Annotated in this window: 207 protein-coding genes, 1 tRNA gene, 1 other RNA gene and 1 pseudogene (1 of these 210 cut by a window edge); 76 read left to right on the forward strand and 134 right to left on the reverse strand. The window is 47.0% G+C overall.

Annotated elements, in window-relative coordinates:
• Positions 1-26: 26 nt before the first annotated feature.
• The gene (locus RJ47_RS05865; RefSeq protein WP_005471697.1) at positions 27-290 is read right to left on the reverse strand and encodes a YfcL family protein; all 264 of its coding nucleotides are present in this window, start codon (positions 288-290) and stop codon (positions 27-29) included.
• Between the two features lie 157 nt (positions 291-447).
• Between RJ47_RS05865 and RJ47_RS05870 the strand changes: the two genes are divergently transcribed.
• The gene (locus RJ47_RS05870; RefSeq protein ID WP_039482404.1) at positions 448-2,586 is read left to right on the forward strand and encodes an LruC domain-containing protein; all 2,139 of its coding nucleotides are present in this window, start codon (positions 448-450) and stop codon (positions 2,584-2,586) included.
• Between the two features lie 10 nt (positions 2,587-2,596).
• Positions 2,597-3,043, forward strand: a complete 447-nt coding sequence (locus RJ47_RS05875; RefSeq protein ID WP_039482407.1) for a hypothetical protein — start codon at positions 2,597-2,599, stop codon at positions 3,041-3,043.
• Positions 3,044-3,104: 61 nt separating this feature from the next.
• Here RJ47_RS05875 and RJ47_RS05880 read toward each other — a convergent pair whose 3' ends face one another.
• On the reverse strand, positions 3,105-3,635 hold the full coding sequence (locus RJ47_RS05880) for an elongation factor P hydroxylase (RefSeq protein WP_039482828.1): 531 nt from the start codon (positions 3,633-3,635) through the stop codon (positions 3,105-3,107).
• A gap of 219 nt (positions 3,636-3,854) precedes the next feature.
• On the opposite strand from RJ47_RS05880, the gene RJ47_RS05885 reads away from it, so the two are divergent.
• The gene (locus RJ47_RS05885) at positions 3,855-4,478 is read left to right on the forward strand and encodes a trimeric intracellular cation channel family protein (RefSeq protein ID WP_005471875.1); all 624 of its coding nucleotides are present in this window, start codon (positions 3,855-3,857) and stop codon (positions 4,476-4,478) included.
• Between the two features lie 36 nt (positions 4,479-4,514).
• On the opposite strand, the gene RJ47_RS05890 is transcribed toward RJ47_RS05885, so the two are convergent.
• Complete coding sequence (locus tag RJ47_RS05890; protein ID WP_039482410.1) at positions 4,515-6,419, reverse strand: bifunctional metallophosphatase/5'-nucleotidase; 1,905 nt, start codon at positions 6,417-6,419, stop codon at positions 4,515-4,517.
• Positions 6,420-6,982: 563 nt separating this feature from the next.
• Between RJ47_RS05890 and RJ47_RS05895 the strand changes: the two genes are divergently transcribed.
• Positions 6,983-8,989, forward strand: coding sequence for a DUF885 domain-containing protein (locus RJ47_RS05895; RefSeq protein WP_039482413.1), 2,007 nt, complete (start codon positions 6,983-6,985; stop codon positions 8,987-8,989).
• Positions 8,990-9,139: 150 nt separating this feature from the next.
• Here the strand turns inward: RJ47_RS05895 and aroC are convergent, their stop codons facing one another.
• Positions 9,140-10,225 carry a chorismate synthase gene (gene aroC / locus RJ47_RS05900; protein WP_038140258.1) on the reverse strand — a complete coding sequence of 362 codons (1,086 nt, stop codon included), beginning with the start codon at positions 10,223-10,225 and terminating at the stop codon, positions 9,140-9,142.
• 190 nt (positions 10,226-10,415) lie between these two features.
• Positions 10,416-11,348, reverse strand: a complete 933-nt coding sequence (gene prmB, locus RJ47_RS05905; RefSeq protein ID WP_038140256.1) for a 50S ribosomal protein L3 N(5)-glutamine methyltransferase — start codon at positions 11,346-11,348, stop codon at positions 10,416-10,418.
• Between the two features lie 62 nt (positions 11,349-11,410).
• Between prmB and smrB the strand changes: the two genes are divergently transcribed.
• Positions 11,411-11,941, forward strand: coding sequence for an endonuclease SmrB (smrB, locus tag RJ47_RS05910; RefSeq protein ID WP_005471744.1), 531 nt, complete (start codon positions 11,411-11,413; stop codon positions 11,939-11,941).
• Positions 11,942-12,054: 113 nt separating this feature from the next.
• On the opposite strand, the gene flhB is transcribed toward smrB, so the two are convergent.
• From flhB to nrfB, 33 genes are all read right to left on the reverse strand, one after another.
• Positions 12,055-13,185 (reverse strand): flagellar biosynthesis protein FlhB, encoded by a 1,131-nt coding sequence (gene flhB, locus RJ47_RS05915; protein ID WP_005471693.1) that lies wholly within the window; start codon positions 13,183-13,185, stop codon positions 12,055-12,057.
• 15 nt (positions 13,186-13,200) lie between these two features.
• Complete coding sequence (gene fliR, locus RJ47_RS05920) at positions 13,201-13,983, reverse strand: flagellar biosynthetic protein FliR (RefSeq protein WP_038140252.1); 783 nt, start codon at positions 13,981-13,983, stop codon at positions 13,201-13,203.
• Positions 13,984-13,986: 3 nt separating this feature from the next.
• Entirely contained in the window at positions 13,987-14,256 is a 270-nt protein-coding gene (fliQ, locus tag RJ47_RS05925) for a flagellar biosynthesis protein FliQ (RefSeq protein ID WP_005471695.1), read from the reverse strand.
• 12 nt (positions 14,257-14,268) lie between these two features.
• Positions 14,269-15,144, reverse strand: coding sequence for a flagellar type III secretion system pore protein FliP (gene fliP / locus RJ47_RS05930; protein ID WP_039482416.1), 876 nt, complete (start codon positions 15,142-15,144; stop codon positions 14,269-14,271).
• The gene (fliO, locus tag RJ47_RS05935; RefSeq protein ID WP_038217705.1) at positions 15,131-15,547 is read right to left on the reverse strand and encodes a flagellar biosynthetic protein FliO; all 417 of its coding nucleotides are present in this window, start codon (positions 15,545-15,547) and stop codon (positions 15,131-15,133) included. The genes fliP and fliO overlap by 14 nt, the downstream gene beginning before the upstream one ends.
• 3 nt (positions 15,548-15,550) lie before the next feature.
• Complete coding sequence (gene fliN / locus RJ47_RS05940) at positions 15,551-15,961, reverse strand: flagellar motor switch protein FliN (RefSeq protein WP_005471831.1); 411 nt, start codon at positions 15,959-15,961, stop codon at positions 15,551-15,553.
• 20 nt (positions 15,962-15,981) lie between these two features.
• Entirely contained in the window at positions 15,982-17,031 is a 1,050-nt protein-coding gene (fliM, locus tag RJ47_RS05945; protein ID WP_038140243.1) for a flagellar motor switch protein FliM, read from the reverse strand.
• Positions 17,032-17,038: 7 nt separating this feature from the next.
• A complete protein-coding gene (fliL, locus tag RJ47_RS05950) occupies positions 17,039-17,539 on the reverse strand; it encodes a flagellar basal body-associated protein FliL (RefSeq protein ID WP_038190098.1) in 501 nt (166 codons plus the stop codon).
• Between the two features lie 35 nt (positions 17,540-17,574).
• Entirely contained in the window at positions 17,575-19,836 is a 2,262-nt protein-coding gene (locus RJ47_RS05955) for a flagellar hook-length control protein FliK (RefSeq protein ID WP_039482420.1), read from the reverse strand.
• Positions 19,837-19,945: 109 nt separating this feature from the next.
• Entirely contained in the window at positions 19,946-20,386 is a 441-nt protein-coding gene (gene fliJ, locus RJ47_RS05960; protein WP_038190095.1) for a flagellar export protein FliJ, read from the reverse strand.
• A gap of 6 nt (positions 20,387-20,392) precedes the next feature.
• Positions 20,393-21,715, reverse strand: coding sequence for a flagellar protein export ATPase FliI (gene fliI / locus RJ47_RS05965; RefSeq protein WP_005471816.1), 1,323 nt, complete (start codon positions 21,713-21,715; stop codon positions 20,393-20,395).
• Positions 21,715-22,515 (reverse strand): flagellar assembly protein FliH, encoded by an 801-nt coding sequence (fliH, locus tag RJ47_RS05970; protein ID WP_038140232.1) that lies wholly within the window; start codon positions 22,513-22,515, stop codon positions 21,715-21,717. Before fliH ends, fliI begins: the two co-directional genes overlap by 1 nt.
• A gap of 23 nt (positions 22,516-22,538) precedes the next feature.
• Positions 22,539-23,597 carry a flagellar motor switch protein FliG gene (gene fliG / locus RJ47_RS05975; protein WP_005471842.1) on the reverse strand — a complete coding sequence of 353 codons (1,059 nt, stop codon included), beginning with the start codon at positions 23,595-23,597 and terminating at the stop codon, positions 22,539-22,541.
• Complete coding sequence (gene fliF / locus RJ47_RS05980) at positions 23,590-25,338, reverse strand: flagellar basal-body MS-ring/collar protein FliF (protein ID WP_005471729.1); 1,749 nt, start codon at positions 25,336-25,338, stop codon at positions 23,590-23,592. The genes fliG and fliF overlap by 8 nt, the downstream gene beginning before the upstream one ends.
• Positions 25,339-25,353: 15 nt before the next feature.
• On the reverse strand, positions 25,354-25,665 hold the full coding sequence (gene fliE, locus RJ47_RS05985) for a flagellar hook-basal body complex protein FliE (protein ID WP_005471738.1): 312 nt from the start codon (positions 25,663-25,665) through the stop codon (positions 25,354-25,356).
• Between the two features lie 97 nt (positions 25,666-25,762).
• Positions 25,763-27,169 (reverse strand): sigma-54-dependent transcriptional regulator, encoded by a 1,407-nt coding sequence (locus RJ47_RS05990; protein ID WP_039482422.1) that lies wholly within the window; start codon positions 27,167-27,169, stop codon positions 25,763-25,765.
• Between the two features lie 2 nt (positions 27,170-27,171).
• Positions 27,172-28,230, reverse strand: coding sequence for a sensor histidine kinase (locus RJ47_RS05995; RefSeq protein WP_005471760.1), 1,059 nt, complete (start codon positions 28,228-28,230; stop codon positions 27,172-27,174).
• Between the two features lie 125 nt (positions 28,231-28,355).
• Positions 28,356-29,822: a sigma-54 dependent transcriptional regulator gene (locus tag RJ47_RS06000; RefSeq protein WP_005471867.1), complete on the reverse strand. Its 1,467-nt coding sequence runs from the start codon at positions 29,820-29,822 to the stop codon at positions 28,356-28,358.
• A gap of 257 nt (positions 29,823-30,079) precedes the next feature.
• A complete protein-coding gene (gene fliS / locus RJ47_RS06005) occupies positions 30,080-30,490 on the reverse strand; it encodes a flagellar export chaperone FliS (RefSeq protein ID WP_005471670.1) in 411 nt (136 codons plus the stop codon).
• 11 nt (positions 30,491-30,501) lie between these two features.
• Positions 30,502-30,825 (reverse strand): flagellar protein FliT, encoded by a 324-nt coding sequence (locus RJ47_RS06010; RefSeq protein WP_039482426.1) that lies wholly within the window; start codon positions 30,823-30,825, stop codon positions 30,502-30,504.
• Positions 30,812-32,833 (reverse strand): flagellar filament capping protein FliD, encoded by a 2,022-nt coding sequence (gene fliD / locus RJ47_RS06015; protein WP_039482428.1) that lies wholly within the window; start codon positions 32,831-32,833, stop codon positions 30,812-30,814. The genes RJ47_RS06010 and fliD overlap by 14 nt, the downstream gene beginning before the upstream one ends.
• A gap of 21 nt (positions 32,834-32,854) precedes the next feature.
• Entirely contained in the window at positions 32,855-33,283 is a 429-nt protein-coding gene (flaG, locus tag RJ47_RS06020) for a flagellar protein FlaG (protein ID WP_005471797.1), read from the reverse strand.
• Between the two features lie 69 nt (positions 33,284-33,352).
• Complete coding sequence (locus tag RJ47_RS06025; RefSeq protein WP_005471766.1) at positions 33,353-34,483, reverse strand: flagellin; 1,131 nt, start codon at positions 34,481-34,483, stop codon at positions 33,353-33,355.
• Between the two features lie 258 nt (positions 34,484-34,741).
• Positions 34,742-35,875 carry a flagellin gene (locus tag RJ47_RS06030; protein ID WP_038140221.1) on the reverse strand — a complete coding sequence of 378 codons (1,134 nt, stop codon included), beginning with the start codon at positions 35,873-35,875 and terminating at the stop codon, positions 34,742-34,744.
• A 265-nt stretch (positions 35,876-36,140) separates the two neighbouring features.
• On the reverse strand, positions 36,141-37,274 hold the full coding sequence (locus tag RJ47_RS06035) for a flagellin (protein WP_039482431.1): 1,134 nt from the start codon (positions 37,272-37,274) through the stop codon (positions 36,141-36,143).
• A 113-nt stretch (positions 37,275-37,387) separates the two neighbouring features.
• Entirely contained in the window at positions 37,388-38,290 is a 903-nt protein-coding gene (locus RJ47_RS06040) for a Dyp-type peroxidase (protein ID WP_039482433.1), read from the reverse strand.
• 81 nt (positions 38,291-38,371) lie between these two features.
• On the reverse strand, positions 38,372-38,830 hold the full coding sequence (locus tag RJ47_RS06045) for a DUF2919 domain-containing protein (protein WP_038140215.1): 459 nt from the start codon (positions 38,828-38,830) through the stop codon (positions 38,372-38,374).
• Between the two features lie 73 nt (positions 38,831-38,903).
• The gene (locus RJ47_RS06050; RefSeq protein ID WP_039482831.1) at positions 38,904-39,338 is read right to left on the reverse strand and encodes a cytochrome c-type biogenesis protein CcmH; all 435 of its coding nucleotides are present in this window, start codon (positions 39,336-39,338) and stop codon (positions 38,904-38,906) included.
• Complete coding sequence (locus RJ47_RS06055) at positions 39,328-39,876, reverse strand: DsbE family thiol:disulfide interchange protein (RefSeq protein ID WP_039482437.1); 549 nt, start codon at positions 39,874-39,876, stop codon at positions 39,328-39,330. Before RJ47_RS06055 ends, RJ47_RS06050 begins: the two co-directional genes overlap by 11 nt.
• Positions 39,854-41,761 (reverse strand): heme lyase CcmF/NrfE family subunit, encoded by a 1,908-nt coding sequence (locus tag RJ47_RS06060; protein WP_039482440.1) that lies wholly within the window; start codon positions 41,759-41,761, stop codon positions 39,854-39,856. The genes RJ47_RS06055 and RJ47_RS06060 overlap by 23 nt, the downstream gene beginning before the upstream one ends.
• Positions 41,762-41,763: 2 nt before the next feature.
• Positions 41,764-42,735: a cytochrome c nitrite reductase subunit NrfD gene (gene nrfD, locus RJ47_RS06065; protein WP_038190078.1), complete on the reverse strand. Its 972-nt coding sequence runs from the start codon at positions 42,733-42,735 to the stop codon at positions 41,764-41,766.
• On the reverse strand, positions 42,732-43,424 hold the full coding sequence (gene nrfC, locus RJ47_RS06070) for a cytochrome c nitrite reductase Fe-S protein (RefSeq protein WP_039477941.1): 693 nt from the start codon (positions 43,422-43,424) through the stop codon (positions 42,732-42,734). The genes nrfD and nrfC overlap by 4 nt, the downstream gene beginning before the upstream one ends.
• 1 nt (position 43,425) lies before the next feature.
• The gene (gene nrfB, locus RJ47_RS06075; RefSeq protein WP_038217740.1) at positions 43,426-44,013 is read right to left on the reverse strand and encodes a cytochrome c nitrite reductase pentaheme subunit; all 588 of its coding nucleotides are present in this window, start codon (positions 44,011-44,013) and stop codon (positions 43,426-43,428) included.
• A 536-nt stretch (positions 44,014-44,549) separates the two neighbouring features.
• Between nrfB and nrfA the strand changes: the two genes are divergently transcribed.
• The gene (gene nrfA / locus RJ47_RS06080) at positions 44,550-45,917 is read left to right on the forward strand and encodes an ammonia-forming nitrite reductase cytochrome c552 subunit (protein ID WP_419831526.1); all 1,368 of its coding nucleotides are present in this window, start codon (positions 44,550-44,552) and stop codon (positions 45,915-45,917) included.
• Between the two features lie 81 nt (positions 45,918-45,998).
• Here the strand turns inward: nrfA and RJ47_RS06085 are convergent, their stop codons facing one another.
• Positions 45,999-46,538, reverse strand: a complete 540-nt coding sequence (locus RJ47_RS06085; RefSeq protein WP_039482446.1) for a tetratricopeptide repeat protein — start codon at positions 46,536-46,538, stop codon at positions 45,999-46,001.
• 88 nt (positions 46,539-46,626) lie between these two features.
• On the opposite strand from RJ47_RS06085, the gene RJ47_RS06090 reads away from it, so the two are divergent.
• Together RJ47_RS06090 and RJ47_RS06095 are read left to right on the forward strand one after the other, a co-directional pair.
• Positions 46,627-46,968, forward strand: coding sequence for a DUF2956 domain-containing protein (locus tag RJ47_RS06090; RefSeq protein WP_039482449.1), 342 nt, complete (start codon positions 46,627-46,629; stop codon positions 46,966-46,968).
• Positions 46,949-47,302 (forward strand): DUF4156 domain-containing protein, encoded by a 354-nt coding sequence (locus RJ47_RS06095; RefSeq protein ID WP_039482452.1) that lies wholly within the window; start codon positions 46,949-46,951, stop codon positions 47,300-47,302. Before RJ47_RS06090 ends, RJ47_RS06095 begins: the two co-directional genes overlap by 20 nt.
• Here RJ47_RS06095 and RJ47_RS06100 read toward each other — a convergent pair.
• A complete protein-coding gene (locus RJ47_RS06100; RefSeq protein WP_038140190.1) occupies positions 47,299-47,586 on the reverse strand; it encodes a winged helix-turn-helix domain-containing protein in 288 nt (95 codons plus the stop codon). The genes RJ47_RS06095 and RJ47_RS06100 overlap by 4 nt on opposite strands.
• Positions 47,587-47,787: 201 nt before the next feature.
• On the opposite strand from RJ47_RS06100, the gene RJ47_RS06105 reads away from it, so the two are divergent.
• From RJ47_RS06105 to RJ47_RS20785, 4 genes are read left to right on the forward strand one after another with little or no spacing between them, the layout of a single operon-like run.
• The gene (locus tag RJ47_RS06105; protein WP_038140188.1) at positions 47,788-48,135 is read left to right on the forward strand and encodes an ArsC family reductase; all 348 of its coding nucleotides are present in this window, start codon (positions 47,788-47,790) and stop codon (positions 48,133-48,135) included.
• A gap of 21 nt (positions 48,136-48,156) precedes the next feature.
• Positions 48,157-49,290, forward strand: coding sequence for a succinyl-diaminopimelate desuccinylase (dapE, locus tag RJ47_RS06110; protein ID WP_005471663.1), 1,134 nt, complete (start codon positions 48,157-48,159; stop codon positions 49,288-49,290).
• Between the two features lie 2 nt (positions 49,291-49,292).
• Entirely contained in the window at positions 49,293-49,967 is a 675-nt protein-coding gene (locus tag RJ47_RS06115; protein ID WP_039482455.1) for a M15 family metallopeptidase, read from the forward strand.
• Between the two features lie 8 nt (positions 49,968-49,975).
• Positions 49,976-50,149: a DUF2897 family protein gene (locus RJ47_RS20785; RefSeq protein ID WP_005471631.1), complete on the forward strand. Its 174-nt coding sequence runs from the start codon at positions 49,976-49,978 to the stop codon at positions 50,147-50,149.
• 17 nt (positions 50,150-50,166) lie between these two features.
• Here the strand turns inward: RJ47_RS20785 and RJ47_RS06120 are convergent, their stop codons facing one another.
• The 5 genes from RJ47_RS06120 to syd all read right to left on the reverse strand — a co-directional run bounded on the left by RJ47_RS06120 (position 50,167) and on the right by syd (position 56,306).
• Positions 50,167-52,071: a diguanylate cyclase domain-containing protein gene (locus RJ47_RS06120; RefSeq protein ID WP_039482457.1), complete on the reverse strand. Its 1,905-nt coding sequence runs from the start codon at positions 52,069-52,071 to the stop codon at positions 50,167-50,169.
• Positions 52,068-52,598: a YfiR family protein gene (locus RJ47_RS06125; protein ID WP_039482459.1), complete on the reverse strand. Its 531-nt coding sequence runs from the start codon at positions 52,596-52,598 to the stop codon at positions 52,068-52,070. The genes RJ47_RS06120 and RJ47_RS06125 overlap by 4 nt, the downstream gene beginning before the upstream one ends.
• A gap of 2 nt (positions 52,599-52,600) precedes the next feature.
• Complete coding sequence (locus RJ47_RS06130) at positions 52,601-54,748, reverse strand: TonB-dependent receptor plug domain-containing protein (RefSeq protein WP_039482833.1); 2,148 nt, start codon at positions 54,746-54,748, stop codon at positions 52,601-52,603.
• A gap of 233 nt (positions 54,749-54,981) precedes the next feature.
• Positions 54,982-55,758, reverse strand: coding sequence for a Zn-ribbon-containing protein (locus RJ47_RS06135; protein WP_038140177.1), 777 nt, complete (start codon positions 55,756-55,758; stop codon positions 54,982-54,984).
• Positions 55,759-55,760: 2 nt separating this feature from the next.
• A complete protein-coding gene (gene syd, locus RJ47_RS06140) occupies positions 55,761-56,306 on the reverse strand; it encodes a SecY-interacting protein (protein WP_039482460.1) in 546 nt (181 codons plus the stop codon).
• An 82-nt stretch (positions 56,307-56,388) separates the two neighbouring features.
• Here syd and queF point away from each other — a divergent pair, with 82 nt between their 5' ends.
• The 6 genes from queF to RJ47_RS06170 all read left to right on the forward strand — a co-directional run bounded on the left by queF (position 56,389) and on the right by RJ47_RS06170 (position 64,537).
• The gene (gene queF / locus RJ47_RS06145; RefSeq protein ID WP_038217762.1) at positions 56,389-57,234 is read left to right on the forward strand and encodes an NADPH-dependent 7-cyano-7-deazaguanine reductase QueF; all 846 of its coding nucleotides are present in this window, start codon (positions 56,389-56,391) and stop codon (positions 57,232-57,234) included.
• Positions 57,235-57,248: 14 nt separating this feature from the next.
• Positions 57,249-59,519, forward strand: a complete 2,271-nt coding sequence (locus RJ47_RS06150) for a tetratricopeptide repeat protein (RefSeq protein WP_039482463.1) — start codon at positions 57,249-57,251, stop codon at positions 59,517-59,519.
• A gap of 110 nt (positions 59,520-59,629) precedes the next feature.
• Positions 59,630-61,195 carry a GGDEF domain-containing protein gene (locus RJ47_RS06155; protein ID WP_039482466.1) on the forward strand — a complete coding sequence of 522 codons (1,566 nt, stop codon included), beginning with the start codon at positions 59,630-59,632 and terminating at the stop codon, positions 61,193-61,195.
• A 173-nt stretch (positions 61,196-61,368) separates the two neighbouring features.
• Complete coding sequence (ppnN, locus tag RJ47_RS06160) at positions 61,369-62,730, forward strand: nucleotide 5'-monophosphate nucleosidase PpnN (RefSeq protein ID WP_038190039.1); 1,362 nt, start codon at positions 61,369-61,371, stop codon at positions 62,728-62,730.
• Positions 62,731-62,793: 63 nt separating this feature from the next.
• Positions 62,794-63,573 (forward strand): flap endonuclease Xni, encoded by a 780-nt coding sequence (gene xni, locus RJ47_RS06165; RefSeq protein ID WP_039482469.1) that lies wholly within the window; start codon positions 62,794-62,796, stop codon positions 63,571-63,573.
• Between the two features lie 214 nt (positions 63,574-63,787).
• Positions 63,788-64,537 (forward strand): DNA/RNA non-specific endonuclease, encoded by a 750-nt coding sequence (locus RJ47_RS06170; RefSeq protein ID WP_039482471.1) that lies wholly within the window; start codon positions 63,788-63,790, stop codon positions 64,535-64,537.
• Between the two features lie 66 nt (positions 64,538-64,603).
• Here RJ47_RS06170 and rlmM read toward each other — a convergent pair whose 3' ends face one another.
• From rlmM to pomA, 7 genes are all read right to left on the reverse strand, one after another.
• A complete protein-coding gene (gene rlmM, locus RJ47_RS06175; protein ID WP_039482474.1) occupies positions 64,604-65,695 on the reverse strand; it encodes a 23S rRNA (cytidine(2498)-2'-O)-methyltransferase RlmM in 1,092 nt (363 codons plus the stop codon).
• On the reverse strand, positions 65,692-66,090 hold the full coding sequence (locus RJ47_RS06180; RefSeq protein WP_039482477.1) for a DUF423 domain-containing protein: 399 nt from the start codon (positions 66,088-66,090) through the stop codon (positions 65,692-65,694). Before RJ47_RS06180 ends, rlmM begins: the two co-directional genes overlap by 4 nt.
• Positions 66,080-66,706, reverse strand: coding sequence for an alpha/beta fold hydrolase (locus RJ47_RS06185; RefSeq protein WP_039482480.1), 627 nt, complete (start codon positions 66,704-66,706; stop codon positions 66,080-66,082). The genes RJ47_RS06180 and RJ47_RS06185 overlap by 11 nt, the downstream gene beginning before the upstream one ends.
• Positions 66,699-67,607 carry a transcriptional regulator GcvA gene (locus tag RJ47_RS06190; protein ID WP_038140155.1) on the reverse strand — a complete coding sequence of 303 codons (909 nt, stop codon included), beginning with the start codon at positions 67,605-67,607 and terminating at the stop codon, positions 66,699-66,701. The genes RJ47_RS06185 and RJ47_RS06190 overlap by 8 nt, the downstream gene beginning before the upstream one ends.
• A 378-nt stretch (positions 67,608-67,985) precedes the next feature.
• Positions 67,986-69,434: a tRNA uracil 4-sulfurtransferase ThiI gene (gene thiI, locus RJ47_RS06195; protein WP_005476044.1), complete on the reverse strand. Its 1,449-nt coding sequence runs from the start codon at positions 69,432-69,434 to the stop codon at positions 67,986-67,988.
• A 165-nt stretch (positions 69,435-69,599) separates the two neighbouring features.
• Positions 69,600-70,544 (reverse strand): flagellar motor protein MotB, encoded by a 945-nt coding sequence (locus RJ47_RS06200; protein WP_038140153.1) that lies wholly within the window; start codon positions 70,542-70,544, stop codon positions 69,600-69,602.
• Positions 70,545-70,554: 10 nt separating this feature from the next.
• Positions 70,555-71,319 carry a flagellar motor protein PomA gene (gene pomA, locus RJ47_RS06205; protein ID WP_005476021.1) on the reverse strand — a complete coding sequence of 255 codons (765 nt, stop codon included), beginning with the start codon at positions 71,317-71,319 and terminating at the stop codon, positions 70,555-70,557.
• A gap of 250 nt (positions 71,320-71,569) precedes the next feature.
• Between pomA and xseB the strand changes: the two genes are divergently transcribed.
• The 3 genes from xseB to dxs are packed head-to-tail and all read left to right on the forward strand — an operon-like array spanning position 71,570 to position 74,603.
• On the forward strand, positions 71,570-71,812 hold the full coding sequence (xseB, locus tag RJ47_RS06210) for an exodeoxyribonuclease VII small subunit (RefSeq protein WP_005476034.1): 243 nt from the start codon (positions 71,570-71,572) through the stop codon (positions 71,810-71,812).
• A 20-nt stretch (positions 71,813-71,832) separates the two neighbouring features.
• Positions 71,833-72,717, forward strand: coding sequence for a (2E,6E)-farnesyl diphosphate synthase (gene ispA, locus RJ47_RS06215; RefSeq protein WP_038140151.1), 885 nt, complete (start codon positions 71,833-71,835; stop codon positions 72,715-72,717).
• A gap of 20 nt (positions 72,718-72,737) precedes the next feature.
• Positions 72,738-74,603, forward strand: a complete 1,866-nt coding sequence (gene dxs / locus RJ47_RS06220; protein WP_039482483.1) for a 1-deoxy-D-xylulose-5-phosphate synthase — start codon at positions 72,738-72,740, stop codon at positions 74,601-74,603.
• Between the two features lie 53 nt (positions 74,604-74,656).
• On the opposite strand, the gene truC is transcribed toward dxs, so the two are convergent.
• Together truC and RJ47_RS06230 are read right to left on the reverse strand one after the other, a co-directional pair.
• Positions 74,657-75,379: a tRNA pseudouridine(65) synthase TruC gene (gene truC, locus RJ47_RS06225; protein ID WP_039482485.1), complete on the reverse strand. Its 723-nt coding sequence runs from the start codon at positions 75,377-75,379 to the stop codon at positions 74,657-74,659.
• Positions 75,379-75,693, reverse strand: coding sequence for a YqcC family protein (locus RJ47_RS06230; RefSeq protein ID WP_039482488.1), 315 nt, complete (start codon positions 75,691-75,693; stop codon positions 75,379-75,381). Before RJ47_RS06230 ends, truC begins: the two co-directional genes overlap by 1 nt.
• A 76-nt stretch (positions 75,694-75,769) precedes the next feature.
• Here RJ47_RS06230 and RJ47_RS06235 point away from each other — a divergent pair, with 76 nt between their 5' ends.
• Positions 75,770-76,807: a DUF3549 family protein gene (locus RJ47_RS06235; protein WP_005476022.1), complete on the forward strand. Its 1,038-nt coding sequence runs from the start codon at positions 75,770-75,772 to the stop codon at positions 76,805-76,807.
• Positions 76,808-76,810: 3 nt separating this feature from the next.
• Positions 76,811-77,110: a DUF3301 domain-containing protein gene (locus tag RJ47_RS06240; protein ID WP_039477971.1), complete on the forward strand. Its 300-nt coding sequence runs from the start codon at positions 76,811-76,813 to the stop codon at positions 77,108-77,110.
• Here RJ47_RS06240 and RJ47_RS06245 read toward each other — a convergent pair.
• A complete protein-coding gene (locus RJ47_RS06245; RefSeq protein WP_038217789.1) occupies positions 77,058-77,576 on the reverse strand; it encodes a GNAT family N-acetyltransferase in 519 nt (172 codons plus the stop codon). The two genes, RJ47_RS06240 and RJ47_RS06245, sit on opposite strands and share 53 nt — an antisense overlap.
• 832 nt (positions 77,577-78,408) lie before the next feature.
• Here RJ47_RS06245 and RJ47_RS06250 point away from each other — a divergent pair.
• The 3 genes from RJ47_RS06250 to RJ47_RS06260 all read left to right on the forward strand — a co-directional run bounded on the left by RJ47_RS06250 (position 78,409) and on the right by RJ47_RS06260 (position 81,445).
• Complete coding sequence (locus RJ47_RS06250) at positions 78,409-78,690, forward strand: hypothetical protein (protein ID WP_038217792.1); 282 nt, start codon at positions 78,409-78,411, stop codon at positions 78,688-78,690.
• Between the two features lie 269 nt (positions 78,691-78,959).
• Positions 78,960-79,946: a BMP family ABC transporter substrate-binding protein gene (locus tag RJ47_RS06255; protein WP_231565937.1), complete on the forward strand. Its 987-nt coding sequence runs from the start codon at positions 78,960-78,962 to the stop codon at positions 79,944-79,946.
• Between the two features lie 2 nt (positions 79,947-79,948).
• Entirely contained in the window at positions 79,949-81,445 is a 1,497-nt protein-coding gene (locus RJ47_RS06260; protein WP_039482493.1) for a GGDEF domain-containing protein, read from the forward strand.
• A gap of 64 nt (positions 81,446-81,509) precedes the next feature.
• On the opposite strand, the gene sucD is transcribed toward RJ47_RS06260, so the two are convergent.
• The 8 genes from sucD to sdhC form a co-directional block, all read right to left on the reverse strand.
• Complete coding sequence (sucD, locus tag RJ47_RS06265; protein WP_039482497.1) at positions 81,510-82,382, reverse strand: succinate--CoA ligase subunit alpha; 873 nt, start codon at positions 82,380-82,382, stop codon at positions 81,510-81,512.
• Positions 82,382-83,548 (reverse strand): ADP-forming succinate--CoA ligase subunit beta, encoded by a 1,167-nt coding sequence (sucC, locus tag RJ47_RS06270; protein ID WP_039482501.1) that lies wholly within the window; start codon positions 83,546-83,548, stop codon positions 82,382-82,384. The genes sucD and sucC overlap by 1 nt, the downstream gene beginning before the upstream one ends.
• A 205-nt stretch (positions 83,549-83,753) precedes the next feature.
• The gene (odhB, locus tag RJ47_RS06275) at positions 83,754-84,962 is read right to left on the reverse strand and encodes a 2-oxoglutarate dehydrogenase complex dihydrolipoyllysine-residue succinyltransferase (RefSeq protein WP_038190006.1); all 1,209 of its coding nucleotides are present in this window, start codon (positions 84,960-84,962) and stop codon (positions 83,754-83,756) included.
• A 28-nt stretch (positions 84,963-84,990) separates the two neighbouring features.
• The gene (gene sucA / locus RJ47_RS06280; protein WP_039482503.1) at positions 84,991-87,816 is read right to left on the reverse strand and encodes a 2-oxoglutarate dehydrogenase E1 component; all 2,826 of its coding nucleotides are present in this window, start codon (positions 87,814-87,816) and stop codon (positions 84,991-84,993) included.
• 96 nt (positions 87,817-87,912) lie between these two features.
• The gene (locus tag RJ47_RS06285) at positions 87,913-88,623 is read right to left on the reverse strand and encodes a succinate dehydrogenase iron-sulfur subunit (RefSeq protein ID WP_005476046.1); all 711 of its coding nucleotides are present in this window, start codon (positions 88,621-88,623) and stop codon (positions 87,913-87,915) included.
• 18 nt (positions 88,624-88,641) lie between these two features.
• Positions 88,642-90,408: a succinate dehydrogenase flavoprotein subunit gene (gene sdhA, locus RJ47_RS06290; protein WP_038190004.1), complete on the reverse strand. Its 1,767-nt coding sequence runs from the start codon at positions 90,406-90,408 to the stop codon at positions 88,642-88,644.
• Positions 90,409-90,753: a succinate dehydrogenase, hydrophobic membrane anchor protein gene (gene sdhD, locus RJ47_RS06295; protein WP_038140120.1), complete on the reverse strand. Its 345-nt coding sequence runs from the start codon at positions 90,751-90,753 to the stop codon at positions 90,409-90,411.
• Entirely contained in the window at positions 90,747-91,139 is a 393-nt protein-coding gene (gene sdhC / locus RJ47_RS06300) for a succinate dehydrogenase cytochrome b556 subunit (RefSeq protein WP_038140119.1), read from the reverse strand. The genes sdhD and sdhC overlap by 7 nt, the downstream gene beginning before the upstream one ends.
• Positions 91,140-91,536: 397 nt before the next feature.
• Here sdhC and RJ47_RS06305 point away from each other — a divergent pair, with 397 nt between their 5' ends.
• Entirely contained in the window at positions 91,537-92,826 is a 1,290-nt protein-coding gene (locus tag RJ47_RS06305; RefSeq protein WP_005476008.1) for a citrate synthase, read from the forward strand.
• An 82-nt stretch (positions 92,827-92,908) separates the two neighbouring features.
• Here the strand turns inward: RJ47_RS06305 and RJ47_RS06310 are convergent, their stop codons facing one another.
• Positions 92,909-93,667 (reverse strand): Nif3-like dinuclear metal center hexameric protein, encoded by a 759-nt coding sequence (locus RJ47_RS06310; RefSeq protein ID WP_039482506.1) that lies wholly within the window; start codon positions 93,665-93,667, stop codon positions 92,909-92,911.
• A gap of 122 nt (positions 93,668-93,789) precedes the next feature.
• Between RJ47_RS06310 and RJ47_RS06315 the strand changes: the two genes are divergently transcribed.
• Positions 93,790-94,539, forward strand: coding sequence for a DUF1853 family protein (locus RJ47_RS06315; protein WP_039482508.1), 750 nt, complete (start codon positions 93,790-93,792; stop codon positions 94,537-94,539).
• 57 nt (positions 94,540-94,596) lie between these two features.
• Here RJ47_RS06315 and pgm read toward each other — a convergent pair whose 3' ends face one another.
• The gene (gene pgm, locus RJ47_RS06320; protein ID WP_039482511.1) at positions 94,597-96,243 is read right to left on the reverse strand and encodes a phosphoglucomutase (alpha-D-glucose-1,6-bisphosphate-dependent); all 1,647 of its coding nucleotides are present in this window, start codon (positions 96,241-96,243) and stop codon (positions 94,597-94,599) included.
• Positions 96,244-96,332: 89 nt separating this feature from the next.
• Positions 96,333-96,875, reverse strand: a complete 543-nt coding sequence (gene seqA / locus RJ47_RS06325; RefSeq protein ID WP_038140114.1) for a replication initiation negative regulator SeqA — start codon at positions 96,873-96,875, stop codon at positions 96,333-96,335.
• Between the two features lie 92 nt (positions 96,876-96,967).
• Here seqA and RJ47_RS06330 point away from each other — a divergent pair, with 92 nt between their 5' ends.
• The 3 genes from RJ47_RS06330 (at position 96,968) to fldA (ending at position 98,625) form a co-directional block, all read left to right on the forward strand.
• Positions 96,968-97,732 (forward strand): alpha/beta fold hydrolase, encoded by a 765-nt coding sequence (locus RJ47_RS06330; protein ID WP_038140112.1) that lies wholly within the window; start codon positions 96,968-96,970, stop codon positions 97,730-97,732.
• Positions 97,733-97,825: 93 nt separating this feature from the next.
• Positions 97,826-98,047 carry a DUF2788 domain-containing protein gene (locus tag RJ47_RS06335; RefSeq protein WP_004413180.1) on the forward strand — a complete coding sequence of 74 codons (222 nt, stop codon included), beginning with the start codon at positions 97,826-97,828 and terminating at the stop codon, positions 98,045-98,047.
• A gap of 44 nt (positions 98,048-98,091) precedes the next feature.
• Complete coding sequence (fldA, locus tag RJ47_RS06340; RefSeq protein ID WP_038140110.1) at positions 98,092-98,625, forward strand: flavodoxin FldA; 534 nt, start codon at positions 98,092-98,094, stop codon at positions 98,623-98,625.
• A 47-nt stretch (positions 98,626-98,672) separates the two neighbouring features.
• Here the strand turns inward: fldA and RJ47_RS06345 are convergent, their stop codons facing one another.
• A complete protein-coding gene (locus RJ47_RS06345) occupies positions 98,673-99,173 on the reverse strand; it encodes a DUF4442 domain-containing protein (protein ID WP_039478002.1) in 501 nt (166 codons plus the stop codon).
• A gap of 199 nt (positions 99,174-99,372) precedes the next feature.
• On the opposite strand from RJ47_RS06345, the gene fcrX reads away from it, so the two are divergent.
• On the forward strand, positions 99,373-99,822 hold the full coding sequence (gene fcrX / locus RJ47_RS06350) for a ferric iron uptake transcriptional regulator FcrX (protein ID WP_038140106.1): 450 nt from the start codon (positions 99,373-99,375) through the stop codon (positions 99,820-99,822).
• 121 nt (positions 99,823-99,943) lie between these two features.
• On the opposite strand, the gene glnS is transcribed toward fcrX, so the two are convergent.
• Positions 99,944-101,614, reverse strand: a complete 1,671-nt coding sequence (gene glnS / locus RJ47_RS06355; protein WP_038140105.1) for a glutamine--tRNA ligase — start codon at positions 101,612-101,614, stop codon at positions 99,944-99,946.
• Between the two features lie 258 nt (positions 101,615-101,872).
• Positions 101,873-103,447 carry an N-acetylglucosamine-specific PTS transporter subunit IIBC gene (gene nagE / locus RJ47_RS06360; protein WP_038140104.1) on the reverse strand — a complete coding sequence of 525 codons (1,575 nt, stop codon included), beginning with the start codon at positions 103,445-103,447 and terminating at the stop codon, positions 101,873-101,875.
• A 480-nt stretch (positions 103,448-103,927) separates the two neighbouring features.
• On the opposite strand from nagE, the gene nagA reads away from it, so the two are divergent.
• The 4 genes from nagA (at position 103,928) to asnB (ending at position 109,842) form a co-directional block, all read left to right on the forward strand.
• Positions 103,928-105,064 carry an N-acetylglucosamine-6-phosphate deacetylase gene (nagA, locus tag RJ47_RS06365; RefSeq protein WP_039478007.1) on the forward strand — a complete coding sequence of 379 codons (1,137 nt, stop codon included), beginning with the start codon at positions 103,928-103,930 and terminating at the stop codon, positions 105,062-105,064.
• Between the two features lie 2 nt (positions 105,065-105,066).
• Positions 105,067-106,281, forward strand: coding sequence for a DNA-binding transcriptional regulator NagC (gene nagC, locus RJ47_RS06370; protein ID WP_038140102.1), 1,215 nt, complete (start codon positions 105,067-105,069; stop codon positions 106,279-106,281).
• 85 nt (positions 106,282-106,366) lie between these two features.
• Complete coding sequence (locus RJ47_RS06375) at positions 106,367-107,956, forward strand: cation:proton antiporter family protein (protein WP_005476712.1); 1,590 nt, start codon at positions 106,367-106,369, stop codon at positions 107,954-107,956.
• Between the two features lie 221 nt (positions 107,957-108,177).
• A complete protein-coding gene (asnB, locus tag RJ47_RS06380; RefSeq protein WP_039482514.1) occupies positions 108,178-109,842 on the forward strand; it encodes an asparagine synthase B in 1,665 nt (554 codons plus the stop codon).
• A 41-nt stretch (positions 109,843-109,883) separates the two neighbouring features.
• Here asnB and rfaH read toward each other — a convergent pair whose 3' ends face one another.
• The gene (gene rfaH / locus RJ47_RS06385) at positions 109,884-110,381 is read right to left on the reverse strand and encodes a transcription/translation regulatory transformer protein RfaH (protein WP_038189979.1); all 498 of its coding nucleotides are present in this window, start codon (positions 110,379-110,381) and stop codon (positions 109,884-109,886) included.
• Between the two features lie 308 nt (positions 110,382-110,689).
• Here rfaH and RJ47_RS06390 point away from each other — a divergent pair, with 308 nt between their 5' ends.
• Positions 110,690-112,081, forward strand: coding sequence for a peptide MFS transporter (locus tag RJ47_RS06390; protein WP_038215420.1), 1,392 nt, complete (start codon positions 110,690-110,692; stop codon positions 112,079-112,081).
• A gap of 96 nt (positions 112,082-112,177) precedes the next feature.
• Here the strand turns inward: RJ47_RS06390 and RJ47_RS06395 are convergent, their stop codons facing one another.
• Positions 112,178-114,829, reverse strand: a complete 2,652-nt coding sequence (locus RJ47_RS06395; protein WP_039482516.1) for a beta-N-acetylhexosaminidase — start codon at positions 114,827-114,829, stop codon at positions 112,178-112,180.
• Between the two features lie 403 nt (positions 114,830-115,232).
• On the opposite strand from RJ47_RS06395, the gene RJ47_RS06400 reads away from it, so the two are divergent.
• Positions 115,233-116,102 carry a TraB/GumN family protein gene (locus RJ47_RS06400; RefSeq protein ID WP_039482518.1) on the forward strand — a complete coding sequence of 290 codons (870 nt, stop codon included), beginning with the start codon at positions 115,233-115,235 and terminating at the stop codon, positions 116,100-116,102.
• A 279-nt stretch (positions 116,103-116,381) separates the two neighbouring features.
• Here the strand turns inward: RJ47_RS06400 and RJ47_RS06405 are convergent.
• Positions 116,382-116,458 (reverse strand) — tRNA-Pro (locus tag RJ47_RS06405).
• 265 nt (positions 116,459-116,723) lie between these two features.
• On the opposite strand from RJ47_RS06405, the gene RJ47_RS20790 reads away from it, so the two are divergent.
• From RJ47_RS20790 to rluF, 3 genes are all read left to right on the forward strand, one after another.
• Positions 116,724-116,864, forward strand: coding sequence for a DUF3149 domain-containing protein (locus RJ47_RS20790; protein WP_005476401.1), 141 nt, complete (start codon positions 116,724-116,726; stop codon positions 116,862-116,864).
• A 157-nt stretch (positions 116,865-117,021) separates the two neighbouring features.
• Positions 117,022-117,603 (forward strand): DNA endonuclease SmrA, encoded by a 582-nt coding sequence (gene smrA, locus RJ47_RS06415; protein ID WP_038189971.1) that lies wholly within the window; start codon positions 117,022-117,024, stop codon positions 117,601-117,603.
• A gap of 94 nt (positions 117,604-117,697) precedes the next feature.
• The gene (rluF, locus tag RJ47_RS06420) at positions 117,698-118,735 is read left to right on the forward strand and encodes a 23S rRNA pseudouridine(2604) synthase RluF (protein ID WP_039482521.1); all 1,038 of its coding nucleotides are present in this window, start codon (positions 117,698-117,700) and stop codon (positions 118,733-118,735) included.
• Positions 118,736-118,796: 61 nt separating this feature from the next.
• On the opposite strand, the gene upp is transcribed toward rluF, so the two are convergent.
• Entirely contained in the window at positions 118,797-119,423 is a 627-nt protein-coding gene (upp, locus tag RJ47_RS06425; RefSeq protein WP_038140072.1) for a uracil phosphoribosyltransferase, read from the reverse strand.
• A gap of 178 nt (positions 119,424-119,601) precedes the next feature.
• On the opposite strand from upp, the gene purM reads away from it, so the two are divergent.
• The 5 genes and pseudogenes from purM (at position 119,602) to RJ47_RS06450 (ending at position 122,554) form a co-directional block, all read left to right on the forward strand.
• Positions 119,602-120,642, forward strand: a complete 1,041-nt coding sequence (gene purM / locus RJ47_RS06430; RefSeq protein WP_005476400.1) for a phosphoribosylformylglycinamidine cyclo-ligase — start codon at positions 119,602-119,604, stop codon at positions 120,640-120,642.
• Positions 120,643-120,644: 2 nt separating this feature from the next.
• Complete coding sequence (purN, locus tag RJ47_RS06435; RefSeq protein ID WP_005476405.1) at positions 120,645-121,289, forward strand: phosphoribosylglycinamide formyltransferase; 645 nt, start codon at positions 120,645-120,647, stop codon at positions 121,287-121,289.
• A 104-nt stretch (positions 121,290-121,393) separates the two neighbouring features.
• Positions 121,394-122,050: pseudogene (locus RJ47_RS06440) on the forward strand (tellurite resistance TerB family protein).
• Positions 122,051-122,156: 106 nt separating this feature from the next.
• On the forward strand, positions 122,157-122,363 hold the full coding sequence (locus RJ47_RS06445) for a YaeP family protein (protein WP_039478024.1): 207 nt from the start codon (positions 122,157-122,159) through the stop codon (positions 122,361-122,363).
• A complete protein-coding gene (locus RJ47_RS06450) occupies positions 122,363-122,554 on the forward strand; it encodes a DUF4250 domain-containing protein (RefSeq protein ID WP_005476406.1) in 192 nt (63 codons plus the stop codon). The genes RJ47_RS06445 and RJ47_RS06450 overlap by 1 nt, the downstream gene beginning before the upstream one ends.
• 72 nt (positions 122,555-122,626) lie before the next feature.
• On the opposite strand, the gene RJ47_RS06455 is transcribed toward RJ47_RS06450, so the two are convergent.
• Entirely contained in the window at positions 122,627-122,953 is a 327-nt protein-coding gene (locus RJ47_RS06455; protein ID WP_038140070.1) for a DUF3622 domain-containing protein, read from the reverse strand.
• A 208-nt stretch (positions 122,954-123,161) separates the two neighbouring features.
• Entirely contained in the window at positions 123,162-127,058 is a 3,897-nt protein-coding gene (gene purL / locus RJ47_RS06460; RefSeq protein WP_039482524.1) for a phosphoribosylformylglycinamidine synthase, read from the reverse strand.
• Between the two features lie 350 nt (positions 127,059-127,408).
• Here purL and mltF point away from each other — a divergent pair, with 350 nt between their 5' ends.
• Together mltF and RJ47_RS21405 are read left to right on the forward strand one after the other, a co-directional pair.
• The gene (gene mltF, locus RJ47_RS06465; protein WP_039482526.1) at positions 127,409-128,938 is read left to right on the forward strand and encodes a membrane-bound lytic murein transglycosylase MltF; all 1,530 of its coding nucleotides are present in this window, start codon (positions 127,409-127,411) and stop codon (positions 128,936-128,938) included.
• A 210-nt stretch (positions 128,939-129,148) separates the two neighbouring features.
• A complete protein-coding gene (locus tag RJ47_RS21405; RefSeq protein WP_005476415.1) occupies positions 129,149-129,286 on the forward strand; it encodes a hypothetical protein in 138 nt (45 codons plus the stop codon).
• Between the two features lie 62 nt (positions 129,287-129,348).
• Here the strand turns inward: RJ47_RS21405 and tadA are convergent, their stop codons facing one another.
• The 6 genes from tadA to RJ47_RS06495 all read right to left on the reverse strand — a co-directional run bounded on the left by tadA (position 129,349) and on the right by RJ47_RS06495 (position 134,879).
• A complete protein-coding gene (tadA, locus tag RJ47_RS06470) occupies positions 129,349-129,900 on the reverse strand; it encodes a tRNA adenosine(34) deaminase TadA (RefSeq protein WP_197058129.1) in 552 nt (183 codons plus the stop codon).
• Between the two features lie 253 nt (positions 129,901-130,153).
• Positions 130,154-131,713, reverse strand: a complete 1,560-nt coding sequence (locus tag RJ47_RS06475; RefSeq protein WP_005476408.1) for an AbgT family transporter — start codon at positions 131,711-131,713, stop codon at positions 130,154-130,156.
• A 271-nt stretch (positions 131,714-131,984) separates the two neighbouring features.
• Positions 131,985-132,416, reverse strand: a complete 432-nt coding sequence (locus RJ47_RS06480; RefSeq protein ID WP_038140057.1) for a type IV pilus modification PilV family protein — start codon at positions 132,414-132,416, stop codon at positions 131,985-131,987.
• Positions 132,406-133,731: a hypothetical protein gene (locus tag RJ47_RS06485; RefSeq protein WP_039482530.1), complete on the reverse strand. Its 1,326-nt coding sequence runs from the start codon at positions 133,729-133,731 to the stop codon at positions 132,406-132,408. Before RJ47_RS06485 ends, RJ47_RS06480 begins: the two co-directional genes overlap by 11 nt.
• A gap of 1 nt (position 133,732) precedes the next feature.
• On the reverse strand, positions 133,733-134,368 hold the full coding sequence (locus RJ47_RS06490; RefSeq protein WP_039482532.1) for a PilW family protein: 636 nt from the start codon (positions 134,366-134,368) through the stop codon (positions 133,733-133,735).
• 1 nt (position 134,369) lies between these two features.
• Entirely contained in the window at positions 134,370-134,879 is a 510-nt protein-coding gene (locus tag RJ47_RS06495; protein WP_038140047.1) for a GspH/FimT family pseudopilin, read from the reverse strand.
• A gap of 103 nt (positions 134,880-134,982) precedes the next feature.
• Here RJ47_RS06495 and RJ47_RS06500 point away from each other — a divergent pair, with 103 nt between their 5' ends.
• The gene (locus RJ47_RS06500) at positions 134,983-135,420 is read left to right on the forward strand and encodes a type IV pilin protein (protein WP_038215404.1); all 438 of its coding nucleotides are present in this window, start codon (positions 134,983-134,985) and stop codon (positions 135,418-135,420) included.
• Positions 135,421-135,553: 133 nt separating this feature from the next.
• Here RJ47_RS06500 and dnaJ read toward each other — a convergent pair whose 3' ends face one another.
• The 4 genes from dnaJ to grpE all read right to left on the reverse strand — a co-directional run bounded on the left by dnaJ (position 135,554) and on the right by grpE (position 141,243).
• Positions 135,554-136,696 carry a molecular chaperone DnaJ gene (dnaJ, locus tag RJ47_RS06505; protein WP_038189949.1) on the reverse strand — a complete coding sequence of 381 codons (1,143 nt, stop codon included), beginning with the start codon at positions 136,694-136,696 and terminating at the stop codon, positions 135,554-135,556.
• A 239-nt stretch (positions 136,697-136,935) separates the two neighbouring features.
• Positions 136,936-138,846 (reverse strand): molecular chaperone DnaK, encoded by a 1,911-nt coding sequence (gene dnaK / locus RJ47_RS06510; protein ID WP_039482534.1) that lies wholly within the window; start codon positions 138,844-138,846, stop codon positions 136,936-136,938.
• A gap of 241 nt (positions 138,847-139,087) precedes the next feature.
• Positions 139,088-140,362 carry a dicarboxylate/amino acid:cation symporter gene (locus tag RJ47_RS06515; protein WP_038140036.1) on the reverse strand — a complete coding sequence of 425 codons (1,275 nt, stop codon included), beginning with the start codon at positions 140,360-140,362 and terminating at the stop codon, positions 139,088-139,090.
• Between the two features lie 284 nt (positions 140,363-140,646).
• Positions 140,647-141,243, reverse strand: coding sequence for a nucleotide exchange factor GrpE (gene grpE / locus RJ47_RS06520; protein WP_038140035.1), 597 nt, complete (start codon positions 141,241-141,243; stop codon positions 140,647-140,649).
• Positions 141,244-141,387: 144 nt separating this feature from the next.
• On the opposite strand from grpE, the gene nadK reads away from it, so the two are divergent.
• The 4 genes from nadK to bamE all read left to right on the forward strand — a co-directional run bounded on the left by nadK (position 141,388) and on the right by bamE (position 146,054).
• Positions 141,388-142,272: an NAD(+) kinase gene (gene nadK, locus RJ47_RS06525; RefSeq protein ID WP_005471457.1), complete on the forward strand. Its 885-nt coding sequence runs from the start codon at positions 141,388-141,390 to the stop codon at positions 142,270-142,272.
• 228 nt (positions 142,273-142,500) lie between these two features.
• Positions 142,501-143,688, forward strand: a complete 1,188-nt coding sequence (locus RJ47_RS06530) for a DUF3103 domain-containing protein (RefSeq protein ID WP_039482536.1) — start codon at positions 142,501-142,503, stop codon at positions 143,686-143,688.
• Between the two features lie 165 nt (positions 143,689-143,853).
• Positions 143,854-145,518, forward strand: a complete 1,665-nt coding sequence (recN, locus tag RJ47_RS06535; RefSeq protein ID WP_039482537.1) for a DNA repair protein RecN — start codon at positions 143,854-143,856, stop codon at positions 145,516-145,518.
• Between the two features lie 176 nt (positions 145,519-145,694).
• Entirely contained in the window at positions 145,695-146,054 is a 360-nt protein-coding gene (gene bamE / locus RJ47_RS06540) for an outer membrane protein assembly factor BamE (RefSeq protein ID WP_005471536.1), read from the forward strand.
• 57 nt (positions 146,055-146,111) lie between these two features.
• Here the strand turns inward: bamE and RJ47_RS06545 are convergent, their stop codons facing one another.
• Both RJ47_RS06545 and RJ47_RS06550 read right to left on the reverse strand, forming a co-directional pair.
• Positions 146,112-146,465: an RnfH family protein gene (locus tag RJ47_RS06545; RefSeq protein ID WP_005471572.1), complete on the reverse strand. Its 354-nt coding sequence runs from the start codon at positions 146,463-146,465 to the stop codon at positions 146,112-146,114.
• Positions 146,455-146,898: an SRPBCC family protein gene (locus RJ47_RS06550; protein WP_005471451.1), complete on the reverse strand. Its 444-nt coding sequence runs from the start codon at positions 146,896-146,898 to the stop codon at positions 146,455-146,457. The genes RJ47_RS06545 and RJ47_RS06550 overlap by 11 nt, the downstream gene beginning before the upstream one ends.
• A 119-nt stretch (positions 146,899-147,017) precedes the next feature.
• Here RJ47_RS06550 and smpB point away from each other — a divergent pair, with 119 nt between their 5' ends.
• On the forward strand, positions 147,018-147,503 hold the full coding sequence (gene smpB, locus RJ47_RS06555; RefSeq protein WP_005471475.1) for an SsrA-binding protein SmpB: 486 nt from the start codon (positions 147,018-147,020) through the stop codon (positions 147,501-147,503).
• A 67-nt stretch (positions 147,504-147,570) separates the two neighbouring features.
• Positions 147,571-147,937, forward strand: a transfer-messenger RNA (tmRNA) gene (ssrA, locus tag RJ47_RS20795).
• 192 nt (positions 147,938-148,129) lie between these two features.
• Here the strand turns inward: ssrA and RJ47_RS06560 are convergent.
• Together RJ47_RS06560 and RJ47_RS06565 are read right to left on the reverse strand one after the other, a co-directional pair.
• Positions 148,130-148,924: a M15 family metallopeptidase gene (locus RJ47_RS06560; RefSeq protein ID WP_039482838.1), complete on the reverse strand. Its 795-nt coding sequence runs from the start codon at positions 148,922-148,924 to the stop codon at positions 148,130-148,132.
• A gap of 233 nt (positions 148,925-149,157) precedes the next feature.
• Positions 149,158-151,488, reverse strand: a complete 2,331-nt coding sequence (locus RJ47_RS06565; RefSeq protein ID WP_231565938.1) for a S8 family serine peptidase — start codon at positions 151,486-151,488, stop codon at positions 149,158-149,160.
• Between the two features lie 343 nt (positions 151,489-151,831).
• Between RJ47_RS06565 and RJ47_RS06570 the strand changes: the two genes are divergently transcribed.
• The 3 genes from RJ47_RS06570 (at position 151,832) to RJ47_RS06580 (ending at position 154,119) form a co-directional block, all read left to right on the forward strand.
• Positions 151,832-152,281 (forward strand): VOC family protein, encoded by a 450-nt coding sequence (locus RJ47_RS06570; RefSeq protein ID WP_039482539.1) that lies wholly within the window; start codon positions 151,832-151,834, stop codon positions 152,279-152,281.
• A gap of 52 nt (positions 152,282-152,333) precedes the next feature.
• Positions 152,334-152,852 carry an O-acetyl-ADP-ribose deacetylase gene (locus tag RJ47_RS06575; protein WP_038140022.1) on the forward strand — a complete coding sequence of 173 codons (519 nt, stop codon included), beginning with the start codon at positions 152,334-152,336 and terminating at the stop codon, positions 152,850-152,852.
• Between the two features lie 115 nt (positions 152,853-152,967).
• Positions 152,968-154,119, forward strand: a complete 1,152-nt coding sequence (locus tag RJ47_RS06580) for an amidohydrolase (protein ID WP_039482543.1) — start codon at positions 152,968-152,970, stop codon at positions 154,117-154,119.
• Positions 154,120-154,167: 48 nt separating this feature from the next.
• Here the strand turns inward: RJ47_RS06580 and RJ47_RS06585 are convergent, their stop codons facing one another.
• The 5 genes from RJ47_RS06585 to RJ47_RS06605 all read right to left on the reverse strand — a co-directional run bounded on the left by RJ47_RS06585 (position 154,168) and on the right by RJ47_RS06605 (position 159,377).
• Positions 154,168-154,593, reverse strand: a complete 426-nt coding sequence (locus RJ47_RS06585) for a universal stress protein (protein WP_038215381.1) — start codon at positions 154,591-154,593, stop codon at positions 154,168-154,170.
• A gap of 1 nt (position 154,594) precedes the next feature.
• Complete coding sequence (locus RJ47_RS06590; protein ID WP_005471561.1) at positions 154,595-155,917, reverse strand: TRAP transporter large permease; 1,323 nt, start codon at positions 155,915-155,917, stop codon at positions 154,595-154,597.
• Entirely contained in the window at positions 155,914-156,492 is a 579-nt protein-coding gene (locus RJ47_RS06595; RefSeq protein WP_039482546.1) for a TRAP transporter small permease subunit, read from the reverse strand. The genes RJ47_RS06590 and RJ47_RS06595 overlap by 4 nt, the downstream gene beginning before the upstream one ends.
• Before the next feature lie 111 nt (positions 156,493-156,603).
• Entirely contained in the window at positions 156,604-157,635 is a 1,032-nt protein-coding gene (locus RJ47_RS06600; protein WP_039482549.1) for a TRAP transporter substrate-binding protein, read from the reverse strand.
• A gap of 302 nt (positions 157,636-157,937) precedes the next feature.
• Positions 157,938-159,377, reverse strand: a complete 1,440-nt coding sequence (locus RJ47_RS06605) for an NAD-dependent succinate-semialdehyde dehydrogenase (protein ID WP_039482551.1) — start codon at positions 159,375-159,377, stop codon at positions 157,938-157,940.
• A gap of 153 nt (positions 159,378-159,530) precedes the next feature.
• Here RJ47_RS06605 and RJ47_RS06610 point away from each other — a divergent pair, with 153 nt between their 5' ends.
• On the forward strand, positions 159,531-160,463 hold the full coding sequence (locus RJ47_RS06610) for a LysR family transcriptional regulator (RefSeq protein ID WP_039482842.1): 933 nt from the start codon (positions 159,531-159,533) through the stop codon (positions 160,461-160,463).
• Between the two features lie 75 nt (positions 160,464-160,538).
• Here RJ47_RS06610 and lhgO read toward each other — a convergent pair whose 3' ends face one another.
• On the reverse strand, positions 160,539-161,801 hold the full coding sequence (lhgO, locus tag RJ47_RS06615; protein WP_039482552.1) for an L-2-hydroxyglutarate oxidase: 1,263 nt from the start codon (positions 161,799-161,801) through the stop codon (positions 160,539-160,541).
• Between the two features lie 107 nt (positions 161,802-161,908).
• Positions 161,909-162,868: a glutarate dioxygenase GlaH gene (glaH, locus tag RJ47_RS06620; RefSeq protein WP_039482553.1), complete on the reverse strand. Its 960-nt coding sequence runs from the start codon at positions 162,866-162,868 to the stop codon at positions 161,909-161,911.
• A 166-nt stretch (positions 162,869-163,034) separates the two neighbouring features.
• Between glaH and RJ47_RS06625 the strand changes: the two genes are divergently transcribed.
• Both RJ47_RS06625 and RJ47_RS06630 read left to right on the forward strand, forming a co-directional pair.
• Positions 163,035-163,928 (forward strand): LysR family transcriptional regulator, encoded by an 894-nt coding sequence (locus RJ47_RS06625; protein ID WP_039482555.1) that lies wholly within the window; start codon positions 163,035-163,037, stop codon positions 163,926-163,928.
• A 96-nt stretch (positions 163,929-164,024) separates the two neighbouring features.
• On the forward strand, positions 164,025-165,344 hold the full coding sequence (locus tag RJ47_RS06630) for an aspartate aminotransferase family protein (protein ID WP_052131346.1): 1,320 nt from the start codon (positions 164,025-164,027) through the stop codon (positions 165,342-165,344).
• Between the two features lie 37 nt (positions 165,345-165,381).
• Here RJ47_RS06630 and RJ47_RS06635 read toward each other — a convergent pair whose 3' ends face one another.
• The 3 genes from RJ47_RS06635 to RJ47_RS06645 all read right to left on the reverse strand — a co-directional run bounded on the left by RJ47_RS06635 (position 165,382) and on the right by RJ47_RS06645 (position 170,055).
• A complete protein-coding gene (locus tag RJ47_RS06635; protein WP_039482559.1) occupies positions 165,382-165,717 on the reverse strand; it encodes an ATPase in 336 nt (111 codons plus the stop codon).
• A 9-nt stretch (positions 165,718-165,726) separates the two neighbouring features.
• Positions 165,727-168,099, reverse strand: coding sequence for a S8 family serine peptidase (locus tag RJ47_RS06640; RefSeq protein ID WP_039482563.1), 2,373 nt, complete (start codon positions 168,097-168,099; stop codon positions 165,727-165,729).
• A gap of 267 nt (positions 168,100-168,366) precedes the next feature.
• On the reverse strand, positions 168,367-170,055 hold the full coding sequence (locus RJ47_RS06645) for a class I SAM-dependent methyltransferase (protein ID WP_039482564.1): 1,689 nt from the start codon (positions 170,053-170,055) through the stop codon (positions 168,367-168,369).
• Between the two features lie 165 nt (positions 170,056-170,220).
• Here RJ47_RS06645 and RJ47_RS06650 point away from each other — a divergent pair, with 165 nt between their 5' ends.
• A complete protein-coding gene (locus RJ47_RS06650) occupies positions 170,221-170,985 on the forward strand; it encodes a 1-acylglycerol-3-phosphate O-acyltransferase (RefSeq protein WP_038140001.1) in 765 nt (254 codons plus the stop codon).
• A 79-nt stretch (positions 170,986-171,064) separates the two neighbouring features.
• Here the strand turns inward: RJ47_RS06650 and RJ47_RS06655 are convergent, their stop codons facing one another.
• Positions 171,065-171,925, reverse strand: a complete 861-nt coding sequence (locus RJ47_RS06655; protein ID WP_039482566.1) for an MBL fold metallo-hydrolase — start codon at positions 171,923-171,925, stop codon at positions 171,065-171,067.
• 114 nt (positions 171,926-172,039) lie between these two features.
• Here RJ47_RS06655 and RJ47_RS06660 point away from each other — a divergent pair, with 114 nt between their 5' ends.
• The 4 genes from RJ47_RS06660 to RJ47_RS06675 all read left to right on the forward strand — a co-directional run bounded on the left by RJ47_RS06660 (position 172,040) and on the right by RJ47_RS06675 (position 177,186).
• Complete coding sequence (locus RJ47_RS06660; RefSeq protein ID WP_039482567.1) at positions 172,040-172,930, forward strand: LysR family transcriptional regulator; 891 nt, start codon at positions 172,040-172,042, stop codon at positions 172,928-172,930.
• A 155-nt stretch (positions 172,931-173,085) separates the two neighbouring features.
• Entirely contained in the window at positions 173,086-174,111 is a 1,026-nt protein-coding gene (locus RJ47_RS06665) for an alpha/beta hydrolase (RefSeq protein ID WP_231565939.1), read from the forward strand.
• 168 nt (positions 174,112-174,279) lie between these two features.
• On the forward strand, positions 174,280-175,566 hold the full coding sequence (locus RJ47_RS06670) for a hemolysin family protein (RefSeq protein ID WP_038215357.1): 1,287 nt from the start codon (positions 174,280-174,282) through the stop codon (positions 175,564-175,566).
• Between the two features lie 84 nt (positions 175,567-175,650).
• Complete coding sequence (locus RJ47_RS06675) at positions 175,651-177,186, forward strand: bifunctional GNAT family N-acetyltransferase/carbon-nitrogen hydrolase family protein (protein ID WP_038139996.1); 1,536 nt, start codon at positions 175,651-175,653, stop codon at positions 177,184-177,186.
• Between the two features lie 68 nt (positions 177,187-177,254).
• Here the strand turns inward: RJ47_RS06675 and RJ47_RS06680 are convergent, their stop codons facing one another.
• The gene (locus tag RJ47_RS06680; RefSeq protein ID WP_039482568.1) at positions 177,255-178,523 is read right to left on the reverse strand and encodes an O-acetylhomoserine aminocarboxypropyltransferase/cysteine synthase family protein; all 1,269 of its coding nucleotides are present in this window, start codon (positions 178,521-178,523) and stop codon (positions 177,255-177,257) included.
• 244 nt (positions 178,524-178,767) lie between these two features.
• On the opposite strand from RJ47_RS06680, the gene RJ47_RS06685 reads away from it, so the two are divergent.
• From RJ47_RS06685 to RJ47_RS06695, 3 genes are all read left to right on the forward strand, one after another.
• A complete protein-coding gene (locus tag RJ47_RS06685) occupies positions 178,768-180,138 on the forward strand; it encodes an endonuclease/exonuclease/phosphatase family protein (RefSeq protein WP_039482570.1) in 1,371 nt (456 codons plus the stop codon).
• A 135-nt stretch (positions 180,139-180,273) separates the two neighbouring features.
• Positions 180,274-180,594, forward strand: a complete 321-nt coding sequence (locus RJ47_RS06690) for a hypothetical protein (protein ID WP_038189853.1) — start codon at positions 180,274-180,276, stop codon at positions 180,592-180,594.
• 104 nt (positions 180,595-180,698) lie between these two features.
• Entirely contained in the window at positions 180,699-181,226 is a 528-nt protein-coding gene (locus RJ47_RS06695; protein WP_039482572.1) for a hypothetical protein, read from the forward strand.
• 21 nt (positions 181,227-181,247) lie between these two features.
• Here the strand turns inward: RJ47_RS06695 and RJ47_RS06700 are convergent, their stop codons facing one another.
• The gene (locus RJ47_RS06700; RefSeq protein WP_039482577.1) at positions 181,248-182,495 is read right to left on the reverse strand and encodes a S1 family peptidase; all 1,248 of its coding nucleotides are present in this window, start codon (positions 182,493-182,495) and stop codon (positions 181,248-181,250) included.
• A gap of 197 nt (positions 182,496-182,692) precedes the next feature.
• Between RJ47_RS06700 and RJ47_RS06705 the strand changes: the two genes are divergently transcribed.
• Positions 182,693-183,418 carry a DUF3581 domain-containing protein gene (locus RJ47_RS06705; RefSeq protein WP_038139980.1) on the forward strand — a complete coding sequence of 242 codons (726 nt, stop codon included), beginning with the start codon at positions 182,693-182,695 and terminating at the stop codon, positions 183,416-183,418.
• Between the two features lie 54 nt (positions 183,419-183,472).
• On the opposite strand, the gene RJ47_RS06710 is transcribed toward RJ47_RS06705, so the two are convergent.
• The 8 genes from RJ47_RS06710 to RJ47_RS06745 all read right to left on the reverse strand — a co-directional run bounded on the left by RJ47_RS06710 (position 183,473) and on the right by RJ47_RS06745 (position 190,518).
• Positions 183,473-184,645, reverse strand: a complete 1,173-nt coding sequence (locus RJ47_RS06710; RefSeq protein ID WP_039482580.1) for a tetratricopeptide repeat protein — start codon at positions 184,643-184,645, stop codon at positions 183,473-183,475.
• Positions 184,642-185,262: an energy transducer TonB gene (locus RJ47_RS06715; protein WP_039482583.1), complete on the reverse strand. Its 621-nt coding sequence runs from the start codon at positions 185,260-185,262 to the stop codon at positions 184,642-184,644. The genes RJ47_RS06710 and RJ47_RS06715 overlap by 4 nt, the downstream gene beginning before the upstream one ends.
• Positions 185,262-185,666, reverse strand: coding sequence for an ExbD/TolR family protein (locus RJ47_RS06720; protein WP_039482585.1), 405 nt, complete (start codon positions 185,664-185,666; stop codon positions 185,262-185,264). The genes RJ47_RS06715 and RJ47_RS06720 overlap by 1 nt, the downstream gene beginning before the upstream one ends.
• The gene (locus RJ47_RS06725; protein ID WP_039482587.1) at positions 185,663-186,217 is read right to left on the reverse strand and encodes a MotA/TolQ/ExbB proton channel family protein; all 555 of its coding nucleotides are present in this window, start codon (positions 186,215-186,217) and stop codon (positions 185,663-185,665) included. The genes RJ47_RS06720 and RJ47_RS06725 overlap by 4 nt, the downstream gene beginning before the upstream one ends.
• The gene (locus tag RJ47_RS06730) at positions 186,217-187,584 is read right to left on the reverse strand and encodes a MotA/TolQ/ExbB proton channel family protein (protein ID WP_082016326.1); all 1,368 of its coding nucleotides are present in this window, start codon (positions 187,582-187,584) and stop codon (positions 186,217-186,219) included. Before RJ47_RS06730 ends, RJ47_RS06725 begins: the two co-directional genes overlap by 1 nt.
• Positions 187,584-188,351, reverse strand: a complete 768-nt coding sequence (locus RJ47_RS06735; protein ID WP_039482594.1) for a DUF3450 domain-containing protein — start codon at positions 188,349-188,351, stop codon at positions 187,584-187,586. Before RJ47_RS06735 ends, RJ47_RS06730 begins: the two co-directional genes overlap by 1 nt.
• 206 nt (positions 188,352-188,557) lie before the next feature.
• On the reverse strand, positions 188,558-189,535 hold the full coding sequence (locus RJ47_RS06740; protein WP_038139965.1) for an ion channel: 978 nt from the start codon (positions 189,533-189,535) through the stop codon (positions 188,558-188,560).
• Positions 189,536-189,621: 86 nt separating this feature from the next.
• Positions 189,622-190,518, reverse strand: coding sequence for a LysR substrate-binding domain-containing protein (locus RJ47_RS06745; RefSeq protein ID WP_038189827.1), 897 nt, complete (start codon positions 190,516-190,518; stop codon positions 189,622-189,624).
• Positions 190,519-190,617: 99 nt separating this feature from the next.
• Here RJ47_RS06745 and RJ47_RS06750 point away from each other — a divergent pair, with 99 nt between their 5' ends.
• Both RJ47_RS06750 and RJ47_RS06755 read left to right on the forward strand, forming a co-directional pair.
• Complete coding sequence (locus tag RJ47_RS06750) at positions 190,618-191,865, forward strand: D-amino acid dehydrogenase (RefSeq protein ID WP_039482597.1); 1,248 nt, start codon at positions 190,618-190,620, stop codon at positions 191,863-191,865.
• A 286-nt stretch (positions 191,866-192,151) separates the two neighbouring features.
• Complete coding sequence (locus RJ47_RS06755) at positions 192,152-193,690, forward strand: alanine/glycine:cation symporter family protein (RefSeq protein ID WP_038189822.1); 1,539 nt, start codon at positions 192,152-192,154, stop codon at positions 193,688-193,690.
• Positions 193,691-193,817: 127 nt separating this feature from the next.
• Here the strand turns inward: RJ47_RS06755 and RJ47_RS06760 are convergent, their stop codons facing one another.
• From RJ47_RS06760 to guaB, 5 genes are all read right to left on the reverse strand, one after another.
• On the reverse strand, positions 193,818-194,414 hold the full coding sequence (locus RJ47_RS06760) for an acetate uptake transporter (RefSeq protein ID WP_005471594.1): 597 nt from the start codon (positions 194,412-194,414) through the stop codon (positions 193,818-193,820).
• A gap of 87 nt (positions 194,415-194,501) precedes the next feature.
• Complete coding sequence (locus RJ47_RS06765; protein WP_039482600.1) at positions 194,502-195,335, reverse strand: hypothetical protein; 834 nt, start codon at positions 195,333-195,335, stop codon at positions 194,502-194,504.
• Between the two features lie 153 nt (positions 195,336-195,488).
• Positions 195,489-197,186, reverse strand: coding sequence for a chitinase (locus RJ47_RS06770; protein ID WP_038189813.1), 1,698 nt, complete (start codon positions 197,184-197,186; stop codon positions 195,489-195,491).
• A 208-nt stretch (positions 197,187-197,394) separates the two neighbouring features.
• Positions 197,395-198,948, reverse strand: a complete 1,554-nt coding sequence (gene guaA, locus RJ47_RS06775) for a glutamine-hydrolyzing GMP synthase (RefSeq protein WP_039476191.1) — start codon at positions 198,946-198,948, stop codon at positions 197,395-197,397.
• Between the two features lie 115 nt (positions 198,949-199,063).
• On the reverse strand, positions 199,064-200,527 hold the full coding sequence (guaB, locus tag RJ47_RS06780) for an IMP dehydrogenase (RefSeq protein ID WP_005471456.1): 1,464 nt from the start codon (positions 200,525-200,527) through the stop codon (positions 199,064-199,066).
• Positions 200,528-200,759: 232 nt separating this feature from the next.
• Between guaB and xseA the strand changes: the two genes are divergently transcribed.
• Positions 200,760-202,091: an exodeoxyribonuclease VII large subunit gene (xseA, locus tag RJ47_RS06785; protein WP_039482603.1), complete on the forward strand. Its 1,332-nt coding sequence runs from the start codon at positions 200,760-200,762 to the stop codon at positions 202,089-202,091.
• 10 nt (positions 202,092-202,101) lie between these two features.
• Here the strand turns inward: xseA and RJ47_RS06790 are convergent, their stop codons facing one another.
• The 3 genes from RJ47_RS06790 to RJ47_RS06800 all read right to left on the reverse strand — a co-directional run bounded on the left by RJ47_RS06790 (position 202,102) and on the right by RJ47_RS06800 (position 204,906).
• Entirely contained in the window at positions 202,102-202,323 is a 222-nt protein-coding gene (locus RJ47_RS06790) for a zinc ribbon domain-containing protein (protein WP_005471497.1), read from the reverse strand.
• A 332-nt stretch (positions 202,324-202,655) separates the two neighbouring features.
• Complete coding sequence (locus RJ47_RS06795) at positions 202,656-203,327, reverse strand: response regulator (RefSeq protein ID WP_005471477.1); 672 nt, start codon at positions 203,325-203,327, stop codon at positions 202,656-202,658.
• A complete protein-coding gene (locus RJ47_RS06800) occupies positions 203,320-204,906 on the reverse strand; it encodes a GHKL domain-containing protein (RefSeq protein WP_039482606.1) in 1,587 nt (528 codons plus the stop codon). Before RJ47_RS06800 ends, RJ47_RS06795 begins: the two co-directional genes overlap by 8 nt.
• A 270-nt stretch (positions 204,907-205,176) precedes the next feature.
• On the opposite strand from RJ47_RS06800, the gene RJ47_RS06805 reads away from it, so the two are divergent.
• Positions 205,177-206,583 carry a DASS family sodium-coupled anion symporter gene (locus RJ47_RS06805; RefSeq protein ID WP_038189804.1) on the forward strand — a complete coding sequence of 469 codons (1,407 nt, stop codon included), beginning with the start codon at positions 205,177-205,179 and terminating at the stop codon, positions 206,581-206,583.
• A gap of 37 nt (positions 206,584-206,620) precedes the next feature.
• Here RJ47_RS06805 and RJ47_RS06810 read toward each other — a convergent pair whose 3' ends face one another.
• The 12 genes from RJ47_RS06810 to RJ47_RS06865 form a co-directional block, all read right to left on the reverse strand.
• Complete coding sequence (locus RJ47_RS06810; protein ID WP_039482610.1) at positions 206,621-207,496, reverse strand: metal-dependent hydrolase; 876 nt, start codon at positions 207,494-207,496, stop codon at positions 206,621-206,623.
• Positions 207,497-207,583: 87 nt separating this feature from the next.
• Positions 207,584-209,068 (reverse strand): ribosome biogenesis GTPase Der, encoded by a 1,485-nt coding sequence (der, locus tag RJ47_RS06815; protein WP_005471526.1) that lies wholly within the window; start codon positions 209,066-209,068, stop codon positions 207,584-207,586.
• Positions 209,069-209,236: 168 nt separating this feature from the next.
• Positions 209,237-210,400: an outer membrane protein assembly factor BamB gene (gene bamB / locus RJ47_RS06820; RefSeq protein WP_038139948.1), complete on the reverse strand. Its 1,164-nt coding sequence runs from the start codon at positions 210,398-210,400 to the stop codon at positions 209,237-209,239.
• A gap of 10 nt (positions 210,401-210,410) precedes the next feature.
• The gene (locus tag RJ47_RS06825) at positions 210,411-211,025 is read right to left on the reverse strand and encodes a YfgM family protein (protein ID WP_005471593.1); all 615 of its coding nucleotides are present in this window, start codon (positions 211,023-211,025) and stop codon (positions 210,411-210,413) included.
• 57 nt (positions 211,026-211,082) lie between these two features.
• Positions 211,083-212,351 (reverse strand): histidine--tRNA ligase, encoded by a 1,269-nt coding sequence (hisS, locus tag RJ47_RS06830; protein WP_005471530.1) that lies wholly within the window; start codon positions 212,349-212,351, stop codon positions 211,083-211,085.
• A 46-nt stretch (positions 212,352-212,397) separates the two neighbouring features.
• Entirely contained in the window at positions 212,398-213,516 is a 1,119-nt protein-coding gene (gene ispG, locus RJ47_RS06835) for a flavodoxin-dependent (E)-4-hydroxy-3-methylbut-2-enyl-diphosphate synthase (RefSeq protein ID WP_005471599.1), read from the reverse strand.
• An 8-nt stretch (positions 213,517-213,524) separates the two neighbouring features.
• Complete coding sequence (rodZ, locus tag RJ47_RS06840) at positions 213,525-214,469, reverse strand: cytoskeleton protein RodZ (protein ID WP_039482613.1); 945 nt, start codon at positions 214,467-214,469, stop codon at positions 213,525-213,527.
• A gap of 323 nt (positions 214,470-214,792) precedes the next feature.
• Positions 214,793-215,917 (reverse strand): bifunctional tRNA (adenosine(37)-C2)-methyltransferase TrmG/ribosomal RNA large subunit methyltransferase RlmN, encoded by a 1,125-nt coding sequence (locus RJ47_RS06845; RefSeq protein ID WP_039482616.1) that lies wholly within the window; start codon positions 215,915-215,917, stop codon positions 214,793-214,795.
• A 171-nt stretch (positions 215,918-216,088) separates the two neighbouring features.
• Positions 216,089-216,517 carry a cysteine desulfurase sulfur acceptor subunit CsdE gene (csdE, locus tag RJ47_RS06850; RefSeq protein WP_039482618.1) on the reverse strand — a complete coding sequence of 143 codons (429 nt, stop codon included), beginning with the start codon at positions 216,515-216,517 and terminating at the stop codon, positions 216,089-216,091.
• An 18-nt stretch (positions 216,518-216,535) separates the two neighbouring features.
• The gene (gene tcdA, locus RJ47_RS06855) at positions 216,536-217,345 is read right to left on the reverse strand and encodes a tRNA cyclic N6-threonylcarbamoyladenosine(37) synthase TcdA (RefSeq protein ID WP_005471489.1); all 810 of its coding nucleotides are present in this window, start codon (positions 217,343-217,345) and stop codon (positions 216,536-216,538) included.
• An 85-nt stretch (positions 217,346-217,430) separates the two neighbouring features.
• On the reverse strand, positions 217,431-218,534 hold the full coding sequence (gene mltA, locus RJ47_RS06860; RefSeq protein ID WP_039482620.1) for a murein transglycosylase A: 1,104 nt from the start codon (positions 218,532-218,534) through the stop codon (positions 217,431-217,433).
• Positions 218,535-218,603: 69 nt separating this feature from the next.
• Positions 218,604-219,008, reverse strand: a complete 405-nt coding sequence (locus RJ47_RS06865) for a DUF2850 domain-containing protein (RefSeq protein WP_005471439.1) — start codon at positions 219,006-219,008, stop codon at positions 218,604-218,606.
• A 236-nt stretch (positions 219,009-219,244) separates the two neighbouring features.
• On the opposite strand from RJ47_RS06865, the gene argA reads away from it, so the two are divergent.
• On the forward strand, positions 219,245-220,582 hold the full coding sequence (gene argA, locus RJ47_RS06870; RefSeq protein ID WP_005471480.1) for an amino-acid N-acetyltransferase: 1,338 nt from the start codon (positions 219,245-219,247) through the stop codon (positions 220,580-220,582).
• Between the two features lie 204 nt (positions 220,583-220,786).
• Positions 220,787-220,966: a hypothetical protein gene (locus RJ47_RS06875; protein ID WP_038139940.1), complete on the forward strand. Its 180-nt coding sequence runs from the start codon at positions 220,787-220,789 to the stop codon at positions 220,964-220,966.
• Between the two features lie 33 nt (positions 220,967-220,999).
• On the opposite strand, the gene recD is transcribed toward RJ47_RS06875, so the two are convergent.
• The 4 genes from recD to RJ47_RS06895 all read right to left on the reverse strand — a co-directional run.
• Positions 221,000-223,102 carry an exodeoxyribonuclease V subunit alpha gene (gene recD, locus RJ47_RS06880; RefSeq protein WP_039482623.1) on the reverse strand — a complete coding sequence of 701 codons (2,103 nt, stop codon included), beginning with the start codon at positions 223,100-223,102 and terminating at the stop codon, positions 221,000-221,002.
• Positions 223,102-226,722, reverse strand: coding sequence for an exodeoxyribonuclease V subunit beta (gene recB, locus RJ47_RS06885; protein ID WP_039482626.1), 3,621 nt, complete (start codon positions 226,720-226,722; stop codon positions 223,102-223,104). The genes recD and recB overlap by 1 nt, the downstream gene beginning before the upstream one ends.
• A 264-nt stretch (positions 226,723-226,986) precedes the next feature.
• Positions 226,987-230,433 (reverse strand): exodeoxyribonuclease V subunit gamma, encoded by a 3,447-nt coding sequence (recC, locus tag RJ47_RS06890; RefSeq protein WP_039482629.1) that lies wholly within the window; start codon positions 230,431-230,433, stop codon positions 226,987-226,989.
• Between the two features lie 155 nt (positions 230,434-230,588).
• Positions 230,589-230,686 carry the 3' portion of a TDT family transporter gene (locus tag RJ47_RS06895; RefSeq protein WP_039482632.1) on the reverse strand. The gene runs 880 nt beyond the window's last position, so 98 of the gene's 978 nt are visible here — the last part of the coding sequence; its start codon lies beyond the right edge, outside the window; it ends in the stop codon at positions 230,589-230,591.

Here is a 230,686-nt window from a genome sequence, read left to right on the forward strand (position 1 = left end):
CAACCCCTTTCTATTTTTGCTCGGCATCACGCCATGTTTGCAAGCTCTTGCCATAGATCATTGACGATGGTTCTGTCTGCTGGCGTTAACTCTGAGCGAGCCGCATCTAGACTTGCTTCAATACGAGCTCGCAGCGTTTCAATGTCATTGATGCCTTCTTCTTCACAAGCAGCAGCAGACAAGGAAATATGGCCTCGCAAGTAACCACCCGCGAACAATTCATCATCTGAGGCGGAGGAAATTCGTGCGTCAATCAGCTCAAGAAGCTTCTCTTCAAATTCAATAATCATGGTGATGCGTTGCCTAAATCAGTTTGCGTCTCAAAAAGGATGATGAAGCTTCTCACATTGAGAATGTGAACGCAAACCCTATATACAGCAAGGCTTGAGAGTATGGCACGCTCTGTGCAGTTTCAGTGATAACCACACACCAGACCGAGGAAGTACAATGAAATTAAATCAGATCCTCCAAGGGTTAACGCTATTCTTAACCGCGCAAGGTTTCACCACGTACACCAATGCAGAAACGCCTTTTACGGATTGCCCATCAGAAGCATTTCTTATTCAAAGTCCGTCAAGTGCGCCTGTCGCCTACGGCGTGAATATCGATTTGGGCAGCTACGTTGTGCTCGACTCTTCGTTGGGAGCAGACAAAATTAACGCGGTAGGGTACAGCCAGCATGATGACTTTATCTACGGTTGGGATTACGGAGCACAATCACTGACCAAAATTGACGCGAACTTTGTCAAATATCCGCTCTCTATCAGCAAGCCAACAGGCGCTCCTGCTTCAATTTACGTAGGTGATGTCGCTTTGGATGAAAATGCTTGGTATGGCTATCGCCCGAACTACGGACTCTATAGGATCGATCTTGTCACGCAAGTAATGACGCTCGTCGCCAACTCAAGCCAATTTGGTAATCCAGCCATTTATGATCTCGCCTTTCATCCCGATAACGGCCTCGCCTACTCCATCGATGCGAACGGATATTTGTGGGAGATTGATGTTAACAGCGGCACATCAACGCGACTCAACCAAGTGTTAGACAAAGTCGAATTAGGATACAAATTGACGTTTGGCGCGATCTATTTTGATGTCGATGGCAACCTTTACGGAAGTAACAACAGTAATGGTTACATATTTCGGATAAACATCAACGGCAGTACCTCAAGCGCCGCCTTTTTCGCGTACGGACCATCAAGTAATTCGAACGATGGCGCGCGTTGTGCCCTCGCTCCGGTAGAACCGAGCATTTACACCGATTTCGGCGATGCCCCGGATAGCTATCAAACCTCTTACGCTCAGCTTGGGGCAAGACACGGTCTGTCGGATCTTAAACTCGGCGCATTAGTGGATGGTGAGTCAGATGGCAGCCCATACCCACTCAGCGATGATGAATCAGATGGCAGCAATGACGACGATGGTATCCAATTTCCCGTCCCAGTTCAGGTCGGACAAACCAGTAAAATCATCACCACCGTTAATGGCGCAAGCAGTGATTCTGTCCTTAACGCGTGGATAGACTTCGATCGAGATGGCAGCTTTGAAAGTAGCGAACGCATCATTAGCGATCTCAGTGTCAGTGACGGTACCAGTGACGTCTTTTTCTCGGTCCCAACGTGGGCAAATGTAGGGCAAACTTGGGCAAGATTTAGACTGTCCAACACATCGGGGATCGGTCCATCTGGCGGCGTTCCCGCAGGTGAGGTCGAAGATTACCAGATAGACATTACCGAAAGTGGTGTGGTCACGGAAAGCTATCCAACGGGCGCATCCCACGTCACCTTCGCTTATGAAGACCAGTACCCACTTGTCGGAGACTATGACATGAACGACGTCCTGATGAACGTCAAGTTCACCGAGTATCAGCTAGACGATCAGGTGATTCGACTTAAGATTGAAGGTCAAATCGCCGCATTAGGTGGGGACAACCGGTCAGGCTTCGCGATCCGCTTACCTAACGTTGCTCGCAGCGACATTAAACAAGACTCAGTTGTGTTGACGGTCAACAATGTTGAAGCAGAAGGCGCAGTGCTGGAAGAAGGTACAACAGACGCCGTTTTTATCATTCACGAAGACCTGTGGGACATTACAGAAGCTGGCGAAGCCGAAAACTGCACCATGTTCCGAACTCAAGTAAACTGTGGAACCAGCTATCGACCCTCTTGGCAGCTCACACTATCGATGCAAAACGCCATCAGCACAGATATGATGCCTGCGTTCCCTTATGACCCATTCATCTTTGCTGCACCTGGTCATTACTACGGCGATGTTGGTCTGGAAGTGTCTGGCGGCTATCCTGGGCGTGGACTCGAGATTCACCTTAAGAATAAAGCACCGACCAGTAAGTTCAACCCAGCGTACAAGTCCAAAGGCGTAGATGCGTCATCGGGAAGCACTCACTATCACGACGCTAACGGTCTACCTTGGGCAATCGAGATCCCTATCAGTTGGAAACACCCGCTGGAAAGAGTCAACATTCTTGAAGCCTATTCTCAATTTGCTGGCTTCGCACAAGACAGCTCAGGCGGTACGTCTCCGACCTGGTACGCCAACTCAAACCTCAACAAAATTTATCAAGACTAAGGAGAAGCCGATGAACACGTTAACGAAACTTTACCTAGTCACCTGCTTCTCATTAAGTCTGACTGCCTGTGGTGGTGGCGGTGGCGGCGGTTCTTCCTCGCCAAGCGCTGGAAGTTCTGGCGCAGCAACCCCTACACTGCAAGATCTTAAAATAGACAAAGAAAACACGCTTGAGTCGGTGTACCACTTGTCTGTGGATGTCGAACTCGCCGACCTTGATGGCAAACAAGCCTATATTGCGATTTGTGACAACAGCGCGGGCGAAGCAAACATTGACTATGACCAGTGTTTAATCAAAGCCAGCTTGAAACAAGGCAGTGGGCAGTTTGATCTTCGGGTTGCGAATCATTGTGATTCATTGGTGGCGGTTGTTTCCGTTATGGATCAAGGGGTACCAGTCCGTTACTATCAACATCAGCATGATGGCCAAGCAGAGACGGTTTGGTACATCCAATAGGCTTAACTTACTCGCCTATATTCAAAAAAGAAGCCGCTCCAGGCGGCTTCTTTTTTTGAATTTACTGAACAACAAATTGATCAAGGGTCAACGGTGGTATCTGGTAAAAGTCTCTCAATGCATCCGATAGCATTTTGACTCGTAGAGGTATGCCTTGATCGAAAATCTTTTCCACTTCAGCATGCACTTTGGTCATAAATCCAATTCGGTCTGGCTCAAAGTCGCCATTTAAGTTGTCACAACTGACGCTAAATGGAAACCCAGCACTCATTGCGAGTATCCACTCATAGGCTTGCGGACGAATCTCTACTTTTTCAAACTCAGCTTGGACTTGCTCGGTACGTCCATCAGGCTCATACCAATAACCAAAATCTTCCAGTAACCGACGCTCAGGCCCTGCGACACACCAATGGGCCATTTCATGCAAAGCAGAGGCGTAAAAACCACGAGCAAAAATAATCCGATGATGCGGATGAGACTCATCGGCAGGCAGGTAAATGGGTTCGTCACCACCCAGTTCTAATTGGGTGTTGTACTCAGCCAAAAATGTACGGTTAAAAATGGTGATTAAGTCTTGATACTCGTGGGTCATAGCTTGATATTCGGTGATATTTACAGCGCGAGCATTGTCGCATGTTCTGTCTTCAATGCAAATCCCCACACAAATGATACTGGCATTAGAAAAAGTTATCGGATAAACGTTTTCGCGGTCACAAAAACTCATTCGTCACCGATCACATTTCCCACTACACTCACGCCTTAATTTATATGATGGCAGAAGCATAAATCTGCACGATTTAAGGCAACAACAATGTTACTCAGCGTTTTATATATCATTGGTATCACAGCAGAAGCGATGACTGGGGCTTTGAGCGCCGGTCGCAGAAAGATGGACTGGTTTGGGGTTATGTTGGTAGCCAGTGCGACCGCGATTGGTGGCGGTACTGTGCGTGATATTTTGCTGGGTCACTACCCGCTAGGTTGGGTGAAAAATCCTGAATTCTTGGCGATCACCTGCATTGCGGGCGTGCTTACCACTGGCTTGGCGAAATGGGTGATTAAACTGAAAGGTTTGTTCATCCGCCTAGATGCGCTGGGGTTAATCGTCTTTAGTATCATCGGCACTAAGATTGCGATGGGCATGGGACATCATGCGATGATCTGTATGGTTTCCGCCCTTGTGACCGGTGTTTTTGGTGGTCTTCTTCGTGACCTAATTTGTCGTCAAACCCCGTTAGTCCTACACGAAGAGCTCTATGCGTCAGTTGCCCTCGTTGCCTCTGGACTGTACCTTGCTCTGCTCGAGTTTGGCATCAATGATGTCACGGCCACCATATCCACCTTGGTCGTTGGCTACGTGCTGCGTATGGCGGCGGTGCGATTCAAATGGCGTCTCCCTTCCTTCCAATTGGAAGCTGAGAGCTCGATTCATTGATTAAAAAAGGCTTGGGAACCCCAAGCCTTTTCGCTATTAGTTTAACGCTTTAATCAAGGCTATCTCTCGCTCAAGCTTGCGTTTTTCCCCCTCGGACGCATCAACCAACTGAGCTTCGCGAAGAGCCAACGCCTTTTGTTGCTCTTTCGCCGAAGTAAACAACCATTCTTTCACGTTAATCGAGGCAATGTTGGTGTATCGACCATCTTCACTGCTTGGCACAGAAATTTCGCCGCTATTAATCAGCGTCTTAACGATCTCGCGTTGTTCATTGTAGCTATCATCCAACCCGACAAGTTGCCAACGCTGTTGTGGTTTACCTTCATAAGTACCGTGCTTTTGCTCTGTTAAGTAGCGAATCGTCAAGTTGCGAATGGTGCCCTGCTCTTCACCGTATTCCGCCTCTGTATCAAACAACACAGGGAACGAACGACCTTCAAGTACACCGCCTTTTTTGGTCAGGTGGCCCATACGATAACTATTCATACCGATGCGCACATCACTCTTGTCAGTAACAGCTGAGCCATCAGCAAATTTAAGGTCGGTGATGCGCTCACCTTTTGGCTTGGTCAAGTCAATCTTGTACGTCACGCCTGCAAAAAAGTCATTGGTCGAGTATTTAGACGCTCGTCGCTCTGGATCAAAGCTGTAGGTTACATCCCCCGGTTTCACAGAGTTAAAGTAACCCGCAGACCACTCCATATATGTTTTCAGCTCTTTACCCGTCATTTGGTAAACCGTAATTTCGCCGCCCGCATACTGGTAGTTGTAAGCAATATCTTTCGCTTTGATAGGACCGACATCAAGCTCGGCATTGTCGTTATCAATTTGCAGAGCAATCACATTCGCCTTTGGCGCGTAATGGAAGCTCGCTTCTTGGAACAAAGCACTGATACCGGTATCTTGAACATGTACCTGAGGGATACCGCGGATTTCATTTTCAGGAACCAAGTCAACGCCCGTTAACTCAGCAACCTCTCTGTTAGCCATCTCTCTTAAACGTTTATGATATGGCTGATACAGCGCCTCCATTTTCTCGTCGGAGTCGATACCTTTGATTTTGTAGGTAAAGCTGTCTTTGTTGACGAGAGTGAACTGACCATCTCGCTCCTCAAATTGCAAATCGACACGAGAGAGCGCTCGACCATATTTATCTGGCTCTGTGATAATCACACCATTGACCACTGCCTTATCAATGCGGGTATGCATGTGACCTGCGACGATGGCATCAAGCTCTGGGTTGGCATTAGCAATATCAGTCACGCCGGTATTGGCGATATCGTTTTCATTGTCTAACCCCATATGTGCGACAAGTACGATGGCATCAACCTTGTCATCAATTTGCTCAATGACTTTTTTCACTTCTAGCGTTGGATTGGTAAACGTTACGCCTTCGAGACGATTCGTCCCTTCTGCAAACACTTGTGTCATCGGCGTATCCATCCCTATCACACCAATTTTGATGCCTCCGCGCTCAATCACTGTGTAACCTGGAAGAAATGGATTGCCGTCTGGACGTTTGATGTTTCCACCTAACGACTGGCCTTTAAACTGCTTTAGTGAACGATTTAACACGCTCAAACCAAAATCAAACTCGTGGTTGCCTAATACCCAAACATCGTATTTCATTTCGTTGAAACCGAGCATCATTGGGTCAACAGGTTCATCTTTGAATGTCTCGACAAAGTTGCCTTGAATGGTGTCACCTGCGTCAACAAGAATGGTGTTTGGTTGCTCTGTTCGAATCTCTTTCACCTTGGTGGCAATCTGGCTCAAACTTCCACGCATGTTCAGTTTGTCCGCAGCGTAATCCCACGGCATGAAATGACCATGTAAATCAGAGGTACCAAGGATCGTGACTTGGTGAATGTCGCCGTCTGCGGCTAACGCGGGAAAAGAGAGCGATAAAAAGATCGCGCTGGATAGTAGGGTCTTCTTCATTTGCATTATTCATTATGTTGTTAATAAACAGCATGAATACTATTAACTTAACCACACCTCAAATGTGATTTAATTCACCTAAAAACATCCCTGTAACATTCAATTGCACACATATGAGAGAGAACGCTCACATTCAACAGGGATTTGTCCCTAATAACGTCCCAAAATCATTCGCCACATAAATATCCACCAATCAATAATCAAACTGCCATTTATGTGAACGCTTTGGCACTATTGAACAAAATGCCATCACAAGCTTCAGGACATTATTGAAATATATGCAGTTCTTGCGCTTGAATCTGCATTCAGAAAAAGACACTTGGTGACGATTCACACCGATATCGGATATCCATTCATCATGCATAAAACCAACGTAAATGGACTAAAAATTCGGCTAGATCGACTGTGAACCAATACACAATTTTTTGCGGATGGGTTCGATAATCTAAACAGACAGGGAGTAATCATGAGCTTTGGTGCCCATCGTGTGTCACCTCCTAATAACGACAATCGACATACCGTTCACCACAGCACTGACCATTAATCCAAATAAGGACTCAACGATGAAAAAGCACTTATCTGTTACTGCATGTTCGGCTCTCATCACCTTTGTACTCTCAGGCTGTTCGACTGCACCTACCCCTTCAGCTTCTTTGCAGTTAAATCAACTTATCGATAACTATTCGGCACAAAGCGCTCAACTCGACGCAACAGAATATGGTCTCGTGAATGATCAAATGGCGTTGACACGTCAGACGTTGGATAGAAGCTACCTTGACCAACTGATGCAAATTGATCGCTCACAGCTGACCGATGAGGAAAAGGTCTACTTCGATACCTTTCGTTTTGATCGGGAAATTGCTATTCGAGGAGCGACCTTTGCCAATGCCAGATTTGGCAACCCTGATGTACCCCTGACCCATTTCTACAACTTTATGCAGTGGAACGCTGAAGACGCAGGCGCAGCGATTGAAAATGATGCTGAAAATCGCCAAGCTTATTTTGCTCAGTTAACCAAACTCAATGACTACACGTCTTGGGTGCGCAACCTTCATAGCCAATACCAACTTGGTCAGTTAGAGCAGATCCAACTGCCCAAAGTACTGGTGGAAAGACTCTATCAAAATAGCCTTGCTACCATAGCGGCTGATGATTGGGCGATATTGAAAGTCGGCTTGAACGATTTGAAAACGCAATCAGGGTATGAACCAAGTTTTGTTGAGGAGTATCAGTCTGCTGTAGATAGTGCCATCAAAGCAAGCGACGACTTGCTCAACTATCTAAGTACCGACTACCTGCAAACGGCACGTGGAGAAGGCACACTGAGCGATCAATATATCGGTTGGGGTGATTTACCCAATGGGCAAGCTTGGTATCAGTGGCACTTGGATAGAAACAGTACCACAGGGAAGCCGGCTCAGGAGCTCTACTCATTAGGCGAAAAACTGGTCGCAGAGGCAAAGGCTGAGATGATCCGAGTCGCGCGATTGGTCGTCGACAAACGCGGCTCCACAGTAAAAGCGGCATTTAGAGATCCAGAGACGCAAGCGGTGACAATTCGTACATTCCATCTTGTCACCAATACGGGAGAAATTGACCTGCCAGAATTTTTTGCTTACTTGAACAGTGAGCAATTTTTCTATGGTCGAGATGGCGCACTTATCTCTGGCACACCCCATGAAACAACCTGCAAGGCTGCTTCAAATCAATCAGCCTGTGAAAGCGCACTGCTCGATTACTATACGTTCAAAAACAACGCGAACGACGTGGTTGCGCAATATTTTAAGCCCATCAAAACAGACTACACGATTGAACCAACCCCAACTGGCGGCGAGCGCTACGATGGTGTCGCGTCCTACGACAACAATGTGTTCACCCTCAATACCAATCCAGACTACAGTTTGCAAAAATGGAACGTTTCTACCCTTCTGCTCCATGAGGCAGCGCCAGGTCATCACTTCCAGAACGCCTACGCAAGCGAGTATCCACCAGCAAATATCCCAAACTATATGGATGACATTTGGTACACCGCCTATGGCGAGGGTTGGGCGCTTTACACCGAGTGGCTAGGATTAGAAATGGGTATCTACGGAGAGCTGAACAACAACGGCGTGCCAAACTTCACCAATGGTAAAGGCATGTGTTTGCCAAACTTGGACTACAGCCAATTCCAAGGGGGCATCTATACCGATGAGCAAGAGTGCAATGCCTTACAGTACTTTGGTAGCCTCAACGAAGCCCAATTGAGAAATATGCGCTTAGCCGTCGACACAGGTATTCACGCCAAAGGGTGGAGCATTCAACAGGCTCGCGACTATATGCGGGCGAATTCTGCCCTCGGAGATGGCGACATTGAATCGGAAAGCTATCGCTACGCCGCTCATGTGGGACAAGCCGTTTCTTATAAATCTGGCTATTTGGTGATTAAGGAGATGCTCGACAAAGCGCAATCGAAACTCGGTAACAAGTTCGATTATGCTGAGTTCCATGATCAGTTACTTCGTTATGGTCAACAACCAATGGAAGTGGTGGAAGAAAATATCAACAACTGGATAGCGTCTAAATCGTAATCCCTCACTAGCCATTGAAGAACTAACCCGTGCGCCACTCGTGGATAGAGAAACGGGTAAAAAGATCGATTTCCACGACGTTTTGAGCGCATAAAAAAAATAGCCCCGATATGACTGTCGGGGCTATCTTAATCTACACACTGTCTATAACTAGATTTGTGGTGTTTCTGTCGTCACGCCATGGTTTTGACCACGATGGCGCAGTAAATGATCCAGTACCACAATCGCTAGCATCGCTTCCGCAATCGGCACTGCGCGAATACCCACACACGGGTCATGACGCCCTTTAGTAATCAGCTCCGTTGATTCACCTTGTTTGGTAATCGTTTCACCAGGAACCGTAATACTTGATGTTGGTTTTAAGGCGATATTGGCAACAATATCTTGCCCTGTTGAAATGCCGCCTAAGATACCGCCCGCATGGTTACTACCAAATCCATCCGGAGTAAGAATGTCGCGGTGTTCGCTGCCCTTTTGGCTGACAACATCAAAGCCATCACCAATTTCAACGCCTTTCACCGCGTTAATGCTCATTAGCGCGTGCGCAATATCGGCATCCAAGCGGTCAAATACTGGTTCACCCAAGCCTACAGGTACATTGGTAGCAACCACTTGCAGTTTCGCCCCAATGGAGTCGCCCTGCTTTTTAAGGTCACGAATTAGTTGGTCGAATGCGTCCACTTTATCTGCATCAGGACAAAAGAAAGCGTTGTTTTCGATTTCATCCCAGTCGACTTTATCAATCGACACATCACCCATTTGCGACAAATAAGCACGAATCTCTACACCAAACTCTTGCTTAAGGTACTTTTTAGCAATCGAGCCTGCTGCAACACGCATGGCAGTTTCACGCGCAGAAGAGCGACCGCCGCCGCGGTAATCACGCACCCCATACTTTTGATGGTAAGTGTAATCCGCATGACCTGGGCGGAACTTATCTTTGATTTCTGAATAATCTTTAGAACGTTGATCAGTATTTTCAATCAACAAGCCAATTGAAGTGCCTGTGGTTTGGCCTTCAAATACACCTGAAAGGATTTTCACCTCATCAGGTTCGCGGCGTTGGGTGGTATAACGAGAAGTACCCGGACGACGACGGTCCAAGTCAATCTGAATATCTGCTTCGCTAATTTCCAGACCTGGAGGGCATCCGTCGACGATACATCCTAGTGCGATACCGTGACTTTCCCCGAATGTGGTTACGCGGAAATGTTGTCCGATACTGTTTCCTGCCATTACTTCCTCAAACTGGTTTCACTCTGTACACAGAGCTTTACACTTTAATTTTTCATAATTTCATAGTGTCTTTATTACCGATTGATGTAAACCCCAAACGGCAACTATTTTGCTTTTTGCCACGCATAAAAAAACGCCAAGCCGAACGATACATTCGGCTTGGCGTTGATATGTTTGTCTAAGCGTCGCGTTAGTCTTTGTAGATAGAGAACTCTGCAGCGTGCTCTAACATTTGCTCACGCGTTAGCATAAACACGCCGTGGCCGCCATTTTCAAACTCTAACCATGTAAATGGAATATGCGGGTATTGCTCCATCATGTGGATCATTGAGTTACCAACCTCACAGATAAGAATACCGTTTTCAGTTAGGTAGTCTGGCGCGTTTGCAAGAATGCGGCGTACCAATTTCAAACCGTCTGTACCGGCAGCCAAACCCAGTTCTGGCTCATGGGTAAACTCTTCTGGCAGGCTGTTCATGTCTTCTTCATCCACGTAAGGAGGGTTCGAAACAATCAGGTTGTACTGCTCTTTTGGTAGATCACGGAACAGATCAGAACGGATAGGGAAAACTTGTTGCTCCATGCCGTGGTCTTGGATGTTTTGCTCAGCAACTTGCAGGGCGTCGGTTGAAATATCGATCGCATCCACTTCTGCATCTGGGAAAGCGTGCGCGCAGGCAATCGCGATACAACCGCTACCTGTACACAAGTCCATAATTCGAGCTGGTTCTTCAATCAACCAAGGTTGGAACTCAGCTTGGATTAGCTCACCAATTGGCGAGCGAGGCACAAGTACGCGCTCATCAACAAAAAACTCCAGACCACAGAACCATGCTCGGTTAGTCAGGTAAGCTGTTGGAGTTCGCTCATTGATGCGTTTCACCACTCGTTCAACAACGCGCAGACGCTCGCTGCTCGTTAAGCGAGAATTAAGAACATGCGGAGGCACATCAATTGGCAGGTACAGTGTTGGTAGAACAAGCTGAACCGCTTCATCCCATGCGTTATCAGTACCGTGACCATAAAACAGGTTAGCGGCGTTGAAACGACTCACTGTCCAACGAATCATATCTTGAAGCGTGTGAAGTTCCGATACCGCTTCTTCTACAAAAATCTTATCCAAAATTGCCTCCGAAAAGCGCTACAATACTGCCAATCGCATTTTTAAATACGTATAAATGACCCATGAGTAAAAAAGAGACCGATATCGACGATGATTTCGCCCTTTTTAGGGATGCAGTACAAGGCGTAAAAAAGTTGTCACAGGATACCATAGTCCAGCAACCAAAAAGAAATACTAAGCAAAAAGAAATCGTCCGAACCAGCCGTGAAGCCAGTGATTCTGAGTTCTACTTTTCAGATGAATTTGTGCCGCTGCTTAGCGAGGATGGCCCAACGCGTTACGCACGTGATGACGTGTCAACCTACGAGGTCAAGCGCCTACGTCGAGGCGTCTATGTGCCGGATGTCTTTTTGGATATGCATGGCATGACACAACTTGAAGCCAAGCGCGAACTCGGCTCCATGATCGCCTATTGTGTGAAAAACGAAATTTCGTGTGCCTGTGTACAACATGGTATTGGTAAGCATATTTTGAAGCAGAAAGCGCCGCTGTGGCTGGCTCAGCACCCTGATGTGATGGCCTTTCACCAAGCACCACTCGAGTTTGGTGGCGATGGTGCGCTATTAGTGCTTCTCTCGATTCCAGAGAAGTAGTGAGAAGAGAGATAACGTAAAAAGGCTGACGCATCATTCGTCAGCCTTTTTAGTTGATAGTCGCACAATCTTGTCTAAGTGAGCGTCACGCTATCGAATAAGATGAATAGCGCCTACTTCCTCAAATCAGGCGGAATTGGCAGCTCCGATGTTTTCAAGTTAGGTCTCTGACCACCACGCTTGCGGTACTGTTTTAGCTGGAATACATAAGCCAACACTTGTGCTACTGCCGTAAAGAGTCCATCAGGAATCTCTTGCTCGAGCTCTGTAGAGTGATAAAGCGCACGCGCTAATGGCGGCGCAGGAATAACGTAAATGTCGTGCTCGCGGGCAATTTCGCGAATTTTCAGCGCCATATGGTCGGTACCTTTCGCCACGACAATCGGCGCGCGATCGGTATTTTGCTTATAGCGAAGTGCGACAGAAAAGTGCTCTGGGTTGGTGACAATTACGTCCGCTTGCGGCACTTCTGCCATCATTCGGCGTTGAGCCGCTTCACGCTGCAACATTCGAATACGACCTTTAACTTCCGGCTTGCCTTCTGTCTCTTTGTACTCGTCTTTGACCTCTTGTTTGGTCATTTTCAGTTGGTTGGCGTGTTGCCAAATCTGGAATGGAATATCTATCGCCACCACGATCAATAGAGAGCAGCTGATGAGCAAAACAAAGTTGAGCAAAATATCGAGCGCATGAAAAATATTCTGCGGGAAGACATCCATACTCAGCTGAAACAAATCTTCCTTGGCAGCATTGATAAGGTAAAACGCCATACCCGATACCAAGGCTACTTTTAGTATCGATTTGATAAGCTCAACCCAACTTTGAATCCCGACCATACGTTTTAAGCCGCTCAATGGATTCATCTTGGACAGTTTTGGCATGGCCGCTTCAACGGAAAAGCTGATGCCCCCCACTCCCGCAGCACCTGCGACAGCGGCAACAAATAGCGTCACAAGGATAAGAATCAGAGGCAAGATAAGACTGGTCAACGAGCCGAGCGCAATGTCGAACAGCTTTACATGATCGAATATCTCTTCTCTTGAGAGCGAGAAAAGGCGTTCCATAACGGTATATAACCCACGCGCCAACGAGTCACCAAACCACATCAGCGCGACGGCACCCACTACCAACACAGATACGGACGCCAGCTCTTTTGACCTTGCAACCTGCCCTTTTTCTCGAGCCTGTTGCAAGCGTCTGGGCGTGGCGTCTTCGGTACGTTCTTGACCGTCAGACTCTGCCATTTAATCTCCCAGCAGTTAACAATTCAAACGGATAAAGCGACATATTTGCTGCTCACCTTGTAACCAGAATAGCTCATAGTGGCTGTACAATCCGCCAAGGATGTACCAACACAGCAGCAAACCGACCATCAATGCAAACGCAAAGCCCAACGAGAAAATGTTTAACTGAGGCGCAGCACGCGTCATCACACCGAACGATAGGTTAATGGTCAACAAAGCAATAATGCCGGAGAGAGACATACTCAGCGACACTTTAAACATGATACCAAGCCATGAGGCAAGCTCTCGAAAATCAACGGTCGTCAAGGAGCCGGCACCGATAGGTAGCGATTGAAAACTCATCACCACCAACATGATCATCTTTAAGTGCCCATCGGTCGCTAAGAAAAACATTGTGGCGAGAAACATAAATAGCTGACCAAGCAACGGGGTATTCTGGCCATTGGCAGGGTCCACCATTGACGCAAAACCCAAACTCGACTGCATACCCAGTATTTGACCCAAGATAACAAAAGTTTGAATCATAAACTGGGTCACCGTCCCCATGGCCACGCCAATGACAATTTGCTCTAGCAAGGTCAAAAAACCTTCAAATGAGAGCAGTTCAATCTCTTCGGGCACAGCAGGAATTACTGGCATCACAGCAAAAGTCAGGGCAAGCCCCAAGTACAAACGAACTCGGGTTGGAACAAAACGTGCGCCAGTGACTGACATCACCATGAGCATCGCCGATATGCGGGTGTAGGGCCAAAAGTAGTTGGCGAGCCAATCCAATACGACGCTTGCTGGGAATTCCATAGCCTAGTACAGCACCTGAGGAAGTCGCTCGATGATGCCGAAGAAAAATTCCATCATCATCTGCGTCATCCAGTGAGCAAAAAGCATCAAAGCTAATAAGGTCACGATCAAACGCGGCAGAAAACTCAAGGTTTGTTCGTTGATCGAGGTCGCCGCTTGGAAGATGGCAACCACCAAACCAATCAGCAAGCTGGGAATGATGATGGCACACACCATGATGAGTACCATCCAAAGTGCATCACGAAACAGCTCAACAAATATCTCAGGCGTCATTGTTATCTCCCGCTACAAGGCGAAACTGCCGGCCAAGGTGGAGAGTATCAAGTTCCAGCCATCAACCAAGACGAACAACATGAGCTTAAATGGTAAAGATACGATCATCGGCGAGAGCATCATCATACCCATCGCCATCAGAACAGAAGCGACCACCAAGTCGATAATCAAAAACGGCAAGAAAAGCATAAAGCCAATCTGGAATGCGGTTTTTAGCTCAGAGGTGATAAATGCTGGGATCAACACCGCCATCGACACATCTTCGGGGGCCGTTGCCGTCGACCCCGAGATATTCACAAACGTCTCCAAATCTTTCACGCGCGTCTGCTTAAGCATGAAGTCTTTCATTGGCGCTTGGGCCAAATCAAATGCCTCGCGAGCGGTGATTTGCTCGTTGATGTAGGGCTGCACAGCAACATCGTTAATTTTGTTCAAAACCGGTGACATGATAAAAAAGGTCAAGAAAATCGCGATACCGATGATCACCTGATTCGATGGTGTTTGCTGCAAACCCATCGCCTGACGCAATATCGACATGACAACGACAATACGAGTGAACGACGTCATCAAAATGACCATGGCAGGCAAAAAGCCCAGCATTGTCATTAAAGCTAAAATTTGTAGGTTAACTGAGTAATCTTCGCTGCCATCGGCATTGGTTGTCATGGTAAAGGCAGGAACTCCGCCTCCCCCGCCCGTAAAGCTGCCCGTCGTGAGGGTTCGTGCCGCGCCTTGTTCTTGCGTCATGGCGCTCACTGTGACCGACTCTGACGCCGCCGCATTGGCAGGGATTGGCGTGTCGATCTCTTCTTGTCCAAACGAAGAAACGGAAAATAGCTGGACAAAAAGCGTCAAGACAAAGGCAAGTATGGAGCTAGTTTTTATCATGCTTTTTCAATAGCTGACTGAGTTGACTGGCGAATGGACTAGCCGCGAACGCCGGTTTGTTCAGCTCCTCCTGAGAAATGGGTTTATCCAACTTGGAAATCAATTGAATGGATTGCGCGGTGACACCAACCAAAAATTGCTCTTCACCAGCTTGAACAATCATGATTCGCTCTCGAGTCCCAACAGGGATTTGCCTTACCACACTCAAACCTTGCTGATTAACCAAAGCAGGAATGCGCATTCTTTTTAAAAGCCATGCGAGAAATAGGATGAAGACAATAACGAATAAGAGCGACCCAAACGTGGTCGCCCAATCAAGCTGGCTACTTGGTGTCGCAGCCAGTACGGATGAGGAAAAGAGAACCAGAGACCCGAGCCCTAATCCTTTCACCAAATAAGCCATAGTTTACCTTAGCTTCTTAATACGCTCGGTCTGGCTGATCACGTCAGTGAGACGGATACCAAACTTATCGTTCACCACCACCACTTCGCCATGAGCAATCAAGGTGCCGTTAACCAACACATCCAGAGATTCGCCCGCTAAACGCTCGAGCTCTACTACAGAGCCTTGGTTTAGCTGCAACAAGTTACGAATGCTGATTTGTGAACGCCCAACTTCCATCGAAATTGTGACTGGAATGTCGAGAATCGTATCGAGCTTACGACGCTCGTCGTCGGAGATAGGGCTTGAGGTATCTTCAAGCTCATCAAGTTGAGCCGACATGACCTCATCAACATCGATTTCTGGTGCGCTTGGATCTTCACCTAAAGCTGCCGCCCATTCGTCAGCCAGTTTTTGGTCGTCACTTGGTTCCATACCTATTACCTACAATTCTTTTAATCTTCGATTTCACCGTCATCATCTTCTAATTCAGAGATGACATCTTTACCAAGGAAGGCAATGTCAGTTTTGACCACATCCGGTCGTTTGATTTTTTCTGACACTTGTACCGCTAATTTATCACCTGAGCGCCCCATTTTTACTCGGTACGTTGGCAGCTCTTCAACAAACATGGTTGCGTGCTCTGGCATCGCGATTGGGATGATATCGCCAGGTCTCAACTCCATCAGGTCACGCAATGAAATATCTTGCTCGAGTAAGTTCACTCGGAAGTTAACAGGCACATCCATGATCTCTTCACGCAGTGCCGTACTCCAACGGACGTCGGTTTCCATCTTATCGGATTGGACACCCGCATCGAGCAATTCACGGATTGGCTCCACCATGGAGTAAGGCATAACTACGTGGAAATCACCGCCGCCGCCATCCACTTCAATGTGGAATGAGCTAACCACAATAACCTCTGTTGGGCTAACAATGTTCGCCATACTTGGGTTCACTTCTGAATCCAAGTACTCAAACTCGACCCCCATCACCGGTGACCACGCTTCTTTGTAATCTTCAAAGACGATTTTAAGCAGCAGTTGCACGATGCGACGTTCGGTTGGGGTAAATTCACGGCCTTCGATACGCGCGTGAAAGCGTCCATCCCCGCCAAAGAAGTTCTCCACCAAAATAAACACTAGGCGCGCTTCCATGGTGATCAACGCTGTCCCTTTTAAAGGTCTAAAGCGGACCATGTTAAGACTGGTCGGTACGTATAGGGTGTTTTGGTACTCACCAAACTTCATCATCTGCACGCCGTTGATCGACACTTCAGCGGTTTTTCTTAGCATGTTAAATAAGCTAATGCGCATGTGTCGAGCAAAGCGCTCGTTGATAAGCTCCAGTGTTGGCATTCGACCACGAACAATGCGGTCTTGAGATGAAAAGTCGAAGTCAACGGCGCTGGAGTCGCTAGCAACCGATTCTTCTTCTACCTCATCAACGTCATCAACACCATGAAGTAGCGCATCAATTTCGTCTTGGCTTAATAGATCTGTCACAGCTCACCTATTGGATGACAAAGTCGGTAAATAGAACACGCTCAATTACGGGTTGCCCTACGGCTCGAGTTAAGCTGGCTTTGATGTCTTCTGTGGCTTTTTCTCTTAGCTCAACACGGCCAGTTGCACTGCGCAGTTGCTCTACCGTTGCCGATGCGAAAGTACTCAGCAATGAACTTTCCACCAAGGGGGAATGATAACGTGCCAAGTTTTCGTTTTCAGAGCCTCGAACCATCAGCTGGACTTTAATCTGAACTAGGCGGTCTCGCTTATCGCCAGTGACATTAAAGATAAATGGCTGGGCAATATTCACATAGGCGACAGGGTCTGTAGGCACGACAACTTCTTGTTGCGAGGTATCGGCTTCAGCTGCCGCTTCATCATCTGAACCCATCAAGAAAAACGCAGCACCGCCGCCACCGAGTAAAAGAACGACGACTGCAACAATAATGATGATCAGTTTGCCTTTTCCTTTGGGCGCTTCCGTTTCGACTTCTTCAACTGCCATAACTTAACGTTCTCTTTATGTTGGTATTTTATAGTTTAAGCGTAATAACTAATTCCATCACGCTTTGCTGCCACATTCAAATCAAGATTGATGTCTGGTTCAAGGTTTTCTTCGCCTAACCCAGCCTGATTGCTGCTTGGTTGACCACCTTGCCCCTGCCCGTTCGCAGCATAGCGGTTTTGCTGCTGTCCACTTGCTTGTTGCTGAACGGAGGTGTCGCCTAATTGAACCCCCTGCTGAGCAAGCATCTCGCGAAGGCGAGGCATCGACTGTTCTAGCGCATCACGCGCCTGCTGGTTCGCGACGGTAAAGTGGACGGTCGCACCATCACCATTCATGTTCATCCGAATCTGCATGCGCCCTAGTTCCGGCGGGTCAAGGCGAATATCGATGTTTTTGAGGTTCTTAGACATCATCATCTGAACGCGCTCTGCCACTTGATCACTGGCAATCTCACGATTCAATTGTAGCGGGACTTGAGCAGTTTGATCAGCGCGAAGTTGTCCCGTTGGGGAGTTAGCCTGTTGAATACCTGCTGCTTGCGCCAATTGTTGCGAGAATCCTGATTCTGTGCCGCCTTGTTCACCAGGCGCACCTTTACCATTATTAAGCATTGTACCTGTCGCTTTCGCGCCCATCGCAGCTTTTAGCATGGCTTGCTCAGTAACAACTGGAGAAGCCGCTACGTTTACTGGCGAATTCACCACGGTTTGCAGTTGTCCTGCCAACGCTTCAGCACTTGCCGCTGGCATGGCCGACGCCGCATTCAGCTGCGCTGCGTTTGCCATTTGTGTTGCTTGTGACTGACTAAGAGCTTGATGAACAGATTGAGCCACCACAGCCTGCTGAACTTGCGGTTGTTTATGTTTCAGGACTGGGTCCTCATCCACAATAACTTCATCACTACTGACGGCCCACGGAATGGCTGTTGCAGCCGCTACGGATGCCGCCACCGGTGTTTCAGCGCTTAATGTGGCCGACTCAACGACGTTCGGGGTGACGGCAGCAGATTGAGCGTTCAATTTAGGCGAGTTTCCACTCTCTACAGGCACTTCCTGAGATTTGGCTTTTTCCATCATTACCGGAGTGGCTGATGCTGCGACTAATTCGGGAGAGACCGCAGTTTCGCTTTCTTGCGTCTGCCCCTCTGGCAACTCATCGACAGCGACACTCTGAGCCCCGTGCTGCATTCCAACCTGCTGTTGGAGTGCCTCCGGATCCGTTGCGGTATCACGCTGATTCGCGTCTACCTTCAATGGTTTTACTTCATCGCCGCTTAGCTGCACCTCAACATTTTCGAGCACTTCAGCGTCTGTAGCACCTGTTTGAACAGTAGCGGTATCGCGCTGTTCCTTCACGGTATCTGGATTGAGTGCGTTGGGGCCTTGCTGCGCAACTTGTTCATCAGAAACTTGCTGTTCGACAAACGGTTTTATCGCTGCGGGGATAGCGGCATCAGATTCATTCGACGGTTGTGCGGAAGTCAGCTCCGAAGCGGCCGTCTTAACACTTGGATCAGATTGCTCTGTGATTTTGCCTGCACTTGCTTGCAACTTAGGTTGCGATTGCAATGATTCGACGCCCTTTGCTTTCTCATCTACGATTTGTGCCTCTGTTTGGAGGGAGGCAACTTCGGAGGGCTTGGAACGGCTCACTGTTTCTGCGTGGGTCGCTGCCGCTGTCACTTGAGTTTGACTCTCTTCCTGAGGCAAAGCCTTGCCGTTGTTCGATTGCAAAGCACTGTTAGACTGATCTAGGCGTTTAAGGATTTCTTGATTATCCGCGACTATTTTTTCGGCATCACTTGGAGCGGATTTTGTTTGTGGGTCGCGCGCTTGAACAGGCTGTTTCTCGTCAGCCTCAGTGGTGTTGCTTGACGCAGACAACTTTGGTTGCGATTGTTCTTGACTCGCAGAGCTCGATTCTTGGTCAGTCTTAGCACGCTCTGAGTGGGTAACATCCGACTCTTTGACCGATTTCGAACTAGTATTCTGCGCATTATCGCTTGAGGCATCGTCGCTAAGCAGTTCATCTGCCGAGCTATTTTTGATTTTATCCGCGCTCGCAGCATCTCCAGCGCCTTTCACTGCCGCTGGTTCTTCGGAAACCTCTGCTTCTTTTGTTGCGTCGGCTTTTACGGTTTTCTCGTCAGTCGCTGATTCACCTTTGATCAATGCTGCCAACTTAGAGAAGAAGCCCTCTGAGCTTGATTCCTCACTGACTTCGGAACTGCCGTCAACAACGGCAGCTTTGGTCGCCTTTGGGCTCTCAGTCACTGTTGATAGGTTTATATTCATAGTCAAACACCTGCGGCTGAACGTAACGCTCTGTTAGGGTGGCAAGATCGCCAAGTTATTCACTTACACTGCAAGAAGTGAGCCACATTACTTGTTTAAAAAGGTGATGTTAGTTCGATAAACGACGGGAAAATTGCAGCGTCGCAAACTCATCCATTTGCTTTTGCTCGCGCGCATTTTCTAGGTGGGCTTTTTCTTTCTGTTTCTTTTCAATCAACCATTCGTAAGAGCGTCTCTGCTTACGGCTCTCAAGCCAATGCTGCTCGCACCCTTCCACCTGACCTTTAAAATGCTCTTCCGCTTGTTTTTGTTTGGCGAGTGTTTCATCCAAGGTGGTCAAAAATCGATTCAAATGGCTATATTGGCTAGCCGTTAAGCCTTGCTGTCCACGCTCGACCAATTGTTTGCAATAGTCTAAACGGTACTTTTCGATTTGCTCTAGTTGCTGGTAATAGCCTTCAAGCTCTTTGCGTGCTTGACTGAGTGCCAAAACGGCTTGATTTTCGCGCTCTTTTGCCTGTTCAAGTAGAAACTCTAGTGCATTGTCCATTGTCTACTACTCCCCTTGCAGCAAACCACGAAGCATGTTGACACACATATCGTAAGGGACGCTTTCTTTCATCGACTGCTGCAAATAGGCGTCGAGCTTCGGCTTGATGGTAAACGCACCATCAATAGCCGGATCGGTCCCTGGCTTGTAGGCTCCGATCGACACCAAGTCTTGATTCTTACGACATACTGACAGCACTTGGCGAACCGCTTTCGACATCAGTACATGCTCTTCCGAAGTAATCTGAGGCATAACACGGCTGACTGACTTTTCGACATCGATAGCAGGGTAATGCCCCGCATCAGCCATTTCACGAGACAGCACAACGTGACCATCTAGAATCGCTCGGGAGGCGTCGGCGATAGGGTCTTGTAAGTCATCCCCTTCGGTCAGGACGGTAAAGAAGGCGGTGATAGAGCCTTGTTCTGGGCTGCCATTCCCCGCTCGCTCCACAAGCGCTGGTAACTTAGCAAACACCGAAGGTGGATAACCTTTGGTTGCTGGCGGCTCACCAACCGACAGAGCAATTTCACGCTGAGCTTGAGCAAAGCGGGTCAGTGAATCCATTAGCAGTAGCACATCTAAGCCTTGGTCACGGAAATACTCAGCAATGGTTAGAGCGGTTTGGCACCCCTTCAAGCGCATCAAAGGTGAAGCGTCGGCGGGCGCGGCCACCACAACAGAGCGCTGACGACCATCAACGCCCAGTATTTCTTCAATAAACTCTTTAACTTCGCGTCCACGTTCACCGATAAGCCCAACCACAACGACTTGGGCCGTGGTGCCTCGAGTCATCATACCCAAGGTTACCGATTTACCGACACCTGAACCCGCAAACAGACCGATACGCTGACCTTTACCGACGGTAAGAAGACCGTTAATGGCTTTGATGCCGACATCGAGAGGTTCAGAAATGGGCTTGCGCGCAAGAGGGTTGATTGGTTGAGCGTTGAACGACGCGCGTTTTTCCGTGTAGATAGGACCGAGTCCATCAAGCGGATTTCCCACCCCGTCAATCACCCTTCCGAGCAGTTCCATACCAACAGGTAAACCAGTTTCACTGGTCAACGGGGTAACTTTCGCTCCTGGAAGTACGCCAGTGATTTGCTCACTCGGCATCAAATAGAGACTTTCGCCAGAGAAGCCAACCACTTCGGCTTCCATTTCTCCGTGCATGGTTTCAACGCGGCATAAGCTACCGATAGGCGCTCGGCACCCTGTCGCTTCGAGAGTTAATCCCACGACACGAACCAACTTGCCTGAGGCAACAGGACGGCAGGTTAAGCCGCTTGTGGTGTATTGAGAAAGGCGTTCTGCGAGGGCGAGCACTACTCACCACCTTGGTGACGATTCACCCCACAAAAACTTTGAATCACGCTGCGAATGCGTTCTTCCATACGGTAGTTGACACTTGATTCACCCGCTTCAATCTGGACATCGCCGCGATTGAGCGCGGGCTCAGGCATCAGTGTCCAGTTACGGAAGTTAAGTTCCTCTTCACCATAGGAAGAGCGGATAATTTCTATGTCTTCTGGATGAAGCTTTAATGTGATGGCATGCCCCGAAATAGGCAAAGATTCGACCGATTGTTTGATGGTATCTAGAATCACTTGTGGATTGGTCTGTACTTCAACGTGAACCACTTCTTTCACTAGTGTCAAAACCATGTCGACCAGTTGCTTTTCAACTTGCGCGTTCATCAGTTCAAGTGGCTGCGCAAACTGATTGGCCAAGCCAATAAAGGTTTGAACTTGTTGCTGAATAAACTCTTGTCCCGCAGCAACGCCTTCGAGTTTGCCCGCTTCAAGCCCTTCTTGATGACCTTCTTCTAAACCTTGTTCTTTGCCTTTTTCATAACCTTGCTTAAAGCCCGCCTCTTGCCCTTGGTGCAAACCTTCTTGGTAGGCTTGTTGCTTGATTAGCTCAATCTCTTCTTCAGTCAGTTCAACAGGCGCTTCATCAACAGGCTCCGAGACTGTTGGTGTCCAGCTAGGGTCATAGTTCATCGCCGTTTGTTTTGCTTTGGCGTGCGTTTTAGACGTGTAGTCAGGCATTCCCCAACGCTCGGCTTTTTGAACGACTTCGTCATCATCTAAACGCAAGAAACCGCGTTTTCTTTCCCCAGACATAGACACCTTATTTACTCAACTGATTATAAGAACTCGTCCGCACCGCCACCCAGCATGATCTCACCGGAGTCAGCCATACGACGAGCGATAGCCAGAATCTCTTTCTGCGCAGCTTCAACATCAGACACTTTAATTGGTGGCATCGCTTCAAGGTCATCACGCATCATCTCAGCGGCACGTTTAGACATGTTCTTGAAGATCTTCTCACGCAAGCCATCGTCTGCACCCTTAAGTGCGCGCTGTAGCGCATCTTGTGGTACATCACGCAGCAATTTCTGAATACCTTGGTCGTCCACTTCGATAAGGTTTTCGAATACGAACATCAAGTCTTGGATCTGAGTCGCCATGTCCTCGTCTTGATCGCGGATTTGATCCATCAAGATACCTTCGACGTTGTTGTCCATGTAGTTCATGATCTCTGCCGCTGCCTTCAGGCCGCCAATCTTGGCCGCTTGTGCACCAGCTTGACCCGCGAACTGCTTCTCCATGATTTCGTTCAACTCAGCCAGTGCCGATGGCTGAACTTCTTCAAGGTTGGCAATACGCATCATCAAATCGAGGCGGTCACGCTCAGCAAACTGAGACAAGATCTCGGCTGATTGATCCGGCTCTAAGTAAGAAAGTACGATAGTCTGAATCTGTGGGTGCTCGTTAATAATAATGCTGGCCACTTGGCGTGGGTCCATCCATTTCAATGAGTCGAGACCTTTTGAGCCCGTACCCAACAGTATTTGGTCAACAAGGTTGTTCGCTTTATCTTCACCCAGCGCAGCAACAAGGGCATTACGCATGAAGTCTTCACTGCCCATACCAATGTTGGTGTATTTTTGAATGTCTTCCAAAAATGCACGGTGTACCGCACCGACTTTTTCTTGGCTGAGATCCGCAGCACGCGCCATGGCACTACCCACGCGTTGAACCTGTTTCGGCTCCAAATGGCGGATGATGCCCGCGGCGTCTTCCTCGTTCAAACTTAGAAGAAGAATCGCTGCACGCTCTTCCCCAGGAATGGTTGATATGTCTACGGCGTTTTCGGCAACGTCACCACCGCCCTCTTGTTGAGGCACTATTTCGTTAGGCATCTTGCATCCAATTCTTCACTACTTGAGCCGCAAGCTCTGGTTCATTTGCCACAAGAGCACGGACGGCTTTCAATACGTCTTCATCTTTGTGTAGGTTAGGTAAGTCAATGCTTGAACCAAATTCAAACAGCTCACCACCTTCAAGGTCGCTACCAATTAAGCTGGTTTCACCATCAGCGCCAATTGGCAATCCATCTGGTCCATACAACTGGTCATCGTCATCATCCGACGCAGGATTGAGAAGTTTCTTCATCGCTGGACGAACAAGCACCAACACAACCACAATAATAACCAACGCACTTGCGAACCAACGTACCCAATCATTGAAGTTCGGGTGTTCCCAAATCGGCACATCTTGCAGCACTTCCACTTCAGGTTCTGCAAACTGCATACTCAATACGTTTAGCAGATCTCCGCGCGCTTCGCTGTATCCAACTGCCCCAATCAGTACTTGGCGGATCGAGGATAGGTCAGCGTCCGATAAAGGTTGATACGTTGTCTCACCCGTATCTGGATTCACAATCGCGCGATTTTTGATAGCGACGGCTACGGTTTGACGGTTCACCACACCTGTCTGGCGACGTTCATGGCTGATGGTCGTATCAAGCTCGTAATTGCGCGTTGCTTCTTTGTGAACAGAGCCCTGCCCTAAACCCGTCCCATCTTTCATTTGCGCGACATCTTGTGGAATTGAGGCATCCGCTGGCGGTTGATTACTCAACGCACCCGGAACGCCCGCTACCACACTTCCATTATTATAGTCTTCAAGCGTGTATTCGCTTCGCGTTGATGGGGTATTGGGGTCAAAGCTTTTACGTGTTTGTTCAACAGCGCTGAAATCGAGCTGAATATCAACCTGAGCGGTGTAGTTACCAAAACCAAGAATAGGAATTAATACAGAATCGATTTTGTCACGAAGCGCTTGTTCTTGCTTGCGCTCAAGCTCGTGTTCTTTACGGCGAGCGGCAGAGGCAGGGTCTTGGGAACCCGAACTCAACAATCGACCATGTTGATCGGTGACCGTGATGCGATTCGGTTTCATACCAGGAACGGCACTCGACACCATATCGACCACAGAATCGACTTCTTCTTGTTTGAGGTTCGCCCCGGTTGCCAAGGTCAAAAAGACAGACGCAGATGCCTCTTGGTTATGGCGAACAAACACACTTTGTTTTGGTAGCGCAAGCAGTACACGAGCCTTGCGCACTTGCTTCATTTCTTCAATTGCTTTAGAAAGCTGGCGCTCGCGACTGAGCTTCAAACGCTCAAGTTCAAGACGCTGAGAAACGCCGAAACCCATATCTTGAAGCAAAATATCATCGCCCGCGTTTTTCTCTTGGTTCAATCCAGCACGAACCATATCCAACTTAAGCGTGTTGTATTCACTTGAGGGCACTAGGATAGTGTTGCCATCAAGTTTGTAATCAAGTTTTTGTTGATCAAGGTAATCCAGAACAGGAATCAGCTCTTCGGTCTCATAAGCTCCAAGAGGTCTCATCTCGGGCTCTTTCACCCAGAAGAACAACATCACGATCAAGGCAACACAAATGGAAATAGAGAGGACTAACACGACTTGGCGAAGCAGGTCGAGGTCACCCACCGCCATGTCGAACTTGGAGCTGCTTTTCTCGTCGAGATCGGGGTTTTGCACACCTGAATCAAGATCAGATGTCGCCAACATTGCGCTGTCAGCACCCGCTTCTGCTACGGTTAGGTCTGTTGATTGATTTTGCTCTGACACAGGTGTTACCTATCTTTACACTGGCATGTTCATCAATTCTTTGTACGCTTCCACAAGTTTGTTACGTACTTGAATTGTTGCTTCAAACGCCACGCTGGACTTATTTCGGGCGATCATGACATCAGACAGTGATACGTTTTCATCACCTCGATCAAAACGTGTTTGTAGATCACCTGATGCTTTAGAAAGACTGTTGACGTTGTTAATCGCATTATTGAGCAGCTCACCAAAATCCGCGCCGACCGTATGGCCTGTTACTGCGGGCTTGGTATTCCCTGCTTCAAACATCATCGCTTGCATTTCGCTTTGGAAACCATCAATTTTCATCGATACCTCGGTCGTCAACTCTTTGACTAAAACTTTTGTTGTATTTATGACGCTGCAAAGTGTGTGCCATTTCCTTATGAGCGTCGAAAATAGCATGTTAGTTTGGAATATCAATCCCCGCATCGCGCATTTTTGCTAACTTGTAGCGCAAAGTTCTCGGACTGATTCCGAGTTTTTCCGCCATTTCTTTTCGGCGTCCGTTACACTCCACTAAAGTTTCAAGAATGATGGCGAATTCTTGGTCTCTTAGTTCACCACCCAGTCCACCAACCGATGAAGCCACTTTGCTCGAATCCACCTCTGCAACCGGCTGAATCACGGGCGCACGGGCGTCAGAATTTTCCACTACTTGCTGTAAACCCGAAGCGTCTTGCCAATCTAACCCTTCTAGCAAAATCTGCTCTGCGCCAATGTGATTGTTTTCACTCAAAATAAGCGCACGCTGAACGACATTGTCGAGTTCACGAACGTTACCTGGCCAAGCATACGCGGCAAGTTTGCTTATCGCTTGTGGGCTTAGGGTCGGTACCGGTATCCCCAGTTTTTTGCAGTTACGTTCAATAAGGTGGACAGCAAGAGGCTCAATATCGCCAGGACGGTCACACAATGCAGGCCACGCAATTGGGAACACATTTAAACGGTAGTACAAGTCTTCGCGGAAGTTACCTTCTTGAACATATTGCTTAAGGTCTCGGTTACTGGTAGCCAAAACACGAACATCCAACTTAATACTCTTTCTACTGCCTAAGCGCTCGACTTCTCGCTCTTGAAGAACACGCAATAATTTGGCTTGCAGGTTCAAATCCATTTCACTGATTTCATCAAGTAAAATAGTGCCGCCTTGCGCTTGCTCAAACTTACCCGGACACGCTTGAACCGCGCCAGTAAACGCACCTTTTTCATAGCCGAATAAGGTCGCTTCGAGCATGTTGTCAGGAATCGCTGCACAGTTTATCGCGACAAAAGGCCCATCTTTACGATTTGACGCGTTGTGGATGTAGCGAGACATGACCTCTTTACCTGAGCCACTAGGCCCTAGGACCATCACGCTGGCGTCGGTTTTCGCCACTTTATCGGCCAGTGCCAACAGCTTAATGCTCTTTTCGTCGGCAACCACCGCATCGCCATTGTCATCCGACTTTACCGGCGCATAGCGGCTGACCATGTTAAGCAACACTTCCGGCGCAAAAGGTTTCGCCATGTAGTCGATCGCGCCATCTTTCATGGCCGAGACGGCATCTTCAATATTTGCATACGCCGTCATCAACAGTACTGGGAGGTTTGGCCAATGCTGTTTGATATTGCGCAGGAGAGCCAGTCCTCCCATCCCCGCCATCTGAACATCGGAGACCACAATATCAACCGTATTGGATTTAAGTTTGACCAACGCATCTTCTGCGCTATCTGCTTCTAGCCATTCGTAACCAGCCAAAGCGAGCGTGTCGACTAGGGCTTCGCGTAGACCTTCATCGTCTTCAACAATCAGTACCTTACTTTGAGCCATTATTACTCTCCAGTCTCAATATGTTGTTCAGAAGTGGTGTGGCGCTCTAGCGGGATGCACATGGTAAAACAGGCACCATCCCCCTCTTCTGAGATCAGCTCTAACCTTCCGTCGTGAGCACGACAAACCATTTGTACAACCGCTAAACCAAGGCCAGTCCCCTGAGAGCGAGTCGTAAAGAAAGGTTCCATAATTTTACTTTGCAATTCCTTGGGCACGCCTGGGCCACTGTCTTGCACCGAAATTCTTAATTCGTTGTTTACGGGTCTAAAAAAGACGTCAACTTGAGAGGCTTTGCCCGCAATTTGGATCGCATTCATCACCAAGTTACTTAAAGCAGACGCAATCGCATTCGCATTACCAAGGAGCTCTGTCTCTTCTTGTTCCACTTCGATGAAGTAATCGATCTGATTATTCTTCAGCGCCGTTTCCACCATGGGCGAGTATTCAGCCACAAGGTCTGAGATGGTAAAAGGTTTGACGACTTTATTGTCGCCGCCTTTTGCAAACAACAACATGTCGTTGACCTGCTTTTCTAAATCATGCAAACGATCCATCAGCTTGCTTTGAAAGCGATCTTTGGTTGCAGGCGGCAGATTTGGAGCACCAAGGTTCGAGGCGTACAACATGGCACTCGATAACGGAGTTCGTACCTGATGAGCCAAAGAGGCCACCATTCGACCCAGCGATGACAAACGCTGTAAATCACTGATTCTCGACTGAAGCAAGCGCGTCTCGGTGAGGTCCGTGATCAAAATAAGCTGGCCGGTTGCCGACGCCGAGATCGCAAGGCGAACCTTGCGACCATTTCGCAAAGAGATCTCATGCCCGTCATCTTCACGTGGGGCGAAAGCTTGTTGAATGATGTCGAACCACTTTTGACCGACAAGAGGCACTTCAAGTAAGCGCTGCGCTTCTGGATTTGCTTCACACACCGTACCTTGAGTGTCGAGTAGAATTACGCCTGCAGGCATCACATTGAGCACTTGCTGATAACGTTCTACTTGTTCTTCTAAGGTACCAAGTGAGGTTTGATTCTCAGTAACTGGGTTGGGCTGCATGACGTATTTCTGCCTTAAAAACTACAATAGCCTAGAATGCAAAAATCATTCCAGGCTATTGTTCATTATTTTCAAGCAGTTAGAGAAAGGTCGAGATTTTGACAGTCTCGCAAACGTGCAGTTTTCTAACGTTGCAGATTGTATTTGCGCATTTTTTCAACCAAGGTTGTCCGGCGCATACCGAGCATATCGGCCGCTCTCGCGACAACGCCACCCTGTGCTTCAAGTGCTTGGTTGATCATGTTCACTTCCAAGTCAGCGAGCATCTCTTTCAAATTAACCCCTTCAGGCGGTAAGTTTTGCGGCGCTGCCTCGCTATCTTGGAACAGGTCATTCGACTCTAAGCTAAAATCTTCAGAGAAGATGTCGTAAAACGCATCGCGCTCTTGTTCTTCAACCGTGCGTCCGGTGTTATACCCAGGTTGAAACTCAGGGATATCACTGTAGCGGTATTTGGTTGGCAAGTGGTTCACGTCGACAAGACTGTTCGGATAAAGAATGATCATTCTCTCAACTAAGTTGGCAAGCTCTCGAACGTTACCTGGCCAGTCGTGCTCCATCAAAGAGTTAATAGAGCGTGGTGTGAAGCAGATCGGTTGCGCGCCTTCCGCTTCCATCCGTGTCATCAGTTCTTGAAGTAGAAGTGGGATGTCATCCTTGCGATCACGAAGCGCAGGCATCTCGATTGGGAACACATTCAAACGATAATAGAGATCTTCACGGAACGACTCATCTTCGATCATTGACTCTAAGTTTCTGTGAGTTGCCGCGATAACACGAACATCAACCTTAATCGTGGTATTGCCACCAACACGCTCAAAGCATCGCTCTTGCAGCACGCGCAATAACTTGACCTGCATCGGCATTGGCATATCACCAATTTCATCAAGGAACAGTGTCCCGCCTTCAGCCAGTTCAAAGCGCCCTTTTCGCGAAGTAATGGCACCAGTAAATGCGCCCTTTTCGTGACCGAATAACTCACTCTCTAGCAAGTCAGGTGGGATTGCGCCACAGTTAATCGGAACAAATGGACCGCTTCGACGAGTAGAATGGTAATGAATGTTTCTTGCAACAACTTCTTTACCTGTCCCGGATTCACCCAAGATGAGTACATTCGCTTCTGTACTCGACACCTGCTCTATAAGATGGCGAACTTCCTTAATCCCATGACTTTGGCCAACGAGACTGCGGAACAAGGTATTTTTGCGCGCCGATGAGACGACATTCATGCCTTTACGGCCAAGAAAGTCTTTACAGTGTCTTAGTGCTTCGCTTAGTTGTGGGTAGTTAAGAGGGAAATCGAGCTCACCAACATAGTGAGTCAGTTCATCGACAGGGTAAGAGTGTTTACCAGCAATCAAGAGTGGGACATGATTTGCACGGGCTAGCTTCTCGCTTAGGTTAGGGGCTAGATTTCCACCAGCCACAGAGCCGACAATGCATCCAGCCCAAATCGCCGACCAGTCAATTTCTTCAACTTGGTCAGAGCTGATCGCTTCGCACTGCTCTCCAACAAATTCTAAAATATTACTGAGATTCGTCCGCGCTTGTGCGTCGTCCTCAATCACAAGTAGTTTCGCTAAACCTTGCATGGGTGAGAATAATTGCCTTTCTTTTGAAACGTTGTGGCTGATTTATGTTTCTAACGTCAATTCTAACTATAGAACAGAAATAACGATTAACAATTTATAAATTTCAGCAACAAAATAAGCCACTAGGCTCGTGAGTGGCTTCTATTCTATTTGATAAAAAAAATAAGGCAACCAAGCAATTAGTCGGTGTGATGTTAGCCCAAAACCAATTGGCGCGATTTTGACTACATAAGCAACCAATTGGTGATTATTTGACTCTAAATACCCACATCTGACGCAGTTAAATTGTGATATTCATTTGGAATTTGATCCCATGCCGATTTGATCTCGCGAATAATATCGATCACATCATCGATCTTGGCAGGGTTGTTTTGATGATTCGCTTCTGTGATTTGCGTAATCATGAACTCATATAGTTGGTCTAAATTTTGTGCGATGTCACCACCGTCATCCATCGACAAACAGCTGCGTAAGCTAATGATAATATCAAGAGCCTTACCTAGGCGCTCACCTTTGACAGGAATGTTGCCCTGCTCCATTGCAGCTTTGCCTTGAATCAGACGTTCGATTGCGCCTGCCATAAGCATTTGCACAATTTTATGCGGGGAGGCCGCACTCAGTTGGCTATCAACTGATACCTTTTTGTAAGCCTGTAATGAACCACGCATAAATAACCTCTCTATAAAAATTTCTTGTACTGCTGAACAGAACGTTGACCATGTCGGTACTTTTGTAATGATTTGCCGACTTCAGCCGTTTTTACTTGCATCAACTCTACGATAGCTTTTGTTTCTTGAATTGCTGAGTGCCACTGCGCCGTTTGCGCCAACTCGGCATCGCGTTCTATCAAGCTGAACAAGTTCTGCAATATTCGTTCCCTTGTATCGACCAAAGCGAGGATTTCTTCAGTCTCAAACGCCTCTTGTGTAATCACTGATGAAATAGTGTGATTTACATCACGTAATTTATCTAGATTTTGCTCAAACTCTTCAACCAAGTGCATTCATCATCCCAGCCAGTTGAGACTGCATTTTGCTCGTTGCATCTTGCATTGCCGTAAATTTGGCGTGAGTCCGCTTTTCTAAACTCTCCATACGGCGATCCAATGCCGCTTGATCATCTTGCAATGAATAAGTTCGCTCTAGCATGCTCTTTTCACGTGTGCGGATTGCGCCTGTCACACCAGTGAGCCCTTGAATCGCATCTTCCACTTTTTTGGCAAAGCCTTTGTTGCCACCGAAGAAACCTTCAAGTTTATTGAAGTTGTTGTTTAGCTGGCGGTCGAGCATGTCGTAATTGATTTCCAAGTTACCTTGACGAGTCGTGGTCACACCAAACTCAGTCAAGGTTTTAAGATCTTCCGGTGCTGTTTCGACATCAGCGGAGAAAACCGACTTTAGGCGAGCATCGGCATTACGAACCACACTGTCACCCGATAATGGCCCTGCCCTACCCGTTCGAGGATCAACCCCTGCAAGTTCTTGTGAAAGTTGGTAGAACTGATTGTAGGCAGCCACGAATCGTTCAATATCGTCTCTTACTCGTTGACGGTCATATTCAATGTCAATTTCCGATACTGGTTTTCCAACTTCGGTGCGGCCTTTGAGTGTCAAATCGACCCCTTCAATGGCATCCTCAATGATGTTGTTGTCACTGGATAATTGCGCCACACCATCGAGCATCACTTTCGCATCTTGGGCGCTTTGAACTTCGGTCATACCATTATAGGTATCAAAAGAGGCTTGTGCCGCCTCCAGATCCGCTTGAGCTTTATCCACGCGCTCAAGGTAGTCTCGCTCTTCTTGGGTCAATTTGGCTCGTTCAAGCTGCTTCGCCTGTTCTGGCGTTAGCTCACCACTGGCAACTTTTCGCTCAAGCTCAACTTTTTCATTAACCAACTTCTGCTCGATCTGAGCTTTCTCTTCCTCGAGCTTGGCCTGCGCTTCTTTTGGGGTCACGTAAGAGTCGGTAAGAGTACCAGATGCGGTGTTTGACCAGCCTGGAACATCACCCGACTTCTCAATCGCTTTATCGTCTAGCTCTGGTTCTGGCTCCCAGTAAGAATCCAGAAGTGTTCCTGATGCCGTTTCTGTCCAGCCTGGGATACGTTCTTCTGGTTTGAGATATTTGTTTGCTTCCACACCAGCTTTAGCCGCTGCGGCCGCCGCTTGCGTCGATAACTCATTATCCGCACTCGCATCTTTGGCGGCTTTAGGATCGGCTTTGATTGCCGCTTGTTTTGAGTTGTCGGCAATTTCTTGATCGACAATTTTTGCCGCTTCAATGTTTCGCTGGGCAATCTTATCGGCGAATTCTTGTTCTTTCGGGGAAAGAGGACTCAACAACTCTTGAGCTGCAGACCGCGCTTTCTCTAGATCTTTAACACGCTGTTCTAGCGTTTTATATTCAAGTCTTTTTAGGTTATCGCCAGGTTTTGCGTCAGCGACAATCGAGAGGTCGTTCGCTTCACCGGATTTGGTTGAAGCGACAATGAGTCGTGGGCCTTCGGTGTCATTGATGATCGACGCCCGAACCCCAGGGTTAGATTTGCTGTTGTTAATGCCTCTAACGACATCAACCAATTTGGAGTTATTAGAGATTTCGACGGTGAATTTTTTGTCGCCAAGCGAAACCTGCAGCTTACCAGGGCCATACTTTGCGTCTTCAGGAAGTACGTCTGACGCAATTTTATGGCTCTGCGCAAGCTGCAACACATCGATAGCATAGCGACCAGCGATGGCATCAGTGGTTGCTGTCGCTGATACAACGGTATCATTTGTCGTTTCGACTTTTCTTGCGGCGAAAGCTTTCTCCTGACGAAAGCTCGCCATCAAGTTTTTCATCGTATCCAGCGACTCTCTGAGCCGACCATAGGCACTGATCCCGGTATCAATTTGGGCCCGCTCATTGTCGATACGTTGCTGCTTAGGTACGCGCTCCGAATCTACAATTTTGCTGACCATGGAATTGATATCCATGCCAGAATTCATCCCTATAGGGCCAAAACTCATCTACATCACCTCAAATTACGATTACACCGTTTGGTTCACCAATCCCGACGAATACCTCGCGGTTTGGTCCCTTAGGCGTCGAAGAATCTCCAACAGTTCCTCATCAGGAATCTGGCGAATAATATCACCGGTATCCGCTTCGTAAATGGTCACGACGTCCCGACCGGACTCTTCGTCGACACGAAACGATAAGCCTTTGTTGATGGATGAGATGAAGTCATTCACCTGTTCAACAACCCGCTCGCGCTCTTCTCGATTGAGTTTCTCTCGCTCTTTCGTTGCTTCGATCACTCTTTCGACTGCTTGAGCGGCAGATTCACTTACCTTTTCATTTACTTGCGGTTCCTTTTTCAAGGAATCGAGCAGTACTCCTTCGTTTTTTGAAGCAATTTTAGTGCCACTTTCTGAGCCGTAAGGCTGGATGTTCGATGTGTAGGATGATATGTCCATAACGATCTCCCTTCCACCTTTAGGTCACAGCACAAAGCTGCTACCAATAAGCTCCGTCGAACCTATCGATTAACCTAACAAGCTAAGTGCAGACGATGGTGACTGCTTAGCTTGAGCTAGGATTGAAGTACTCGCTTGCTGCAGAATCTGAGACTTAGTCATTGCGGTTGTTTCTTTCGCAAAGTCTGTGTCCAAGATACGGCTACGAGATGCGTTTACGTTCTCGTTGATGTTGTCTAGGTTATTGATCGCATGACCAAAACGGTTTTGGAAAGCACCCAGACCAGCACGCTGGCTGTCTACGTTCTTCAATGCGCCATCAATGATCGATACGGCCATTTGAGAACCCGCTACCGTGGTGACATCAACGTCTGCAACTGTCTTGTTTTGAGCGTCACCGAAACCGATTTCACCGCCAAGACCGCCCGTAATTTCAACGTCTGTTGCCACTTTATTGGTTGCAGCAAACAGTTGAAGCTTACCATCTTCGCCTACAGACGCTTTTACATCTTCGCTTTGACCGTTGATGTAAGTCGCAACCTGCTCAATGTCGTCGCCGACTTTAGCGTTGATCGTTAGCTCTTTCTCTTCACCATGTACATCAGTATAGCCAAGAGTCAGATCGGTATTGTCTGAAACTCTCCAATCTGCACCTTTGCCTTCTTCAGCAACATACGCTTTACCACCCATGTCTGCCGTGTCAGAACGCATGTTACCCATAGAAAGCTGTACCGCTTCACCTGAGCTCGCACCGATTTGGAATGATTGGCTACCGTAAGTACCGTTTAGAAGTTTGTTACCACCAAAAGAGGTCGTTTCAGCGATACGGTTTAACTCGTCGTTTAACGCCGTTACTTCTTCTTGAATAGCGATACGCTCTGAACGTGAGTTAGAGCCGTTTGAAGATTGCAGCGCTAGGTCACGCATACGTTGCAGGATGTTGGTACTCTCGTTCATTGCACCTTCAGCAGTTTGTGCAATAGAGATACCATCGTTTGCGTTTTTCACCGCCATGTCCAAGCCACGGCTTTGTGATGTCAAACGGTTTGAGATTTGTAGGCCAGCAGCATCGTCACGAGCACTGTTGATTTTGTAGCCCGATGACAAACGCTCCATCGATTTCTGCATACCTTCAGCTGCACCGTTCAGGTGTCGCTGAGCAGTCATCGCAGACACGTTAGTGTTTACGTTAATTGCCATATTTGATCTCCTTAGGCATTAGGGCGATGTGCCTTTGCGTCTCTCACCTCGCATTGGCACATCTCATTTCTCTCAATCCTTTAACGGCGGACTTAGATTAACCTTTAGGAGAAAATTAACTTTTTTACGAATTTTTCTAGATTGAACACTAAAGTGTGATTTGGGTCTAAAAGTAATTTCTATAGCACCATTCAATATCAATCACTTAGCTAAAAACAAAAAATCCAGCCGAAGCTGGATTTTTTCTTAAGCTGACGCTTAGCCTAGTAGGCTTAGTGCCGAGTTCGGTGCTTGCTTCGCTTGAGCAAGAATCGAGCTTGATGCTTGAGATAGGATTTGCGACTTGGTCATTGCCGTTGTTTCTTTCGCGAAGTCCGTATCTTTGATTCGGCTCTTAGACGCATTCACGTTTTCGTTGATGTTGTCTAAGTTGTTAATCGCGTGGTTGAAACGGTTCTGGAATGCACCCAGTTCAGCACGGTGGCTATCAACATAGTTTAGAGCAGCATCGATAATCGCTACCGATTCTTGTGCGCCACCTACAGATGTTACGTTGATAGTGTCAACGGTTACCGCTTGACCATCTTGCATACCTAGCTCACCAGCTAGACCACCACCGAAACTTACCTCACCTTCAACTTTGTTGGTGCCCGCAAACACTTGCAGCTTGCCATCTTCATCGACAGACGCTTTTACCATGTCTGTTTGACCGTTGATGTAAGTCGCCAGTTCTTCAATATCATCCCCCTCTTTTGCAGAGATATTGATCGTCTGCTCTTCACCATCTTTTGGTGTTAGCGTGATTGTTAGGTCATTTGAGCCAGCTTGAACAGACCAGTTCTTGTCTTTACCGTTTTCAGCTTTGTAGCTCGTACCACCCATGCCAACGTTATCAGAGCGCATGTCGTTCAGAGTCAGCATAACTGCTTCACCGTTATCCGCACCAATCTGCATTGATTTGGTTGTAAACGTACCGTTTAGCAGTTTGTTACCACCAAATGATGTGGTTTCCGCGATACGGTTAAGCTCGTCGTTTAGTGCCGTCACCTCTTCCTGAATTGCTACACGCTCAGACTTAGAGTTTGAACCGTTCGCAGATTGTAGCGATAGGTCACGCATACGTTGCAGGATGTTGGTTGTCTCGTTCATCGCACCTTCAGCAGTTTGCGCGATTGAGATACCGTCGTTCGCGTTACGTACCGCTACGTCTAGACCGCGGCTTTGTACGTTTAAGCGGTTAGAGATTTGTAGACCCGCTGCATCGTCTTTTGCACTGTTGATCTTAGAACCTGATGACAAACGCTCCATTGAAGTTTGCTGTGCGTTCGTTGCGCTATTTAGGTAACGCTGTGCTGTCATCGCTGCTACGTTAGTATTTACATTCACTGCCATGGTGATTTCTCCAATTGATTTTCCGATGTTTCCGGTTTCCGACGTCTCGGAAAACCAAGTAGTTCTCTCAAAGTTACTTTTATTAACGGCACGGTTTGGAAAACCTTGAGAATTTTTTTAAGTTTTTTTTGAAAAAAGTGCATTTGGGGAGGAAAGCGTGACCAACAGGAGAAAAACTTAAAAAAAGTGTTTTTTTTTACTAAAGCTTTCTATTCGCCTGTCGATACCGTTCTCTTTTATGAGAAAAACAGATTCTCAGATTCGATTAACCTAACAAGGTAATCGCAAGGTTCGGCTGTTGTTTAGCCTGCGCCAATATCGACGTGCTCACTTGTTGCAAGATCTGTTGCTTGACCAGCTGTGTGGTCTCTTTCGCGTAGTCTGTATCTTTGATTCGACTGTTCGACGCCGCGAGGTTCTCATGCACATTATCTAGATTGGTAATGGCGTGATTGAATCGGTTTTGCAGTGCGCCAAGTTCTGCTCGATGGCTATCAACATACTTTAGCGCCGTATCAATCACGGATACCGCTCGCTGAGCGCCGCCGACATCAGAAATGTCGAGGTTATCAACCGCTTCATAACCCGCTAGGTTCATTTGCAGTTCATTGGCTAAGTTACCCGAGAACGAGAGTGTCCCTGAGGTTTCTTTACCCGCCATAAAGATTTGTAGCTGGCCTTCCTCATTCACCGACGCGGAGACTTTATCGGTTTGACCATTGATATAGGTCGCCAACTCTTCTATGTCATCGCCCGCTTTGGCTTTGATTTGAATGACCTCTTGTTCGCCGTGAGCATTGGTGTATTCCATGTTCAAGACATGATTTCCCTGCCCAACCTGCCAATTGGCATCAGCTTTGCCTGCTGCAACGTAACTAAAACCGCCCATTTCTAAGCTGTCAGAGCGCATGTTCTTGAGTGACACTTGAACCGCTTCACCTGAACTGGCACCAATTTGAAAAGACGACGAAGCGAACGAACCATTGAGCAATTTTCGACCACCAAAAGAGGTCGTTTCAGCGATTCGATTCAGTTCATCGTTCAAAGCTGCCATTTCTTCTTGTAATGCGGTTCGCTCAGCTTGGCTATTGGAGCCATTGGACGATTGAAGTGACAAGTCACGCATACGCTGAAGAATGTTGGTGGTTTCATTCATCGCCCCTTCCGCCGTCTGCATGATGGAGATCCCATCATTGGCGTTTCGCACCGCCACATCCAAACCACTCATTTGAGTTTCGAGTCGGTTAGATATTTGCAGGCCGGCCGCATCATCTTTTGCACTATTAATCCGGCTCCCCGAAGCTAAACGCTCCAGAGATTGATTCAGCAAATCCGTCGCATTCGTCAGGTGACGCTGCGCAGTCATTGCAGAAACATTGGTATTAACAGTGATGGCCATGAATGACGGTTTCCTTTTATGGGCTACCTAAGTTATCGGCCTAAACGCGAGATCTTTAGAAAAATTGCACAAAAAAGCCGAGCAAGTTGCTCGGCTATGGTTTCATTGATGGCTTACTTTAATTTCAGTGACTGAAGCATCTGTGCAGAAGGCGTGAAGAAATAAGCCCCCGTCACCGCTTTAGTAAAGCGCAGAAGTTGATCGGTTTTACCGTCAGTCACGCCATACATGCTTTCTAGCATGGCTTTGAAGTTATGGAGAGTGTTGCAGTAGGCAATAAACAGTAGGCCATGTTCGCCAGAGACACTGCCATATGGAAGACTGTGGCGAACAATCTTCAACCCTTTGCCTTCTTCTTTAATGTCAACGCGACCAACATGGGAAGCCGCAGGCACATCGTCTAGCTCGATAGAGTCTGGCTTGGTACGACCAATCACTTTCTCTTGCGCCGATACGTTCAAGCGATTCCAAGAAGGCAGATTATGAATGAAGCGTTGCACCATGACATAACTGCCGCCAGCAAACTCACCTTCAGGAATGATCGCCACTTCCGCACGCTGGCCTTCCTTCGGATTCTCGGTACCATCGATAAAGTCCGTCATATCGCGAGAGTCAAGGTAACGGTAACCGTAAGTTTCATCGACAACTTGCACGTCTTGCTCAACGTCAGCCATCAACTTGCGCAGTAGATAGAAATGCAAATCATGACGGTTTGAGTGGCAATGGAGCAAGACATCAACGTCTGAGCTCGGCGCGACCACCTCGCCTTCACCGAGAACTGGGAAATCAATCAGTTCTGGCGGCATTGCTGCATCAAGTTGAGTCCAGAACGACTTGGTGAAAGCAATCGACAGCATCAAATCTGCGCCAGGTTGCTGCTGGTTAAGCTCTTCGACGAGTTGCGGTAATGCTTTGAGTTTCTCTACGACCGACTGCGGATTTTGTTTGATTTTCAGTAACGTATACTGAGCGAATGGGCCCGCTTCAGGAAGTATTGCACTTTGAGGGTTTGACATAGAAGATTCCTCACATTGTTATTTTGCACAGTGTATTTTGTTTTATGTTTGGGATATTGACACCGATCAGAGCTCACTCAATTAGGAAGCTGGCGGATTGTAAAAGCTGTCTCGCACGCTGCGGCTTTTCATCACGTAAAGACCAAACCAAAGCAGGACAAGCATGGTGATGCCATTTGCCCAACTAAAGGCCCCTTGCTCTAGATATACATGATAAACGCTTTGCGAAAATTGGCTAACCACGGTCACAAGCGTAATGCTTTTTCCCCAGCTGACTAATTTGTTTACCCAGCCCCTTTCAGGGTTTCGTAAGCTAATTAACCACATCAAAAAGATGCTCGGTAAGCCCATTGCCAAGCCTAGATACAGCATGGAATGATCAGGATAGACGATATTGAGAATCTTACTGCCACTTTCACGACTGGCGCCCGCGACGACAAAAACGACCCAAGCTTTGGCCATAAATAACCAGCCGAGCCACAGCCATTTCGGCGCTTTCAAAAATCCATGTTTGTCGTATTGTTCTATTGAGTACCGCACTAATTCCTACAACATCTTCATTTCAATGGGATTCAATGTAACCCAATGAGAAAAAAGATCTATCAGATTTTTGTTAAGCCTGTCGATTTCGCACTGACTTTACGGAGAGCCAAAAGAATCCAATCAACAACAAAATCGGTAACCCCCAAAGCAGGCTATTTTGCCAAGAAAAACTTGGCTTGTAGCGGACAAACTCACCATACCTTGCCGTCATAAAATCAATCACTTGTTGCTCATCTTCCCCTGCATTTATTTTCTCAAACACAATTAAGCGCAAATCTTTGGCAAGGGGGGAGTTTGACTCGACAAGGTTTTGATTTTGGCATTGAGGACAGCGCAATGATTTGGCCAGTGCAATCGCTCGCTTTTGGTGAGCCGGGCTTTCAAACTCATACAACTCGACTTTGACTTCAAGCTCACTGTCTGACGCAGCGAAGAGTTGTGGCTCTTGGGCACAGAGGCTGAGCGACATCAACACCGCAACGACAATCCCTATATTACGAATCATGGTCATCCGCTTCTTGGCTAAAATATTGGGCGAACCGAGCATCCCATGAAGCTTGATTCAGTAAACCAAAGTGCTTGTAGACGATTTCGCCCTCACGATTAACCACATACGTTTCCGGCGTCCCCACGACTCCTAGCTCAATCCCAAACTGACCCTTGGGATCAAACATGACGTGTCGATAAGGGTCGCCCCCCAAGGCTAAATAGTTTTGCGCCGCGGCTTTTTTGTCTCGATAATTTAGACCAATGATAGGAATCCCCGCACTGGCGAGTTGATTGAGAAAAGCGTGCTCAGCCTTGCACACACCACACCAAGACGCCCACACGTTCACTAACTGATAATCTTGTCCGAGAAGCGTATCACTGTGAACCACAGAGCCACTGGCTAGCAATGTGACAGGTATGGAAGGGAGTTGACGAACGACCGGCTGCTGACTAGGACCAAAGTTTCCCGATTGAAGCCCCGCCACCAAGAAACCAATAAAGCCCGCCAACAGCAGGACAAAAATAAACACTTTACGATTGTTGAATAGCGCCATGAGTCACTCTCGACTTGATCAACGAAAAAGAGCGCAGCAATGGCAACAATCCACCCAGTATCGCCATAATTGCGCCCGCCCAAATCCATGCAATATAGGAACGATATTGTATTTTGACCGCGTACGCCTTGCTATCAACCTTCGCGCCCAATGTGACATAGTAATCACCATGCCATGTTGAGCGAATCGCTGGCTCACTCATATTCATGACACGCACTGGATAGTGGCGACGTTCTGGTGCCAGCCTGAAGCTCGCGCCTGCCGGAGACGAAAACTCAATCACCCCCTGCTCGGCAGTATAATTGGGGCCAACGTACCATTCGGTAGCAAGGTAGGTCACTTGCCACTGCGCCAGTTCAGTGGTTGTGCCTGGCTCCATTTTACGATTGAGCTCATAAGAGTGTTGGCTGTTCATACTCGCCCCAATGCAAACCACGGCTAGCCCCACATGAGCCAGCACCATAAAGCTCACCGTTCGGTTCTTGGCAGCGATCAGCAAATGACTACCAATAACCCACGCGCCAAGCATCCAAACGAGCAAGGTAGCGAAACTCCAGTCTGTCACTTGAAGCCGATACGCCGCAGCCCCAACGAATGAGGCAGTCGTAAATAAGAGCACTATCGCGCGCCAACTCACATAGCTCCCATGATGCCACTTCATAAGAGGCGCCATCCCTATACCCAACAAAGCGAGCAAAGCCAAAGGTTGAATCAGAGTATTGAAGTAAGGCGCTCCGACCGATATGGAGCCTAAACCCAGCAGCTCATAGAGCATCGGATAAAAGGTACCCAAAAACACCGTAAACGTTGCCACAATCAATAAGCCTGCAGACACCAATATCAAGTAGCTTCGACCCAGCACCGAGTGCAATCCTTCGCTACGAATGGCATCGCTTTGGCGAAAAAGCAGAACAAACGAGCCGAGTAAGGTGAGGGCTAAAATCGCCAGTAGGGCAATCCCTTTGCTAGGGTCAACCGCAAAAGCATGCACCGAGGTTAAAATTCCTGACCGGACAATAAAAGTCCCGAGAATACTCAAACTGAATGTCACCAGCGCCAAGCTGAGTGACCACAATGTAAGCTGCTGATAGCGCGATGAAGCAATCAAGGTATGCAGCAGTGCCGTCCCCGTGAGCCAAGGCAGTAACGACGCGTTTTCTACTGGGTCCCAAAACCACCAGCCGCCCCACCCTAGTTCATTGTATGCCCACCAAGAACCGACCAAGATACCTAATGTCAGTAGCATCCATGATGACACCGCCCACAGTCGACACTCTTTCACCCAGTGAGCATCAAATTTGGGTTCAAGCAATGCCGCTAAAGCAAACGCTAAGACGGTAGAGAATCCTATATAGCCGAGATAAAGCAAAGGCGGGTGAAAGATCAGCCCGACATCTTGCAGCATCGGATTCAAATCTCGCCCTTCAGTGACATAAACCTCTCTGTAGCTAAACGGGTTTGACGCCAGCAAGGTAAACCAACTAAACGCCGCGACAAAAGCCAACATAATCCACAAAACATGCTGAATGTAGCGCGACGGTTTACGCGGATGAAATGAGATTAACGCACTCCATAAACTTAAGGTAAACACCCAAAACAGCATGGAGCCCTCATGCCCACCCCACACGGCAGCGAGCTTGAAAAATTGAGGGAGCGCCGAGTTGGAATGGGTGGCGATATAGGCAAACTGGAACTGATCATTTAAAAATAGGAACGCCAGAAGCCCTAAACTGAGAATCGCCCCCACCGAAACCAAACGTGCAATGCAAACAAGGGAGAGCCGCGAGGCTGCATTGCGATAGCGTTGCCAAGCAAAAATCGCCACACTCAAACTGCTGAGCACCGCGATCCACACCAACGACAATAGCCCTAGCTCTCCCGCCATAGTTACACGACCGTCATCTGGCCAGCGTACAAAATAAAGGTACGCAACATGAGTACGCCAACTAGGCTCAGCATGGTCACAACAAAGATGTACCCACCATTATGGCGAACCTCTTTTGGCGACACCGCGTTCAATGTGAGTGGCAATAACATCCCAATCAGCACGACACCAAACCAGAACCAGTTCGACCAGAACCCGCCTCCAATCGCATTCCAAGCCGCCACTTCGTTTTGTCCGCCGCTGAAAATCAATCCCGTAAAGAAGGTAACCAGAACAAACAACTCAAACAGCACAACTGGACGTTCAAAGCCATGCACCCAAGACACGCTAGGGCTGCTCGCTGATTCTTTAAAGACTAAGATCCCAAACAGCAAGCAGGCTGCCGCGCCGGAAGAGAGGCTCGAGAACAAAAACAGTATCGGTAACACTGGGTTGTTGAGCATCGGATACGTCTTCAATGCCGACAATAAGAAGCCGGTATAGGCAGCCAAAACCAAGGCAAGGAAACCAAGAAATAGCTCCAACGGATTATTGACTTGCTTGGCTTTAATAAGCAAACCATCCACCAAATCCAGCAACCCGCTTGGCAATTTTCCTTCACAGAAGCTGATGATTTGGTGGCGAAATAGCACGCCGATCCAAACAAACAATACCGCCATATAGACTTGGAATAAAATGACGCCCATCGACATAACCGAGGTCACGTTGAAGTAAATCATAATCTTCCAAAACTCGAGCGGCTTGGTTAAATGGAAAACCAAGATCAATAACCCGACGATAATGCCAAACGGCGCAAGCCAAGCCACTGCTTTCAAAATGCCATTATTAGCAGGGTCACCGTCAATAACGTTGCGACGTAGGTAGAGACCAATCATCACCGCTCCCGCAGACATACCCGCTAAGAAGAGATAGATGGCGATGATCCAATCCCATACTAACGAGTCAAAGTGAAACGCACTTTCAAATCCATTCATGATGAGATCTCCCCTTTCTGATGAGGCACTTTGTATAGTTTGGGCTTCGTCCCCAAATGCGCCTTATCGCGATAAACCACTTCGGTATTCAACACTTGGTTAATGTCACTATTGGGATCGTTGAGATCACCAAAAATCAACGCGTTCGTTGGACAAGATTCCACACAGGCTGGAAGTTTGCCTTGTGCTAAATTGGTATCGCGGCAGAAGTTACACTTGTCAGCGGAATGGTCTTCAGGGTTAAAGAAACGCACTTGATAAGGGCATGCCGCCAAGCAATAGCCACACCCCACGCACTTCTCTTTATGAACATCCACAATGCCCGTTTTCTCATCTTTGTAAGCGGCTCCCGTTGGGCAAACATAAACGCAAGGTGGATTTTCACAGTGTTGACAAGATTTGCGAGTAAAACGGTAATCAACATTTGGGAACTCACCTTGGGGCTCACTGCGAATTATTTCTAAGCGCGAGACGCCCTCAGGGACCTTATTCACTTCACGGCAAGCATCAGTACATGCTGTACAACCAATGCATGCGGTTTCGTCGTGAACCATGCCGTAGAGTTTGTTTCCGTCTTCTTCTACATTGGCCAATGTTTTTCGGCTACTTAACACCGCAGTACCCGCAACGCCTGTCGTAAAGATAAGCGCCCCTGTACCGGCTAAAAAGTTTCGTCTAGAACAACTCATATCACTGCTCCTTTTTCTGCTGATTAAAGTCAGAATGGCAGTCGACACAAAGCTTAATTTTCTCTTTGCGTTCCAAACCAAGCACTTTGGTTTTGCTGGCATGTACATCGTGACAATTCGAACAGGTCAAATTCTTTGCGTGCACATCGTGAGTCCAGCTATCGTCGCGCAAATACTTAGGCTGGTGACAGTCTGTACATTGACTATTCGCTTTGAGTATCTGCTCAGGATCGAGGAAGACTTTATCGGTCCCTGGTTGTGACTGAGCACTAGAATACTTAGTGACAATCGGAGCACCTTCACGATGGTCTGGCCCGATGTTGTTATGACATTCGGTACACGTCACTTCACGGCCAAGGATCTTGTGTGCATCCTCACCGTGTGAACCTTGTAAAGATTGTTTCGAATCCTTATGACACTGAACACATTTATAGTCCTTGTCACGGATAAGCGTGACTTCATGGCGAGCGCTTTGGCCTTCAGTTTGCAAGCTTGAAGTGTCGGCAACGGCATGAAGCGAATAACCATAGAGGCAGAATGCTAGGAGAGACTTTAGCATTATGACTATGGCCAACTTTATATTGCCCATATTATCCTTTCCTTATTCCAGACCCACCATCGCCGAAAGCAACAATAAAAATCTGGTCAAAATTAATGCCCTTCGATATCGAAAAATCATCAATATCAAATGAGATCAATTCTTATTTTGGAAATTAGCCACAACGCTATGTAAATAGTCTACTCCACCCACTCTTTAGAGGTAGTGTTTACTGTCTAAAAAACGATCTAAATCACCATAAATTTCGCGCGGTTTTCGCCATAAGTATTTGATGATAATAACTTTCATTAACAACAAGGAAATCCTCACATACCCCTTTAGAGGTATTGGCGAGGTAATTTGAACTGCGTCACTTAGCTAAATTGATCTAACGCAATGATGGGTTGTTACCAAGTTATTTTATTTATTTCTCTTTATTACAATTTATTTCAGTTCTCCAATTCTTAATTTGGATATAGCCAGTTCACAACGCTGTTTATAACAAACGGAATTACGGAGATAGCACTGTGAAAAAATTGCACTGGATACCAACATCCGCCGCGGCAATATTCCTGTTGGCAGGCTCAATGATGAGCTCAGCCAGCTTCGCGGCGTCTGAAAACAACGATCTCATCGATCCTAGAAACGATGCCTATGAGCAAAACCACCCAGATCAATACCAAAGCTGGAAAGCAACGTCTGAAAGTGACCACATTGAAGACGCACTAGCCGAAGACCCCAATATGGTGATCATGTGGGCGGGGTATGGGTTTGCCAAAGACTACAATAAAGCTCGCGGCCACTTTTATGCACTCGACGATGTGCGTCAAACGCTGCGTACAGGCGCTCCCCAAGATGACAAATCTGGCCCTATGCCAATGGCATGTTGGAGCTGTAAAAGCCCTGATGTGGGGCGAGTCATTGACGAACGTGGAGAAGATGGCTACTTCGAAGGTAAGTGGGCTCGCCTAGGTGAAGAAATTGCCAATCCAATTGGCTGCGCCGACTGTCACGACACTCGTAGCGAGGGTTTCAAAAAGGGAGAGCCTGCACTAGCGCTTGCAAAACCTTATGTTGATCGCGCGTTCCAAGCCATCAATAAACCGTTTGATAAACAGTCTCGCCTTGATCAACAAGCGTCGGTTTGTGCACAGTGCCACGTTGAGTACTACTTCACTGGGCCAACCAAAGCGGTCAAGTTCCCTTGGGATATGGGCACCTCTGTCGATGAAATGGAACAGTACTATGACGCGCTCAATTTTAAAGACTGGACGCATAAAGTCTCAAAAGCGCCAATGCTAAAAGCTCAGCACCCTGGGTATGAGACGTGGCGTGACGGCGTTCATGGTAAGAACAAAGTGGTTTGTGTGGATTGCCATATGCCTAAAGTAACCAAAGAAGATGGCACGGTGTACACCGACCACAAAGTAGGCAATCCGTTTGATCGTTTCGAAGACACCTGCGCTAACTGCCACACTCAAAGCAAAGAGCAAATGTATGAAATCGTTTCGAGCCGCAAAGCGCAAGTTCTCAACATGAAGCTGACGGCTGAGAAGCAAATTGTTGCAGCTCACTTTGAAGCAGGAGCGGCGTGGGATGCTGGCGCGACTGACGCGGAAATGAAAGATATCTTGCAAGACATTCGCCATGCGCAATGGCGCTGGGATTATGCGATTGCATCACACGGCGTTCACATGCACGCTCCAGAGGTCGCGCTCGAAGTGCTGGGTACCGCGGTAGATAAAGCCGCCGACGCGCGAACCAAGTTGGTCCGTTTGTTAGCGAAAAAAGGCATCACCGATCCCGTTGTTCTGCCGGACATCTCTACCAAAGAAGCAGCCCAGAAAGCTCTGGGGATGGATATGGAGAAGATGAACGCAGACAAGGCGCACTTCTTAGATACCGTAGTACCAGAATGGGACAAAGCCGCAAAAGAACGTGAATCTCAGTACTAAGCGTTAACAACCAAAAAAACCGGCGAACTTCGCCGGTTTTTTATATTCGTTGCATTTGTCAACACATCCCCAAGCAAAAAGCTACTGATTGTTCTGCATCTGCTTAGCGAGGTTTAAAGAATAAATGATGGAAGCTCGGTCTAAATCACGGTCTTGTGAATCGAGCATCTTTGTCCAAGTGTCAATCGCTTGCTGATAACGAAAGCTAATAAAATGATCACTGGCAATCAAAGAAAGGGCGGTTAAATTGAGCGGTTCTAACTTAAGAGCCTTGTTCAACAATGCGCTGACCTCATCATCGAGCACTTGGTTGTGCAAGTAGTAACGCGCGGTTGCTTTCGCCGCGTAGTAGCTGGCCACTGGCTCTGGGCTCAGTCGAATTGCGTAGTCAAAGCTCGTCAAGGCAGCATCAAACTCTTGCTGGTTCAGATAACCATGACCCAATTGAAACCACAATGGCGCTTGATTTGGGTCTTGCTTGAGCTTGCCCTGAATATCGCTCATTGGGTCACGCTGACGAGTGACCTGCTCAGAGGCTTCGGGCGGGAGAGGCGGTGAACCTTTAAACCAAAAAAACAGAGGCACGGCGATAACCGCACTGAAAAGCACTATTTTTTTCACACAATACGCCTCATGCTGTAAATCTCAATTCCGCTTTAATTATATCGTGTTAGGATAAACGTATCTTTGATCCAGCAGTATTTATCTCATGAACAAAAAAGTCGTTCCGTCGCAAGAAACCCAGCAAGAAGCAATGAAAATTGCCAAAGCCACCCAAAAGCCCGGACAGACCAAAGAGCAAACCAAACTGATCGCTCAAGGGATTGAAAAAGGGATTGCGCAATACAAAAAGCAGCAAAAAGAGAAGTCCCGCCAAGCCGACAAAGCGAGAAAAAAAGCGCAGAAAGCCAAACGTGTTGAACAAACCGACGTTGAAGCAGAGCTGCCAATGGATTCTCACTCACAACCCTCAACCCCAACTCAACTGCCTTGGGTGTTGCTAGCCCTGAGCTGGATTGGATTTATCGCCTATGTTACTCAAATTCAATAATGCACTAACCCTTTCTCTGGTTGCCGTTTTCATGGCAGGTTGTACCTCGCCGATGAACCGTCTAGACAGCCCAGCTCAAGCTGTTCACTTAAGAATGGATGCTGGATTTGATGCTGATGATTGCCAATGGCTAGGCGAAGTGACTGGCAGTGAGGGGCATTGGTACAGCTATCTGTTTTTTACCAATGATGTGATGGTGCAAGGTGCGATGAATGACATAAAAAATCGCGCCAAGAAGCTTGGCGCGAATACTGTGTTTGTCACTGCTCCTCAAGACTTCACCACCTCCTTTACTGTGATGGGAAGTGCTTATCTGTGCAGCAATAAAGACTAGGCTTTAAAACCTAAACTGGCGGCGATGTCTGGCTCTCGGTCTATTACCCACTGGCTATCAAATGGGCCCCAATCAGAGAGTTGGTAATACCCATCATTGTGACGTCGCCCATCTTGAACAAACATCAACTCAATACCTATGCCAGGAAGAGCCTTAATGACATCTTGAATTGTTCGGCGTGGCCACCCAGTCTTTTCAATCAGTTTTGGAACGTTAGGTCGTTCTAGATTCTCGACAAGTAGCGCTAAATACAGTCGCCTTGCAAAAACAGGACTCAATTCCATTGATACCTCCTATAAAATTCTAGAGTCATTATTTCTGTTTTGTCGGGTCATGTGTTGCGTTTGATCAATAACTCTACAATCCCAACTTCCTGAAACACATTTTTTTTGCCCATTGAAATATATCGATCACACTTTTTGTCTCGACACAGAGTTCCTGATAGGATGCTGAAATAACAAAAAAGTCACTTCAAAGGGTTTATTATGACAATTACCATGTACGGTATTCCTAACTGCGACACCATTAAAAAAGCTAAGAAATGGTTAGAAGCAGAAGGCATTGAGTTCCAGTTTCACGACTACCGTAAGCAAGGCGTAGACAAAGCCATGGTGGAAACGTTTTGCCAACAGCTCGGTTGGGAAAATGTCCTCAATAAACGCGGAACCACCTACCGCCAACTGAGCCAAGAGCAAAAAGATGGGTTAAACGAAGCCAATGCGATTGCCTTGCTAGTAGAACAACCGGCAATGATTAAACGCCCTATTCTCCTGTCAGGTGATAGCTACCACCTAGGTTTTAAAGCAGATCAATACGCTGCGATTTTTTCATAAAGTAAGTAAAGGATTTCAAGGATGACAGATAGCCCGACACTGGCTCTCGCAAAGTACTTAATCAGCCGCCAGTCGGTAACCCCTGAAGATGCTGGTTGCCAAGATGCGATGATCGAACGTTTAAAAGCCCTCGGCTTCGAAATTGAAGTGATGGTGTTTGAAGACACCACTAACTTCTGGGCACGCCGTGGTACGGAGGCTCCACTGTTTGCATTTGCGGGTCATACTGACGTCGTACCGGCTGGTAACTTAGACCAATGGCACACGCCCCCATTCGAACCGACTGAAATTGATGGCTATCTGCATGGCCGTGGCGCGGCCGATATGAAAGGCTCGCTTGCCAGTATGATTGTCGCCGTGGAGCAGTTCATCGCAGACAACCCAAATCATAAAGGGTCGATCGGTTTCTTGATTACGTCGGATGAAGAAGGGCCATTCATTAATGGTACTGTCCGTGTGGTAGAAACTCTAATGGCACGTGGTGAGAACATCGACATGTGTATTGTCGGTGAACCATCAAGTACCGAAGTGGTGGGAGACGTAGTGAAAAACGGTCGTCGCGGCTCGATTACTGGCGATCTCACGGTCAAAGGCACGCAAGGTCACGTGGCGTACCCTCACCTTGCCAATAACCCCGTGCATCAGTCACTAATGGCAATTCACGAACTCGCGACCACCGAATGGGATCAAGGTAACGCTTACTTCCCACCAACCAGTTTCCAAATCCCAAATGTTCATGCAGGCACTGGGGCGTCGAATGTCATTCCAGGTGAGTTTAACGTTCAGTTCAATCTAAGATTCAGCACCGAACTTAATAACGACATGATCGTTAACCGTGTTGTTGAGACCTTGGATAAACATGAGCTGGACTACGACCTCAAATGGACCTTCAATGGTGACCCATTCTTGACCGATACTGGCGCGCTATTGGACGCAGTCGTCGATGCGGTGGATTCAGTTAACCAAACCAAACCAGCGCTACTCACCACTGGTGGCACATCCGATGGCCGATTCATCGCCCGAATGGATTGCCAAGTGGTCGAGCTTGGCCCTGTTAACGCAACCATTCATAAAGTGAACGAGTGCGTGAAAATTGATGATCTGGAAAAACTCACCCAGATGTATCAAAAAACCCTCGAAAACCTGCTCGCTTAACAATGAACGCAGCGCAACTAACCGGAAAAGTATCCACCCATTTGGTGGATACTTTGATTGGCCAAAAACACTTTCTCGTTCACCCTGAGGTGCAAGAGGATCTACTCGCGCTCAAGCAGGCTGCCGATGGGGCAGGCTTTAACCTCAATATCGCCAGTGGGTTTCGGGATTTCGAGCGTCAATTGATGATTTGGAATCGCAAAATGACGGGCGCTGTAACAATTTTAGACACACAAAGCCAACCGCTCGCCCCAGAAACCTTGAGCGAGCAAGACAAGGTATTCGCGATACTGCGCTGGTCGGCACTGCCAGGCGCCAGTCGACATCACTGGGGCAGCGATTTTGACCTATTCGATCGTGATGCGCTTCCTCAAGGGAAGGCCTTACAGCTAGAACCTTGGGAGTACTTCAACGCTCACCAGCGACCGTTTTATCTGTGGTTAAAAGAAAACTTGGCGCAGTTTGGCTTCTATTTTCCGTACCAAGAGGATAACGGCGGTGTTGCGATTGAACCTTGGCACATTAGCCATCGCAAGACTGCGCAGCGGTGCCTTAACCACCTGACTTTAGATGTGTTACACAAAGAGATCGAATCTAGCGCAATTATTGGCAAACAAGTCGTGTTAGATAATTTAGAAACCATCTACAATCAGTATATTACTAATCTTTCTCGCTAGGAGCCGTTATGGATTTATTGACCAACCCTTGGGTGATTATTGCGATTGTATTGAGCGTGGTCGTTGGCAATATCATGGCGCTGAAGTACACCGCAAAAATGAAGTTTGATTACAAACCCAAACAGCCCAAGCCCAAAGACGAACAAGAGAAAGAAGACGACATCCCTAAAGACGCACCCTAGCGTCTTTTCTTTTTCGCTCAGAGTGCGTAATAAAAACGGTTTTTCCCTAAACGCTTCGCGACATACATATTGCGATCAGCTTGGTCAATTTTCTCATCCAAGATCACCTCATCTTCCGCGGCCCAGTAGCTGATGCCAATACTTGCCGTCACTTGACAGGTTTTCTCGTTAATCACAATCGGAACGGCCAACGTATCGATGATGCGCTGAGCGATTGGCTGACATTGGCCAGAACTGCGAATCGCGATCAAAAACTCGTCCCCAGCAATCCGCGCGACCAAGTCTTTTGCTGATATGCAGCCTGTTAGCCGCTTAGCGACAATGCGCAGTAACTCATCTCCCACACCATGCCCATATTGATCGTTCACCGCTTTGAAACCATCAAGATCGAGGAAAAAGATAAACTGAGCTTGCCCTTTGCGATGACGAGCTTGCAAACTCTTCAGCGCTTTAGAGCGATTAGCCAGTCCGGTCAAGGTGTCATGGTTAGCCGCAAAGCTCAGTCTTTCCAGCTCAAGACCCAGAGTCAAATCCGTCAAACTGATCACGAAAGCTTCAACTCGACCTTCGCCACTTTTTAACGCTTTCGCTTTCAAGCGATAGGGCGACCAAGTCTGATTAGTATGTCGAATAATGGTTTTGCTGATCATAACGCCACTGTTGAGCAAGGTTTTGGTCAAAGCGAGCGAGAAATAGAGCGGCTTTTTCACCACCAGCTCTTGAATGGCACTCAACACACCAAATCGTTCCAGCGAAGTTGTATTTTGCGTCGTTACGTTTAAGTCTCTATCCAAAACAAAAATTGCGTCTTGGTTTTGATCGAACATGAGCTCTAATAACTTACGTCTTTGCTCTGACAGATTTTGGGACGTGACATCTTGAAACTGCAACAGAGATTGACTCGCCTCTTCCATCGGGTGACAACTCACTCGATAGCACTTTTGTCCATCCAATGTACGGAGCTCAACTGCCGCCAGTGGCTGATGTCTCTCAATCGCGTCAACCATTTGCTCAATAGCCGCTTTGGGCTCGAAACGGCTTGCCAACATTTCACGCGTTGTTAATCGGCTCTGGTTTTCCATCAATTCACTGATCGCCACCGGATTACCGTAGTTGATCTTATTGCCCGGAGAAACCACAAGAACCCCTCGCTTCATCGCATCGAGGGCGCCGTGAATGTAACGATTTTTCTGTTCAACACGCTGCAATGCACTTTGCAGCTGGCTCTCTCGGTCAAGGAGGTTGGCGATCATTTCGTTGAAGCAACGGGTCAGCTTGCCCACTTCATCATCATGAACAATATCTATCGAGCTCTTTGCAATCCCTTGAGTAATCATTCTTTCCATGGTGCTGTGCAATGCGGTTAAAGGCTTGACAATCACACCGTGCAACAACTGCGCAAATGCCAAAGACAGCAGAGAAATAAACACTGTCAACGCGCCTAAATAGCTAAATAGTCGCCTTTCATTACTCTGAATAGACTCCAACGATTCCCACACGACGAGCGTGCCAAGCTTTTCTCCTTCGAGGAAAATATCGGTATTGTCCACCTGAAACCTGGTATCTGCACAGGTCACCGATTCTTGTGTCCACTGGCACTGCGATGGAAGTTGGTGAATACTTGTGATGGTCTCGCCATACTCGTTGATCACCTTGGCAGCAATGATGTCTGGGTCAAACGTAAGATTCACCAACTGCTCTTTGGCGGTAATCGGATCATCAAACATCAGAGCGGCTTGCAGTGTACTTGCCACGCCTTGAGACAAGATATGAACACGATGCTCTTGCGCTTCTCGCTGAGACAAGAACAATAAGTGAATCGCGGGAGTGCCTATGATCAAGACAATGAACATCACCATAAACCAAGTCGGTAAGATCATCTTGTAGCGTAGTGGGAGCTGAGTAAAACGCGCGCTGATCATGTCGCCTCCTCATAGATTTCAGAGACTTCAAGCAACTGAGAGCGAATCTGTACCCGAGACTTTTCGACGTTTTGGCGTGAGATCAACGGACGAATGCGGTTGCGAACTTTAATAAAAGCGACCATGCCACCGTTAGCGACAAATTCAACGCCATTGCCAACCAGCAGTGCATTAGGATATCTAACATGCAGGTTGGCAATGATTGCCTCATCGCCGTTTTCAATAAATAAGATATGGCATACCGAAGGCGCAACACCACTTAACATGTCATGAAACCTTGCCATGTCCGGCTTTGTCGCCACAATCGCTTCCAACCGAAAGCCAACATCACTGTGTTGAGCAACACAGTAGTCAATGTGGTCAGTCGCTATATCGGTCTGATTCCAGTCCGACAGCAGCGCAAAACGAAACAGGTAGACCGCCTTTAGATCAACATCATCCACTTTTGCCTGCGCGAGGAGTGGAACAATTAAGACACCCAAAGCGACCAAACATTTGGTCGCCAAAATAGAAAAACGTGGGCTCATGTTTATCTTGTCCAGTCGACGGCGCCGTAATTCCAGTCAAGCGTCAACCAGTACTGAGTGCCATTTTGAAATGGCTGCTGGCTATCTGGGAATTCCGTCGACTGATCTGCGCCTAGATTCTCAACCGAGCCGGTAATTCTTGGGGTGCAATCGGCGTACTGCCAACTCACCGAGGCATCGAAACTCAATACTTTCGGCCAGATGTAACTTGGATCATCGACAAAATCACGATGCAATTTTGACTCAGAGACATACTGCATAGACGCACTTGCCCACCACTGCGGAGTGATGTCCCACATCACTTGGGCATTCACATAGTGGTTAGGTTGGTTTTCCAACTGACGTTTTACCGCATCGTTAGAGCCACATATCGCACCTTCACAATGACCAACAATGCGCTTATAGCTGTAGTTGGTGTTGATTTGAAGGGGTTCAATCGGCTGCCATTTGAGTGCAATTTCTCCACCCATGGTTTCAGACCAAAGAGGGTCAACGTATTCTGATACGTACTGTTCAATGTAAGTCCCGACCGTGCCTGGTGATGAGTCACCTGCAATCACCCAGCCTTGAGCACTCACCCCTTTTAAGGCTCGAATATTCTCGTGAATGCTGTAGAAACCACTCATATTAAGCTGCACTTTGTTAGTATCCCAGAAGCGATAACCCAGTTCGTAAGTTTCGACACTCTCTATACTAAGGTCATCTCCGCCTCGATAGAGATACGTCGCAATGTAGTCGTACTTGTTTCCTGCGCCATCGTGCGCCCCAGATTCAACGTAGTAGTTCTCTTGGAAGGTGGTCTCCAACTCCAATCGCGAAGGGGTCACCACCGCACGTCCCCATCCTGCCCACAAACGTTGGTTGTCGGACAGTTGGTAACTCAATCTAATCTGAGGCTGGGCATCGACACTATGAGTCAAGTTGTTGTATTGCCAGCGGTTACCCAAGGTTAACGTCGACTTATCGCTGATATCAATGTTCCAGTTCGCATACAAACCGTAACTTTGATTCAAGAAATCGGCGTTATCCGTCACTCTAATATAAGGAACAGAATAGCGGTCACTGTCACTGTATTGACCTAGTTGCTCATCAATTATTCGAACATTGCCACCTAAACTAAGCTGTGTTCCCCACCAATCTTTAATGGTGTAGTGGGAATCAAGATCGACACGCCAAAATTGCGCATCTCGAGCGGTACTATCGTTTGAACTGTAAGTGAGCCAAAGCTTGTTTTCCCAACTATCGCCATTTTCAACATCATAAATGTGTTGTAAGCCTGAGAAGTACTCTTGCATCGTCATTTCAGTATCGTAAACGCTGGCACTTGGCAGACCGGGATTGAGAAAGTGAGGGTGGTGTTTCATCCATTGATAGTCCTCACGTGAGCGAATCCCGCCCGCTTGGACACTCACGGTGTGGGCGAACTTTTGATAGTCAAACCGCATACCAAAACGCTCGGTATAGACGTTGTAATCTTGAACCGGCTGTACACGCTCTTCGTCACTGGTCCACGGCATATGGTCGACAAACTCAAAATATCCGCTTAGATAGCCATACTCACCAATCTGGGTCGACTCATGCAACTGATATTCAGAGTAACCATAGTTGCCTTCTTTAATCGCGAGCTTGCCATCGGGTGCGCTCTCGGCTTCAGAGGTGATGATGTTGATAACCCCATTAACTGCGTTCCCTCCCCAGATAGTGCCAACCGGCCCGAGTACTACTTCAATTTGGGCAATATTGTCCATGCTTACCGGAATCAGATCCCAGTCAACACCTGAAAACATTGGGTTGAATACACTGCGACCATCCACCATTACAAGAAGTGTATTACTCAACGCTTGGTTCTGACCTCGCGCGGTAATACCCCAGTCATAGTTTGAATATTTGGCGACATGTAACCCTGGCGCCAGAGCTAACGCATCTGCGACAGAGCGGGCTCCAGAGCGGTTGATCTCTTTCGCCGTGATCACATATACAGACGCGGCAGTATCAGCAAGGCTCTGCGCCGTGCGAGTAGCCGAGACAACTTTTGTATCCGCTAACGAACAGAGAGGCATTTCAAGCAATGAGTCGAGGTCAAAATCAGCCGCCGCGAGCGGAGCGGTCAATAGCGATGAGGCGATCGCAATTGGGAATGTAAAACGCATGGTTGGTTTCTCGTAGCACGTTGCCAACAAGCGGCAATACTCCCTTAAGCCGCGCGCAACGAATGAACAGTTTTAAACAAAAAACAGTATAGCGTTTTCATATTATTCAATCATTTGCTAACCGCATGATCTCCTATCAAGTTTCAAATCCTCACGACAAAAAGGATTTGTTTTCACACTTTCTGTCGCGCTTTAGCTACAAAAAAACCTCTCCGAAGAGAGGTTGATTATCATTACTTTATATGGTCCCACGACATATTGGAGACTATCCGGCAGTCATCACATTTGAAATAGAATATGTCGTGTATCGGTTCGTCCAGCAACCAATCACCACCACACTTGGGGCACTTGCGCGCTTTTTCATCAGCAAGACTTTGGCCGCCCACTCGATACTGGTAATAATAGGTAGGGACTTTGGTGATGTATTCAATTCGACCACGCAGGTCCCAACCGCGCTTAAATAGCACACTGTCAGCATCACAAATCTCGTGCAATGCGGCATGCTCTGCTCGACATCCCCCCGCCATTTGGATTTCATCGCAGGCTTGCCACTCCGTTTGCCACTTAATCACCGCTTTATGATCGCCGTTAAGAGTCGGACCGTTTCGATACAGCGGAATAGGCAGCAAGGTATCACCACTTCTCAGCGGTGAGCAGGTGTGAACGTAAGTCGTGTATAGTACTTGCCAACTTGGGGCGCCCTCTTCTGCCGCTTCCTCTGAGTTAATATCTCGACCCAGCAAACGGACCTTAGGTGCCAAAAGAGACGCATCCGCAAGGCGGCGGATACAAACATTCACAAAGTCAGAGTGGTTGTTCGGATGCAAACTCTGCTGCTCTGGGCACACTGCACGAACGAAAAACTCACCGTCGCCCATCACAATGGGAAACTCTCGCCCTAACACTTGACCGTTGTAACGCAGCGCATCCATTAAGCCATTAATCGCCTTATCCACCGCAGAGATAGTGGTGTTATCGAAGCACTCAAATTGAAGTTCAACTACGTACATGGTTACACCGCTGGCTCAAGCTTAGCTAAAAACTCGGCGACGTTTTGAGCCAAAACATCACGCTTATCGGTCCCCAACCGTTCAAGAACAACTTGACCGGTTAAGTTGCAAATTGAAATGACATCCAATTCCGCATCAGTCGCCGCAATAAACACCGTAGGTTTCAGTTTGAGTCGGCGCTGAGTCACCAAATGACCAAGAATATTTTCTTGTAAGCGGACAAAATCGTCGTCACTCCAAACTTGCAGCAACGTCAGTTCGTTGCCATTCCACGTAGCCTCCATATCTCCGCAATATTGGACACCATAAAAGCATTTGATGTCTTCATGTAGCGTCAACTCAATGCCTGCTTCCACGTTCGAAAAATCGGCTTGCTGCTCTCTGACAAACGCTTTCCAATCCACTGCACCGTCACTTTTGCTTTCAACACATGGTGAGACAAGATCGTACAACTCTTCACTGCGCGGAAGATGACCATGAGCATCAAGGTAAGCTTGGTGGTAGTTTTCAGTGAATGTGAGTAACGCTTGTTGAGCATTATCAGCCATTAGATTCTCCAACATGAATGGTCGCTTTTAGAGGCGAGATTTCGTAAAATTCTCGACATTCTAATAGAAAATGAACAAAAGTATGAGCAAATATTCTGACGCAAAAGAGCTTGCTGGCCTAACCCTTGGCCAAAAAACAGATTACTCAAATCAATACGACCCTAGCCTTTTGCAACCTGTACCACGCAGCTTGAACCGAGACGACCTCAACCTTGGTGACGAACTGCCATTCCAAGGCTGCGATATTTGGACATTGTATGAGCTATCTTGGCTTAATGAGAAAGGCTTGCCGCAAGTCGCGGTCGGTGAAGTTTCCATCCCAGCCACCAGCGCAAACCTGATCGAATCCAAATCGTTCAAACTCTACTTAAACAGCTTCAATCAAACTCGTTTTTCTAGCTGGGATGAGGTAGAAAACACACTCATCCAAGATCTGTCTCAGTGCGCTGGTGAAACCGTTGCCGTTACACTACGTTCGGTGGTCGATTACACAGATTCAGTCATCGTATCGATGGATGGTGAATGTATCGATGACCAAGACATCGAAATCACCCACTACGATTTCGACGAAACTCTGCTGCAAAATGCCACTGACAATGAGGTTGTTGAAGAGAGCCTTCACAGCCACCTGCTAAAATCAAACTGCTTGATCACCAACCAACCAGATTGGGGCAGCGTCGAAATTCGCTATCGCGGAAACAAAATCAACCGTGAAGCGCTGCTGCGTTACATTGTCTCTTTCCGCGAGCACAATGAATTTCATGAGCAGTGCGTTGAGCGTATCTTTACTGACATCATGAAGTTCTGCCAGCCGCAGCAATTGACTGTCTATGCTCGCTACACCCGTCGAGGTGGATTGGACATCAACCCATACCGCTCCAATCAAGATGCTCAGCCGGCACACAACCAACGTATGGCCCGTCAATAAGGACTCAGACAAGCATGAATTTACTACGCTGGGCACGCCATATTGGCGCACTAATACTGCTGTTCTCCTCTTCGCTGGCATTTGCGACTGTTTATTCATCGCCAATGTTAAGCGAAGCAAACAGTTTGGTGGATATCGTCCCTAAGCAAGCCAAGCAGCTCGCGACTGACTATATTACTCAGCGTACTTTGACTGACAAAACCGAGAAAAGCCCCTCTTCAATCTCACGTGATGAAACGGATGCACGGACACGCACTCCCGGTGGGACAATCGACGCACTACGAATTCTCGCGCGTGCCGAGTTCAACCTCGGTAACCAGCGTGACGCGCTTCGCCATTTAAAAGAAGCGGCAGTGCTGGCCACCAACTACAATCTTCCTTACTTACTGCTGGATATTCGCTTGGTTGATATCCGACTTCGATGGCAAATTTCGGGCGACGCCATTACGGCAAGAAAAGCACTGGAAGAGTGGGAAACGTCGTTTGGAGAAATCCAAAACCCGCAGCAATTGGCGCGTGGTCTACAATACAAGCACACCATGCTGCTCGCTGACATCGCCTCTGCGGAAGGGGATATGAGTGTTGCCGATAGACTTTACTTGCAGGCAAAACCCTATGCCGACGAAGCAAAATCTAACCAAGTCATGATCAGCTACCACACAACGTTGGGAAGCCACTATCTCGCCGCGAAAAAATACAACCCGGCACTCTCTGAGCTACTCTTCAGTTATTGGAGAGCCATCGAAAGTGATTCAGGTGTTGAACTGGCAAAAGTAAACCGCTTACTTGGCCAGTTGTTTTATGAACGAAAAGTGCTGGATAAAGCCAACGAGCACTTATCTCAAGCCGCAGACTTTTACGACAATTACGAACACTCTCCGCTACTCGCTCCAATTTTAAAGCGAATGGGCGATATTTATTACCACCAAGGTAAATACAACCTTGCTCTCGTTCATTACTTTAACGCCATGGACCATGAGCGTATTCAAAACAACATTGAAAGCGTCATCGACATCCGCGTATCGCTCGCTGCCACCTATTTGCATTTGGTCAACTTCCCCTTGGCTGAGCAATACTTGGACCGAGCACAAAAGCTACTCGAATATGCCGATATCCCGCGGCTAAAAGCGTACGCCCTATTGCTAGAATCTGGATTGGCGAGGCATCAATTTAACGCCGAAAAGGTGATCGAAAAAGCGCAACAAGCTTTGGACATTGCCCAGCAATCGTCCGATATCAGTACCCAGAAATCCGCCTATCAGTTGCTCTACTTGGGCTATGAACTCAAGGGCGATTATCGACAATCACTCGAGTACCTCAAGCAATACAACTCGCTAGCGAACATTGAACAGCAAGAGATTGATCTCTTGAACGAAGATGCGTTTCGCCAGCAAAAAGAGTTTGTCGAGCAAACTTTGCATCTCACTGGTCAAAAAGAAGAGTTAGAACAGACGCGAACCGAGTATCACAAGTTCCAAAAAATCACCTTCACACTGTTTGTACTATGTGCGTTGCTGTTTGTGTTCATTCTTCGTCGCGGCCACATAATTAATGTCCAACGTGAAGAACTCGACAGACTAAACCAAGACTTATTCACCCACTCTCGATCTGGCCTACGCAATTTAAGAATGCTTAATGCCCGTTTACCGGCATCACTTGAAGAGAGCATCAGCAAGTTTGAGCAGTGGCACGTGGGCGAATTGATCCACGAACCGCTTAATGATCGGCTTCGCTTTGTGATGATTGACGTCCCATTCCTTCGCAACATGTATTTGCAACACGGCTATGAAGAAGGGCTAAAACTTGAGCGCGCGTTTGGCGATTACTTGCGAGAGAAAATCGAATCACCTGCGCGTATCTATCACTTCTCGGACGCGAACCTGCTTTATATAGAACCGAATAAAGAGCAAATGAGTGACCCAGAAGAGTTGTTCAACAAAATTCAACAGTGGGTGATGGAGTTTGAGCCAGAGCGCCGCATCAATCGCATCATTCGTATGGGCATGGCTGACTATCCTTTCCTACCTAGAGCGTATACCGCTGTTAATGATAAGGAACTAGTTGATGTGCTACTGATGTCAACCAGTACTGCTCGTACGCTGAGCATGAAAGAACATTGCAGCCAATGGGTCTACCTAAAAGCCATCGAAAATGCGCCAGCAGCCAGTTTAGCAACAGGTAATATACGCAAGGCCTGCAAGCATTCTATAAATCAAGGGTTAATAAAGGTGCACTCTTCGTACAAGAATGAGGACAGCATCAAAAAACTATTAAAAGATGAGTAAAACCTCATCAATCAAACGTTGTAACCCGTGACGGATGAGTTTTATTTGATATTATCAATAAATTCATAAATAGAGGTGGACCATTCCGCCTGTCTGTAAGTTAAGTTTTGATGGGCGTCCTAGAGCAAGATCTTCAGTCACAGCTGCACAATCTGAAATCTCAATTGGAACAAGTCCGATTGACACAGAGAGATACCTCGTTCAAATTTAAGAGAGAGCAGAAGGTACTCAAGCGCATCATTGCATCTATGACTGACGCTCACAGAAGTGAAGACCCGCGACTTAAAACTGGGCTGATTGAGCTAAAACAGGCACTCGAACAACAACAAGATGTCAGCTCCCTCATACCCAAACTTGCGGTGCTTGAGCGCTTGCTTAAACAACAAGGCTTGGCTATGGAAAAACAGACGGAACATCTCGACGCTCAGATTCAACACAGCGGCGAAACACTACTGCGCCTGACTGGGTTACCAGCCAAGGTGAAACGCGATCTGCGTGATCTATTGAGTTACTCGAAAGGGCTTCAACGACCGAAAGCCGAACAGGCCATGAAGCTGCTTGGTTTGTACGAGCGCTCAATCAAAATCATCACCTCCAACCCAGACACCCCACTTTGCCAAATTTCAAGCAGCTCTGATCGTGAACTTCTCACTCGGCTCTCTGACGAACTACAGCATCTGATCACCGAACTCGATTTCGAGGGGGAATCGGGCGAACTGCTGATCGACATTCGCGCCAAACTTCTCGTCGGCGTGAATACCCACTCGTTACTTGAGCTGACGCTCCAAACGCTGAAACTCGTCATTGAAGGCACTCAGTTTGAGCGTAAAACATCGGAGCAATTCCTAGAGCAAGTCAACAGTTCACTCTCTTCTTCGATGAAAAGTTCTGGGCAAAACGTCAGTCAATCGCAAAGCTACTTTGAACAGCGCCAAGAGATGAACGACGAACTGTCTGGGCTGATCGAGCAAACCGAAGCAAAAGTGGCTTCCGCGACAGACCTAAACCAACTGAAGTCTGAAATTAACCCACTTGTGGCACAGTTAAACTCTCTCTCCGAGCGTCTTCGTCATGCTGAGCAGCGAGAACAAGCGCTGATAGAGCGAATGAATTATGGCAAAGGTCAACTTGAGGCACTGTTTGAAATGACTCAAGATTACCGACGCCGACTGGAAGACCAAGCGCAGCGAATGCTGTTAGACCCACTCACAAAAGTCTATAACCGAACCGCATTTGGCGATCGTATGGAGCTCGAGTATCGTCGTTGGATTCGCGCGCAGCACAACCTAAGAGTCATCCTATTTGATGTCGATGGTTTTAAAACCATCAATGATAGCTTTGGTTATACTGCAGGTGACAAAGCCCTCAAGATCATCGCCCGAACGATCAAAAAAGAGCTTTCAGAGACCGACACCGTGGCTCGTTTTGGCGGTGAGGAATTTATTATTCTTTTGCCTGAACGCTCTGACTCTGACTGCTTTAACCTTATCCAAACCATCCAAGGTCAAGTATCTAAGCTGCCATTCAAGTTTAGAGATCAGCACCTCACCATTACCTTGTCGGCATCCAGTACTGCCTTCAAAGAATCTGATACACCAGAAGAATTACTGGAACGTTTGAACCTCTTCCTTAAAGAAGGCAAAGCGATTGGCACCAATCAGCTTGTGTGGAAATAGTCCTAATAAATTCCTACCATTGTCATAGAAATATCAAATAGTTAGCTATAAAACCATTTAAGCGTGCTAAGCTAACTAAAGTCCTACCTGTTTATTGAACAATAACAACAATGACTGAGGACAATAATAATTAGCGACTCTTGGAGAGTTCGTCTCTAGTCAAGGAGGTTCTTATGATCACTCATATCAGTCCAGCTGGTAGTATGGATCTACTCTCTCAACTTGAAGTTGAGCGCCTTAAAAAAACCGCTGCCAGTGATCTCTACCAGCTTTACCGCAACTGTACGTTGGCGGTTTTGAATTCAGGCAGTCACACCGATAACTCAAAAGAGCTATTAGACAAATACAAATCCTTCGACGTTAATGTGGTGCGCCGAGAGCGCGGCATCAAGCTCGAGCTGCACAATGCGCCAGAGCATGCGTTTGTCGACGGTGAAATCATCAAAGGAATTCAGGAGCACTTGTTCTCTGTTCTGCGTGACATCGTCTACGTTAACATGCATTTGGCCGACAACCAGCGGCTCAACCTCACCAACGCCAGCCACATTACGAACCTCGTCTTTGGTATCTTACGCAATGCTGGTGCGCTAACTCCAGGCATAGAACCCAACCTAGTGGTGTGTTGGGGTGGTCACTCAATAAATGCAACAGAGTACCAATACACACGTGAAGTCGGCCATGAGCTAGGCTTACGTGAACTCAATATCTGTACTGGTTGTGGCCCAGGTGCGATGGAAGGACCAATGAAGGGAGCGGCAATCGGTCATGCCAAACAGCGCTACTACGATCAGCGTTACCTCGGCCTTACAGAACCGTCAATCATCGCGGCAGAGCCACCAAACCCTATCGTCAATGAGCTGGTGATCATGCCAGACATCGAGAAGCGTCTCGAGGCATTCGTGCGCATGGCGCATGGCATCGTCATTTTCCCTGGCGGCGCAGGAACGGCTGAAGAACTTCTCTACATTCTTGGCATCATGATGCACCCAGAGAACAAAGATCAACCGTTGCCAATTGTGCTGACCGGACCAAAAGAGAGTGAAGAGTACTTCCGCTCTATTGACCGCTTTATCGGTGAGACTCTGGGTGAAGATGCACAGAAACACTATGAGATCGTGGTCGATGATCCAGCTCGCGTTGCACAAATCATGAAGCAAAGCATGACGGATGTTCGCCAGTACCGCAAAGATACGGGTGACGCCTACAGCTTTAACTGGTCGCTCAAAATCGAACCTGAGTTCCAGCTTCCCTTCGAGCCAACCCATGACAACATGGCCAGCCTCGACTTGCATCTTAACCAAAGACCTGAAAATCTCGCTGCCGCTTTACGCCAAGCCTTCTCAGGTATTGTCGCGGGTAACGTAAAAGCAGAAGGCATTCGTGAAATTGAGCGTCACGGTCGATTCAAACTCGACGGCGACAGCAGCTTAATGAAGAAAATGGACAAGTTGCTCCGCGATTTCGTTGAGCAAGATAGAATGAAACTGCCTGGAGGCTCAGCTTACGAGCCTTGCTATGAGATCAAGACAGGCTAGCGGTGGTATTCTCACTCTCATTCGATACAATAAGGGCTTAATGCCCTTATTTTTTTGAGTTTTATGTCTATTCATCTTGTTATTATCGATGCCCTTAACTTAATCCGACGCGTTCACTCCGCACAACCGGATCCTAACGATATAGCAAGAACCATCACCACCACGACGCGAACGCTGAATAAAATCATCAACGAATCAAAGCCGAGTCACATGATTGCGGTTTTCGATCACCACCTCCAGGAACGTGGCTGGCGCGCAGAGATCCTGCCTGAATATAAACAGAATCGAAAGCCAATGCCTGAGCCGCTGTTAAACGGATTAGAGTCCATTCAAGATGCTTGGTGGCAAAAGGGCATTGATTCACTCCTGTCGGATGGCGATGAAGCGGATGATTTGGTCGCGACGCTCGCCATGAAGGTGGCCAATCATGGTGAAAAGGTCACCATCATTTCCACGGATAAAGGATACTGTCAGTTGCTCTCTCCAACACTGCAGATCCGAGACTACTTCCAGCACCGTTGGTTAGATGCGCCTTTTATCGAAAAAGAGTTTGGCGTCACGCCAAAACAACTGGCCGATTACTGGGGTCTTACAGGGGTGAGTTCGAGCCAAGTTCCAGGAGTTCCGGGTATTGGCCCTAAAGCTGCGAAAGAGATCTTGACCCAGTTTAACGATATCGAAGCTGCCTACGCCAGCGACGAGTTGCCAAGCAAATATCGGAAGAAGCTCGACGAACACATCGATTCGGCTCGACGTTGCAAACAGATTGCCGCGTTAAAAACAGACATCGAACTCGGCTTTAACTTGCAAGCGATTCGCTATACTGGTCCGCAAACCGCTTAGGACTCAGTACATCACGTTCTCACGACATGTTTATTAGTAAGTTATTGATTAGTTTACGGTTGTTAAACTTAGCTGTTGGGTAAACCGTTGCCCTCTCAACTTCGACAGTTACCTAGCTCTTACCCGATCAAGTACGGTGCAAAGTCGCACTTTCATCACAGAAGCCGCTACTGATTAATCTATTTTTAGTGCTCCACTAACAAGGAGCACAATAATGAAAAAAGGTCTAATTCTCTCCCTTACGTGTCTATTCTCTCTACCCGCTTTGGCTGCCACATGTGGTCAGCACCTTGCGATGGGCACGCCCTCAGAACTTTCGGATCAACTGTTATGCCGTGACGGATATGCCGTTGGCTACAACTATCAAACGAAGAACGCCGACTGGGTGGCGTATCACCTCACTGCTGAAAGCGTTAACGCCAGTTACAAGCGGAGCAACAGCTTTAAAATCGACGCTGAGCTGCCTGACTATGCGCAATCAACCTTGGATGACTATCGAAGCTCTGGTTACGACCGCGGTCATTTGGCCCCTTCAGCGGCGATGGACTTTACTCAAGAATCTATGAAGCAGAGTTTTCTTATGAGTAATATGTCGCCACAACTTCCGGGGTTCAACCGTGTAGGATGGCGTTTACTTGAAGAGCACGTGCGCGATGTCACTAATGAGTACAATGAAGTGTACGTGGTCACCGGACCAATTTATAACGGCAATGAAAGCACCATTGGTGATGGCGTGGTGATTCCAAGCGCGTTTTACAAGGTCATCTTAGACCCTTACTTTAATGACGCGATTGCGTTTATCGTGCCGCACCGTGATGTGTCTGGCAGCGAGCTAGCAAACTTTGTCACTACAGTCGATGACGTGGAACAGCAGACAGGGTTAGATTTCTTCTCGATGATTGAGGACAGCGCTGAAAACACAATGGAGTCACAACTATGGGAAATGTGGCCAACGTCTAATTAGGGTCTATTAACCCTTGTACTTCTGCTACAAAAAAACGCTCCAATCGGAGCGTTTTTGTTGGTTTAACTATCGCGGTGAGATATTCGACAAGCACTGGACATGGACGGTGATTTCTTCACGGTCATGGTAAAGGTGCTTAGCCTGCAGCTTGAACTTTACCTCATTGTCTTTTAAGAAGATTTTCAGGTTTTCAATATCCTGAAGCACTTCATCGTAACGCCCTTTCATCGGCAGTTTAAGGTTAAAGATCGCTTCTTTAGCCCAACCACTGATGATCCACTCACCCATCAACTGAGCAACGCGAGACGGCTTTTCAATCATGTCACAAACAAGCCAAGTAACGTTCTTACGCGCAGGTTCAAATTTGAAGCCATCTTCTTGGTGATGTTTTACCTGACCGGTTTCCATCAGGCTGTCTGCCATCATGCCATTATCAACTGAGTGAACAAACATCGAGCGTTTCACAAGCTGATACGTCCACCCGCCAGGGCAAGCACCGAGGTCCACTCCCCACATGCCAGCAGCAAGACGCTCCTCCCACTCTTCACGAGGGATAAAGACATGAAATGCTTCTTCAAGTTTTAGCGTAGAGCGACTTGGTGCATCCGCTGGGAACTTGAGTCGAGGAATACCCATAAAGAACTGCGAGTTGTTTGTTGGCAGAGAGTAACCGACAAAACAGTGGCCAGGCGCAACAAAGCAGATGTGTAACACAGGCTTTTTCGGGCTGTCTTTTGGAAACAAAATGCCTTTTCCGCGAAGTGCTTGACGCATAGGTACGGTGAACTTACGGCAGAATTTCAGTAACTCTTTTGCTTCATTGGTGTCGGGCGTTTCAATACGAATATCGCCACAACGAGGCATGGTTTCTACATAGCTCAGATCGTGCAAGATTGGGGAAATACGGTCTTCACGTGGCAACTCTTGGATTTCAGCCGCAACCGCAAAGATCTGGCGAGCGAAGATCAAAGACTTAAAATCGAGTTCTTTAACCAATCGCTGCGCGTCACCTTCTTGATAACATTCAAAAATAACGTAGCCACTGTTTTTCTTAACGCGAGGGAAACCAAACACTTCTAGCTGAGTGGCACGATCTTGAATTTCACCTGCACACTCTTTTTCAAAGCCGCTGCGGCAATAGAGCATTAATTGTTTCACTGATTCACCTCTTTAATCTGTAGTGCTGCGTAAACGAACATTCCCCACCCAAGCATAAACGTCAATCCACCGAATGGCGTGACTGGACCAAACCATTTGATTCCCGTTATGGCTAAAGCGTAAAGGCTGCCGCTAAAACAAAAGATGCCGATGATAAAGCAAATCGCGGCTAGGAAGAAATATTTTTGTGACTTAGGTGGTAATTTTATCAGCAACAGAGCGCCGCATAACACTAGCCCAATAGCATGGATAAATTGATACTGAACGCCTGTATTAAACACATCTAACAAATACGGAGAGAGCATTTTCTTTAGCCCATGCGCAGCAAATGCGCCAAGCGCTACGCCAGTACCCGCAAACAAACCACCGATGGTAAGTAACTGCTTACTTTTCACGCTGAACCTCGAAGATGAACTTAGCTAACTTTTCGACCGCTAACTCAATATTGCCTTGCTCCGTATAGCCAGAGCTTTTGCGTGGTTTAAAACTGTGGTCCCCATCAGGAATAAACTCAACTTGCACCGCTGAAGACAAGTCAAAATCGGAGAACTCCTCCTTTTTACCAAAGGTGTCACGCTCTCCTTGAAGGATGAGTGTTGGCTTATCGAGTTCGGCTAAGTGCGCACCCTTGTAGTTTTCAGGTTTGCCAGGAGGATGAAATGGAAAACCCAAACAAGCAACGCCGGCCACTTGGCTCTCACCTGATAGAAGACTTGCCATTCGCCCCCCCATCGACTTGCCACCAATCACGACCGGCTTCTGGCCTGCGACATCTGCAATCACAGCTTGATACGCTTCCAGCAACTTTGGAGCACGATCTGGCGGACGCTTTTTACCATCTTCTGCACGCTTAATCATGTATGGGAAATTAAAGCGCACCACTTGAATGCCTTTAGTTGCCAGCCCTTGGGCCACCGCCGCCATAAAAGGATGATCCATCCCTGCCCCCGCACCATGCGCGAAAACAAAAATCGGCTGTGTTTTCTGCCCATCAATAAGATAGCTACTCATCCAACAACTCCTCTTGTTCACTTTGCGCTTTTGCCAGCATCCAATCTCGGAACGTTGCGATTCGTCCCATATCAGCTTGTTTTTCGTGACACACGACATAGAACGCATTCTTAGTAACGAGTACTTCGTCAAACGGCGCAATCAAACGACCCGCTTCCATCTCTGGCTGGGCAAGAACGTTGTTCCCTAATGCCACCCCTTGGCCATGGGCCGCTGCTTGCAGAACCATTGTCGAGTGACTGAAGATAGGACCATGATTGACGTTCACCCCCTCAATACCATTCTGCTTGGCAAATTGTTTCCAGTCTTTTCGAGATGTATCGTGCAATAACGTATGTTGTTTCAAATCACTTAGCGTTTCTAATGGTTTGGGTCCAAGAAGAAGCGACGGTGAACAGAGCGGGATTAGGAATTCTTGGTAAAGTTTGTCGGCTCTTAACCCAGGCCAATTCCCTCGTCCGTAGTAAATAGCGACATCGACATCGTCCGTTAATGAGCCTTCATCCATATCAACGGCTTTGATGCGTACATCGATATCAGGCTCTTGTTGGTTAAAGTCGGCCAAACGCGGCACCAACCATTGAATAGCGAAACTTGGTGGTAAGCTAATGGTCAACGCACCTTTTTCACTACGTTCAAGCACTTTATCAGTCGCTTCTGCTAGTGAGGTAAAGATATCTTTGATATCGAGAAAGTAACTTTGCCCTTCTTCAGTAAGAAGCAAGGAGCGATTTCGACGACGGAAGAGTTTTAAGCCAAGGAATTCTTCTAACGCTTTGATTTGATGACTCACTGCAGCTTGTGTGACGAATAACTCTTCCGCGGCACGCGTAAAACTGAGATGGCGCGCGGCGGCTTCAAACACTTTTAGTGAATTAAGTGGAGGCAATCTTCTGGACATGTTGGCCTTCTATAAATTGGATTAGTTTTTTTAATCTGAAACATTATAAAATGTCCATTGCCTGACGACCAGAGAAATTCTATATTTCACCCCGCAGCAAAGAGCCAGAACGGCTTGATTCCTTTTCGAATCAATTGGCATATTGTTGCGATGTTGTGTTTGCAAACTCGTATTTCGAGTTAGGTAGGTTTCTACCAAGTTTTGTCTCCCGAGACGAAACATATACTTCCTGTATTTATTTTGACCTGTCTGTCAAATTTTTTAGCACCGCCTATATGGCGGTGTTTTTTTATGCCTGCGATTACCCAATACAATGAAAAAAGCGCAAACCGAATGAACGATTTGCGCTTTGTTTATTCTGAAGGCAAGTCTCAACGACTAAGGGCGGTAAACCTTAACGTTGTTGAAACCTTGCTCTTGTAAGTAGAGAGCTTGTAGGCGGCTCATCACACCACGGTCACAGTACAGAAGGTACGTTTTAGATTGGTCTAAATCACCAAACTGCGTGCCTAACTTGAAGAATGGGATGTGCTTCACTTCCACGCCATCGATTTCAAGCGGGTTATCGTCTTCCTCTTCAGGACTGCGGATATCCAGCACGATTGCGTGCTCTTCGACCGCTTGAACCTGTTCAACCTCTGGTGCTGCTTGCTCGGTCTCTTTAGCGATATCACGAATGTCCATCACACGTGCGTCACGAACAACCTGCTCTAGGATATCAAAGTCAAACTTCGCTTCTTCCTCATCCAACTTGGCTTTCACCGCTTTGACTGTTGGCTTCTTAGAAATGACGCCGCAGTATTCTGGCATCGTTTTCGCAAAATCTTCCGTACCGATCTCACGTGCAAGATTGATGATGTCTTCTTTATCCCAGTTAATCAGTGGACGTAGAATCAATGTATCAGTCACGTTGTCGATATGACGAAGGTTTGTCAGTGTTTGGCTTGAAACCTGACCAAGCGCTTCACCAGTTACCAAGGCTTCAATCTTAAACTTGCTGGCTACCATACCTGCCGCACGCATAAACATACGTTTTAGGATAACGCCCATTTGGCCATCATCCACTTTCTCAAGAATTTCCGCCACAACTGGCTCAAAGTCGACAGAAATGAAACGCACCTTGGCAGAAGAGCCGTATTTGTTCCATAAGTAGTGAGAGACTTGCTTAACCCCAATCTCGTGTGCAGGACCGCCTAAGTTGAAGAAACAGTAGTGCACTTTAGAGCCGCGCTTGATGTGCAGATAGCTTGAAACGCCCGAGTCAAATCCACCCGAGATAAGGCTAAGCACATCTTCTTGAGTGCCCAGTGGGAATCCACCAAGACCTTTGTAGCGAGCGATCACTTGGTTGAGTGTCTCACCTGACACTTCAACGTTCACCGTAACATCAGGATTACGCAGCTTAACGCTCGCGCTTTCGATCGCTTGGTTTAAGCCGCCACCCACGTAGCGCTCTAACTCAATTGAGGTAAAGTCATGCTTGCCACGACGTTTCGCACGAACAACAAACGTTTTGCCAACCAAACTGTCTCGGTTTAGTTCCAATACCTGTTCAAAGATATCGTGCAGATCTTTAAAGCCAGACTGCTGCACTTCCAGAACATGGTGAATACCTGGCGTGTGCGTTAAGACTTCAATCACTTCCTGGCGATATTGATCGGACTCTGACGTCACTTCAATATGGTCACGGCGGTTGAAGACAGCGACAGACTCACAGCGGCTTTTAATGATGTTGCGAATATTACATTCAAGAATCTTTGTGAAGCGCTTGCGCACCGATTCACTTTTAACGAAGATTTCTGGATGGGGCTTAACGATAAATTTCATGGTTCACTTCACAAGTTAACAGGTTTGTAGATTCGCTTTGGGTCGCTACCATAATAGTAGTCATACTATTTGTACGGTCACCACCCTCTAAGGGCGCAAGATTATACATTAAGCGACAGACATAAAAAAGACGAGCGTGATGCTCGTCTCATTGTTTAGTGGGGTTCAATTATTGAGGACAGGCACTTCGTCACTTTGGAGCGCTTCGCCCTGCATGATGCTGATTTCCACACGGCGGTTACGCGAACGCTGCGCTTCAGTATCGTTTGGACCGAGAGGCTCGGTATCTGCCATACCTCGAACACGCAACCTCTGCGAGGTAAATCCACGGACTTTTTCCATCTCTTGGGCAACCGAAACGGCGCGTTGAGCAGAAAGATCCCAGTTTGAACGATACAGCTCTGACTCAATTCGCTGATTGTCCGTATGGCCCGATACTCGCACAATGCCCGGAATGTCTTTGACGAGATCAGCAATCTGCCTCACTAATGGGCGGAACTTAGGCTGCAAGAATGCAGAGCCTTCAGGAAATGCGCCTTTTTCTCGAATTCGAATATCGATTTGCTGACCAAGGTTCTCCACTTCAATGGCTCCTTGTTCAATCTCTCGCTCGAGCGCTTTCTTGATGCTTTCCATCAAGGTTTCAAGCTCTTGAGACATTTCCGCTGACTGCTGTTGCTGGCTGTCTGATTCCGAGTTCTGGTTGTTCTGGGTTGACGTATCAGGCGATTGCCCACCCGTTAACTTACCTTGGTCACGCTGCGTGCCCCCCGCTCGGTCAGACTCCCCCTCGTGGAACTCCAACGTCTGCTGAGTAATATCGATGGTTTGCTGCATGATGACGTCAATCGGTGTCGGCTCAGGACGCCCCGGACGAAACTCTTGTGCAATGATACTTGTCCCTTTTGGAATGTCTTTCACTTCCAAACGGTTTTGTACACCAAAGGCAAATTTCATCGAACCCGCGATCTGCTTGAACTTCAGTACATCCATCTCAGAAAACGAGAGCAGAAGTACGAAGAAGCACATCAACAGAGACATTAGGTCAGCAAAGGTCCCCATCCATAATGGAAGGCCAGGTGGTGGACATTTGGGTTGTTCGTCTTCCATCCCTTTACCCTTACTCGTTATCTACATCAAGAGCACGTTTACCTTCGTTGAGGTAGTTCTTCAGATAACTATCAATGACACGAGGGTTCTGGCCATCTTGGATTGCTAACACACCATCCATAATCAGGCGACGATTAAGTTTTTCTTGTTCACGGCGAAGCGAAAGTTTATCGGCAATTGGGAAGAAGACCATGTTTGACAGGATTGCACCGTAGAGAGTGGTCAAAAGCGCTACCGCCATTGCCGGACCGATCGATTTCGGGTCATCCATGTTAGACAGCATGGCTACCAGACCAACGAGGGTACCGATCATTCCCATCGCTGGTGCTACGTCACCAAAGGCTCTAAATACACTGGAACCAAAATCGTGACGCTCGTCAGTGAGGGCGATGTCTTTTTGCAGGGCAGCTCGAACCACATCCGCATCGTGACCATCCACCAGCAAGTCGATGCCTTTCTGCATAAAGCTGTTGGTGATCTCCATCTCTTCTAGAGCAAGAAAGCCACCTTTGCGCGCTGCATCTGCCATTTCGACGACTTTAGCGATGAGATCTTCTGGTTCATCCGCTTTAAACATGAAAGCTTTCCCCGCGATCTTCGCGGCTCCGAAGAACTGGCCCATAGTAAACTTCATCAACACAACAAATGTTGAACCACCTACTACGATCAGAATCGACGTTACGTCGACGAACATCATGATGCTTCCGCCCAGTATCATCGCCATGATAACGAAAGCAAAACCACCGATCAGTCCTACCAGCGTTGCTAAATCCACAAAGCACTCCTCATGCTATCTCAAAGCTTCTACCAAATTATATCGGCAACATCTTCAGATCTTTAGTGTTTTCTCTACTTCTACTATAGATACTTATCCCAACTAGTAAACTAGCCTTTCGTCAACTGTTGACCTTTCCCTCGCTTATCAACGTCTCAGTTCGACTTTTCTGACAAATTTACTCGGTTAAATTTGACCATCATTGGCCGCTAAGGTAACTTTCGTGCATCTTTATCAACGTAGACATATTATGGCGAGCAAAAAACCTGAAAATATGACCTTCGAAGCCACTATCGAAGAGCTCGATGTTATCGTAGACAGTTTGGAAAATGGTGACTTAGCTTTAGATGATGCACTCAAAAAATTTGAACGCGGCATTGCCCTAGCACGCTCAGGTCAAAGCAAACTTCAAGACGCCGAACAGCGCGTCAGCATTTTGCTCAATAATGATGACCAATCGCCACTTACTGACTTTAACGCTCAGCCAGAATAATTGATTTAGAAGATACCCCTATGCAAGAGGCTCTAACCTCACTCCAACAACGTAGCAACCAACAGCTTGAACGTTGGCTTGATACGCTCCCTCACCAGCAACAACCGCTTATCGACGCCATGCGCTACGGACTGCTGCTCGGTGGCAAGCGTGCAAGACCATTTTTGGTCTATATTACAGGCCAAATGCTAGGCTGCTCACTTGAGCAACTTGATACGCCCGCAGCGGCCATTGAGTGCATTCACGCCTATTCATTGATCCATGATGATTTGCCTGCGATGGATGACGACGAACTGCGTCGTGGACAGCCGACCTGTCACATTAAGTTTGATGAAGCGACCGCAATCCTAACTGGCGACGCTCTACAGACACTTGCGTTTACAATTTTGGCAGAAGGTCAGTTGAGTCCTGAGGCGGAAGCTCAACGTATAATGATGGTTAAAGTACTGGCAGAAGCCTCTGGCGCTGCAGGTATGTGTATGGGACAAGCGCTCGATTTGGCGGCGGAAAATCGTGTTGTTTCACTGCAAGAGCTCGAAGAAATCCACCGCAACAAGACCGGAGCTTTAATGAAATGCGCCATCCGTATGGGCGCGTTAGCAGCCGGAGAGAAAGGCATTGAGGTCCTTCCTCTACTTGATAAATACGCCGACGCGATTGGTCTGGCGTTTCAAGTTCAAGACGACATTTTAGACGTCATTAGCGATACAGAAACCTTAGGTAAGCCGCAAGGTTCTGACCAAGAATTAAACAAGAGCACCTACCCAGCCTTGCTTGGACTGGAAGGCGCTATTAACAAAGCTCACACTCTGTTAAAAGAAGCACTTCAAGCCTTGGATGCTATCCCATACAATACAGAGTTACTCGAAGAGTTCGCCCGATACGTCATCGAGCGCAAGAACTAACAGAATAAGCGCGCAAAACTATGACTCTTGATATTTCAAAGTACCCAACACTGGCACTGGCTGATACGCCAGATGAGTTACGCAGCCTTCCGAAAGAAGTGCTGCCTAAGCTGTGTGATGAGTTACGTACTTACCTTTTAAACTCAGTTAGCCAATCTAGTGGTCACCTTGCCTCAGGCTTAGGTACGGTCGAACTGACCGTTGCACTTCACTACGTCTACAACACGCCGTTTGACCAATTAGTGTGGGACGTCGGCCACCAAGCCTACCCACATAAAATTTTGACTGGACGTCGCGATCAAATGCCGACCATTCGTCAGAAAGACGGTTTACACCCTTTCCCATGGCGAGAAGAAAGTGAATACGACACCTTGTCTGTTGGTCACTCCTCTACCTCGATCAGTGCCGCGCTAGGCATGGCGATCAGTGCCGGTAAAGAGGACAAGAATCGTAAAGTTGTCAGCGTGATTGGTGATGGCGCCATCACCGCGGGTATGGCCTTCGAGGCAATGAACCACGCAGGTGATGTCCACCCTGATATGCTGGTGATTCTCAACGACAATGAAATGTCCATTTCAGAAAACGTTGGAGCACTGAATAATCACTTAGCACAAGTCCTTTCCGGTAGCCTTTATACCTCGATTCGTGAAGGCGGCAAAAAAGTACTGTCGGGCGTTCCACCAATCAAAGAGTTGGTGCGCCGCACAGAAGAGCACTTGAAAGGCATGGTTGTTCCAGGGACGCTTTTTGAAGAACTTGGCTTTAACTACATAGGCCCAGTTGATGGCCATGACGTGAACGAGCTGGTCAAAACTCTCAAGAATATGCGAGAGCTTAAAGGCCCACAGTTCCTACACATCATGACGAAAAAGGGTAAAGGGTACGAGCCGGCTGAGAAAGATCCAATCGGTTATCATGGCGTGCCTAAGTTCGACCCTAGCCACAACTCACTGCCAAAAAGCAGCGGCGGAAAGCCAAGTTTCTCCAAGATTTTTGGTGATTTCCTATGTGACATGGCTGCGCAAGATCCTAAGCTTATGGCAATCACGCCAGCCATGCGTGAAGGCTCTGGCATGGTACGCTTTTCGAAAGAGTATCCAGACCAATACTTTGATGTGGCGATTGCAGAGCAACATGCTGTGACGCTAGCTACGGGTATGGCGATTGCTGGTGATAACCCTATCGTCGCGATTTATTCAACGTTCCTTCAGCGTGGTTATGACCAGTTAATCCACGATGTTGCCATCATGGACCTTCCTGTGATGTTTGCCATTGACCGTGCTGGTTTGGTGGGCGCCGATGGTCAAACTCACCAAGGCGCGTTCGATCTTAGCTTCATGCGCTGCATACCAAATATGGTGATCATGGCACCTAGCGATGAGAATGAATGTCGCCAAATGCTCTACACTGGCCATAAGCACACTGGCCCTTCAGCAGTGCGCTATCCTCGTGGTACAGGTATGGGAGCCGAGATAAAACAAGAATTTACCGCACTAGAGATTGGTAAAGGACGCCTGATTCGCCAAGGTGAAAAAGTCGCGATATTGAGCTTTGGTACATTCTTGGCTAATGCGCTAGAAGCCGCTGAGAAATTGAACGCGACTGTGGCGGACATGCGATTTGTAAAACCTCTCGACGAAGCACTCATTAAACAACTGGCGGATGAGCACGACGTAATTGTTACGCTCGAAGAGAATGCGATTTCTGGTGGCGCAGGTGCGGGTGTCGTTGAGTTCATGATGAAAGAGAAAATCATCAAGCCCGTCTTAAACCTTGGCTTACCGGACAAATTCATTGCTCAAGGCACTCAAGATGAGCTCCATGAAGAGCTCGGCTTAGACGCCAAGGGCATAGAAAAATCGGTCCTAGAGTACCTCGCTAAATAAGCAAGGCTCTCTCAAATCTAAAAGCCCTCACACTGCTGTGAGGGCTTTTTTGTCTAGTTCGGCATCTGCCAATCAAACTCCTGACACAGCGCTTGCCAGGTCTCGTCCACACTCGCTTTAATGAGCAGTTTCTCATTGGTGAAGGGGTGAACAAACTCTAGACTTGACGCGTGAAGCAGTAATCGGTGCGAGTCATACACGTCTCTAAATAACTTATTGTGTTTTCCATCACCGTGAGTGGTGTCTCCAACAATAGGGTGCCTTAGATGGGCCATGTGCCGCCTAAGCTGGTGTTTTCGTCCTGTCAGTGGCTTCATCTCCATCAGACAATAACGAGTCGTTGGGAATTTACCTGTCGAGTGAGGAACCTCGACTTTGGCAAGAGGCCAATAGTCCGTAATCGCTTCTTGCGCTTCATTGTCTTGGCTCGCGTGTTTGTCGGCAATCTTATCCAGCTCCACTTTCAGTGCATAATCCAACCGCCCAGACTCTTCTATCCAACCGCGCACGATTGCATGATAGGTTTTCTCCATCTCATGGTTGGCAAACATCGGCATCACCTGTGAAGCAACTTCACTGGATAAAGCAAAAATCAGCACACCCGAAGTCGGCCTATCTAAGCGATGAAGTGGAAATACATGCTGACCAATTTGGTCACGTAGGGTTTGCATGACGAATTGTGTTTCATGCTTATCTAGCCAACTGCGATGGACGAGCATCCCCGCGGGCTTATTGACGGCAACAAAGTAGTCGTCTTGATAAATAATCTCGAGCATTATCTGCACACCTCATCAATGGAAACCAATAAACTGAGCACCGGTGCGTACTCTGGGCAAGATTTCCAGCTCTCCTCAAAGTAAGGGGAAATCGAAAAGCCCGTCGGCAAAGGCATTTTTTGCTCGACTAGAGCCCTCATTTTAGGAAGGAAAACCCATTGCAACCATTGCTCTGGCTTCAAAGTATCGACAGAAAAAGGCTCATTACTTGACAGCTCTTCCGTTGATGGGGCGTCTTGCTGCCACAGCCCCAATTGGCGCATAACTAAAGGAAGTTGCTGTAAAAGAGGTAACAATTGTTGTGCTTTTGTCATAAACCGTTCGTGTTGGCCTTGAAAAATGCTGTAAGGGTACCATTTATAGTAGAAATAAAGTTAGGACTATTCTCTAATGGAAACCATTCATACTCTGACCCAACTTCTCACCAACAGTCACTGTCAGTATCAAGTTTATGATCTCGGCCGTCGTATCCGCCATATTGACAGCAAAGTATTTGCTGATGTCGAGCAAGGCTCAATGCCCTATCCATTTCCAATGCAACGCAAGGCTCACCTTGCCATCGCTTACTGGAATGAGCAAAAACAGCCTTGGATTTGGTTTCTAAAGTTCGAACTGGATGAGCGCGGTCTATTTAAGCAAGCGGATATTGGCAACTTCCTCAAATACGTTATCGAAGCAATGGGTACTCGCATTAGCCAAGATATGAGCGAAGAGCAACAACAAAAACTGTCGAACAATCCGTATACTTTCAAGCCATCTGAAGACAAAATGGCGGTTTTCCACAGCCAAATTCGCGCCCAGCTGGATTTACCGTGTAGCCAATATTACGAACACGCACAGCACTACTTTGCTGGAGGCTTAGGGTGGGATAAGTGGCAAACTGTTGGTCTGCAAGGTGTCACAGATATGTGTGCTCGATTGGGACAAGAACAAAATGGGGTGAATATTCGCAAAGCGTTAAAACACCTTCCCAATGAGCCTCTCTATGCCCTGCTCGGCGCGCTCGAACATAGCACATTACCGACCAAACTGGCCCATCGGCTTGCTGAACTGGCGATGGATCAAATCAACAGTAACGACCCCGATATCTTTTTACTAGGCGCATTAAGTCGAGCACTCTCTGGCGCGGAAGATAGTATCGCTACGCCAATTTTACAACAGATACTGAGCTCCCCTCGCCTAAGTCATCAAGAGGTCCTCATTGGCATCGCAGGACGAAGCTGGCACCTATTAGCAGATAGCGACATCGCAGAATCTTACTTGCTGCGCTTGGCTCAAACAGGCAATCAAACCTTGTTCAATCAGTTATTTGCAGATTTGGTCATGCTACCGGAGCTTCGCATGGTATTGCTACCCCTGCTTCACTCTAGTCCTTCAGAAGAACTCGCAAAAGCGCTTCTTTCATTGCAACAAGCTGCGCGAGGGTAACCTATGATCGGAGACCTCCTTGCTATTCTCACCCTTGCTATTGTCTGCTTTGCCTTTTGGCAGCAACGACGTCAGGCCGAACTGGCAAAAATGATCGCAGCAAGAAAGTGCGAGCAGATGGAGTTGCAACTGATCAGTGTGGCGTTAAAAGGCCATAAACTAAAAACGCCAGAGGGTATCTGGCGTTGGCATTCTATCTATCAGTTTGAGTTTTCATCTTTAGGTGATGACTGCTACCAAGGCTCTCTTGTTATGCAGGGATTCCACTTAACCAAGATTGACCTTCCACCGCATCGGATGTGAAAACAAACTCGTCATAAGGGCCGAATGTATCACGCTTATGTGCAGAGAACTGAAAGCCCAATTTTGTCAGCAGCTTGATAGAAGCATGATGCTCGACATTGGAGGTTGCAGATACCTGAGTCAGGTTTAAATCTCTGACTGCTTTAGGAAAAAAAGCAGCCAGTACTTCGGTCGCAATTCCCTTCCCCCAAAATGCTTTATCGAACAAATAGCCAAGCTCAGGTTTGTTGTCTAAATCACTGATGAATACATGTCCCATGTACTCGCGAGTGTGGCTATCTAATACCGCTCTGGCGTAGATATTGGGATCATGCATTACTCGTTCAAACAACTGCTTTGCAGACGACACGGTATGAGGCCCATTCATCTGAGCACGGTTTTTGGCGCAGCAATTAAGCAATAAGAAGTCTGATTGTAACGACTCGTTATAGGGGACCAATAACGAACGGCGAGTCACTATTGTCATAAGACATCCTTGTAAACAGCGTGCTGTCTATTGTTTTAATCATCACCATAGAGAACTCACATCACTAAAATGATAAACGCGAGCTATGGTAGAAAACAAAGCCGAAAAGTTATACCAACTGGACAAATATATTATTGATCTAGGTTGTTTTTTGGTCGAAGTGATAAAGAAAAAGAGTATTAAGAAAAGCCCCGACACTCACGTATCGGGGCTATAGTCTTACTCGCAGCAGTCCGGCTACAAAAGTTGCTCCATGCATCTTCCATAATAGTTGCTGATTCCATCAGCAATTTCCATTCATCGCCGTCCTAGCGGTGTCCTAATCATCCTGAAAGCCAACATTCCCCGTTAGCGCACTTCACTTGTTCCTTGAGCGGTGTCCTTGGTATCGTCCTGATACAGTCCTTCCTCTTCCAAAAGGCGTCCATCTCAATCCTTTGTCACCGATTTCCTATCGATGAACGTATCCATACAGCGTCCTTCGCATCCTGCCGATCGACTTCCTAGTCAATCAAATCTTCTTCCTGAAGATAACCGCATCCTTGGTTATTCCTATTCCCTGTCAGTATCCTTCCGACACCTTCCAATTTACTCCAACCACTGATTTAAACAATGGAGTAATGGTCATCTTTTTCTGTAACAATTGTTATACAACTCATCATTTAAATACAAATCAGATACTTAAGCTAAAATCATAAGAAAACTCTGCGTATCATTTCTGCTTGTCTTACATCATTTGTAAGAGATCTCGCACGCGCGGTTGCCAAAATTTCCATTCGCCAAATGTGGGGGGCCGCAGTAATATGAAGCCAACGATAGAAATGGAGGTAGTATGCTCACACAAAACGTAAGCCAAGAGCTCAAAGATGTATTAGAACAACTGCATCAAGAGGGAAAAGAGCCGACCGTTGCGCTAGTCAAGGCGCGCCTAACAACCTCAGTCCCTATGCCAGCCCTGATCACAACGCTCAAAAGTTGGAAGAGCTCCAAACGAGTACCAAAAGTTGAAGTGGCAGCCGCTCCGAAGACTGAGCAGGATCGCATCAGTGAGTTGGAACAACAGGTCGCCGATCTGACTAAACGAATTGCGCAACTAGAATCAAAGTTCAATTAATCGATGTCGGCTTCGCTATTGAAGCTGACATTCACGATATCTCAAATTCGAAATGCAATTCACCGCATATGCATCAATTATTTGCGATTCAGGTCATTGTTTAGCGTCACATCTGATAATAAAATCCACACTTAACTTATTAATTGCATTACTGTTTCCTAAATCTGTGATGCCTAACTTTGTGCGAAAAAGTGTGTATCAAGATGATGCGATGCGGTCATGAAATTAATCAAACATCAATCCCCCATTATTTCATTCGGTTGAAACCCTTGTTTCTCCTATTTTCGCTGTGTCTGTCATTGGTGACTTCGGCAGTCGCAAGCGATGACAACTTTAAGCCAGTTGTATTGTTCCAAGGTGAGGTTCAGCCTGGTTCATACCTGCAGCTGATCGAGCAAGGCGTGGCAAGGTTCGAGCAAAACACTGGGATTTTGGTTAAGCGAATTCATTTAAAACCCAATAATGAGAAATATTTAGCTGAACTCGAGCAGGCCGCCAAGGACGGATTGAGTCCAATCATCGTCCAAGAATCGAACATCATCACAACCTTTCCTGATGTGGCCCTGCGTTATCCGTCTACACGGTTTATTTCGCTCGATGTCGCCTATCACGTACCCAATATCCTCGGCCTTACTTTCAGCCATGCGGAAGGAGCCTATGTCATTGGCTACCTAGCCGGTCGTAAGACTGAAAGCAATAAGCTTGGTTTTGTCGGTGGTGTGGATGTTGATGTCATCAATCAGTTTCGCTGCGGCTTTGAACTCGGTGCTCAAGATGCCAACCCGCTAGCAACGGTTGATGCGCAATATATAAACAAAGGCGCATTCTCTTGGGAAGATACTCAAGGGGCTGAGACCATCACTCAATCCTTGTTAGACCAGGGAGTTGACGTAATCTTCCCTGTGGCGGGGTTCGCAAGTTTAAGTGTGGTTGAAACCATTAAAAACAGTGGCCACGGCTTTAGTTTCGGGGTTGATTACGACTACTCTCAACGCTACCCAGAAACAACCCTAGCGTCGATGGAGAAGAAGGTGGACCTAGCCGTTTACGCCGCTCTAATGCAACTCAAAAATGGTATTTGGAATGGAAACCAGAAAAAATTTGGCGTGAAACAGGACGTTATCTCTATCTCGTTAAATCAAGACAATCCAAACTTAAGCGAAGACGACAAGCAAGCGGTTAAGAACATCTTGCTCGATCTCAAAGGAAAAAGCAGCGTCATCTCTCAACGAATTGACCAGCGCTGTGCCAGCTAAAGATGAAAAATCTATACTCTTACGTCATTAAGAACTATTTATTGCTGACCACCATCCCATTCTTCATTTTCGGCGGGTTGGATATCGCAAACGATATCTACTTCACCCACAATGTGGAGAATGCACAATATCAGCGGGTTATCGCTCAACAACAAACCGATTCAAAACGGGCACTACTAAACTTCGACTTACTGGAAGCCGAGCTCGTCGCAACGCGTATTTCTCAGCTCGATTACATCGTCTCAGTTACGCTCGACTCCTATCAATACGGGATGAAAATGGCGGAGATTATCAACTCCAACTCAACCAGAGGTGTCCCTCTTTACTACCCTATATTTGATGATCAACGTCAACAGATCGGCCAGCTCATCGTCGTCAAAGATTATTCAGCCTATTACACTCAAGTAATCTATAATGTGCTTCCTAGGGCTATCGGCTTTTTAGTTATCTTATGCGCTATCTCACTGCTGTTTAGCCGAATACTCACTTCTGCACTCAAAAAACCATTTTTAGACTTACAGCGGTTCGCCCTGCAGATCGCAAGTGGTGACTACCAAACACCTTCGAAAACCGACTCCAGCTTTGTTGAGATCACCAATATATTCCGCGCGTTAGAGACGATGCGTGCAAAGTTAAAAGAATCAATCAGCAAGCTAACATTGAGCGAAGAACGTTATTCACGCACCTATAATTTGACCCAAGTCTGCTTGTTCGTTGTCAACGTAAAGCATGGAAAGATCGTACGTTCAAACCAAAAGTTCAATCAGGTACTCGAGCGAATCCCTCAATCAGTCAGGCAATCAGCACTTCAGCACTTCATTGATGAACTGCTTACCTGCGCCTCTACCGAGAGCTTTCGACATTCACTCGACGTGGGTGGTAAACAACGATACTTTCAAATCAACCGAAGTGATATCTACAACCATGAAATTGAGTGCTCAGCGCTCGACATCACCGAACTGGTGACCGCAAAGCAGACTTTGGAGTCGCAGCTGGTTACAGATGTACTTACGCAAGTACCTAATCGCTATCGTTTTAATCAATTAATCTGGCGAGTGAACAACGGTGAGCTAAATACGGTCACGGTTCTAATGATTGACCTGAATGGCTTTAAGCAGATTAATGATACTTACGGACACGCCGCTGGTGACCATCTGCTGGTAGAAATCGCCAAGCGCATAAAGCAACAACTTAAGCTGTCGACTCAAACGGTATATAGACTTGGAGGTGATGAGTTCGTCGTAACCGTCCACGATTCAATCACAAGAGATGAAGTACAAGATCTCGCCATGAGAATCCAAGCAGTGTGCAGCCAGCCCGTTCAGTACATAAACAAAAGCTTTAGCGTTAGCCTAAGTATTGGTGTCGAAAGTTTTAACAGCGACATTCATCTCGACTTAGAGCGTTGCCTAAATAATGCCGACGCCGCAATGTATTTAGCAAAAACGAGCAAAACAGGTATTGTTTACGCCAGTGAACACCCTGAAAACTCCTTTTAGAAGTCAGAGTCGACGATCAAAAAAGGCTTGGTCAGACCAAGCCTTTGTTTACTAATAGGTTTGATTACCAACCTGTGATTTCACGTAGACCTTTACCGATGTCCGCTAGAGACTTCACGGTCTTAACGCCTGCTGCTTCTAGAGCTGAAAACTTGTCTTCCGCTGTACCTTTACCACCAGAGATGATTGCACCAGCGTGGCCCATACGTTTACCTGGAGGAGCAGTCACACCTGCAATGTAAGAAACCACTGGCTTGGTGACGTTCTCTTTAATGAACGCTGCGGCTTCTTCTTCCGCTGTACCACCGATTTCGCCAATCATTACGATTGCTTCTGTTTCAGGGTCTTCTTGGAATAACTTCAGGATGTCGATGAAGTTTGAACCAGGGATTGGGTCACCACCAATACCAACACAAGTAGACTGACCGAAACCTTCGTCTGTCGTCTGCTTAACTGCTTCATACGTTAGCGTACCTGAGCGTGAAACGATACCCACTTTACCTTTCTTGTGGATATGACCAGGCATGATACCAATCTTACACTCGTCTGGAGTGATTAGACCCGGACAGTTAGGACCGATCATGCGAACGCCAGTCTCTTCTAGCTTAACTTTCACATCGATCATGTCTGTTGTAGGGATACCTTCCGTGATTGTTACGATAAGCTCAATGCCTGCATCAATCGCTTCTAGGATTGCATCTTTACAGAAAGGTGCTGGTACGTAGATTACCGTCGCTGTTGCGCCAGTTGCTTCAACAGCTTCACGTACTGTGTTGAATACAGGTAGACCTAGGTGCGTTTGACCGCCTTTACCTGGAGAAACACCACCTACCATTTGCGTACCGTATGCGATAGCTTGCTCAGAGTGGAAAGTACCTTGACCACCAGTGAAACCCTGACAGATTACTTTCGTGTCTTTGTTAATTAGTACAGACATTATTTGCCCTCCGCAGCAGCAACAACTTTCTGAGCTGCGTCAGTTAGTGACTCAGCTGCAATGATATCAACATCAGAATTAGCAAGAACTTCGCGACCTAGGTCTGCGTTAGTACCTTCTAGACGAACAACGACTGGTACGCTTACGCCTACCTCTTTAACCGCACCGATGATACCTTCAGCGATCATGTCACAACGCACGATACCACCGAAGATGTTGACGAGTACTGCTTTTACATTGTCATCAGATAGGATGATCTTGAATGCTTCAGCTACACGCTCTTTGGTTGCGCCGCCACCTACATCTAGGAAGTTAGCTGGCTTGCCGCCGTGTAGGTTTACGATATCCATCGTACCCATTGCTAGGCCAGCACCGTTAACCATACAGCCAACATTTCCGTCTAGTGCTACGTAGTTCAGCTCCCACTGAGCTGCGTGCGCTTCACGCTCATCTTCTTGCGAAGGATCGTGCATTTCACGTAGCTTAGGCTGACGGTACATCGCGTTAGAGTCGATGTTGATCTTACCGTCAAGACAAAGAAGGTTGCCTTCACCAGTAATAACAAGAGGGTTGATCTCTAGTAGAGCAAGATCGTACTGAGAGAACATGTTGCCAAGACCCATGAAGATCTTCACAAATTGTTTGATTTGGTCGCCTTCAAGACCTAATTTGAACGCAAGTTTACGGCCTTGGTAAGCTTGAGGGCCGACTAGTGGATCGATAGCTGCTTTGTGAATCAACTCTGGAGTTTCTTCTGCAACTTTCTCGATTTCTACACCACCTTCAGTAGAAGCCATGAATACAACTTTACGCGTAGCACGGTCAACAACAGCACCTAGGTAAAGTTCGTTCGCAATGTTTGACGCTTCTTCAACTAGGATTTTTGTTACAGGCTGGCCGTTTGCATCTGTTTGGTAAGTCACTAGATTTTTACCTAGCCACTTCTGTGCGAACTCTTTCACGCCGTCTTTAGTGTCGTGTAGCTCTACGCCACCCGCTTTACCACGTCCACCAGCGTGAACCTGACATTTAACGACTTTTTTCTCTGTAGAGATACGACCCGCCGCTTCAAAAGCTTCTTGAGGTGTATCACACGCGTAACCTTCCGGTACAGGCAAACCGAATTCTGCAAACAGCTGTTTGGCTTGGTATTCATGCAAATTCATTTTGATATTCCGTTTATTTTCCCTTAAGGGATTATTATTTCCATAACGCCGCTATGTTGCGGGCGTCTGTAGGGTCTTCTCAAATAAATCACTAATTATTTCAACAACAAATAGTGACTCAAGTGAAGGCCAGACGCTGAGCCAGTCTAGCCTTTGAAACTATCGAACGTCTAGTTACCAACGGCAACTAGACGTTTTAGCGATATTAAACGTCTAATAGCAGACGTGCTGGATCTTCTAGTAGCTCTTTAATGGTTACTAAGAAGCCCACTGACTCACGGCCATCGATTAGACGGTGGTCGTAAGATAACGCTAGGTACATCATAGGTAGAATTTCTACTTTGCCATCAACTGCCATAGGACGTTCTTGGATCTTGTGCATGCCAAGAATTGCAGATTGCGGCGGGTTGATGATTGGCGTAGACATAAGTGAACCAAATACACCACCATTAGTGATAGTGAAGTTACCACCCATGAGTTCATCAACCGTTAGCTTGCCGTCACGTCCTTTGATTGCTAGCTCTTTGATGCCTTTCTCTACGTCAGCAAAACCTAGTGTGTCGCAGTCTTTCAGTACTGGCGTTACTAGACCACGTGGCGTAGATACTGCCATGCTGATGTCGAAGTAGTTGTGGTAAACAATATCATCACCGTCGATAGACGCGTTCACTTCTGGGTAGCGTTTTAGTGCTTCCGTTACCGCTTTCACGTAGAAAGACATAAAGCCTAGACGAATACCGTGACGCTCTTCGAACTGGTCTTTGTACTGCTTACGAAGGTCCATGATTGGCTTCATATTCACTTCGTTAAACGTCGTTAGCATTGCCGTGTTGTTCTTCGCTTCTAGAAGACGGTTTGCAACAGTCTTACGTAGGCGAGTCATTGGTACACGTTTTTGGCTACGAGCTGCTGCTGGAGCTTCTACTGCCGCAGGAGCTTCTGCTTTAGGCGCCGCTTTTGCATTCGCTATGTGAGCTTCAATATCTTCACGAGTAATACGACCACCCACACCAGTGCCTTTCACTTGGCTAGCTTCTAGGCTATGTTCAGCTAGAAGACGGCGAACCGCTGGGCTTAACGCATCGTTGCTTTCTTCAGTTAGAGACGCTTTGTGGCGCTTATCTGGAGACGCTTCTGTTGATTCAGTTGTGTCCGTCGTAGGCTCGCCGGCAACTGCACCTGGTTTAAGCTTAGCGATTAGCTGCTTAGAAAGTACTGTCGCGCCTTCTTCCTCGATGATTGCTTCAAGTACGCCCGCTTCTGGAGCTGGTACTTCAAGTACAACTTTGTCTGTTTCGATATCAACCAGAACTTCATCACGCTCTACCGTGTCGCCTGGTTGTTTGTGCCATGTCGCTACCGTAGCGTCAGCGACAGATTCAGGTAAATCTGGAACCAGAATTTCAATTGTCATATCGGTTTCTTCCTTTAACTTCTAGTTCTTAGTCCGAAGTTTTTGTATTCACGTTTAGTGCGTCTTCAACTAACGCTTTCTGTTGTTTCAAGTGTACTGACATGTAACCTACTGCAGGTGATGCTGATGCTGGACGACCAGCGTATTTAAGATCTGCACCTGCTGGAATGGCAGCACGGAAGTTATGTTGGCTACAGTACCAAGCACCCTGGTTTTGAGGCTCTTCTTGACACCATACAAAGTCTTCTACATTGGTGTACTGTTCGATCGCCGCTTTCACTTCATCCATCGGGAATGGGTATAGCTGCTCAATACGAACAATTGCCACATCGTCTTGCTCATTATTGCGACGCTGTTCTAGTAGATCGAAGTAAACCTTACCTGAACAGAACACAACACGTTTCACTTTCGATGCGTCCAAGCTGTCGATTTCTGGAATCGCTGGTTGGAATGTACCTTCCGCCAGCTCCTCTAATGTCGACGTACACAGTGGGTGACGAAGCAGTGACTTAGGTGACATAACAACCAGTGGTCGACGCATTGGGCGAACAACCTGGCGGCGAATCATGTGGTAAACCTGAGCCGGAGTTGATGGTACAACAACCTGCATGTTTTGCTCAGCACACAACTGAAGGTAGCGCTCTAAACGTGCGGATGAGTGCTCAGGACCTTGACCTTCATAACCGTGAGGGAGCAACATCGTTAGACCACATAGACGTGCCCACTTCTGCTCACCAGACGAGATGAATTGGTCAATCACCACCTGTGCACCGTTGGCAAAATCACCAAATTGCGCTTCCCAAATGGTTAAACCGCCCGGCTCAGCCGTTGCGTAACCATACTCGAATGCGAGAACCGCTTCTTCAGACAATACAGAGTCAAAAACTTGGAAAGGACCTTGTTTGTCATGGATATTTGCCAGTGGAATGTAAGTACTTGCATCATTCTGGTTGTGAAGTACAGAGTGGCGATGGAAGAATGTACCACGCCCAGAATCCTGACCCGAGATACGAATACGCTTGCCATCGTCGACAAGTGTCGCATACGCCAACGTTTCAGCCATACCCCAGTCAATCGCTTTTTCACCACTAACCATCGCTTTGCGATCATTGTAGAGCTTGTTAACTCGACTTTGCAGCTTGTGACTCTCTGGGTAGTTACACAAGCGTTGACCAAGCTCAACTAAGCGGGTTGTATCAAACTTGCTGTTCCACTCTACGTCCCAGTCATGCCCTAAGTATGGAGACCAGTCAACCGAATGCAGAGCCATCGGACGCCACTCTTTAACCACGACTTCACCATGATCAAGGGCATCACGATACTCGTTGACAAGTTGAGTAGCGGTATCGATACCGAGAACACCTTTTTCCATCAGCACATCAGCGTATAGCTTGCGTGGTGTTGGGTGCTTCTTAATCTTCTGGTACATCAGAGGCTGAGTCGCATTAGGCTCATCCGCTTCATTGTGGCCGTGACGGCGATAACATACCAGATCGATCACAACATCACGCTTGAACTCATTTCGGTAATCCAGCGCGATACGAGTAACAAAAGCAACCGCCTCTGGATCATCGGCATTCACGTGGAAAATCGGTGCCTGTACCATCTTAGCGATGTCAGTACAGTACATGGTCGATCGGGTGTCATTAGGATTGGAGGTTGTGAAACCAACTTGGTTGTTCACAACGATACGCACAGTACCACCAACACAGAAACCACGCGCTTGCGACATATTGAATGTCTCTTGCACAACCCCTTGACCCGCTATTGCAGAGTCACCGTGAATGGTAATTGGTAGAACTGTACTGCCTGTCGTGTCGCCTAAACGGTCTTGGCGTGCACGAACTGAACCAATAACTACTGGGTTTACAATTTCAAGGTGAGACGGGTTAAACGCTAACGCTAAGTGAACATCACCACCTGGCGTTGCGAAATCCGCAGAGAAACCTTGGTGATACTTAACGTCACCCGTACCCCACGTTTCATCGTGCTTACCAGCAAACTCGTCGAATAGGTCTTGTGGTTTCTTGCCCAACACGTTAACCAACATGTTCAGGCGTCCACGGTGAGCCATACCGATAACCACTTCGCGCATTCCACTCGCACCCGCGTGACGAATCAACTCTTTCGTCATCGGAATCAGCGCATCACCGCCTTCTAATGAGAATCGCTTCGCACCCGGAAATTTTGCACCTAGGTAACGTTCTAGGCCTTCAGCTGCTGTCAGCTCATCTAGGAAGGTTTGCTTTTCTTCATTAGTAAAAGAAGGCTGACCAACTACAGACTCTAAACGTTGCTGGATCCAACGCTTCTGCTCTGTGTCTGTCATGTGCATGTACTCTGCACCAATAGAACCACAGTAGGTTTTTTTAAGAGCTGAATAGATATCTTTCAACGGCATGGTCTCTTGGCCAACGGCAAAAGAACCTACGTTGAAAGTTTCTTCGAGGTCATCTTCGGTAAGATTGTGGAATGCTGGGTCAAGCTCCGCCACAGGTGGGCGTTGCCATAAACCAAGAGGGTCAAGCTGTGCCGCTTCGTGTCCTCGGAATCGGTAAGCATTGATTAATTGGAGTACTTTTACTTGTTTAGCGTCGACATCTGGATCACTAACCTGGACACTGTAATGCTTTGTTTCTTGAGCGAGTCGTCGGAAGTAGTCACGGACACGCGAATGTGGTTGTTCAACCACTTCTTCTGATGGCTTAGGTAAACCATCAAATACGCGTTTCCACTCCTCACTTACCAGATCGGGGTCACTTAGATACAGTTCGTAGAGGTCCTCTACATACGTTGCATTGGCGCCAGCCAAGTGTGAAGACTCGAGCCATGCCTTCATCACGCCGTTGTGCATATTTTCCCTTAACCAGTAGTTTTCACGTTTGCTTCGGTCTTATGCCGAGCTATTAAGAGCCGACCCGTTGGTGGGTCGGCAATTTTTGTTGTTAAATTAGACGGAGCGGTTTACCAGCATTGTCTTGATGTGGCCAATAGCTTTCGTCGGATTTAGCCCCTTAGGACAAACACTTACACAATTCATGATGCCGTGGCAACGGAAAACGCTAAATGCGTCATCAAGATTTGACAAACGTTCATCTGTCGCGGTATCTCGGCTATCAATTAGCCAACGATACGCTGCAAGTAGACCCGCAGGGCCGATAAATTTGTCCGGGTTCCACCAGAAAGATGGGCAAGATGTTGTACAACATGCACACATGATACATTCATACAATCCATCTAAGTGAGCACGCTCATCTGGTGTTTGTAGATTCTCTCGTGAAGGTGGCAACGCACCATCATCCATCAAGAATGGCTTAACTTTCGCATAGTTATCATAGAACTGTGTCATGTCAACGATAAGATCACGCACAACAGGTAAGCCTGGTAGTGGACGAATCACTATCTTGTCTGCTTTTAGTGCAGAGAGTGGCGTGATACACGCTAGGCCATTTTTACCATTCATGTTCAAACCATCTGAACCACATACACCTTCACGGCAAGAGCGACGGAATGAAATGCTCGGATCTTGCTCTTTAAGCAGAATCAAAGCATCCAATAGCATCATGTCCGAACCTTCTTCTACCTCAAGCGTGTAGTCTTTCATGTAAGGCTTTTGGTCGACATCCGGATTGTAGCGGTACAAAGAGAAATTCAGTTTCATAATTATGTCCTCCTTTCCTTAGTACGTACGAGCTTTTGGCGGGAATGCGTCACGATGAACAGGTTCCATGTTCACGTCGCGTTTCGCCATCGCTTCTGTTTCCGGATTGTAAATCGAGTGACATAACCACTGCGCGTCATCACGATCTGGGAAGTCAAAACGAGCGTGAGCACCACGGCTTTCTGTACGGTAGTTTGCCGCTACAGCCGTTGCGTAAGCTGTTTCCATCAGGTTTTCAAGCTCTAGACATTCAATACGTTGAGTGTTGAACTCTGTCGATTTGTCCGCAAGGTGTGCGTTTTTCAGACGTTCACGAATCACTTTTAGCTCTTCTAGACCTTTAGCCATTGCGTCACCCTCACGGAATACCGAGAAGTTGTTCTGCATACACTGCTGTAGATCTTTACGGATTTGCGCTGGGTCTTCACCTTCAGTGCTGTTTTCCCAACGGTTGTAACGCTCTAGAGAACGCTCAATATCGGCTTCAGTCGCTGGTTTCGCATCCGCTTGTTTCGCTAGCGTTTCGCCAAGGTGTAAACCTGTTGCACGGCCGAACACCACTAAGTCAAGTAGCGAGTTGCCACCCAGACGGTTTGCGCCATGTACTGATACAGAGGCAATCTCACCACAAGCGAATAAGCCTTGAACTTCGACATCTGCGCCAGCTTCGTCTTGCTTAATCGCTTGACCTGATACTTGCGTTGGAATGCCACCCATCATGTAGTGACAAGTAGGGATTACTGGAATTGGCTCTTTCACTGGGTCAACGTGTGCGAAGGTACGCGACAGTTCACAAACACCCGGTAGGCGTGACTCAAGCGTCTCTTTACCCAAGTGATCCAGTTTCAGTTTAATGTGAGGACCCCAAGGGCCATCGCAGCCGCGACCTTCACGGATTTCGATCATCATTGAACGTGCTACCACGTCACGACCTGCAAGGTCTTTTGCGTTAGGCGCGTAACGCTCCATGAAGCGCTCGCCATCTTTGTTAAGAAGGTAACCACCTTCACCACGACAACCTTCTGTAACAAGAACACCCGCACCAGCGATACCAGTTGGGTGGAACTGCCACATTTCCATGTCTTGCATTGGAACACCCGCACGTAGCGCCATACCAACACCGTCACCCGTGTTAATGTGAGCATTAGTGGTAGACGCGTAAATACGACCGGCACCGCCAGTCGCAAGAACTGTCGCTTTAGACTTGAAGTAACAAACTTCACCGGTTTCCATACTAAGAGCCGTACAGCCAAGCACAGCACCATCTTCATTCTTAACTAGATCAAGCGCATACCATTCAGAAAAGATCGTTGTCTTGTGCTTGATATTTTGTTGGTACAACGTGTGAAGAAGCGCGTGACCTGTACGGTCAGCAGCCGCTGCAGTGCGAGCCGCTTGCTCACCACCAAAGTTCTTAGACTGCCCGCCGAATGGGCGTTGATAGATCTTACCATTGTCGAAGCGTGAAAATGGGAGACCCATTCTCTCTAGTTCGATGACAGATTCTGGACCGTTCTTACACATGTACTCGATCGCATCCTGATCACCAATGTAATCAGAACCTTTGACTGTATCGTACATGTGCTGTTCCCAGTGGTCTTCGTGCGCATTACCTAGCGCTACCGTAATACCACCTTGAGCTGAAACTGTGTGTGAACGGGTTGGAAATACTTTTGAGAGCAATGCACATGAAAGGCCTTGCTCAGAGATTTGCAGTGCAGCACGCATACCTGCACCACCTGCGCCGATTACTACGGCATCAAATTCACGAACTGGAATAGACACTTACGCACCCCACAAAATAAATAGACCAGAGAAGAAATAACCTAACAACACAGCAATCACACCGAGTTGGAGGCCACCACGAAGCTTCGCGCATTTAATGTAATCCGTCAGTACCTGCCATAAGCCTATCCAAGCGTGGATAAGTACTGAAACCAGCGCTAGCATCGTGAACACTTTAGTGAACGTGCCACCAAAGAACTGAGTCCAAGATACGTAAGAAATATCTGTGAAAGCACAAAAGCTAACCAGATAAATAGTGTAAAGTGTCATGATGATCGCAGTAGCACGAATCAGTAAGAAATCGTGCACGCCATTACGACCAAAAGATGAAATATGTTTTACCACACCATGATCCCCGCTAATAATGACAATACGGCTGTCGCTGCGAATGCAACCTTAGCGCTCATTGCGCCAGATTCCAGCTCTTCAAAATGACCGAGATCCATCAACAAGTGACGGATACCACCAGCAATGTGGTAGGCCAATGCCGTTAGGATTCCCCACAAGATAAACTTCACAAAGAAGCCATCTACGATGTCGACTGCTTCTGCATAACCGACAGGGGAAGATAAGGATATGGATAGTAACCAAAGTAGGATCCCGACCGCGACAAACGTAATTACACCGGAGACACGGTGTAAGATAGATGCGATTGCTGTGATCGGAAAGCGGATGGTCTGTAAATCTAAATTAACAGGTCTTGACTTTCTTTCTTTCACGGGCTTGCTCACTCAGCTCCATTGAGCATTTATAGTTATGAACGAATTTTGGTTGCAAAACCTGCAAAAGTTAACATTTACTTAACAATTAACCCTCATATTGGACCGGGTATTTTGTAAAATATTTGTTAACAACAAGACTAAAAACTTCACCTCACATTTGTTTCAAGCCTTGAATTTATTAGGTTTCCACCAAAATTTACTGCGCCACTATACGGCTGGCAACATTCTAATACAATTGATGTAACAATTTTTGCTACACAGCACAGATTTTTAACCTTACGTGTTCAAAAAATCATAACAAGTGCACACATCAGAGGAGAGAAATTGACTTTGATAACGAATACACGTACAAAAATGTCACACAAACATCCTGGACGGATTAAATAATAAAACAAAGGAGATTGTTATGGCGGATAAGAAAGCTACCCTTCATGTTGAAGGTCAAGCGCCAATCGAACTGCCAATTATGGAAGGTGCCCTAGGTACACCTGTAATTGACGTTCGTAAACTTGGAGCGAATGGATTTTTCACTTTTGACCCAGGTTTTCTTGCCACTGCATCTTGTGAATCTCAAATCACCTACATCGATGGCGGCAAAGGTATTCTTTTGCACCGCGGTTACCCGATTGATCAGTTAGCTAATAATGCTGATTATTTAGAAGTGTGTTACATCCTTCTTTATGGTGAAGCCCCTACCCGTGAACAATACGAGCAATTCAAAACGACAGTAACGCGCCATACAATGGTACATGAGCAAATCGCAAGCTTCTTCCATGGCTTCCGTCGCGACGCTCACCCAATGGCAGTTATGTGTGGTGTGGTTGGCGCACTCGCTGCGTTTTATCACGATTCACTAGACATCAACAATGACGAGCACCGTGAAATTGCGGCATATCGTCTATTATCGAAAATGCCTACACTGGCAGCGATGTGTTACAAGTACTCTATCGGCCAACCATTTATCTACCCTCGCAACGACCTAAGCTACGCAGAGAACTTCCTACATATGATGTTCGCAAATCCTTGTGAAGAGTATGAAGTTAACCCTGTTGTTGCTCAGGCAATGGATAAAATCTTCACGCTACACGCGGATCACGAGCAAAACGCATCTACGTCTACGGTTCGTTTGTCTGGCTCTTCAGGCGCTAACCCATTCGCATGTATCGCTGCAGGTATCGCTTCGCTATGGGGTCCTGCGCACGGTGGTGCTAATGAAGCATGTCTGAAGATGCTTGAAGAAATCGGCAGCGTGGAAAACATTCCTGAGTATGTTGAGCGCGCGAAAGACAAAGATGACCCGTTCCGCCTAATGGGATTTGGTCACCGTGTTTACAAAAACTACGACCCACGTGCTACGGTAATGCGTGAAACTTGTCACCAAGTACTGAAAGAGCTCAATATCAAAGATCCACTACTAGACGTCGCGATGGAACTTGAGCGTATCGCACTTTCTGACGATTACTTCGTGTCTAAGAAACTCTACCCGAACGTAGATTTCTACTCAGGTATCATCCTTAAAGCGATCGGTATTCCCGTATCAATGTTTACCGTGATCTTCGCTATTTCTCGTACTATCGGTTGGATTGCACACTGGAACGAAATGCACAGTGATCCTCTAAACCGCATCGGTCGTCCACGTCAGCTTTACACTGGTGAAGTACAACGTGACTTCCAGCCTATTCATGAACGTGAATAATCGCTAACAAGTAACTAAAAAAGGGTTGATGTGCAAACATCAACCCTTTCTTTTATCTTCAACATTCAAGAATATCTTGGCCCTATACGGGATTATCAATATCTATAAACTCAACATCCAAGCCATGTACATCTGCCAACCACTCGCCTAACGCTTTCACACCGTATCGCTCAGTCGCATGATGACCCGCGGAGAAATAATGGATACCCATTTCACGTGCCGTGTATGTAGTACGTTCCGAGATCTCACCTGAAATAAAGGCATCTAACCCCTGCTGAACAGCTAGCTCAATAAAATCTTGACCACCACCAGTACACCAACCTACGGTTTCGATCATTTTATCCGCCCCTTCGGGAACAATATGTAATGGCGCACGTTGCAACACCTTGTTGATACGCTCAGCAAATTCTTCACCAGAAATAGCCGTCTTGAGACGACCATACATGGCAACAGATTGAGGGTGCCCTTCCATCCCTCCTTCCACTTGAATATCTAGCAGCCTTGCCAGCTCCGCATTGTTACCCAGCTCAGGGTGGATATCCAACGGCAAGTGATAGCCAAACAAGTTGATATCATTTTTAATCAAGGTACGAATACGCTTGCCCTTCATACCGCGGATAGGTTCAGGTTCACCCTTCCAAAAATAGCCATGATGAACTAACAGCGCGTCAGCATTGAGCTCAACTGCTTTATCAATTAATGCCTGCGAAGCCGTCACGCCGGTTACGATCTTTCTTATCTGCTCCTTCCCTTCCACCTGCAAACCGTTCGGTGCATAATCTTTGATTAGCTGTGGAGAGAGCTTCTCGTTAAGGATTCTTTCTAATTGCAAGTTGTTCATGACAGCTTCCATCTAATTGCTAACATTGTGCTTTATCTTAGTGAGCAAAGTGTATTCGAACCATAGCAACCTTACCAGCACCTCGCTACAATACCGGTGTTTGAGTAGATGTAGGTTTAAGGATGAACGCTTTAGAACGTTTTTATCACTGGGTCCATGAGACGCCGTCACTGTTTGAGATAACACCACCATTTGTCGACATCAAAGCACTGAATATCACTCCTCTAACACAAGATGATTATCTGGGGAACCCTCGACTCGGTTTCATCTATCAACACCTATGCACAGAGCTCTTAAGGAATAGCGAAGAGTACTCGCTGCTAGAAGAAGAGATTCAAATCAACAAAACGTCAGGCCAAACATTAGGGGCGATTGATCTCATTTTAAAAAACCGTCAATGCCAACAAAATGAACATTGGGAAGTCGCCATCAAGTTTTACTTGCTACACCAAGGGATCTGGTATGGTCCTAATGCTCATGATCAACTCGATAAAAAGCTCGCTAGGATGCTCTCTCATCAACTAAAAATGAGCGCTTCCCCTGAGTTCCTTGAACAGTACCCTCACTACTCTGGTCTCACTGAGCGTCTGCTAATTCAAGGGCGGCTATATATCAATCCTTTTTCGCCAGAGACAACTCCGAAAGAGTGCCTAGGGCTTACGATAAACCCTAGCCAAATTACTGGTTATTGGTGCTATCAAAGTCAATGGGATCTGATAGACGAACCGCTCTATGAACTCGAAAAGCCGCTTTGGGCTATTGGTTTGGAAGAATTCAATACCCCAATCGACAAACCCAATGGACGATTTGTTCATGCTCAGACCCAAGGTGGTCAATTTTGGTTTGTTGTGCCTGATAGTTGGCCAAATTAAAGATATAAAAAAGGGCTGACAATTGTCAGCCCTTAACAAAACAAGTCATCGATTGAATTACAGGCCTGCGTTAGCGAATACCTGATTTACGATCTCTTGCGCTTCTGCTTCGATCTGTTTTAAGTGCTCGGCACCTTTAAAGCTCTCACAGTAGATTTTGTAGATATCTTCAGTGCCCGATGGACGCGCAGCAAACCAGCCATTTTCAGTAGTCACTTTAAGACCGCCAATCGCAGCGCCATTACCCGGAGCATGCGTAAGGCGAGCCGTAATTGCATCACCCGCGAGTGTCTCAGCCGTTACCATTTCAGCAGAAAGCTTAGACAACACGGCTTTTTGTGGGCCATTTGCCACAGCTTGAATACGGTTGTACTCAGACGCACCGTGTTTCGCTGCTAGCTCTTCGTAGTATTCTTGTGGATTCTTGCCTGTTACCGCTGTGATTTCAGCGGCTAGCAGACATAAGATGATGCCATCTTTATCAGTTGACCACGGCGTACCGTCTTTGCGTAGAAATGAAGCACCTGCAGACTCTTCACCACCAAAGCCGAATTTACCTTCATAAAGACCGTCAACAAACCATTTGAAGCCAACTGGCACTTCACAAAGTTCGCGACCAAGATCCGCGACAACACGGTCAATCAACGCACTTGATACCAGCGTCTTACCGACAGCAACATCTTTACCCCAACCCTCGCGATGGCGGTATAGGTAATCGATACATACAGCTAGGAAGTGGTTAGGGTTCATCAAACCTTTTGGCGTCACGATACCATGACGGTCATAATCTGGGTCATTACCAAACGCTAGATCATACTCATCTTTAAGTGCTAGCAAGCCTGCCATCGCGTAAGGAGATGAACAGTCCATACGAACCACGCCATCTTTATCTAACGACATAAACTGGAACGATGGGTCGATGGCTTCACTCACTAGCGTCAGGTCAAGGTTGTACGCTTGAGCAATTTGACGCCAGTAATCAATACCACTGCCACCAAGTGGGTCAACACCAAGCTTTAGATTCGCCTTTTGGATCGCTTCCATGTCGATAACATTCACTAGGTCATCAATGTACGGCTTAACGAGATCCATTTGAACGAACAGTTCTGACGCCTTTGCATCCGCAAGCGGCATACGCTTAACACCTTGCAGCCCCTCAGCAATGAGAACATTCGCGCGATCTTGAATCGCTTTAGTCAGTTCACCTTCCGCTGGGCCACCGTGTGTCGGGTTGTACTTAATACCACCATCTTGCGGCGGGTTGTGCGATGGCGTGATGACGATACCATCCGCTTTATCTTCATGCTGGAGGTTATATGTCAGAATTGCGTGCGACACACCTGGAGTTGGAGTGTAACCATTATCTTGCTGCACAATCACCTGCACACCATTTGCGATCAAAACTTCAACAACACTTGAAAACGCAGGCTCAGACAACGCATGCGTATCTTTACCAACAAACAGAGGACCTGTTGTGCCTTTTTCAGCGCGAACTTCTGCAATTGCCTGAGCGATTGCAAGAATATGATGTTCATTGAAAGTTGATTTGTCCGCCGTTCCTCGGTGACCGGATGTACCGAACTCGACTTTGTGATCAGTGTTTGCAGGATCGGGTTGAAGTAAGAAGTAGTTAGAGACCAAAGCAGGAATATTGTGTAAATCCTGTTGTTGGGCTTTTTCTCCAGCACGTGGGTGCATAGCCATGTTGACATCCTTTCTTAAAATTATATAAAACAAAAAACCTCATAATACTGGAAGTGACTTGAGCATTATGAGGTTTTTATCAGACTTCTTTAAATTGAGTTGACAACTTTTTCTGTCAAATCTGACGGGAAATTCATTCTTCCCATCAGTTGATCGACCATCTGCCGTTTACGACTCGTGTTTGTGTTTGTAATCACCCAAAATGGTGAATGTGGAATCGCTTTCGGTTTAGTCGTATTGCCGCTAGCTAGAAGGGTTTGCTCATCATTGGCAAAGTAAACGCGCTTACGGCCTTTCACTTGTGTTGCTTCGGAGAAACCATTTGGGTCAATGCGATGAAGAGTTGATAACACCAACATAAATCGATCAATCGCTTTTTTAAGCCCTGCAAACTCATCTGAAATCAATAAAGAACGCATCTCTTTGACAGTATCGACTGTCTCTTCCATACCTGCATCACGGCTTACGACAATGCCTTTTGGCTCAACCGGATTTGCAACAGGTGTTGGTTGCGCATTTTGACCGTCAACATTTAAAAGACGGCGCAAAATATCGGACGCACTCTCACCAATGTGTTGGGTTTGACTTGCGATGTAACGGTATAGATCCTCATCAACCTCAATTGTTTTCATTCGCTTTTCACAATCTCTATGTTTAAACTCTGGGGGATTATAGCGAGATCTTTACAGAGACTCTACGGTTAACCTGCTACGAATATAATAAAATGTCACAACTGCTCAACTATAAAGTCGAAGGGAATGGCCAGCCGATCATATTGATCCACGGTCTCTTTGGTAACTTGGACAACCTTGGATTACTTGCACGCGACCTACGCGCAGACTACCAAGTGATTAGCGTCGATCTGCGCAACCACGGTCAATCATTTCAAAGCGACCAACACACATACGACTTAATGGCTCAAGACTTGATCCAACTGGTGAATGAGCTCAAGCTCGAGACGTACACTCTTATTGGCCACTCGATGGGAGGAAAAGTCGCCATGCAAGTGTGTGCCATCGACCACGATCGTGTGGAACAATTGATCGTCCTTGACATGGCCCCAGTACAATATACACAGAGTCGCCACGATAACGTGTTCAATGGATTAAAAGCGGTACTGAGCGAGCGTCCAACAAGTCGCAAACAAGCACTCGAAGTTTTAGCCAACCATATTGAGCTAGATGGCGTTCGACAGTTTCTCGGAAAATCGCTCTACAACTCTGGTGATCACTTTACCTGGCGTTTTAATGTTCAGAGCCTCTGGGAAAACTATTGGCAGATTCTCGGTTGGACCCCAATCCAACAAGTCGATACTCCTACCTTGTTCATAAAGGGCGGTGATTCCGACTATCTGACTGCCGAGCACCAGACTCACGTTCAACAACAGTTTTCCAATGTAAAGGCACATGTGATTGCAAATACTGGACACTGGTTACACGCAGAAAAACCTACCGAAGTTTTGCGTGTTATACGAAAGCATCTTAGGTAAAACAGATTGAGAGATGAGTTACATTCTCACCGTTAACTTTATCTACTAACAGTGGTATAGTGCGGCGCAAGTAATTTGGCATAAAGGGATTCCATGCTCTACGACTACATGAACATGCTCGAGTCAATTGGTCTCGATTTACTTTTTGCGTCTATCTTCTTTCTTATCGGTATGGCAATAAAAGATGTCTTAAAAGCGGGTAATGTTCCCCCTTTCGGTCGTCGTATTGTATGGTTAGTCCTTTTCCTAGGCTGTGCTGGGTTTATCGCCAAAGGTATTATTCAGCTTAGTTGGGAAGGTGGTGGTATCGGCTGATATTAACCGTGCCCACAACAGAAATTAGTAAAGGTAACGAATCTATGGCAAGTGTAGGCATCTTCTTTGGTAGCGATACAGGTAACACTGAAGCTGTTGCAAAGATGATTCAAAAGCAACTAGGTAAACAACTGGTTCACGTACAAGATATCGCGAAAAGCAGCAAAGAAGATATCGACAACTTCGATCTTCTGCTACTAGGTATCCCAACTTGGTACTACGGTGAAGCACAGTGTGATTGGGATGACTTTTTCCCAGAGCTTGAGCAAATCGATTTCTCGACTAAGCTAGTCGCTATCTTTGGTTGTGGTGACCAAGAGGACTACGCTGAGTACTTCTGTGATGCGATGGGTACGGTTCGTGACATCGTTGAAGCAAAAGGCGGTACTATCCTAGGTTACACATCAACTGAAGGCTATGAATTCGAAGCTTCTAAAGGCTTGGTTGAAGGCGACGACAGCCTATTTGTTGGTTTGTGTATTGATGAAGATCGTCAACCAGAATTGACCGAAGAGCGCGTAAACAATTGGTGTAAGCAAATTCACGAAGAGATGTGTCTTGCCGAATTAGAAGACTAATCGCTTTCTTCATATTAAATTCAAAACCTCCGCATGCGGAGGTTTTTTTATGCCGTCTGCTGCTGAGCCTCTTCCCTATATTTTGGTTTTTTTCGTACATACAGCTTACGTTGAACCTCAGAAACCACGTTGCCATTTCTATCTTTAACGTGAATAACAAACTCTGGAAAGCACTTCTCTCCGTTAGCGGTTTGACGAAGTATCTCTTCCAGTTGCTCAGAAGGCACAATAAAATCTGCATACAAATCGCTTTGTCCAGGTTTGATGAAGTTGATGCTCGCTTCTTTATCCCAAACATAGTATTGGTCGCCCAGAATTCCCATTAGCATCAGAGAATAAACGGGATCGGTGAGCGAAAAAATACTTCCGCCATATTGGGTGCGATTGGCATTTTTATTCCACCAACGCAACTTGAGTTTCATTTTAACTTCGCGGAAATCATCGCTGATGGAGAGAATCTTAATGCCAGCTCCCCAGAATGGCGGCCAACTGTTCAATGCAAGTTTAACGATCTTCGGTTTGTAGATCTTAGACATCCAGTTTCCCATTCAAACTACCCTGAATAAATATGAACAATGTTACACAATTGTAACTGGTTAGACCTCTAATATCAGTGACGTAAACCTTGTTTATTAAAAATCCCTAGTAACCCTTTGAACTTCGTGGTTTATTGTTGCTTGCGACTGCCCTATAATGATAGGAATATTGAATTCTGTTAATTACTGCAGATCATCAACAGGAAAGTATATGTCAGACAATAACCAAGCGCTTAAGGATGCTGGTCTAAAGGTAACCCTTCCTAGACTAAAGATTTTAGAAGTACTCCAGCAGCCAGAATGCCAACACATTAGCGCTGAAGATTTATATAAAAAGCTGATTGATCTTGGGGAAGAGATCGGTCTTGCGACTGTGTATCGTGTCTTGAACCAATTTGATGACGCAGGTATTGTGACCCGCCACCATTTTGAGGGTGGCAAGTCTGTGTTCGAACTTTCAACTCAGCACCACCACGATCACCTTGTGTGTCTAGACTGTGGCGAAGTGATTGAGTTTTCAGACGATGTCATTGAAGAGCGCCAAAAAGAAATTGCCGCACAATACAATGTAACGTTAACCAACCACAGTTTGTACCTATACGGAAAATGCGCTGATGGCAGTTGCAAAGACAACCCAGATGCACATAAATCGAAAAAGTAATTCGATCTAAACACCCAAATGAGAACGTCAGCGATAAGCTGGCGTTTTTTTATTACTCATTTTAGATATCGATAAAAAAGCCAGTCTCAAGGACTGGCTTTATGGCGTTTACAAATGGTGATTACTTAGCTTCAATCTTAGCCCATGTATCACGCAAACCTACTGTACGGTTGAAGACGAGAGCTTCTGGCTTTGAGTCTTTCGCATCGGCACAGAAGTAACCCATACGTTCAAATTGATAACCTGCTTCAGCTTTCGCATTAGCCAAGCTTGGTTCTACAAAACCATTAAGCTTAACTAAAGAGTCAGGGTTTATCGTTTCTGCAAAGTTGTCTGCTGCAGCCGGGTTAGGTACTGTAAATAGACGATCGTACAAACGAATTTCAGCAGGAAGACCTTTATCCGCTGATACCCAGTGGATTACACCTTTCACTTTACGACCATCTGCAGGGTTCTTACCTAGCGTCTCGTTATCGTACGTACAGAAGATAGTTGTGATGTTACCTTCTGCATCTTTCTCGATACGCTCAGCCTTGATCACATACGCACCACGTAGGCGAACTTCTTTACCTAGAACCAAGCGCTTGTATTTCTTATTCGCTTCTTCACGGAAGTCTTCACGCTCAATCCAAACTTCACGAGTAAACGGCACTTCACGTTCGCCCATTTCTGGCTTGTTCGGGTGATTCGCAACCGTTAGTGACTCAACTTTACCTTCTTCGAAGTTTTCAATCACGATCTTAACAGGGTCAAGAACAGCCATGGCACGCGGTGCATTTTCGTTTAGGTCATCACGAATACAAGACTCTAATGAACCCATTTCAATCATGTTGTCTTGTTTAGTTACACCAATACGCTTGCAGAATTCGCGAATAGATGCTGGCGTAAAGCCACGACGACGCAGACCCGAAATGGTTGGCATACGTGGGTCATCCCAACCATCAACCAATTTCTCAGTCACTAACTGGTTTAGCTTACGCTTAGACATTACCGTGTACTCAAGGTTCAGACGGCTGAACTCGTACTGACGAGGCTGACAATCAATCGTGATGTTGTCTAGAACCCAGTCGTATAGACGACGGTTATCTTGGAACTCAAGCGTACAGATAGAGTGCGTAATACCCTCTAACGCATCAGAGATACAGTGCGTGAAATCGTACATTGGGTAAATGCACCATTTGTCACCCGTTTGGTGATGCTCGGCGAAACGAACACGGTATAGAACAGGATCGCGCAATACGATGAATGAAGAGGCAAGGTCAATCTTCGCGCGTAGACACGCTTTACCTTCTTCGAAGCCACCATCACGCATCTTTTCGAATAACGCTAGGTTCTCTTCAGGTGTACGATCACGATACGGGCTTGGCTTACCAGGCTGGGTAAGTGTGCCACGGTATTCACGGATCTGCTCAGGACTTAGCTCTTCAACGTACGCTAAGCCTTTGTTAATTAATTCCACTGCGTAGCCGTAAAGCTTGTCAAAGTAGTTTGATGAGTAACATACATCACCGCTCCACTCGAAGCCCAACCAGCTCACATCATTCTTAATTGACTCAACGTATTCAACGTCTTCTTTTTCTGGGTTTGTGTCATCAAAACGAAGATTACACTGACCCTGGTAGTCCTGAGCAATACCGAAGTTCAAGCAAATTGACTTAGCGTGACCGATATGCAGATAACCATTCGGCTCTGGCGGGAAACGAGTATGCACGCTTGTGTGTGTACCATCCGCTAAATCTTTATCGATGATTTGGCGAATGAAATTCGATGGACGAGCCTCAGCTTCACTCATCTATAGCACCTCAATTGTTGTAGTATTGTTCAGATAATTCTTTATCTTGACGGCATCTCCCTCCGTCAAGCACATAGCGACTAATGATCCACAATTCTGGTGGAATACACAACAATATCTCGAGCGAAAACACCTTTTTTTTCATTGTCTGGTTAAGAAGCTAGCATTGTTTGTCCTCAAATTTCATCACAAAGCTCATAAACGCAAAAAAGCCTCCCGAAGGAGGCTTTTGTTACTTACTTAACTTACTCGAGGTAATTAAGGAAGTTTTACATCTGATAGGTCTTCGTTTGCACCGATTGCTTTCATTTCGCCAGCAACGATTTCCGCTAGAGGACCTAAGATAACTTGAAGGTTGTTTTCACCTAGCTTAACCACACCTTTCGCACCTAGTTTCTTAAGTACAGCTTCGTCAGCAACAGAGCGGTCTTTAAGAGTAAGACGTAGACGAGTGATACAAGCATCGATAGAAGTTAGGTTGTCATGACCACCTAGAGCTTTTAGGTATTGGCGTGCTAGGTCACCATTTTTAGCTTCGCCAGTTGACGCTGAGCCTGCAGCTTCTTCGTCATCTTCACGACCTGGTGATTTCAGGTTGAAAGCGCGGATTGCGAAGCTGAATGTGAAGAAGTATAGAGCACCGAAGCCAAGACCGATTGCACCCAGTAGTAGAGGCTTAGTAGCAAGACCGAAGTTCAATAGGTAGTCGATTAGACCCGCAGAGAAACCGAAGCCGTGTAGCGTACCAAACATGTTAGCAACAACTAGAGACAGACCTGTAAATACAGCGTGCATTGCGTATAGAGCAGGTGCTAGGAATACAAACATGAATTCTAGCGGCTCAGTGATACCTGTTAGGAAAGAACAGAATGCTACTGAGAATAGTGCACCACCAACTTGGCTACGTTTTTCAGCAGGAGCTGCTAGGTACATTGCAAGTGCTGCACCTGGTAGACCGAACATCATGATTGGGAAGAAGCCGTTCATGAATACGCCAGCACCTTTATCGCCACCGAAGAAGCGGTGTAGGTCACCAGATTTAACAGTTTCAGTAACTTCTTTTACTGTTGCAGTGATTTCTGGAGTTACAGAGTTAGCAAACTCAAATGTGTGAGTTTGGCCAGCAACAAGAGTCTTCGCTAGAGCTGGGTCAACACAAAGCTGTTGTAGTGACGGTAGAGCCTGACCAGCAGCTTGCGCGCCAGTTACTAGGATCTCTTGACAAGTACCCATACCGAACCAGAAGTATGAGTTAAGAACGTGGTGAAGACCTACAGGGATAAGTGCACGGTTAAGAGTACCGTATACGAACTGACCGATAGCGCCAGATGTAGATACTGCGTGTGCTAGAGCGTCAAGACCACCTTGAATAGTTGGCCATACAACACCACCGATAGCACCAGCTACGAGAGCAAACAGACCAGCCATAATAGGAACTAGACGTTTACCAGCAAAGAATGCTAGCCACTCTGGAAGGCGAGTTGCGTGGAAAGCGTTGTAAGAGTGACCCGCGATGATACCAGCGATAATACCGCCGAAGAACGACATGTTTACACTAGCGTCGATTGTTGTTGCCGTAGCAGTTAGTACGAAGTACGCTACCGCACCCGCAAGACCTGCAGCACCGTTTCCGTCTTTAGAAAGACCGATCGCGATACCTAGACCGAATAGTAGTGGAAGGTTACCGAAGATAGCACCACCAGCTTGTGCCATAAACGGAATGTCTAATAGGTCACCTTGACCTAAGCGTAGTAAAAGCGCCGCAACTGGAAGCGTTGCGATAGGTAGCATAAGAGCTTTACCTAACTTTTGCGCATATCCAAGAATATTCACCTTAAGTTCCCCCTATAGGATTTTTGTATTTTGGCCGAGCCACTTTTTTTAGTCGCTCAATTTAGTCAAGGTCAGTTTATGACATTAATTTTGCTCCGCAAATTAAAACCTCATCATTTGTGATCCTAATCACCAGAAACAGCCAATCGGGAAGGTTTTTGCTAGCTAGATCATAAAACTTATTTTACAATACGAAAAAATAGCAATCATCGGATAAGATTCGAAGTATTCTCTTATCGTAGAAAAGCTTTCAAGTATTGCCATACAACGGGTGAATAGATTCCCATCCTTTTACTCCTATTCTTTTCATGGCAAGCTTTTATCGCTCGAAAGCACGACATAGATTGAATCATTTTTCGTTTGCTAAAGATATTTTGCAACCTAATTGAAGCGTACAAATAAAGTCTCAGTTTGTGGCATAATGACTTCAATTAGATGACTAAAAAGTATTAAGAATCTAAACATAAGGATTAGCTAACCATGTATGCGCTAACTAACTGTAAAATCTATACCGGTAACGAAGTTCTCGTTGATCATGCGGTCGTCATCAAGAATGAGTTGATTGACGCTGTTTGCCCAATTTCAGAGCTACCTGAGGGCATTGAAACACGCGATCTTGGCGGCGCGAATGTTAGCCCAGGCTTTATTGACCTACAGTTAAACGGCTGCGGTGGCGTTATGCTAAACGATGAAATCACCGCAGACACCATGCAAATCATGCACGAAGCTAACCTTAAGTCAGGTTGTACAAGCTTCCTTCCTACGCTCATCACTTCATCAGATGAAGACATGCGCCAAGCGGTTGCAGCAGCTCGTGAATATCACGCAAAATACCAAAACCAATCACTTGGTCTTCACCTTGAAGGCCCTTACCTTAACGTAGCGAAAAAAGGTATCCATAGCGTCGATTACATTCGCCCTTCCGATGACAGCATGATCGATTTCATGTGTGAAAATGCAGATGTCATCGCTAAAGTGACGCTAGCACCAGAGCACAATGAGCCAGCACACATCGAACGCTTAAAGAATGCGGGGATTGTTGTGTCGATTGGTCACACCAATGCAACTTATGCGGAAGCTCGACGTAGCTTCGATGCAGGTATTACTTTTGCGACTCACCTATTTAACGCGATGACGCCAATGGTTGGTCGTGAACCAGGTGTTGTTGGGGCAATCTACGACACGCCTGACGTATACGCCGGTATCATCGCAGACGGGTTCCATGTGGATTATGCAAACATCCGTATTGCTCACAAAATTAAGGGTGAAAAATTAGTATTAGTGACCGATGCCACAGCTCCTGCAGGCGCTGACATGGATTACTTTATTTTTGTAGGTAAGAAAGTATATTACCGTGATGGTAAGTGTGTTGATGAAAATGGCACACTTGGCGGCTCAGCACTCACTATGATTGAAGCAGTTCAAAATACAGTTGAGCACGTCGGAATCGCATTGGACGAAGCACTTCGTATGGCTACTTTGTATGCAGCGAAAGCGATCGGTATGGAAGATAAACTAGGCCGCGTTAAGAAAGGCATGGTTGCTAACCTGACCGTATTTGATCGTGACTTCAATGTTCAAGCGACTGTTGTTAACGGACAATACGAGCAAAATTAAGAATGAATGGCGGACAAATAGGTAACGTAGATTTAGTTAAGCAACTAAACAGTGCAGCTGTATACAGATTGATTGACCAGCAAGGCCCGATTTCTAGGATCCAAGTCGCTGATGTCAGTCAACTTGCTCCTGCCAGTGTTACCAAAATTACCCGCCAACTTCTCGAGCGCGGCCTAATTAAGGAGGTCGCGCAACAAGCTTCGACAGGGGGACGCAGAGCGATCTCTTTGACAACAGAAGTGGAACCGTTCCATTCAGTGGCAGTACGTATTGGACGAGACTACATCCAATTCAGTTTGTACAACTTGGGTGGTAAAGAGCTTGCTTCTGACTACACAGAATTCTTCTACACCACGCAAGATGAACTCGTTGACGGTTTACTCTCTCATCTCAAACAGTTCATCACTGATAATCACACGATTATCAATCAACTTATCGCCATCGGCATCTCTTTACCTGGTCTAGTCAACCCAGAAACAGGGGTTGTCGAATACATGCCTAACATCACTATTGATAACCTTGGTTTGGCTGAACTCGTTAAAAATACCTTCCACGTTCAGTGTTTCGTGGGTAACGACGTTCGTGGCATGGCGCTCGCAGAGCATTACTTTGGCGCCAGCAAAGACTGCCAAGACTCCATTTTAGTCAGTGTTCACAGAGGTACCGGTGCGGGCATCATTGTTAATGGGCAAGTTTTCCTTGGTTATAACCGAAATGTTGGTGAGATTGGTCATATTCAAATCGACCCACTCGGTGAACAGTGTCAATGCGGGAACTTTGGTTGTTTAGAAACCGTTGCCGCAAACCCAGCAATTGTTGAGCGCGTAAACAAACTGATTGCGCAAGGTTATGAATCAAGTTTAACAGCCTTAGAATCCATCACCATTGGTGACGTGTGTGAGCACGCAAATCTTGGTGATGAACTGGCCAAACAAAGCTTAGTGCGCGTCGGTAATCAATTGGGTAAAGCGATCGCGATAACCATTAACTTGTTCAACCCACAGAAAGTCATCATTGCGGGTAACATCACTCAGTGTGAGGATATCGTCTTCCCTGCAATTCGCCGCAATGTTGAAAACCAATCTTTAACAACGTTCCACAGTGACTTACCGATTGTTGCCTCTCAGATAGACAAACAACCAACCTTAGGTGCATTCGCAATGATCAAACGTGCGATGTTAAACGGCGTTTTGTTACAAAAATTACTCGAAGATTGATCGCCTACGCAATTAGTTGAGTTAGAATACGGGGCTATGTTGAAAGACATGGCCCTGTTTTTTTAGGATAGAATTACAAACAACTATGGAACTGATCTTAATCACCACCGCCTTTCTCGCGGGCTTTATTGCGCTGAAATGCAACCTTCCGCCATTAGTCGGTTTTTTGCTCGCGGGCTTTGGCTTACACGCAATCGGCTTTCAAACTAATGACACCATCATCACTCTCGCCGATTTGGGCGTGACTCTGCTGCTGTTTACTATCGGCTTGAAGCTCGATATCAAAACTCTACTGTCTAAAGAAATTTGGGCAGGCGCAACCATACATAACCTTTTGTCTACTGCTCTGTTTAGTGGTGCGCTTCTCTGCTTTAAGTTTCTCGGGATCAGCTCTCTGGCAGCAATGACCATTGACCAAGTCGTCTTGCTTGGCTTCGCATTGTCATTCTCCAGTACTGTGTTTGCGGTGAAATCATTGCAAGAAAAAGGCGAAATGAATGCGACTTACGGTACCATCGCTATTGGTATCTTAGTCATGCAAGATATTTTTGCGGTGGTATTCCTAACGGCATCAACAGGTAAATTGCCCGAGTGGTATGCTATTGCCCTATTCGCACTTCCATTGATGCGTCCACTCTTCTATCGCTTATTAGACTGGGTGGGGCATGGAGAAATGCTAGTACTATTTGGCATATTCTTCGCGCTCGTTGTTGGTGCAGGCTTGTTTGAATTCGTTGGAATGAAGCCAGACCTCGGCGCCCTGATATTGGGGATGCTACTTGCGGGGCATAAAAAGGCTTCAGAACTCTCTAAATCTTTATTCAATTTAAAAGAACTGTTCCTAGTCTGCTTCTTCCTCAATATCGGATTATCTGAGCAGCCAACCTTGTCAGGCTTCGCCCTATCAATTCTGTTCTTATTACTGTTGCCACTAAAAGGCATTCTTTATTTTGTGGTTTTAAACGCGTTTAAATTCCGCGTGCGCACCTCGTTACTAGCCTCTCTGTGCCTGTTCAACTTCAGTGAATTTGGCCTAATCGTCGGTGGTTTAGCCTTTAAAATGGGCTGGATGAGTGGTGATATTCTGGTCGCTCTTGCACTCGCGGTGTCGATTTCATTTGTTCTTTCTGCGCCAATCAACCGCTATGGACACCAAATTTATCAGCGCTCAAGCCGTTGGTTAAAAGAGACTGCCGCAGAAAAACTCAATACTCGAGACCAATTAATTAATCCTGGCCACGCACAAATTCTTATCTTGGGCATGGGGCGTATTGGGACAGGTGCTTACGACGAGCTTCGCAATCGATACGGAAAAATCAGTCTAGGGATTGAAGTGCGAGAGGAAGCCGCAAAAGAGCACAAAGCTCAAGGCAGGAACGTTATTGCGGGTGATGCAACCGACCCTGACTTCTGGGAACGGATCCTCGACACGGCAAATGTAAAACTCGTGCTACTTGCGATGCCCCATCACCAAGGTAATCAAATCGCGCTTGAGCAGTTACAGCGGCGACACTTTAAAGGTCAAATCGCGGCTATCGCAGAATATCCCGACCAATTAGAAGCTTTAACAGAAAAAGGCGTTGATGCAGCCTTTAACATTTACAACGAGGCTGGTAGCGGTTTTGCACGTCACGTATGTGACCAATTGAAACCCGAGTTCAATCCACTTCGTTAATTCAAACTCCATTTCCTGGCTGCCATTTGGCAGCCTTTTTTTTCAGAAAACGCTCACTTAACCACCAAAACATCAATTTCATTCACCTAAAGCTCGCTTTAATTAAATAACATTTACCAAGAAGCGCTTTATAGTACTTTTTTAATCAATCACGGTTGATTTTTTTAATCAGAATGGCAAATTGAACTCAGCAAGTTAATTAATTATTAAAGGGAAGTTGTATGTGTTCGATTTTCGGTATTTTAGATATAAAAAGTGATGCTGCGGCGCTGCGCCCAATCGCACTAGAAATGTCTAAAACGCTTCGCCATCGTGGGCCTGATTGGTCAGGTATCTACTCCTCAGACAAAGCGATTCTAGCGCACGAACGTTTAGCCATCGTTGGCCTAAACAGTGGTGCACAACCACTTTACAGCCCAGATAAAAAACACATCCTTGCCGTAAACGGTGAAATCTATAACCACAAAGAGATTCGCGCACGTTACGAAGGTAAATATGACTTCCAAACCGATTCCGACTGTGAAGTTATTCTAGCGCTATACCAAGATATGGGGGCCGATCTACTTGAGGAGCTAAACGGTATTTTTGCGTTCGTTCTCTACGATGAAGAAAAAGACACATACTTAGTAGGCCGCGACCATATCGGTATCATCCCTCTATACCAAGGTTATGACGAGCATGGTAACTACTATGTCGCTTCAGAGATGAAAGCACTGGTGCCAGTGTGTAAAACGGTCAGTGAGTTCCCTCCTGGTTGTCATTACAGCAGCGCAGATACAGAACCACAACGCTATTACATCCGTGACTGGAATGAATATGCTGCTGTTCAAGGTAACAGCACAAGTAAAGAAGAACTGACTGAAGCTTTGGAAGCCGCTGTAAAACGTCAGCTAATGACCGATGTACCATACGGCGTTCTTCTTTCTGGTGGTCTTGATTCATCTATTACTTCTGCGGTAGCGAAACGATTTGCGGCAATGCGTATTGAAGACGATGAACAGTCGGAAGCATGGTGGCCTCAACTGCACTCCTTCGCTGTCGGCCTAGAAGGTGCGCCGGATCTAAAAGCAGCTCGTGAAGTTGCGGACCAAATCGGTACGGTTCACCACGAGATGACCTATACGATTCAAGAAGGCTTAGATGCAATTCGTGACGTTATCTATCACATCGAAACCTACGATGTCACAACCATCCGAGCGTCTACCCCAATGTTCCTAATGGGTCGTAAGATCAAAGCGATGGGTATCAAGATGGTTCTGTCTGGCGAAGGTGCGGATGAAATCTTTGGAGGTTATCTCTACTTCCACAAAGCGCCGAACGCTAAAGAGTTCCACGAAGAGACAGTTCGTAAACTGCTTGCTCTGAACATGTTTGACTGTGCTCGTGCGAACAAATCGCTGGCTGCATGGGGCGTCGAAGGTCGCGTTCCTTTCCTAGACAAAGAATTTATCGACGTTGCGATGCGCTTAAACCCAGAAGACAAGATGTGTGGTAACGGTAAGATGGAAAAACACATCCTGCGTGAATGTTTTGAACATTACCTACCAGAGTCAATCGCATGGCGCCAAAAAGAGCAGTTCTCTGATGGTGTAGGTTATAGCTGGATTGATACCTTGAAAGAGGTTGCTGAAGAGAAAGTCACTGATCAACAGATGGAAACAGCGGCATTCCGCTTCCCATACAACACACCAACGACTAAAGAAGGTTACGTTTACCGCGAAATTTTCGAAGAGTTGTTCCCACTACCATCAGCAGCTGAATGTGTCCCTGGTGGTCCTTCAGTCGCCTGTTCTTCGGCAAAAGCGATCGAGTGGGATGAATCATTTAAGAACATGGCAGACCCATCTGGTCGCGCAGTACAAAGCGTCCACAATGATTCGTACTAACCTCTAAAAATAAGGCTCCTAATATTAGGAGCCTTATTTCTTTACTGTAAATCTAAATCTTTGTTGTCAACCGTCACTTCGACTTGCTTACTCAGCATATTGACAAGCAATATGGAGCGTCTCTCACCATCGGGCTCTTGATAAATCGCTTCCATCCCAGCGAACTGCCCCGTGGCGACATTCACTGTGTCTCCCTTTTCAGGTAATCCAGCCTGCATTAAGCCCTCTTGCTCTGTTTCGAGCTCCTTGAGAGTAACGATCAAGTCGCCTTGTAAAATTTGAGGAAGCGCCCCTCGACGAACGAAATCGACAACACCACGAGTAGAACGGATCGTCGTGAACGTCGGTCCCTGCTCTACATCAAACCGAGCAAATATGTATGACGGGAAGAGTGGCTCTTTTTTTACTTGTCTCTTACCACGAACCATTTTTTCGATTTGTATTTCCGGGTAGTAACACTCTACCCCTTGATTTTCTAAGTGCATCTTCGCACGCTGCTGTTCACTGCGTTTACAGTAAAGCAAGTACCACTGTTTCATTATTATTTAGCCAACTGTTGTTTTGCCTAACATCCTAGCAATTTTCACTATTGTTAGTAAGGCTAAAATTGCAAGCATATTTAAGCGCGGAAAATAACAGCTGACTGTCATTTACAACCACCGATTTTGCAAAGTTAGTTTGTAGCACAGCCCCACCCCTTCCCTATCTTGGTTTTAATTTCGCATTTTCAATCACTTACAGTAAACATGAGAACAGATACCATCAAACCACCCATTGCAGTCAATTAATCTGAGAGGTATATGTAATCAAAAATAAAATTCTTTAATAGATAAGATTAGTAATATTTATGTCAAACCAACATCAACAATTCTTCGGCCATCCTCGTGGCCTGTTCCTACTGTTCGGAACCGAACTTTGGGAGCGATTTTCTTACTATGCGATGCGCGCAATCTTGGTGCTCTATTTAACCGATACAACGATAAATGGTGGGTTAGGATGGACAACTAAGGATGCCCTTGACCTTTACGGTACTTATACAGGGCTTGTTTACATTACACCTTTGATTGGCGGTTACTTAGCGGATAACTATTTAGGTCAACGTCGCTCTGTCTTGATTGGCGGTATGTTGATGGCTTGTGGCCAATTCACCCTCGCAATGCCAGCAAACGCTTTTGGCCTTGATACCCTCAGTGCCTTTTACCTTGGCCTGGCGCTATTAATTGCTGGTAACGGTATGTTTAAGCCAAACATTTCTACTATGGTTGGTAATTTGTACCAAGAGGGAGACAACCGTCGCGATGGCGCCTTTACCATCTTTTATATGGGGATCAACATTGGTGCCCTGCTAGCAGGGTTCGTGTCAGGTTCAGTCACAACCTCTTTTGGCTGGAAAGCAGGTTTTGTCGTTGCAGGTATTGGTATGGTCATTAGCCTTGTTATGCAAATGACTTTGGCTCAATCATGGCTCGGTGATATTGGCCGTGAACCCGCAGCGAAACGAGATTTATCGACTAAAAACTCGGTCCAAAAGCAACCACTAACAAAAGAAGAATTTGACCGCATCAAAGTTATTCTGGTGATGAGCTTATTCACTATCGTATTCTGGGCAGGTTTCGAGCAAGCTGGCGGCCTAATGAACATCTACACCCAACAGTACACCGACCGTATGATTGGCGGGTTTGAAGTTCCTGCAGCTTGGTTCCAATCTTTGAATCCATTCTTCATTATCACCCTAGCGCCAGTATTGGCCGTATTATGGGTTAAACTCGGCAAACGCGAGCCAAACTCTCCTGTGAAGTTTGCACTGGCAATGTTCTTCCTAGCGCTTGGCTTCTTATGTATGGTCGGTGCGGTGATGGAGCAAGGTGGCGACACGACAGTGAAAACATCAATGCTTTGGTTAGTCGGTGCATTTTTCTTCCATACCCTTGGTGAGCTTTGCTTATCGCCAATTGGCCTTTCTCTGGTAACAAAGCTAGCCCCGCTACGTCTAGCGTCACTGATGATGGGCGCTTGGTTTGGCTGTAATGCGATTGCTAACTACGTGGCAGGCTATGTGGGATCTCACGTTGGTGAGCTAGGTGCAATGGCAATCTTTAGCGGTATTGCTGTGACTGCAACGGTATCTGGTGTCATTCTGCTATTGTTCTCTAACACACTGGTTCGTTGGATGCATGGTGCAGAAAGCCCAATGAGCCATGCTGAACAAGTTGAAGAGCAGCAAACACAAATCGCTTAATAGCGGCCTACTCGCTATAAAAAATAAAAACGCCCGACCATCACTGGCCGGGCGTTTTTCCCTTTCCATTCTGTTTAGATTGGAAGGGAGGGGGAATTATTTCACGCTAGTCACTCGACTCGCTTTCTCGCCAGTCACAGACACTGAACGGATGAAGACTTCACCTTCTACTGCTGGGCGTTCGCTGTCAGCATAAGTCAACCAGTTTTCACCATCTAGAGAGTATTGCAGTTCAACACCAGGGAACTGAACGTTCATTGCTAGCTTGCCATCTTCTACTTTCGCACCTGGTACAGGTAGGCGGTAGTCGATGCCTGATTTCTCTAGCTTAGCCAGTTCACGTTGACCAAGTACGTTCGCAAAGCGGTTGTAGTCTTGGTTTAGCGCAGCTTTGTCCACTAGGTTTGAGTTTTGCGAATATTCAACACCCACTTTGTAGTCGTTTTCCCAGTCTGCACGGTGCCATGCACGCTCAGCCGCCGCTAGTACGCGAGGGAATACCATGTACTCGTATTGCTCGTCGTTACGTACTGTCTCAGACCAAAGCTGTGCTGATAGACCGTAGAAAGGTTTCGCTTCGATTTCACCTTTACCAGTAAAGCCGTTGCCATCGCGATCTAGAGACGTTTCTGCGTTCTGAGGCATGTTCTCTGGTGCAAAGCCAAACATCTTACGAGTATCTGTTGCACGCGTTGCCCAGTAGTAACCACGCTCTTTCGGATCCACTTCGTATGGCATATCCATGTAGACGTAGTCTGGGTTAGAAACGATCACGTCGTAACCTTTCTTAGACCACTCGTACACTGATGATGTGCCACCCCAGTAAAGAACGTCCCAGAAGTTAACACGTGTGTTTTCTGTTGCGAACGCTTTCTCACCTTCACTGTACTTAAGGCCATCTTGCCAAGCTTGGAAGTTTGGAATGCCCTTCTCTGCAACAATCTTAGACACTTCTTCTGCGAAGTGGCTTGGTAGATGAGCAAAGTCGCTTACCGTACCGTCTGCAATTAGCGTCTGACATTGTGGAGACTGTGCGAATGGCTTGTCTTGTTTAGACAGGTCAATCGTGCCTTTCCAGCTTACTTTGTCTTGTGCGTTAACATCTTGGAAACCAGCGCCTAGCTTAATGTTCTTCGCTTCGTCACCACCAAAGTGCCATGTTGTTAGCGGTGCACCCGCCTCAGCATGCATTGCCGCAACTTCTGAAATCACTTTATCAACAAAGCGAGTTGAGGATTGCATACATGGGTTAATGAAGCTTTGCTTGTTGTAGAACTGAACCGTCGTTACGTTCGATGTATCTTGAGGATCCATCAAACGGTATTCGTTCGCTTCCGCTTCTTTACCTTCTTCCATTAGACGGTCGTAACGCGCTTCCATTGATACTACTGCTGCGCGAGCATGCGCTGGCATATCGATTTCTGGAATCACTTCGATGTTACGCGCTTTCGCGTATTTCAAGATTTCCACGTAATCTGCTTTGCTGAAGTAGCCAGAACCAAAGTTGTCTGATGTTGGACCAGAGCCAAGCTGAGGCAGTAGACAGCTTTTCTCTTCAACATCGAAGCAACGATTAGCACCTACTTCTGTCAGTTCAGGCAGACCCGGAATTTCTATACGCCAACCTTCATCATCCGTTAGGTGAAGGTGTAGTTTGTTCATCTTGTACGCTGCCATTTGGTCAAGCGTTGCAAGAATTGCGTCTTTAGAGTGGAAGTTACGAGCCACGTCCACCATTACACCACGGTAATCAAAACGAGGCGCATCTTTAATAGACAGTTGTGGTAGAGAATCAGCGTTTTGGCTATCTACCAGGCCAAAGATAGATTGTACCGCGTAGAAAGCACCCGCTTGGTCGAACGCCTTTATCGCAATACCGTCGCCTTTGATGCTCATCTCGTAAGCACCAGATTTTGCTAATTCACCGGTGAAGTCTGCAGGAACAACTGTGATGCTAACTGGAACATCACCGCGAACATCCACACCTACCACTTCTGCACGACCTTGGATTGCAGTAAATTGAGTCGCATCAAACGCATCTTTAGGTAGTGCAATACCTCCAGAGATATCGACTGTGCCTTTGCCCGCTTCAACAAACATTGGCGTTGGCAGCAGCGTGGTTGATACGTCTTGTTTTGCTAAATCTTCGTTCTTTTCAAAACGAGACACAGCGTTGGCAAATACGTTGTTGTCATCTGGTGTACGTTTAAGGTTGTTACCTTCAAGGCCAGTAACGAAAGAGGCAACGTCTTCAGTGTTAAGAGAAGCGATCATCTTAGGCTCTGCATTTGGTGCAGCAACGAATGCGCCTGGCATGAAGTCAGTTTCAAATAGCTGCCAGTATTCAGCAACAAGAGGAAGCACAACTTCTTCACCCGCAGCAAAACCATCAAACTTATCTGTTGGTTCTAGTTTGTGTAGGTCTCCCGTTACGCGAGAGATTTTGAACTGCTCGTTGTCAACACCCAGAATCAGACGAATGCTGTGGAAGTAAATAGCCCAATCTTTAGAGTCAACCGCTTCACCTTGGTTAACTAGCGTCATGTTTACTTTGTTACAAGACGCCCACTCTGCGCCCATGTCTTGACATGCAAGACCTTCGTTAGCACCATGGTTAGTGAGTACTTCGTATTGAACATCTAAGTTTGCTGCAAGTGAGTTCACAACATTTTGTTCAGTAGACTGGAATGATGCGCAACCTGCTAGCGTAGCCAACACAGAAGTCGCGATGAGCGTTTGTTTAAACATCTTACTTACCCTTAAAAGTGGAGCGAAGCCTGAAAAAGTAGGCGTCAAAATCAAGATGTAATCACAATAACTCGAGTTATTTTTTATCGTAAAATTAATCATCTTCGAAAGTGATCAATTTCAAACCTTATAAATCCCCACACTTCTAAAGCCATATAAAACATAAACTTATAATTAACGTCAATTTCGTCGGACTTATTTTGACGGGATTACTGAGAAGTAAGTCACAGCTTTTCACTAGGTTTAGATTGAATGAAGAATAAAGATCACACTGGCTTAATTCATGTCTTAAAATAAAATTGACTCATGGCGTGAAAAGCGTGAATTAACGCACACTTTCCACTCGTCAAAACACGTCGTTTTTTTTAGTTTAAACAATTTTTCAGTAAGGGCTGTATCTCATATGCGAATTCTCATCGCCACGCTGGCTGGCTTACTAACTAGCCCCGCATTGGTAGCCGAACCGCTTTTTTGGCAAGCGAACAAAGGCGCGCTCACCTACTACATATTCGGTTCAGTCCATGTCGGAGATGAGAGTATGTACCCTCTCCCCAATAAAGTGACAGATAAGCTTCAGGAGAGCGATGGGTTGATTATTGAAGCCGATATTCGAAATACACAAGGGATCAGTTATCCACCCATCACCCTTTTGAGCAAAGATGTCCTAACGAACAAACATAAGGATGAGTTGAAGGGCATCGCGACTTTGCTCGAATTGAACTCCGACCAATTACTCAACTCACCGCCATGGGCAGCCGCCTTGGCTATTCAGATGAAACAAATTGAGTACTTAGGCTATCAAGCCGAGAAGGGAGTCGACACGCACTTGATGAACAAGGCATCGTTAAAAGATACGCAGATCATCAGCCTAGAAAGCCTTCAGTCACAAATCGATTTGCTGACAGGGCAAGCTCAATCAGGGAAAGAACTACTCGTAAGTGCGATTGAAGAGTTTGACCACTCTGAAGACGCAACTCGCTGCTTGATTAAAAGCTGGCAAGCGGGTGACTTAGATAAATTAATCGAGTTTTCCTCTCTTACGGAAATGTCACCAGAGTTTGAACAGTCATTTTTAATAGATCGTAATCTAAATTGGGTGAAGCAGTTGGCCAGTCCTGATTGGTCTAAAGGCAATAAAGGCTCTTACATGATGGTCGTGGGTACACTACACCTCATTGGTGAGCACAGTGTTATTGAGTTACTCAAACAAGATGGCTTTGCGGTAAAACAACTTTCAGAGAGTAAACAGGCATTTTGTGAGTTTCAGTATTAGTCCCGCAGGTCTCCCGCCAGTTCACTAGCCTGCTACGAAAGCACGCTCTCTTAATGTAGTTAGTGAAGAGACATTCTTTCAACATCAGGCGAACCCACCTCGGCTCGAATCTCTAAACCACAAATGCAAAAAGTGCCCTACATTTCTGCAGAGCACTTCTTTAAATATGGCCGGTGAAGAGCCAGATTCTAATTTCAGACGAACCCCACTCGGGTTTTAATCCTATTTCCTATATCCAGAAACGACGAAAGCCTGCTATAAAAGCAGGCTTTCTTAATGTGGTCGGTGAAGAGGGATTCGAACCCCCGACCCTCTGGTCCCAAACCAGATGCGCTACCAAGCTGCGCTATTCACCGAGACGTTTCTTCGAGCTCATTGCCCGTCAACGAGAGCGTATATTACGGATTCTCGAAGCTAACGCAACCCCTATCGATTAACTTTTTCAAATTATTAGTTTGTTTGACTAAAACAACATCAACGGGCCACAAACTGTGAGCAAAAACACACCAACAAAAACAAAGCTGCAACCTAATAACAACATTTGATCCAGATCAGTGTTGCATAATTAACCAGAGTTTACGGTATCTCCTGTCATCTCACTTTGTACTCGATGGAGGAACTATGGACTTTTGGCTTGATCTCCTATTTGGTAATGCGGTAGGTCTATCTTCAATGATTGTGATCTTTGGCGCCTTAGGTCTAATGCTATTCTATGGCGGTTTCATCATCTACAAAGTGATGAACGACAAATCTCCTCACTAGAATCGCTTAGCCCTATTCACAGAATAGATATTCGCTATGCACCGAAGTAGATACATTGTCTGCTTCGGTTTTTTATTTTTTGGTCAGTCAAATAGTGATCATCCTATGCGGCCAAAGGTATAATGTCGGTATTGATTTCCTACTCTGAGATATCACTATGTCTCACGATGACGATTTCGCCCTCTTTCAACAAATGATGGGCGACGTAAAACCTATCCATAACGATACAGCAGAGCTAAAGAAACAACATAAAGTATCTGAAGCTCAACTTGCCAAGCGTGAAGCCGCTATTTGGTTGACCGAAGAGGATCCAGAATACCTCTCTATCGATCACGCTGAAATGCTCAAACCTGACGACATTATCGAGTTTAAGCGAGATGGCGTACAAGACGGCGTCTATAAAAAACTGCGTCTAGCAAAGTACCCTATTCAAGCCAGACTAGATCTACACAAACGGACCCTAGAGCAAGCGCGAGATGAAGTCGTCAAGTTTTTAAAGCAATGTATGCGGCTGGACATCCGCACCGTGGTCATTGTTCATGGCAAGGGTGAACGCTCTAATCCACCAGCCCTTATGAAAAGTTTCGTCGCACAATGGCTGATGCAAATCAAAGAGGTGCAATGTGTTCACAGTGCCCAACGCTTTCATGGTGGCACTGGAGCGGTGTACGTTTTGTTACGAAAAAGCGCTGAGAAAAAGATTGAGACACGTGAGCGACATCAAAAACGATTGGGTTAACGCCCCTGCGGTGCTAGAATGCGCGCCCTCAATGTGCTGATGTTTTCATCAGCACTTTTTATTAACCGCCGTTGTGAAACGTTAGGAGAACAACATGTCACAAGATAATGCAAAACGCCTCAATAAGTTCATAAGCGAAACGGGCTTTTGCTCTCGCCGAGAAGCTGATCGATTGATTGAGCAAGGTCGCGTCACCATCAATGGTCAAGTTCCTGAAATGGGGACAAAAGTGATGCCAGGAGACGATGTTCGCGTCGATGATAAACCAATCAACGCGGTCACTGATAAGCCTGTCTACATTGCGCTAAACAAACCAACAGGTATTACCTGCACCACGGAGCGCGATATTCCGGGCAATATCGTTGATTTCGTTGGCCATAAAAAACGCATTTTCCCTATTGGTCGCCTTGATAAGCCTTCAGACGGTCTTATCTTTCTGACCAACGATGGTGATATCGTTAACAAAATACTTCGTGCTGGCAATAACCACGAAAAAGAGTATGTGGTTCGAGTCGATAAACCGATCAGCGATGACTTCATCAAGAAAATGTCTTCGGGCGTGAATATTCTCGATACCATCACCTTGCCGTGTAAAGTGACTAAAGAGACCAAGTTTTCATTCCGTATTGTTCTAACTCAAGGTCTCAATCGCCAAATCCGCCGCATGTGTGAAGCCTTGGGCTATGAAGTATTCAAACTTCGCCGTGTGCGTATTATGAATATTTCACTTGATGGTATTCCGAATGGCCAGTGGCGCTACTTAACAGATGCAGAAGTGGCTGAGATTCTTGCCATGTGTGAAGGCTCAAGTAACACTGAAGAAGCTTCAAAGATCGATGCCAAAGGTAAACGTATTCGCAAAGCGACAGACGCTAAACTGTTTGATAGCCGAGAAGAAAACCAAGACTCGACCGCTCGTCGCAACCAGAAACAACGAACCTTCAAAGGCCGTAACGCGGATGAATTCCGTCATGCACCGAACTCTAAGAAAGGTCGCCACAGCGGTAAGCAAAGTGAGTTTAAAGGTAAGTCAGGTGGCAATAACGGGAAGACCTTCCATAAACCTGCGTCTGAGAACAGTCAACGCCGTAGCAAGCCAAAGCGCGGTGGCACATTAAGTCTGAAGAAATAATTAGCAAACGAAAAGGGAGCCAACAATCGGCTCCCTTTTTAAATCAGTAACTATCGATAGCTTATAGAGTACCGAAGATTTTATCGCCTGCATCACCAAGACCAGGGACGATGTAGCCTTTATCGTTTAGCTTCTCATCGATCGCAGCAGTGAATAGCTCAACATCTGGGTGTGCTTTTTCTAACGCTTCGATACCTTCAGGAGCAGAAACTAAAACGAGAACTTTAATTGCCTTACAACCCTTCTCTTTAAGTAGGTCGATAGTAGCGATCATTGAACCACCTGTCGCTAGCATAGGGTCAACAACAAGCGCAATACGCTCATCCATGTTAGACGCTAGCTTGTTGAAGTATGGTACTGGCTCAAGTGTCTCTTCATCACGGTAGATACCAACAACGCTGATACGAGCACTTGGCATGTGCTCAAGAACGCCATCCATCATACCCAAACCTGCACGTAGGATAGGCACAACGGTTACCTTTTTACCTTTGATTTGGTCAACTTCAACAGGACCATTCCAACCTTCAATGGTTACTTTTTCCGTTTCAAAGTCTGCAGTCGCCTCGTACGTTAGTAGGCTACCAACTTCTGTGGCTAGCTCGCGAAAGCGCTTCGTGCTGATGTCACCTTCTCTCATTAGACCTAGTTTGTGTTTAACAAGAGGGTGTTTTACTTCAACAACTTTCATTTCCATCTCCGGCTTATGTGGTGATTTTTAAACAAACCTTCAGATTATAAACGATTTCGTTCTCAATTTCTTGCGTAAAGACAAAAGAAAAAACTCACGCAAACGTTTGCTATATGGGTTTATCCGCTGTTAGAATAGCGCCGTTTTCATATCCAACTTAAAAACCGAGGACTTCCCTGTGAGTGCTGATAACACATCTCTTAGCTATAAAGACGCTGGCGTAGATATCGATGCAGGCAACGCGCTTGTTGACCGTATTAAAGGTGCTGTAAAACGCACACGTCGCCCAGAAGTAATGGGTGGTATTGGTGGTTTTGGCGCATTGTGTGAACTGCCAACAAAATACAAACAACCTGTGTTGGTATCAGGTACTGATGGCGTAGGAACCAAACTTCGCCTCGCTTTGGATATGAACAAGCACGACACCATCGGCGTTGACCTTGTTGCTATGTGTGTGAACGATCTTATTGTTCAAGGCGCGGAGCCTCTATTTTTCCTAGATTACTACGCTACGGGCAAACTCGACGTTGACACCGCAGCAGACGTTGTCTCTGGCATCGCTGATGGTTGTATTCAGGCCGGTTGTGCGCTAATTGGTGGTGAAACCGCTGAAATGCCAGGCATGTACGAAGGCGAAGACTACGACGTTGCCGGCTTCTGTGTTGGCGTGGTAGAAAAAGAAGATGTAATCGACGGTACTAAAGTAGCCGCTGGCGATGCACTTATCGCGGTCGGCTCAAGTGGTCCACACTCAAACGGTTACTCATTAATCCGTAAGATCCTTGAAGTATCTGGCGCAGATAAAAACGAAGAGCTAGCAGGTCGCACAATCGGTGAGCACCTACTAGAACCAACAAAGATTTACATCAAATCAGCACTGAAAATGATTGAGAAACACGACATCCACGCGATTTCTCACATCACAGGTGGTGGTTTCTGGGAAAACATCCCACGCGTACTTCCTGAAGGCACTAAAGCGGTTGTTGATGGTAACAGCTGGGAATGGCCAATCATCTTCAAATGGCTACAAGAGAAAGGCAACGTAACGACTCACGAAATGTACCGCACATTCAACTGTGGTGTTGGCCTAGTGATTGCTCTTCCGAAAGATCAAGCCGATGCAGCGGTTGAACTTCTAAATGCAGAAGGTGAAAACGCTTGGGTAATCGGTGAGATCGCTTCAGCTGAAGCCGGCGAAGAACAAGTAGAGATCAAATAAGCATGAAGAGTATCGTTGTTTTAGTTTCAGGAAACGGTTCTAACCTACAAGCAATTATTGATGCTTGCAGCAAAGACATTACTAACGGTCGTGTCACGGCGGTCTTTTCCAACAAAGCGAATGTCTTTGCTTTAGAGCGAGCAGAAAAAGCAGGGGCAGCCGCTCACTTCCTTGATCCTAAAGCTTTCGATACTCGTGACGCGTTTGATAAAGAGCTCATGAAGCAGATCGACGAATATCAACCCGATGTCGTTGTACTGGCTGGCTATATGCGTATTCTGAGCGGTGAGTTTGTTCGTCACTACCAAGGACGTATGATCAATATTCACCCTTCTCTTCTGCCCAAATACCCTGGCTTAAATACCTATCAGCGTGCCATTCATGCTGGTGATGAAGAGCATGGCACCAGTGTTCACTTCGTAACAGAGCAACTTGATGGCGGCCCTGTCATCCTACAAGCTAAAGTGCCAATTTTCGATGAGGATACGGTCGAAACATTGACTGAACGCGTACAAACGCAAGAGCACAGAATCTACCCATTGGTCGTAAAATGGCTAGTGGAAGAGCGCTTAGTAATGAAAGATGAAAAGGAAGCCTACCTTGATGGAGAGCTTCTTGGGATTCATGGCTACGCTGCCCAAGAGTAATTTGGTTTTCAATCCATTTGGCGAGCTTTCATGCTCGCCTTTTTTTTCATCTCTCGTTCATCTTGGGTTAGGTAAATTCAGATTGAACGCATAGGAGAATAGTCATGGATTTAAAAAGTTTACTCAATCAAGCACTCAACTCAGATATAGTCCAGCAAGGTCAAAAACAACTCAAACAGTAATCCAGCTCAGGTACGCTCAAATCACTTGGCGCAGGCGCAGTTGGCGGGGGATTAGTGAACCTTCTGATGGGCTCCAAGAAGAGCAAGAAGCTTGGCAAAAAAATGGGGATCAACGCGTTAAAAATTGGAGGTGTCGCTGAGCTTGGCGCGCTGGCCTATAAGGTATACAACGACGCTCAAACCAATCAGGCCTCTCCTGAACCTCAAAATGAGTTTCGCGAAGATGATCCAATACATAGCGAACTCATCTTGAAAGCCATGATCGCAGCTGCAAAAGCTGACGGCCATGTAGACACACAAGAAATGGAGCGCATCGAGAACGCACTCAAAGAGTCGGGAGTTGGCCACCAACTTCAAAGCATTATCCACAATGAGCTGAATAAACCACTCGACCCAAATGAAGTCGCACGTTTGGCCGCGACACCACAGCAAGCCGCTGAAATTTACCTCGCCTCCTTGATAGTGATAGACGAGCAGAACTTTATGGAAAAAGCCTATTTGCAAGAACTTGCTAAACAAATGCAACTGGCGCCAGAAGTTATCAACCAGCTTGAGACACAACTGCGTATTGAGCAATAATTGGTCGACAGCCTCTTGGTCTTGCGCTAGAACAACCTTAGCTTTTGAGTTTGTTCAGACGAGTGTGTATAGTTGAGAGCAGTTATCATTTATTGGAGAATTAGCCATGCAAGTATACGGCTGTTGTGAATTGGTTCGTGAGCTATACGCTCAGATCGGTAGTGGCGATCAAGCTTATGTCCCTCAGGCAATATCTTGTGCAGTACGAGCACTGAATGACATCGCTGCGGATGAGTCTTTACCAAAGGAAGCCAGAGAAAAAGCCGCTTTTGCTGCTGCTAATCTACTTATCTCGGACTTCGAGGATAAGTAATGAACTTAGCCAACTTTGAAACGATGGATCCTATCATGTTGATGAGCATCGTGAACATGAAACTACGTGATGACTTTGGTGGTGATCTGGACAAACTGGCTGCTTACTTCGATATCGACAAAGCGGCGCTTGAAGCAAAATTAGCTACCGCTGGCTTTGACTTCCTACCTGATGCTGGCCAATTCCGATAATAAGAATCCACTATTCAGTTACAAAAAAACCGCCCTGTTTGAGGCGGTTTTTCTTTAAGACAATATAGACGATTACTCTTCGTCAAACATCTCTTCTTCGCGTGCTGCTTTTGCCGCAAGGTAACGCGCTTTTTTCTCAGCCGCTTCTTGAGCTAGACGCGCTTCGCGTTCTTCACGCTCTTTACGAGCTTCGCCTTTACGCTCATTTCGCGCGGCTTGGTTTTTGATGAAACCCGCTAACTCTTTTTCTGCCCATTCTTGAGCTGCAGCTTCTGTTTCAAAACCTGACTCACGTTTTGATACTGTCGTCTTACGTGATGTAACTTGGCGAGTAATTTCTGCACACCAACCGTTACGTTTTTCAGTAGTACGGATGGCAAATTTTCTATTTTTAGACATTTTTCATTCCTAAGGGATTAATCAGGGATTCGGTCAACTTGATCACTCCATCTAAGCTGAGCTGTTTAACACCATCCCTTGGTAAGCGCGGTATTAGAGCATAAAAGTGAGATCTATGCTCAAATTTTTCGTCGTATTGTACCAAAAATAAAGCGCTGGTCTCTCAACCAGCGCTTTACTATTTTTGTGAACCTTCGACTAAATCAAGTTAACCTAAGTTCTTACGTGCGTTTTGGAACATACGCATCCAAGCACCGTTCTCGCCCCAACCTTCTGGAGACCATGAGTTAGCCACTGTGCGGAATACACGCTCTGGGTGTGGCATCATGATAGTTACGCGGCCATCTTGAGTCGTAAGACCTGTGATTGCGTTTGGTGAACCGTTCGGGTTGTTCGGGTATTGCTGAGTTGGGTTACCGTGGTTATCAACGTAACGAACCGCAACCGTACCTGATGCTTCAATCGCCGCTAGGTGGTCAGCGTCACGAACTTCTACGCGGCCTTCACCGTGTGATACTGCGATTGGCATACGAGAACCTTCCATGCCGTCGAAGAATACAGAGTCAGATTTCTGAACTTCGACTAGGCTGAAGCGAGCTTCAAAACGCTCAGATTCGTTACGTACGAAACGTGGCCATAGGTCTGCACCCGGAATTAGCTCTTTTAGGTTCGATAGCATCTGACAGCCGTTACACACACCAAGTGAGAAGGTATCTTCACGCTCGAAGAATCCTTGGAACTGGCTACGTGCTTGCTCATTGAACAGGATAGACTTCGCCCAACCTTCACCCGCACCTAGTACGTCACCGTAAGAGAAACCACCACAAGCCACTAGACCTTGGTACTCTTCAAGTACCGCTTGACCGGTTAGGATATCGCTCATGTGGATATCTGTTGCTTCAAAGCCTGCACGATCAAAGGCTGCTGCCATCTCAACGTGAGAGTTAACACCCTGCTCACGCAGAATTGCCATCTTAGGCTTAGCACCTTTAGCAATGTAAGGTGCTGCAATGTCTTCGTTCACATCGAAGCTTAGCTTAACGTTCAGACCTGGGTCAGAGTTGTCTTTCTTCGCCTCAAACTCTTGGTCAGCACATGCTGGGTTATCACGTAGACCTTGCATCTTGTGCGTTGTCTCAGCCCAGATAGTACGTAGTTCAGTGCGGTTACGCTCAAGAACGACTGTCTCACCAGAAGTAATCACTAGCTCATCAGATGCTTCTACAGAGCCGATTACGTGTGAACACGCTTCTAGGCCATTTGCTGCTAACGTTGAAAGTACAGCGTCTAAATCTTCGTTCTTAACCTGAAGTACTGCACCTAGCTCTTCATTAAATAGTGCAGCTAGAGCATCATCACCTAATGCTTCAATGTTCGCTTTCACACCACAGTGACCCGCAAATGCCATCTCAGCAAGAGTAACGAATAGACCGCCATCGCCCTTATCGTGGTAAGCCACTACTTGATCGTTCGCAACTAGAGTTTGAACGCCTTCGTAGAAACCTTTTAGCTGCGCTGCGTTGTCTACGTCTGCTGGCTTGTCACCAAGCTGTTTGTAAACCTGTGCTAGTGCTGTTGCACCTAGACGGTTCTGACCGTTACCTAGGTCGATAAGAACTAGTGACGTGTCACCTTTATCAGTGCGAAGCTGAGGAGTAATTGTCTTACGTACATCTTCAACACGAGCAAACGCAGTGATGATTAGAGATAGCGGAGACGTTACTTCTTTCTGCTCGCCATTCTCTTCCCACTTAGTCTTCATCGACATTGAGTCTTTACCCACAGGGATAGTCAGACCAAGTGCTGGACATAGCTCTTCACCCACCGCTTTCACTGCTTCGTAAAGACCAGCATCTTCACCCGGGTGACCTGCTGGAGACATCCAGTTTGCAGACAGTTTAATGTGTTTGATATCACCGATGTTAGTCGCTGCGATGTTAGTGATCGCTTCACCAACCGCTAGACGAGCCGAAGCACCGAAGTCTAGTAGAGCAACTGGCGTACGCTCACCCATCGACATCGCTTCACCATGGTAAGTGTCGTAGCTTGCTGCGGTTACCGCGCAGTTTGCTACTGGAACCTGCCAAGGGCCAACCATTTGGTCACGCGCAACAAGACCAGTCACCGTGCGGTCACCGATAGTGATTAGGAATGTTTTTTCTGCAACCGTTGGAAGACGTAGAACACGATCCACTGCTTCGTTTAGCTCGATACCGTCACGGTTAACTGCAGGGTTGTTCGCTTTTAGCGTCTTCGCATCACGGTGCATCTTAGGTGTCTTACCAAGAAGCACATCCATTGGCATGTCGATTGGCGTGTTGTCGAAGTGTGAATCTTCAAGTTTCAGTTCACGCTCTTCCGTTGCCACACCTACTACAGCGTATGGTGCGCGCTCACGCTTACAGATCGCATCGAATACTTCCATATTCTCTGGCGCAACTGCCATTACGTAACGCTCTTGAGATTCGTTACACCAGATTTCAAGTGGGCTCATGCCTGGTTCGTCGTTTGGTACGTCACGTAGTTGGAAGATACCACCACGCTCACCATCATCAACAAGCTCTGGAAGTGCGTTAGAGATACCGCCCGCGCCCACATCGTGGATAAACGCGATTGGGTTAGCGTCACCAAGTTGCCAACAACGGTCGATTACTTCCTGACAGCGACGCTCCATCTCTGGGTTTTCACGCTGTACTGAAGCGAAATCTAGGTCTTCTGCTGATTGACCAGATGCCATTGAAGAAGCTGCACCACCGCCAAGACCGATGTTCATTGCAGGACCACCAAGTACGATTAGGCTTGCACCTACTGGGATTTCTTTCTTCTGAACGTGCTCGTCACGAATGTTACCCATACCACCAGCAATCATGATTGGCTTGTGGTAACCACGAACCTCAACACCGGCGTGAGAGTTAACTTTCTCTTCATAAGTTCGGAAGTAACCAAGTAGGTTTGGACGACCAAATTCGTTATTGAACGCCGCACCACCAAGTGGGCCTTCTAGCATGATATCTAGTGCGTTAACGATGCGACCTGGCTTACCGAAATCTGTTTCCCATGGCTGTTCAAAACCAGGAATACGTAGGTTAGAGGTTGTGAAACCAACCAGACCAGCTTTTGGCTTACCACCGATACCTGTTGCGCCTTCATCACGGATTTCACCGCCTGAACCAGTAGATGCGCCCGGCCAAGGAGAGATCGCTGTCGGGTGGTTGTGCGTTTCCACCTTCATTAGGATATGCGCTTTCTCTTGGCTGTAACCGTACTGGCGAGTTTCTGGGTTCGGGAAGAAACGACCTACATCAGAGCCCACCATGACTGCTGCGTTATCTTTATAGGCAGATAACACATTGTCTGGTGTTACTTCGAATGTATTTTTGATCATCTTGAACAGAGACTTCTCTTGCTTAACGCCGTCGATAGTCCAGTCTGCGTTGAAGATCTTGTGACGACAGTGCTCTGAGTTCGCCTGTGCAAACATCATTAGCTCGATGTCTGTTGGGTTACGATCTAGCTTGTTTACGAACGCATCGTAAAGGTACTCGATTTCATCATCTGCAAGTGCAAGACCGAGGGTAACGTTTGCGTTTTCAAGCGCAGCACGACCACCATTGAGTAGGTCTACATCTGCTACTGGCGCTGGCTCTGCTACTTGGAAAAGCGCCGCTGCTGAATCGAAGTCAGTGAAGATAACTTCCATCATACGGTCGTGCAGAATCGCTTTAAGCTCAACCAGTTGAAGCTCTGAAAGTTCAGAGGATGTTTCGATGTAGTAAGCAGTACCGCGCTCTAGGCGTACCACTTTGTCTAAACCACAGTTGTTGGCGATATCGGTCGATTTTGAAGACCAAGGAGAAATAGTACCAGGACGAGGAGTTGCGAGCAGAAGCAAACCTTCTGGCTCGTGCTCTTCAATTGTTGGACCGTAAGTCAGTAGTTTTTCAAGTTTCTCAACTTCTTGATCATCTAGCTCTGCTGAAAGTTCAGCAAAATGGGCAAACTCAGCGTAAATGCCAGTGACAGGCAGGCTAAGTTCACGACAAAGCTCTAGAAGCTTGTTAACACGAAATTCAGATAGAGCTGGGGAGCCACGAAAAATTCTCATGTGCTTAGGTCTCTTATGCAATTGATGAAGGTGATATTGGAATAAATTCAGTGGGTTAAATGTCACACAAGGCCACTTCACCTTATGCTATTCACTGTTTTCTTCGAAGCTATTCCCGAAGGTTTTCCAAACCTATGCCGATTCCACCTCTTGGTTGCGGGCGCATTATATAGCAATTGTTTTTGTGATGTAACACCAAAAGCAACCGTTTGCGTCATTTTTTTTGTCAATTTTGAAATACAACATAATTCCGAAATTAAGATCACTTCTCCCGAAGCCACACTGATTATCTTGCCTTGTTATGACACTTTGATATAAATGCCCTACTGGATGTACGAGATTGTCATTAAATGAATAAGAATTACCTGTCCCGACTGCACACGTTAGCTACTGTGCTGCTTGGGATGCTCCTACTATCAGGCTGTCAAATTGAGTCAGAACCTAAGAGTGAACTGGAGCAAATTAAAGAGCGCGGCGTGCTAAGAGTTGGAACATTAAACAACCAACTCTCTTACTATATTGGTCCTGATGGCCCCGCTGGACTTGATTATGAGCTAGCTCGAGAGTTTGCCAATGAGCTCGGCGTGCAGCTCGAGATGAAACCTGCCTATCGTATCTCAAGCCTCTATCCTGCCCTACGAAACGGCGAAATCGATATTATTGCGGCTGGGTTAAGCCAATCACCGGAAAGATTGAAAGCATTTAGACCCGGCCCCGCTTACTATTACGTGAGCCAACAGGTGGTCTATAAAAAGGGTCAATGGCGACCACGTAACTTAGAACAGTTGCTCGAACTGCAATCTGAACTAGAACAAAGCAATGACAACGAGCCGGTTATTCAAATTGTGGGAGATTCGCATTTCAACCAAACCTTGGCGGCCATCCAACAAGAACACCCACAATTTATTTATAAAGTCGACCCAAACGCAGACGTTAACGACCTGCTCAAAAAGGTCTCTGAAGGAGATTTGCAATTTACGGTTGCTGACTCTGTTGAGGTTTCACTCTCTCAACGTATCTATCCTGAAATAGCATTAGCCTTTGAGTTAACAGAAGATCAGCCGACTTCTTGGTTTCTGCGTCGCTCCCAAGATGAGAGTCTCTACGCCTTACTTATTGAGTTTTTTGGCTACATAAAACAGTCAGGGCACTTGGCATCACTTGAAGAGAAGTACATCGGTCATGTCGACTCATTTGACTACGTGGATACTCGCGCGTTTATTCGTGCGCTCGATTCCAAGCTGCCTAAATGGTCACCACTATTTAAAAAGTATTCTGATGAATTTGATTGGCGTTTAGTTGCAGCGCTCGCCTACCAAGAGTCGCATTGGAATCCATTGGCGAAATCTCCTACTGGTGTCCGTGGCATGATGATGCTAACACTGCCAACCGCGAAAAGTGTTGGTGTTACCGATCGTTTAGACCCAGAGCAATCCGTGAAAGGTGGTGTAGAGTATTTACGCCGTATGGTTGCACGTATCCCCGACTCCATTGAAGAACATGAAAAAATCTGGTTTGCTCTCGCATCCTACAACGTAGGCTACGGTCATGTTATGGACGCAAGACGCCTAACCAAGCGGCAAGGTGGAAATCCAGACGCTTGGTCAGACGTAAAAGACCGCCTACCGTTACTGCGTCAGAAAAAGTACTACAGCCAGACTCGCTACGGTTACGCTCGCGGTGATGAGGCGCGTAACTATGTCGAAAACATTCGTCGCTACTATCAAAGCATCATTGGTCATGTTGAGAAACAGACATTGGCGGAAGACAATGACAACGTTGATGACTTGACCGTTATTCAAGTGCCGGATCAAGTTACCTCACAAGCGCAACCTCTTTCTGCAGCTGAATCAACCGTTGACCAGTTAGAAGCTGACTAGCTTCACCCTCAAGCGCGCAATTCTTGAACAAAGATTGCGCACTTGAAATCCTCCACTGCAACCCATACATAATATCGTGTGCTCGATCACTTGCGAAGTTTCTTAAAATGGTAACAATTGGCGAGTATAAAACCGATACGATCAGATAATCATGAACATTCATCAATGAATGTCAGTAATATTGTATTCACTCATAGAGGAGGTTGTTCTATGACTAGACGTAAACTACAGTCAAAACGCCTTAACAAAACCGTTGCAGCTAACCGTCGTAAGCGCCTGCTTAGCAACAACAAGAAAAAGGTGATCGCACGTCATCGAGCATTCATGCAACTTATCTGTGCAGCGTAACACCAAGGAGCAAACATCTTGTCGATAAGATGTTTGCTTAAAAGCGACTATTCTGATTTCTTTCATCCCTTCTTCGCTTCATTCACCTGCTGAACTCGTGTTGCTTTACGCTCGGTCTTTTTCTCTTTGCGACGACGTTTAAAAAAGGACTGAAGTTGTACTCGGCATTCCTCCTCCAACAGCCCCTGCTCTACATCTGCATAGTGATAAGCCGCTTGATGTTCAAAAAGGTTTAATACCGTTCCTGCAGCGCCGGCTTTCAAATCTGGTGCGCCAAACACAACACGCTTTACACGGCTGTGCAACAACGCGCCAGCACACATAGGACAAGGCTCTAGCGTTACGTAAAGGGTGGTATCCAGTAATCGATAATTCTCAAGTACTTGACCCGCTTTTCTGATGGTCTGCATTTCGGCATGCGCAGTGGCATCATGACAACTAATAGACTGGTTCCAGCCTTCCGCGATGATCTCGCCATCTTTCACAAGTACAGCACCGACCGGGACTTCACCTTCAGTTTCCGCATGTGCGGCAAGTTCCATTGCGCGGCGCATATATTGTTCGTCTTGAGGGGTAAACTGGGAATCTGACACTGGGGCTCCAAAATCTAGCATAAGTGCTGTGGGCCACGATTTTACCCTTAACCTACCAAGAGTAAAAGCGCACTGAACGGGCGAAAATACAAACAAAAAAGCGCTGGCCTCTCGACCAGCGCTTTCGAATTACCAATACCTAAATAGTTGATGTTGTAGCTAGGCAACAAGCAAGTTCAGCCCTATGAGCATAGATGTCCTATGTGATTAGGGCGGCCGGCGCTCCGGGGAACTTGCGCAGTTAACAACGCTACAGCGCCAAATATGACGGTATTTACATAGTGTAAGTGTATGGCGCTTGGATACCTAGTGGAATACCTAATGCCCAGTAAGCGACTAGGAAGATAGACCAGCCAATAAGCATTGCAATTGAGAATGGCATCATCAGTGACGCCAAAGTACCGATACCCGTCGACTTCACGTAACGCTGACAGTAAACAACCACTAGAGGGAAGAAGACCATCAGAGGTGAAATGATGTTTGATACAGAGTCACCCACACGGTATGCCGCTTGAGACAGTTCTGGAGAAATGCCTACAGCCATTAGCATAGGAACTAGGATTGGACCGATAAGTGCCCACTTCGCTGATGCGGAACCGATTAGCAGGTTTACAGAAGCCGTTAGAAGAATCATACCAATGATGGTCGCTTCACCCGGTAAGTTCATCGCTTTCAGACCTTCCGCACCGTATAGCGCTAGCATGGTACCAATGTTTGATTGTGCAAACGCAGAAAGGAACTGAGCACAGAAGAACGACATTACGATGTAAGCCCCCATCGTCGACATGGTGTCAGACATGGCCTTGATGATGTCGTTGCTTGTTTTGAATGTGCCCGAAACTTTACCGTAAACGTAACCTGGGATGATAAATAGAATGAAGATCAATGGAACGATTGACTTCATTAGCGGTGCTGAGAACGCTGTAATTTCGCCTTCCGGAGAACGTAGTGCTGAGTTTTCAGGGATGATTGCTGCGATCAAAACAGCAATACCTGCCATCATCGCCCAACCCGCGTAACGGAATGCTTTCGATTCTAGTTCAGTGAAAGAGCCAAGATCAGGCGCTTTTTCTGCGTCTTCATCGATTGGCGTGTTCGCTAAACGTGGCTCGATAATTTTCTCAGTGACGTACCAACCGATAGCAACGATGATTACTGAAGATAGACCAGTAAAGAAGATGTTCGCTAGAGGGTTAACCACGTACTCAGGATCCAGAACCTGCGCCGCTGTTTGCGTAAAGCCAGCTAGTAGAGGGTCGATACCTGAAGGGATGAAGTTTGCAGAGAAACCACCTGATACACCCGCAAACGCCGCTGCGATACCCGCTAGAGGGTGACGACCTGCCGCGTGGAAGATGATACCACCCAATGGGATAACCAATACGTAACCCGCATCTGCTGCGGTGTGCGATACGATTGCGACAAGAATTAGCATTGGAGTAAGAAGCTTAGCTGGCGTGAAGTTCAGCATCTTCTTAAGGCCTGTAGTAATAAAGCCTGAAGAATCTGCAACGCCCACACCTAGCATCGCAACTAGAACGATACCTAAAGGTGCAAAGCCAGTGAACGTAGTCACCATGTTCGCTAGGAAGCTTGCTAGAGATTCGCCAGTTAAAAGGTTGTTGATTGCAAGCGCTTCACCTGTGCGAGGGTTTAGCAGATCAAACGAAACGTTTGAAAGGAGAGCAGACGCCGCCCAAGTAATAACAAGAGCCCAGAAAAACAGAATTGCAGGATCTGGGATCTTATTACCTGCGCGTTCAATAAAGTTTAAAAAGCGATCCATACCACTCGGCTTATTGGATGGCGCTTGATTTACAGCTTGGTTACTCATGGTAACTCCATAGTGTGATGTTGTTGCCTCAGGCTTCTGGTTATTCTTTTTTCAGCCTATGATTCACCACACATTCTATTAAATAGGGTCACAAAAAGCACAAGGTTCTAGAGTTTTTTCCATATATGGAGACATATTTTGCAAAAACACCATTAACGTGCAACAAAATAAGAACACAACCAGATCAGGTTATGAAACAATTTAAATACTATTTTGAAAAATATAACGCACGCTTGTTAGTAAAAAATCTCAACACCGCCTAGATATACAACTAGTTACTGTCGAACTCGCTATATTGTGAGATTGCGCTCTTTAACGTCACGGATTGTTTGTCACCGAATCGGTCCCACCAGCACACTTCAACGGTCACTACACTCAGCGCGTTACTTAAGCTGGCAAAAGGGGAGACGTCACATTGGGTTATAAATCCGGACGCTTTCGTAGAGCATAAACTTGAACTCACACAGCTATCACCTGCTATATCAGAGTAACGGTATGACCCAGAAGCAGAAGAGATACCCCTGCGCGTAAAAGACTCAAGTTTGTTTTCTGCAAGATAAAGCGCTTCAAGGCTCAGCTCTGCAAAATCGGCTTTGGACTCAGCCACTGCCTGCAACTTGATAAGCCCCATCGCTCCTATCCCTATCAATACAAAAGCGATCAACACTTCGATTAAGCTGGCGCCCCGCTGCTTACAAATCATGCCATGATCCTCTGTACCATTTCACCACTTTGAATTTTTTTGACGGCCCCTCTATAACATCTCGATTGAAAGTAAAGTTAAGGGATGCATTGAACAAAGCATAAGTCCCTGGCGCATCCATCACATAGCCACCACTTGGATTAAAGGCTCCGTTTTGGAAGTAGCCAATTTTCTCTTTGGGCATTATTACCGTCGACCCCAAAGCTGAAATCACCCCTTCTAAAACACTACTTCCTCCTCCGGCACTCGTGTCATTTTCGGTGAGAGGCCAATCGCTAAAGTCCAACACTTGACCGCTGCTGTCGGTAAACTCATCGGAAACAAAATGGTATAACATTCCCTTAAATGCTTGAGAGCCTGTAACGGACAATATACCGTTATGAATCACTAGTATGATTCCGCTACTCAAATGGGTGTCAATTGCCGTGCTGATTATGTCGAAGTCTGCATCATTAATTTCACACCCACCGTACACCCAAATAGTGTCTTTGCCCTGCTCGATATTCTTTTTAATCTCTTCCGCACATTGAGTATTAAACGTTGGCGAACCAAGGTCTTCCACTTTTGTTAACGTTTCGCCATTCAATGTATAGGGCACATAGCCAAAAAGGCTTTTATCTGACATTAATGGAAACCACTCGGCTCTTGGGACGTTAAACACGTCTCGAAATGGGTCCATATCGGTATCTTTCTTAAAGTCTTCCGCCGTATCTGCTAAGTCCAATACCGACCATGAGTGATTGGCTGGCGAGCATTTTTGGAAATTTGGATTAATACTGTCAGGAAAAGACGCATAGGGCTTGATTGTCTCAAAGGGGTGGAAAGTGTTATATCCGGTTTTTGCATGAAAATAATTAAAGTACCGTACAGAGGTACACTCCCAAAGATTTGAACCCAAGCTTTTACCAGGGTCAGGGGAGGATGTGTAGGCACCATTGATAACCAAATCAGACTTTGAGCGAATGGCTCCAGTACTCGAAACAATCGGTGAAACAAAGGCTTTTTTTAAGGTGAGATAACCACTCTTGGAATGAATGACATTTGGCGTGCCGCCAACAATATTAAGAGAATCTAAATTCAATAGATTTTTGCAATCTGAAACGGAAGCAGGAACAGCATTCAACTGTTTTGCTTTGGTATAAACACACTCCAACCCTCCCTCTGCCGCCCAGTGATCTTTGCGCGCTTGAACTTCATTTTGTGCACGCTTCACTTGGTAAAACAGTCCTTTGTAGCTCCCTAAAACCACAAGTAGTGAGGCAACTAACAGCAAACTAGTAATAAGAAGCGTCGCTAAACCTCGATTTTTCTGCATATCACCAGTTCCTTTGTTTTGTCGTAAACGAGAGTGACTTGGTATAAGTTGGCGCATTCTTTAGTGAGGTTTGAAGCTCTACGGTCACCATTGCTGACGAAATATTGCTTCCCGGTAACTCAACTAATGTGAGATTAAATCCATCAACCTTAATGCGATCTTTATGAAATAGGGTGTTGCAGTTGTGGCCCACTCTTCCAGGAAAGTCTTGAGCATCCAACACTGACATCACCGTCGATTGTTTTTTTTCACATATGCGCAATACATCACTTGCGGCAGAGGTCTGCTCATACACGACATTTGAGTAGGTATAAGAAGCACCTGAGACTTCGGCAACATACGCATAAGCGAGCAGTCCCGTTGTGGCCGAATTTTCAACGTAAAAAGTATGATCCGCGCCAGATAGCTTGACCAAGTTTGGGGAGACGCCATTGTATCCAGCACGATGCATGTCCAATTTCATCATCTGCAGTACGCTATTGGTTGACTGTAATAAAGTGAGCTCTTGCGTTCGCTTAGTCGCCGTTTTGTAGCCGCTTAAAAACATCGAACCTATGATGCCCAACGCGAAAACACCGATGGTCGCAGCAACCATAAACTCAATAAGACTCGCCCCTCTCTCCTTCGACAACTTCATATCAACACTTCTCATAACTTAAGTAGGTATTGGCACTAGGAGAACAAACGCGAACAATGGCGCTGCGATGGTAAGTACGTAAGTCCAGTGCTGATGATGGGCTGCTCTTGGGGTGAAAAGTAAAGCGTCCAGCTTTTGGTCGCCCATGAGTTTCATCGAAACTGATTTGATTAGAGGTGTATGTTGTTGAAAGCGTGACTCCCTCAAACGGGACACCGGACAACGCCGAATAGACATCGCCCGCACCATTGACATCGCTATTAGTCAGCTCTAAGCGCCAATCTCCGTTGCTGTCTGATGCACCAGACATAATCAAATGAACCCAAAGTCTTTCGCGTCTCAACACGGCCTCTGATTTGGCCATCAGAACGAAACCATTTAACTCTTTGGCCAGCCTTCGCATTTTGACCGTATCCGTCATGTCGCTGTAATTCGGCAGCGCCCAAACCATCAATGTGCCGAGCACCGCAATAGAGACCAAGAGTTCTAATAAGGTAAAGCCGCGAGACATTTCCCAAAATCCTATGCAAAAACAGTAAGTAACCGTATTCAGTCTTGCGCAAAGACTAACACCAAAGAAAAATAGCCAGACAGCTAATAAGGAACTACGCGGAATGATTCGAAGAAATGAATGTAAAGTAGGAAAGAAACGACTAAATGGAATGACATTGATCGAATTAATGATCGCAGTCTCTGTCGTGGCCATACTGGCAGCGATCGCCTACCCGAGTTATCAAAGTTACGTACTCAAGTCATATCGAGCGAAAGCCATTGCTGACCTTTCAAAAATTCAGCTCAAGTTGGAGTCTAGTTACAACAGTGGCTACAACTGGAGTGGGATTATCTCAGGAAGCAACTGTAGCGTGTGCGATACCCCTTCGAGCCGCTATGTTTTTTCCATCGCGAGTCAAGCAGGCAAGGCTTATGTCATTAAAGCCGAGGCACAATCAGGGAGCGGACAAACAAAAGACAAATGCTTAACCGATGAGAGTGTGGATTACATGACGCTTGATGCGACGAATGCGCAATATCCCGAGGATTGCTGGATTTAGGCTAGCCATTTATTGACGTTGTTTGACAGAGAGTGACTCTCAACCACCTTGAGCCACTTACCTTCTAACTCGGTTGGCTGAAAACTAAAAAGCCTGCGTTAGTCGCAGGCTTTAAAATACTCTTCTAACCAGTTTAGCTGGTTAAATCATCAAAGAACTTCTTCACACCGTTGAAGAATCCTTCAGATTTCGGCTTGTGTTTCGTCGCCGCTTCACCGCCGCAAGACTCTTCAAACTCTTTAAGTAGTTCTTTTTGACGCGAGCTTAGGTTAACCGGAGTTTCAACCACTAGTTTAACGATCAAGTCGCCAATACCACCGCCACGAACGCCTTTGACACCTTTACCACGCATACGGAACATACGACCCGTTTGCGTTTCTGTTGGTACTTTCAGGTTAACACGGCCATCAAGAGTCGGAACTTCGACCTCACCGCCAAGCGCTGCCATAGCAAAGCTTACTGGTACTTCACAGTATAAGTTGTTACCGTCACGCTCGAAGATATGGTGCTCTTTCACGTGAACTTGTACATATAGGTCGCCCGCTGGCGCGCCCATTTCACCTGCTTCACCCTCACCAGATAGACGAATGCGATCACCAGTATCCACACCAGCTGGAATCTTAACGTTAAGTGTTTTGGTTTTCTGCTTGCGACCTTGGCCATGACAAGACTTACATGGGTTCTTGATGATTTTGCCTTTACCGTGACAGGTAGGACAGGTTTGTTGAACCGCAAAGAACCCTTGACGCATTTGAACTTGGCCGTGACCGTGACAGGTACCACATGTCTCTACTGCTGAACCTTTCTCAGCACCGCTACCATCACATGAATCACATTCTACCAAGGTTGGGACTTCGATCTCTTTAGATACGCCACGCACGGCCTCTTCAAGAGTCAACTCCATGTTGTAACGCAGATCTGCACCACGCTGAGCACGTTGCTGACCGCCACCACGACGACCACCACCGAAGATATCACCGAACACATCACCAAAGATGTCTCCAAAATCAGCGCCGCCACCACCGAAGCCGCCACCGCCCATACCGCCTTGTTCAAAAGCAGCATGACCGTATTGATCGTAAGCCGCTTTCTTTTGCGGATCGAGAAGAATTTCGTACGCTTCTTTTACTTCTTTAAACTTATCTGCTGCGCTCTCATCACCCTGATTACGGTCTGGGTGGAATTTCATTGCTAGACGCTTGTACGCCTTTTTAATATCACGCTCTGACGCATCGCGGCTTACGCCTAATACTTCGTAAAAATCACGTTTTGACATGTTCTTCGTCACCAATGTAGTACTGCAAACGGAGGATTTATCATTACACCGCTTGGTGTTTGTATCATTCTAGATAAAGATTCGAGAGTTAATGTTCGAGAACCATTATCTAGACTGACAGGTTAGTTACAAACATACGGGCGTATGAGTTTCCTCAAACGCCCGCATTAAGTCAGGACACTAATTTCAAAACAGATGACTTGAGTTCTAGAAGGAAATCAAGTCACTCTGTGAAGAAATTACTTCTTGTCGTCTTTAACTTCTTCAAACTCTGCATCTACAACATCGTCGTCTTGCTTAGGCTGTTCACCCGCTTCCGCGCCTTGTTGTGCTTGAGCTTGCTGCTGAGCGATTTCCATAAGCTTTTGAGCCGCAGTCATAAGTGCTTGAACTTTCGCGTCGATCGCTTCTTTGTCTTCGCCCTTACGTGCTTCTTCTAGCTCAGAGATAGCTGCTTCAATCTTCTCTTTCTCTTCTGCAGGTAGCGCTTCACCAGCTTCTTCTACTTGCTTACGAGTACCGTGAATCATTTGGTCAGCTTGGTTACGTGCAGTCGCTAGCTCTTCGAACTTCTTGTCCGCTTCTTTGTTCGCTTCTGCTTCTTGTACCATTTTCTCGATGTCTTCATCGCTTAGACCGCCAGAAGCTTGGATAGTGATCTTCTGCTCTTTACCAGTCTGCTTATCTTTCGCTGATACGTGTAGGATACCGTCCGCATCTAGGTCGAAAGTTACCTCGATTTGTGGCATGCCACGTGGTGCAGGCTGGATGCCTTCTAGGTTGAATTGACCTAGAGATTTGTTGTACATCGCTTGCTTACGCTCACCTTGTAGAACATGGATGGTTACCGCGTTCTGGTTGTCTTCTGCTGTAGAGAAAACTTGGTTCGCTTTTGTTGGGATCGTTGTGTTCTTCTCAACTAGCTTAGTCATTACGCCGCCCATCGTCTCGATACCTAGAGACAGAGGAGTAACGTCTAGTAGAAGTACGTCTTTAACATCACCAGCAAGTACACCACCTTGAACTGCAGCACCCATTGCTACTGCTTCGTCAGGGTTCACGTCGCGGCGCGCTTCTTTACCGAAGAATTCAGCCACTTTCGCTTGAACCATTGGCATACGAGTCTGACCACCCACTAGGATTACGTCAGTGATATCGTTTACCGATAGGTCTGCGTCAGCTAGAGCAACTTTTAGTGGCTCAAGAGAACGTTGTACTAGGTCTTCAACTAGAGATTCTAGTTTCGCACGAGTCACTTTCACGTTCATGTGCTTAGGACCAGTCGCATCTGCAGTCACGTAAGGTAGGTTTACGTCAGTTTGAGAAGTAGAAGAAAGCTCGATTTTCGCTTTTTCTGCTGCTTCTTTAACACGCTGCATTGCTAGTGGATCGTTCTTAAGATCGATGCCTTGCTCTTTCTTGAACTCTTCAACTAGGTAGTTGATCATGCGGTTGTCGAAGTCTTCACCACCTAGGTGAGTGTCACCGTTAGTTGCTAGTACTTCGAATGTTTTCTCGCCTTCAACTTCGTCGATTTCGATAATAGAGATATCGAATGTACCACCACCAAGGTCGTATACCGCGATAGTGCGATCGCCGCCTGACTTGTCTAGACCGTAAGCTAGAGCAGCCGCAGTTGGTTCGTTGATGATACGTTTAACTTCTAGACCTGCAATACGGCCAGCATCTTTAGTTGCTTGACGCTGAGCATCGTTAAAGTAAGCAGGAACTGTGATAACTGCACCCGTTACTTCCTCACCTAGGAAGTCTTCAGCAGTTTTCTTCATTTTCTTCAGTACTTCAGCAGAAACCTGAGGAGCTGCCATTTTTTGGCCTTTCGCTTCTACCCAAGCATCACCGTTGTCAGCCTTAACGATTTTGTAAGGCATGATTTCGATGTCACGTTGTACTTCTTCGTCTTCAAAGCGACGACCGATAAGACGCTTAATTGCAAATAGCGTGTTAGTTGGGTTTGTAACTGCTTGACGTTTCGCAGGTTGACCTACTAGCGTCTCACCATCTGTGTATGCAATTACCGATGCAGTTGTACGCTCACCCTCTGCGTTTTCAATAACGCGTGGTTTGTCGCCGTCTAGTACAGCAACACATGAGTTAGTAGTACCTAAGTCAATACCAATGATTTTACCCATCAGGCTATCTCCGAATAATTTTCTATTTTCGTTTTGCTATATCCCCTATGTGGGGATGTAGAATCGGGTTTCAACCCTTGCTCACAAACAAAAATAAGGTTGTTTGCTTCTTCTATGCCACATAGATAAGGGCGGCAAATGGCTTTTCAAGGGAAAGAGTAAAAAAAAGTGAAAAAAGATTTCCTCTGACAAAACAAAAGCGAGCCATGTGGCTCGCTTTGAGAATCGGGAAGCTTACAAATTAAGCATTTGCTTGAACTGGTTTCGCTTCCACTTCCTCTTCTTTGCCGATTTCACCTTCCGTTTTAGCAACGATAGTGTTTACTGCGGTATCGCCCACTACGTTCGATGAAGTACAGAACATATCGTTAATACGGTCTACAGCGGCGATGATTGCAAGACCTTCTGGTGGAAGACCTAGTTGATGAAGAAGAACACCTACCATTACAACGCCACCGCCAGGAACACCACCAGCACCGATTGATAGTAGAAGGATAGTGAGACCTAGAGTAAACACATCAGCAGTGTTGATTGGCTGACCAAATGCGTTCGCCACGAAAATAGTTGCGAGTGCAATGTAGATAGATACACCAGACATGTTCATGGTTGCACCGAGTGGAACACCAAAACCTGCGACTGATTTAGAAACGTGTAGCTTCTCAGTCAAAGTGCGCATCGTTACAGGAATCGTTGCATTTGAGCTCGCCGTAGACAGAGAGAACAGAATCTGCTCACGTGTTGCTCGTAGGAACGTCTTCGGCGAAGTCCCTGTCGCGATGCCAACCGCCATCGGATAGAAGAAGAAAATCCAGAACACTAGCATTGCTACAACAAGCGCTACGTAGCCTGCTACCGACATTAACGTGTTTGCGTCTAGTGTTGCACCTAGTTGAATCATCAGCGCGAATACACCGTATGGCGCTAGGCTCATGACAAGACCCACTAGCTTCATCATGATTTCATTCGCCATCTTGAACGTACGGATAGCTGGGCCACCGCGTGAGTCAAGAGCTTGGATAGCAAGACCTGTCAGGATTGCCATAAAGATGATTTGTAACATGTCACCGTTAGCAAACGCCTGAACTGGGTTGCTAGGAACAATGTTAACGACAAGTGAGAAGATGTCAGGCGTTTCAGTTGTGGTGAGTTTAACGGTCTCTGAAATCGTGCCAGCTAGATTCGCGTCAGCGCCTGGCTGGAAAATCATACCTACCGTTAGAGCGGCTGTGATCGCGATAATGGTGTTGATAATGTAAAGAGCAAAAGTTTTACCACCAAGGCGACCAAATGCAGTGATGTCTTTCAGATCAACAATACCACATACAATAGAAACATAGACCAATGGGACAACAAGCAGTTTGATCAATGATACGAACATACCACCAGCGCCTTCTGCGGCACCAAGGAGGTAGGTATCAAAGATTGCAATTCCACTGAATAGGTACTGAATCGCAGTACCAATGAGCAGACCAGCAAACAAGCCTACAAATATCTTGCTTGAAAGCGATTTATCCATCTTTCATCTCCAGAATGTTGTGTTCTTAAATTATGATTTTATAGTTTATTCCGCCATTATTTCCGACGGAGTTCGCACATAATACACATCAAGGTTACAAAATAAAGACTTTGTTTACGATAATGTTACAAGTTTCAAATCAGAAATTAATTTTTGGTTAAAATTCATTCTAAGAATAATTCACTAAATCAATCAGTTATTGGAGACAGGTAAAATTGGTGTTAGGGGATAAAAAAAGAGAGGCGAATGCCTCTCTTGTGTTTAAAACGTAGGGGATAGCTGAATTATTTCGCCACCATAACCATCGCTGGGCGAACCACTCGACCATTCAGCTCGTAGCCTTTTTGCATTACAAACATCACGGTGTTTGACTCATGATCAGGGCTTTCTTGAATAGACATTGCCTGGTGCAATTCAGGGTTAAAGGCTTCACCTTCTGGGTTAATCTCTTTAAGACCGAACTTAGCCACCGTATCAACAAACGTCTTGTGAGTCAGCTCTACACCTTCAAGCAGTGGCTTAACAACTTCTGCATCCGTATCAGCGGCTTGGATCGCACGTTCAAGATTATCGATAACCGGCAATAGCTCTTCAGCAAATTTGTTTAGTGCGTATTTACGAGCTTTATCGATTTCCTGCTCAGTACGACGACGCATGTTTTCTACTTCTGCTTTCGCACGTAGCACGCTGTCTTGCTGCTCTTGAACTTTTGCTTCGCTAGTCAGTAAAGCCGCTTCTAGTTGAGCAATCTTCGCGTCTTTCTCATCACCGATCTCTTCAAGCTCTGCTTCCGCTTCTTGCGCTGCTGCTTCCACTTTTTCCGCTTCTTCGATGATTTGATCTAGCTCTTCTTCTGTAACTTTGTTTTCTTCGTTGCTCATGTTATCTCCGAAATACATATCTATTGGTACCTAACGCTTCACGTTTATCGCGTTTAGATACACAAAAACTCGCATAAATAGCTAACTTGCCATTATTATGGGGATGAAGATTACCGAATCAAGCCTATTTAGTGCGGAAAACCTATGAAAAAACCTTTTCAAGTGATCGCCATCATCGGAAAACCCCGAAATCAGCAAGCCATTCAGACTCATCGCGAGCTCTATACCTGGCTAAAATCTGAGGGCTATCAAGTTTTTATCGACGATCGCTTAATTGAAATTCTTGACGACGTACCTAAAGAGGACTTTGCTAGCTTGATTCAATTGGGCAAAGCGGCGGATCTCGCGATCGTAGTTGGCGGTGATGGGAATATGCTTGGCGCGGCACGCGTTTTGTCTCGGTTTGATATTTCAGTGATTGGCGTCAACCGAGGGAATCTGGGCTTCCTGACCGACCTAAACCCTGAAGACTTCCAAACCGCCCTAAAAGCCGTCTTAGATGGCGAATTTATCCAAGAAGAACGTTTCTTACTTGAAGCGGAAGTACACCGTCACGGCCAAGTAAAAAGCCACAATGCCGCGTTAAATGAAGCAGTACTTCACCCTGGTCAAGTGGCACATATGATTGAATTCGAAGTTTATATCGATGATAGCTTTGCGTTCTCTTTACGTGCGGATGGGTTAATCGTATCTACCCCCACAGGATCAACGGCTTATTCCTTGTCTGGCGGTGGCCCTATTCTCTCTCCAAGCCTCAATGCGATTTCACTTGTTCCTATGTTCCCACACACACTATCAAGCCGCCCTCTGGTGGTCGATGGTAACCGTCGAATCAAACTCGTGGTCTCGCCAGACAACCGAGGAACTCAGGAAGTCGGCTGTGATGGTCAAGTTTCTCTTCCCGTCTCGCCGGGGGATGAAGTGCACGTATACCAAAGCCCCAACGTGCTCAAACTCATTCATCCTAAAAACTACAGTTATTACCACGTGTTAAGAAACAAGCTGGGTTGGTCAAGCCGGTTGTTTTAACCCAGTAGGGGCTAGTGGCAGTGCTAGCCCTTTTCGATCAGACAAATCCTCTACATTTATAACCTTTCCCTACATAAGAGCCCGCTAAATTACAAATTTTAAAATTTGATCCTGTGGGCAAATTCTACTTTTCATCTGTCGAGCGGATTGAATGAAAAGCACCCAGTGCTATTCTCGTGATGAATAGAACAATAACTCTATTTTCAATTCATCTATAAAGGACACACTATGAAAAAAACGATTATATTGTCCGCTCTCTCTACATTAGCGCTTGTTGGCTGCCAATCAGATGAGGCAAAGGTTACCGATACATCAAACGCTCGAGCGAATGACATAACTCAAACCAAGCGAGAGTTGGCGTTACAGCTTAGTAAAAACTATGTCGATATCGAGTCTACTTTACGAAAGGAAATTACCGCGCAGGATACAAGCATTGCGGTATCAGAATTTGTTGAGCAACAACCGCTTTCTAAGTTCAGTCAACGACTTGAAATCGCCGATGAACAAATTCGGAGCTGGAAAGGGATTACACAATACGCTGACCAAATACTGGAAGTTCGCCTAGCAAATGAACAAATGCTCGCAGCTTGGCAGCAAGGAAAAGTCGATCCTCTGTTTGCTTTTGAGCCAAGTGGGGACGATGAACAGTGGCAATACATCGAAGCGTATGACGTTTACGGCCAAATACACCAATTAGACGTTTATCAATTACCGGAAGTACCTGTACTGGTTGTCGACAGCAATAGCTCAGCAGAACTCAAAGCGGGCCTACAAGCAATGCGATCCGAAATGCGTAAGCTCGGTCAAACCACTCAGGTGCAGCCATATGTACAAGATCGCAACGCACAAGAGGCGTTTTCAACTCGTGCATCCAGTGTCACGACGTCACCTATTCATACCACCCAACTGAAGAAAATTCGCCTTGCTGATGATCAAGAACCTTGGATTTCCGGAAAAGCAGAAATTTATGCTTTGGTCACCGGAGTGAATCCAAGCCGAGATGAGCCCGCGCTTGATCTGGTTGAAATGCCGTACTTGGACTACGACAACCAAGATTACTACCCTAACCAAATCATTATCCATTGGTCCCGCTATCGTTGGGGAGCAGCTGACATCGTGCTAATGGAACAAGATGACGGCACTGACTATAAAAAGCTGGCGAAGCTGCTAGTTCAAGTCGCAGAAGAAGTATTGAAAGCCATCCCAGATCCTGAAATGCAGGCTTACGCTATCATTCCTCAAATTACCAACAAAATCATCGACGCAATCCCAGATGGCGCTCTGACCAATGATGACGACTTTGTTGATGTCTATTACACCCTTATGCAAGACACATCCTACGTTGATCATCCAGGCGCTGGCGTTAATGCCGTCGTTACTCTTGAGCCTTTAACGATAAACCCAACCAGACCTTAGCATCCTCCCCTTGCAACTAAACCGCAGCCTCGACTGCGGTTTTTTCATGCCTATCACAAAATTAGATTCTCAATAAAAAAATCCACACCACCCACTTTACTGTATAAAGAAACAGTATATACTGCACTTATATACAGTATTGTTCATTTAAACAGGTACAACTACATGCTGGCTCATCTAAGTGTTAATAATTTTGCGATTGTTAAGTCTCTACAGCTAGAGCTATCCAAAGGAATGACGACCATCACAGGCGAAACTGGCGCAGGTAAATCTATCGCGATTGATGCATTAGGTTTATGTTTGGGCGGACGCGCAGAAGCCAGCATGGTACGCCAAGGGGAAGAGAAAACCGAAGTCAGTGCCGCGTTTTCTCTTGAGAACAATATTCACGCAACTCGTTGGCTAGAGGATAACGATCTACTCGATGGTTCTGACTGCATTTTGCGTCGTATCATCAATAAAGAAGGTCGTTCTCGTGCGTTTATTAATGGCAGTCCCGTTCCCCTTTCTCAACTCAAGTCTCTGGGTCAATTATTGATTAATATTCACGGCCAACACGCGCACCATCAATTGATGAAAAGCGACTACCAAATGGCCATGCTTGACCAATATGCGGGGCATACTAATCTTTTAAAAAGCACCCGAAACACGTACCAGACGTGGCGCCAGGCAGACAACAATTTAAAACAGCTAAAAGAAAACAGTGCAGCCAATTTGGCGCAGAAGCAACTGCTCGAATACCAAATCAAAGAACTTAACGAGCTGTTAATTGGTGAGGACGAATATGAAGAGCTTGAACAAGAGCACAAAAGACTGTCCAACAGCGGTGAACTTGCCTCTACCTGTCAGCAAGCCATCGAACTTATTTACGAGGGTGAAGAAGTTAATGCGCTTGGTATTCTCCAATCAGCCAATCACTCCCTGATTCAGCTCGCAGAGCTCGATGACAAGTTAGCTGAACTGCCAAATATGGTTGCGGAAGCGATCATCCAATTAGAAGAAGCAAACAGCGAACTGCGCAACTACCTCGATAATATTGATGTTGACCCAGGTAGAATGGCGTACGTCGAAGAGCGCTTTTCTAAAGTCATGTCGATTGCGCGTAAACACCACGTGATGCCAGAAGAGTTGTTCCAGCACCATCAAGATCTGCTCGCACAAATTGAAGCCCTTGACTGCTCAGATGAGAAGCTCGACGCCCTCGAACAAGAAGTAGAAGCTAAATACCAAGCCTTCTTAGTCGCCGCTGAAAAGTTACATAAATCCCGCGGTCGTTACGCGAAAGAGCTAAATAAACTCATCACAGCGAGCATGCATGAGTTGAGCATGGAAAAAGCCCAGTTCAGTATCGAAGTAAACAACGAAGGTACGCACCCTTCGCCATTAGGCATGGACAGTGTTTGCTTTGTGGTTTCAACCAACCCAGGGCAACCAATGCAGCCAATCGCAAAAGTGGCATCTGGTGGTGAGCTTTCCCGTATTTCATTGGCTATCCAGGTCATTACCGCTCAGAAAGTGGATACGCCAAGTCTCATCTTTGATGAAGTCGATGTCGGTATTAGCGGGCCAACTGCCGCAGTTGTTGGAAGAATGCTCAGAAAACTGGGGGAATCAACACAGGTTCTGTGTGTCACTCACCTACCTCAAGTAGCAGGGTGTGGTCATCAACAACTGTTTGTGGCCAAACAAACCAAGGCTGGCAAAACAGAAACCCAAATGAACTCGCTCAATGATGACCAAAGAATCTCTGAGCTTGCTCGCCTGCTTGGTGGCAGCCAGATTACTGAATCCACCCTAGCCAATGCTCGCGAGTTATTGATCGCAGCCTAGATCCGCTTAGAAAGTCGAGTCAAAGTTCCCTAAAGCCACTTTTTTGGCTCGACTTTGCAACAAAACTCAAAAATCGCAGTCTGAAACAATTCAAAACCGCATGAGTTTTTTACATTGAGGCTCAGCTTGTTTATTATCGGCAAAGTTTAACCAATATCAGTAGCAAGAATTTAAGTATGCAATTCACAAAGTGGCTTATCGCTGTACCGCTCGCTGTGTCTACCCTGACAGGCTGCTCTTTATTAGAAAAATTGGTTTATCGTATTGATATCAACCAAGGTAACTACATTGAACAAGGCTCAGTAGAAAAACTGAAATTTGGTATGACAAAAGAGCAAGTTCGTTTTGTTATGGGCTCACCAATGCTAGTGGAAAATGGCTACCCTGATACTTGGTACTACATTTACCACCACACTGACGGCCACAATGACTCAATTCAAAAAGACTTAATTGTCAATTTCAATGGTCAAGGTCAGCTCGTTGAGATTCAGGGAGACTTCCCTGCAAGTAAAGATTTTTTCGAGAGTATTAACTGATCGAAGAGTAAGAATGATTTTAAAAGGTTGGCTGATGCCAACCTTTTTTATTTGCCCCTAACCCTCTTTGCGAAGTGGGTTCTTTTTTCCGCCAGTCACAGGGTCAGCAGCGCCAGAGGCTTTCGCTTGTTCCGCTCGCTTACGGCGAATCTCCTTAGGGTCAGCGAGTAATGGGCGGTAGATCTCAATACGGTCCTTATCACGTACCGTTGAATCTAACTTCACATTGCGACTAAACACGCCGACTTTATTCTTGCTCAAATCAACTTCTGGGTATTGCTCCAATACACCAGATTGTTTGATGATTTCTTCAACCGTCATCGCTTTGTTGACCACCAAGGTGTAAACACGCTGCTCTTGCGGTAAAGCGTACACCACCTCAACGTGGATCATATCAGACTCAATACTCATAAGCTGGGTATACCTGTTTTGCGCGCTGTGTAAAAGCGTTAACCATATTATTGGTTAACTCATTGAATACTTTACCAAAGGCCATTTCGATCATCTTACTAGAAAACTCGAATTCTAGTTTCAGTTCTACTTTGCACGCCTGCTCATCAAGAGGAGTAAAGAACCACCCTCCTTTGAGCGTCTTAAATGGTCCATCCACCAAATTCATCATGATCGCTTCGCCAGAAACTAGCGAGTTGGATGTGGTAAATGTTTTGCTAATCCCTGCCTTAGAAACATCAACTGAAGCCACCATTGCCTCTGAGCTCGATTCAATCACACGCGAACCCGAGCACCCTGGTAAAAACTCAGGATAGCTAGCGACATCGTTCACTAGATTGAACATCTGTTCTGCACTAAACGAAACCAAAGCAGAACGGCTGACTTGCTTCATATTGACTCCTCGTATCAATTGCTTGAACTTCAAGCTTGTAAGCAATTTTACTTTTATTTGCACTCAGCGCAAATAAAGGGATTTCCTAACTTAAATCCTAACCGTATAATGCAGCCATTATGGCAAAGAAAAAATCTAAACAAAAAGCGGGTAGCAATACCATCGCGGTCAATAAGAAAGCTCGCCACGAATACTTCATTGATGATGAAATTGAAGCTGGCTTAGAGCTACAAGGCTGGGAAGTTAAGGCACTGCGTCAAGGCAAAGCAAACATCGCCGAAAGTTACGTATTTATGCGTGACGGAGAAGCTTTTGTCAGCGGTATGACCATCACTCCTCTTAATCAAGCATCAACTCACGTGGTGGCAAACCCAACGCGTGTACGTAAGCTCTTAATGAGCCGTCGTGAACTCGACAACCTACTCGGTCGCATCAACCGTGAAGGTATGACACTAGCAGCGCTTTCGCTCTACTGGTCTCGCTCATGGGTGAAGATGAAAATTGGTGTAGCAAAAGGTAAAAAGCTGCACGACAAACGTACTGATCTAAAAGAAAAAGATTGGGCTCGTGAAAAAGCGCGCGTGATGAAGAGCTCACTGCGCTAATATTGAGCACTTAAACGCACAAGGCTAGACAGGTTAGACTTTTCTGGTACTATGCGAAGAACACTTTGGGGCTGATTTAGGATTCGACAGGAATTTTGCAGTCTGAGGTGCATGCCGTGGGGCGGTTGGCCACGTAAAAAGCCGCAAAAAAATAGTCGCAAACGACGAAAACTACGCACTAGCAGCTTAATAACCTGCTCAGAGCTCTCTCGCCCTAGCTTCCGCACGTAAGACGGGGACCAACGAGAGATCAAACCCAAACGCGCTAGCCCGGATTCTCCCGCCTGAGAGATGAACGGCGAATTTTAATTCAGGATAGCCTTTGGCTGGCGTGTCGGTTCGCAGGTCACTGGTGAAATTAAAGATCGACTAAGCATGTAGTACCAATGATGAATGGTTTTTGGACGCGGGTTCAACTCCCGCCAGCTCCACCAAACGTTTGGAAAGGCGCTAACTCTTTGAGTTAGCGCCTTTTTTGTATTTAACAACTTAAACTTATCGCGGTTGGAACTAAAAATAGGTACTAAACCTGCGTAATCTCAAACCGATAAAACAGAATCAAAAGCATCAATTATTCCAACACAAAAATGCCGAATGATTTGTTCCTTGATGTATGTGATTATCTACTAGAATGCTTTCACCGTTTTGTAAGCACACATCGCTCTCGCTTTCTCTGCCCCTTGCGCTTTGTTTTGCAGGTAGCACGTTCGGTACGACTCGACATAACGGTTAAACAGTTTCGTCGCTTCAGGCTTAGGTTTGGAAACTAATTGGTTTACGAACTGCCTTGAGCCAACTTCAAAGTGCTGAGTATCGATAGGTGTGTTCCAATCCCCGCCCCAAATAAGAAAACCATGATGAGCAAAGAGATCAACCACCTCTTCCGCCATGCCTGTTCGGCTTAGTTCTGAGCGAGCACGAAACTGAGTTCGGTTGATGTACTTGGTCGCTGACTGAATCGGCTTAACCTTAATCGTACCGTTATCACCAAACTCTAAGAATGGGTTTTGCACTGGGTTAATGTCAATCGCGACACCATAGGCATGTTTAGACCAGCTAGAACCACCTGTTATTGGCCTCGCGTTGAAAGCACTGCTGTTATTGGCGTTCATTGAGGCATTATCATCGCCTTTGAACTCTCGCATTAAACGTGCGGAGTGGAGCGGGAATTTTCGCTGCTTGAGATCAGAAAATATTTTCTCAACGGAAGGCGCAACGACATCAAGAACAATCACACTCCCCTGCTTTGACTGCCCCTGAAAATCGATAAACTCAAAGTCTACTTTGGATAGGCGCTCACACCCCACTGGCGCGCCCTGAGCTAACACGCTGGTCTTTAGCATCATGTCACATTGCCATTGTGAGATAGGAGCGACTTTAGCAAGGCTTGGAGCACTAAATATCGAAGCCGCGAGCACCATAGAAGCTAGCTTGAGGTTAAACATGGCATTCCCAAAAAAGATAGACTTGTATCGAGGTAGTGTGCCTTGAATATCGAATTTTGCAATGCTCTCTAGCCAAGTCGCAGGCTGCTAATCGTTATTTAATACGTCGATTACATCCACACTAAATTGAGGTATTCATCGAATGAGTATTTCCCTGAATACAAAAAAGAGCCTGCTTACATAGCAGGCTCTTTGGTGGAAATAGAAAGCTATTTTTTACGCACTTCAGAAGTATTGCTGTACCCTGAAACTTCACCAGATTTATACGCTTGAACACGATACGCATAGTTGCCATTTGGCAATGAGCCGAATTCACTGTCCGTAAAGCTGGTTTCATTCGCATCGACTTGACCTATTGGTGCAAAATCAATTTGACCTTTGCGTTTCAATCCTCGCTCAATATAGAAACCTAACTCGTCGCCAGAATTATCTGACCAACTCAGATTAACATTGCCACCGCTTGAAGACGCAACAAGATTGGTCGGCGCAGCTAAGCCACCTGGCTCAGGCTCTGGATCAGTATTGGAATCCACCGTTACTTTAATGGTATCCGAGGTTGCTTCATCGTTCGTGTTTCTCGCAGTGATACGATAGCTGAACTCCCCTGTACTTGGCACGGTATCAACATAACTGGTTGAATCCATGGGTAGCACGGCAACTTGTTCAAACCGAACTCGGCCACGATATTTAGCCCCGCGCTCGACCACATATTCATCTTCATTGGCGCTATTATCTTGCCAGGTAAGTGTCACGGATAAGCCGTCAACACTCGCGGTTAATCCTGTTGGCGCATTAACCACAAATGGATCGACTATCGTCACCATCACATCGGTACTATTTGCTGAGCCCGCATTATCTGTAACCGTTAAAGTCACGGTGTAAGTCCCTGCGGACGCGTAGGCATATTCGGGGTCCATGGATGAGCTGGTAGCACCATTGCCAAACTCCCATAGGTAGCTAACAATATTGCCGTCAGGGTCGGTTGAGTTAGATCCAATGAAGAAAATAGCCTCACCGATGTCGTAGCTACTTGAAGGATTACTGATCTCAAGCACCGGCGTTGGCAGCATGTTCGTGACTTGAATATTAGTTAACGCAGAGTCACTAAGCCCATCATCATCAGTTACCGTTAAGCTCACTTGGAAGCTGCCTGCTTGATCATAGGTGTGCGTAGCCATCATACTCGCGGATGTGTTGCCATCACCAAAGTCCCATAGATACGACACAATAGTACCGTCTCCATCTGTTGAACCAGAGCCATCAAAATCTACCGAACTGCCAAATGGCACAGAGTTACTGCTCACCACAATATCAGCCACAGGTGCCTCTAAGTTATTGAGGTTCAATGCGTACGTCACAGCAGCGTATGCGTCAACAAGGCCATGGCCAAACACATTATCATCACCCGCTGCGCCAATATCGACCGCGGTAGAGAAAAGCCCTGTTTCAATTTCCGCTGGGGTAATCGCAGGGTTAGCGGCAACCATCAACGCAGCAATACCAGCCGTCAGCGGAGAAGAAAATGAGGTACCACTATAGTAGACGTACTGGTTATCTGGGTAGGTCGTTGCGATATCGACGCCAGGCGCAGTAATGTCTACGTAATTACCCCAGCTTGAAAAACTGGCTCTGCTATCATCTCTGTCTGTTGCGCCAACGCCAATAAAGCTGGTGAAATCAGGATAGGAGTGCTCTTGGCCGCTATTACCAGCCGACATAAACAGTAAGCCGTTTTTCGAACGAAGATATTGGGCTGCGGCATCTATGGTGTCATATTGAATACCGCCATAGCTCAGATTCACCACTCGCGCGCCATTATCAGCGGCGTACTCAATACAAGTCGCCATAGTAGAAATATAAGCCGAACTGTTCTGATCGCTAATCGCTATACGAACGGGAATGATATCTACCTCCCAGTTCGCACCTGCAACGCCAATACCGTTATTACCAACTGCACCCAATGTCCCTGCACTCCCTGTACCATGGCCATTGGCATCAAAAATATTGGTCGAACCATCATGGGCATTAAAGGCAAGATCCGTACGTAGATTAGGGCCTAAATCTGGGTGATTCACATCAAAGCCAGTATCACATACACCGACTAAAACGGTGTGGCTCCCTGTAGTAATGTCCCACGCTTGCTGACTGTTAACGTTGTTGTGGTGCCACTGATTAGCAAAGAAAGTGTCATTTGGCTGTAGCGTAGGTTCGACCACATAATCCGCTTCAGCAAACTCAACATAACCACTCTTATCAATGATGTTGGCAATCGCTGTTTCTCGACCATGATGCCCAAAAGTCGCAATCACTATCTGGCTGCCTTCCAGTGTACGCTCTGAAACCAGCCCCTGACTTTTCAATAAGGCGTTAAGCCCTTTGAGATCACTGGGGGATGCGTTTGCGTCTATTTTGTAAATTACTGTGCCCGGTCGAAGTTCTACTGACTCATCCTTTTGTGCTAGGACGTTTATCGAAATAGGAAGAAGCAGAAGGCACAACCACTGCTTCCAATTGAACACTCCATAGTCCACTTCACGCATATCCCACTCCCCTCTAAGCATTTGGCACTATAGATAGTTTGGTCAATAGCCAACGATATGTACAACGGCAATCGCAATAAAATGAAGGCCTTTTACTGTGCATTTTCGCCTCTCTGAAACCCCGTTCAAACAAACCTTAAAGAAGTCATCAACCTAGAGAGAAACTTCATTTATGCGGCGTTTTCGCTTCGCCATCTATTTACGAAAATAGTTTGAGCTAAACTTTAGGATTAGTGACAATTTGGAGTGACATTGGTGCATTTAGGGGCATAGCATCAAAGTCTGATCCCAGATAATCACATCGTGCGTATATACTGATTTGTATTACGACTCGGAGTATTTTATGACTACTCATTCACCGATTTCGGTTCTCGCACTCGATCATGTCGTGCTACGCACCACTCAACTTGACGCCATGCTCTACTTCTATCAGCAAATTTTGGGGTGTCAGCTTGAGCGAGAACTGCCTGATCTTGGCTTAACGCAGCTACGGGCAGGCAGTGCCTTGATTGATATTGTGACAGTAGAAAGTGAACTCGGGAAACTTGGCGGTGAGCCACCACGCCAAAACGGACGCAACATGGATCACTTTTGCCTTCAGGTCGCACCTTTTGACGAGCAACAATTGCGAGAATATCTTAGTCGCTACAACATTGCCGTGGAAGACTTTGCAGAGCGCTACGGGGCGCAAGGATTTGGTCGTTCAGTCTACCTCACCGATCCAGAGGGCAATGTCGTTGAAATAAAGCCGTCCAAACTAAAGATGAATAACAGTGAAAACCCTGATAGTTGATCTAAGGGAATCCCGCTACACTCTCAATAATTCTCCTTGTATAAAGAAAACCATGTCCAAAATTGAACTTATAAATGGCGATATCACGAAAGCGAATGTTGATGCGATAGTCAATGCTGCCAATACACGAATGCTTGGGGGCGGCGGAGTAGATGGGGCAATACATCGCGCTGCGGGGCCTGAACTTTTGCGAGCCTGTTACGCAGTAGAAGAAAGCAACGGGGTTCGCTGTCCTTTTGGAGATGCACGTATTACTGCCGCGGGAAACCTGAATGCTCAGTTTGTAATACACACGGTGGGGCCGATATACGATAGATTTGCAAACCCTGCCGAAGTGTTACAGTCAGCTTATCAACGTGCTCTTAATCTTGCTGTTGAACACCGGTGTGAAAGCGTAGCTCTTCCTGCAATTTCTTGTGGTGTTTATGGTTATCCACCTAAAGAAGCCGCCCAAATAGCCCTCACTGTATGTAAGCAAGAAGAGTATCGCCACATGACCCTCTCTTTCTATCTATTCGGCGAAGAGATGCTATCGATTTGGCAACAAGAGTTAGACGCTTTAGGCGAATAAGTATATCTCAGCCAAGCTGGGCACATTCAATAATCAGAGCCTCATCAATATCTGAGGTTTTGGCTCGGCGTATAGTCAAAACCTTATTGCTCTGATCCAGAACTAGGAAACGCCGATGCTAACCCACGCTCAACTGACTGACTTACGAAAGGAGCTTCATCAACACCCTGAGTTATCGTGTTGTGAGGCAAATACAGCTGCGCGCGTTGAATCACTATTCGAGCAATTTTCGCCGGATGAAACCTATCGAAACTTGGGCGGTCATGGTTTAGCCTTTGTGTTTAATGGCGCGCAGTCGGGCCCTACTACATTGATTCGTAGTGAACTCGATGCGTTGCCCATTCAAGAAATCAATCAGTTTGATCACCGCTCAGTCGTGGATGGGGTTTCCCATAAATGTGGTCATGACGGTCATATGGCGATTGTTTCATCGCTAGGAGCAGCGTTAAGTCATCAAAGACCGAAACAAGGGCGCGTTGTGCTTTGCTTTCAACCCGCAGAAGAAACCGGAACGGGTGCCATTGATGTGGTAAAAGATGCGCAATTTGCCAAGATTCTGCCAGACTACGCCTTTGCATTGCACAATTATCCGGGGCTAGCGCTTGGCAAGGTTGCAGTAAGAAGCGGCACCTTCAATTGCGCCTCTCGCGGGCTGATCATCAAATTGAGTGGAAAAACCTCACACGCAGCCCATCCTGAAGATGGCATTAGTCCAGCGATTGCCATGTGCCAAATTATTCAACAGCTCAACCAACTGCCAACACTACTTACACAGCAAGGGCTCAAGGGTAAAAGTTGGGTGACGGTTATCCACGCCAAACTTGGGGAAGTGGCGTTCGGCACCTCTCCGGGTGAAGCGGTGGTTATGGCAACGTTACGCAGTGAAACAAACTTGTGCATGCAAACCTTGGTTGAGCAGGCAGAAACTTGGGCTCGTTTGTATGCTAAGGAGTCTGGGCTTGAGGTGAGCTTTTCTTACGATGATGTCTTCCAAGCGAGTGTGAATAGCGATGAAGGATGCGAAAGAGTCTTGGCTGCATGTCGCCACACCAATACTGACTATGTATTGATGGACGAGCCAATGCGCTGGTCAGAAGATTTCGGCCAGTTTACCGCGGTCGCGAAACAAGGTGCCATGTTTGCGCTAGGCGCAGGAGAAACTAGCCCACAGCTTCACAACCCAGACTACGACTTCGATGACCAACTGATTCCGATTGGCAAAGCGCTGTTTTTAGATCTAATTAAGCAAATCAATGGATTAGACTGAATCTCCAAATAGAGCCCAAGTTTCGGCTCAGGCTCTATTGTTCAGCTTTTAACGAACGACAAACACCGAACATGGCGCATGGCGCACCACTTTGGCAGCATTCGAACCCAACAAATAAGAACGTAACCTAGGTTTGGCAGACGCCATCACGATGGCATCCGCATTTGAACGCTTGGCTTGAGCCACGACTTCATCAAACACAACGCCATTTCTGACGATACTTTTGCCGCGATGTGGCCGAGGAACAAGCTGTTCAAGCATGGTTTGCACGCGGTCAAAGGCACTAAGGTGGTGTTCAGAAAACGCGTTTCCTGTCACCGTCGGAACCATACTGTGGTGCACTCTGGCATCATCCACATACAGCATGTCGATCACCCCGTCTTCAGCAATCAATTTGAGTGCCATTTCGACCTCTAGTTTAACAACATCTGGGTAAGCCAAATCTACTGGCATTAAGATTCGTTGTAGGCTCATATCAATTTACTCCCATCACTTTATTAGGCAGCCACATCACCACTTCAGGGAACAGCATACAAAGCACCAAGACGCAGAGCTTGAGCAAGATAAATGGCAATATCGAACGGTAGATATCCATCATGCTCACCCCCGGTGGCGCAATACCTTTGAGATAGAAGAGGGCAAACCCATATGGCGGTGTTTGGACCGCGATTTCGATGTTCAAAATCATCAAAATACCAAACCATATCGGGTCATAGCCCAGCGATACGACAATCGGTGTGAAGAGTGGTGCACACATTAAAACAATGATCAGCTCATCAATGATGAAGCCCAGCAGCAGCATGATAACCTGCAGTAATATGATGACGCCAAGCGGAGGCAAGCCGAGATCTTGGGTAATTTGCGCCACCATGTTTTGCACGCCACTGAGCATGTGGAAATTACTAAATAAAGATGCGCCGAGAATGATCCACATCGACACGCTGACCAACATGGCCGTTTCAAACCCAGAAGACTTAAACATCTCAAAACGGAAGCGTTTAAAGATCACCGCAAGCAAAATGGCGCCAACCACACCAATTGCTCCCGACTCAGTGGGCGTCGCAATCCCTGTAATAATGCTACCAAGTACAGCAACAATCAGCAGTAGTGAGAACAAACCATCACGAGCCGTTCGCACCTTCTCTTTGCCTGTCATGCTGCTTTCCACCCCTGTGCCTAACGGTGCTTTTTTTGGGTTGAGCTTGCAACTAATAATGACATAAGCAATCAGCAAGCTGATCGAGATAAGCGCGGGAATGATGGCAGCAAGAAACATACGCCCAACCGAGTTTTGCGTCGTCGCGGCATACATTATCATCGGAATGCTCGGCGGGATCAGAATCCCCAAACCACCGCCCGCCATAATGACCCCCAGAGCCAGTCGCTTGTCATACCCTCTTTCGAGCATTGGCTTGAGCGCAATACTGCCTGAAGTCATGATGCCCGCACCGATGATGCCAACCATCGCCCCAATCATTGAGCAAACACCGATCACGCTGATCGCCAACGATCCTCGCAAACGGCCTATCACCATTTGGCTGGCGTTGAACATCGCATCCCCAATCCCAGAGCGAGTCAGCAATTGTCCCATGTAGATGTAAAGCGGAATAGCGAGCAAGATAAAACTGAAAAAGTTACTTTCTATCGTAGTGGGTACAAGGTTAAAGATTCCCTCTCCCCACGTCATGTACCCCATTCCCATAGCAATGCCACCCAGAGCAAGGCCAACCGGCGCACCGAGTGCAAAACTAAATAAAATACAGCCGATTAACAGCAGGGTTAATACTTCTATACTCATACATCCCCCGCCTGTTCAAGTAAGCTTTCTCTTGGTTGTTGCTCTTCAACCTGCTGTTCAATCAGCGATTTTCCCATCACCACATAGTAAAGGTCTTGGATCATGTCACTGGTAAATTGAACAATAAATGCGCCGCATGCCACCATCATCATCACCCAGAAATGAGCCATAGACGGAGCCCACTCGGATTGGCGTCGATAGTTAAACTCCATCGCTTCTTCAAACTTGCCCAGTGCCATCATCAGCACAACCGACAAAAAGAAGATTGCCAGTGAATAAGAAACGAGATTAAACAGCGAGCGAACGCGCATAGAAACGGAAAGGTAGAACACATCCACATTGATGTGCGCTTTATTCTGCTGGGCTAACGCGCCACCCAAGGCAGCAATATAGCCAAACAGAAACAATGACACGTCATATGCCCAAATAGTGGGTTTACCAAGCACGTAACGAGAGAACACTTCAAAGGCAACGGTGAGTGCTAATATCGGCATCAATACCGATGCGGACACACCAATCCAATAAACCAAGCGATTAATACCAAGGCAATACGCTGCCAAAACCTTACTTAACATAGACGCTATCCCTGCCAGCAAATGAGAAAAGGGGGCAAGCCCCCTAGATTGACCACTTCGCCTGCAATTCGACATCTACCCCAAGATTTGAACAAAGCGAAGTGGGCAGTTTTAGTTATTTTGTACAATCTTAATTAAACGTTGGCTGTACTTATCTGAATCGGCGTATTCGCTCCACAGTGAGCCTGCCGCATCGTTCCATTTCACCACATCTTCAGCACTTGGCTCTGGGCTCCACTTCATGCCTTTCGCTTCCATATCTGCGATAGCTTGAGATTCCCACAGTCTCGACTTCGTCATCTGCTCACGAGCATGTACTGCGCTTGCCGCTCGAACAATCGCTTGTAGATCTTCAGGAAGTTTGTTCCACGCGCTTTTGTTCACCACGATTGGCAACGCTTGAGCGCCAGCTATCGGTAAGCGGTACATGTACTTCGCAACTTCGACGTGGTTACCGTCTCGGTGGTCGATGAGGTTACTGCCAATTGAGCCATCAATAACCCCAGTGGCTAGGCTGGTGTAGATTTCACTCCAAGAAAGTGACGCAGGTGAAGCGCCTAGATTGCGAAGGAACTTACCGTATGCCCCTGGCGCGCGAATCTTCAGCCCTTTAAACTCTTCAACGGAGTTAATTGGCTTTTTGGTTAATACGTAAACAGGCAACTGAATGTAAGGTTCCAGCCAAACAAGGTTTTGTTTGTCATAAGCCTCTTCTAAAACGTCACCCCAACCTTTTTCGTGGAATAGCGCGCTGAGTTCACCGACATCGTCCGTCATTCCCGGTAGGCCCACTTCCACCACACCGGCAGGAAACTCACCCGCATGCATTGGCTGAAAAGGCGCCCCCATGGTCATTAAGCCAGATTTCACCGAGCCAAGAACGCCAGTTTGTCCAACGCCTTCTCCAGCATACATAACTTGTACTGAGATTCGTCCGTTCGACATCGCTTCAATATTTTCCGCAAAGCTTTTATACACCTCACCATAAGCGGTACCGCGTGAATAAAGGTTTACAAAACGCCAGTTATGCTCAGCGGCAAAGGCTTGCGACGCAGTAAAAAAGGTACTGGAAATGGCCAGTGCGTACCCTGCGACCATCTTGGTAATGCTTTTTGAGTGCAGCTTGCGTAAGGTTTTAAACATGAAGGTTCTCCTTGAATTATTCCTGTTTACTCTGACTGAGTCAGGCACAGTATTGGCGTGACATTTCTCTTCCTCGTTGTCACCTTGTTAGAAATAATTACAATTCATTTACATCTATTAAATTCATATTTATCCACCTAAAGTTTTACCATCATCAAACCTTTTCATTTTTGGTGCTTATCTATGCATCTGTTGCAAAATACAAAAACAAAAAAAGCAGCACCGAAGTGCTGCTAAAAGCATGAACCCCAAGGGGCCTGAACAAACTAACAATGATAGGGAAACTGTTTTAAACGAGCTGATTACAACCCGTGACAGAGGTATTTGATCTCTAAATAATCATCAATACCGTATTTGGATCCTTCACGCCCGCTACCAGACTCTTTCACTCCACCAAACGGCGCAACTTCGGTTGAGATAATGCCTTCATTGATGCCGATAATGCCGTATTCCAGCGCCTCACTCACTCGCCATACGCGGCTATGGTTTTGGGTATAAAAATAGGCAGCCAGACCAAATGGGGTGTCATTGGCTCGGCGGATCACATCTTCTTCATCATCGAAGCGGAATATCGTAGAGACCGGGCCAAACAACTCCTGATGCGCAATATCCATCGCTTCGGTCACATTCGTTAAAATCGTCGGTTGGTAATAGTGCTCACCGACCGATGAGACCGCGCCGCCTAGCACTAACTGGGCACCTTGTTGCTGTGCCGTTGCCACCAGCTCGTCGACTTTGTCGATGGCCTTTTGATTAATCAGAGGCCCGATATCCGTTCCCTCAGCGAGACCTTGGCCAACTTTCAGCTCACTCACGGCTTGGGTATAGCGCTGTACAAACTCATCGTAAATCGCATCATGGATGTACAAACGGTTGGTACAAACGCAGGTTTGACCGGCATTACGATACTTTGAAATCAACGCGCCCTGCACGGCTTTGTCTAGATCTGCGTCCTCAAAAACAATAAATGGCGCGTTACCGCCCAGCTCAAGGGAGACCTTTTTCACCGTATCAGCCGCTTGACGCAAAATCAGTTTGCCAACGGGAGTGGACCCCGTAAATGACACCTTGCGAACTAAAGGATGGCAGCACAGTACCTCACCCACTTCGGCAGGGCGAGACGTGGTCACCACGTTAATCACCCCTTTAGGAATGCCTGCTTGCTCGGCAAGAGAAGCCATCGCCAATGCACACAACGGCGTATCTTCGCCAGGTTTAACCACCACAGTACAGCCCGCCGCGAGCGCAGGGCCGACTTTGCGGGTGATCATCGCAACCGGAAAGTTCCACGGCGTAATGGCACTCACAACACCGACGGGTTGTTTTATGGTCATGTAGCGATTGCTAGGGTTGGCAGCAGGAATCACATCGCCGTACATTCGCTTCGCTTCTTCAGCGAACCATTCGATAAACGACGCGCCATACATTACTTCTCCGTAGGCTTCCTTATAAGGTTTGCCTTGCTCACTGGTCAGCAACTTAGCGAGCCCATCCGCGTTTTCGACAATCAAGTCAAACCAACGTTTGAGTAATCCCGCACGATGCTTCGCTGTGGTTTTGCGCCACTCTTGGAATGCGGTATGCGCTGCGTTAACCGCGGCTTCCGATTCCACTTTTCCCATATCTGGCACCGTGGTAATGACATCTCCGGTCGCGGGATTGAGTACCTCGACTCGCTTACCATCGTTAGCATCGACCCATTCTCCGTTTATCCAACCTTGGGATAGAACCAAATCTCTCATCACTTAGATTCCTACATTTATAAATATTATCAACGTCAAAGATTAATCAATCTAAATCGCGCATAATCACCAAAACACATAACAAAATAATAACAAACAGCCGAGGGATATAAATGCCCTTGGCTAAACATGAAGTTTTATGAGCCTAAAACTATGACTAAAAACCCTTCGCCTGTCGGTCAAATTGGTGACTACGAAATCAAACAACTCAAAATCTTTAAAGTTGTCGCAGATTGCGGTGGCTTTTCTGCGGCGGAAACCGAGCTGAATATCAGCCGCTCCACCATCAGTATCCACATTTCAAACTTGGAGTCTCGACTTAATCTCATCCTCTGCCGCCGCGGCCGTTCTGGCTTTGCCTTAACCGAAGAAGGCGTGGTTGTCTATGAAGCGACAGTCAAACTGCTCGGCGAACTGGAGGATTTTCGAAACACGATCAATCACCTCGACATACAGCTGTCAGGCAGCCTGACAGTTCTGTTTAGTGACACCATCAGTTTAGATCAACGAGCCTGCATTCCTGAGGTGGTTGGTAAGTTTTCAAAATTGGCACAAGAGGTCTATCTCACCGCTGAAGTCGCTCGGATGACAGAAATTGAGCGTATGGTGATGCAAGAAGAAGCTGATATTGGCTTTATTCCTTTTCACCGTGAGTTGGATGGATTGGAATACGAACATATCTATACCGACATTTGCTACCTCTATGCGAGTAAAGAGAATCCGTTGGCGGCGCTGTCTGATGACGAACTGACTGATGAGATCATTGATGGCTTCCCTGTCGCCTATGCCGGAATGAAAACCCAAGAGCGCATTAACGGCCATCTTGCCAATATGAATCTCAAAGCCACTGCGTACAACTATGAGTCTCGCATGGCGCTGTTGCTCTCTTCGCGCTTTATTGGTTACTTGCCAGAACACTACGCCAAACCTTACGTTGACTCTGGTGAGCTGGTAACAATCGCACCAGAGCGTCGTTACTATCACCTTGAGATCATGGCCATTACCAAAAAGACCAATGCGCTGAACAAGGTGCGCTCACTGTTTATTAAGACCATGCGCGATTGTTACCGCAAGCATAATAAATAGCGGTGCGTCCTGTGGCCCGAAAAGCAAAAAGCCTGAAGTGATATTCAGGCTTTTGACTCAATGGGTATTTAATCGTTATGCGACCTCTGAGATAGGCTCATTTGAATCTTGCTGAGCATTGTCGATCCCCTGCTTGGTGGCAATTTTGTCACAAATATAACCACCGATTGGAATGGCAGAGGTGGCCGCAGGCGATGGCGCATTACACACATGTAAGCTGCGCTCACTTTCCGCAAACAAAAAGTCATGCACTAAGGTGCCATCTTTTAACACGGCTTGTGCGCGAATACCCGCAGGGTAGGGCTTTAGATCCTCGACAGTTATCTGCGGGCAGTATTTATTAACCAGCTTTAAATAGCCCGGTTTCCACCACGAGTTTTTTGTTTCAATTAAGCCTGTTTTGAGGTGTTTGGCGCTCACTTTCCAAAATCCGCTGAAGCTCACCATGTCGAGCACATCACGCAAGTTGAAATTGATTTTGCCGTAACCTTCACGCTTCCACCCTTGAACCGCGTTGGGGCCAACCGTCACTGAACCATCGATCATCCTTGTTAAATGAACTCCCAAAAACGGCAAATCAGGATCAGGGATCGGGTAGATAAGGTGATTAACGATGTTGTTGTACTTCTCTGGCAAGCGATAGTACTCTCCACGATAAGGCACAATTTGGAAATCGGTTTCGAGGCCCAACATACGGGTTAACCGGTCGGCCATCAGCCCAGAGCAAACAACCAAGAACTGGCCATGAAAATCGACGCTATGCTGCTGACACTCACCTTGAACCGTGATCAGCTCAGGCGTTTCCACCAGTCCCGTTACTTGAGTGTTGAGCTGCACTTCGCCACCCGCGGCAACGAACTCCTGCGCCATTTTTTCCGTCACTTGGCGATAGTTGACAATACTGGTGGTCGATACTGCAATGGCGCCCAAGCCCACGATGTTCGGTTCGCGCTTTTTCAGCTCATCTTGATCAATCAGTTCTACGTCTAAGCCATTTTGATGGCAACGCTCGTACAGCGCTTGCATCCGCTCGACTTCTTGCTCTGAGGTTGCCACCAGTAACTTGCCACAGTTCTCCACTGCAATATCGTGTTTGGCGCAGAACTCCGTTGTCGCTGCCACGCCTGCTTTACAAAACTCTGCCTTTAAACTGCCCGGAGCATAGTAAACGCCCGCATGAATCACGCCGCTATTGTGACCAGTTTGATGGTGCGAAAAGCCCGATTCTTTTTCGATCAGCAATATCGTTTTCTCTGGATAGCGACTTTGCAACTGCCACGCTGTCGAGACACCCACAATGCCACCACCAATTACGATGTAGTCATACATTTTTTCCACGCTTACCTGCTCCTTCACTGCCGTTGTTATTGTTGTTTATAGCGAAACGGCTTCACCACTCCCCAGCAAAGCCGTTTGACTATACGCCCCATTTCTGAGGCTAGCCGCTAACGCGTAAAGTGACCGCGTTGGCGTAACAGTTCACGCTTCAACCCTTCGTGTGCGACGAACTTATCGCGACCATGCAGCCAACAGTGGTTTTGTACCACCAGCATGCTGCCAACGTTGACACGAACATTGAAACAGTTGCTGTCACTCTCTAGTGACTCGCTCATCTGATGCAAATACAAACCTTGCTGCATGTTCTGTGGTTGAGCAAACTGGTCAATGAACAACATGTGCGGTTTACCATTCTTGTCCTCTTCAAAGAACACTGGATGCTCGATGGTGTAGCCAACGTTTTTACTCGGTGGCGCACCCCAAACAATGTTTTGCTTCGCCATTGGGTGATGATAAAAACGCTCAAGGTCTTGCCAATCATCCACATGAAGCAGCAGCGAATCCCCCATTTGCATGTTCTTCTCATCCATTTTCATCATCAGGACAAAATCGGTACGCTCATTCACGTAAGTGCCATCATTGTGCAGCTCCATACGACGATGCGCTTGACGCAAGTAACTATCGCTGTTGTCGTCATTTTTTACTGTGAAGCGCGCGTAATATTTGCCATACATGGCGTCGAAGTTAGGAACACCGATAAGGTGAGAAATCGCAGTGGATAAGATGACAAAGAAGTCGCGCTGCTCATCACTGTCTTCAAATGCCGCTTTCACTTCTTCAGACGGCTCCAGTAGAAACGCGCCAGTTTCACGATCTTCCATCGTTTCGACTAAGAACTTACCAAGTTGATAATCACACGCTTTGTCCAATGCATCAGCCACTGCAAAGCGGAGAAATGGCTTGTATTCCAACGATTGCAAATTGTAGTTTTGGATTAAATCGCCAAAGGCATCCAAGGTTTCTTTGGCTAACGTCACCACTTGTAAACGTGGGCTTTCTGGGTGCAAAGAGATGGTAAACCCGCTACGTTCTTCGACGTTTTGATTAAGAACCTTCGCAATGTTCATTGTTTCACTTCCTTATTTGGCTGAGCAGCAAATCTGCCGTTGTCGTCATTTGTTGTTTTGGCTAAGCGTCGACACTTGAGTTAACAAAACTATAACGATTGCGAGATCATATTAACAATATATGGTATGTATAGTTTTCATATACAAAATAGATAGTGAGTTAATAATGGATCTCAAACGCTTGCACTATTTCAATCAACTGGCCAAGACCGGTAACTTCACCAAGGCGGCGGATCAGCTAGGGATTGCGCAGTCCGCTTTAAGTACTAGTATCAAAAAACTTGAGCAGCAGCTCGGTCTAAAACTGGTGAACCGCACCGAACGACAAATGAGCCTGACCGCCGAAGGCCAAGTGCTACTGCGCCACGCCAAAATCATTTTGGAAGATGTCGAACAAGCGGAAAAAGAGCTCCAAGAGCTCAAAGGGCTGACAAGCGGAGTGATCAAGTTTGGTGCCCCGGCAATGCTCGCCTCTTACTTTCTGCCCGATGCGTTAGAGCAGTTCAAAAAAGCCTACCCTGGTATTCAAATCAACATTCACGAGGCAGGGACTGCAACATTGGCACAAATGCTGGTTAACGGTGAGCTTGACTTAGCCCTTATTCGCGGCGACCGCGAGCACGAACAAATCCGCCAAAGTTTGCTCGCTCAAGATCAAATCGCCGCTTGTGTGCCTATCTCTCACCCTTTCGCAAAGCGCAGCGCCATCACCCTTGATGAGTTTTGCCAACAACCTTTAGTGCTGTTTAAAAACGGCTATTTTTTGCGTGAAACGGTGAACAGCTATTGCCAGCAAAACAAGCTCACCCCGCAAGTGCATTTTGAGACCAATCTCCCTGAACTACTCAAATCCATGGTTAGGCGACAAGTAGGAATTGGCACCTGCCTGCCCATTTTGGTCGCCGATGATCCCGAGCTAAAAGCGATCCCATTTGACCCGCCGATCCCTTTGCAACTGGGCATTGGTTGGAAATCGAGCCACTATCTATCGACCGCCGCAAAAGCCTTTGTCGATTTTCTCCAAGGCACGATAAAGCAAAGCGACACAGAGAAAGTTTGATGCCTCTAAACCTTTATATTTATCGCGCGTGATTTTACCGCCCTACTGGCATCGATAACATCTCTGCAACATTAACAACCGCAGAGCTTGTCGAACATGGAAAGAAAAGTCAGTTACGATGCCTTCTGGATGCCATTTACCGCGAACCGCGATTTCAAACAGAACCCTCGTATCATTAATCGAGCTGAAGGCATGTATTGCTACTCAGACCAAAATACCCAACTGCTTGACGCTACCGCCGGCCTTTGGTGTGTCAACGCTGGTCATGGACGCAAAGAAATTGGCGAGGCGATGGCAAAACAAGTGGCCGAGTTGGATTACAGCTCGCCGTTTAACTTTGGTCACGACATTGGGTTTGAGTTCGCCGAACGATTGGTTAAATACACACCGCCGGGGCTAAACAAAGTCTTCTTTACTAACTCTGGTTCTGAAGCCGTCGAAAGCGCACTAAAAATCGCACTGGCTTACCAACAAGCCAAAGGCAACACCGGAAAATTCAAATTGATTGGTCGCGAGCTTGGCTACCATGGCGTGAACTTTGGCGGCATTTCTGTGGGAGGTTTAACACCAAACCGCAAAGGCTTTGGCCCACTGCTGCCAACCGACCATCTGGATCATACGCTCGATATTGAACGTAACGCCTTTAGCCGCGGCCTGCCTGAACATGGGGTAGAAAAAGCCGAGCAACTTGAAAGACTCATTCAGTTCCATGGCGCAGACTCCATCGCAGCCGTGATTGTTGAACCTATCTCAGGAGCGGGCGGTGTTATCCTCCCGCCAAAGGGTTATCTGCGCCGTTTACGCGAAATCTGTACTCAACACGATATTGTTTTGATTTTCGATGAAGTGATTACCGGATGGGGACGCCTTGGCTCTGCATTCGCGGCCGAGGAGTTTGATGTAATTCCTGATTTGATTACCTCTGCGAAAGGCATCAGCAGTGGCGTTGTGCCGCTCGGCGCGGTGTTCGCTCAAGACGAGATCTATCAAACGGTCGTCAACAGTGCCCCTGAAGGCAGCGTTGAGTTCTTCCATGGTTACACCTATTCCGGTCATCCGGTGGCTTGTGCGGCGGGTTTGGCGACGCTCGATATCTACGAACAGGAAGGGCTACTTAATAGAGCCAGTGGTGAAATCGGTCAATACTTTGAGCAAGGCCTGCACTCACTAAAAGGGGTCGGCTCTATCGTCGACATTCGTAACTATGGCTTGATTGGCGCAGTACAGTTTGCCCAACCCGCTCATGGTAAGCCGATTGGTTTCGATATTTTGAAGCGTTGTTATGACAAGGGCGTTATGGTGCGCAGCATGGGTAATACCATCGCCTTGTCGCCGCCGCTTATCATCGAAAAACAGCACATCGATGTTATCGTCGACACCCTTGGTCAAGTCGCCAAAGAACTGCCAAGCGAATAGACAAGAGACAAAAAACGCCCCAAACGGGGCGTTTTGCTTATTGAGAGTACAAACTGCGGATGGGCTCAGGCTCAATGTAATCAATGAACTCACTACTGATGAGTTGATCGAGCTTATCTTTGCTCCCCTTCACCACAAACACCTCTTGCTTGCTCAGGGTTTCCACAATTTCCAGTTGATGTTGCTGAAGAAGCGCACGCGCTTGCCCTTCTTTTTCTGGATAATACTTCACAAAGAAACGAGGCATTTGCTGCTCAGCCTCTGCGACACGGTCATCCACCGGAGGAAACGCCGAGTTTCCCGCGACAACCAATGTCGTTACACCACCAGCAAGCACCATAAACAGCCCACTTGCCACGATTTGCTTCTTCATATTGACTCCTTACTGAAAGGATAGTGTCCAACTGTTGATCGTACCGGTATCTTGGCGAGCACTGTCGACTGCTTTAAGCTCCCACTTACCTTTGGACTCAAAACCAGTGAAATCCACTTGGTAGCTGGTGTTAATATCGTTTGCCGAACCACCCGTATTTTCGTGCAGCACCACTTGACCGCCAGTTGGCGACGTCAGCGTCACTTTAAGATCACCAATGTAGCTGTGGCTAATATCAACATCAATCGAAACCGTGCCTGAATCGCCCGAGCGCAAAACATCAATATCGCTAACAACACCTAACGCACTGTTATCTGGGATGCTCACCGCGTTGGTATTGCTGTAGCTTGATGGCACTTCACCACCAGAGTTGCCACCGCTCGCGCTGCCATTGTGAGTTGCCGTTAACGTCGCACCAGAATAAGCAGAGTAACCATCAATCAGAACTTGATAAGTGCCTGCTGACGTCACATTCAGCGTACAGCTCTCGTTGTTACCACTTTCCCATGAACGACAATCGTAAGTGCGCGTTGTTGGCGTGCCTTCAAAGCGTACGTACATATCTGCATCACCACTGCCGCCTGCTAGCGTAAAGCTGGCTTGTGTGGCATCGGCTGGAACGTCAAAGGTAAATAAGATGCCTGATTTAGATGCGCCTGATAGCGGACCTTTTGCAACACCGTTTTCCAGAACATTGTCCGTTTGACCACCATCTGGACCATTACAGCCCGCGTCTAAATAGGTCTTGGCGGCATCAGCATTCACTAGACCATAACCAGTGCGGTTATCACGACCTGCGACATCAATATCCGTCGCACTCGCGGTTAGCGCTTTACGCACTTGCTGCGCGGTACAGGTTGGGTGGTAGCTCCATACCAAGCCTGCAACACCCGCCACGTGCGGCGTTGCCATTGATGTACCGTTGTAGTACTCGTAATCTTCCCCTGTCGTCGTCGATACCGTCACTTCTTGACCTACTTGGCCAGCTAGCTCAAGACCAAACGCTCGGTCAACCGTAACCGACACCAAGCGGTAGCGATCGTAATCATCGAGTACAAATGGGTTCTGTAAACCTGGCAAGTCAGCGTTACTGTAAACAATCGCCGCTTTCGCCCCCGCGTTGTAACACGCTTTGACAGGATCGATTTCCGGGCGCACGCCGCTACGTTGGTTTTCGATACGTTCAGTCAAACAGACTTTGTCGCTCATATCACCACAGTTGTAACTGCCCGATGAGATATCACAACTTGCCAGCGCACCAGTCACGCTGCCAGCAACAGGATCCGACACGTAGCTGCCCGATGTTTTGCTCTTACGGTTATGCGGCACCACACCGCGATCAAAGTTGCTCACACCGCCGATGGTAATGTCAGAAAGCACACCCTCGCCTACCGTAACGGTCGACAGTACCGCCACACCCGGAGCTGCGATGTCGACTTGGTCAGTCGCTTGAGAGAAGGCCGCGTGATCGTTGTTGGTATCGACCGCTGCAACTGACATCACCGCATCGTAAGATGCAGGATAGCTGTGTGCGGTATTACCAGAGTTACCCGCCGCCGCGATCAGCAACACACCTTGGTCATACAGATCTTGCAACGCGTTTTGTTCCGTGCGGCTCGACTGACTGCCCCCTAGGCTCATGTTGACCACATCGGCATTGTTGTCCGCACAGGTTTGAATCGCTTTAACTAGGCTTGACGAGTAGCCCCAACCCGATTCATTGAACACTTTTACAATGTGCAGATTAACGTTTTGATTTGGCATCACGCCTTTCACACCTTCCGTGTTAGCGATAGCCGCGATGGTGCCCGCAACGTGAGTGCCGTGCGCATTGTTATTACCTGGAGAACTCCAAGAGCCCGTGCCGCTGTCGTTAGTTCCAGTCACACGGTTACCGCTCAAATCGTTGTGGCTCAGATCGTAGCCCGAGTCGATAATACACACAGTGCGATTACCCGCATTGGCGTCACTAAGAAGCTGCGCGTTCACCGCGTTAAAACCCCATGGCGTTGTCTCACTCAGTAGGTAGCGCGGCGGATCCACCTCGACATACTCGACTTGTGCATTGCCACGTAGGTTAGACACTTCACTGTCATCCATCTCAACGCTGTAAATCGTGTCTGAGCCTAGCCTTTCAACCTGACGTGCTTGCACCGCTTGCAGTACATTTTCACGCACCTCTGTTGGGGCCATTAAAGCCTCACCTGAGCGTGAAAATGGCACTGGCGCATCTTCCTTGAATTTAACGATGTATTTGGTTGGCAAGTCTGCCTCATTGAACCCCATCAGTGGTGCTGCGTTGACTGCTGATGTACTGGCCAAAGCCACTGCGATTGTTGAAAGGGCAAATAAGCCCTTGGTTTTATTATTAATGTTGTGCATCTGCTCGTTTCCTTATTGAGCTATTTTTATTCACTTTTTTGCTATGTCTAGTCATTAAAGCTGACTATGCATAAGCGCTTTAGCTATAAGGCAGATTGATAAAATCACCAAAAATTTATAGAGCAAATGCACTATATCCAGACTGAATATCACCAAATAAATAAAAAGAGTGAACACTCAATAGAAAAATAAGGCGTTAAAAAGCAATTACTTAGTAGCGCTAAAAGTGGGTAAATATGAACAAAGTGGGCTCAGGAGAGACGTTTATTACCACTCATTGACGAGTAAGCGGCTTTTCACGCCGCGGATTTGGAGTCCCATCGCATCAAAGACTTCCTCGAAGTCGCGACACTGAGGTGGAATATTGGGTAGAGACAAGGAGGCCTCTGAGAAAAATCGCGTTTGGTCGTTCGGAGAATCCCAAGCCGTTTGCCACCAGCTGACAATACGATGCTTAGAGTCCGACAAACGTTTCTTGGCAGGCAGTCGATCTTTTTTATCTAGGTTTTCTTTTGCTGTGGTTGGAACAAGGTTCCATCTGTCATTATTTGGCCAATGGGCGAACGGCAAACAGTGATCAACGTGATACCCTTTTGCCAGACTCGAACCACTCCACACACTGCGCACATCGATATCGGCAACTCGCAGCTCATCAACCCTGCTTCTGACATCTTTAGTATCGTGGACTTTATCCAGCCATACCAAGCAGTCATGATAGGTTTGCAGCGTGATGTTTCGCTCTTGATTGCGACTAAATCGCTGCATCTCCATGATCCATTGATTGACTACCAGAGGTTCAATCCACGCATGGTAAAGTCGGAAACAGTCCCAAAGACTCTCATCTAAGGTAAGTACGCCATAGCTTTGCAAAAACTGACTATCGATGAGGCAAGAATCAGATTTCTTGGGCGTTTTTCGATGGATGTGGAAGTAAGGATTGGAAATATCGCCGTGGTAGGTGAATTTAACAGGGCCACTCTTTAATGTGCTGATGGTGTCACGAATTGCTTTATCTAATGCTTTAGCCTCGTCATTGATAAAAAGCGCCCCAATCGCCAAATCATCCGCCGACAAGTGTGCGAGTTTACCCCAACCATCAGGCTTCACAAAACCCAAACCTTTCGACACATCGGAGCTTTGCTGAAGGTTTTCTTTATCGATCAGACGTTTAAACTGGCGAATCCAATACAAAGCCACTAACCCCAACGGAATGGCTACTTTCCCTTCAGAGCGGTCAACCACCGCACCAGAATGCGCATCTGCAATCCGTAAAATTGTCCTTAACAGTGCTAACTTATACGTCGCCGATTTGCTGTCATTGACGATAATGTGGCGCACTTTGTTCAAATCACCAGAACCGTCATCAGGCAGTGTTAAAACAACCGTCTGCCACCACACATCTTGACGGCGCATTTGGTCATCACTGTCTGAAATCTCTCGCACGAGTAAGGCGCTGTTTATCGCGAGCCTTTCTAACTCCTCAACAGAAACAGGAAAGCTTTTACGCGTATCATCAAACTCACCATGACGAAGTGAAACCACCAACTTACCATTTGGTGCCAGCAAATTAGACAGTTTTCGAAACGCGCGCTCTCTGTGGCTGGGTGCCAAATGCATCCAAACGGCACTGACCAAAATCAGATCAAAACGCATCCCGAGATTTTGTGTCGCCGTTAACTCTGGCAGGGCGTCATCCAGCCATGTCACAGAGTGCCCCGTAAACTGATTGCCCAACTCTCTCAATGAATGACAAGGCTCAATCGCAATGACCTCACAACCTTGCTCTGCCATCCACTTCGCATCTCTTCCGCTTCCAGCGCCAACATCAAGCACCTTGTCGCCTGTCAATGGCCAGAAAGACTGCCAACTTTGATGCACGCGTTCAAACGCCACCGATTGGTATTGCTCCATCAGTTGGTTGGCATTTTGTTCGTAAAAAGAGAGAGTTGAAGACATAAATCAACATTGGTGATTAAACTCGTTGCATCATAAATCGCTTCAAAAGTGATTACCACCGACAGCTCTCAGAAAAATTGTTGCAATTTCGTTAAATAGAATTAAAACTCTAATCTTATTCCAATCCATGCGTTCTACTCGCCTAGAGCCCAGAAGGAGTTAGCTGTGCTTGCTGTTCTACGTTTAATCTTGGCTGCGGTTTTTGTGGTGTTTACCACCCTATTCGCCCTGATCTATTGTTTGTTTAGTCCAAGGAACCCAAAACACGTCTATTTCTTTTGCCGCTGGTTCAATCAACTGCACAAGATCGTGGGCTTAACGCTCATCCAAAGAGGATTAGAAAACGCGCCAACGCCAAAAAACAGTGTCTATATTTCCAACCACCAAAGCGTGTTTGATTTTGTTACGGATCCCGGAATGCTAAGACCTAGGGCGGTCTCTCTGGGTAAGCGCGATCTGCTGTGGATTCCTTTTTTTGGACAGCTTTATTGGATTACCGGCAATATTTTGATCAACCGAGAAGACAAATCCAAAGCGCGGGACACCATCAAGCAAGTCGCCGAGGCAATTCACCAGCGTGACTTATCGGTGTGGGTCTATCCGGAAGGGACGCGCAGTAAAGGGCGAGGTTTGCTTCCGTTTAAAACGGGGGCGTTTCGTATGGCCATTGAAGCTGGCGTGCCAATTACCCCTATGTGCACCAGCACCACGCATAACAAGATCCAGCTTAATCGCGCCAACAACGGCATTGTCATCACCGAAATGTTAGCGCCCATTGATGTCTCAAACTATGAGCTACAAGATGCTCGTGCACTCGCCGATCACTGCCATCAACTTATGGCTGAAAAGATCGCGCAACTGGATGCGGAAGTCGCGCAATTAGAGGCTCAGGCGGCCAATCATAAAGAGAGCCCAAACCGCTTCGTTTGAGGGAATCTAAGGTTAGCTCACACGTATCAAATGAATGTTCAGTCAGTGGACTCGCCGCTGACTGAACATAGAGTACCCGTTACCAACTCGCTTCTTTCATGTGAACTTTAGCGCCAAGCTCTAGGCTAAAATCGGAACCGAACTGAGGGTAATGCTTTACCATCGCGTCGATCACCTCTGCGCTATTATCACTGCCCTTCTTCGCCGCTTCAAAACGTTCAATCCATGTATGAGTAAACGAAATCGTGCTTGCATCAAGCTTGCCGTCTTCCATCATATGACCCGGCACCACCAGCTTAGGTTTAAGGGCTTGCATCTCTTCAAGCTGAGTTAGCCAAGCATCCACTTCTTGCTGAGATTGGGTGTCTGCCATCCATACGTGCATGCCTTGCACAATGCCCACGTTGCCTAAGATGGCTTTCTCGCTCGGTACCCATAAGTAAGGGCGATGAGCAAGCACACCTTCGGCATCGCGAATCTCGATAATTTTGTTGTCTACCGTAATCTGACGCGCATTAATCGCAGTTGGTAGCTTAGGATTCTCTGGCGCATTTAACCCCATTTTTGGCCCCCAGAAGCTCACTTTGGTTTCGAGCTTTTTGGCAATCGCCTCTCGAACCGCCGGAGTGGTGATCACGTTCGCTTCAGGGAATATCTCAAGCAGCTGAGACGCGCCAAAATAGTAGTCAGGATCCGCTTGGCTGATGAATATTGTTTTCAATGGTTTGCCCGCATCCATCACTTTGGCCGCAATACGCAATGCATCGGCACGAGTAAAGCCGGTATCAATCAGCAGCGTTTCCGTCTCGCCGATAACAAGCGTCGATGTCACGTTAAAGCTGTTCTCGTCGGCGTTGTAGACGTCAAACGTAAGATCGCCTTTCGCCATGGCCGCCTGAGAGGTCGCAAGGAGTAGTGCTAAAGTGGTGATGTTTTTCATAGTCTGTGTCCTAATTCGAAGGTTTTCTGTTCAGTCGCCGTCATAGTAGCGACTGGTTTTATTTCGAAATAGAGCCTATTCTTTGCATCATTATTTCTTAATTCGAGCAAGTAAATGGATAAACTGACCGCCGCTAAAGTGATGCTAGACGTCGCTCAAACAGAAAGTTTTACTGCCACAGCCGAAAGGCTAGAGATGTCTCGGCCTATGGTGACTCGCTACGTGGAAGCAGCTGAAAACTGGTTGGGCGCACGCTTGCTACAGCGCACTACAAGAAAAGTCTCTTTAACCAGCGCAGGAGAGCAGTTGCTACCGAACTTGCAGCACTGGGTTGAGCAAGCACAACAAATGGAAGAGAGCTTGATGCCATCGCAAGCCGTCACAGGTTACGTGCGCTTGTCGGTGAGTATGTCTTTTGGATTTTCCCAATTGATGCCTGCACTGCAAGCATTTCGCCAACGCTACCCCGGCATTAAGCTAGACATTGATGCCCAAGATCGCGCGGTAGATATGGTGGCAGAGCGCATTGATTTGGCCATTCGCACCACCAATGAGCCTAACCCTGCTTTGATTGGTCGTCCGTTTTCAGTGTGCTATTCAAAGCTGGTGGCCGCGCCCGAGTATTTGGCCTGCCATGATCCAATTACTCACCCTCAAGACTTAACGCATCACGCTTGTTTGGGCTATAAGAATTTTGGTCGTCAGATCTGGCAGCTCACACAAGGAGAACAGCAACACGATGTCGAGGTAAGCTGTGACGTGACCGCCAATGAAGCAACGGTGTTACTGCATGGCTCTTTGGCGGGCTTGGGCATCTCGATGCAGCCGGACTACTTGGCTCAAGAGTGGATTGACCAAGGCAAACTGGTTTGGGTGTTGCCAGAATGGCAGTTGATGACGTTGCAAATGTACTTACTTTATCCGTCACGCAAACATCTCTCACCGCCGGTACGAGCGCTGATCGACTTTATCATCGACCACTTTAAAACACGCAGCTCACAGTAATCGAATACGAGCGCTTCTCTGGGTCTCACAGAATCAATATGACAAACAACGCAATTACCTAAAGATATTGTTTGGTTTCCAATTTTTGTGACAGCAGGATTACTGCGACACCTTCCACAATTAAGCTGTGAAAAACCAACAATAAAGGTGTGGCTATGAGTGATATGAGCAGCAATTTTGTTATCTGTGTTCGCAACGTAAAAGGCAAAGGGGAACAGGCAGAGTTTGGTAATGAGCCTGGGACAACCCGTTACTTGGAAGTACCTGATGGGCAGTCCCCTCACCCTCAACAACACAGACTGACACGAACCGAGTGGCTAGAACGCTTGTTAGTGAGGGCCCGCACAGGCCAGCACGACACCATTGAGAAGTCGCCCGTTTCAGGCTACACCATTGGCGATATTCTTATCTTTGTTCACGGGTACAACAATTCGATTACCGCCATCATGCATCGCCATGACTTGCTGCAAAAAAGGTTGCGAGAGGTTGGATATAAAGGCGCCATCGTGAGCTTCGATTGGCCAAGTGCGCAATGCACCCTTAACTACGCTGAAGATCGCTGCGACGCCAAGCAGACCGCACTAAAGTTAGTCAAAGACGGTATCGTAGTGTTAGCGAAAAACCAACTGGAGCAAGACAGAAACCACTGCGATATTGATGTTCACCTGCTTGGTCATTCCACTGGCGCTTACGTCATTCGTGAGGCCTTTTATGAAGCCAAGTTCGATCGCTATTTGCAACGCATTAAATGGAACGTTAGCCAAATCGCTTTGATTGGTGGCGATATCGCACGTAAATCCACGCACCGAAAAGATGGCAAGTCTCAAGCCCTCTTTGAACACGCCATTCGTATCACCAACTACCAAAATCCGCACGACAACGCACTGAAGATCTCGAACATTAAACGACTCGGTGCCGCCCCGAGAATCGGCCGAGTGGGTCTTGATGACAGCGCGCCTGACAACTTGGTCAATGTCCGAGTGGATCGTCACTGGAAGCAACTCGACGAAGATAAAAGCGCCGTTCACCCTGATGCCAATTGGACACATTCTTGGCATTTTGACGACAAACAGTTTGCTCGCGATCTGCTGTTTACTCTGCAAGGGGATGTTGACCGAGCCAGTATCGAGACTCGTGAAAAGATCGATGGTGAGTTGCACCTCAAAGTGAGCGAGCAATAAATTAAGTTCGACCTGCCGACCACAAGGCAGGTCGAAACTTGGCTCAAACTTTCAATCAGAATATCCTATCGTCACCGTAAAAATATTTAGCGTTATCGTGGACTTATTGCCTATCTTTTATAGGTTGCTCTCGTTATCCTGACGACGTGTTTATTACTGGAACAATCAATGGATATTTTCATACTGGTGGGGCTTATCACCCTTAACGGCATTTTTGCCATGTCAGAACTGGCGCTCGTCGCAGCAAAATCGAGCCGCTTGAAAAAGCTCGCTGAAACGCAACCCTCCGCACAACTCGCATTAGAGCTAAAGAACAACCCAACCCGATTCCTCTCTACAATTCAAATCGGTATTACCGCGATCGGTATTTTGAGCGGTATTTTCGGTGAGGCGACCTTATCTGCCCCATTTGCAATTTGGTTGACATCACAAGGGCTTGAAGCCGAACTCGCTGCTATTGTTGCGACCGCGAGTGTGGTTATTTTGATCACCTACTTCGCCATTGTGGTCGGTGAGTTGGTACCGAAACGCTTCGCGCAAAGAAACGCCGAATACATCGCGGTGATCGTGGCTTACCCTATCCACTGGTTGGCGATTTTGACCACTCCGTTTGTGGTGCTACTAAGCCGCTCGACCGACGCTCTGTTAACGCTGCTGCGTCAAAACGGAGATGACAGCGATCAAGTCACAGAAGAAGACATCGTCGCCTTGGTGACAGAAGGGTCTGAGTCTGGAGCCATTGAACCGCAAGAGCAGCAAATGATCAGCAATCTGCTCCACCTAAATGACCGCTTAGCGACGTCACTAATGACGCCGCGCTGCGATATTGAATATCTGGATGTCAGCCAACCGATTGAACAAGTTCTCAAACAGATGCGTCAGACTCAGCATTCCGTTTGGCCTTTGGTCCACGGCAGTTTAGATAACATCATAGGAACGATTTCATCCAAAGTGCTGCTCGATCAATATGACGAGCTCTCCATCACCACCTTAGTGAAACAAGCTCGCCGACCACGTTATGTGCCAGAGTCAATCAAAGGCTTACCACTGCTGAACGATATGCAGAAAAGCAACAGTGAGATGGCATTTATCGTCGACGAATACGGCGATGTTCAAGGCTTAGTTACCCACTACGATTTGCTCGAATCGATTGCTGGCGAGCTGGGCATGACTCCACTGCACTCGTGGGCAAAACAGCAACATGATGGCAGTTGGTGGATGGATGCCTTGATTCCACTCAATGAGCTTAAGCATCGCTTAGAAATCAGTGTCATTGAGGGAGAAGAGACTGAAGGCTTCCAAACTCTGAACGGATTGTTGACTTGGATGATCGGTCGAGTACCAGACGTTGGCGAGTGCATTCGCTATCAAGAATGGCAGTTTGAGATCATCAAGGTCGATAACAACCGGATTCTTCAGGTCAAAGCGACGCGAGCCGAACCCCTCCCTGAGTAACGCCTTTCCTTCATTCAGGCTCATTAAGCATTGAGCCTGAATGTGTTAGGCTTATGTTAATGCTGTAAAAATTGGAACACTGTTATGGACAACACGACGCCAAAACTTTCTCTACGAACCATCGAGAAAGAGGACTACCCAGAAATTGCCGAGCTCATGGATCTCGTCTTCCCAGATGTTGGAGGCGCTTGGCCACGCAGTACCATCATGGAATTGATTCGCCAGTTCCCTGATGGGCAAGTGTGTATCGAGGATAATGGAAAGATCGTTGGCGCCGCTCTGACTATCAAAGTCGACTACAATCGCTTCTCTTTGCCGCACGTTTACACCGACATCATTGATGAAAACAATGTCATCCAAAACAACCCGAAAGGCGATGCCATGTATGGTTTGGATGTCTTCGTTCACCCAGATTATCGCGGGCTCAGATTAGGACGCCGTCTCTACGACGCACGTAAAGAGTTATGTCGCAGTAAAAACTTTAAAGCGATTCTCACAGGCGGCCGTATTCCTAATTATCAGGAGCACGCTGATTCACTGACGGTGCCAGAATACATCGACAAAATAAAACGTCGTGAGCTGCATGATCCTATCTTGTCGTTCCAACTAGCGAACGATTTCGACGTCAAGCGCTTGATGCGCAACTACCTGCCTGAAGACGACGCCTCGCAAGGTTACGCGACCTTGCTTGAGTGGGATAACTTCTTTTATGAAGAAGACATTCAGTCTGTACACGATATCGAAAAGACGTTAGTTCGCATTGGGGTGGTGCAATGGCAAATGCGCGCCATGCGAGACTTGGATGACTTGATGGATCAAGCGGAGTTCTTTGTTACCTCGCTATCTAACTACAAAGCGGACTTCGCTCTCTTCCCCGAATTTTTTAATGCACCGCTGATGGGGATGCAAAAAGGTCAAAACTCTGTAGAGGCGATTCGCTTCCTTGCCCAATTTAGTGAAGAGATCAAAAACCGATTTTCACAAATGGCGGTGACCTACAACATCAACATCATCGCGGGTAGCGTGCCAGTACTGGAGAATGACAAGCTCTACAATGTCTCTTACTTGTTGCAGAGAGATGGGCACATCGAGGCGCAATATAAAATCCACATTACCCCTCATGAAGAGAAAGATTGGGTTATTGATGGTGGAGACAACGTCAAAGTGTTCGAAACCGACGCGGGTCGAATTGGTATTTTGATTTGTTACGACAGCGAATTTCCGGAACTTGGCCGCATGATGGCAGAGCAAGGCGTGCAGATCATTTTTGTCCCATTCTGGACAGACACCAAAAATGGTTATCAACGAGTCAGAATCTGTTCTCAAGCAAGGGCAATTGAAAACGAATGTTATGTGGCAATTGGTGGTAGTGTGGGCAACCTACCGCGTGTGGACAACGTTGATATTCAGTACGCGCAATCGGCGGTTTTCTCACCTTCTGATATCTACTTCCCCCACGATGCCACGCTCACAGAGGCCAGTGCCAACACCGAGATGATCATCTTTGCCGATGTCGATCTTACTAAGCTCAAGCAGCTCAATACCGAAGGCTCGGTCACCAACCTGAAACACCGACGTCATGATATTTATGGCTCTTTCATCAAGCCAACCAACGAGTAACCCAAAGGTCACTAGGGTGAAATAAAAAACGGCGCTGAGAGTTCAGCGCCGTTTGCTGTTTATGACCGTTAAGCGTTTAAGGCTTGCTCTAGATCGGCGATGATGTCATCTATGTGCTCAATGCCGACTGACAGGCGAATCATCTCTGGTGAAACGCCCGCTTGTTTTTGCTCCGCCTCACTCAATTGACGGTGCGTGGTAGACGCAGGGTGACAAGCTAATGATTTAGCATCACCAATGTTGACCAAACGCTTGAAGATTTGCAGCGCATCATAGAAGCTGACGCCAGCGTCATAGCCACCTTTCAAACCAAACGAGAGAATCGCAGACGGCTTGCCCTTCATATATTTTTCCGCCAATGGGTAGAACTCGGAGCTCGGTAATCCCGCGTAGCTCACCCAGCTGACTTTGTCGTGCTGCTCAAGGTACTGCGCCACTTTCAAGGCGTTTTCTGTGTGTCGTTCCATGCGCAAAGATAAGGTCTCTAAACCTTGCATCAACATGAACGCATTCATTGGCGACAACGCCGCACCGGTATTTCTTAACGGAACCGTGCGCGCACGACCAATAAACGCCGCCTCACCGAATGCCTCAGTGTAGACCACGCCATGATACGAAGGCTCTGGTTGATTAAAGACTGGGAATCGTTCTTTGTGCTCTGCCCATGGGAACTTGCCGGAATCGATAATAATGCCGCCTAGCGTGGTGCCATGGCCGCCTACGTATTTAGTCAATGAGTGAACAACAATATCCGCACCAAACTCTATCGGTTTGCACAGTGCAGGAGTGGCTACAGTATTATCAACAATCACAGGGACGCCTTGTGCGTGCGCCAACTCCGCCACTCGCTCTAGATCAATGATATTGCCAGCGGGGTTGCCGATACTTTCACAGTACACCGCTTTGGTATTCTCATCGATAAGTTCAGCCAAACTTTCCGGCTTATCGTCTTTGGCAAATTTCACCTTGATGCCTTGGTTTGGCAGCATGTGGGCAAACAACGTGTAGGTACCACCATAAAGCTGCGGCGTTGAGACGATATTATCCCCCGCTTGTGCCAGCGTAAGAATGGCATAGTTAATCGCGGCGCTGCCTGCACTAACAACCAAACCCGCAATTCCGCCTTCTAGGGCCGCCATGCGTTTTTCCAACACGTCGTTGGTTGGGTTCATGATTCGAGTGTAGATATTGCCTGGGACTTCGAGGTTAAATAGGTCAGCACCATGTTGTGCATTGTCAAACTCGTAGGCAACCGTTTGATAGATGGGCGTCGCGACTGATTTGGTGGTTGGGTCTGTCTCATAGCCAAAATGGATAGATAGCGTTTCGTCTTTCATGCGCTTTCCTTGCTTGTTATCGGTGAAATAGTGTCCAACCAATTAACCCGATAAAAACCAAGCATGCTGATTATTAATGCAAATATGGGCGGTGAATCACATTCATTGTTTTATGCACCTTGAGACTGTGCTCATAAATCCTGCAAACGGTCGACAGAACAATTACACCGCGACTCGGGTCACTTTACATTTAGGGTATTCACACTACCATTCCTTTGATATTCATAACCAGAATGCTTCTTAGATGAAAAAGCTAACAACTCCTTTGGCTCTCGCCATTAGCGCAACACTGCTAACTGGCTGCGGCGCTATGACCACCCAAACGACCGAGTCCCCAATGACTGAAGTAACCATCGCGACTTACAACCTCTCTTTCGACCGAGCGACCTTCGAAGACTTAGTCAAAGAGATGCAGATCGAACCTAAGCAACAAACGGCTTTAGTTACTCGCTACCTTGATGGCTCGATCAGTGAGGAAGACAAGCAAACGGCTGAGAAAGTCATTCAGATTCGCAACGTTGCGGCGATCATCCAGAAAAACCGCCCTGATGTGATCATGATGGCTGAATTCAACAACGACGGTACCGGCGAAAATAAAGCCGCGCTTATTGGTTTTCAAACCAACTACCTGTCTGTTTCGCAAAGCAGTGAGGGCGCGGGCGGCCAACCTAACCTAACCGCTATTGAGTACCCGTTTTTTGAATCTTACGCGACCAATACGGGGCTATTGAGCGATCTCGATTTGGACAACAATGGCAAGAAAGGTCAACTGCCAGGCGACGCATGGGGCTTTGGTTTTTACCATGGCCAATACGCGTTCGCTTTAATGTCCAAGTATGAAATTGACACCGAAAACACGCGTACTTTCCAAGAGTTCAGATGGAAAGATCTCGCGGGTGCAACGATCCCAACCATCACCAAATGCAATGATAAGTACAATAAGATCCCGCAAGGCATGAAATGTGGTGACCCTTGGTACAACGACGAAGAGTGGCAACAAGTTCGTCTCTCGTCGAAAAACCACGTCGATGCACCAATCATTATCCCGACTGACAAGGGCGACCAAGTGGTTCACCTATTGATGTCACACCCAACACCACCCGTGTTCGATACTGGCAAAAATCAGATGCAAAACGCAGCTGAAGTCGCCTTCTGGCATCAATACATTCAAGGTAAGCCATACTTCTATGACGATGCGGGTAACACGGGCGGTCTGGAACAGGGTAAACACTTTGTGATCATGGGTGACCTAAACCTCGACCCTGTAGCTGGCGACGGCGTAAGCTCGGTGATGCAAGCGCTGCATAATGACCCATTGCTCAATCAAAAAGTGATGAATGGGGAGCTCTACCCATCAAGCCAAGGCGCGGTCAAACACATCGAATCAAGTGGTAAGCGCCATCCAAAGCCTGAACATGTGACCTCAACCTTCGGGTTAGGAGTGGATTACGCAATGCCATCTGCAACGCTAAACGTGATCGACTCGGGTGTGTACTGGTCGACGCCAACGGAAGAAAGCTATCGCCTGTTTAACGACAAACGTGTCGGCAAATATGGCAATGGAAAAGATGTTTCTTCAGATCACCGTATGATTTGGGTGAAGGCCAAGTTCTAATCTAAACAAGCCCTACTGCATAAGTAGGGCTTACTTTTACTGACAAGTAAGCAAAAGTAAGTGATTTAAATATCAATTATAAGTTCCGCTATAGTCCGTTCCTGATTTTTGACCAACAACCATCGGGAAAGCACTATGATTACCTTCACGAATGACTCTCTGCTGACTATGTGTCGTTACCTGCAGGAAGAAACCTTTCCATCTGAAACGACCTATCTGTTCAACGATGGTATTCAACTTAGAACCGTTGCTAACTTCAAAGCGATTGAACAGTACTTTGAAGGGGCTGGCATGCTCAGTTCTATCACGACAGGCTATACGCTGACGTTTGAATCAGGCGAAGAGATCCAATTCAAAATAAAAGATAACCAACTGGTGTTGGCTCAAACTAACTTACCTGCGAAAGCAAAAACCGATCATGGTGTGCACCACTCGGTATCTCAATACATGTTCTAAAGATGTGTATCTGGCTTTTAGGCGCATTTTACAACCGGCCTCGTCGCACTCTTGCTTTGCGCCTTTTATACTAGGGCTTTGATATAGCCAGACCACAAAACACAATGAACCCACAACTTTCGATTCCTTTGTTTGACTTTTGTCGTACCGCCAGCACGCCTTTACTCACTCAAGATTCAGCCAACTCCACAGTTGTAGAACACAGCCAAGACATCGAACTACTGAAAACATCACTGAACGAGCTTCCCCACTTAGCCGGACACCTTTTCTTGTCAGTTCCAGTACCAAACTCCTCTGAAAACGTGGATTGCGTGGTTCTCTATCGCGGTTTGATTTTCGTGCTGTCAATTGATCACGTCAGTCACGATTACGATTGTGCCAAAGCCGACCAAGTCCATCACTTTGCTCGCCAGTTCAAAGAGCAGCATCAACCAAGTCGAGACAAGTTCATCATTCCAGTTCTGGTAACACCAAAAGCTCAGCCCCAAGCCAGCCCAATTCATGTATCTGAAGACTTAGTCGCCAACACACTCTGCGATACGGGTGAACATTTGGCAGCGCTGTTAGAGCATTTCTCAAATCAATACAAAGATGATGAGATCTTGGCTGAGACTTGGCTTACGGAGCGGTAATTTGCTCAGTTTTCACAAACCTTAGCTCTCGCGTGTTGGTAGCCAATAACGACGGTAGAGAAGTAAGCCCAACCCAATCATGGTTAACCACCCGTTGCTACCACTACTGCTTGAGCCCGAATCGCAACCAAGCTGCGCCGTCCCACTGCCCACGCCGATATTGGCACTGCCGGAACAGTTGGGCGAGGTTTCAGGTGTGGTGCTGCCTTCTTCTGCCTCTTCATCGGGGGTATCGCCAGGATCAGGAGTCGTGGTTGAGGTCAAAAATGTCGGCTTGATGACAGTTTGAGTCGGTGGCGTTGGCGCACTTGTGTATGTCGATATCCAAGTCAGATAGTGATTGAGATTGGTGTGCCAAGCTGGAATAGTCGCAGAACTGCATATCGTGTTGCTCACAGGGCTAGCGCTAATAATGCCAACTTGGTAAGTGTTAGAGTCAGCAGCAACAAAGGTCAAAGGGCCCCCAGGATCACCCTCACAGGCTCCGTTTCCATACGCTTCATCTTGGTCATTTGTCACGACCAACGTCGACATCGTGCATAGCTTGGTAGGATCGGTTGTCGACGCAATGTATCTGGGCGTATCACGTCCGCTCTCTAGACGAGCATAACAATCGGCGATAGGGTTAAAAGCAACGTCGACTTCATCCAATATGGTATCACTACCACCAAAAGCGGGATCCGGCTCCGAGGTGTCACCATCTCCCCAACCTGCTACTTTTACATTAGGCTGCGGGTTAGCAGGATCCCATAGAGGTCCTAGCGCGAGCAATTCACTATATCTTGTCGAATCAACTAAAGAGATTGGGGTACCAGAGAAAGTGCGCTCAACATAAAGTAGCGCAATATCATTTTGATAAGCTGTTGTGGTTGCGCTGGCAGTCGGATAATAATCTGGGTGTATGACAACATGCGTAACGCGATACAAATTGCCAATGGCGGTATCACTCAAATCAGCCACACCTGCTGTCACCGACAACTCTATTGGTTTCGCAACATCGTATTGCGTTATGTTCTCTGGGTTCTCTTCCGAGTCTTCTTGGCTAGAGCTTGATGCAACTAAACAGTGCGCCGCAGTCAATACCCATTGCGGAGCGATGATGGTACCACCACAAAAGTGGTCTTCAGCCTTAACACTCGCTCCCACTGATACCACATGACTGTAATCACTTGTGTACTCAATTTGGCTGACGGCATTGCCTGAAACTATCGCATAAACAGAAAGCGGCCAAAGAGAGAAAGCCACCCAGATTAGGTGAAGTCGTGACATGTCACCTCCTTGTCCAAACTTAACGTTAGAATGACACTGTTACTAAACTAATCACTTATCTTAGTATTAACCAGTTGTGCAAATATCGCACAAAAATATTATTTTCAATATTCACTGCAGCTTCTCATCTGGATAGACCATTTGATTGACTGCCTTCATGTATACTTCGCTCCAGTTATAGCCACATGAATTCAACTATGTTTCTGACACCGTATTTTTCGCAAAATAGCGACCAATTTCAGTTTACTCGTCAACAAGCGAGCCATTTCGCTAAGAAAGTGGCGGGTGATTTCAACCCAATCCATGACGAAGACAACAAACGCTTCTGTGTACCTGGCGATCTCCTCTTTGCCGTTTTGCTTAGCAAAGAAGGCATCAGCCAGAAAATGCGTTTTGATTTCTCAGGAATGGTGAATGATGGCGTCGCGTTATCAGTAGATAATAAATGCGAAAAAGAAAGTGCAGTTGTCGATGCCAATGGTAAAGAATACCTACACATGTCTCATGAAGGTGAAGTGAACCGCAACCCAGAGTTCATCGAACACGTCGTAACAAGCTACGTGCAGTTTTCTGGCATGAACTTCCCGCACATCATGGTACCGCTGATGGAAGAACAACAGGCGATGATCAACTGCCAGCGTCCTTTGGTTATCTATGAAAGCATGGAAGTGGAGTTTGACCGCTTAGATTTGACTCACCCTGAAGTCGACTTTACTGGCGCGACCTTCGATGTGGATGGCAAGCGTGGTGTGGTGACGTTGAACTTTGCCTTTAAAGAAGATGGCGAAGTGGTTGGCAAAGGCATCAAGCGTATGGTGGCAAGTGGTCTAAAACCTTACGACCAAGCCTCTGTAGATGATTTGGTCGAACGTTTTAACGCTCGTAAAGATGCCTTCCTAGCGCAATTTGCTAACGCGGCATAATCGACAAAGGCTACCTCGGGTAGCCTTTTTAGTTTTCCGCTCGACAACACTCTATTAGCTACTTTGGCGCGCTTTTGTTTTACGCAGTTGGGTTAGATATTTCACCCAACTCTCAGCTTGAGCTGAAGGCTTAATCGCATTGGCACGTTTCGCACTTACCAGTGCATCCTCAAAGCGTTGCAACTTGTAGTAGGCTCGAGCTTTCATCAGTGCCACCTCAGCCTTTCGTCCAGGCACCTGCTTTAGCGCGATCAATGCTTGCTCATAATGGCCTTCTTGAACCAAGAGCTGAGACAAATTCCAATAGTAGTGGCGATCGAGTTTGGCGGCGACTCGCCAGCTTGCAATCGACTTATCCCACTCCTTTGCCATTTGCCAAAACGTCGCTTGTTGCGCTTTGAGCTTACTGTCTGAGTTTAGGTCTTTTAGCTCACCTAGCACCTTGGCAGCACGTTCTGGAATTCCCCTTTGGCCGTACAACTGAGCCAGCAACTTAACATCATCTTGAGTGAACGCCGCACCTTGCAGTTTGGCTAAGGCGAGCGTATCCAAAGCCCGTTTACTGTCTTCTGTCCGAAGGTACAAAGCGACAAACTGTCGCCACCATTCCATACGCTCAGGTTCAATGACAATTAAACGCTTAATCGTGTCTATGGCAGACGCCCATTGCTTAAGCTCAAGTTCTGCGGAGAGCTTAATCGACAATGGCGGCAACGCATCGGGTAAGCCAAATTGCTCATAACGAGCCATCGAAGAGAGCACCTCTCGCCATTGTCTTAGTTGGTAATGAGACTGAACGATACGTAGCCACACTTCATGCGCTTTCTGGTTTTCAGGCACCGAGTGGCTTAGCTCATAGTAATGAGGCAACGCTTGCGAAAATCGCTGTTCATTAAGCAATAAATCCGCCAGCATCTTACGCGTTTGCCAAGCTTGATCGTCATTTAAGAGCCCACTTGTGACCGCTGTATCAAGCTGTTTTATCGCCGAGTTTACTTGATCGCTCTGCCAGTAAAATATCCCTAGCATACGGGCGATGAATGCCCGATCGTAATCACGAGACGTTTCCAGTGCTTCCAGTGCTGAGATGGCGTCTTGGAGCTTGCCTTCTTGAGCCAAGTTATGCGCGCGTTGAATTCGCACCGCGGTATATTCACTGAGCTCATTGGCGAGGGTGGCGAAGGTGCTCATACTCAGCAGCACCCCGATTAAGAGCGTTTTCATCATTTGGCTAATTTGAACTCCACTTTAGCGGTTTGCCCAAACTGCTCAACCGATACGCCCGCTTCAATTTTTGGCTGATACTTCCATTTTTTCAGGGCGTTAACCGCTTCTTTCTCAAACACACGTTTTGGATTTGCTTCAATCACCTGAATGTCTTTAGGGCGCCCAGCAGCATCAATCGTGAACTGCATGATCACATACCCTTCCACTCGCCTTTTCAATGCTTTGCTTGGGTAACGAGGTTCTACACGATACAAAGGCAGAGCACGCTGGTTTCCCATCGTCCCTGTTAGATTTGGAGCGCTGATGGCAATGCCGTCAATAGCGGTATTGAGCCCCAAGGCACTACTAGGTATCACTGGGCTAACTGGCTTAATCTGCGTCTGCGCTTGCGTTAGGTTCATCGGTTCGGGAGACGAAGGCGGCTTTGGCTGCTCTGGTACTGAGCGTTGGCGACGTTGCACATCCGCATCGTTTTCTAACATCACCATATCAAACCGCACGGCTTCAGAAGCCTGAGGTGCCCCTTGATGACTTTTATCCACCATCCAGGCCATCAAGCTAAACAAGCTCAGCGAAATCAGAACTGATAGAGGCAACGCAAGGAAGAGTCTTGCCATTAAGGCTTCTCCGCCGCCAATGCAATGCGTTTAACGCCAGCGCCTTTTGCTGCATCCATCACTTTCACCACCGTGCCATTGTAAGCATGTTGGTCCGCTTGAATCACCAGCGACGCGTCGGGTTGATCAAGTAATAGATGCTCGATAGTGGCTTCAACACGTTCAATATCAATCATACGTTTATCAATAAACACATCGTTCGCGGCGTTAATGGCAATAAAGATCCCTGCGTCTTTCTGGCTCGCCACATTCGACGCTTGTGGGCGGTTCACCTCTACGCCTGACTCACGCACAAATGAACTCGTCACAATGAAGAAGATAAGCATGATGAACACGATATCGAGCATTGAGGTTAAGTCGATTTGCGCTTCCTCTTGACGGCGGTCTCTACGTCCGAGTCTCACTTCTGACTCCTTAAAGATTGTTCTAACTGGAGGGCTTTGCGCTGACACACTTTGCTTAAACGAGCGTGAGCAAACATACCAGCAAGTGCGGCAACCATACCTGCCATTGTGGGCAATGTTGCCAGTGAAATGCCGGAAGCCATTAATTTGGGATTGCTGCTGCCTTGTGTCGCCATCACGTCAAAGACCGCGATCATGCCGGTGACCGTACCCAACAAACCGAGCATTGGGCAAATCGCGACCAGCACTTTGATGGTTGATAGGTTTTGGCGCAGTTCAATTTGAGCCTTTGCAATCCATCCGTTACGGATTTGATGCGCGTACCAAGAGTGATGTTCCGCTCTTGAAGACCACTGCTCACAAAGCCGATTCTTCACTTTTGGGAAAGTCACCACAAGGTAGATAATGCGCTCCATAACCAGCAGCCAGCATAGTGTCACAACCGCCGCCAACCACCATAAAACAGGGCCGCCTTGCTGCATAAAACGCACTAAAGTCGCGGCCCAATCCTCGCTGATCAAACCCAATGTGTTGAGTAGGATCGGCTCCATTATGCTGCGCTCTCCGCGACCGTATGCGACGCATTGTTACTTGTTAGCGTATCGCGCTCAGCTTGCTCTGCCACAAGGCCAATCCCCTGCTTTTCTAGAATATGGCGAATGTTCTCAGCTTGAGAACTCAGTAGGTTGTGCGCCAGAAGCAACGGCATTGCCGCCACAAGACCCAGAACCGTAGTGACAAGTGCCATCGAGATCCCCCCCGCCATAACTTTTGGATCGCTATTGCCAAACTGAGTGATCACTTGGAAAGTTTCAATCATCCCCGTTACCGTACCAAGCAGACCCAGCATAGGGGCAAGGGCGGCAAGTAACTTTAGCATCGACAAGCCTTTCTCAAGGTGAGTTTGCTCATCAACCACCGCTTCTAATAAACGCAGCTCCAGCGCTTCAACACTGCGATGTTTGTCTTTTTGGTATACCGAAAGAATGCGCCCCAGTGGGTTGTCACTTGGCTGAGTTGAACTCTTTAATTGCTTCGCAATCTTTTGCCGTGCGATGAACAATGAGACACCACGGACCAGCGCGATAATCAACCCTATGGCGAGCAAGCCAAGGATAATCTTACCCACGACACCACCAGCATTCAGTCGTTCGGTCATGCTTGGAGAGTTTGCCAATTGCTCGAGCAAAATGCCTCTGGAAGGGTCAACCACCAGTGAGTCAGTATCACCTGAGATCAGGCTGCTTGCCGTGGGACCATTTTCAGGCTGGCGTAGATAGCTCACGGCATCGCCGCGCTGACCATTCCACTTCACGTAGCCCGCATCATTCAATAGCGCCATAGACCCGAGACGAACACCGTTAGCAGTTTGTTCGCGCCCCTCACCATCTAGCAAAGCAAATTGCACATTGGCGATTTCACCACTGGCTTTAATTTGCTCTTCCATACTGCGCCACATTGCGCGTAATTGAGGCAGTGTCGGCAATGATTTCGCAGCAACGATATCATCGATGTTTTGTTGAAATGAGTTGGCATCAACCCCTGTGACAGAGAACTTAAGCTCTGACTGCAGCTCTTTGGCATTTTGACGCACGACGCCAAAAAGCTCACCTAAGCTGCCGGTTTCTAGGCGAAGTTTCTCTTCAAGCTGGGCAAGCTGCGATTCGTTATCGCTGAAGATCACACTCAAAGAATCGGCCTCTGCTTGCAACGCTGCACGCTCGGCAACAAGCTGGTTCTTCAAGGCTTGTAATTCTTGCTGAGTTTTCTTAAACCCCGCTTCACGAGCCACATTGTGCGACTGCTGCTGACGATTTTCTTGTTGCGCTTTGTCCAGTAACGCATCACTCGCCACAGTTAAATGAGGGAAAAGAGCTGCAGTAGAAATCAACGCAACCGATAGCCATTTTTTCATCACTAATTTCCCTCCCAAACATTCAGAGAGATAGGCAGAGTCAGCATGCTCGGGGCAATCTGCTTGTTCGAGACGGCAAACGCTTTATCTAGTTCCGCTTTTTGCTCACTGCCAACCGCTTGCCATGATTGTTGCTGCTGTGACCAGTTCCAAAACTGTTCACCCGACAAACTGCGCGCCACAAGTGATACCCGCCCTAAGTAAAAAATATCGGCTTCTATTTGGTCATCACCATCCAATGCAATCTTGCCTTGGTAGACGCCCATCTTCGTGCCGTAGTCCATCTCAATTTGGTACGCCTCTAAAATACGACGAAATTTTTCCGCTTCAGCGACATCAGCACGCGTCATCATTGCCTCTAGCTTGGCTATGCGCTCTTCACGTTGTGTTTTTCGAATAGGTTTGTCATTGGCCACGATGCGCTTGAGGCCATCAATCATGTGATACATCAATGGCACCACACCCTGTCGAGTTTGCGCAATTTGCTCGATTTGCTCATTGAGACTCACCACCTCCTCATTTTGGCTGTTGACCAAACTAGAAAGGTGGTTGCGATAGATCGTTAAGTTGCTGACTTCTTCTTGCAACTGTTCAATTTCTGCTTCGAGCGTCAATGCCTTTTCAGCACTTGCGTCGATGCGTTTCTGACTCACGGCTGAGGCTTGATTGGTTTTACTCTGAACCGCTTGCGCATCACTAAGAGCATCCGCGTAGGCGGGAGTCAAAGTCGATGAGATCAACAAAGCGATACTGGGTTTAATTAGATTCATACAAGCTACATTTTGATTTCTAAAAACTACTAAAGGGGAAGACATCTCCTCCCCTTTAAACGAACTGATTGTATTCAGTGTTTGAACCGAATTATCGCCATGTAGTTTCGGTCTGAGCCTAATGTTACACCACTCGCCCTTTTTTGCTTAATGCTTGTTCCAGCAACTCCGACCAGAGCCTGATTATCCAATACATTCTCAACTCTTTAACGGGTCATTTTCTTCACGAAGACCACCACAAACAGCGCCATGGTAAAGCTGCCTAAAAAGGCCTCAAACGCTGCTATAAACCGAGCGACTCCCACTGGGGATATGTCGCCGTAACCCAAGGTTGTGAATGTCACCACACTAAAGTAAAGCGAGTTAAAGAACTCAAGCAGATAAAACTGCCATCCAGTTACGCCTTCATAGATGGGGTGTGCCCCTGTGGTATCTAAAAAGAAATACGCCATCGCACAGACAAAAATTAGGAAGATAGAGAACAGGACGACCCTAAGCGGATCCTCGCCGTAGCCACAAAACATATCGACCGATTTGGATATCCAGCGCTTCATGCTCAGTCTCGGCATTTGGTAACGCCGAAAGCGCATCTCTCGCTTAAAGAACTCGCCCGCGGTTTCAAATAAGCCCTGCTTCTCGCACTGCTTACGGATATTGCGGCACACCTCTTCCGCTTCTTGGTAAAGTGAAGCCGCCATTGAGGAGTCTCGCCGCTTCAACGCTTGTTTAGCCTGCACTTCTTGTTTAAGCCGCTTGCCCCACTCTACGTTTTCTAACTTAGCTCGCCCAAGCTCTGCCCCAAGCAAGTTGCAGTTGTCTAACTTGGCACAATGTAGATTTGCGCCAAGCATTTTTGACTTCATCAACGAAGAACCACGTAGATCTAAGCCAAAAAAGTGAGCATCAGATAAATCGGCACGGTAAAAATCCGCATCCCGACAAGAAAAGCCTGTTTTGCACCCTCGGTTGACCAAATCGATGTCAACCAAGTTTGTTTTTGCCAACTGAAATCCGTCGAGAGGTTTACCCGCTGCGGCCCATTGCTCAACCTTATTTTTTACGTCATCGTTGCTTTTATCTATATCGGGATCGTGCCAGTAACAAAGCCCGGACTCTCCACTCGGTTGATCGCAGCACCAGCCATCAGGGTTTCGATAGCTGCATTGGCCATGTTCAGATTTCATAGTTGCTGCCCTAAAGTGTACAAACGTCGCGTTATCGCTTGTTCACCCTAAAGTGTAGTGGGTGCATATGAAGATGTAAGACTATTTTATGATTTATCAATAACACTCTGCTGACGAAGCCACTGTTTGAACAGTCGTGTTGGTGGGTTGTCGACATGAGTGATAATGAAATAGCCAGCATTGGCTTTGATTGGTTCAAAGGGGGCCACCAGCCTCCCCTGATTGATTTCATCACCAAGCAGTGCAGTTCGAGCCAGCGCGACGCCAACCCCGGCTTCGGCGGCCGACATTGCCATATCTGTGCGGTTAAAGAAATGCCCTTGCTGGGTATTAAAATCGAGTTGTTGCTGTGACGCCCAGTAAAGCCACTCGTAATCTTTCGGCGCTCCCTGCCACGGCATAGCATCATGCAAAAGCGTCACACTCTGCCAAAACTGCCCCGCTTCGAGCGTCGCGTGGTGCTTCGACAGATAGCTTGGACTCATCACTGGAACTAAACACTCTTCCATCAACAATTCCGCCTCCGTCAGCTTGTACGGAATCGGTCCGTAATCAATGGCAACGTCAAAGTTTCGATTGTCACTGTCAACTAAGGCACCTTCGGCAAAGGTGTGTATTTGGATCTCAGGATACTGCTTTTGAAAATCTTCTAGCCTTGGCACCAACCATTTAAAAGCGAGTGATGGCGTGAGTTTCAAACGGATCTGCTGACTGTCTGACACTCGGGTGAGTTGATAGACGTTTTCTTCGATCGCCAACAGGTGATGAGAAACAGAATCGACCAGCTTTTGCCCCAAGTCTGTAAGACGGATCCCACGAGCATGGCGTTCAAACACACTAAAACCCAAGCGCTCCTCAATTGCTTGCAATTGCTGACTCACCGCTCCCGTTGTCAAATTCAGCTCGCGAGCGGCACTGGTCAAGCTCGCATGGCGAGACACAATGCAAATCAGATGAACACCATGTAATAAAGCAGACTTCATAAGTATTTAGTTTTTCTAAAGGGTGATATTAATTCTTATCGATTGTTAACCAGATGTAAACACCCCATTCTTGGCAAAATTGTTCTTCAGGAGTAAACAGTGAAGGTCATTGTATTAGGAAGTGGTGTCGTAGGTTTAACCACGGCGTGGTATTTATCTCAAGCAGGGTGTGAGGTCACGGTTATTGATCGTCAACCGCGAGCCGCAGAGGAGACCAGCTTTGCCAATGCGGGTCAAATCTCTTATGGCTATTCGTCACCTTGGGCGGCGCCTGGCATACCAATGAAAGCCCTCAAGTGGCTATTTGAAGAGCACGCACCATTGAAAGTAAAGCCTTCCCTTAGCCCTGAACTAATGAGCTGGGCAAGTAAAATGCTGCTCAATTGTCAGCTTGATCGATACCGAATCAATAAAGCACGGATGTTAACGATCGCTAATCGCAGCCGAGAATGTTTAGCTCAGTTAAACAAGCAATACGCAATTGAATACCAAGGTCGAACCCAAGGCACTTTGCAGATATTTCGCTCTGCCGCGCAGCTCAAAGCGGTTGAAAAAGACATCGCTTTACTCGAAGAGAGTGGGACACGCTACCAACTCATGGATAACCATCAATGCTTGGCCCAAGAGCCCGGGCTGGCCAATATGCGCGGCAACTTGGTCGGAGGCTTGTATCTGCCAGACGATGAAACCGGTGATTGCTACCTATTTTGCCAGCAGCTTCAGAAAATGGCGCAGCAAGCAGGTGTCACCTTCCTCTACAACACCGATATCGATAGCTTGATTCAGCAAGATGGTGAGATAAAGGCCGTCAAAACCCGTCATGGGGAGATAACGGCGGATCGCTTTGTCGTGGCGTTAGGTAGCTACTCTAAGCATTTGCTGGAATCTGTCGGCGTAGATTTGCCCATCTACCCTGTCAAAGGTTATTCGCTGACCTTACCGGTGATTGATGAGCTCAGCGCCCCTCAGTCAACGATTATGGATGAAACCTATAAAGTCGCGGTGACACGCTTTGAGCAACGAATTCGTGTCGCTGGCACCGCCGAGTTGGCAGGCTTTGATCCGGCACTGCCCGACAAGCGACTCGCGACGCTTAATCATGTGGTTTCCAACTTGTTCCCACAGGGTACCGATTTAGCGAAAGCAGAGTATTGGACAGGCTTTCGCCCCATGACGCCAGATGGCACACCGATCATAGGTCAGACTCCGATTCGCAACCTTTACACCAACACCGGACATGGCACCTTAGGTTGGACAATGGCCTGTGGCTCTGCGGAAATTCTCACTCAAATAATGACGGGCGATGCTGCCCAATATCGCGAGTTGAGCTGCGATCGATACCAATAATAGAAGCTATCGCCAAGCATTTATCAATTTACAGAATATATAAACACCCCAACTACCTAGCCGATAATGATTAAGTTATCGGCTTTTCGTGCATTTTAACCCACAAAACCTTACCAAATCCGCACATTTTAAGAATTAGCTTCAATTTTTAACATATATTTAGCATTTTGTGCCTAAGTTCACGCAAATCAACTTTAAAGAACAAATTTATTAACAATTGAGTTACAGAAAGGGTAATATTCTGCTCAGAAAACAACCATTACAAACTAATAACAGGGAAATACTTATGCAGTCACTTGTTGATTTTTTGAATGGAATCATCTGGAGCCCGGTACTGATCTATCTGTGTCTAGGCGCTGGTTTGTTCTACTCAATCATGACTCGTTTTGTTCAAGTTCGTCACTTTGGGGAAATGTGGCGCTTACTTCTATCAGGAAAAAGTTCTTCGAAAGGCATTTCATCGTTCCAAGCTTTAGCCGTGTCACTTTCAGGCCGTGTGGGTACCGGTAACATCGCAGGTGTTGCAGCAGCCATTGGTTTTGGTGGCCCAGGTGCGGTATTTTGGATGTGGGTGGTTGCTTTCTTCGGCGCTGCAACGGCATACGCAGAATCGACACTCGCGCAGATTTATAAAGAGGAAGACAACGGCGAATTCCGTGGCGGTCCAGCTTACTACATTGAAAAAGCGATGGGACAAAAATGGTACGCTTGGATCTTTGCGATCGCGACCATCTTTGCATGTGGCTTCTTACTTCCAGGCGTGCAATCTAACAGTATTGGTAACGCGGTAGAAGCAGCATTCGGTCCAGGTGAAATGATTGAAACCGCGATTGGTACATTCAGTTTTGCAAAAATTTTCACTGGTACGCTGATTTCTGTCATTCTTGCCTTCATCATTTTCGGTGGCGTTAAGCGTATTGCTAACTTCACGCAGATCGTCGTGCCGTTTATGGCTCTGGCTTACATCATCACCGCGTTTGTCATCATTCTACTCAACATCGGTGAAGTACCACGCGTATTTGCGATGATTGTTGGTGATGCCTTTACCCCTATGGCAGGTGTTGGTGCGGCAATCGGTTGGGGCGTGAAACGCGGCGTTTACTCAAACGAAGCAGGCCAAGGTACAGGTCCTCACGCGGCAGCAGCAGCAAGTGTTGATCACCCAGCTCAGCAAGGTCTTGTTCAATCATTCTCAATTTACATTGATACCCTTTTGGTCTGTTCTGCAACCGCGTTTATGATCATCATTACTGGTGCTTACAACGTACATGGCGCAGAGGGTTTCCTAGTGCAAAACGTTGCGGCAGACATCGCAGCAAACGGTCCTGTATTCACCCAGATGGCTATCGAAAGTGCGCTACCAGGCATTGGTAAACCCTTCATTGCGATTGCACTGTTCTTCTTTGCTTTCACTACTATTCTGGCTTACTACTACATCGCGGAAACAAACATCGCTTACATCCGTCGCACATTCAAAGTGAGCGGTTTGATGTTCATGCTAAAAGTCGCACTTATCGCGGTTGTCTTCTACGGCACTGTGAAAACGGCTAATTTAGCTTGGGCTATGGGTGATGTGGGCGTAGGTCTCATGGCTTGGCTCAACATTGTGGGTATTTTGATTATCTTCTTTATGTCTAAGCCAGCACTTAAAGCGCTGCACGATTACGAAGAACAACAAAAGCAAGGCGTTGAAGAGTACACCTTTAACCCTGTAAAACTTGGTATCAAAGGCGCGGACTACTGGGAAGATAAGTACCGCCGCAAAACGGGTAAAGAGCCAAGTGAAGAGGTTGAAGCAACGCCAGTCGAGCAGCCATCAACCTAATTCATTCAATAAGAAATGCAGTGGTAAAAAAAGGGGTTAGCCAATCGGCTAACCCCTTTCATTTACTGTTCCCGTATATGTCCGTCACGATGCTTCAGGCAAGCAGCGTAACATCATATTCATTTCATTACGCAGCAACTTGCTCAAGCTCTACGTGCTGCTCTGCCTTCTTTTCACCGATAGGCAAAATAGTACGGCCGTACTCATTATTAAGCACCTGTGCCATCGCAAAGTAAATTGCGCTCGCGCCACAGAAAATACCTTCAAATCCGGCAATCGTGCCAATAAGCTCACTACCTGTAAAGTCACGCGCCGCCAATAGGAAGAATAGAATGGTCAAAGAACCAAAGACAATTTGCTTAGCAACTGGGTAGCATAGTGAGCCGATAAACATGAAGCCTGTGAACACACCCCATAGCAATAGGTACCAACCCATAAAGCTAGCAGGACTTGCAGGCAGCCCCATGTAAGGCATAACAATCAGACCAACCAGTGTCAGCCAGAATAGACCGTAAGAAGTGAACGCCGTAGTACCAAATGTGTCACCGCGTTTGAAACACATCATGCCCACCAAAACTTGGCTAAGACCACCATAGAAAATACCCATCGCTAGGATCATCGAGTCAATCGGGAAAAAGCCTGCATTGTGGATGTTAAGTAAGATGGTTGTCATACCGAAACCCATTAGACCCAATGGGGCTGGGTTCGCCAATTTAGTTGACATTTTGCGCGCCTTTAAAAAAAGTTAATAAAAATTACGCGCAAAGTTTAATCCGAACGCCGTAAAAAGATAGATAGCTAAATCGCAATCTTAGATTGCACCGTTAGCGAGTTCTGCTTGGGTCATAATTTCGAGCGTTTCACCCACTAACTTAACTTTCTGTTCAACCAATGCCGCCTTCACTTCCGGTGTCACACACGCTAACCACTCCGTCATTGGTTCATGATTGAACTTGTCCATTGGTCCCATCTCTGGGCTCCATTGACCTGAAATATTGACCGTCTCTTTTTGACCGTCCGTTGTTGAGTAGTACTGAAAGGCAAACTCAATAGATTTAGTCGGAGTTATGGTGCCAGAGGCTCCCCACGGGGCAGGTAATTCGAGCATTGGGCCAATAGGGTAACTCTCTCCCTCGATCTCAACAGTGGTCGCCTCTCCAATTGCAACTTCTGCATTGTTTGCTGACTCATTCACGCTAAAATCTTGTGCAGATGTCATAGTTCGAGGCCCCTGTGGTCTCCCCTGCTCTAAGAAAAACCGAACAACAGAGGGTTGAGCTTGTACCGCGATTCCGATCTCGCCGATCTGCTCCATACACTCTTCATGTGACAGTACACCTGACAGACCAACACCTTTGAGTAACTCATTTTGCTGTGTTCCAATCATGTGAAACTGGCCATCTGGTCCTGTAATTGACATAACCTGACCAACTGATGCTTTGTGGATTTCATACTTTTGCGTGGCAACGCCGCTGGTGCTCGCTTCAAAGCTTAGGCTACCGAAATTGTTCCAGCTATGCGGATTACTCCCTTCATTGTTAACGGTTAGCCAGCTTGGCGTTTCTACTGGTTCTGCTGTTTCAGCGTTAGCACAACCGACCACACTGGCAACCAGGATTGTTAATAACGAAATCTTTGCTTTCATCTTTATTACCTCTAAACCCAATAACTGATGCCGCAATTGTATAGAGATTCAGCAGAAGGTGCTGTAATGAAACGTAAGGGGAGTGTCGTGGGATTGTCACAGAGAAAGCAAGCCTCTAGGAGACTTGCTTATATAGGGGTTAAAAGAGGTTAACTACTGGCAGCTGATCTCATCCCAGAACCAGTTAGATTGTGTCGGGCTTTCCCACACTCCAGGTCCATTCTTGGCAATAAAGCATTTACCGTTGAATGTCACTTTCTCACCATTGGCCACTTGTGTTACACCCGGCTCCCACTGGATAAAGGTATCTGGAACCGGAGTTGGTTCTGGAGTAGGCTCTGGGTCGGGTGTTGGAGTCGGCTCAGGATCTGGCGTAGGTGTTGGAACTGGATCCGGAGTAGGCTCAGTTGGCGTGCCGGCAATCAGTTCCCATGGTCCACCTAAGCTTGGATCATCCCCTTGAGTCCACCACTTCGCTTTGTACGTCGCGCCTTTGTAAGTCACCTGCTCACCGCCGGTATAAACTTTGTTTGCATCCCAATCAGTCCCCGTACCTGGGCCTGTGCCGGGATCAACAGGGTCAAGTTTTTCAACCACTCGAACCTCAGGCCAGCTTGAGTGAGAGCCGTAGAAGTTCGTTACACACTTCTCATAATCGCCCGGAACCAAGGCAGAGTATGCCGTTTGGAATCCAACCAATTCACATTCAAATGAGTAACCACCAGGGCGATCAGCGTAGTACTTCCAGTTGCCATCCCAGTTGGTGTAAAGCACATCGGTCGCACCATTTAAGTTCAAGCTACCGTATGGAGTTTGTTGCCAACAGGTGTTCTTTTCATCTGCGCCAATAGGGATTTGATAATGGGCTGCCAAGCCTTCCCAGTAGCGGATTCGGTTAACTGGCTGCCCCTTATCTTTATTTTGCTCACCACACTCGATACCGCCGTTGATGATATTGATTGTGGTACCAAAACCGTAGCCGATACCTGCATCAATTTCGCGTTGAGAAGGCGTCCACGTTTTATCAATCACGTGCAGCATCGCTGGTTTTGGTGCTTGCGGGGTTAAAAAGAACCACACCGCAGAAGCAAGGTTCAACCATGAATCTGCGACTAAACCCGGGTTGTTTAGTAACACAGATGCGTCTCCGTCAAACATTACCTCAGAGAACGCGCCGTAGTTAAAGTGGTAAGAAAGCTGTTTTGCCCCACGCCCAAAGTAGCCCTGCCCTGCGGCACATGGCCATTTTCTGTTTTGCCAGTCATTTTGACCACAGCCAGTGGTGTAGCCCTCTTGACCTTCAGACCAACCCATTTCACGGACATGAACCAAAGCTTGTTGCCACTCTTCTAGTGCCTGAGGGTTATCTGAGATGTTGTCTTTGGCAATGTGGCCGCCCGTCTCTTGCGCAAAATGAGCAAAAGCAGTCACGATAGAGCGCTTACAAATCGCATCAGAATCACGGCCATCGGTATACTCCGCACAAAACGCAGGGAACTTACCAATCGCTTTCAGAAATCGAGTGTAGGTGTATTCTGGAGCGGCCATCTGAGTAAGAAAATCCCACTCAGCTCGTGGAAAAACGCGTTCTGCGCGCTTAACGTTATCTGGGTTGGTGGCGAGCCCAGCATCGATCGCATCGACCACGGTATTTGGTGCCGTTCTTAATGCTTGCGACCATATGCCATACATCGGGTTTGATGTTTTTTGCTGCTCCGCTGCCGTAATGTCTGCGCGTGAGACCACATAGCCAGTTGGGTTCTGTGGATCGGGTTGAATGTTCATTGCCGCCCAAGCGGAAGAGCTCATACTCAACGCGCTGGCTACAGCAATAATAGGTAGGGTTTTCATTATTTTACAACTCCTTTCGTTTCGAAGTTGTATGAGAATAGTTGAGGAGAGATCCGAATAGACTCAATCAAAAGTCAACTTGCGAGGCAAGGCCAAAAGCAACGTAATAAACCTTTACCTGTGTCGTAAGAATCGATAGCTGGGTTCAAAAAAACCAGCCTGAGGGCTGGTTTCATATGTGCTTAATTGCGTTCAATTTTCAGCAGAATTATTCCCACTCAATTGTCGCTGGTGGCTTACCAGAAATGTCGTAAACGACACGGGAAATACCGTCAACTTCGTTGATAATACGGTTAGAAACCTTACCTAAGAAGTCATATGGTAGGTGCGCCCAATGCGCTGTCATAAAGTCGATTGTTTCAACAGCACGTAGCGATACAACCCAATCGTACTTACGCCCATCGCCCATTACGCCAACCGAACGTACTGGTAGGAATACCGTGAACGCTTGAGAGACTTTGTTGTATAGGTCAGCAGCGTGCAGCTCTTCAATGAAGATAGCATCAGCACGACGTAGCAAGTCACAGTACTCTTTCTTGATTTCGCCAAGAACGCGAACACCTAGACCAGGACCAGGGAATGGGTGGCGGTAAAGCATGTTGTAAGGTAGACCTAGCTCTAGACCGATCTTACGCACTTCATCTTTGAACAGCTCACGTAGTGGCTCAACAAGACCCATTTCCATATCATCTGGCAAACCGCCAACGTTATGGTGAGATTTGATTACGTGCGCTTTACCTGTCTTAGATGCCGCTGATTCGATGACGTCTGGGTAGATAGTACCCTGAGCTAGCCATTTAGCATTCTTAAGCTTCTTAGACTCTTCATCAAATACGTCTACGAATACGTGACCAATTGTCTTACGCTTCTCTTCTGGATCAGATTTACCTTCAAGTGCTTTTAGGAAGCGATCTTCAGCATCAACTTTAATGATGTTTAGGCCGAACTGGTCGCCAAACATATCCATTACTTGCTGGCCTTCGTTCAAACGAAGCAGACCGTTATCAACGAATACACACGTTAACTTGTCGCCGATTGCACGGTGAACCAACATAGCAACAACCGATGAATCAACACCACCAGAAAGACCTAGGATAACTTCGTCATCACCCACTTGCTCTTTAATACGAGCAACTGCATCTTCGATGATAGATTCAGAAGTCCAAAGACGCTCACAGCCACATACGCCAAGAACAAAGTTCTCTAGCATTTGCAGACCGTTTTTAGTGTGCGTTACTTCTGGGTGGAACTGAACGCCGTAGTATTTCTTCTCTTCGTTCGCCATCGCAGCGTAAGGGCACGTGTCTGTCTCGCCAACTTTCACGAAACCTTGAGGGATTTCTACTACTTTATCACCGTGGCTCATCCAAACGTCTTGTGATGCTTCTAGATCTTTAAAGATCGAAGACTCACCAGAAACCTGAACCGCTGCGTAACCGAATTCACGCTCATCAGACGTTGAAACTTTACCACCTAGCTGCTCTGCCATGGTTTGCATGCCGTAACATACACCAAGAACAGGAACACCTGAGTCAAATACATATTGAGGAGCGCGTGGAGAGTTGTCTTCTGTAACACTCTCAGGCCCACCAGATAGGATGATTCCATCTGGGTTGAATTCACGAATATCCGCTTCTTCTACATCCCAGCTCCAAAGCTCACAGTAAACGCCGATTTCACGTACGCGGCGTGCTACTAGTTGAGTGTACTGAGAACCGAAGTCCAAGATCAGAATACGTTGGTCATGGATATTTTTAGTCATTTTGAGCAGTCTTATAAGCTAGGTTATTAAAACGGAGGCGAGTGTACTCGCCTCTTCTTAATGCTTCAAGGAAAAAAGCAAACGTTTACGTTAGGTGTATAAATCTCTAGCGAGATTAACCTAGACGGTAGTTTGGTGCTTCCTTGGTTATTTGAACGTCGTGTACGTGAGACTCTTTCATGCCTGCACCTGAGATACGAACGAATTCAGCTTTCGTACGCATATCTTCAATGGTTGCGCTGCCTGTTAGACCCATGCTTGAACGTAGACCACCCATTTGTTGGTGAACGATCTCTTTTAGGCGACCTTTGTATGCGATACGGCCTTCGATACCTTCTGGTACTAGCTTGTCTGCTGCATTGTCAGACTGGAAGTAACGGTCAGAAGAACCTTGAGACATAGCGCCAAGTGACCCCATGCCGCGGTAAGCTTTGTATGAGCGGCCGTTGTATAGGATTACTTCGCCTGGTGCTTCTTCAGTACCTGCGAACATTGAACCAACCATGACACAAGATGCGCCCGCTACGATTGCTTTACAGATGTCACCTGAGAAACGAATACCACCGTCAGCGATCACTGGAATACCGTACTCGTTTGCCACTTCTGCAGCATCTGCGATTGCAGTAACTTGAGGAACACCCACCCCCGTTACGATACGAGTTGTACAGATAGAGCCAGGGCCAATACCCACTTTCACTGCGCTTACGCCAGCTTCGATAAGTGCTTTGGCACCTGCGCCTGTCGCAACGTTACCACCGATGATGTCTAGATCTGGGTATGCTGCGCGAGTTTCGCGGATACGGTTAAGAACGCCTTCAGAGTGACCGTGTGAAGAGTCAATCAGTAGTACGTCAACGCCTGCTTCAACTAGAGCTTTAACACGCTCTTCGTTGCCAGCGCCAGCACCAACTGCTGCGCCGACGCGCAGACGACCTTGTGCATCTTTACATGCGTTAGGCTTACGCTCTGCTTTATGGAAATCTTTTGCGGTGATCATACCGGTTAGTTGGAACTCGTCGTTTACAACCAGTACTTTTTCAACACGCGCTTTGTGCATTTTCTCTTGAACTTCTTCGCGAGTTGCACCTTCTTTTACCGCTGCAAGGCGCTCTTTTGGCGTCATTACAACTTCAACTTTCTTAGAAAGGTCTGTAACAAAGCGAACGTCACGGCCAGTAATGATACCAACAAGTTCATTGTTGTCCGTCACTACTGGGAAACCTGCAAAACCGTGCTTTTCTGTAAGTGCAACAACATCTGCAATTGTCGCATCCGGATTTACGGTTACTGGGTGAGAAACCACGCCCGCTTCGTAAATCTTCACCTGGTGAACCATCTGAGCTTGCTGCTCAATAGACATGTTCTTGTGGATAAAGCCAATGCCACCCTCTTGCGCTAGCGCGATTGCTAGACGAGCTTCAGTAACAGTGTCCATAGACGCTGAAATCATTGGGATGTTTAGGGTGATGTTCTTAGTAAGCTGAGTGCGAAGATCAGCTGTGTTTGGGAGAACGGTGGAGTGTGCTGGCACAAGGAGTACGTCATCGAATGTCAGCGCTTCTTTGGCAATTCTTAGCATTTGCAATATCTCACAATTAGAGGAGTAAAAAGAACAATCCAATCTCATCGTTTCGCATAATGAGGGTAACCGATTTTAGGTTGTTGGCTACATTTGGATTAGATATTGCGGACGGATTATACGGCTTACGTAATCGCTTGACCACAAATTTTTTAATTTTTTTCTTGCATTTACCCCCTTGCTATGTATTATATTGCCGCTAATTTCCATACTCACGTCTACGGAATTAGTCTTGTCTTCTCTGACCAATCAAAATATCTTCACGGTTTCTCGTCTTAATTCTGAAGTACGCCTGTTACTAGAAAATGAAATGGGTATCGTTTGGTTGGTGGGTGAAATCTCTAACTTCTCCGCTCCGGTTTCTGGACACTGGTACCTCACTCTTAAAGATTCTCGCGCTCAAGTAAAATGCGCCATGTTTCGTGGTAACAATCGCCGCGTTACGTTCAAGCCGCAAAATGGTAACCAAGTATTGGTTAAAGCCCGTTTATCGCTTTACGAGCCTCGTGGTGACTACCAACTGATTATTGAAAGCATGCAGCCTGAAGGTGATGGGCGATTACAACAGCAGTTTGATGAGCTAAAAATGAAGCTGGCGGGAGAAGGCTTGTTTGCTCAAACCAATAAGCAGCCTTTGCCAGAGCATCCAAAATGCGTGGGTATTGTCACCTCTAAAACTGGGGCGGCACTGTTCGATATTCTTGATGTACTTAAACGTCGCGATCCTTCTCTTCCTGTCGTCATCTACCCGACCATGGTGCAAGGTGAAGAGGCGGCCATTCAGATTGCTCAAGCAATTGGTTGTGCCAATAGCCGTAATGAGTGTGATGTATTGATTGTCGGTCGTGGTGGAGGCTCCTTAGAAGACCTTTGGTGTTTCAATAATGAAATCTTGGCGAGAACGATAGCGGCGAGCCAAATTCCAATCATCAGTGCCGTTGGGCATGAGATTGATGTCACCATCGCCGATTTTGTTGCCGATATGCGCGCACCGACGCCTTCTGCTGCTGCAGAGTTAGTCAGCCGCGACAACAGTCATAAAGATCAAGCCATTGCGAGCCGCCGGCATAAGCTCGCCAGTGCAATGCGCCACTACCTATCGCAACATAAGCAAACCAATGCAAGTCTACTGCATCGCTTAGAAAAGCAGCATCCTCGTCATCAATTGCAAAGCCAAAGCCAGCAACTGGATGATCTGGACATGCGCCTACAGCGAGGGATGGAGCGCTATCTCAGCAGCCGAGCTCAGAAGATTGAGCGCCAGCAGCATAAACTGCAGCTTCATTCACCTATCAAGCGCCTCAATGAACAAGCCTCTTCACTGCAAAGGCTCGAACAAAAACTGTTGGATGCGATGGATAGAAAACTGCTGAACACGCGCCATCAACTGGCTTTGGCTGCAGAAAAACTGGATACGGTTAGCCCACTCGCTACACTCAAGCGCGGCTATTCAATTACACAAAATCAACAAGGCGACGTCATTACTAAGGCGTCACAAACCAAAACGGGCGACACCTTGGTCACCCGTTTGTCTGATGGTGAAATTCGTTCCACCGTCCATTAAGCGCCGCTCTCTAATTAGCTTGAAACTCGAAGCGCACTCGAGATTTAGACTTCAACTCGTTGCAAGTATTGCAAAAATAGTTCGCCGCACCACACGCTTGCAGTTTTTCTAGCTGCGCATTGCAGTCTGGGCAAAACCCGACTTTTGTATAATCGATATCGCATTGATTACAGTGGTAATGCCCTTGCCACTCCAACTCTTGCTCACATGTTGGACAATGATTTTCGTTCATTGGTGACCCCTCAACTCTTTATTTACTTGTCACTTTAAGGTTTTGTGCTCTTGTTACTATGATCTGGCTCATAGGCAAATCAATCACTCTCCTCTCTAACTCACACAGAATTAAAGATCGAAACAAGATCATCGGCTAAATCCATTTTGATCAGCGATCTGCCTCAATAAGAATATTTATATCACCACACACCGAAAGCATAAGTTACATGTGCTGCATTTGAATTTTAAAAAGGATAAAACACCAATACTAGTTAAATTAAAAGACAAAACAGAATTTAATAAAAAGATCGTATTTTAGAAACCTTGATTTACAGATAACCGTAATTCAAGTTATAGCTCGAAACGTATCCGGCGGTAAATCCGCGTAGGGCGCCCTACCTTTCCATGAGCCAAAAAGGCTTCAAGCTCGCCTTGCTCTACACCTTTATCTAGATAACGTCTTGCGGTGCTCTTGCTGATAGAAAAACTCTCAGCGATCGCACTAACGCTGAGTTCCACATTCGCATGATAAAACTCATCCAAAATTTGCTTCAAAGTATGGGCATCGGTTGACGACTTTTTGTTACTCGGCACTCCTTTCTGAAACAACGCATCAAGCTCTCCTTGCGCAAGGCTTATTCCATGACTCAAGGTGTGTTGAACCAGCGCGAACTTCTCTAAACTTTGGGCAAAGCGTTGATAATCGAGTGGTTTGACCAAATAATCGAGTGCGCCGCAACGCAACGCTTTTTGCACGGTTTCAACATCGTTCGCCGCAGTCACTAAAATGCTTTCCGGCGGGTTGGGAAGTTTGCGCATCTGTTGCAGAAAATCAATTCCTAAACCATCCGGAAGGTAATTGTCGATAATCACGAGATCGAAAACGGTTTGCGCCAGTTTGGAGTGCGCTTGGGCAAGATTCTCCGCAATCGCTAACACCTGAAAGCGATTATCTCGGCTAATAAATTGGCTGTGCAACGCAGCGATATTTCGGTCATCTTCAATAATCAGTACATTAAACACCTTGTTCCTCCGGAAAATAGACCGTAAACACGGTTTCATCACAATCACTATCCATTTCCATGTATCCACTAGCTTCTTCGACAATCGACTGGACCAAATGCAAGCCAATGCCATGATCACGGAACTCACCTTTCGTGGTGTATCCAAGCTGGCATAAAACATCCAGCCCAACATTAATCACTGGCCCATTATTGGCAACAGCCAGTATGCGCTCGTATTCCGTTTGATACATTGCAATGCGGATTTGCCCGTTATCCACTCGATGAAGTGCCTCAATGCTGTTGCTGACTAAATTCCCGACTAGGGTACTGAGCAGCTGTTCATCCAGCTTGCTGGGCAGTGAACGCCATCCATTTAACTCATTGAGATCAACATGAATACCACGCTCTGACGCTTTACCTAAGTTGGCAAGTAACAATCCCGATACCAAAGGTAAAGATTGCAACTGAGCGAGTCTATCCATATTGGCTTGGCTTTCTTGCGCCTGTGACAACAAGACTTCTAGCGCTTGTTCAGCGTGGCCAAGTTGCAATAACCCCGTCACCGTCGATAACTTGTTCTGATATTCATGCCGAGTAACGCGAATTGAGTCTAGATAACTGCTCACTTGGGAAATTTTGTTCGATAGCAGCTGCAACTCTTTTTGCGCCCGCAAGCTAAACACCGCCCCGTCACTACGATGATCGACCTGCAAGGTGACTCTTGTTAGCACCAGATTCATGCCATTTACCCGAACAAGCTGGTCGATAAAGTCCTCTCCCGACAAGGCAAATGCTGCACTATCAGGAATGTAGAATTCAACAGGCAGAGGAAGCGTCGCATCAGGTGGAATACTCAGTAGCTGCCTTGCGCTGTCATTTGCGAGATAAATCTCCCCGCGACAGTTAACCGCAACCAGTCCCTCATGAGCGGCTTGCAAGACACCTTGACTGGTGCGCAATGCTTGCTGTAGCTGCCAGGGCTCCAAATGCTGCATTTTGTCACGCACATAGCGTGAGAATCGCCATGCGGCTAGGCCTGAAACAAGTAAACTGAAGCCAGCAAATAAAAGTAGCGGAGAGAGCATTTGATCGTTGAGAACCGCGATGGATTGTTTCAAGTAACCCACTTTGATCATCCCGATAACTTCACCTTTGTGACCAAAAAGCGGAGTAATGTAGCGCACCGAAGGGCCAAGTGAGCCAACGCTATGTGATAGGTAAGACTCCCCCGTTTCAAGAGCATGTTCGATGTCGCCACCGACAACTGGAAAACCGATTCGGCTTTTTACGGGGTGTGCCAAGCGAATACCGTTTTTATCGCTCACGGTAATAAAATCAGCATCGGTCGCTTTTTGCAGCTGCTCTACAATACTTGTCACCGCAACGGCGTCTTGCCTAGCCACGGCATCAAGCAGTGATGGCAGACGCGACAGTTGTTGAGACTGAACTTGCGCTCTGAGCGCGACTTGCTCTGCCAACACTTGGTTCAAGCGCTCCGTGCTCATTAACCACCATCCAACAGAACCCAAAGAAAGTGCGCCGCACAACAGCAGAGTCAAATGCATGGTGAAAGAGCGAGGGAATAGTTGTGTTGCCATGAGATCTTTTTCTTACTCAATAATTTCATAGAATACGGTCAAATCGACACAACTTCAGCGCTATTGATGGTGAAGTTGAACAAGATCCCAGTAATAACGTTAATGGCTTTTATTATTTTAATCACCCTTATCTCACCCTTTTTTCAAACAGAGTTAGGACTCGATTTGATAGTTTAAAAGCCAAAACCTCGAGCGGTCAGCTTTTTGATTTACAACAGGTTTCCACCTTCTATCACTGAGTAAGTTAGCAAAAAAACTAAGGAGTTTATTATGCTGACTTCAAGCAATATACGGCTACTCATGCTGGTCATTATCGGCGCTATTTTATGGTTTAGCCCAGTCCCTGAGGGGCTTACGCTTCAGGCTTGGCACATGATGACCATCTTCGTGGTCACGGTTCTGAGCTTGATCATCGCTCCACTGCCACTTGGAGCGATGGCTTTGATGGGATTGACCGCCGCAACACTATTGGATGTGCTCCCGATACGCACCGCATTAACCGGGTTTGCTCATCCAACGATTTGGATGATCGCCGCGGCGTTCTTTATTTCGCGTGGCTTCATCAGCACAGGGTTTGGGCGACGCGTCGGCTATTGGTTTATCGCTAAACTGGGCAACAGTTCACTCGGATTGGCTTACGGACTGGTGTTGACCGATTTGCTGTTTGCACCTGCAACACCGAGTACCACCGCTCGCTGTGGCGGGATCATTTCACCCCTATTTCGCTCAGTCGCCAGCGCTTATGACTCGGATCCTGAAAAAGGCACAGAAAACAAAATCGGCGCATTTCTTGTTCAATGTATTTTCCAGTGTAATGCGATTACCTGTGCCATGTTCTTAACATCTATGGCAGGTAACCCTCTGGCTGCTAACTTTGCTAAAGAGCAAGGTGTCGAAATCACTTGGGCAGGTTGGGCAATTGCCGCCATCGTACCTGGGCTTGTGTGTCTGTTTTTAATCCCGTTAGTGATGTACTACGTCTTTCCACCTGAACTGAAGAAAACCCCGGAAATGCGCCTGATTGCGCGCCAAAAACTGCAAGAAATGGGCGCAATGACACGCGATGAATGGATGGTGTGCATCACCTTTATCGGTATGGTGAGTCTTTGGGTTTTAGGTCCGACACTTGGTATTCACTCAACGGTAACGGCACTACTCGGCTTGGTCTTTTTGTTGATCACTCGAACCATCACTTGGGATGCTGTTCTTCAAGAGAAAGAAGCGTGGCACACCATCACTTGGTTTGCAGTCTTGGTGATGATGGCCGCTCAGCTCAACAAGCTCGGCTTTATCGCTTGGTTTGGTGACATTGTGGGTAGTTCTTTGTCTGGTTTTGAATGGGGTATGACCTTAGTCGTGCTACTGCTGGTCTACTACTACAGTCACTATTTGATGGCCAGTGCCATGGCGCACATCAGTGCCATGTACTCGGCGTTCCTAGCCATTGCGATCGCAGCGGGCGCACCACCAATGCTGGCTGCCATTGTGTTGGGTATTTTTAGTAACCTTTATATGTCAACCACCCATTACTCCTCTGGCCCTGCACCGATTCTGTTTGGCGCAGGTTTCTTGAGCCTAAAGAACTGGTGGAAGATAGGATTCGTTTTCTCACTCATCGTTATTCCTGTGTTCTTATTCATCGGCGGGGCTTGGTGGAAGCTTCTAGGAATGTGGTAATCACGCAAAGCCCGCTGATGAAACAGCGGGCTTTTCTTTAAGAGGCAGCTTTCGCCATCACGCGTGTATCCATTTCAATGTTCTGCTCATCTAATTGAGTCAAAGTTACTGAGATTTGCTCATAAACATCTAACGATGTTGCGTGGGTTCCGCCACATGGGATCTCTGCCAACTGAGCTTCATTAAGATCGCAGCGCCAGTAGCGAGAATCAGTGAGCGCATCCCCATCGCAGAAAACCTCAATACTCGATGGCAAGGTAAGCCACAACCGAACTTGCTCATTAACTCGACTCTCGATTGACTTCAAATCAGCCACGACATCCGCACTATTGAGGCCGCGCTTACGCAGTGTCTTTCCTAAGCGGTACTTGTCGAGGCAGCGATCTTCAGTCACAAAACTGGTTTCTTGTGCGTAACTGTTGAAGTCGTAGTAACCATGAGGATCTTTTCGGTCTGCATCCTTTCGCCAATATTGGCCTTCAACCAAGACTTTGTTGAGTGCTAAATAGGCAATATGACCCGCACTGTGGCCTCGGCTCAACGCATCTTGATAACGCTTATCGACACTTAGCTCAACATTGTCACCAACAGATAATTCCAACACGTCTTTATTTAAACAGTGGACGACCACAAACGCCCAACCTGCTTCATTTCGCTTCACGGGGATGGCTTGACCGACATACAGCTCATTAGTCGCAAGCTCTACCGCCCCGACTTGGCAATCAACGACTGGACAACCGTTGAGTTGACCGCGATCGGCAGGATGGTCTGGCCAAATATGACTTACTGGGTGAAATGGCGTTTTATCAGTCACCACGTAGAGCTGCTCCCCCTCTTGCTTGAGCAATTGAACCTTAGCGTCAAGCTGCCAGAGGTTGTGGCAAAATTGGGTTATGGTTGGAGTAACTTGCATGTCTTAACCTTTAAATACAAAAAAGCGCCACTGGAGAACAACGGCGCTTTTACAATATATAAAATCTCTAGAAATTATCCGCTAGAGTTACTTCTTACGATTCTTCATCACACTCATTAGGCGCTTGCGTTTGCGCTCTTGAGAGAGTGTCATCTTATTCGACTTGCCTTCAAACGGGTTATCGCTGTTTTGGAAGATGATACGAATTGGCGTGCCCATGATCTCTAATGACTTACGGAAGTAGTTCATCAGATAGCGCTTGTACGAATCAGGCAGATCATTGACTTGGTTACCATGAATAACAACGATAGGCGGGTTGTAACCACCAGCGTGTGCATATTTCAGCTTAACACGACGACCACGAACCATTGGCGGTTGGTGATCTTCTGTTGCCATCTTCATAATACGAGTTAGAACAGACGTACCAACACGTGTCGTCGCCGACTTGTACGCTTCTTGTACCGATTCAAATAGGTGACCAACGCCTGTACCGTGCAATGCTGAGATAAAGTGAATACGCGCGAAATCAACGAAGCCTAAACGACGGTCGAGTTCCTTTTTCACGTGCTCTTTCACATCCATATCCAGACCATCCCATTTATTGACCGCAATAACAATTGAACGGCCAGCGTTTAGGGCAAAGCCAAGTAGGCTTAAATCTTGGTCTGAGATGTTTTCACGAGCATCGATAACAAGAAGCACGACGTTCGCATCTTCAACGGCTTTTAGCGTTTTAACAACCGAGAACTTCTCTACCGTTTCATTGATACGGGTACGACGACGAACACCTGCAGTATCGATCAATACGTACTCACGGCCATCACGTTCCATCGGAATATAGATAGAATCACGCGTTGTGCCTGGCATGTCGTAGACAACCACTCGCTCTTCACCAAGAATGCGGTTAGTAAGCGTCGATTTACCTACGTTTGGACGACCGATGATTGCTAACTTGATAGGTTGATCCTGCAGACGAGTAAACTCTTCTTCAGCTTCTTCTTCGCTGTAATCTAGCTTCTCTTCTTCGTCTTCAAACTCAGTCAAATCTTCGAGTTCGCCTTTGCTCTCATCCAGTAGCTTCTCAGCAAACGGATTCAAGGCTAGCTCGATCAATGCGGTTACGCCACGGCCATGCGCTGCGGCAATTTGATACATGTTCTCTACACCAAGTTGCCAAAACTCTGCACTTGCTGCGTCAGCATCGATACCATCAACCTTGTTCACCACAAGCATGGATGGCTTTTCAAGTTTACGCAGGTGCTTGGCGATCGCTTCATCCGCAGCCGTTAAGCCAGCGCGACCGTCCACCATAAATAGCACAACGTCAGCTTCGTCAATTGCTGCCAACGACTGTTGTGCCATTTTGGTTTCTACACCTTCTTCCGTACCATCGATACCGCCGGTATCGATAACGATAAATTCGTGTTCACCAAGCTTGGCTTGGCCATATTTACGGTCACGAGTTAAGCCAGGGAAGTCCGCAACCAAAGCGTCACGAGTGCGAGTCAGTCGGTTAAACAACGTTGATTTACCAACGTTTGGACGCCCTACTAGAGCAACAACAGGTACCATAACAACCTCTACAATATACTTTTCTTTATGTAGTTATAGGTAACAATTCGCCTAAAATCATACTTACAGCGATTTACCTATAACCACACATAACTTCTTGTTTTCAAAACAAACAAACGGCTCCCAACTGTTACCAGCTAGGAGCCGAATGTGAATTATATCACACGATTACTCGTTGATCGTCAGTTTCTTTACATTGCCGTCACGCGTGGTAAGCACATAACCACCAGGAATAACCACTGGCGGTACAGCAAAACCACTGCTGTCGACAAGCTGCTTAGAAACAAACTCGCCACTGTTGCGATCAATCCAGTACAAATACCCTTCATTATCCCCCACAACCACATAACCGTTAATCACGGTTGGAGCGGTTAATAGACGGTGCTCGAGACGCTCATTTTTCCACAGCTCAGTACCGCTTCGAGCATCAAATGCAGCCAGATGGTCTTTGTCTGTGACGACAAACAAACGGCTGCCGTCACTGGCAATATCGGTTGCTGATGAGTAATTACGCTTCCAAGCCGGTTTACCCGAGCGCAAATCAATCGCAGTCAGTTGGCCGTTATAGCCGATGATGTAAAGCGTGCTACCCAAAACAAGTGGCGTGGCATCGACATCGACTAGACGATCAATTTCAGTCGCACCTTGAGGAAGACCAATTGGTTGTTGCCAAATTAGCTGACCACGTTCAGCAATCGCGGCAGCAAGACGACCATTCGCCGTGCCCCAGAATACCCCACCAGAAACGGTAACAGGAGCACTGTTGCCACGTAGAGTCAGGTTTGGAACTTCGGTACTAATGGCCCATTTTTGATTGCCATCTTTTTGGTCAAGCGCGAGTACCGTACCTTCATTGGTATGAACAATGACAAGGTTGCTGTCTGTGGCGGGCGCAGCAAGTACTTCACCATCTACCGCAACACGCCAATTGAGTTCACCCGTTTCTTCATTTAGGGCAATCACTTCACCGTTTTCGCTACCGATAAAGAGTTGGCTGTAACCAGCAGTGATACCACCCGCAAGACGCGGTGAAACACCCTCAGCTTTGATGGTTTGCTCCCACAGCGTTTTCCCTGTTTCTGGGTCTAGCGCTTTAACCTTACCGTCACGACTTGCGACAAACACTTTGCCATAAGCATATTCTGGTGAAAGCTTTGAGTAGTAAGTGTCAACACCATTTCCAATGGAGTTGCTCCATACACCGCTTGGTGTGAACTCACTGTCTACCTGAGGGACAGGCGCCATGACAATGGTATCTTCTTCACTTGCACAACCTGCAAGAACACCGGTCAATACGGCCACTGCAAGTGCTTTTTTCAGCATTTCCTTCATGCTTTCGCCCTTACTTGGCTAGGTCATCCAACTTCATTTGTAGCGTCTGGCTCGCATCACCTGACTGCTGTGCTTCGGTGTAAGCTGCATAAGCCGCTTGCTCGTCACCCTTGCGCAGTAGAATGTCGCCTTTTTGCTCTGCCACACGACCAGCCCAGCTTTCATCTGTAATAGCAGCAAGTTCACTTAATGCCGCATCAAAGTTACCTTGCTCAGCTTTCAGACGTGCTAGACGGTAATTGATCACAGACAAAACCGCTTCATCTTTGGTTGCCGTTTTAGCCCACTCGAGCTGCGCAAGTGCTTCGTCTAGATTGTTCGCTTCAACTTGTACTTTAGCCAGTTGCAATGCTGCTAGTACGGCATATTGCGTCTCTTTATTTGCGTCAATAAAGCTCTGTACTGCTGCTTCACCCGCCGCACCGTTCGCAGCCAACTCTTGAACCGCTTGAGTGTAGCTTTCAGATGCCGCTTCTTGAGCCGCCGTCACCGAATCTTGATAGTATCGCCATCCGAACAGGCCACCAAGGCCAAGAACCGCGCCGAAAATAACGGCTTTACCGTTCTCTTTCCACCAATCTTTGATTGCTTCTACTTGTTGTTCTTCAGAATCGTAGAGTTCCACTTCCTGTCCTCTTACATCAAAAGTGGCAGCCTTAACTGCCACTCAAAAATCAAAAAATTAAACCAGTTCAGCCAGTTTAGCGACAACATCTGCTTGGCTCAGGGTATCTTGCGTACCGCCAATCAGATCCTTAACCACGACGGTATTGTCGGCAACTTCGTTCTCACCAAGAACGAGGGCAACCGCAGCACCTACTTTATCAGCGCGCTTAAACTGCTTCTTAAAGTTACCACCACCAAAGTGGCTCATTACACGTAATCCTGGTACTTGCTCACGTAGCGTTTCAGCCAGCTTCATACCCGCTAGCATGGTGCCTTCGCCCGCTGTAACCATGTACACATCAACACTGCGACGAACGTCAGTCAGTTCAAGCGTTTCTAGCATAAGCACCAAACGCTCTAGACCCATTGCGAAGCCAACCGCTGGTGTTGCTTTACCGCCAAGTTGCTCAACCAAACCGTCGTAACGACCACCGCCACATACTGTGCCTTGAGCACCTAGGCTTTCTGTGATCCACTCAAATACCGTGCGGTTGTAGTAATCCAAACCACGAACTAAACGCTCGTTAACTGTGTATTCGATACCTGCAGCGTCCAGAAGTTCACAAAGACCAGCAAAATGTTCTTTTGACTCTTCGCCTAGGTAATCAGACAAACGTGGCGCATCGCCAAGGATGGCTTGAACGTCTGGGTTCTTGGTATCCAGTACACGCAGTGGGTTTGTGTGCATGCGACGTTTGCAGTCGTCATCAAGGATATCAATATGCTGCTCAAGGAACTCAATCAATGCGGTACGGTAGTTAGCACGATCTTCTAGAGAGCCTATCGAGTTCAGCTCTAAGCGAACATGCTTATCGATGCCCAGCTCACGCCATAGACGAGCTGTCATCATGATAAGTTCTGCGTCAACATCTGGCCCCTCTAGACCAAACACTTCCACGCCACATTGGTGGAACTGACGGTAACGACCTTTTTGCGGACGCTCATGACGGAACATTGGTCCCATGTACCATAGGCGTTGCTCATCACGGTTGATAAGGCTGTTTTCAATGCACGAACGTACACAACCAGCAGTGCCTTCAGGACGCAGCGTTAGGCTGTCACCATTGCGGTCTTCAAACGTGTACATCTCTTTTTCAACCACGTCGGTCACTTCACCGATAGCGCGACTAAATAGATGTGTCATCTCAACGATTGGCATGCGCACTTCGTTATAACCGTAGGCGCTGATTACGTTTTTCACTGTGTTTTCTAACTTTTGCCACAGTGGTGATTGAGTTGGGAGGCAGTCATTCATGCCTCGAATTGCTTGGATTTTCTTTGCCACAGTTGTTTACCGTAAAGTTGTCACCGTAATTTACGTTACGTTGAGATTAATCTTGTACTTTGATGTCAATGCGATTCGATTCATCAAGCGTTGACGCTTTCGCTCGAATTTTTGCTTCCAATTGATTAACGAGATCATTGTTGTCAAAACGTTCTTTTTGACGTTTGCCATCTTCGTAGAAAGCACTCTTTTTATTGCTGCCCGCTAAACCAAGGTGAGAAACTTCTGCTTCACCAGGGCCATTCACGACACATCCGATAATAGAAACATCCATCGGGGTAATGATGTCTTCTAGACGCTCTTCAAGTGCGTTGACCGTGCCAATAACATCAAACTCTTGGCGTGAACAACTTGGACAAGCAATAAAGTTAATTCCGCGAGAGCGAATGCGCAGCGATTTAAGAATATCAAAACCGACTTTGATCTCTTCAACCGGATTTGCCGCTAGCGAGATACGCAGCGTGTCACCAATGCCTTCCGCGAGTAGCATCCCTAAACCAACCGAGGATTTCACAGCGCCAGCACGAGCACCACCGGCTTCGGTAATACCTAAGTGAAGTGGCTGGTCGATCTTTTTGGCGAGCAAGCGGTATGAATCTACTGCTAGGAAAACATCCGATGCTTTGACACTCACTTTGAATTGGTCAAAGTTCAAACGGTCAAGAATATCAACGTGACGCATTGCGGACTCAACCAACGCTTCAGGTGTCGGCTCACCGTATTTCATCTGGATATCTTTCTCCAGAGAGCCACCATTCACGCCAATTCTGATTGGGATATTTTTGTCACGAGCACAATCGACAACTGAACGAATTCGATCTTCGTTACCAATGTTGCCAGGGTTGATACGTAAACAGTCAACGCCGTATTCAGCAACTTTAAGCGCAATTCGGTAGTCAAAGTGGATGTCCGCGACTAACGGTACGTTCACTTGTTGTTTGATCTGCTTAAACGCTTCAGCGGCATCCATGGTCGGTACGGAGACACGAACAATGTCCGCGCCCACATTTTCCAGTGCACGGATTTGAGCAACAGTCGCTTCCACGTCTGTTGTTCGAGTGTTTGTCATAGACTGCACCGCGATAGGTGCGCCGTCACCAATAGGCACATCGCCCACATAGATACGAGTCGATGGGCGACGTTTGATAGGAGATTCGTATTGCATAGTAATTTCTAAGGTAAGGTGAATCTTGCTACTTTGCCTGAAGTATACCCAGAAAGGTCGACAGGTTCACTTGCTAATGTCATTGAAACGTTTTCAGGCGCGCCTAAAACCAGTTTGTAAGGTAATTCGCCGCTCAACTCCAACGTTTCGCCTGCTTTCTTAACCCCAGTCGAAACGGTTTTGCCCGATTTGTCTTTTACTTGAATCCAGCAGTCACCTTCAAAAGTCATGACCAATAGGTTGGCCGCAACTTGAGGAACAGATTCTTCGACCGGTTCAGCCACTTCAGCGATTTCCTCCGCAGGCGTTGCTTGTTCTTGTTGAGCTGTCTCTTGCACGGTGTCCATGGTTTCTGAAGCTGCTACTTCCTCTGCTGGCTCCTGAAGAATTGGCTCTTCAACGACGTTGAGTTCTGTTTCGTGATCGACCTCTGGAATGATTGAGGCAGGCAGCTCTGTCATTTGAGCGTTTTCAAGTTGCTGCTCGAGCTCAAGTTCTTGTTCGGTAACTTCCGTTAAATCCACAATGGAAGACTGTTGATTCTGCCACCACCAAACGGAGGAGATGCCCACGATAACAAGCAGGATACCCCAAGTAATGATCATGATTCTGCTGTCGTGTTTTTCACGCTTGGTCTGACGCGAAAAACTCTGCATTGGCTGTTCTTCGGTTTCAACCTTGTTGTGCTGCGCATACGCTGCAAGCACTTCTGACTCATCAAGTCCAACGGCCTTGGCGTAAGAGCGAAGGTAACCCTTAGTGAAAGTGGCAACAAGGTCGGTAGTAAACTGGTTACTCTCGATACTTTCAATGATCGAGACACGCAAACGCAAGCGATCGGCGATTTGCTTTTGGCTCAGTCCTAGTTGTTCTCGTTTTTGTTTTAGCAGCGTCCCTGCTTCGACGGCAGACTGAGTCTGCTCTGGTGCTGTCATGTCTTTATCAGCTGTCATGGTCGTAATGGTTCTCTTGACTGAATGAGCGCGGTTTTCATCACTTTTGTTATTCGTTATGGGTAGTGACACATTGGGCCGACTCAATAATTATTCGCTGGAGCCTAACGCTCCGAATCAAACAACACTCCACAAAATTTCAAAGATGACTCTTTAGAGCGTTAACTATCAATTCTAATAGATATCAAGGATGAAACAACACAAGAGATGTGCATAATTTACAGTCAGCTCAAGGTTTTTCCGTAATTTGACACAATATCTGTGTCCCGATGTAACAAAAAAGCCAGAGCTAGGCTCTGGCTGTACAACTTTAGACTTAAGTATTACACCGCTTTTACTTCGATGGTGTCACCTTTCGCCGCTTTGATCATCGCAGTTCGTTTAGTACGGTCAATGACATCCCCGACTAATTGACCACACGCTGCATCGATATCATCACCACGTGTCTTACGAATCGTCACTGTGTGTTCGTATTGCATCAATGTCTTTTGGAAGCGATCGATACGTGAATTACTTGGCTTCTTGTACGGTGACCCAGGGTACGGATTAAACGGAATCAAGTTAATCTTACAAGGCGTATCTTTCATCAGCTCAGCGAGTTCGCGCGCGTGATCCATATCATCGTTGACGTGATCAAGCAGTACGTATTCAACCGTCACTTTACCACGGTTCGCATTAGAAGAAGCGATGTAACGACGCACTGACGCAAGGAAATCTTGGATATCCCAACGATCGTTGATAGGCATGATCTCACTACGAAGCTTGTCATTTGGCGCATGAAGAGAAATCGCCAGCGCGACGTCAATTTTGCCCGTCATTTGATCTAGGCCAGAAACAACACCCGACGTTGATACGGTTACGCGACGCTTAGATAAACCAAAGCCTAAGTCATCGAGCATGATTTCCAGAGCGGGAATCAAGTTCTTCATGTTAAGCAGTGGCTCACCCATTCCCATCATTACGACGTTGGTAATAGGACGACGGCCCGTCTCTTTCTCTAGACCAATTTCACGTGCAGCACGCCAAACCTGACCAATGATTTCAGACACCTTTAGGTTACGGTTGAAACCCTGTTGCGCCGTTGAACAGAATTTACATTCAAGTGCACAGCCAACCTGAGATGACACACACAATGTCGCACGGTCATCTTCTGGAATGTAGACCGTTTCAACGTCTTGGTCGCCGACTTTCATCGCCCATTTGATGGTGCCATCCGAAGAATGCTGAGCTTCAGCAACCGTGGGCGCTTTGATTTCGCAGCGGTGTAGCAACTTCTCACGGAGCTTCTTGTTAATGTTGGTCATGTTGTCGAAGTTATCGACCCCGAAATGGTAGATCCACTTCATAACCTGATCTGCACGGAACGCCTTCTCGCCGAGTTCATCAGCAAAGAACTTACGCATACCTTGGCGATCAAAGTCGAGTAGATTGATTTTTTCAGTGGTCATGTGGCCTCTCAAGCGACGGAACATTAATTAAGGGCGCGAATTGTACAGCCTTTATGCAGGGACAACAAGGGTTGTAAAGCCACGTATTTTTTAAGACTTTAATATCAAAGCGATTAAATTTCGTACAGAAACAAACAACCCGCCAATTCGGCGGGTTGTGGTAATCAATCGTTACTGGGCGATCTGTTGAATTTGCTCCACAATCGCTTTCAAGCCATTACCTCTTGATGGGCTTAAGTGAGCGATCAAGCCGAGCTTGTCAAAGTAGTCGTCTACATCAAATGCCTGAATCTCTCGAACACTCTTACCATCGTAGGCGGCCATCACCAATGCAATTAAGCCGCGAACAATTCGCGCGTCTGAATCAGCGCAGAAGTACCATTTACCGTCCACTTGTTGGCTAACAAGCCATACTTGGCTCTCACAGCCAGATACTGTCACTTGATCTGACTTCAATGCATCCGGCATGATCGGCAGCTTTTTACCCCATTGAATCACCTGGCGGTAACGGTCTTCCCAGCCTTTAAAACCTTGCATGGTTTGAACGATATCATCAGCGCTAATTTCTTGACCAAATGGCGACTTTGCAAAGGGGGACATTCTTTTCTCCAAACTCGATTACTTACTGTATTTCTGAATCAGTTTTTCTACGATGCGTGACACTGCGACAAAACCAAATGTCGCCGTCACTACTGTCGCAGCACCAAAACCGCTGGCACAATCCATACGCTTTGGCCCTTCTGCTGTAGATTTCACACCGCACACACTGCCATCTGGCTGTGGATACTTAAGTTGTTCGGTCGAGAAGACACAGTCGATCCCAAACTTACGTGCAGGATTGGTTGGAAAGTTATGATGGCGACGCAAAGTATCTTTGATCTTTTTCGCCAACGGGTCTTGAATGGTCTTGGTTAAATCGGCCACTTTTATCTGTGTTGGGTCGATTTGTCCACCAGCTCCACCAGTTGTAATCACTTTGATTTTATTGCTGCGGCAATACGCCAATAGCGATGCCTTGGCTTTTACACTATCTATCGCATCAAGCACGTAGTCATATTCTTTACTCAAATACTCATGCTGGTTATCAGGCGTAATAAAGTCATCGATCAAATTCACTTTGCACTCAGGGTTGATAAGCTTTACACGCTCTGCCATGACTTCAATCTTGCTCTGCCCTACCGTTCCAGACATCGCATGAATCTGGCGGTTAATATTGGTCACGCAGACGTCATCCATATCGATAAGGGTGAGCTCACCAACGCCTGTTCTAGCTAAAGCTTCGACCGCCCAAGAGCCCACTCCACCAATACCAATGACACAGACGTGCGCTGCGCGCAGGATATCTACCTCACTGTGACCATAAAGGCGGCGAGTACCACCAAATCGTTGGTTGTAGTTGTCAGAAGCTGGAGTGTCGAGTTCGCGCATGGTGCTATCTTCCGCTAGGTTCGAGTACAAAAACAAAGAGTGCGATTTATACGCACTCTTTATTGAAAAGTCTAGATGAGAACGCCTATTGTAGCTTCTCTGGCGGCAATGCCCAAGGCGCTTGCGTGGCAGTGCCCTCTAGGCCTAATTTCCACACTCGACCAAAATGCTTGTAGTGACCAGCTTCAGTCCCCGCTCTTGGCCCCATTCCATGGTAGAGGTCAAGGTGGTTCTGTTTCACCGCACCACCAGTATCCAGCACAATCAGTAAGCGTAATTGGTGAGCACCGCTCCAAGTGCCATCCGGTTTGAGTAACGGCACCTCGGCTAAAATAGGGGTGCCCATCGGGAAGATAGAACGATCGCCCGCCACCGACGCCATAGGCAACAGTGGGATCCCTGCGGAACCTGTCACAGGTGCATCAGCTCTAGGGCTAAAGAATACATAAGACGGGTTTTGCTCTAACAACTCACGGACAGTCGCTTCATCATTGGCAAGCACCCACTCCTTTATGGCTTTCATTGACATTTTCTCGCGTGGGACTTCACCACGCTCAATCAGCACTCGACCAATACTAACGTAGGCCTTGTTGTTTTTACCGCCGTAGGCAAAGTATTCAAGTGTGTCGTCATCTTCAAAATGAACAAAGCCACTCCCCTGCACTTCCATTAAAAAGGGATCGATCATGTTGGCTGCATAACCGAGCTCAAGCCCTAACCCTTCCAGTGCGCCAGCATAGATTTCAGCGCGAGTTGGGCACTCGGCCTCACAGTTGGGTTTGCGATACACAGGGTATTTGTATGTTTCGTTCGGTTGGTGCCGCAGCTCCATAACCGGTGAAAAGTAGCCTGTAAAAAGCACATTACCTTGTTTGTCACCGCCACCTAATTGCGCGGTTTGAATACCAAATTGGCTTAGCTCGCTTGGCTCACCACTTTGCAACACCCACTCATTGAGCTTCTCGTAGAGCGGTTGATATAACGCAGCCATGGACGGGGAATTCACAACCACTTGCTCGGCTTGACGGTGGAACTCGGTAAAATCACGCGGCTTGTCGGACTCGACCACTGCCGTTTTATTCAAAATCGAATTGAATTCACCATCACGATATTGTTGAGCTCGTTCGGTTGGTTGTGCGCAGCCAAACAGTACTGTGGCTGCAACGATAGGAAGATATTTTTTTAACACAGGTTAGATTCCTCTCCAGCAATGGGCTCAGCATGACAAACTGAGCCAAATTGCGCAATCAAAGAGAGGTTAACGAATGTTATTTTTGAATTTTTCTGACAAACGAAACACGGGTTGATAATGCGCCTGGGAGACTAACTTCATCTCACTAAAGGATTCATTGAGCATTTTATAACGGCGAACGGAGTCTCCGACGCGATACTCAACGAACTGACCATCAAAGCTGAACTCCGTATCGACAATACCGCCATTGATGGAAACGCCATTCGGTCCCAAAGTGAACTCTTCGGCAGAATAGAGCGCTACATCTTGCTCAATCCAAGTACCAAATACGCTCGACTTAGGAAACGTGACCGAAAGATAGTGTTGATACAGAGGAATAGACAGCGCGACCACTGCAGCGAATACCGCGATAAAAAGCAGTTGAATCGTACGCTCGACTATTTTCTTTTTATAAGAACTCGAATTGTCCACTTTGTTCTTGACCGTTGCGCTACTGATAAGCTCACCTTCTACTAGTGTACGACGAAATCAGGCCATAAGTTGGTTCAATACCAACATACCGGACATATTGGGTCATTCTATACCACTTTACGATAAACAGAACCACTCTCTGTAAATGGCTTTTTGACAATTGTTCCAAAATACCGCTTGCCCAAAAAGGAATAAAATTGCAGTATTATTAAATATAAATTCACCCAAGTCGTACCATGAAAATAAGAAACACAGCACTCGTAAAAGGATTCAGACAGTCCGTTCCTTATGTTAACGCACACCGCGGTAAAACCATGGTCATCATGCTGGGCGGTGAAGCGGTCGCAGATGGGAATTTTTCAAACATTATTAGCGATTTAGCTTTGCTACATAGCCTTGGGGTTAAGATTGTCTTAGTCCATGGTGCTCGCCCGCAGATCAATGCCATCTTACAGCAAAATAACCACAACTCACCCTATCACAAAGGAATTCGAGTGACCGATGAAACGTCACTCAACTATGTCATGCAAGCGTCTGGGCAACTTCAACTTGCCATCACCGCCCAACTTTCGATGAGCTTAAGCAATACGCCTATGGCAGGCACTCAACTGAATGTGGTGAGTGGAAACTTTATTATCTCTCAGCCATTGGGCGTTGATGACGGCATTGATTACTGCCACAGTGGTCGTATTCGCCGCATTGATGTGGAAGGCATCAACAGAATGCTCGATCAAGGCTCTATTGTCTTACTTGGGCCAATCGCGAGTTCGGTAACAGGAGAGTCATTTAATCTCCTCTCTGAAGAGGTTGCCACTCAAGTCGCGATCAAACTCAAAGCAGACAAACTGATCGGCTTTTGTTCTGAGCAAGGCATTATTGATGAAAACGGTGATGCGGTCGCGGAGCTCTTCCCTCGCGAAGCCGAGCAAATACTGCAAAAACTAGAACAAGATATCGACGCAAGCAGCGATAACTCTTCAGGTACATTGCGCTTTCTTCGAGCGGCCATCTCAGCTTGTCATGCTGGGGTACCTCGTAGTCACCTAGTCAGCTATAAAGTCGACGGAGCCTTAGTACAAGAGCTGTTCTCGTTAGACGGAATCGGTACCCAAGTGGTTCAAGCCAGTGCAGAACAAGTCAGACAAGCGGATATTGATGATATCGGGGGGATTTTAGATTTGATTCGCCCATTAGAAGAGCAAGGCATTTTGGTGCGCCGCTCTCGTGAACAGCTTGAGCAAGAGATCCACCAGTTCACTATTATCGAGAAAGATGGTTTGATCATTGGCTGCGCAGCACTCTACCCGTACCCTGAAGAGAAAATGGCGGAAATGGCTTGTGTCGCGATCCACCCGGAATATCGCGATGGCAACCGTGGTTTGCTGCTGTTTAACCACATGCGTCTACAATCAAAAGCGCAAGGCATTAAGCAGATATTTGTGTTGACGACACACAGCCTACATTGGTTCAGGGAACAGGGTTTCCATGAAATGGATGTCAACTTTCTACCTTCACAGAAGCAAAACTTGTACAACTACCAAAGAAAGTCCAAAGTGCTTGCGATCGAGCTCTAGGTTATGAAATTCTCATATTGGAGACATAATTTCATAAAATTGACATAAAAAACCTACTTTATTCCCTTTATTTCATATCTTCATTTGGTTAAAATTTCGGCTCCTTGTTCAAGGAGCCCATGGGACTCATCTCTACTTAACTTTTCAAGTTAGGTTGCACGGATTGCTTTAGGTTGATAACAACGTCACTAAGAGCACTATTCGATGAAAACTATTATTTGTAACTCAGTCCAGAGCTTTTGGGATATGGCGGACAATGAACTGCTAGAAGGCTTAGATGTACACTGTGTCTTTCCTGTTACGGAAGGTTTGAAAGCCTTTATCTTGAACTACCAAGAAAAGTATCAAATCCGCAGTATCTCTTTTTCAACCGCTCTTGCTTAAACGCTGCACACTCATTTCGCTAACCAGGGATGGTTAAGCGCCCCACTCACTCAGACGCTTTATTAGACCACTCGCCCGTTCAGTTTGGACTCGAATACCTCGCTTCATCACTCGCTCATCGATATACAAACTCAAACGCTTTTTAGCTCGGGTAATACCGGTATAAATAAGTTCACGAGTCAGTATTGGCGTAAAATCTGGCGGTAGGATCATCAGCGTATGCTCGAACTCACTTCCCTGAGATTTATGAATTGTCATGGCGTACGCCGTTTCATGCTCGGGCACTCGGCTCGGTAACACCGCTTTGACACTGCCATCAGGTAACTCAAAGAAGACTTTCAGCTTACCCTCTTGCTCATCGCGAATGCACAGCCCAATGTCACCATTGTACAGACCCAGCGCGTGATCATTTCGCGTCACCATCACTGGCCTACCGTGATACCAAAGCTCATCTTGAACTTGAATCAGCTTGCGATTAAGTAACGCTCGCTCAATGCGCTGGTTTAATCCAGATACGCCAAAGTCACCTTCGCGAATCGCGCACAAAAGTCGGCATCGGCTAAAGGCGTCGAGTGCCGCTTTCGCCATTTGCTTGGTCGTTTCAAGCTTACCGGTTTCAGGGTCAGTCAATGTCTGCTCAATACGCTTTAAGTAAACGCGATACTCACTCACCAAGCTCTGAACCATCTGACTGTAGTGTTGGCTATCAATGGGGAATTTAGCGATGTCAGTAAACTCTTTTTGCCAAACCCAATCCACTTGCTGTGCCGAGCCCGCATTGATCGCTTTCGCCAGCTGACCGATCCCCGAACGAGCGTCAAATCGGTAGCTTTTTTGTAGCATGCATAAGCTATCGGCAATGGTCGCGGCGTTATGATGGCTATGTGCCAAGGTTTGATATCCCGTCAGTTGGCTGATCTGCTGAGCTTGAGCACTGCCATAGCCAAATTGATGGAATGAGCAGATATCACCAAGCACCGCCCCCGCTTCCACTGAGGCCAGCTGATCCTTGTCCCCGAGCAATATCAGTCGCGCATGTTTGGGCAGAGCGTCGACCAATTTGTACATCATAGGCAAATCGACCATTGACGCTTCATCGACAACCAAAATATCGAGGTGTAACGGGTTGTTTTGGTTATGGCGAAATTCAGCGCTGTTTGGCAAAGCGCCCAACAAGCGATGAAGCGTGCTTGCATCGGTTGGAATCGCCTCTTTGAGCTTAGGGTCAACGGGTAACTGTGAGATGGCTTTACCTATTGACTCAGTCAATCGCGCTGCGGCTTTGCCCGTTGGCGCGACCAGTTTGATGGTCGGCACATCGCCAGATTGTTTAGCCTGTTCAATAAGCGCTGCCAGTAATTTGGTCACCGTCGTCGTTTTGCCCGTACCAGGTCCACCCGAAATAACTGCGAATTGACGCGTTAATGCCACCGCCGCCGCCACTTTTTGCCAGTTTACACACGCAGCCTGTGGGACAAGTTCATCGAGCACTGATAATTGATCGATGGTTCGCACCTCTGCGAGCTTTTGGTCTATGGCAGGCCAATCGATCTGTTCCTCTGCCACCACGTCCAAATGGTCACACACTAACTGCTGCCTTTGAACCGCAGTCAGAGAAGGGGAATTTTTAATACTTTCAAACAAATAGCGATAATTTCTGGCAAACAAATGATTAAGAAGTTCAGTCAATTTTTGCTGTTCAGCGGGCTTTAGGATCATGGGTGTCCCAAAGCTGTTTAACCGCTCAGCCAACGTCACTTCGTAATGCCAATAACGATGTAGATAAAGCCGTTCGCCATCAAAGACCAATGGCAGGGCTTGGGCACTTTTTGCCACCCATGGCGAGCTTTCTAGCAGTTTGATCCAGTCAACACCGACTAATAATAAGTTCAGCGCCATTGCACCGTCACCAAACAAGCCCAGTTTACTCGCCAAGTCGACAGCTTGACCTTCCCCATCAAACAGCGGCAAACAGACATGGCCTTTGCCCAATTCGCTACTGACCACACCGGATATAAACGCCAACGCTTCATCATTGGATTGAGCGTAAATAAATCGCGCAAACTGATAGTCCAATTGACGTAATAAACCTTTGTGAGCAAGCTGTTCTAACGTTGAAATGAGTGGTAATGCCATCAGATTAACTCCCCCTGACCTGCACTGTTGTATTTGGTATCAATGGGTAAGCCGTCAATCAAGCGATCCATATCATCGAGAAACTCCAAGCTCGGTTTTGCTGAGAAGATACCATGGCTGCTCTCGCCGTCCATACCACGTAAAAATAGGTAGTAAACGCCACCAAAATGTTGCTGATAATCGTAGTTGGGCAAGCGGCTACGCAAGAAACGGTGCAGCGCCAATGCATAAATCTGGTACTGCAAGTCGTAGCGGTGATCGGCCATCGCGGCTTTTAGCGCCTCGCCATGATAGTAAGAAACATCGTCCCCCAAATGGTTCGATTTCCAGTCCAAGACGTAGTATTTACCCTTGTCTTCAAAGACTAAGTCGATAAAGCCCTTTAGCATCCCTTGCACGTTTTGAAAACCGAGATCCCCCGCTTTTGCCGAGAGCGGATCATGACGTTGAATAACGCGATTTAAGGCGGGAGCTGACAGTACTTCAATCGGCAGTAAAAACTCCATCTCAACCAATCGTTGTGATGGCTTTTTCTGGTTCAAGATGATCGATTTGCCGTCTAACGGCGTGGCCAATACGGTATCAATCAGCGACTGCAAAATAGGTAGCCAACTTGGGTCTAATTGCTCACTCTCCATTAACGTGATGATCGCGTGTTGATTCTCTTCACTGCTGGCTGGCTGAGTGAATTCAATCTCTTCAAATAAGCTGTGCAAGAACGTCCCCGGCCTTGCGCCACGTGGGAAGGTAAAGATCGTCTGCTCAGGCTCTAAAAGCTCGTCTTCGTCTTGCTCACCGGATGAGTCCACATCCAGACGCATCAAATCACTTAGCGCGTCATCACCATGGTGACTGTGTCCTTGCTTCACTAAGCCAGAATAACTGGTGATCCGCCAGTTTCGGTCGATACTTTGCGCCAAGGTGCGAGCGTGAAGCGTCTCAGTTTCTGTTGCCACAACGTGCAACGGTGCCTCATGCTCATCAGGTAATCCCGTGCAAACCACTGGCTCCAACGCTTCAACCTGAGCTTGAATCGCTTGCGCCAAATCATTGATTCCACCTTCTTGCCCATCTTGAAGAAGATAGCCCATCGCACTATGGTGAACACCTGTTGGCTCCTTGGTTGAGCGTCCATTTCTCAGCGGTGCGGCGCCAATAAAACAGCCATAGACCGCACGCGTCAATGCAACATAAATCAAGCGGAGATCCTCCGCTAAACGCTCTTTATCCGCTTGCTTGAGGGATGCTTCATGCTTGGTGATATCGAGAATGGTTCTGTCTTGGGTCGCGTCGTAGTATTTGGCCTCACTTGCTTCGCGGTAACTGAGCACAAAAGGCAAAAAGACTAAGTCATATTCTAAACCTTTCGACTTATGAATCGTCACAATCTGGACGAGGTTACGTTCAGATTCTAAGCGTTGGATTTGGTCTTCGCTGCCCCCGAGCCCATTTTGTGCATCGCTGATCGCTTGCGCCAACCAACGCAGTAACCCATGGTCACTGTCCAGTTCCGTGCTGGCTTGCTGCAACAATTCACCGATGTGCATTAAGTCGGTCAGGTTACGCTCACCGTTGTCTTCTTCGAGGAGTCGTTCTGCAATGTGACGTTTGCTCATCACACTACGTAGCATAGGTAGCACACCTCGCTGAACCCAAAGCTTACGATACTCTTTGAACTCATTGATGGCGCTTTCCCACTCATTTTCATCGTTGTTGAGCTTATCTAGAGTTCCGGCATCTAAGGCAAACAGTTCAGACGCCAAACTCGATCGCAGCGCCCGATCATTTTCCGGCGTCAGCACCGCTTGCAGCAAACGTTGTAAATCTGCCGCCACCACCGAGGTAAATACACTGTCTCGGTTAGATAGGTAGACACTGGCGATCCCTTGTTTCGCCAATGCCTCTTTCACCATTCGTCCTTCGCTGCCAGTTCTCACCAGCACCGCAATGTCGCCGGCTTGAACTGCATGCGCTCCTTTACCATCTTCAAAGTGGGCTTCACCAATTTGCGCCGCTGAAAGAATGGTTTGAATTTGGTCCGCCGTTGCTTTCGCCATGGCCGACAAATATTCCCCTTTTGGCAGCGGCTTTTCGTCGGCATCTTGCAGCCAATACGTCAGCGCGGGTTGCTTTTGGCCTGCCATAGTCCAAACCCTTTTTTCAGCGTTTGGACTGTGATTAACAGGAAGAAAGGGAATATCTTGGTCGTAGATAAATGGACTTGTCGGCAAAGAGAAAATTTGGTTGACCGCCGCAACCATATCCGCGCTCGAACGCCAGTTAGTGCCCAAGGTGAAATGGGAAGAGACCTGATTTCTTGCTTTGATATAAGTAAAAATATCAGCGCCGCGAAAACCGTAGATTGCTTGTTTCGGGTCTCCGATCATAAACAAGCCACACTGAGGATAATCGAGGTAGATACGGCTAAAAATGCTGTATTGTAGTGGGTCGGTATCTTGAAACTCATCGATCATCGCCACTGGATACAAGGTGCGAATTCGCTCAGCAAGTAAGCCCATTTCATCACCGTCTATCGATGCCGATAGCTGGGTGAGTAAATCGTCAAATGATAGCCACTGCTTCTGCTGTTTCGCGCTGGCAAGCATTTCGCGGCAATGTTCAATCGCGTGCGCCAAGATCGGCGCTTTTAAGCTGATTGGATTGGCAAGAAAATCGTCAATCGCGATAAAAGTATCGTGCTGCGGCGCACTGCCTTTCGGCGTTTTTTCTATCAATACGGTTTGGGCAAACTTTTCCAGCTTATCAGGAAAGTCGTAGCTGACCGTCTCAGTGCTGGCCCAGACATTGACGGCCTCTAGCCATGCTGGCAGCGACTTTTTGCTGTAGCTACGCTTATTGATGTCAGACTCACTGATCAGCGCTAAATAGTCATCTTGTCCAGATCGCCAGTGCGCTTTAAGCGCATCAATCGCCGTAAGGTTTTGTTGATGAAGGTCCGCTAAACTGCCCTGCATGGCTTTCACCGACAATGCAAGCGGCGCTCCGGTTAGGTAATTGGACACTTCCGACAGCAATGCAGCTGGCGATCCCCAAATTCGGCGCACTTCACCTGCCAATTGAATCGGCAGAGGATAAAAATTACGTCGCCAGTAGTCGGCAACAATTTGCGCTTTTAGGTGGCTTTCATCGGTCACAAATTCGTTGTTAAATCGACTGCCAGATTCAAAGGCGTTTTGAGTCAACATTCTTTGGCAAAAGCCGTGGATGGTGTAGACCGCCGCTTCGTCCATCTGCCGTTCTGCTTGCAGTAGAATGTTAGCCGCCTGCTTGTGATCGTCAATCTCGTCAAGCAAGGGCTGGATCACAGGGTCATGACTTTGGCCTCGGGCAAAGGCTAATCTAGCATCATGGATTCGCGCTCGAATACGATCTCGTAGCTCTGCGGTTGCCGCCTCGGTAAACGTCACAACTAAGATCTGATCGACCGTTAACGGAGTTTGATGTTGAGTTTCTGAACTACCGTGCCCCAATAACAACCGCAAATAGAGACCCGCGATGGTAAAGGTTTTACCTGTACCCGCAGAAGCCTCAATCAGACGTGCGCCATGAAGAGGAAAAGTCATGGTATTTAGCGGAGTCACCATAGACGATGCAGTCATAGAATATTTGCCCTTTGAATGTAAAGCCGACAACCAACTGTGATCCCGGCTTAAAAATGCGACTTATTAATAAATATCCTTTAAAAGTGAGAGTTTTATGCGATCCCTCTCACAGCGGAATATTATTCTAACCGTTAGTATGCGCCCCACGTGTTGAGCAGCCATCTGTGCTGCAAGAGACCAACCGAATCATGGTCCCTCTGACCTGTGGCCGTACAGCGAACGCCCTACACTATAATGATTTACTGGCGGCCACCTACTTTCTTATTCCAACTCTTCATTTGATTTCACCATGAGCCTTGGTGCTTGAATCACCCTTACTGATATGTCACGAGCTTTGGTCGCCAACTCTTCGTTCCAAGCGGGCCAAATGCGGGAAATGTACGCATTGTTGCCTTCACCAGTCGACATATAACTGTCGTTGAAGACGTCCGCCATTTTCTTGCGTGATTTTTCTTCATCGTCCACCCAATTCCCTCGACTAAACCCAGCCTCAATACAAGCCAATGCCGTTTTCGGGAAATAGCACAAAGGCTCGGTCATCCCTTGGTAGAACAGGCCAATGAGCTCGGCCAGCAGAGCTTTCGCTTGCTGTGCATCCTCCATTGCTGGGTAGACTAAGTGCACCACGCCTTCTTTGCGATCGTAACCAATCATATGCGTTCGTTTAGCGTGCCCCATTGCAGACATAGCAAGGTGATCAATCCATGCCGATAGGTAATCTTGCGAGCGGATTTGACCACTGCGAAAACGAATCAGCCCCGACTGATAAAGCTGGGTAAGCCAACCAGTAAACAGCACAGGCTTGTTCTCTCCTAACACATCAAACTCAAGCTTGACTTCAAGATCGTCAGCGGCAGATTGGCACAAGAAGCCAATCTTCTCGACCAACTCTTCGGTTTGGACACGGTTGGTTTCAAACTCGATATCGCCAAATGCACCAACGGGCAGTTTGCCTTGCGCACGTTGGGTAGCGATAAATTGCTCAATCACGGTTTGGCTATCTTGTTGCGGCTCTAATAACGCAGCTAACAAGCTGTCTCGAATTTGGTAGCTCTCTAGCCCTCCAAGCACAAATGGCTCATCATCTTCCATAACAGGTAATGGCGGCTCAAACATCACTTTTAGACGGCGGTTAAAGAAATATTGCACAGGCAATCGCCAGAAACGCTGCAACTCAACGAGATCCAGCTCCAGTGGGTAAGTGGCATCCAGAAGATAATCTTCAAGCTGGCGATTAAACAGACCACTTTGCTGCCCTTGCCGATTGGCCGCGGGTAACCACTCTTTCGCATAGCTTGGCTGCGTGCCAATAAATGCGGTTGGGCTGAACGGCACCATCGAATGATGGAAGATTAAGGAAGCCAACAAACGATCACCCGATTCATCGCACGCCAATGCCTGATCGCCTTCTAAGCAGTAATTTTGATGGCAATACTCCAACAACTCAGACACCAGCACCGAAGGGACACGCTCAGTGTTGTCTTGAATCGAGCGTCCCACATAGCTGATGTATAACGTCTGCTGCGCAGAGAGCATCGCTTCTAAGAACAAATAGCGGTCATCATCTCGGCGAGATCGATCGCCGGGCTTTGCGCGCCCTGTCATCAAATCAAAACCTTCAGGTGGCATTGAACGCGGATACACACCGTCATTCATGCCCAACAAACAGACGGTTCTAAACGGAATTGAGCGCATCGGCATCAAGGTACAGAAGTTCACTTGACCCGCGAGGAAGCGCTGGCTCACTCTGGTCCCCGAAAGCTTGTTTTGCAAATACTGAGTGATAACCGAAGGGGTTAGATCTTGTTCAAACGCGGCGTCACTTAATTGTTCTTTTAACGCCGATAACGTATCGCGAATAGACTTTAATGCAACTTCACCTTCTAATTCTACCGAGAAGAAATCATCGAGAAGGTGCGTTAAGGTTTCCCGCCACGCGTCAATCGACTGAGTCAGGCTGAGTTGGGCCCGGTATGCCTCGATACACTGAATAAAGTGCGCCAGTTTCCCTGCCAACTCAGCGCCCATTCCTTGCACTTCGTTATAGGGTGCAAGCGCGCCATTCGCACCATTGAACAAACCCGCCGATTCAGGCATTGCGTAGCCAAGCAGCATACGCTCAATGCCAAACTGCCACGTATTTTGCTGAGTGTCTGGCAACTCAAATTCGCGCCCTGTGGCTCTATTTAGCCCCCAGCGGATCCCCGACTCCTCGACCCACTGCTTAGCCTGAATGAAGTCATCTTCCGTCAAACCAAAACGAGCCAAAATAGCGGGTGTTTCTAACAGCTCCAATAGTTCAGAAGCAAGACAACGTGTGTTGGGTAAGTTCACCAGTTGCATGAAAGCGTTGAGAATGGGGCTCTCTTGATCAGCGGTTCGGTCAGAAATAGAGTAAGGAATAAAGCGCTCACCTGGCGCATTACCAAACACCGCCTGAATCGCAGGACTGTAAGCATTGATGTCTGCCACCATCACGATGATATCGCGTGGTTTTAGCGTTGGATCTGCATCAAACATCCCTAGCAACTGATCATGAAGCACTTCCACTTCGCGCATTGGGCTATGGCAAGCGTGCAAAGATACCGAGTTGTCCCCACCAATAACGACTTGCTTATGCTGGCTGGTTTCAAGCTGCTCATCGTCTTGATGCTCTTCTAGATTGAGAATGTCGGCTTGCAGTTGATGGAGCAGAGAATCTCGCTCGACATCAACAAAGGCTTCAATCTCGTTCGATTCAAGTTGCGATAGTAAGTACATGTTGTCGCGGCCAAGTTTGCCCATGGACGCCAACAAACTGTTGCCGACAACGTCAGTGTGTAGCTCATCATCTAGGTTATCGTCAATCCCACCTTTTAGCTGTGCGGACTCACCTTCCAGTTCTGAGTGGTTCTCTTTCCAAACCAGATGTTTACGATGTTTCGCCGCCAAACGCGCAAGGTATTTTCTGTCTCGCACTTCCCCCCAGTAATAACGGCACGGGTTGGTAAACATAAGGTGGACGTCAATATGCTCGCCAATCGCTTTCAAAGCATCCATATAACGGGGTGGAAGCGAAGTAATACCGAAGACAAACAGACGCTTAGGCAGATGCGAAAAGTCGCCATTATAGTTTTCCAAAGTGTCGATAAAATGCTCGTACAGATTGGCGCGATGGTAAGGTGATTGGTCTAACGCGATGGTATGGTCATACAGCGCTTGCCACAAAATGGGCTGCCATGGGTGCTCCTCTTCCAGTTCTAGAACAGGCTGACCTGCTTCCCAGCTGGCGATCCACTCCGGTCTGTAAACCAAATAGCCATCAAAGATATCAGCAATCTTCTCGGACAGTTGATAGAGCTTGCTGCTGTCTTGGTCCTTGTCCAAATAGCGGCGCAGCGGTTCAAATTCCGCTTGTGTCAGCATGTCAGGCAAGATGCGCATCAACTTCCAAGTCATCGCTTCTTTATTAAAGGCACTGCGTTTGGGTACATCAGGCAACACTTCAGTAAACATGTTCCAGATGAAGGTCGCTGGCAGCGGAAACTCAATGTTGGCAGCAACACCAAACTCTTTGGCAAGCTCCATCTTCAGCCACTGCGACATACCCGGGCTTTGCACCAGAATTTGCTCGGCTTCAAAAGGGTTTTCTAGTGGGTTGAGTCTGACCAGCTCAACGAGGAGTGACTTTAAAACATCGACTTGATTGGAATGATAAACAGTAAACAAAATGTACTCACGCTGATCTTGCCCTAATTAGGATTGAGACTAGCACAAGCAAGACGGTTAGCAGAGCACTATAAGCGTATGATTTGGCTCGAATCAAAATAGCCGCTCAACCCTTGAACAAGTTGACCGGCAAGTCAGATCCTAGAGATGCTATTCTAAGGGCGAGCAGTCAAACCCAAAGCCTGACTGACTGGTCGATAAAAGGCCAAGTAACGCAGCGCCACGTAGCTCACCACCGCGGTCGCGATGACCA

Origin of the sequence: Vibrio sinaloensis (genome assembly GCF_000808535.1) — a bacterium.
GTDB classification, from domain to species: Bacteria; Pseudomonadota; Gammaproteobacteria; order Enterobacterales; family Vibrionaceae; genus Vibrio; species Vibrio sinaloensis_D.

Excerpts from the sequence above, each read along its gene's own strand:
- RJ47_RS05865 (WP_005471697.1), bottom strand. The coding sequence starts at position 290 with ATGATTATTGAATTTGAAGAGAAGCTTCTTGAGCTGATTGACGCACGA.
- RJ47_RS05870 (WP_039482404.1), top strand. The coding sequence starts at position 448 with ATGAAATTAAATCAGATCCTCCAAGGGTTAACGCTATTCTTAACCGCG.
- RJ47_RS05875 (WP_039482407.1), top strand. The coding sequence starts at position 2,597 with ATGAACACGTTAACGAAACTTTACCTAGTCACCTGCTTCTCATTAAGT.
- RJ47_RS05880 (WP_039482828.1), bottom strand. The coding sequence starts at position 3,635 with ATGACCCACGAGTATCAAGACTTAATCACCATTTTTAACCGTACATTT.
- RJ47_RS05885 (WP_005471875.1), top strand. The coding sequence starts at position 3,855 with ATGTTACTCAGCGTTTTATATATCATTGGTATCACAGCAGAAGCGATG.
- RJ47_RS05890 (WP_039482410.1), bottom strand. The coding sequence starts at position 6,419 with ATGAAGAAGACCCTACTATCCAGCGCGATCTTTTTATCGCTCTCTTTT.
- RJ47_RS05895 (WP_039482413.1), top strand. The coding sequence starts at position 6,983 with ATGAAAAAGCACTTATCTGTTACTGCATGTTCGGCTCTCATCACCTTT.
- aroC (WP_038140258.1), bottom strand. The coding sequence starts at position 10,225 with ATGGCAGGAAACAGTATCGGACAACATTTCCGCGTAACCACATTCGGG.
- smrB (WP_005471744.1), top strand. The coding sequence starts at position 11,411 with ATGAGTAAAAAAGAGACCGATATCGACGATGATTTCGCCCTTTTTAGG.
- flhB (WP_005471693.1), bottom strand. The coding sequence starts at position 13,185 with ATGGCAGAGTCTGACGGTCAAGAACGTACCGAAGACGCCACGCCCAGA.
- fliR (WP_038140252.1), bottom strand. The coding sequence starts at position 13,983 with ATGGAATTCCCAGCAAGCGTCGTATTGGATTGGCTCGCCAACTACTTT.
- fliQ (WP_005471695.1), bottom strand. The coding sequence starts at position 14,256 with ATGACGCCTGAGATATTTGTTGAGCTGTTTCGTGATGCACTTTGGATG.
- fliP (WP_039482416.1), bottom strand. The coding sequence starts at position 15,144 with ATGATAAAAACTAGCTCCATACTTGCCTTTGTCTTGACGCTTTTTGTC.
- fliO (WP_038217705.1), bottom strand. The coding sequence starts at position 15,547 with ATGGCTTATTTGGTGAAAGGATTAGGGCTCGGGTCTCTGGTTCTCTTT.
- fliN (WP_005471831.1), bottom strand. The coding sequence starts at position 15,961 with ATGGAACCAAGTGACGACCAAAAACTGGCTGACGAATGGGCGGCAGCT.
- fliL (WP_038190098.1), bottom strand. The coding sequence starts at position 17,539 with ATGGCAGTTGAAGAAGTCGAAACGGAAGCGCCCAAAGGAAAAGGCAAA.
- RJ47_RS05955 (WP_039482420.1), bottom strand. The coding sequence starts at position 19,836 with ATGAATATAAACCTATCAACAGTGACTGAGAGCCCAAAGGCGACCAAA.
- fliJ (WP_038190095.1), bottom strand. The coding sequence starts at position 20,386 with ATGGACAATGCACTAGAGTTTCTACTTGAACAGGCAAAAGAGCGCGAA.
- fliH (WP_038140232.1), bottom strand. The coding sequence starts at position 22,515 with ATGTCTGGGGAAAGAAAACGCGGTTTCTTGCGTTTAGATGATGACGAA.
- fliG (WP_005471842.1), bottom strand. The coding sequence starts at position 23,597 with ATGCCTAACGAAATAGTGCCTCAACAAGAGGGCGGTGGTGACGTTGCC.
- fliE (WP_005471738.1), bottom strand. The coding sequence starts at position 25,665 with ATGAAAATTGATGGTTTCCAAAGCGAAATGCAAGCGATGATGTTTGAA.
- RJ47_RS05990 (WP_039482422.1), bottom strand. The coding sequence starts at position 27,169 with ATGGCTCAAAGTAAGGTACTGATTGTTGAAGACGATGAAGGTCTACGC.
- RJ47_RS05995 (WP_005471760.1), bottom strand. The coding sequence starts at position 28,230 with ATGCAGCCCAACCCAGTTACTGAGAATCAAACCTCACTTGGTACCTTA.
- RJ47_RS06000 (WP_005471867.1), bottom strand. The coding sequence starts at position 29,822 with ATGCAAGGTTTAGCGAAACTACTTGTGATTGAGGACGACGCACAAGCG.
- fliS (WP_005471670.1), bottom strand. The coding sequence starts at position 30,490 with ATGCGTGGTTCATTACAGGCTTACAAAAAGGTATCAGTTGATAGCCAA.
- RJ47_RS06010 (WP_039482426.1), bottom strand. The coding sequence starts at position 30,825 with ATGCACTTGGTTGAAGAGTTTGAGCAAAATCTAGATAAATTACGTGAT.
- fliD (WP_039482428.1), bottom strand. The coding sequence starts at position 32,833 with ATGAGTTTTGGCCCTATAGGGATGAATTCTGGCATGGATATCAATTCC.
- flaG (WP_005471797.1), bottom strand. The coding sequence starts at position 33,283 with ATGGACATATCATCCTACACATCGAACATCCAGCCTTACGGCTCAGAA.
- RJ47_RS06025 (WP_005471766.1), bottom strand. The coding sequence starts at position 34,483 with ATGGCAATTAACGTAAACACTAACGTGTCTGCGATGACTGCTCAGCGA.
- RJ47_RS06030 (WP_038140221.1), bottom strand. The coding sequence starts at position 35,875 with ATGGCAGTGAATGTAAATACTAACGTAGCAGCGATGACAGCACAGCGT.
- RJ47_RS06035 (WP_039482431.1), bottom strand. The coding sequence starts at position 37,274 with ATGGCCATCACTGTTAATACCAATGTTTCTGCAATGACTGCGCAGCGT.
- RJ47_RS06040 (WP_039482433.1), bottom strand. The coding sequence starts at position 38,290 with ATGTCAAACCCTCAAAGTGCAATACTTCCTGAAGCGGGCCCATTCGCT.
- RJ47_RS06050 (WP_039482831.1), bottom strand. The coding sequence starts at position 39,338 with ATGATTCGTAATATAGGGATTGTCGTTGCGGTGTTGATGTCGCTCAGC.
- RJ47_RS06055 (WP_039482437.1), bottom strand. The coding sequence starts at position 39,876 with ATGGCGCTATTCAACAATCGTAAAGTGTTTATTTTTGTCCTGCTGTTG.
- RJ47_RS06060 (WP_039482440.1), bottom strand. The coding sequence starts at position 41,761 with ATGGCGGGAGAGCTAGGGCTATTGTCGTTGGTGTGGATCGCGGTGCTC.
- nrfD (WP_038190078.1), bottom strand. The coding sequence starts at position 42,735 with ATGAATGGATTTGAAAGTGCGTTTCACTTTGACTCGTTAGTATGGGAT.
- nrfC (WP_039477941.1), bottom strand. The coding sequence starts at position 43,424 with ATGAGTTGTTCTAGACGAAACTTTTTAGCCGGTACAGGGGCGCTTATC.
- nrfB (WP_038217740.1), bottom strand. The coding sequence starts at position 44,013 with ATGGGCAATATAAAGTTGGCCATAGTCATAATGCTAAAGTCTCTCCTA.
- nrfA (WP_419831526.1), top strand. The coding sequence starts at position 44,550 with ATGATGAGCTCAGCCAGCTTCGCGGCGTCTGAAAACAACGATCTCATC.
- RJ47_RS06090 (WP_039482449.1), top strand. The coding sequence starts at position 46,627 with ATGAACAAAAAAGTCGTTCCGTCGCAAGAAACCCAGCAAGAAGCAATG.
- RJ47_RS06095 (WP_039482452.1), top strand. The coding sequence starts at position 46,949 with ATGTTACTCAAATTCAATAATGCACTAACCCTTTCTCTGGTTGCCGTT.
- RJ47_RS06100 (WP_038140190.1), bottom strand. The coding sequence starts at position 47,586 with ATGGAATTGAGTCCTGTTTTTGCAAGGCGACTGTATTTAGCGCTACTT.
- RJ47_RS06105 (WP_038140188.1), top strand. The coding sequence starts at position 47,788 with ATGACAATTACCATGTACGGTATTCCTAACTGCGACACCATTAAAAAA.
- dapE (WP_005471663.1), top strand. The coding sequence starts at position 48,157 with ATGACAGATAGCCCGACACTGGCTCTCGCAAAGTACTTAATCAGCCGC.
- RJ47_RS06115 (WP_039482455.1), top strand. The coding sequence starts at position 49,293 with ATGAACGCAGCGCAACTAACCGGAAAAGTATCCACCCATTTGGTGGAT.
- RJ47_RS20785 (WP_005471631.1), top strand. The coding sequence starts at position 49,976 with ATGGATTTATTGACCAACCCTTGGGTGATTATTGCGATTGTATTGAGC.
- RJ47_RS06120 (WP_039482457.1), bottom strand. The coding sequence starts at position 52,071 with ATGATCAGCGCGCGTTTTACTCAGCTCCCACTACGCTACAAGATGATC.
- RJ47_RS06125 (WP_039482459.1), bottom strand. The coding sequence starts at position 52,598 with ATGAGCCCACGTTTTTCTATTTTGGCGACCAAATGTTTGGTCGCTTTG.
- RJ47_RS06130 (WP_039482833.1), bottom strand. The coding sequence starts at position 54,748 with ATGCGTTTTACATTCCCAATTGCGATCGCCTCATCGCTATTGACCGCT.
- RJ47_RS06135 (WP_038140177.1), bottom strand. The coding sequence starts at position 55,758 with ATGTACGTAGTTGAACTTCAATTTGAGTGCTTCGATAACACCACTATC.
- syd (WP_039482460.1), bottom strand. The coding sequence starts at position 56,306 with ATGGCTGATAATGCTCAACAAGCGTTACTCACATTCACTGAAAACTAC.
- queF (WP_038217762.1), top strand. The coding sequence starts at position 56,389 with ATGAGCAAATATTCTGACGCAAAAGAGCTTGCTGGCCTAACCCTTGGC.
- RJ47_RS06150 (WP_039482463.1), top strand. The coding sequence starts at position 57,249 with ATGAATTTACTACGCTGGGCACGCCATATTGGCGCACTAATACTGCTG.
- RJ47_RS06155 (WP_039482466.1), top strand. The coding sequence starts at position 59,630 with ATGGGCGTCCTAGAGCAAGATCTTCAGTCACAGCTGCACAATCTGAAA.
- ppnN (WP_038190039.1), top strand. The coding sequence starts at position 61,369 with ATGATCACTCATATCAGTCCAGCTGGTAGTATGGATCTACTCTCTCAA.
- xni (WP_039482469.1), top strand. The coding sequence starts at position 62,794 with ATGTCTATTCATCTTGTTATTATCGATGCCCTTAACTTAATCCGACGC.
- RJ47_RS06170 (WP_039482471.1), top strand. The coding sequence starts at position 63,788 with ATGAAAAAAGGTCTAATTCTCTCCCTTACGTGTCTATTCTCTCTACCC.
- RJ47_RS06185 (WP_039482480.1), bottom strand. The coding sequence starts at position 66,706 with ATGAGTAGCTATCTTATTGATGGGCAGAAAACACAGCCGATTTTTGTT.
- RJ47_RS06190 (WP_038140155.1), bottom strand. The coding sequence starts at position 67,607 with ATGTCCAGAAGATTGCCTCCACTTAATTCACTAAAAGTGTTTGAAGCC.
- thiI (WP_005476044.1), bottom strand. The coding sequence starts at position 69,434 with ATGAAATTTATCGTTAAGCCCCATCCAGAAATCTTCGTTAAAAGTGAA.
- RJ47_RS06200 (WP_038140153.1), bottom strand. The coding sequence starts at position 70,544 with ATGGAAGACGAACAACCCAAATGTCCACCACCTGGCCTTCCATTATGG.
- xseB (WP_005476034.1), top strand. The coding sequence starts at position 71,570 with ATGGCGAGCAAAAAACCTGAAAATATGACCTTCGAAGCCACTATCGAA.
- ispA (WP_038140151.1), top strand. The coding sequence starts at position 71,833 with ATGCAAGAGGCTCTAACCTCACTCCAACAACGTAGCAACCAACAGCTT.
- dxs (WP_039482483.1), top strand. The coding sequence starts at position 72,738 with ATGACTCTTGATATTTCAAAGTACCCAACACTGGCACTGGCTGATACG.
- truC (WP_039482485.1), bottom strand. The coding sequence starts at position 75,379 with ATGCTCGAGATTATTTATCAAGACGACTACTTTGTTGCCGTCAATAAG.
- RJ47_RS06230 (WP_039482488.1), bottom strand. The coding sequence starts at position 75,693 with ATGACAAAAGCACAACAATTGTTACCTCTTTTACAGCAACTTCCTTTA.
- RJ47_RS06235 (WP_005476022.1), top strand. The coding sequence starts at position 75,770 with ATGGAAACCATTCATACTCTGACCCAACTTCTCACCAACAGTCACTGT.
- RJ47_RS06240 (WP_039477971.1), top strand. The coding sequence starts at position 76,811 with ATGATCGGAGACCTCCTTGCTATTCTCACCCTTGCTATTGTCTGCTTT.
- RJ47_RS06245 (WP_038217789.1), bottom strand. The coding sequence starts at position 77,576 with ATGACAATAGTGACTCGCCGTTCGTTATTGGTCCCCTATAACGAGTCG.
- RJ47_RS06250 (WP_038217792.1), top strand. The coding sequence starts at position 78,409 with ATGCTCACACAAAACGTAAGCCAAGAGCTCAAAGATGTATTAGAACAA.
- RJ47_RS06260 (WP_039482493.1), top strand. The coding sequence starts at position 79,949 with ATGAAAAATCTATACTCTTACGTCATTAAGAACTATTTATTGCTGACC.
- sucD (WP_039482497.1), bottom strand. The coding sequence starts at position 82,382 with ATGTCTGTACTAATTAACAAAGACACGAAAGTAATCTGTCAGGGTTTC.
- sucC (WP_039482501.1), bottom strand. The coding sequence starts at position 83,548 with ATGAATTTGCATGAATACCAAGCCAAACAGCTGTTTGCAGAATTCGGT.
- odhB (WP_038190006.1), bottom strand. The coding sequence starts at position 84,962 with ATGACAATTGAAATTCTGGTTCCAGATTTACCTGAATCTGTCGCTGAC.
- sucA (WP_039482503.1), bottom strand. The coding sequence starts at position 87,816 with ATGCACAACGGCGTGATGAAGGCATGGCTCGAGTCTTCACACTTGGCT.
- RJ47_RS06285 (WP_005476046.1), bottom strand. The coding sequence starts at position 88,623 with ATGAAACTGAATTTCTCTTTGTACCGCTACAATCCGGATGTCGACCAA.
- RJ47_RS06305 (WP_005476008.1), top strand. The coding sequence starts at position 91,537 with ATGGCGGATAAGAAAGCTACCCTTCATGTTGAAGGTCAAGCGCCAATC.
- RJ47_RS06310 (WP_039482506.1), bottom strand. The coding sequence starts at position 93,667 with ATGAACAACTTGCAATTAGAAAGAATCCTTAACGAGAAGCTCTCTCCA.
- RJ47_RS06315 (WP_039482508.1), top strand. The coding sequence starts at position 93,790 with ATGAACGCTTTAGAACGTTTTTATCACTGGGTCCATGAGACGCCGTCA.
- pgm (WP_039482511.1), bottom strand. The coding sequence starts at position 96,243 with ATGGCTATGCACCCACGTGCTGGAGAAAAAGCCCAACAACAGGATTTA.
- seqA (WP_038140114.1), bottom strand. The coding sequence starts at position 96,875 with ATGAAAACAATTGAGGTTGATGAGGATCTATACCGTTACATCGCAAGT.
- RJ47_RS06330 (WP_038140112.1), top strand. The coding sequence starts at position 96,968 with ATGTCACAACTGCTCAACTATAAAGTCGAAGGGAATGGCCAGCCGATC.
- RJ47_RS06335 (WP_004413180.1), top strand. The coding sequence starts at position 97,826 with ATGCTCTACGACTACATGAACATGCTCGAGTCAATTGGTCTCGATTTA.
- fldA (WP_038140110.1), top strand. The coding sequence starts at position 98,092 with ATGGCAAGTGTAGGCATCTTCTTTGGTAGCGATACAGGTAACACTGAA.
- RJ47_RS06345 (WP_039478002.1), bottom strand. The coding sequence starts at position 99,173 with ATGGGAAACTGGATGTCTAAGATCTACAAACCGAAGATCGTTAAACTT.
- fcrX (WP_038140106.1), top strand. The coding sequence starts at position 99,373 with ATGTCAGACAATAACCAAGCGCTTAAGGATGCTGGTCTAAAGGTAACC.
- glnS (WP_038140105.1), bottom strand. The coding sequence starts at position 101,614 with ATGAGTGAAGCTGAGGCTCGTCCATCGAATTTCATTCGCCAAATCATC.
- nagA (WP_039478007.1), top strand. The coding sequence starts at position 103,928 with ATGTATGCGCTAACTAACTGTAAAATCTATACCGGTAACGAAGTTCTC.
- nagC (WP_038140102.1), top strand. The coding sequence starts at position 105,067 with ATGAATGGCGGACAAATAGGTAACGTAGATTTAGTTAAGCAACTAAAC.
- RJ47_RS06375 (WP_005476712.1), top strand. The coding sequence starts at position 106,367 with ATGGAACTGATCTTAATCACCACCGCCTTTCTCGCGGGCTTTATTGCG.
- asnB (WP_039482514.1), top strand. The coding sequence starts at position 108,178 with ATGTGTTCGATTTTCGGTATTTTAGATATAAAAAGTGATGCTGCGGCG.
- rfaH (WP_038189979.1), bottom strand. The coding sequence starts at position 110,381 with ATGAAACAGTGGTACTTGCTTTACTGTAAACGCAGTGAACAGCAGCGT.
- RJ47_RS06390 (WP_038215420.1), top strand. The coding sequence starts at position 110,690 with ATGTCAAACCAACATCAACAATTCTTCGGCCATCCTCGTGGCCTGTTC.
- RJ47_RS06395 (WP_039482516.1), bottom strand. The coding sequence starts at position 114,829 with ATGTTTAAACAAACGCTCATCGCGACTTCTGTGTTGGCTACGCTAGCA.
- RJ47_RS06400 (WP_039482518.1), top strand. The coding sequence starts at position 115,233 with ATGCGAATTCTCATCGCCACGCTGGCTGGCTTACTAACTAGCCCCGCA.
- RJ47_RS20790 (WP_005476401.1), top strand. The coding sequence starts at position 116,724 with ATGGACTTTTGGCTTGATCTCCTATTTGGTAATGCGGTAGGTCTATCT.
- smrA (WP_038189971.1), top strand. The coding sequence starts at position 117,022 with ATGTCTCACGATGACGATTTCGCCCTCTTTCAACAAATGATGGGCGAC.
- rluF (WP_039482521.1), top strand. The coding sequence starts at position 117,698 with ATGTCACAAGATAATGCAAAACGCCTCAATAAGTTCATAAGCGAAACG.
- upp (WP_038140072.1), bottom strand. The coding sequence starts at position 119,423 with ATGAAAGTTGTTGAAGTAAAACACCCTCTTGTTAAACACAAACTAGGT.
- purN (WP_005476405.1), top strand. The coding sequence starts at position 120,645 with ATGAAGAGTATCGTTGTTTTAGTTTCAGGAAACGGTTCTAACCTACAA.
- RJ47_RS06445 (WP_039478024.1), top strand. The coding sequence starts at position 122,157 with ATGCAAGTATACGGCTGTTGTGAATTGGTTCGTGAGCTATACGCTCAG.
- RJ47_RS06450 (WP_005476406.1), top strand. The coding sequence starts at position 122,363 with ATGAACTTAGCCAACTTTGAAACGATGGATCCTATCATGTTGATGAGC.
- RJ47_RS06455 (WP_038140070.1), bottom strand. The coding sequence starts at position 122,953 with ATGTCTAAAAATAGAAAATTTGCCATCCGTACTACTGAAAAACGTAAC.
- purL (WP_039482524.1), bottom strand. The coding sequence starts at position 127,058 with ATGAGAATTTTTCGTGGCTCCCCAGCTCTATCTGAATTTCGTGTTAAC.
- mltF (WP_039482526.1), top strand. The coding sequence starts at position 127,409 with ATGAATAAGAATTACCTGTCCCGACTGCACACGTTAGCTACTGTGCTG.
- RJ47_RS21405 (WP_005476415.1), top strand. The coding sequence starts at position 129,149 with ATGACTAGACGTAAACTACAGTCAAAACGCCTTAACAAAACCGTTGCA.
- tadA (WP_197058129.1), bottom strand. The coding sequence starts at position 129,900 with ATGCTAGATTTTGGAGCCCCAGTGTCAGATTCCCAGTTTACCCCTCAA.
- RJ47_RS06475 (WP_005476408.1), bottom strand. The coding sequence starts at position 131,713 with ATGAGTAACCAAGCTGTAAATCAAGCGCCATCCAATAAGCCGAGTGGT.
- RJ47_RS06480 (WP_038140057.1), bottom strand. The coding sequence starts at position 132,416 with ATGATTTGTAAGCAGCGGGGCGCCAGCTTAATCGAAGTGTTGATCGCT.
- RJ47_RS06485 (WP_039482530.1), bottom strand. The coding sequence starts at position 133,731 with ATGCAGAAAAATCGAGGTTTAGCGACGCTTCTTATTACTAGTTTGCTG.
- RJ47_RS06490 (WP_039482532.1), bottom strand. The coding sequence starts at position 134,368 with ATGAAGTTGTCGAAGGAGAGAGGGGCGAGTCTTATTGAGTTTATGGTT.
- RJ47_RS06495 (WP_038140047.1), bottom strand. The coding sequence starts at position 134,879 with ATGTCTCGCGGCTTTACCTTATTAGAACTCTTGGTCTCTATTGCGGTG.
- RJ47_RS06500 (WP_038215404.1), top strand. The coding sequence starts at position 134,983 with ATGATTCGAAGAAATGAATGTAAAGTAGGAAAGAAACGACTAAATGGA.
- dnaJ (WP_038189949.1), bottom strand. The coding sequence starts at position 136,696 with ATGTCAAAACGTGATTTTTACGAAGTATTAGGCGTAAGCCGCGATGCG.
- dnaK (WP_039482534.1), bottom strand. The coding sequence starts at position 138,846 with ATGGGTAAAATCATTGGTATTGACTTAGGTACTACTAACTCATGTGTT.
- RJ47_RS06515 (WP_038140036.1), bottom strand. The coding sequence starts at position 140,362 with ATGGATAAATCGCTTTCAAGCAAGATATTTGTAGGCTTGTTTGCTGGT.
- grpE (WP_038140035.1), bottom strand. The coding sequence starts at position 141,243 with ATGAGCAACGAAGAAAACAAAGTTACAGAAGAAGAGCTAGATCAAATC.
- nadK (WP_005471457.1), top strand. The coding sequence starts at position 141,388 with ATGAAAAAACCTTTTCAAGTGATCGCCATCATCGGAAAACCCCGAAAT.
- RJ47_RS06530 (WP_039482536.1), top strand. The coding sequence starts at position 142,501 with ATGAAAAAAACGATTATATTGTCCGCTCTCTCTACATTAGCGCTTGTT.
- recN (WP_039482537.1), top strand. The coding sequence starts at position 143,854 with ATGCTGGCTCATCTAAGTGTTAATAATTTTGCGATTGTTAAGTCTCTA.
- bamE (WP_005471536.1), top strand. The coding sequence starts at position 145,695 with ATGCAATTCACAAAGTGGCTTATCGCTGTACCGCTCGCTGTGTCTACC.
- RJ47_RS06545 (WP_005471572.1), bottom strand. The coding sequence starts at position 146,465 with ATGAGTATTGAGTCTGATATGATCCACGTTGAGGTGGTGTACGCTTTA.
- RJ47_RS06550 (WP_005471451.1), bottom strand. The coding sequence starts at position 146,898 with ATGAAGCAAGTCAGCCGTTCTGCTTTGGTTTCGTTTAGTGCAGAACAG.
- smpB (WP_005471475.1), top strand. The coding sequence starts at position 147,018 with ATGGCAAAGAAAAAATCTAAACAAAAAGCGGGTAGCAATACCATCGCG.
- RJ47_RS06560 (WP_039482838.1), bottom strand. The coding sequence starts at position 148,924 with ATGGTGCTCGCGGCTTCGATATTTAGTGCTCCAAGCCTTGCTAAAGTC.
- RJ47_RS06565 (WP_231565938.1), bottom strand. The coding sequence starts at position 151,488 with ATGCGTGAAGTGGACTATGGAGTGTTCAATTGGAAGCAGTGGTTGTGC.
- RJ47_RS06570 (WP_039482539.1), top strand. The coding sequence starts at position 151,832 with ATGACTACTCATTCACCGATTTCGGTTCTCGCACTCGATCATGTCGTG.
- RJ47_RS06575 (WP_038140022.1), top strand. The coding sequence starts at position 152,334 with ATGTCCAAAATTGAACTTATAAATGGCGATATCACGAAAGCGAATGTT.
- RJ47_RS06580 (WP_039482543.1), top strand. The coding sequence starts at position 152,968 with ATGCTAACCCACGCTCAACTGACTGACTTACGAAAGGAGCTTCATCAA.
- RJ47_RS06585 (WP_038215381.1), bottom strand. The coding sequence starts at position 154,593 with ATGAGCCTACAACGAATCTTAATGCCAGTAGATTTGGCTTACCCAGAT.
- RJ47_RS06590 (WP_005471561.1), bottom strand. The coding sequence starts at position 155,917 with ATGAGTATAGAAGTATTAACCCTGCTGTTAATCGGCTGTATTTTATTT.
- RJ47_RS06595 (WP_039482546.1), bottom strand. The coding sequence starts at position 156,492 with ATGTTAAGTAAGGTTTTGGCAGCGTATTGCCTTGGTATTAATCGCTTG.
- RJ47_RS06600 (WP_039482549.1), bottom strand. The coding sequence starts at position 157,635 with ATGTTTAAAACCTTACGCAAGCTGCACTCAAAAAGCATTACCAAGATG.
- RJ47_RS06605 (WP_039482551.1), bottom strand. The coding sequence starts at position 159,377 with ATGAGAGATTTGGTTCTATCCCAAGGTTGGATAAACGGAGAATGGGTC.
- RJ47_RS06610 (WP_039482842.1), top strand. The coding sequence starts at position 159,531 with ATGACTAAAAACCCTTCGCCTGTCGGTCAAATTGGTGACTACGAAATC.
- glaH (WP_039482553.1), bottom strand. The coding sequence starts at position 162,868 with ATGAACATTGCGAAGGTTCTTAATCAAAACGTCGAAGAACGTAGCGGG.
- RJ47_RS06625 (WP_039482555.1), top strand. The coding sequence starts at position 163,035 with ATGGATCTCAAACGCTTGCACTATTTCAATCAACTGGCCAAGACCGGT.
- RJ47_RS06630 (WP_052131346.1), top strand. The coding sequence starts at position 164,025 with ATGGAAAGAAAAGTCAGTTACGATGCCTTCTGGATGCCATTTACCGCG.
- RJ47_RS06635 (WP_039482559.1), bottom strand. The coding sequence starts at position 165,717 with ATGAAGAAGCAAATCGTGGCAAGTGGGCTGTTTATGGTGCTTGCTGGT.
- RJ47_RS06640 (WP_039482563.1), bottom strand. The coding sequence starts at position 168,099 with ATGCACAACATTAATAATAAAACCAAGGGCTTATTTGCCCTTTCAACA.
- RJ47_RS06645 (WP_039482564.1), bottom strand. The coding sequence starts at position 170,055 with ATGTCTTCAACTCTCTCTTTTTACGAACAAAATGCCAACCAACTGATG.
- RJ47_RS06655 (WP_039482566.1), bottom strand. The coding sequence starts at position 171,925 with ATGAAAAACATCACCACTTTAGCACTACTCCTTGCGACCTCTCAGGCG.
- RJ47_RS06660 (WP_039482567.1), top strand. The coding sequence starts at position 172,040 with ATGGATAAACTGACCGCCGCTAAAGTGATGCTAGACGTCGCTCAAACA.
- RJ47_RS06665 (WP_231565939.1), top strand. The coding sequence starts at position 173,086 with ATGAGTGATATGAGCAGCAATTTTGTTATCTGTGTTCGCAACGTAAAA.
- RJ47_RS06670 (WP_038215357.1), top strand. The coding sequence starts at position 174,280 with ATGGATATTTTCATACTGGTGGGGCTTATCACCCTTAACGGCATTTTT.
- RJ47_RS06675 (WP_038139996.1), top strand. The coding sequence starts at position 175,651 with ATGGACAACACGACGCCAAAACTTTCTCTACGAACCATCGAGAAAGAG.
- RJ47_RS06680 (WP_039482568.1), bottom strand. The coding sequence starts at position 178,523 with ATGAAAGACGAAACGCTATCTATCCATTTTGGCTATGAGACAGACCCA.
- RJ47_RS06685 (WP_039482570.1), top strand. The coding sequence starts at position 178,768 with ATGAAAAAGCTAACAACTCCTTTGGCTCTCGCCATTAGCGCAACACTG.
- RJ47_RS06690 (WP_038189853.1), top strand. The coding sequence starts at position 180,274 with ATGATTACCTTCACGAATGACTCTCTGCTGACTATGTGTCGTTACCTG.
- RJ47_RS06695 (WP_039482572.1), top strand. The coding sequence starts at position 180,699 with ATGAACCCACAACTTTCGATTCCTTTGTTTGACTTTTGTCGTACCGCC.
- RJ47_RS06700 (WP_039482577.1), bottom strand. The coding sequence starts at position 182,495 with ATGTCACGACTTCACCTAATCTGGGTGGCTTTCTCTCTTTGGCCGCTT.
- RJ47_RS06705 (WP_038139980.1), top strand. The coding sequence starts at position 182,693 with ATGTTTCTGACACCGTATTTTTCGCAAAATAGCGACCAATTTCAGTTT.
- RJ47_RS06710 (WP_039482580.1), bottom strand. The coding sequence starts at position 184,645 with ATGATGAAAACGCTCTTAATCGGGGTGCTGCTGAGTATGAGCACCTTC.
- RJ47_RS06715 (WP_039482583.1), bottom strand. The coding sequence starts at position 185,262 with ATGGCAAGACTCTTCCTTGCGTTGCCTCTATCAGTTCTGATTTCGCTG.
- RJ47_RS06725 (WP_039482587.1), bottom strand. The coding sequence starts at position 186,217 with ATGGAGCCGATCCTACTCAACACATTGGGTTTGATCAGCGAGGATTGG.
- RJ47_RS06735 (WP_039482594.1), bottom strand. The coding sequence starts at position 188,351 with ATGAATCTAATTAAACCCAGTATCGCTTTGTTGATCTCATCGACTTTG.
- RJ47_RS06740 (WP_038139965.1), bottom strand. The coding sequence starts at position 189,535 with ATGAAATCTGAACATGGCCAATGCAGCTATCGAAACCCTGATGGCTGG.
- RJ47_RS06745 (WP_038189827.1), bottom strand. The coding sequence starts at position 190,518 with ATGAAGTCTGCTTTATTACATGGTGTTCATCTGATTTGCATTGTGTCT.
- RJ47_RS06755 (WP_038189822.1), top strand. The coding sequence starts at position 192,152 with ATGCAGTCACTTGTTGATTTTTTGAATGGAATCATCTGGAGCCCGGTA.
- RJ47_RS06760 (WP_005471594.1), bottom strand. The coding sequence starts at position 194,414 with ATGTCAACTAAATTGGCGAACCCAGCCCCATTGGGTCTAATGGGTTTC.
- RJ47_RS06765 (WP_039482600.1), bottom strand. The coding sequence starts at position 195,335 with ATGAAAGCAAAGATTTCGTTATTAACAATCCTGGTTGCCAGTGTGGTC.
- RJ47_RS06770 (WP_038189813.1), bottom strand. The coding sequence starts at position 197,186 with ATGAAAACCCTACCTATTATTGCTGTAGCCAGCGCGTTGAGTATGAGC.
- guaA (WP_039476191.1), bottom strand. The coding sequence starts at position 198,948 with ATGACTAAAAATATCCATGACCAACGTATTCTGATCTTGGACTTCGGT.
- guaB (WP_005471456.1), bottom strand. The coding sequence starts at position 200,527 with ATGCTAAGAATTGCCAAAGAAGCGCTGACATTCGATGACGTACTCCTT.
- RJ47_RS06790 (WP_005471497.1), bottom strand. The coding sequence starts at position 202,323 with ATGAACGAAAATCATTGTCCAACATGTGAGCAAGAGTTGGAGTGGCAA.
- RJ47_RS06800 (WP_039482606.1), bottom strand. The coding sequence starts at position 204,906 with ATGGCAACACAACTATTCCCTCGCTCTTTCACCATGCATTTGACTCTG.
- RJ47_RS06805 (WP_038189804.1), top strand. The coding sequence starts at position 205,177 with ATGCTGACTTCAAGCAATATACGGCTACTCATGCTGGTCATTATCGGC.
- RJ47_RS06810 (WP_039482610.1), bottom strand. The coding sequence starts at position 207,496 with ATGCAAGTTACTCCAACCATAACCCAATTTTGCCACAACCTCTGGCAG.
- der (WP_005471526.1), bottom strand. The coding sequence starts at position 209,068 with ATGGTACCTGTTGTTGCTCTAGTAGGGCGTCCAAACGTTGGTAAATCA.
- bamB (WP_038139948.1), bottom strand. The coding sequence starts at position 210,400 with ATGAAGGAAATGCTGAAAAAAGCACTTGCAGTGGCCGTATTGACCGGT.
- ispG (WP_005471599.1), bottom strand. The coding sequence starts at position 213,516 with ATGCAATACGAATCTCCTATCAAACGTCGCCCATCGACTCGTATCTAT.
- rodZ (WP_039482613.1), bottom strand. The coding sequence starts at position 214,469 with ATGACAGCTGATAAAGACATGACAGCACCAGAGCAGACTCAGTCTGCC.
- RJ47_RS06845 (WP_039482616.1), bottom strand. The coding sequence starts at position 215,917 with ATGACCACTGAAAAAATCAATCTACTCGACTTTGATCGCCAAGGTATG.
- csdE (WP_039482618.1), bottom strand. The coding sequence starts at position 216,517 with ATGTCCCCCTTTGCAAAGTCGCCATTTGGTCAAGAAATTAGCGCTGAT.
- tcdA (WP_005471489.1), bottom strand. The coding sequence starts at position 217,345 with ATGCGCGAACTCGACACTCCAGCTTCTGACAACTACAACCAACGATTT.
- argA (WP_005471480.1), top strand. The coding sequence starts at position 219,245 with ATGAAAATAAGAAACACAGCACTCGTAAAAGGATTCAGACAGTCCGTT.
- RJ47_RS06875 (WP_038139940.1), top strand. The coding sequence starts at position 220,787 with ATGAAAACTATTATTTGTAACTCAGTCCAGAGCTTTTGGGATATGGCG.
- recD (WP_039482623.1), bottom strand. The coding sequence starts at position 223,102 with ATGGCATTACCACTCATTTCAACGTTAGAACAGCTTGCTCACAAAGGT.
- recB (WP_039482626.1), bottom strand. The coding sequence starts at position 226,722 with ATGACTGCATCGTCTATGGTGACTCCGCTAAATACCATGACTTTTCCT.